The 230,686-nt window shown below is 40.3% G+C and carries 189 protein-coding genes, 1 tRNA gene, 1 pseudogene and 1 riboswitch (1 of these 192 running past the window's edge); of the genes and pseudogenes, 109 read left to right on the top strand and 82 right to left on the bottom strand.

Features of this window, described 5'->3' with window-relative positions:
- Positions 1–51 precede the first annotated feature (51 nt).
- Complete coding sequence (locus ADHAQ_RS0107785; RefSeq protein ID WP_026462455.1) at positions 52–387, top strand: hypothetical protein; 336 nt, start codon at positions 52–54, stop codon at positions 385–387.
- A gap of 72 nt (positions 388–459) precedes the next feature.
- On the opposite strand, the gene ADHAQ_RS0107780 is transcribed toward ADHAQ_RS0107785, so the two are convergent.
- The 5 genes from ADHAQ_RS0107780 to radA all read right to left on the bottom strand — a co-directional run bounded on the left by ADHAQ_RS0107780 (position 460) and on the right by radA (position 5,926).
- Positions 460–1,380: a mechanosensitive ion channel family protein gene (locus ADHAQ_RS0107780; RefSeq protein ID WP_026462454.1), complete on the bottom strand. Its 921-nt coding sequence runs from the start codon at positions 1,378–1,380 to the stop codon at positions 460–462.
- A gap of 12 nt (positions 1,381–1,392) precedes the next feature.
- On the bottom strand, positions 1,393–1,800 hold the full coding sequence (locus tag ADHAQ_RS27145; protein ID WP_169727986.1) for a putative signal transducing protein: 408 nt from the start codon (positions 1,798–1,800) through the stop codon (positions 1,393–1,395).
- A 14-nt stretch (positions 1,801–1,814) separates the two neighbouring features.
- The gene (locus ADHAQ_RS0107770) at positions 1,815–2,837 is read right to left on the bottom strand and encodes an SPASM domain-containing protein (RefSeq protein ID WP_026462453.1); all 1,023 of its coding nucleotides are present in this window, start codon (positions 2,835–2,837) and stop codon (positions 1,815–1,817) included.
- Positions 2,838–3,000: 163 nt separating this feature from the next.
- The gene (locus ADHAQ_RS0107765; RefSeq protein ID WP_026462452.1) at positions 3,001–4,392 is read right to left on the bottom strand and encodes a TlpA family protein disulfide reductase; all 1,392 of its coding nucleotides are present in this window, start codon (positions 4,390–4,392) and stop codon (positions 3,001–3,003) included.
- Between the two features lie 163 nt (positions 4,393–4,555).
- On the bottom strand, positions 4,556–5,926 hold the full coding sequence (gene radA, locus ADHAQ_RS0107760) for a DNA repair protein RadA (RefSeq protein WP_026462451.1): 1,371 nt from the start codon (positions 5,924–5,926) through the stop codon (positions 4,556–4,558).
- Between the two features lie 575 nt (positions 5,927–6,501).
- Here radA and ADHAQ_RS0107755 point away from each other — a divergent pair.
- Entirely contained in the window at positions 6,502–6,792 is a 291-nt protein-coding gene (locus ADHAQ_RS0107755; RefSeq protein ID WP_026462450.1) for a GNAT family N-acetyltransferase, read from the top strand.
- A gap of 60 nt (positions 6,793–6,852) precedes the next feature.
- Here ADHAQ_RS0107755 and ADHAQ_RS0107750 read toward each other — a convergent pair whose 3' ends face one another.
- Entirely contained in the window at positions 6,853–7,122 is a 270-nt protein-coding gene (locus ADHAQ_RS0107750; RefSeq protein WP_026462449.1) for a hypothetical protein, read from the bottom strand.
- A 524-nt stretch (positions 7,123–7,646) separates the two neighbouring features.
- Positions 7,647–8,144 (bottom strand): CHRD domain-containing protein, encoded by a 498-nt coding sequence (locus ADHAQ_RS24915; protein ID WP_084523785.1) that lies wholly within the window; start codon positions 8,142–8,144, stop codon positions 7,647–7,649.
- 497 nt (positions 8,145–8,641) lie between these two features.
- Between ADHAQ_RS24915 and ADHAQ_RS0107740 the strand changes: the two genes are divergently transcribed.
- The 4 genes from ADHAQ_RS0107740 (at position 8,642) to ADHAQ_RS0107725 (ending at position 18,024) form a co-directional block, all read left to right on the top strand.
- Positions 8,642–9,364: a hypothetical protein gene (locus ADHAQ_RS0107740; RefSeq protein WP_026462448.1), complete on the top strand. Its 723-nt coding sequence runs from the start codon at positions 8,642–8,644 to the stop codon at positions 9,362–9,364.
- A gap of 164 nt (positions 9,365–9,528) precedes the next feature.
- Positions 9,529–14,850: a translocation/assembly module TamB domain-containing protein gene (locus ADHAQ_RS0107735; RefSeq protein ID WP_157433370.1), complete on the top strand. Its 5,322-nt coding sequence runs from the start codon at positions 9,529–9,531 to the stop codon at positions 14,848–14,850.
- A 68-nt stretch (positions 14,851–14,918) separates the two neighbouring features.
- Positions 14,919–17,288, top strand: a complete 2,370-nt coding sequence (gene tamL / locus ADHAQ_RS0107730) for a translocation and assembly module lipoprotein TamL (protein WP_051359783.1) — start codon at positions 14,919–14,921, stop codon at positions 17,286–17,288.
- A gap of 10 nt (positions 17,289–17,298) precedes the next feature.
- A complete protein-coding gene (locus tag ADHAQ_RS0107725) occupies positions 17,299–18,024 on the top strand; it encodes a DUF72 domain-containing protein (RefSeq protein ID WP_034256675.1) in 726 nt (241 codons plus the stop codon).
- A 15-nt stretch (positions 18,025–18,039) separates the two neighbouring features.
- On the opposite strand, the gene ADHAQ_RS0107720 is transcribed toward ADHAQ_RS0107725, so the two are convergent.
- Both ADHAQ_RS0107720 and ADHAQ_RS24910 read right to left on the bottom strand, forming a co-directional pair.
- Positions 18,040–18,486 (bottom strand): AAA family ATPase, encoded by a 447-nt coding sequence (locus ADHAQ_RS0107720; RefSeq protein ID WP_026462444.1) that lies wholly within the window; start codon positions 18,484–18,486, stop codon positions 18,040–18,042.
- 85 nt (positions 18,487–18,571) lie between these two features.
- Positions 18,572–19,858 carry a serine hydrolase domain-containing protein gene (locus tag ADHAQ_RS24910; RefSeq protein WP_051359782.1) on the bottom strand — a complete coding sequence of 429 codons (1,287 nt, stop codon included), beginning with the start codon at positions 19,856–19,858 and terminating at the stop codon, positions 18,572–18,574.
- Positions 19,859–20,610: 752 nt separating this feature from the next.
- On the opposite strand from ADHAQ_RS24910, the gene ADHAQ_RS0107710 reads away from it, so the two are divergent.
- On the top strand, positions 20,611–20,925 hold the full coding sequence (locus ADHAQ_RS0107710) for a hypothetical protein (protein WP_026462443.1): 315 nt from the start codon (positions 20,611–20,613) through the stop codon (positions 20,923–20,925).
- Here ADHAQ_RS0107710 and ADHAQ_RS0107705 read toward each other — a convergent pair.
- The gene (locus ADHAQ_RS0107705) at positions 20,922–21,938 is read right to left on the bottom strand and encodes an SDR family NAD(P)-dependent oxidoreductase (RefSeq protein ID WP_051359781.1); all 1,017 of its coding nucleotides are present in this window, start codon (positions 21,936–21,938) and stop codon (positions 20,922–20,924) included. The genes ADHAQ_RS0107710 and ADHAQ_RS0107705 overlap by 4 nt on opposite strands.
- A gap of 190 nt (positions 21,939–22,128) precedes the next feature.
- Between ADHAQ_RS0107705 and ADHAQ_RS0107700 the strand changes: the two genes are divergently transcribed.
- Positions 22,129–22,677: an inorganic diphosphatase gene (locus tag ADHAQ_RS0107700; RefSeq protein WP_026462441.1), complete on the top strand. Its 549-nt coding sequence runs from the start codon at positions 22,129–22,131 to the stop codon at positions 22,675–22,677.
- Positions 22,678–22,719: 42 nt separating this feature from the next.
- Here ADHAQ_RS0107700 and ADHAQ_RS0107695 read toward each other — a convergent pair whose 3' ends face one another.
- Positions 22,720–23,661, bottom strand: coding sequence for an EamA family transporter (locus tag ADHAQ_RS0107695; RefSeq protein WP_026462440.1), 942 nt, complete (start codon positions 23,659–23,661; stop codon positions 22,720–22,722).
- Positions 23,662–23,877: 216 nt separating this feature from the next.
- Here ADHAQ_RS0107695 and ADHAQ_RS0107685 point away from each other — a divergent pair, with 216 nt between their 5' ends.
- From ADHAQ_RS0107685 to ADHAQ_RS0107670, 4 genes are all read left to right on the top strand, one after another.
- Entirely contained in the window at positions 23,878–24,450 is a 573-nt protein-coding gene (locus ADHAQ_RS0107685) for a hypothetical protein (protein WP_157433369.1), read from the top strand.
- Positions 24,451–24,618: 168 nt separating this feature from the next.
- Positions 24,619–26,019, top strand: a complete 1,401-nt coding sequence (gene fumC / locus ADHAQ_RS0107680; protein WP_026462438.1) for a class II fumarate hydratase — start codon at positions 24,619–24,621, stop codon at positions 26,017–26,019.
- 197 nt (positions 26,020–26,216) lie between these two features.
- Complete coding sequence (locus ADHAQ_RS0107675) at positions 26,217–27,341, top strand: BamA/TamA family outer membrane protein (RefSeq protein ID WP_034256674.1); 1,125 nt, start codon at positions 26,217–26,219, stop codon at positions 27,339–27,341.
- Between the two features lie 172 nt (positions 27,342–27,513).
- Entirely contained in the window at positions 27,514–29,337 is a 1,824-nt protein-coding gene (locus ADHAQ_RS0107670) for a glycoside hydrolase family 15 protein (RefSeq protein ID WP_026462436.1), read from the top strand.
- Positions 29,338–29,650: 313 nt separating this feature from the next.
- On the opposite strand, the gene ADHAQ_RS0107660 is transcribed toward ADHAQ_RS0107670, so the two are convergent.
- Positions 29,651–30,997 carry a vanadium-dependent haloperoxidase gene (locus ADHAQ_RS0107660; protein ID WP_211240577.1) on the bottom strand — a complete coding sequence of 449 codons (1,347 nt, stop codon included), beginning with the start codon at positions 30,995–30,997 and terminating at the stop codon, positions 29,651–29,653.
- 244 nt (positions 30,998–31,241) lie between these two features.
- On the opposite strand from ADHAQ_RS0107660, the gene ADHAQ_RS0107655 reads away from it, so the two are divergent.
- Both ADHAQ_RS0107655 and ADHAQ_RS24905 read left to right on the top strand, forming a co-directional pair.
- The gene (locus tag ADHAQ_RS0107655; RefSeq protein ID WP_026462434.1) at positions 31,242–33,029 is read left to right on the top strand and encodes an ABC transporter ATP-binding protein; all 1,788 of its coding nucleotides are present in this window, start codon (positions 31,242–31,244) and stop codon (positions 33,027–33,029) included.
- Positions 33,030–33,221: 192 nt separating this feature from the next.
- Complete coding sequence (locus ADHAQ_RS24905; protein WP_245590585.1) at positions 33,222–35,027, top strand: M61 family metallopeptidase; 1,806 nt, start codon at positions 33,222–33,224, stop codon at positions 35,025–35,027.
- 67 nt (positions 35,028–35,094) lie between these two features.
- On the opposite strand, the gene ADHAQ_RS0107645 is transcribed toward ADHAQ_RS24905, so the two are convergent.
- On the bottom strand, positions 35,095–36,645 hold the full coding sequence (locus ADHAQ_RS0107645; protein WP_026462433.1) for a M20/M25/M40 family metallo-hydrolase: 1,551 nt from the start codon (positions 36,643–36,645) through the stop codon (positions 35,095–35,097).
- 446 nt (positions 36,646–37,091) lie between these two features.
- On the opposite strand from ADHAQ_RS0107645, the gene ADHAQ_RS0107640 reads away from it, so the two are divergent.
- The 4 genes from ADHAQ_RS0107640 to bamJ all read left to right on the top strand — a co-directional run bounded on the left by ADHAQ_RS0107640 (position 37,092) and on the right by bamJ (position 42,358).
- On the top strand, positions 37,092–38,192 hold the full coding sequence (locus ADHAQ_RS0107640; protein WP_026462432.1) for a Gfo/Idh/MocA family protein: 1,101 nt from the start codon (positions 37,092–37,094) through the stop codon (positions 38,190–38,192).
- Between the two features lie 130 nt (positions 38,193–38,322).
- Positions 38,323–40,257, top strand: coding sequence for a right-handed parallel beta-helix repeat-containing protein (locus ADHAQ_RS0107635; protein WP_026462431.1), 1,935 nt, complete (start codon positions 38,323–38,325; stop codon positions 40,255–40,257).
- A gap of 130 nt (positions 40,258–40,387) precedes the next feature.
- Positions 40,388–41,422: a glycoside hydrolase family 5 protein gene (locus tag ADHAQ_RS24900; RefSeq protein WP_034256671.1), complete on the top strand. Its 1,035-nt coding sequence runs from the start codon at positions 40,388–40,390 to the stop codon at positions 41,420–41,422.
- Between the two features lie 189 nt (positions 41,423–41,611).
- Positions 41,612–42,358 (top strand): BamJ family beta-barrel-assembly machinery protein, encoded by a 747-nt coding sequence (bamJ, locus tag ADHAQ_RS0107625; RefSeq protein ID WP_034257195.1) that lies wholly within the window; start codon positions 41,612–41,614, stop codon positions 42,356–42,358.
- 122 nt (positions 42,359–42,480) lie between these two features.
- On the opposite strand, the gene ADHAQ_RS0107620 is transcribed toward bamJ, so the two are convergent.
- Positions 42,481–43,650, bottom strand: a complete 1,170-nt coding sequence (locus tag ADHAQ_RS0107620; protein ID WP_026462429.1) for a glycoside hydrolase family 5 protein — start codon at positions 43,648–43,650, stop codon at positions 42,481–42,483.
- A gap of 253 nt (positions 43,651–43,903) precedes the next feature.
- Here ADHAQ_RS0107620 and ADHAQ_RS0107615 point away from each other — a divergent pair, with 253 nt between their 5' ends.
- From ADHAQ_RS0107615 to ADHAQ_RS0107595, 5 genes are all read left to right on the top strand, one after another.
- Positions 43,904–47,257, top strand: coding sequence for a VCBS repeat-containing protein (locus tag ADHAQ_RS0107615; RefSeq protein WP_245590584.1), 3,354 nt, complete (start codon positions 43,904–43,906; stop codon positions 47,255–47,257).
- Positions 47,254–48,582 carry a vanadium-dependent haloperoxidase gene (locus ADHAQ_RS0107610; protein ID WP_034256669.1) on the top strand — a complete coding sequence of 443 codons (1,329 nt, stop codon included), beginning with the start codon at positions 47,254–47,256 and terminating at the stop codon, positions 48,580–48,582. The genes ADHAQ_RS0107615 and ADHAQ_RS0107610 overlap by 4 nt, the downstream gene beginning before the upstream one ends.
- Positions 48,583–48,829: 247 nt before the next feature.
- Positions 48,830–52,051, top strand: coding sequence for a SusC/RagA family TonB-linked outer membrane protein (locus tag ADHAQ_RS0107605; protein WP_026462426.1), 3,222 nt, complete (start codon positions 48,830–48,832; stop codon positions 52,049–52,051).
- A gap of 30 nt (positions 52,052–52,081) precedes the next feature.
- Positions 52,082–53,689 (top strand): SusD/RagB family nutrient-binding outer membrane lipoprotein, encoded by a 1,608-nt coding sequence (locus tag ADHAQ_RS0107600; RefSeq protein WP_026462425.1) that lies wholly within the window; start codon positions 52,082–52,084, stop codon positions 53,687–53,689.
- A gap of 582 nt (positions 53,690–54,271) precedes the next feature.
- Positions 54,272–55,414, top strand: coding sequence for a putative sensor domain DACNV-containing protein (locus tag ADHAQ_RS0107595; RefSeq protein WP_026462424.1), 1,143 nt, complete (start codon positions 54,272–54,274; stop codon positions 55,412–55,414).
- A 159-nt stretch (positions 55,415–55,573) separates the two neighbouring features.
- Here the strand turns inward: ADHAQ_RS0107595 and ADHAQ_RS0107590 are convergent, their stop codons facing one another.
- Positions 55,574–57,235: a carboxylesterase family protein gene (locus ADHAQ_RS0107590; RefSeq protein ID WP_026462423.1), complete on the bottom strand. Its 1,662-nt coding sequence runs from the start codon at positions 57,233–57,235 to the stop codon at positions 55,574–55,576.
- A 198-nt stretch (positions 57,236–57,433) separates the two neighbouring features.
- Between ADHAQ_RS0107590 and ADHAQ_RS0107585 the strand changes: the two genes are divergently transcribed.
- The 4 genes from ADHAQ_RS0107585 to ADHAQ_RS0107570 all read left to right on the top strand — a co-directional run bounded on the left by ADHAQ_RS0107585 (position 57,434) and on the right by ADHAQ_RS0107570 (position 63,233).
- On the top strand, positions 57,434–58,927 hold the full coding sequence (locus ADHAQ_RS0107585) for a peptide MFS transporter (protein ID WP_026462422.1): 1,494 nt from the start codon (positions 57,434–57,436) through the stop codon (positions 58,925–58,927).
- 59 nt (positions 58,928–58,986) lie between these two features.
- The gene (locus ADHAQ_RS0107580) at positions 58,987–61,068 is read left to right on the top strand and encodes a beta-galactosidase (RefSeq protein WP_026462421.1); all 2,082 of its coding nucleotides are present in this window, start codon (positions 58,987–58,989) and stop codon (positions 61,066–61,068) included.
- Between the two features lie 190 nt (positions 61,069–61,258).
- Entirely contained in the window at positions 61,259–62,695 is a 1,437-nt protein-coding gene (aspA, locus tag ADHAQ_RS0107575; protein ID WP_026462420.1) for an aspartate ammonia-lyase, read from the top strand.
- A gap of 241 nt (positions 62,696–62,936) precedes the next feature.
- Positions 62,937–63,233 carry a hypothetical protein gene (locus ADHAQ_RS0107570; RefSeq protein WP_026462419.1) on the top strand — a complete coding sequence of 99 codons (297 nt, stop codon included), beginning with the start codon at positions 62,937–62,939 and terminating at the stop codon, positions 63,231–63,233.
- 231 nt (positions 63,234–63,464) lie between these two features.
- On the opposite strand, the gene ADHAQ_RS0107565 is transcribed toward ADHAQ_RS0107570, so the two are convergent.
- Positions 63,465–64,721, bottom strand: coding sequence for a metallophosphoesterase (locus ADHAQ_RS0107565; RefSeq protein WP_026462418.1), 1,257 nt, complete (start codon positions 64,719–64,721; stop codon positions 63,465–63,467).
- Between the two features lie 308 nt (positions 64,722–65,029).
- Here ADHAQ_RS0107565 and ADHAQ_RS24895 point away from each other — a divergent pair, with 308 nt between their 5' ends.
- Together ADHAQ_RS24895 and ADHAQ_RS24890 are read left to right on the top strand one after the other, a co-directional pair.
- Complete coding sequence (locus ADHAQ_RS24895; RefSeq protein ID WP_034256668.1) at positions 65,030–66,142, top strand: Ldh family oxidoreductase; 1,113 nt, start codon at positions 65,030–65,032, stop codon at positions 66,140–66,142.
- A 187-nt stretch (positions 66,143–66,329) separates the two neighbouring features.
- Entirely contained in the window at positions 66,330–67,205 is an 876-nt protein-coding gene (locus tag ADHAQ_RS24890; protein ID WP_051359780.1) for an alpha/beta hydrolase, read from the top strand.
- A 79-nt stretch (positions 67,206–67,284) separates the two neighbouring features.
- On the opposite strand, the gene ADHAQ_RS0107545 is transcribed toward ADHAQ_RS24890, so the two are convergent.
- Positions 67,285–67,896: a cupin domain-containing protein gene (locus tag ADHAQ_RS0107545; protein WP_026462417.1), complete on the bottom strand. Its 612-nt coding sequence runs from the start codon at positions 67,894–67,896 to the stop codon at positions 67,285–67,287.
- Positions 67,893–68,447: an RNA polymerase sigma factor gene (locus tag ADHAQ_RS0107540; protein WP_026462416.1), complete on the bottom strand. Its 555-nt coding sequence runs from the start codon at positions 68,445–68,447 to the stop codon at positions 67,893–67,895. Before ADHAQ_RS0107540 ends, ADHAQ_RS0107545 begins: the two co-directional genes overlap by 4 nt.
- A 285-nt stretch (positions 68,448–68,732) precedes the next feature.
- Here ADHAQ_RS0107540 and ADHAQ_RS0107535 point away from each other — a divergent pair, with 285 nt between their 5' ends.
- The 7 genes from ADHAQ_RS0107535 (at position 68,733) to ADHAQ_RS0107505 (ending at position 73,693) form a co-directional block, all read left to right on the top strand.
- Positions 68,733–69,317 (top strand): Crp/Fnr family transcriptional regulator, encoded by a 585-nt coding sequence (locus tag ADHAQ_RS0107535; protein ID WP_026462415.1) that lies wholly within the window; start codon positions 68,733–68,735, stop codon positions 69,315–69,317.
- A 73-nt stretch (positions 69,318–69,390) separates the two neighbouring features.
- A complete protein-coding gene (locus ADHAQ_RS0107530) occupies positions 69,391–69,810 on the top strand; it encodes a DUF4345 family protein (RefSeq protein WP_026462414.1) in 420 nt (139 codons plus the stop codon).
- Position 69,811: 1 nt separating this feature from the next.
- On the top strand, positions 69,812–70,363 hold the full coding sequence (locus ADHAQ_RS0107525) for a DinB family protein (protein ID WP_026462413.1): 552 nt from the start codon (positions 69,812–69,814) through the stop codon (positions 70,361–70,363).
- A gap of 98 nt (positions 70,364–70,461) precedes the next feature.
- Positions 70,462–70,845, top strand: coding sequence for an SRPBCC domain-containing protein (locus ADHAQ_RS0107520; RefSeq protein WP_026462412.1), 384 nt, complete (start codon positions 70,462–70,464; stop codon positions 70,843–70,845).
- Between the two features lie 189 nt (positions 70,846–71,034).
- Positions 71,035–71,718 (top strand): guanitoxin biosynthesis heme-dependent pre-guanitoxin N-hydroxylase GntA, encoded by a 684-nt coding sequence (gntA, locus tag ADHAQ_RS0107515; RefSeq protein WP_051359779.1) that lies wholly within the window; start codon positions 71,035–71,037, stop codon positions 71,716–71,718.
- The gene (locus tag ADHAQ_RS0107510; protein WP_026462410.1) at positions 71,687–72,280 is read left to right on the top strand and encodes a DUF1989 domain-containing protein; all 594 of its coding nucleotides are present in this window, start codon (positions 71,687–71,689) and stop codon (positions 72,278–72,280) included. The genes gntA and ADHAQ_RS0107510 overlap by 32 nt, the downstream gene beginning before the upstream one ends.
- A 276-nt stretch (positions 72,281–72,556) precedes the next feature.
- Positions 72,557–73,693: an FAD-dependent monooxygenase gene (locus ADHAQ_RS0107505; RefSeq protein WP_026462409.1), complete on the top strand. Its 1,137-nt coding sequence runs from the start codon at positions 72,557–72,559 to the stop codon at positions 73,691–73,693.
- A gap of 111 nt (positions 73,694–73,804) precedes the next feature.
- On the opposite strand, the gene ADHAQ_RS0107500 is transcribed toward ADHAQ_RS0107505, so the two are convergent.
- Positions 73,805–74,167, bottom strand: coding sequence for a SpoIIAA family protein (locus ADHAQ_RS0107500; protein ID WP_026462408.1), 363 nt, complete (start codon positions 74,165–74,167; stop codon positions 73,805–73,807).
- A 394-nt stretch (positions 74,168–74,561) separates the two neighbouring features.
- On the opposite strand from ADHAQ_RS0107500, the gene ADHAQ_RS24885 reads away from it, so the two are divergent.
- From ADHAQ_RS24885 to hrpB, 6 genes are all read left to right on the top strand, one after another.
- Positions 74,562–75,809 carry an aminotransferase class V-fold PLP-dependent enzyme gene (locus ADHAQ_RS24885; protein WP_051359778.1) on the top strand — a complete coding sequence of 416 codons (1,248 nt, stop codon included), beginning with the start codon at positions 74,562–74,564 and terminating at the stop codon, positions 75,807–75,809.
- A 266-nt stretch (positions 75,810–76,075) separates the two neighbouring features.
- The gene (locus tag ADHAQ_RS0107490; protein WP_026462407.1) at positions 76,076–76,777 is read left to right on the top strand and encodes a hypothetical protein; all 702 of its coding nucleotides are present in this window, start codon (positions 76,076–76,078) and stop codon (positions 76,775–76,777) included.
- A gap of 321 nt (positions 76,778–77,098) precedes the next feature.
- Positions 77,099–78,511: an NADP-dependent phosphogluconate dehydrogenase gene (gndA, locus tag ADHAQ_RS0107485; RefSeq protein WP_026462406.1), complete on the top strand. Its 1,413-nt coding sequence runs from the start codon at positions 77,099–77,101 to the stop codon at positions 78,509–78,511.
- Between the two features lie 149 nt (positions 78,512–78,660).
- The gene (gene zwf / locus ADHAQ_RS0107480) at positions 78,661–80,193 is read left to right on the top strand and encodes a glucose-6-phosphate dehydrogenase (protein WP_026462405.1); all 1,533 of its coding nucleotides are present in this window, start codon (positions 78,661–78,663) and stop codon (positions 80,191–80,193) included.
- 3 nt (positions 80,194–80,196) lie between these two features.
- Complete coding sequence (pgl, locus tag ADHAQ_RS0107475) at positions 80,197–80,925, top strand: 6-phosphogluconolactonase (protein WP_026462404.1); 729 nt, start codon at positions 80,197–80,199, stop codon at positions 80,923–80,925.
- A 354-nt stretch (positions 80,926–81,279) separates the two neighbouring features.
- Complete coding sequence (gene hrpB, locus ADHAQ_RS0107470) at positions 81,280–83,829, top strand: ATP-dependent helicase HrpB (protein WP_051359777.1); 2,550 nt, start codon at positions 81,280–81,282, stop codon at positions 83,827–83,829.
- 179 nt (positions 83,830–84,008) lie between these two features.
- On the opposite strand, the gene ADHAQ_RS24880 is transcribed toward hrpB, so the two are convergent.
- Positions 84,009–84,203, bottom strand: coding sequence for a hypothetical protein (locus tag ADHAQ_RS24880; RefSeq protein ID WP_034256666.1), 195 nt, complete (start codon positions 84,201–84,203; stop codon positions 84,009–84,011).
- A 388-nt stretch (positions 84,204–84,591) separates the two neighbouring features.
- On the opposite strand from ADHAQ_RS24880, the gene ADHAQ_RS0107460 reads away from it, so the two are divergent.
- From ADHAQ_RS0107460 to ADHAQ_RS0107450, 3 genes are all read left to right on the top strand, one after another.
- Positions 84,592–86,097 (top strand): trypsin-like peptidase domain-containing protein, encoded by a 1,506-nt coding sequence (locus ADHAQ_RS0107460; protein WP_026462402.1) that lies wholly within the window; start codon positions 84,592–84,594, stop codon positions 86,095–86,097.
- Positions 86,098–86,489: 392 nt separating this feature from the next.
- Positions 86,490–87,383, top strand: coding sequence for an aldo/keto reductase (locus tag ADHAQ_RS0107455; protein WP_026462401.1), 894 nt, complete (start codon positions 86,490–86,492; stop codon positions 87,381–87,383).
- Positions 87,384–87,767, top strand: a complete 384-nt coding sequence (locus ADHAQ_RS0107450) for a DoxX family protein (protein WP_026462400.1) — start codon at positions 87,384–87,386, stop codon at positions 87,765–87,767. It abuts the gene before it with no gap.
- Positions 87,768–87,825: 58 nt separating this feature from the next.
- Here ADHAQ_RS0107450 and ADHAQ_RS24875 read toward each other — a convergent pair whose 3' ends face one another.
- Together ADHAQ_RS24875 and ADHAQ_RS24870 are read right to left on the bottom strand one after the other, a co-directional pair.
- Entirely contained in the window at positions 87,826–88,695 is an 870-nt protein-coding gene (locus ADHAQ_RS24875) for an MBL fold metallo-hydrolase (protein ID WP_071781099.1), read from the bottom strand.
- Between the two features lie 179 nt (positions 88,696–88,874).
- Complete coding sequence (locus ADHAQ_RS24870; protein WP_051359776.1) at positions 88,875–89,870, bottom strand: pseudouridine synthase; 996 nt, start codon at positions 89,868–89,870, stop codon at positions 88,875–88,877.
- Between the two features lie 256 nt (positions 89,871–90,126).
- Between ADHAQ_RS24870 and ADHAQ_RS0107435 the strand changes: the two genes are divergently transcribed.
- The gene (locus ADHAQ_RS0107435; protein ID WP_026462399.1) at positions 90,127–90,675 is read left to right on the top strand and encodes a GreA/GreB family elongation factor; all 549 of its coding nucleotides are present in this window, start codon (positions 90,127–90,129) and stop codon (positions 90,673–90,675) included.
- 10 nt (positions 90,676–90,685) lie between these two features.
- On the opposite strand, the gene ADHAQ_RS0107430 is transcribed toward ADHAQ_RS0107435, so the two are convergent.
- The 3 genes from ADHAQ_RS0107430 to ADHAQ_RS0107420 all read right to left on the bottom strand — a co-directional run bounded on the left by ADHAQ_RS0107430 (position 90,686) and on the right by ADHAQ_RS0107420 (position 95,501).
- Entirely contained in the window at positions 90,686–91,075 is a 390-nt protein-coding gene (locus ADHAQ_RS0107430) for a hypothetical protein (RefSeq protein WP_157433368.1), read from the bottom strand.
- Positions 91,076–91,426: 351 nt separating this feature from the next.
- Entirely contained in the window at positions 91,427–92,221 is a 795-nt protein-coding gene (locus ADHAQ_RS24865) for a DUF4382 domain-containing protein (RefSeq protein WP_034256665.1), read from the bottom strand.
- 235 nt (positions 92,222–92,456) lie between these two features.
- Positions 92,457–95,501 carry an AsmA-like C-terminal region-containing protein gene (locus ADHAQ_RS0107420; protein ID WP_026462397.1) on the bottom strand — a complete coding sequence of 1,015 codons (3,045 nt, stop codon included), beginning with the start codon at positions 95,499–95,501 and terminating at the stop codon, positions 92,457–92,459.
- A gap of 148 nt (positions 95,502–95,649) precedes the next feature.
- On the opposite strand from ADHAQ_RS0107420, the gene ADHAQ_RS0107415 reads away from it, so the two are divergent.
- Positions 95,650–96,693 (top strand): PorP/SprF family type IX secretion system membrane protein, encoded by a 1,044-nt coding sequence (locus tag ADHAQ_RS0107415; protein ID WP_051359775.1) that lies wholly within the window; start codon positions 95,650–95,652, stop codon positions 96,691–96,693.
- 71 nt (positions 96,694–96,764) lie between these two features.
- Complete coding sequence (gene gldJ, locus ADHAQ_RS0107410) at positions 96,765–98,012, top strand: gliding motility lipoprotein GldJ (protein ID WP_026462395.1); 1,248 nt, start codon at positions 96,765–96,767, stop codon at positions 98,010–98,012.
- 76 nt (positions 98,013–98,088) lie between these two features.
- Here the strand turns inward: gldJ and ADHAQ_RS0107405 are convergent, their stop codons facing one another.
- Positions 98,089–98,796, bottom strand: coding sequence for a ComF family protein (locus ADHAQ_RS0107405; RefSeq protein WP_034256664.1), 708 nt, complete (start codon positions 98,794–98,796; stop codon positions 98,089–98,091).
- Positions 98,797–98,859: 63 nt separating this feature from the next.
- Here ADHAQ_RS0107405 and ADHAQ_RS0107400 point away from each other — a divergent pair, with 63 nt between their 5' ends.
- The 11 genes from ADHAQ_RS0107400 to ADHAQ_RS0107350 all read left to right on the top strand — a co-directional run bounded on the left by ADHAQ_RS0107400 (position 98,860) and on the right by ADHAQ_RS0107350 (position 110,608).
- Positions 98,860–99,201, top strand: a complete 342-nt coding sequence (locus ADHAQ_RS0107400; protein ID WP_026462393.1) for a carboxymuconolactone decarboxylase family protein — start codon at positions 98,860–98,862, stop codon at positions 99,199–99,201.
- 2 nt (positions 99,202–99,203) lie between these two features.
- Positions 99,204–99,551: a hypothetical protein gene (locus ADHAQ_RS0107395; protein ID WP_026462392.1), complete on the top strand. Its 348-nt coding sequence runs from the start codon at positions 99,204–99,206 to the stop codon at positions 99,549–99,551.
- Entirely contained in the window at positions 99,552–100,313 is a 762-nt protein-coding gene (locus ADHAQ_RS0107390) for an exodeoxyribonuclease III (protein WP_026462391.1), read from the top strand. It begins immediately after the preceding gene.
- Positions 100,314–100,457: 144 nt separating this feature from the next.
- Entirely contained in the window at positions 100,458–103,778 is a 3,321-nt protein-coding gene (locus tag ADHAQ_RS0107385) for a DUF4175 family protein (protein WP_026462390.1), read from the top strand.
- A 37-nt stretch (positions 103,779–103,815) separates the two neighbouring features.
- Complete coding sequence (locus ADHAQ_RS0107380; RefSeq protein WP_026462389.1) at positions 103,816–104,223, top strand: ATP-binding protein; 408 nt, start codon at positions 103,816–103,818, stop codon at positions 104,221–104,223.
- Positions 104,216–104,650: an rRNA maturation RNase YbeY gene (gene ybeY, locus ADHAQ_RS0107375; RefSeq protein ID WP_026462388.1), complete on the top strand. Its 435-nt coding sequence runs from the start codon at positions 104,216–104,218 to the stop codon at positions 104,648–104,650. Before ADHAQ_RS0107380 ends, ybeY begins: the two co-directional genes overlap by 8 nt.
- Before the next feature lie 82 nt (positions 104,651–104,732).
- On the top strand, positions 104,733–106,595 hold the full coding sequence (gene mnmG, locus ADHAQ_RS0107370; RefSeq protein WP_026462387.1) for a tRNA uridine-5-carboxymethylaminomethyl(34) synthesis enzyme MnmG: 1,863 nt from the start codon (positions 104,733–104,735) through the stop codon (positions 106,593–106,595).
- Complete coding sequence (locus ADHAQ_RS0107365) at positions 106,596–107,486, top strand: class I SAM-dependent methyltransferase (protein WP_026462386.1); 891 nt, start codon at positions 106,596–106,598, stop codon at positions 107,484–107,486.
- A 65-nt stretch (positions 107,487–107,551) separates the two neighbouring features.
- Positions 107,552–109,165, top strand: a complete 1,614-nt coding sequence (locus ADHAQ_RS0107360) for an Ig-like domain-containing domain (RefSeq protein ID WP_034256663.1) — start codon at positions 107,552–107,554, stop codon at positions 109,163–109,165.
- A gap of 479 nt (positions 109,166–109,644) precedes the next feature.
- Positions 109,645–110,139: a DUF4385 domain-containing protein gene (locus tag ADHAQ_RS0107355; RefSeq protein ID WP_026462384.1), complete on the top strand. Its 495-nt coding sequence runs from the start codon at positions 109,645–109,647 to the stop codon at positions 110,137–110,139.
- A 7-nt stretch (positions 110,140–110,146) separates the two neighbouring features.
- Positions 110,147–110,608, top strand: coding sequence for a hypothetical protein (locus ADHAQ_RS0107350; RefSeq protein WP_026462383.1), 462 nt, complete (start codon positions 110,147–110,149; stop codon positions 110,606–110,608).
- Positions 110,609–110,789: 181 nt separating this feature from the next.
- Here the strand turns inward: ADHAQ_RS0107350 and ADHAQ_RS0107345 are convergent, their stop codons facing one another.
- The gene (locus tag ADHAQ_RS0107345; protein ID WP_026462382.1) at positions 110,790–112,196 is read right to left on the bottom strand and encodes an inorganic phosphate transporter; all 1,407 of its coding nucleotides are present in this window, start codon (positions 112,194–112,196) and stop codon (positions 110,790–110,792) included.
- 251 nt (positions 112,197–112,447) lie between these two features.
- Here ADHAQ_RS0107345 and ADHAQ_RS0107340 point away from each other — a divergent pair, with 251 nt between their 5' ends.
- Positions 112,448–113,950, top strand: a complete 1,503-nt coding sequence (locus tag ADHAQ_RS0107340; RefSeq protein ID WP_026462381.1) for a glycine--tRNA ligase — start codon at positions 112,448–112,450, stop codon at positions 113,948–113,950.
- A 184-nt stretch (positions 113,951–114,134) separates the two neighbouring features.
- On the opposite strand, the gene ADHAQ_RS0107335 is transcribed toward ADHAQ_RS0107340, so the two are convergent.
- Entirely contained in the window at positions 114,135–114,764 is a 630-nt protein-coding gene (locus ADHAQ_RS0107335; RefSeq protein WP_026462380.1) for a hypothetical protein, read from the bottom strand.
- Between the two features lie 382 nt (positions 114,765–115,146).
- Here ADHAQ_RS0107335 and ileS point away from each other — a divergent pair, with 382 nt between their 5' ends.
- The 6 genes from ileS to ADHAQ_RS0107305 all read left to right on the top strand — a co-directional run bounded on the left by ileS (position 115,147) and on the right by ADHAQ_RS0107305 (position 125,488).
- Positions 115,147–118,488, top strand: a complete 3,342-nt coding sequence (gene ileS / locus ADHAQ_RS0107330; protein WP_026462379.1) for an isoleucine--tRNA ligase — start codon at positions 115,147–115,149, stop codon at positions 118,486–118,488.
- 66 nt (positions 118,489–118,554) lie between these two features.
- On the top strand, positions 118,555–119,211 hold the full coding sequence (locus tag ADHAQ_RS24860) for a lipoprotein signal peptidase (protein ID WP_051359774.1): 657 nt from the start codon (positions 118,555–118,557) through the stop codon (positions 119,209–119,211).
- A 327-nt stretch (positions 119,212–119,538) separates the two neighbouring features.
- Positions 119,539–121,335, top strand: coding sequence for an ABC transporter ATP-binding protein (locus ADHAQ_RS0107320; RefSeq protein ID WP_026462378.1), 1,797 nt, complete (start codon positions 119,539–119,541; stop codon positions 121,333–121,335).
- Positions 121,336–121,367: 32 nt separating this feature from the next.
- Entirely contained in the window at positions 121,368–123,800 is a 2,433-nt protein-coding gene (rnr, locus tag ADHAQ_RS24855; protein WP_071781098.1) for a ribonuclease R, read from the top strand.
- 41 nt (positions 123,801–123,841) lie between these two features.
- Positions 123,842–124,813 (top strand): polyprenyl synthetase family protein, encoded by a 972-nt coding sequence (locus ADHAQ_RS0107310; RefSeq protein ID WP_026462377.1) that lies wholly within the window; start codon positions 123,842–123,844, stop codon positions 124,811–124,813.
- A 48-nt stretch (positions 124,814–124,861) separates the two neighbouring features.
- Complete coding sequence (locus tag ADHAQ_RS0107305) at positions 124,862–125,488, top strand: rhomboid family intramembrane serine protease (protein WP_026462376.1); 627 nt, start codon at positions 124,862–124,864, stop codon at positions 125,486–125,488.
- Positions 125,489–125,602: 114 nt separating this feature from the next.
- Here the strand turns inward: ADHAQ_RS0107305 and ADHAQ_RS27140 are convergent, their stop codons facing one another.
- From ADHAQ_RS27140 to ADHAQ_RS0107285, 3 genes are all read right to left on the bottom strand, one after another.
- Positions 125,603–126,097 (bottom strand): RlpA-like double-psi beta-barrel domain-containing protein, encoded by a 495-nt coding sequence (locus tag ADHAQ_RS27140; RefSeq protein WP_051359773.1) that lies wholly within the window; start codon positions 126,095–126,097, stop codon positions 125,603–125,605.
- A 268-nt stretch (positions 126,098–126,365) separates the two neighbouring features.
- Positions 126,366–126,599, bottom strand: coding sequence for a hypothetical protein (locus ADHAQ_RS0107295; RefSeq protein ID WP_026462375.1), 234 nt, complete (start codon positions 126,597–126,599; stop codon positions 126,366–126,368).
- Positions 126,600–126,728: 129 nt separating this feature from the next.
- Positions 126,729–127,220: a YciE/YciF ferroxidase family protein gene (locus ADHAQ_RS0107285; protein WP_034256661.1), complete on the bottom strand. Its 492-nt coding sequence runs from the start codon at positions 127,218–127,220 to the stop codon at positions 126,729–126,731.
- A 157-nt stretch (positions 127,221–127,377) separates the two neighbouring features.
- Between ADHAQ_RS0107285 and ADHAQ_RS24845 the strand changes: the two genes are divergently transcribed.
- The 7 genes from ADHAQ_RS24845 to ADHAQ_RS0107250 all read left to right on the top strand — a co-directional run bounded on the left by ADHAQ_RS24845 (position 127,378) and on the right by ADHAQ_RS0107250 (position 134,316).
- Positions 127,378–128,295: an SMP-30/gluconolactonase/LRE family protein gene (locus ADHAQ_RS24845; protein WP_051359772.1), complete on the top strand. Its 918-nt coding sequence runs from the start codon at positions 127,378–127,380 to the stop codon at positions 128,293–128,295.
- An 89-nt stretch (positions 128,296–128,384) separates the two neighbouring features.
- Positions 128,385–129,251, top strand: coding sequence for an SMP-30/gluconolactonase/LRE family protein (locus ADHAQ_RS0107275; protein ID WP_026462373.1), 867 nt, complete (start codon positions 128,385–128,387; stop codon positions 129,249–129,251).
- A gap of 438 nt (positions 129,252–129,689) precedes the next feature.
- Complete coding sequence (locus ADHAQ_RS0107270) at positions 129,690–131,084, top strand: high affinity choline transporter 1 (protein WP_026462372.1); 1,395 nt, start codon at positions 129,690–129,692, stop codon at positions 131,082–131,084.
- Positions 131,085–131,161: 77 nt separating this feature from the next.
- Entirely contained in the window at positions 131,162–131,869 is a 708-nt protein-coding gene (locus ADHAQ_RS0107265) for a YebC/PmpR family DNA-binding transcriptional regulator (RefSeq protein WP_026462371.1), read from the top strand.
- 57 nt (positions 131,870–131,926) lie between these two features.
- Complete coding sequence (locus tag ADHAQ_RS0107260; RefSeq protein ID WP_026462370.1) at positions 131,927–132,367, top strand: DUF4468 domain-containing protein; 441 nt, start codon at positions 131,927–131,929, stop codon at positions 132,365–132,367.
- Positions 132,368–132,478: 111 nt separating this feature from the next.
- Complete coding sequence (locus tag ADHAQ_RS0107255) at positions 132,479–133,138, top strand: HAD family hydrolase (RefSeq protein ID WP_026462369.1); 660 nt, start codon at positions 132,479–132,481, stop codon at positions 133,136–133,138.
- Between the two features lie 557 nt (positions 133,139–133,695).
- Complete coding sequence (locus tag ADHAQ_RS0107250; protein ID WP_034256659.1) at positions 133,696–134,316, top strand: NUDIX hydrolase; 621 nt, start codon at positions 133,696–133,698, stop codon at positions 134,314–134,316.
- Between the two features lie 2 nt (positions 134,317–134,318).
- Here the strand turns inward: ADHAQ_RS0107250 and ADHAQ_RS24840 are convergent, their stop codons facing one another.
- Complete coding sequence (locus ADHAQ_RS24840) at positions 134,319–135,674, bottom strand: HTTM domain-containing protein (protein WP_084523780.1); 1,356 nt, start codon at positions 135,672–135,674, stop codon at positions 134,319–134,321.
- 207 nt (positions 135,675–135,881) lie between these two features.
- Here ADHAQ_RS24840 and ADHAQ_RS0107240 point away from each other — a divergent pair, with 207 nt between their 5' ends.
- The 3 genes from ADHAQ_RS0107240 (at position 135,882) to ADHAQ_RS0107230 (ending at position 140,076) form a co-directional block, all read left to right on the top strand.
- Entirely contained in the window at positions 135,882–136,574 is a 693-nt protein-coding gene (locus ADHAQ_RS0107240) for a hypothetical protein (protein WP_034256657.1), read from the top strand.
- A gap of 147 nt (positions 136,575–136,721) precedes the next feature.
- Positions 136,722–139,526 (top strand): BamA/TamA family outer membrane protein, encoded by a 2,805-nt coding sequence (locus ADHAQ_RS0107235; protein ID WP_026462366.1) that lies wholly within the window; start codon positions 136,722–136,724, stop codon positions 139,524–139,526.
- An 82-nt stretch (positions 139,527–139,608) separates the two neighbouring features.
- On the top strand, positions 139,609–140,076 hold the full coding sequence (locus ADHAQ_RS0107230) for a DUF2059 domain-containing protein (RefSeq protein WP_026462365.1): 468 nt from the start codon (positions 139,609–139,611) through the stop codon (positions 140,074–140,076).
- A gap of 64 nt (positions 140,077–140,140) precedes the next feature.
- Here ADHAQ_RS0107230 and ADHAQ_RS0107225 read toward each other — a convergent pair whose 3' ends face one another.
- On the bottom strand, positions 140,141–141,352 hold the full coding sequence (locus ADHAQ_RS0107225) for a pyridoxal phosphate-dependent aminotransferase (protein WP_034256656.1): 1,212 nt from the start codon (positions 141,350–141,352) through the stop codon (positions 140,141–140,143).
- A gap of 335 nt (positions 141,353–141,687) precedes the next feature.
- Between ADHAQ_RS0107225 and ADHAQ_RS24835 the strand changes: the two genes are divergently transcribed.
- On the top strand, positions 141,688–143,472 hold the full coding sequence (locus tag ADHAQ_RS24835; RefSeq protein ID WP_051359771.1) for a glycoside hydrolase family 3 protein: 1,785 nt from the start codon (positions 141,688–141,690) through the stop codon (positions 143,470–143,472).
- 90 nt (positions 143,473–143,562) lie between these two features.
- Here the strand turns inward: ADHAQ_RS24835 and ADHAQ_RS24830 are convergent, their stop codons facing one another.
- The 12 genes from ADHAQ_RS24830 to ADHAQ_RS0107145 form a co-directional block, all read right to left on the bottom strand.
- The gene (locus ADHAQ_RS24830; RefSeq protein ID WP_034256653.1) at positions 143,563–143,811 is read right to left on the bottom strand and encodes a hypothetical protein; all 249 of its coding nucleotides are present in this window, start codon (positions 143,809–143,811) and stop codon (positions 143,563–143,565) included.
- Between the two features lie 136 nt (positions 143,812–143,947).
- Positions 143,948–144,469 (bottom strand): NUDIX domain-containing protein, encoded by a 522-nt coding sequence (locus ADHAQ_RS0107210; RefSeq protein ID WP_026462363.1) that lies wholly within the window; start codon positions 144,467–144,469, stop codon positions 143,948–143,950.
- Positions 144,470–144,595: 126 nt separating this feature from the next.
- Positions 144,596–146,971: a TonB-dependent receptor gene (locus ADHAQ_RS0107205; RefSeq protein ID WP_026462362.1), complete on the bottom strand. Its 2,376-nt coding sequence runs from the start codon at positions 146,969–146,971 to the stop codon at positions 144,596–144,598.
- Between the two features lie 128 nt (positions 146,972–147,099).
- Entirely contained in the window at positions 147,100–147,267 is a 168-nt protein-coding gene (locus tag ADHAQ_RS28035; protein WP_157433366.1) for a hypothetical protein, read from the bottom strand.
- Positions 147,268–147,367: 100 nt separating this feature from the next.
- Positions 147,368–148,939, bottom strand: a complete 1,572-nt coding sequence (locus ADHAQ_RS27135) for a FecR domain-containing protein (protein WP_051359770.1) — start codon at positions 148,937–148,939, stop codon at positions 147,368–147,370.
- Positions 148,940–148,970: 31 nt separating this feature from the next.
- Positions 148,971–149,975, bottom strand: a complete 1,005-nt coding sequence (locus ADHAQ_RS0107190; protein WP_026462361.1) for a FecR domain-containing protein — start codon at positions 149,973–149,975, stop codon at positions 148,971–148,973.
- Positions 149,976–150,049: 74 nt separating this feature from the next.
- Positions 150,050–150,775: a head GIN domain-containing protein gene (locus tag ADHAQ_RS24820; RefSeq protein WP_051359769.1), complete on the bottom strand. Its 726-nt coding sequence runs from the start codon at positions 150,773–150,775 to the stop codon at positions 150,050–150,052.
- A 128-nt stretch (positions 150,776–150,903) separates the two neighbouring features.
- Positions 150,904–151,491: an RNA polymerase sigma-70 factor gene (locus tag ADHAQ_RS0107180; protein WP_026462360.1), complete on the bottom strand. Its 588-nt coding sequence runs from the start codon at positions 151,489–151,491 to the stop codon at positions 150,904–150,906.
- 736 nt (positions 151,492–152,227) lie between these two features.
- The gene (locus ADHAQ_RS0107165; RefSeq protein ID WP_026462357.1) at positions 152,228–152,659 is read right to left on the bottom strand and encodes an STAS/SEC14 domain-containing protein; all 432 of its coding nucleotides are present in this window, start codon (positions 152,657–152,659) and stop codon (positions 152,228–152,230) included.
- Between the two features lie 140 nt (positions 152,660–152,799).
- On the bottom strand, positions 152,800–153,231 hold the full coding sequence (locus tag ADHAQ_RS0107160) for a hypothetical protein (protein ID WP_026462356.1): 432 nt from the start codon (positions 153,229–153,231) through the stop codon (positions 152,800–152,802).
- A gap of 567 nt (positions 153,232–153,798) precedes the next feature.
- Positions 153,799–154,257: an STAS/SEC14 domain-containing protein gene (locus ADHAQ_RS0107155; RefSeq protein ID WP_026462355.1), complete on the bottom strand. Its 459-nt coding sequence runs from the start codon at positions 154,255–154,257 to the stop codon at positions 153,799–153,801.
- A 422-nt stretch (positions 154,258–154,679) separates the two neighbouring features.
- On the bottom strand, positions 154,680–156,968 hold the full coding sequence (locus tag ADHAQ_RS0107145; protein ID WP_026462354.1) for a Tex family protein: 2,289 nt from the start codon (positions 156,966–156,968) through the stop codon (positions 154,680–154,682).
- Positions 156,969–157,288: 320 nt separating this feature from the next.
- Here ADHAQ_RS0107145 and ADHAQ_RS0107140 point away from each other — a divergent pair, with 320 nt between their 5' ends.
- The 3 genes from ADHAQ_RS0107140 (at position 157,289) to ADHAQ_RS0107130 (ending at position 160,807) form a co-directional block, all read left to right on the top strand.
- Positions 157,289–158,350, top strand: coding sequence for a DUF748 domain-containing protein (locus tag ADHAQ_RS0107140; protein WP_026462353.1), 1,062 nt, complete (start codon positions 157,289–157,291; stop codon positions 158,348–158,350).
- A gap of 211 nt (positions 158,351–158,561) precedes the next feature.
- Complete coding sequence (locus ADHAQ_RS24815; protein WP_051359768.1) at positions 158,562–159,110, top strand: GAF domain-containing protein; 549 nt, start codon at positions 158,562–158,564, stop codon at positions 159,108–159,110.
- 389 nt (positions 159,111–159,499) lie between these two features.
- On the top strand, positions 159,500–160,807 hold the full coding sequence (locus ADHAQ_RS0107130) for an MFS transporter (RefSeq protein WP_026462352.1): 1,308 nt from the start codon (positions 159,500–159,502) through the stop codon (positions 160,805–160,807).
- 133 nt (positions 160,808–160,940) lie between these two features.
- Here the strand turns inward: ADHAQ_RS0107130 and fbp are convergent, their stop codons facing one another.
- The 8 genes from fbp to nusB all read right to left on the bottom strand — a co-directional run bounded on the left by fbp (position 160,941) and on the right by nusB (position 167,969).
- Positions 160,941–161,993: a class 1 fructose-bisphosphatase gene (gene fbp, locus ADHAQ_RS24810; protein WP_034256650.1), complete on the bottom strand. Its 1,053-nt coding sequence runs from the start codon at positions 161,991–161,993 to the stop codon at positions 160,941–160,943.
- A gap of 696 nt (positions 161,994–162,689) precedes the next feature.
- A complete protein-coding gene (gene coaE, locus ADHAQ_RS0107120) occupies positions 162,690–163,289 on the bottom strand; it encodes a dephospho-CoA kinase (RefSeq protein ID WP_026462351.1) in 600 nt (199 codons plus the stop codon).
- A gap of 5 nt (positions 163,290–163,294) precedes the next feature.
- The gene (locus tag ADHAQ_RS0107115) at positions 163,295–164,272 is read right to left on the bottom strand and encodes a YbbR-like domain-containing protein (RefSeq protein ID WP_034256649.1); all 978 of its coding nucleotides are present in this window, start codon (positions 164,270–164,272) and stop codon (positions 163,295–163,297) included.
- A gap of 11 nt (positions 164,273–164,283) precedes the next feature.
- On the bottom strand, positions 164,284–164,595 hold the full coding sequence (gene yajC, locus ADHAQ_RS0107110) for a preprotein translocase subunit YajC (RefSeq protein ID WP_026462349.1): 312 nt from the start codon (positions 164,593–164,595) through the stop codon (positions 164,284–164,286).
- Positions 164,596–164,598: 3 nt separating this feature from the next.
- On the bottom strand, positions 164,599–165,126 hold the full coding sequence (locus tag ADHAQ_RS24805; RefSeq protein ID WP_034256648.1) for a DUF1573 domain-containing protein: 528 nt from the start codon (positions 165,124–165,126) through the stop codon (positions 164,599–164,601).
- A 109-nt stretch (positions 165,127–165,235) separates the two neighbouring features.
- Entirely contained in the window at positions 165,236–166,282 is a 1,047-nt protein-coding gene (locus ADHAQ_RS24800) for an isocitrate/isopropylmalate dehydrogenase family protein (RefSeq protein WP_051359766.1), read from the bottom strand.
- 85 nt (positions 166,283–166,367) lie between these two features.
- Positions 166,368–166,679 carry a YtxH domain-containing protein gene (locus ADHAQ_RS0107095; protein ID WP_026462348.1) on the bottom strand — a complete coding sequence of 104 codons (312 nt, stop codon included), beginning with the start codon at positions 166,677–166,679 and terminating at the stop codon, positions 166,368–166,370.
- Between the two features lie 114 nt (positions 166,680–166,793).
- Positions 166,794–167,969: a transcription antitermination factor NusB gene (nusB, locus tag ADHAQ_RS0107090; RefSeq protein ID WP_026462347.1), complete on the bottom strand. Its 1,176-nt coding sequence runs from the start codon at positions 167,967–167,969 to the stop codon at positions 166,794–166,796.
- Positions 167,970–168,487: 518 nt separating this feature from the next.
- Here nusB and ADHAQ_RS0107085 point away from each other — a divergent pair.
- From ADHAQ_RS0107085 to ADHAQ_RS0107065, 5 genes are all read left to right on the top strand, one after another.
- Positions 168,488–170,272, top strand: coding sequence for an ABC transporter ATP-binding protein (locus tag ADHAQ_RS0107085; protein ID WP_026462346.1), 1,785 nt, complete (start codon positions 168,488–168,490; stop codon positions 170,270–170,272).
- Positions 170,273–170,344: 72 nt separating this feature from the next.
- A tRNA-Pro gene (locus ADHAQ_RS0107080) sits at positions 170,345–170,418 on the top strand.
- Positions 170,419–170,665: 247 nt separating this feature from the next.
- Positions 170,666–171,295, top strand: a complete 630-nt coding sequence (locus tag ADHAQ_RS0107075) for a GDSL-type esterase/lipase family protein (protein WP_026462345.1) — start codon at positions 170,666–170,668, stop codon at positions 171,293–171,295.
- A gap of 481 nt (positions 171,296–171,776) precedes the next feature.
- Positions 171,777–171,947: a hypothetical protein gene (locus ADHAQ_RS28030; protein WP_157433365.1), complete on the top strand. Its 171-nt coding sequence runs from the start codon at positions 171,777–171,779 to the stop codon at positions 171,945–171,947.
- Positions 171,948–172,288: 341 nt separating this feature from the next.
- On the top strand, positions 172,289–174,286 hold the full coding sequence (locus tag ADHAQ_RS0107065) for a tetratricopeptide repeat-containing sensor histidine kinase (protein ID WP_026462344.1): 1,998 nt from the start codon (positions 172,289–172,291) through the stop codon (positions 174,284–174,286).
- A gap of 10 nt (positions 174,287–174,296) precedes the next feature.
- Here the strand turns inward: ADHAQ_RS0107065 and ADHAQ_RS0107060 are convergent, their stop codons facing one another.
- Entirely contained in the window at positions 174,297–174,731 is a 435-nt protein-coding gene (locus tag ADHAQ_RS0107060) for a GNAT family N-acetyltransferase (protein ID WP_026462343.1), read from the bottom strand.
- A 218-nt stretch (positions 174,732–174,949) separates the two neighbouring features.
- Here ADHAQ_RS0107060 and ADHAQ_RS0107055 point away from each other — a divergent pair, with 218 nt between their 5' ends.
- Entirely contained in the window at positions 174,950–175,201 is a 252-nt protein-coding gene (locus ADHAQ_RS0107055) for a hypothetical protein (RefSeq protein ID WP_026462342.1), read from the top strand.
- Between the two features lie 73 nt (positions 175,202–175,274).
- On the opposite strand, the gene ADHAQ_RS0107050 is transcribed toward ADHAQ_RS0107055, so the two are convergent.
- Together ADHAQ_RS0107050 and ADHAQ_RS0107040 are read right to left on the bottom strand one after the other, a co-directional pair.
- Positions 175,275–175,481 (bottom strand): hypothetical protein, encoded by a 207-nt coding sequence (locus ADHAQ_RS0107050; RefSeq protein ID WP_026462341.1) that lies wholly within the window; start codon positions 175,479–175,481, stop codon positions 175,275–175,277.
- Positions 175,482–175,740: 259 nt separating this feature from the next.
- Positions 175,741–176,898 (bottom strand): hypothetical protein, encoded by a 1,158-nt coding sequence (locus ADHAQ_RS0107040; protein WP_051359765.1) that lies wholly within the window; start codon positions 176,896–176,898, stop codon positions 175,741–175,743.
- 282 nt (positions 176,899–177,180) lie between these two features.
- Between ADHAQ_RS0107040 and ADHAQ_RS28025 the strand changes: the two genes are divergently transcribed.
- Positions 177,181–177,330 carry a hypothetical protein gene (locus tag ADHAQ_RS28025; protein WP_157433364.1) on the top strand — a complete coding sequence of 50 codons (150 nt, stop codon included), beginning with the start codon at positions 177,181–177,183 and terminating at the stop codon, positions 177,328–177,330.
- 111 nt (positions 177,331–177,441) lie between these two features.
- Here the strand turns inward: ADHAQ_RS28025 and ADHAQ_RS0107030 are convergent, their stop codons facing one another.
- From ADHAQ_RS0107030 to recF, 4 genes are all read right to left on the bottom strand, one after another.
- Positions 177,442–177,999 (bottom strand): acyl-CoA thioesterase, encoded by a 558-nt coding sequence (locus tag ADHAQ_RS0107030; protein ID WP_026462339.1) that lies wholly within the window; start codon positions 177,997–177,999, stop codon positions 177,442–177,444.
- Between the two features lie 67 nt (positions 178,000–178,066).
- The gene (locus tag ADHAQ_RS27130; protein ID WP_051359764.1) at positions 178,067–181,033 is read right to left on the bottom strand and encodes a T9SS type A sorting domain-containing protein; all 2,967 of its coding nucleotides are present in this window, start codon (positions 181,031–181,033) and stop codon (positions 178,067–178,069) included.
- A gap of 79 nt (positions 181,034–181,112) precedes the next feature.
- Positions 181,113–181,436: a DciA family protein gene (locus tag ADHAQ_RS0107020; RefSeq protein ID WP_026462338.1), complete on the bottom strand. Its 324-nt coding sequence runs from the start codon at positions 181,434–181,436 to the stop codon at positions 181,113–181,115.
- Positions 181,437–181,686: 250 nt separating this feature from the next.
- On the bottom strand, positions 181,687–182,790 hold the full coding sequence (recF, locus tag ADHAQ_RS0107015) for a DNA replication/repair protein RecF (protein ID WP_026462337.1): 1,104 nt from the start codon (positions 182,788–182,790) through the stop codon (positions 181,687–181,689).
- Positions 182,791–182,854: 64 nt separating this feature from the next.
- Here recF and pdhA point away from each other — a divergent pair, with 64 nt between their 5' ends.
- The 3 genes from pdhA to ribH all read left to right on the top strand — a co-directional run bounded on the left by pdhA (position 182,855) and on the right by ribH (position 185,440).
- Positions 182,855–183,898, top strand: a complete 1,044-nt coding sequence (pdhA, locus tag ADHAQ_RS0107010) for a pyruvate dehydrogenase (acetyl-transferring) E1 component subunit alpha (RefSeq protein ID WP_026462336.1) — start codon at positions 182,855–182,857, stop codon at positions 183,896–183,898.
- A 100-nt stretch (positions 183,899–183,998) separates the two neighbouring features.
- Positions 183,999–184,709, top strand: a complete 711-nt coding sequence (locus tag ADHAQ_RS0107005) for a tetratricopeptide repeat protein (protein ID WP_026462335.1) — start codon at positions 183,999–184,001, stop codon at positions 184,707–184,709.
- Between the two features lie 251 nt (positions 184,710–184,960).
- Positions 184,961–185,440 (top strand): 6,7-dimethyl-8-ribityllumazine synthase, encoded by a 480-nt coding sequence (gene ribH, locus ADHAQ_RS0107000; protein WP_026462334.1) that lies wholly within the window; start codon positions 184,961–184,963, stop codon positions 185,438–185,440.
- 63 nt (positions 185,441–185,503) lie between these two features.
- Here the strand turns inward: ribH and ADHAQ_RS0106995 are convergent, their stop codons facing one another.
- Positions 185,504–186,439, bottom strand: a complete 936-nt coding sequence (locus ADHAQ_RS0106995) for a hypothetical protein (protein ID WP_026462333.1) — start codon at positions 186,437–186,439, stop codon at positions 185,504–185,506.
- A gap of 298 nt (positions 186,440–186,737) precedes the next feature.
- Between ADHAQ_RS0106995 and ADHAQ_RS0106985 the strand changes: the two genes are divergently transcribed.
- From ADHAQ_RS0106985 to ADHAQ_RS0106940, 10 genes are all read left to right on the top strand, one after another.
- Positions 186,738–187,121 (top strand): TraR/DksA family transcriptional regulator, encoded by a 384-nt coding sequence (locus ADHAQ_RS0106985; RefSeq protein WP_026462332.1) that lies wholly within the window; start codon positions 186,738–186,740, stop codon positions 187,119–187,121.
- Between the two features lie 8 nt (positions 187,122–187,129).
- Complete coding sequence (gene scpB / locus ADHAQ_RS0106980) at positions 187,130–187,693, top strand: SMC-Scp complex subunit ScpB (protein WP_026462331.1); 564 nt, start codon at positions 187,130–187,132, stop codon at positions 187,691–187,693.
- 47 nt (positions 187,694–187,740) lie between these two features.
- Positions 187,741–189,252: a pseudouridine synthase gene (locus ADHAQ_RS24790; protein ID WP_084523778.1), complete on the top strand. Its 1,512-nt coding sequence runs from the start codon at positions 187,741–187,743 to the stop codon at positions 189,250–189,252.
- Positions 189,253–189,267: 15 nt separating this feature from the next.
- The gene (locus ADHAQ_RS0106970) at positions 189,268–189,987 is read left to right on the top strand and encodes a type III pantothenate kinase (protein WP_026462330.1); all 720 of its coding nucleotides are present in this window, start codon (positions 189,268–189,270) and stop codon (positions 189,985–189,987) included.
- On the top strand, positions 189,980–191,275 hold the full coding sequence (gene bamG / locus ADHAQ_RS0106965) for a BamG family beta-barrel-assembly machinery protein (RefSeq protein ID WP_026462329.1): 1,296 nt from the start codon (positions 189,980–189,982) through the stop codon (positions 191,273–191,275). Before ADHAQ_RS0106970 ends, bamG begins: the two co-directional genes overlap by 8 nt.
- Before the next feature lie 47 nt (positions 191,276–191,322).
- Positions 191,323–191,856 (top strand): LPS export ABC transporter periplasmic protein LptC, encoded by a 534-nt coding sequence (gene lptC / locus ADHAQ_RS0106960; RefSeq protein WP_084523776.1) that lies wholly within the window; start codon positions 191,323–191,325, stop codon positions 191,854–191,856.
- A gap of 1 nt (position 191,857) precedes the next feature.
- Positions 191,858–192,019, top strand: a complete 162-nt coding sequence (locus tag ADHAQ_RS28020) for a hypothetical protein (RefSeq protein WP_157433363.1) — start codon at positions 191,858–191,860, stop codon at positions 192,017–192,019.
- A gap of 95 nt (positions 192,020–192,114) precedes the next feature.
- Positions 192,115–193,410 carry a hemolysin family protein gene (locus tag ADHAQ_RS0106950; protein ID WP_026462327.1) on the top strand — a complete coding sequence of 432 codons (1,296 nt, stop codon included), beginning with the start codon at positions 192,115–192,117 and terminating at the stop codon, positions 193,408–193,410.
- A 220-nt stretch (positions 193,411–193,630) separates the two neighbouring features.
- The gene (locus tag ADHAQ_RS0106945) at positions 193,631–195,739 is read left to right on the top strand and encodes a peptidylprolyl isomerase (protein WP_026462326.1); all 2,109 of its coding nucleotides are present in this window, start codon (positions 193,631–193,633) and stop codon (positions 195,737–195,739) included.
- Positions 195,740–195,893: 154 nt separating this feature from the next.
- The gene (locus ADHAQ_RS0106940; RefSeq protein ID WP_034256647.1) at positions 195,894–197,702 is read left to right on the top strand and encodes a tetratricopeptide repeat protein; all 1,809 of its coding nucleotides are present in this window, start codon (positions 195,894–195,896) and stop codon (positions 197,700–197,702) included.
- Positions 197,703–197,836: 134 nt separating this feature from the next.
- Here the strand turns inward: ADHAQ_RS0106940 and ADHAQ_RS0106935 are convergent, their stop codons facing one another.
- The 3 genes from ADHAQ_RS0106935 to ADHAQ_RS28015 all read right to left on the bottom strand — a co-directional run bounded on the left by ADHAQ_RS0106935 (position 197,837) and on the right by ADHAQ_RS28015 (position 200,458).
- Entirely contained in the window at positions 197,837–198,994 is a 1,158-nt protein-coding gene (locus ADHAQ_RS0106935) for an MFS transporter (protein WP_026462324.1), read from the bottom strand.
- Positions 198,995–199,375: 381 nt separating this feature from the next.
- Positions 199,376–200,269, bottom strand: coding sequence for a class A beta-lactamase, subclass A2 (gene bla / locus ADHAQ_RS0106930; RefSeq protein WP_051359763.1), 894 nt, complete (start codon positions 200,267–200,269; stop codon positions 199,376–199,378).
- A 45-nt stretch (positions 200,270–200,314) separates the two neighbouring features.
- On the bottom strand, positions 200,315–200,458 hold the full coding sequence (locus ADHAQ_RS28015; protein ID WP_157433362.1) for a hypothetical protein: 144 nt from the start codon (positions 200,456–200,458) through the stop codon (positions 200,315–200,317).
- 93 nt (positions 200,459–200,551) lie between these two features.
- Here ADHAQ_RS28015 and ADHAQ_RS0106920 point away from each other — a divergent pair, with 93 nt between their 5' ends.
- Positions 200,552–201,481: a DMT family transporter gene (locus tag ADHAQ_RS0106920; RefSeq protein ID WP_026462322.1), complete on the top strand. Its 930-nt coding sequence runs from the start codon at positions 200,552–200,554 to the stop codon at positions 201,479–201,481.
- 6 nt (positions 201,482–201,487) lie between these two features.
- Here the strand turns inward: ADHAQ_RS0106920 and ADHAQ_RS0106915 are convergent, their stop codons facing one another.
- The 9 genes from ADHAQ_RS0106915 to ADHAQ_RS0106875 form a co-directional block, all read right to left on the bottom strand.
- On the bottom strand, positions 201,488–202,021 hold the full coding sequence (locus tag ADHAQ_RS0106915; RefSeq protein ID WP_026462321.1) for a 5' nucleotidase, NT5C type: 534 nt from the start codon (positions 202,019–202,021) through the stop codon (positions 201,488–201,490).
- A gap of 58 nt (positions 202,022–202,079) precedes the next feature.
- Complete coding sequence (locus ADHAQ_RS0106910; protein ID WP_026462320.1) at positions 202,080–204,299, bottom strand: xanthine dehydrogenase family protein molybdopterin-binding subunit; 2,220 nt, start codon at positions 204,297–204,299, stop codon at positions 202,080–202,082.
- A 131-nt stretch (positions 204,300–204,430) separates the two neighbouring features.
- A complete protein-coding gene (locus tag ADHAQ_RS0106905; RefSeq protein ID WP_026462319.1) occupies positions 204,431–205,462 on the bottom strand; it encodes an FAD binding domain-containing protein in 1,032 nt (343 codons plus the stop codon).
- Entirely contained in the window at positions 205,455–205,985 is a 531-nt protein-coding gene (locus ADHAQ_RS0106900; protein ID WP_026462318.1) for a (2Fe-2S)-binding protein, read from the bottom strand. The genes ADHAQ_RS0106905 and ADHAQ_RS0106900 overlap by 8 nt, the downstream gene beginning before the upstream one ends.
- Before the next feature lie 273 nt (positions 205,986–206,258).
- Complete coding sequence (locus ADHAQ_RS0106895) at positions 206,259–206,684, bottom strand: OsmC family protein (protein ID WP_034256644.1); 426 nt, start codon at positions 206,682–206,684, stop codon at positions 206,259–206,261.
- A gap of 230 nt (positions 206,685–206,914) precedes the next feature.
- Entirely contained in the window at positions 206,915–207,232 is a 318-nt protein-coding gene (locus ADHAQ_RS0106890; RefSeq protein WP_026462316.1) for a hypothetical protein, read from the bottom strand.
- A 140-nt stretch (positions 207,233–207,372) separates the two neighbouring features.
- Complete coding sequence (locus ADHAQ_RS28010; protein ID WP_157433361.1) at positions 207,373–207,543, bottom strand: hypothetical protein; 171 nt, start codon at positions 207,541–207,543, stop codon at positions 207,373–207,375.
- Between the two features lie 684 nt (positions 207,544–208,227).
- Complete coding sequence (locus tag ADHAQ_RS0106880) at positions 208,228–209,220, bottom strand: alpha/beta hydrolase (protein WP_026462315.1); 993 nt, start codon at positions 209,218–209,220, stop codon at positions 208,228–208,230.
- 317 nt (positions 209,221–209,537) lie between these two features.
- A complete protein-coding gene (locus ADHAQ_RS0106875; RefSeq protein WP_026462314.1) occupies positions 209,538–210,638 on the bottom strand; it encodes an AI-2E family transporter in 1,101 nt (366 codons plus the stop codon).
- Between the two features lie 223 nt (positions 210,639–210,861).
- Here ADHAQ_RS0106875 and ADHAQ_RS0106870 point away from each other — a divergent pair, with 223 nt between their 5' ends.
- Positions 210,862–211,551 carry a YetF domain-containing protein gene (locus ADHAQ_RS0106870; protein ID WP_026462313.1) on the top strand — a complete coding sequence of 230 codons (690 nt, stop codon included), beginning with the start codon at positions 210,862–210,864 and terminating at the stop codon, positions 211,549–211,551.
- A 5-nt stretch (positions 211,552–211,556) separates the two neighbouring features.
- Complete coding sequence (locus ADHAQ_RS0106865) at positions 211,557–212,252, top strand: DUF421 domain-containing protein (protein WP_026462312.1); 696 nt, start codon at positions 211,557–211,559, stop codon at positions 212,250–212,252.
- Positions 212,253–212,256: 4 nt separating this feature from the next.
- Here ADHAQ_RS0106865 and ADHAQ_RS24785 read toward each other — a convergent pair whose 3' ends face one another.
- A complete protein-coding gene (locus ADHAQ_RS24785) occupies positions 212,257–212,865 on the bottom strand; it encodes a DsbA family oxidoreductase (protein WP_034256642.1) in 609 nt (202 codons plus the stop codon).
- Between the two features lie 264 nt (positions 212,866–213,129).
- Between ADHAQ_RS24785 and ADHAQ_RS0106855 the strand changes: the two are divergent.
- Positions 213,130–213,879, top strand: a pseudogene (locus tag ADHAQ_RS0106855) (nucleotidyltransferase); the annotation flags it as partial.
- 3 nt (positions 213,880–213,882) lie between these two features.
- Positions 213,883–214,632: a metallophosphoesterase family protein gene (locus ADHAQ_RS0106850; RefSeq protein WP_026462310.1), complete on the top strand. Its 750-nt coding sequence runs from the start codon at positions 213,883–213,885 to the stop codon at positions 214,630–214,632.
- 77 nt (positions 214,633–214,709) lie between these two features.
- Here the strand turns inward: ADHAQ_RS0106850 and ADHAQ_RS0106845 are convergent, their stop codons facing one another.
- From ADHAQ_RS0106845 to ADHAQ_RS0106835, 3 genes are all read right to left on the bottom strand, one after another.
- Entirely contained in the window at positions 214,710–215,345 is a 636-nt protein-coding gene (locus tag ADHAQ_RS0106845) for an MOSC domain-containing protein (protein WP_026462309.1), read from the bottom strand.
- Between the two features lie 26 nt (positions 215,346–215,371).
- A complete protein-coding gene (locus ADHAQ_RS0106840) occupies positions 215,372–216,679 on the bottom strand; it encodes a voltage-gated chloride channel family protein (protein ID WP_026462308.1) in 1,308 nt (435 codons plus the stop codon).
- A 43-nt stretch (positions 216,680–216,722) separates the two neighbouring features.
- A riboswitch (Fluoride riboswitch) is annotated at positions 216,723–216,790 on the bottom strand.
- Between the two features lie 89 nt (positions 216,791–216,879).
- Positions 216,880–218,388: a catalase gene (locus ADHAQ_RS0106835; RefSeq protein ID WP_026462307.1), complete on the bottom strand. Its 1,509-nt coding sequence runs from the start codon at positions 218,386–218,388 to the stop codon at positions 216,880–216,882.
- A 245-nt stretch (positions 218,389–218,633) separates the two neighbouring features.
- On the opposite strand from ADHAQ_RS0106835, the gene ADHAQ_RS0106830 reads away from it, so the two are divergent.
- A complete protein-coding gene (locus ADHAQ_RS0106830) occupies positions 218,634–219,569 on the top strand; it encodes a hydrogen peroxide-inducible genes activator (protein ID WP_026462306.1) in 936 nt (311 codons plus the stop codon).
- A gap of 92 nt (positions 219,570–219,661) precedes the next feature.
- Positions 219,662–219,952: a hypothetical protein gene (locus tag ADHAQ_RS0106825; protein ID WP_026462305.1), complete on the top strand. Its 291-nt coding sequence runs from the start codon at positions 219,662–219,664 to the stop codon at positions 219,950–219,952.
- Positions 219,953–220,032: 80 nt separating this feature from the next.
- Here ADHAQ_RS0106825 and ADHAQ_RS0106820 read toward each other — a convergent pair whose 3' ends face one another.
- A complete protein-coding gene (locus ADHAQ_RS0106820; RefSeq protein ID WP_026462304.1) occupies positions 220,033–220,878 on the bottom strand; it encodes a transglutaminase-like domain-containing protein in 846 nt (281 codons plus the stop codon).
- Between the two features lie 20 nt (positions 220,879–220,898).
- Positions 220,899–221,633, bottom strand: a complete 735-nt coding sequence (locus ADHAQ_RS0106815) for a proteasome-type protease (RefSeq protein WP_026462303.1) — start codon at positions 221,631–221,633, stop codon at positions 220,899–220,901.
- Between the two features lie 358 nt (positions 221,634–221,991).
- Here ADHAQ_RS0106815 and recJ point away from each other — a divergent pair, with 358 nt between their 5' ends.
- Both recJ and ADHAQ_RS0106805 read left to right on the top strand, forming a co-directional pair.
- A complete protein-coding gene (recJ, locus tag ADHAQ_RS0106810) occupies positions 221,992–223,701 on the top strand; it encodes a single-stranded-DNA-specific exonuclease RecJ (protein ID WP_026462302.1) in 1,710 nt (569 codons plus the stop codon).
- 390 nt (positions 223,702–224,091) lie between these two features.
- A complete protein-coding gene (locus ADHAQ_RS0106805; protein WP_026462301.1) occupies positions 224,092–227,934 on the top strand; it encodes a PAS domain S-box protein in 3,843 nt (1,280 codons plus the stop codon).
- Here the strand turns inward: ADHAQ_RS0106805 and ADHAQ_RS0106800 are convergent.
- From ADHAQ_RS0106800 to ADHAQ_RS0106790, 3 genes are all read right to left on the bottom strand, one after another.
- Complete coding sequence (locus tag ADHAQ_RS0106800; RefSeq protein WP_026462300.1) at positions 227,926–228,894, bottom strand: YihY/virulence factor BrkB family protein; 969 nt, start codon at positions 228,892–228,894, stop codon at positions 227,926–227,928. The two genes, ADHAQ_RS0106805 and ADHAQ_RS0106800, sit on opposite strands and share 9 nt — an antisense overlap.
- A 128-nt stretch (positions 228,895–229,022) precedes the next feature.
- Complete coding sequence (locus tag ADHAQ_RS0106795) at positions 229,023–229,580, bottom strand: GNAT family N-acetyltransferase (RefSeq protein ID WP_026462299.1); 558 nt, start codon at positions 229,578–229,580, stop codon at positions 229,023–229,025.
- Between the two features lie 24 nt (positions 229,581–229,604).
- Positions 229,605–230,686: the 3' portion of a DUF885 domain-containing protein gene (locus ADHAQ_RS0106790; protein WP_026462298.1), read on the bottom strand. The gene runs 694 nt beyond the window's last position; only the last 1,082 of its 1,776 coding nucleotides appear in the window; its start codon lies beyond the right edge, outside the window; it ends in the stop codon at positions 229,605–229,607.

Below are 230,686 nucleotides of genomic sequence, written 5' to 3'. Positions count from 1 at the left end.
GTATAGCAGCTATACTATATTCGATGAATAACCCTTAATAATTATACTGCTATGCAAGACAAAGAAGAATTAACGTCGCAAATAGATGTACAAAAGAAGCTTAAGGAAGAAGGCTTTACAAAAGATTTCCGGGTTGAGAATGAACGGTTAACTAGTTATGGCGAAAACGATGGTAAAACATACGGAGCCGAGGAAGTAAAAATTGTAGACTTTTACCGTTTTGAAGGAGAAACTAATCCGGATGATATGGCCATTTTATATGCTATTGAATGCAACGATGGAACAAAAGGAACTATCTCTAACTCGTATGGTCCTTTAGCCGATACGGATATTGATGCTTTCTTAGTAAGAGTACAGGACTTAGGAAAAAATGTAGATAAGAACTAAGCGAAATTATAGCACAAAAAATAAAAGCTGAAGGAGTACATCCTTCAGCTTTTATTTTTTCTAAAACCTAATTCAGGATTCCTTTTTTTCCTCAGGCGCTTCTGGTTTTAAAACAGAAAGCTGATCGCTTAAATTTACTCCTCCCTGAATACCAAAATCTAATGTCCGGATTGGGAATGGTATAGCCATATTATTGGCATCAAGCGCTTTCTTTATTTTTATAATGGCTTCACTACGGGCAAATACATAATCAAACTGCCGGTTATAATGAACCCAAAACCGTACTTTACAATTTATAGAACTATCGCCAAACTCTTCATAAACTACCTCTACATCTTTGGTTTCTACCTGGCCTTTTATACCAATTACAGCTTCCTTTATTACTTGCTGCGCCCGTTCTAAATCCTCTCCATAAGAAATACCCAAGGTTACATCTACCCGCCTGATACCGTAATGGGTAAAAACCACCATTACATTCTCAAAAACTTTCCGGTTAGGTACTTTTACTAACTCCCCTGTTACCTGTCTGATATCAATGGTCCGTAAATTAATCCGCTCAATTGTCCCAAAATAATCGTTGGATTCTATCACATCGCCTACCCCAAAAGGTTTACGTACAGCAATAATAACCCCCGAAATAAAGTTAGCGGCAATATCCTGAAAGGCGAAACCCAAAGCCAAACCTATAATACCAACCCCAGCCAGCAATGAGGTAACGGTTTTATCTAGTTCCAGAATATCCAGCGCAAAGAAAAAGCCAATCAGGAGAGAAGCTGTGTAAGCCAGTGAAGCAATAAGGTTATTTAAGGCTAAACTGTGCGAAAACCGGGGCAATACTTTTTCAGTAGTGCGCTGAATGAGCCGTGCCACAAAAAAAGTAGCTACTAAAACTATAAGTGCGATTATCAGGTTGGGCAACATGAGCACCAGTTGCTTTAACCAAGAATCGATCTTAGCCACCATTAAATTTAAGTACCGGTTTATCTCTAGCATAGAATATAATTTTTAAGGGCGCCACGTATGGCCACAATTGCCACATACGAGAATATGGTTGCGTAAGGGGTCTGCCAAGATAAAAGAAAGTAGTTTTTTAAATATACCTGGCTGCTCCTCTACTTGTACCTGGGGCGATGCACATACCGGACAGGCTCCTACAACGCCCATTGTTGGTTGCAACTCATCTCGAATCTCCGCTATAATTGCTCTGGCATTTTCTTTATCCTGTTGCCGGACCCGTAATTTTACGCCCCCATACGCAATGCTGTGCCAGGGCTGGTTCGAAATAATATTTTCGTCGCCTAATACACACGGAATACCTTCTACTTCTAAACGGTTGCGGTAAATATGTGCTTCAATAGCTTCCGGAAAAGTAGCCACCGTTACCATTACCACCTCTGTATTTTCTTCTTCCATGTTTATTACGTGACCTATCCCCATACTTTAGTTCCCTGTGTACAGTTGCGGCACATCTCGATTTCGTTTCGTGATTTTAATAGAGCCTGGCGAAATTTACGGTAGGGAGTGCCCCGCCATAGTTGTTCAAATTTCTGTTGTTTTAAATCGCCCATGCGGTACTCAGCATCTTTATCAAAACAACAAGGCACCACCAAACCATCCCAGGTTATTACGCAAGAGTGCCACATTTTCCAACAATGATTCAGAAGTTTATTTTTTATAGAGAAGCTTCCATTGCCATTGTTCTGATACCGGGAGTAATAATCAATGGTAGGAATAAGAGGGGAGCCTTGCTCATAATCATAAATTTGAGCGGTTTTAAACCATACATCATCTACTTCCAGTTCTTTCGCCAAATTCCGCACCTCATCCAGCTGGTGTTCGTTGGGGCGCACCACTAAGAACTGGAATACCACATAGGGTGTCCTGGATTTTAACTTTTTTTTCCATTTAATTAAGTTACGTGTGCCCTCCAATACTTTGTCTAACTGCCCTCCAATGCGGTAAGCCTGGTAGGTTTCCTGTGTGGTTCCATCTATAGATATAATCATACGGTCCAGCCCTGATTCTACAGTTTTACGGGCATTCTCTTCATTTAAAAAATGAGCGTTGGTAGAAGTAGCGGTATAAATACCTTTTGCGGAAGCGTGTTTAACTAAATCCAAGAAACGGGGATGGAGGTACGGCTCTCCCTGGAAATAAAAAATTAGATACAGTAATTTCTGGTGAAGTTCGTCAATAGTCCGCCTGAACAAGGTATCATCCAACATACCAGTAGGCCGCGTAAAGGACCGCAAGCCACTGGGACACTCCGGACACCGTAAATTACAACTGGTAGTAGGCTCAAACGAAATACTTATTGGGCTTCCCCAATGCCGGGAGGTTTTAGTGACTTTGGAAAGAATATAACTGCTAATCACCTTGGTTGCATTAATAGCGCGCGGCAGTGTTAACTTAGATAAAAAATTAAATCCGTCAGAGATTTTGCCCTTCATACAGCAGCTTTAAATATTCGGGAGGTTTCCGAAATAGGAATCTAAAAGTACGAGTAACTACGGAAAGAAGCTTGAGCCAGCCGAAAATAATAAACTGCTAGAGCCTTAAATTAAAGCGATACAGGAAGTGCCTGTATCGCTTTAATTTAATCTTTTACTATTTCTACATTTTAAGCGCTTTTAATAACTCATTATTAATGCTGGCATTGCTGGGGCGTTTTGCATTGGTACTAATAAATGTACCGTCTGTATCTATCAGAAAATAAGCAGGTGCCTCTACCACTTTATATTTTTGTAATAATTCTTCTTTATTCCTGGCAAACAGTTGTACTCCTTTTAATTTACGAGAGGCAACCGACTTTCGCCATAATTCCTCATCGCCATCTACTCCAATGTTTATAAAAATAATGTTTTTATTAAGCATTTCTTTTTCCAGTTCTTTGGCATAAGGCAAATCTACTTTACATAAAATACAGGTGGTACTCCAGAAATTGAGGTACACTACCTTCCCCTTAAAATCTTTTAAGGAAACATCTTTTCCTTCAATAGATTTTAATTTAAAATCTGGTGCCTGGCCGCCTAAGGCAAAAGCTTTATTAACATTATATGCCGTCACTAAAGGATCATTAAGTTTCAGGTTGGGGGCTAGCTTCATTAAATCCTGCCATATCTGATCGGTATATTTTATAAAGCCATTTTGAATAGAGTTGTGCAGAATTTGCGCCAGTACTAAATTACGGCACTCGCCGGTTAATTTTTCTTTGGCTGTACTATACAGAGCCCAGTAATAATCCGGATTACTTGGCTGGTGGTTTGTTGCCGTTAATACAAACTGAAGGTAATTAGTTAAAAAGCTGGTGTAGGCATGGCTTTTTAAGGCCTGGGAGTTATTGATGGTAACAGTTTTTAGAAAATCATAATAACCCGGAGATAATTTTATTAGTGAGCCTCCAATAACGCGTTGGCGCAGACTGGCAAAGGTTAACAAATCGTTGGCCCAACTATATTCTATTTCGGCCTTTATATAATTTTTAAAATCTTCTGATAAAGGGGTTTTAGCAGCATGCCGCTCTAAAAATTGTAACTGGTCTTTTTTGCGGTAATCCAGAAAGGCAACAAAGCTTTTTTCATTTAACCGGATATTATTCGGCAATATCTGGTAATCTTCATCTTCATAAAATTTAAGATTAAAACTTACCAGAAAATTATTCTCATTTGCGCCTTTACCCTTAAATTTTAAGGTTTTAAAAAAATTCTCAGGATTAAAGCGCACCTCCAGTTCATCACCGGGGTGCAGAAACAAACTAATGGATTCCTCATCATAAACGAAATCAGCAGAAGTAGCCTCGGAAACAGGAACACTAATAGCAAACTGGCCCTGCGCATCTATAGCGCTCAAACTCTGCACTTCCTTAGCACTTAAAGTATTAGGATTAACTGCTACCATAATACTATCCTGCTCGGGGTTAATCACTTTACCCTTTACAATTGCTTTTTGCGCAAATAGAGAAAAACTGGAAAGAAGAAAAATTAAGAGTAAGTTAAGCTGCTTCATAGGCTAACTAATTTATAAAGTAAACACAAAAGTTAATACACCAAATAGTTATTACTTTTGATATAATTCAGCTATAACACAACTAATTAAATAAAATTCAAAAAGGCAGTCACATTTTTTAACCTTAGTTACGTTATATTTTAAATTTAATTTACTCTTTACATTATCCAAAGAGACCACTCAATACTTCTTCAAGTTTACTTACAGCATGCACTTTAATGCCGTAGCGTTTTAGGTCGGTTCCCTTTACATTGAATTTAGAAATATATATTTCTGTAAAGCCTAGTTTTTCAGCTTCACCTATACGCTGATCTATCCGATTAACAGCCCTAATTTCGCCACTTAAGCCTACTTCGGCAGCGAAACAAGTAGTGTTGGGTATGGCGATATCTTCAAAAGATGATAGGATGGAGGCACATACTGCTAAATCAATAGCCGGATCTTCTACTTTTAATCCCCCGGCAATATTTAAAAATACATCTTGGGATCCTAATTTAAATCCGCCCCGCTTTTCCAGTACCGCCAGTAACATATTAAGCCGTTTAGCATCATACCCGGTAGAGGAACGCTGCGGAGTACCATAGGTAGCCGGACTCACCAGGCTTTGCACTTCAATTAACAATGGCCGGTTCCCTTCTAAAGTAGCGCCAATACTAATCCCGCTTAAGTTTTCTTCGCGCTGCGATAATAAAATTTCGGAAGGATTGCTTACTTCGCGTAAACCAGTCCCATGCATCTCATAAATTCCCAGTTCGGCCGTAGAACCGAAGCGGTTTTTGGTAGTACGCAAAATGCGGTAGGTCATGTGCCGATCTCCCTCAAACTGCAACACAGTATCTACCATATGCTCTAAAATTTTAGGGCCAGCTAAGTTTCCTTCTTTGGTAATATGACCAATTAAAAACACAGGCGTTCCACTTTCTTTTGCATATTTTAATAACTCTGCGGTACACTCACGCACTTGCGAAATACTACCAGCGCCTGATTCTATGAACGAGGAATGCAAGGTTTGAATAGAATCGACGATCAGCACATTGGGCTGTAATTGTTCTATTTGTTTAAAAATATTTTGGGTACCGGTTTCGGTTAAAATAAAACAGTTAGGATGTTGCACGCCTAAGCGCTCAGCCCGCATTTTTATTTGTTGGTCGCTTTCTTCTCCAGAGATATACAGCACCCGGTTTTTCTTTAAACTTAGGGCTATCTGCAGCATTAGAGTAGATTTACCAATGCCTGGTTCGCCGCCAATTAATACCATAGAACCGGGCACGATACCGCCTCCCAATACCCGGTTAAGCTCTTGGTCCGCAGTTACAACCCGAGACTCTTCCTGGTAATTTATTTCGGCAATAGCACGAGGTTTAGCTGCTACCTGAGTAGAAGTGCTCCGCCAGGTAGGACCGCTAGCTTCTTCTCGTTGCAATACTTCTTCTACATAGGTATTCCATTCACCACAAGCCGGGCACCGCCCAATCCATTTCGCAGATTGGGCACCGCAGTTTTGGCAGAAATAAGAGGTTTTAACTTTAGCCATGTATTAATGAGATCCAAGTATTAAAGAGGTAATATTAATAACTTGGCGAGAATAATCTTTGATTGAAAATGTTATGCTTAACCGAGCAGCCATTAAATAGGTTTGCCCTTTAAACACCTATACAAGATACTAGCTTTTTGCTGTTTTTCCTACATATTGCTCATTCTGGCACCCGTTAAAGCGAAACTGTATAATATAGAAATACTTTAATATATGCTTTTATATTTCACATAAAGAATCATAAATTAGGCAATAACTTATTAAATAAATTCTATTTAATTTCTTACAATAGAAATCTCTTTCTGCATTATTGATTTAAAAATTTACCGTTTTTATAAAGTATAGAAGGAAATGGATAGATACATTAAAGCTTTATTAGCAACTAATTTTTAGAATCCTACCGGAGGATGTAGGACAATATATTACTTTGCCAAAGTAATATATTGCCAGAACCAAGTTATAAAGCTAGGTTTATAATAAGCAACTACCTTCAGTACTGCTTCTGGATTATAAGTAGGCGAACTTTCTGTTTTTACCGGCGTAAGGCTTGAGAATTAGCTACTAATACACTTATTATGGAAACTACTGTAAATCACGATAAAGACAATCAGGAATTTAGCATTACTCTGGAAAACGACCAGGCTGAATTGGCCTATAGTTTACCAAAAGATAATGTGATGAACTTTCAACATACATTTGTACCCGAAAACTTTAGAGGGAAGGGCGTTGCTTTTCAATTAATTAAAACCGGATTAGAATATGCGCAGAACAATAATTATAAAGTAATTGCTTCCTGTCCGATAGTAGCCGCTTATATCCGAAAGCACAAAGAATACGAGCCTTTACTAGATACTTATATGATTTAGCCTTTCCTGCTCAAATCAAATAAAAAAGCTTCGTTATACGCGAAGCTTTTTTATTTCTACTTAATATCCCCGATAATACCGCCCTTGGTGTCTGCCGCCACCTCTTCCGTAGTAGCCACCCCGACCATGGCCAGGAGGTGGGTAGTACCGATAAGGTTGCGGGTATACCATGTATGGTCGGAAATAGGGTCTGGGGTAAGTGCGATAATAAGGAGCTGGTACCACCGGATAAGCAGGGTAGGAAGAATAACCTACATAAGCTCCGGTACAACTAGTTAAACCTGACCCAACCAGGATAACTAGACCGATAAAAATTAGAAACTTTTTCATGGCACTTCTTTTTGTATATTACAACAAAATATGTACCAATTATATACTCTCTCTAATATAGTAAAGACCTATATAATTTAGCCTTTAAAGCCGCTCCAGAAAGCAGCTAATACGTTGGATTCCGACTAAACAGTTTAGTACAGAAGGCCATTTTACCTCAGTTTTAGCAACGAAAAAAGCTTTATATTACCTCTTTACAAGGAAATAGGGGATTATTCCTTAATTAAAAATAGTATAAGGATAACCAGAGCAATTACACTAGAGGGAGTGGGCTAAATACTATCAGTTTACAAAGAGCCTGCTGGTTTGCAGTTACCAATTTCTTTTTGCTCTCTACTAACTTCATTAATTGAAGTGGGGATTAGAGCCGTAACAGCAATATATTTTAATGAAGGCTAATAAAGGTACAGCATGCCAGAGAGGAGAAAAGACTAAGTCTTTTCTCCTCCTTAGTTTAAATGAAATTTGTCAATATTAATTAAATAACTGCTTTAGCTACTTAAAAAATTATAGGTTATAGCTTACTAGCGGGGAAGTACCTGTGCCCGAAGTTCGCCACCCGGAAATTGGCTGCTATGAATATTTACATACCAGTTACCAGCCAATAAAGCAGTTTCCTCATCAGCAGTAAGCGTACGGGTAGTACCAGAAACAGGGGAGGTATAAGTAGCTGGATTTCCGGTACCTGGTATTGGAATAACTATGTTACCAGAAACAGCCGTTGCAGGCAGATTTGCTGTTGGGATAGCATTATGAAAGTGCATACCGGTTACATTGGTAGTTATTCCGCTCCAGGCTATGGTATACGTTATTGTTTTTGTATCCTTATTATAAGAACCATTAACTGTTCCGGTTCCTGGTGAGTTAACTACGGTCGGTCTTTCATTTGCACCAGATAAAGTGGTAGTTTGAAAAGTTACTACCGGCGATTCTTCATCTTTTTTACAAGCTCCCAAAACTAAAGCCATTACCAATAAAAGTCCCGTTAGGGAAAATGTTGCTTTTCTTACTTGCTTTCTCATGTCTTTACTTAGTTAAATGAATTGAATTAGTTTGTGGTGTATTTTCTACAATCGAACGTTAAACTTAGGTAATTTTATTTAAACCCCCACTGATAAATTTTCAGAAAAAAAATTCTGGTTTTATTTATGTTGCTTTTACCTGCTGCTAGGTCAGTTTGTAAAGTAGCACTTCTAAAATGGCTACCGACCCTTAATGACACCCTCCATTACTACATATAAAACACTGAATATTAAAATATTAACTAATAAATTATTTTATTGTAATTAAAGCAGAATCTATACTTGATACCCAAATTTTTTACCATAAATTTTATCCTATCATATTTGGTACCCGTAAAAAATCAGGCTTTGCTGCTAACTGAGTAGCAAAGTTGGTCTGGTAAGAAATGAGAAAGGACAGCGGGGAAATCAGCAAAATTTAATTTAGGAAAACCCATGTGTCCATTTTGGTAGTTTCTGCCGGCCGGAGGTAAATGTTTAACCTAAATTAATAAGCTATGAAACGTTACATTAAATTAATTCCGGCAGTTGCTTTTGCTTTTTGCTCGTTGGCTGCCAATGCACAGAGTAATGGCTCTTCCACTAACCGAACGCAATCTCAAAGAGATAAAAGTACAACCTCACAATCGGGTACTAATACCAAAGCAGGTGCCAATACTAATGCTCCTTCCGATGTTTATAACCAGGTGCAACATAACTATTTAAGCAACCCTGGCTATAACGGCGATCCATTAAGCTCCAGTGGCAGCCAATCTGCTGTGGATAAAAGCTCTAAAGTTGGTCATAATAAAAAAAATCCGGCTAGCAGCGTTTCTCAAAACAGAAGCAGCAACTCCTCTAATGGGAACAAGTCTCTGAGCAACAATAACACTGCCACTACCAACCCTGATTTAAATGGCTCCATGAGCTATCAGCGCCAGGGCAATGTGCAGTCAGGCGGCTTGTCTGCAACAGGTTTTTATGATAAAGCCACGTTAGATGCCATGCAGAGCGAAATATTCTTACAACTGGATCGGTCGCGTCTTTTAAATGAGAAGATGATGTTACTCAATCAGAAAATAGAGTTAATGAGTAGCGTTATAAATAAAGATAAAAAAGCCCGTGATATAAATTCTCAACTCCAAACCCTGGATAGCCGATTGGAAGACCTGGATCGGCAATTAAATTTTGGCAGCTCCGCTGAAAACAACTCTTCTAACGGTATACATGAAGATAAATAAGGATTAAATAATATTTTGCAGTTGACAAAAAGCCGGTAAATTCCCGGCTTTTTGCTTTATAACCTATTCTACATATAAAAATTTTATAATATATCCAAATCAAAGACTATCCAAAGTGATAAAAAAACGTATGACGAGTTCGGAAGAAAATTCAATTCGCATCGTTGACAACTACACATAACTCTCATATTGGCCGTACCATCCTTAAAATCCTTTTGTGGATTATCGGGATCCCCTTGGTTTTAATTCTGGTGCTGGTGATAGCCCTGCAGTTTTCGGCCACCCAAAATTACTTAGCAGACAAGGGCACAAATTATTTAGCTGATAAGCTGAAAACGGAAGTGCGCATTGGCCGTGTTAAAACAGACTTTAGAAACAGCTTTGTTTTAGAAGATTTTTACATGGAAGACCAGAAAGGCGATACGTTGCTCTATGCTGGTCGGCTGGGCCTGGATATTAACTTTTTTTCCCTACTTAATAGCGAAATCAATATCAGTTCTGCCACCTTACGGAATGCTACGGCGCATATAAAAACTTTTATGCCCGACAGTACTACCAACTATGACTTTGTATTAAATGCTTTTGCCGCAGATACAGCTACTGCGCAACCGGTAGATACTACTGCCGCACCTTTTACCTATAAAATGGGCGATATGCAACTGGAGAATATTTTCCTGACAATGGACGACCAGATTTATGGTAATAATGTTCGCACCCGCATTGGCAACCTAAAAGCCCGCATGGATGAAATTAATCCCGATAAAGAAATATACCGGATTAATAACGTAACCCTGCAAAACAGTTATGCCAATATTATTCAAACCAAAGTACCTGATGCCACAACTGATACAGCGGAGACCAAACCTTTGACAATGCAGTTTAATATAGGCAGCGTATTATTGGAAAAAGTAAAATTAAATTACCAGAATACAGTTGCCTCGCAGCGCATAGCTTTAAATATAGGCCGCACTGAACTTCAGGCCGATAACATTGACCTACCCAATGCCAAAGTAAACCTGAATAAGTTTGATCTACAGAATACCTCAGTCGCTTACTTCCAGGACAAGTATACGCATCCGGATTCTATGGCCATTGAACCCGTAGAAACAGCGAAAGAACTGGACAAAGCGGTAGAAGAAAGAGAAGGAGCACCCGTAAACTGGGTAGTAACCCTGAAAGACATGAACATTGGGGGGCTTAACGTACAGTTTGGAAATTATAACACTCCCGCCCAGACTACCGGCATGGATTTTAATCATTTAAATTTTACAGATATCAACCTGGATCTGGATGACTTTTACTTTAGCCAGAACCGCATAGCCGCTGATTTAAATGATTTTAGATTGAAAGAAAAGAGTGGTTTTGAAGTTCGGAAATTTACCGCTGCTATCTCTGTCGACTCCACCCGTGCCGCTTTAGAAGATCTGCACCTGGAAACCGGTGAAAGTATTTTACGCAGGCGATTTGCTATAGGGTATCCGTCTTTAGAAACCATAGCTGATAATATCAACCGTTTAACCATCGAAGCTGATTTAGATAATTCAAAAATTGGCTTCCGTGACTTATTGTATTTCCAGCCGGCATTAGCTAAAAATCCTTCTTTCCGGAGTATATTAAACCGCCCGCTGTACATAGATGGCCGCATGTATGGGCGCATGGATAATCTAAGAATCGAGAACCTGCAAGCTGCCGGTTTAAATGGGACTGCCCTGAATGTAAGCGGCACCATTACGGGCTTACCAGATCCGGAAAAAGCTAACCTGAACCTGAATATTACTCGCTTTACCGCTTCTCGCGCTGATATTTTAGCTTTCTTACCACCTGGTTCCTTACCTCCAGGGTACCAGGTACCAAGCCGGGTAAGTTTGAGCGGTGGCATTAATGGCGGCATGCAGAACTTAAACCTTCAAAACGTTAGGCTAACAGCAGGGCCTAATACAGCGCTGCAAGCTACGGGTACCATCCGGAATCTGACTGAACCTAATCGTTTATTTGCAAACGTAACTATTCAGCGTTTTGCCACCACCCGTACCGATATTCAAACTTTATTACCACGAGATTTAATTCCTCCTACCATACAACTACCGGAAAGCATGAGCCTGACGGGTAATTTTACTGGTAGCTTGGAAAACTTTACTACCAACTCTACTATAACTACCACTTTTGGAAATGCAACTGCTAACATACGGATGCAGCCTGGCGAACGCTACAACGGCACGGTTAGTTTAGCCAAGTTTAATTTAGGCCACTTAATGAAGATGGATAGTACCTTAGGTACCATAACCACCACCGCTACTGTTAACGGCACGGGCTTAACACCAGAAACTATGCGCGCCGATATTGATGCTACCATTCAGCAGGTGCAATACAACAACTACAACTACAATAATATTGCTATCAAAGGTCTTGCTGACCGAAATGTATTTAATGGCACGGTTAGCATGAAAGACCAGAACCTGGCTTTCAATTTTGATGGGAATGTAAATATGCGTGGGGCAGAACCAAGTTATGCCTTTACCCTTAACCTGGATGAAGCCAATTTACAGGCTTTAAATTTATATACCAGCCCGCTGCGCCTGCAGGGAAAAGTGGTTGCTGACATGCGGGGAGCCTCACTTAATACCTTAACCGGCACTGTAGATGCCGGCAAATTCACTATCCGACAGGGGCCAAAAACATACCGCATCGATTCTTTGTTCGTCCGGATGGCCAACCAGATAGGCAGCACTAATATTGCGATTCGGTCTGATATTATGAATGGCTTTTTTAGAGGAACCAACAGCGCCGAAGAATTAGGCACCGCCTTTATGAAATACGCCGATTCTTACTTTAACATTCAGGAGCCCCCATTCCCGGCCAACGTAAACTTAAATGACTTTAACTTCGATTTCCGCTTCCGTCGTACTGATTTATTAACCAATGGCCTGGTACCCGGATTGAAGAAATTTGGGCCCGGCATTATGACCGGCTCCTATACCCGCGCCAACCAGACCTTAGATGTAGATGGGTATTTACCTAACATAATTTACACCAGTTACAATCTTGATAGCTTAACCATACAATTAAATGGCGACGCCAACAGAATTAATTATGCAGTAGGTCTGCAGGAGTTATCAGATTCTACCATGCTTATTAAGAATTTAAGTTTTGGAGGCTACGCCCAGGACGATCAGTTAAAAACCCGCTTAGCCATTGCGGAAGACAATGGACAGGAACGGTTTGCGTTAGGAGGCTTACTGAATACGCTGCCCGACGCTTACCGCTTTCAGTTTACGCAAGGAGATGTTATTTTTAACCACCAGCCCTGGAACGTAAATTCCGACAATTACCTCCAGTATTATAATACAGGCGATATATTTGCCAATAATGTACGATTATCGAATGCAGCCGGCAGTGCCTTAACTTTTAATAGCCAGGGTAGCAGCCGGAATTCGCCTTTCCAAATTGGCTTTACTAACTTTCAGTTAACCGATATTTCCGAAGCCATTCAGCGTACCGATAGTTTAGTAAGTGGGGCCGTAAATGGCACCATTACTTTACGCGACATCCCTACAAAACTAAGTTTTACTTCAGATGTGCGGGTTGATAATTTTGCCTTCCAGAAAAACCTGATTGGTAATATTGCTTTGCAGGCCGATAATGCCGGCGGCGACCGCTATAATTTGAATGCCAGCTTAACAGGAAATGGTAATAACGCCACTATTAACGGCTATTATGTAGCTCAGGCCACATCTAATTCACTTAACCTGACTGCCGATATTGGTGGATTAAATTTAGCTGCGTTCGAGGGCTTTGCTATGGGCCAATTGCAGGATATGTCAGGTTCTCTGGTTGGGCGGCTAAGCATTACCGGCAGTGTAGCTCAGCCGGCCATACGCGGGCAGGCAACTTTTGCCAATGCCTCTTTTGTACCTACCATGCTGGGTGCACCATTCCGGTTACAAAACGAATCCATGACCTTTGATGAACGGGGTATCAGCTTTAATAATTTCACCCTGCTCGATTCCCTAAACAACAAAGCTACAGTAAACGGAACGGTCTTTACCAAAGATTACCTGACCTACCGCTTTGCCCTGAATGTGAACACCAACAACTTCGTGGTCATGAATTCTACCCGCGAAGATAACCCACTTTATTATGGAAAGCTTATTCTGAATGCAAATGCCCGTATTGGCGGTGAGGAAAACCATCCTGATATTAGCGGCAATGTAACCGTAGTAGATGGCTCAGCCATGACCTTGGTTATCCCGGCTACGGCGGCCGGTATGGTAGAACACGAAGGCATTGTACAGTTTGTAGATGTTACCGATACTTTGACGGCACGACTAGCCGAACTGCAAAAACGGGATACCCTGTCTCAAACCAATTTGTTTGGTTACAATGTAAGTGCCGTAGTAGATGTATCGGATAATGTTCCGTTTACTGTAATTATTGACGAAGCTTCCGGCGACTTTTTGGAAATTAGAGGACGAGGCCAGTTAAATACCGGCATGGACGATGATGGGCATATTACCTTAAGCGGACGCTATGTGGTAAGCAGTGGCCGGTACCGGTTAAACTTTTATAATCTAGCCAAACGGGAATTTGAAATTGGACGGGGCAGCAGCATTACCTGGGCTGGCGATCCGTTTACCGCCAATATGGACATTCGGGCTATTTACAATATAAAAACCGGTACCACCGAGCTAATTTCAAACCAGCTTTCCGGATCCGGAGATGACGAAGTAACCCGTAACCAATCGCGGCAACAACTGCCTTTTGATGTAATTATCAATTTAGATGGCGATCTGTTGAAACCTGATATCAGTTTCGATATTGAGTTAGAAGAATCGGCAAGAGGAACAGGAACGGCTAATGCGGCAGCGGCGCGCCTGGAAAACATCCGGCAGGACGCTTCCGAACTGAACCGGCAGGCGTTCTCCCTAATTGTATTAGGTCGTTTTATGGCTTCCGATCCGCTGCAATCTTCGGGTGGGGGCTCCCTGGCTACCACTGCCCGCAACAGTGTAAGCAATGTACTTAGCGACCAATTAAACAAACTAACCGGGCAATATTTAGGTGGACTGGGTCTGGAATTAGGTTTAAATTCTTACCAGGATTATAGTTCAGGCGCGGCTACCGGCCAAAACCGAACCGATTTAAATGTAGCCTTAAACCAGCAATTCCTGAACGATCGCTTAGTTGTTAATTTGGGCACGGATGTAGGGTTGGAAGGCCAGAGCCAACGACAATCGGGTACTGGCGGATTTGCCGGCAATATTTCAGTAGAGTACTTAATTACACCTAATGGCCGCTTACGCGTGCGCGGGTTTCAGCAACCTTCCTTCGAGGACCTGACCGAAACGCAAGTGCAGCAAACAGGGGTTTCTTTAATTTTCCAACGCAATTTTAATGACTTGGCCGATCTGTTTTCGAACCTGTCGGGTGGCAAAAACAAGGAAGCCCGTCGCAACCGAAATACCGAACAGGTAACCGATAATTATTAAGAATGTGGAGATTTAATATTAAACTATAATACAGATAAAAGAACACTAAATAATTTGAATACACGCCTATGAACGGCTTAAGCCATATTTACAAATCTTTGTTACAAATAAATTACCGGAAGGCGGTTTTACTACTTTCAGGTATTTTTAGCTTATTTTATTTAGCCGGCTGCAGCGGCTTATCAAAACTACCACCGGGTAAACGCTTGTACACAGGCGCCACTGTTAAGCTGGAATCACAGGAGCCTATTAAAAACGAAGCTGCACTATCTACTGAACTGGCATCAGTGATTACGCCAAAGCCCAATACTTCCTTTTTTGGTATGCGGCCAAAGCTGGCTATTTACAATTTTGTGGGCACGCCTAAAAAAGAAAAAGGCTTACGTAGTTTTATCCGCCGAACTTTTGGCGAACCACCGGTATATTACGATTCGGTAAGTAACAAGCATATTACTGATCTAATGGTAAACCGCTTAAACAATTCAGGTTATTTTCATTCTACGGCTTCGTATAAAGAAAATATCAAACCCAAAACAGTTAGTGTTACCTATACCGCCCAAGTAGCCAAACCATATACCATCAGCAGCATCACCTATCCTGCCGGCGATTCAGCCGCCCAGGTTTACCGCGACATAGCCGCTTCGCAAGAAAACAGCTTGTTAAAAGTAGGTGATATTTACAACCTGGCTAATTTTTCAGCAGATCGTGTACGAATTGATGCGGCTCTTAAAAACAGGGGTTACTTTTATTTTGATCCGGATTATCTGCTGTATAAAGTAGATACCACGCATAATAATTATACCGTTCAGGTATATCCTACTATTAAACCCGATACCCCCGAAGATGCCTTGGTTTCTTATAAATTAGGCGATATTTATATTTATACCAATTATTCGCTGGGTCGGGATAGCACCGACAATATACCGCCGGTACGAATTAACGGCTATCAATATTTTCCGGACGAAGAATCTTTGAAAGCCAGACATTTATTACCTTCAGTTTTTCTGGAGAAAAATAATACCTACAATCGTCGCGACCATGCGTTAACTGTTAGCCGCCTGATGAGTTTAGGCTTGTTTCGGTACGTAGATGTTAAATTTAGCAAAAGCGACAGCATCCGGAATGCCTTAAATGCTTACCTGCGTTTAACGCCCCAGCGTACCCAATCGCTACGAGCCGAGGTAGAAACCGTAACTAAAACCAATGGATTTGCCGGGCCGGGTATTAATATCCGGTACCGCCACCGCAACCTTATGCGGGGAGCCGAACAATTGCAGCTAACGCTAAACGCCAGCCAGGAATCTTTTTCGGGGAACAAAAACCGGAACAGCTCTAACGTAAATGAAACTAACACCGGCAACAACAACGCCAGCGGATTAAATTCCTTGATTTTCGGTGCCCAGGCTCAATTAGATGTTCCCCGGTTTATTACGCCCTTCAACTTAACCAACCTCCGGAGCGAGTTTGTACCTAAAACCCGCTTTACCCTGGGTTTTACCTTTATGGACCGACGTAATTTCTTCCAAATGTTGGGGTACAATGCTACTTATGGTTACGTTTGGCGGCCTAAACCTCGGATTACGCACGAATTAACGCCTATTAATATTCAGTATTCTCAACTTTCTAACGTAGATACGATTTTCCAGAGAAGGCTAGACAATAGTTTATACCTGCGCCAGACCTTCCAGAACCAATTTATTGCGGGATCTATTTATAATTTTACTTACAACACCCAAAATCAACAACAACATAAGACCGACTTTTATTTTAATGGCAATATTGACGTTTCGGGTAATTTGCTAAACTTGTTCACGTCTAAAATTCAGAAACAGGAAGTAAACCCTAATACCGTACTGAAACAAGCTTACTCGCAATACTCCCGCTTAACACTGGAAACCCGTTTTTATCAGAACTTAACCAAAGGCACCCGCTTAGCTACCCGGATGATTATAGGCGCTGGTATTCCGTATGGCAATTCAGCGGCTTTACCTTATATAAAACAATACTTTATTGGCGGTGCCAACAGCATCCGGGCCTATCGCCCGAGAGAATTAGGGCCGGGTACTTATGTTGATACTACCACAACTGGCAGTGGTTATTTCGACCAGACAGGCGATATAAAATTTGAGGCCAACGCTGAATTACGGTTTAATTTAATTCCGTATTTAAAGGGAGCTGTATTTGTTGATGCGGGTAATATCTGGCTGGCAAAGGGTAACCCGGAGCGACCAAATGGCGAATTTAAATTTAATCGGGCTGTTAGCCAGTTAGCCATTGGTACTGGTGCCGGCTTGCGCGTAGATGCCGAGTTTTTTGTCTTACGCCTGGATTTAGGTATTCCACTGCGCGATCCGTACCAAAGCCCATCTTATGTATTGCGCGTGCCACCAAACCGCAAGAGCATGGTGTTACACATTGCTATCGGGTATCCTTTCTAAAAATGGTTACATGATATACGTAGGCACGTCGGGGTGGCATTATAAGCACTGGAAGGAGGTTTTCTACCCAAAGGGCATGCAGCAGAAAGATTACCTGAACTACTACCTTCAATTTTTTAAGACGGTGGAGATCAATAATTCTTTTTACCGCCTGCCCACTTATGAGACCTTTGCCTTGTGGAAAGAATCGGTACCTGCTGATTTTACTTTTGCCGTAAAAGCCAGTAGGTATATTACCCACATGAAAAAGCTGAAAGATCCACAAACCAGCTTAGCTAACTTCATGAAAAATGTTGTAGCACTGGAAGAAAAACTAGGGCCTATCTTGTTTCAGTTACCACCTATGTGGAACTGCGATTTACTAAGATTTGAAGAATTCTTACAGGCTTTACCTACTGGTCTTTTATATACGTTTGAGTTCCGCAACCAAACCTGGTACAATGATAACGTATATGAGCTGCTACAAAAATATAAGGCAGCTTTCTGTATTTATAATTTAGATTACCACCATTCGCCTATTCTGGAAACTGCAGATTTTGTTTACATCCGACTGCACGGGCCGGAAGGGAAGTACTACGGTAGTTATTCAGATGAGGCGCTTACTACTTGGGCTGATATGGCTTTTGCCTGGGAAAAAGAAGGTAAGAGTGTATATTTTTATTTTGATAATGATATTAATGGTTTTGCAGTAGGAGATGCCCAGCGTTTACACAAGTTGGTGCAAGCTATAGCTTAAGCGAATGGACTCCTCTTATTGCTGCTGCCACTCCCGCACGCTAAACCTGCCAAGCTCTTTTATATGTACATAAAACAAAGAGTCGAAACCTTCGGAGTAGGAGGGAATCTCTAGCCGCTTGCGGGTACCATAAATACCCACGTCGGGTATTTTTTCTTTACCGGTGCGGTTACTATTACGCACAACGGCTTCCTGAGTATTTGATTCAAAAAAATAGCCGATTACCTCATACTTAGCTTCTTTGGCTACATCGATATATCTTTTGCGCTCTACCGCTGTCGGATTGGTGTTATCTACCACAAAGCGTTGTCCGGTTTGCAGGCAACTCTGCAAGAAAATGCGCTCCCTGTTGCGGGTACGCAATAAGTCCAGGCTAATACGCACGTGTGTATTAAAGAAATAGTCCTTATAAAAGGTAGATTTTCCCGTAGCCTGAATGCCACAAAAAATTATTGCCTGCATATTATTTCGGGGACTGAGGTATTTATGAGTAAACAATACCTTACGGTTTACTTCTAAAAGTAGCTTAAAAAAGCCAGTAACATTCTTACTGTATACTTTTTATCTCTTCTGCGGGCAAGGCCATATTAAACGGTTCTGCCTCTTCTGTTGAACTGCTACCCGCTACCATGGTGGGGGCTTTAAATAAATCATGCGTTGGCCAATCGTAAATTTTGGCTGTAGCACGCCACATTACTTTATCTAAATCATTAAAGTATTGCCTGGGATTAGGCTTCCCATTAACCAACACTACCCACGCTAAACCATTTGGCAATTTTGCAACCAAAGAGGAAGTGCCAGGCAAAGAACCTGTATGCCACATAGCGCCAGAACCATTCACCATCCAACCATTAGCATAGCTTTTGTTAGCCTTTGAAGGCAAACCTAGTTCCCGAAGCGAATCTGCCGATAGGATAGTTGGGCCGAATGTATTTTCATCAAGAGCCGCCAGCAATTTAGCTAAATCAGCGGCCGAGGCCAACCAACCACCATGCGCATCCATGGCTTCAATATTAAACCCACCATACGGTCCAGGAACAAATTTATCTAAATTGTCAAAAGCTGGAACGTGGGTATTGTCATTTGTATCAAAATACCGTACTTCATTAGGTTTCTTCAGGTCATAATAATTACTGGCCAGGTGCATATCTTTAATACCTATAGGCTGCAGAACATGGGTTTGTACATACTCTTCGTAACTTACTCCCGATAGCTTTTCTATTACTCTTCCTAAAATACAGTAGCCAAAGTTAGAATAAGCGTGGCGGCGACCCGGTTTAAAATCTAAACGTTTTGTAAGCATATACCGGATAATGGTTTCGGCATTGGCAGGAGCCGGAACGCCCATGGTCTGGGCAATATGCACCGAATTAAACATAGGATCGCCTTCAGGGCTATGGGCACGGTCCCAGCCGGCGGTATGTTGTAATAACTGACGTATGGTTATATTATTTATTCGCTGGTCGGTAAACGGATATTCGGCTATAGGGAGTATACCTTTAAGGCCAAACACTTTGCTATCTAAGCTTAATTTACCTTGTTCTTTTAATTTAAAAATAGCTATTGCGGTAATGGGCTTCGATACACTAGCTATTCTGTATAAATTTTGCGGCTGAGTTGGGGTATCTTCATCCGCCTGACCATACCCTTTCGAGTATATTAACTGCCCATTTTTTACTAAAGCAACAGAAGCTCCGGGCAATTGCCACCCTTCTATAAAAGCAGTTATTTCTTCATCAAAACCATCCAGATTAGGTATTACCTGGCCCCAGGAAGGAACAACAAATACAAAAGAAATTAAAAGAAATAATAAGAATAAAAAACGATTGTTCATTTAACTTAAATCACTGCCTCAACAGTTTACCGCCTAACACAAAACTTAAATCCTCTATTAGAAGCTTCAATTAAAACCGGATATTTAGCGAGGTTGCTACCTTTAAAAATAATAGCCTATTCTTTGAAATACATATTTATAGCAGGCCAGGGCTACTTTTATCCCTGAGACCACTCTTTAAATAATGCTATTTATATATATTTCTGCGTATAGGTTCTTTACCAAAACTATACCGATGTTCAAATGAATTAAGTAGAGGGTGAATATATTCACATTAACTCCCTACAAGCTTTCCTCCAGATAAATACCACTACTAAAATAGAAAATACTTTTGAAATAGCCGCAAAAAGAGCGAAACTTTTTAAAAAAAATTTCGTACCACCAGCCTCCGCAATTGATTGGTTATGCTGAAACTAATCCTGAAAGTTTATACAAACAACCGTTTAAGGCTATTCGCAGTAGCCACCACTAAATATTAGGCTTTTACAATAAAGTACAATTTACTCCTAGCGGAAGTATAAATATTGAATAGACGAGTAAGAAGGCTCGTTCAACCGGGGAAAAGGGTGGTTGACCGAATAAAAATAGCCGACTTCATGTTCCTGCTTATCTTTGAAGAAGTAAAAAGTTAACCTTAAAACTTTACTTCCTGTTTTTATTTGTTTGTTATAAACAGCACGCTCTTTAAAAAGCGTGCTGTTTTATTTTATTACCGGTAATTTGCTTTCCGCTATCACAACCGGATTAAATTTATGGCTAAACAGATTACCTCTTCATTTAATAAAATACTGGCCTTTATTTACTTTATTGGTTTTGAAGTTGGTATTTATTTTCTGTTATCTTATCTGCTACTTAACCAAAGAGCAGAAAGCCCTAGTAAAGCCCCTGTTATTGTTACTAACTGGAACGCTTTTATATATTTTACACTACTTTACCTGGCTATTACCATTAGCACTATGCTGGTGCTTACCTCCACTTTGCCACGGCTATACAAACCCCTAATTATGCAGTTATTCTGGTGGTCCTGGCTGGGATTAGTTATTATGTTATTAGTAGCGTTTAATTAAATCTCATTATTTTCTTCCCCCACTTTTTCATTGCGGGCTTCTATCCAACCAGGGGTTTTATCGGATTGGCTTTCGCTGCCTAATTTGCTCTCATTTGTTTCACCAGCCTTAGGTAATAAATGATCTATTAAGGCAAAATAATCTCCGACAAAACCCGGAGCCAACCCATGAATAGCCGTTGCCAACTTACCTAAAACCCCTAACGTTACTTCAGCATCTCCGTGCCGGCAGGCATTAATAATGCTTTCGGCTGCTTTTTCCGCACTCATGGTTACCAATGGCAGTAAATCCAGGGTGGTAAACCAGGCATATTCTTTTTCATGCTGACCTTTTATGGTGGCATTTCGGGCACTACCTGTCCGTGTAAGAAAAGGATTAATGGTAGTAACCAAAACATTATATTTCTTTAGTTCTGCCCTAAACCCCTCGGATAAACCAACTAAAGCAAATTTACTTCCACTGTAAGGAATCATATGCGGTAAACTAACTTTCCCGCCTACCGACGATATGTTAACAATTCTTCCCTCTTTCCGATCTTTCATACCTGGCAGCGTTGCCAACATGGTGTATAAAGGCGCCCAGTAATGGGTATCCATAGCTTCACGAAAATCGTTAACTGTTTGGTTTTCTAAAGGGCCTACCTGAATAATCCCGGCATTATTGATTAATACATCAATCCGCCCGTATTCATTTTCCACTTCTTTTACCATGTGCTTTACTTCTTCTTCTATGCGCAAATTGCAAGGTACGGCCAGCACCTGGGCGCCACGGCTTTGTAAATCTTCTTTTGCTCTGTCCAGGTCGTAAATACTACGGGCACAAATAGCTAATTTAGCACCTTCCTCCGCCAACTTCCGAGCCATTACCAACCCCAGTCCGCGCGAAGCACCGGTTATTAAAACAACTTTTCCTGAAAAACTATAGGCATTTCTTTTTCGCTGTATAGCCCGTAATGCTACCAATGCCCCAACACCGGCCGTAATCCAAAGCTTTTTGTTTTTAATTCTTTTCATAGTTTTTTCAGGTTAGGAATTTTGTGCATCTGATATAAGAGTTTGTTTTACGCCTTTATGCTAAAATCGGATACAATGGCAACCCAATGTTCCTGCTCTAAAAACAGTCTCGCCAACACCTTGCCTATCTCTCCCGTTAAACACCAGCAGATACCTATTCCACTATTTACAATAAGGAAACTATACACTTATGGCACCACTTGTTCATAATCTTCCTTTGCAGGATGCTGAAAGCGGACTATATCATGTAATAATAGAAACACCAAAGGGCAGCCGTAACAAATATGTCTATAACGAACAATTTGATCTTTATCAACTAAGAGCTGTGCTGCCGGCCGGGGCCAGTTTCCCTTATGATTTTGGTTTTATACCATCCACGCTGGGTGAAGATGGCGACCCTGTAGATGTATTGCTATTAATGGATGAACCGGTTTACCCGGGATGCCTGGTTCAAGCCAGATTACTTGGGGTTATAGCCGTAGAGCAAACCAAAGACGGTAACACGTTACGCAATGATCGCATTCTAGCGGTTTCAGCGGTTTCCAAGCTCCACCAATTGCTCCAGGATATTAAAGATTTAGATAAAAATTTACTTGATCAGATAGAACACTTCTTCCGCTCTTACAATGCCAGTAGGGGCCAGCAGTTTGAGGTAATTGGCCGGTACGGTGTAAAAAAAGCAGAAAAACTAGTTTCGGAGGGCAGTAAATTATTTGAGCAGAATAAGCAGGCATCCTGAAAAGAGATTTTTCAGGAAAAGATGCAACTGCAATAGGCTTCCTTAAGCTATTTCTTCTTCCGGTACAGGTTTCACCCGTTGCGGCCTTGCTTTTGATTTTAAAATTAACACAACTCCTGGTAAAATGAAAGCGCCTGCTACTATCATCTGCAGGCTTATGGTTTCACCACCAAATAGCCAACCCAACAATACAGCCACTAACGGATTTACATAGGCGTATGTAGAAGCCTGGCTGGGCGGCACTACCCTAATAAGCCAGCTGTAGGCAGTATACCCTACCAGGGAGCCTACAAATATCAAATAAGCTAAGGCTAATAACGACTTGACAGACAACTTTTCCACGTGAAATAACTGAAACTCACCTTTTACCAAACTTAAAAAGGTTAATAAAAGCCCACCGGTAAGCATCTGCAACGACGTAGAAACAAGCGGGGCCGCCAGGTTTTTAGAGTGCGCCGCATATAACGAACCAAAGGCCCAGGAAAAGGCTCCGCCTAAAATAATGATAGATCCACCTAAATCTATAGCATGGCTGGTAAGTTGCCCGGGACCAATCAGGAATACAATACCAATTAATCCCAATAATAACCCGGCAATTATAAAAAAATTAGGTCGGGTATCGCCATAAAAAATCCAGCCTAAAATGGCAAACCATAAAGGTGTAGTAGCTATAAGCAACGCGGCCACACTAGAGGGCACCGTTTGCACCCCTAAAGCCATGGTACCATTACCAACCATTATAAGCAGAGTTCCAATTATACCTGCTGCCTTGATATTGGCCCAGGTAGGAGCAGTCATCTTTTTTACAAACCGGCAATAAAGAAATAGAATAGATCCCGTAACAATAAACCGGAAACCTGACATTAACAGGGGAGGCATAGACTCTAAGGTAAATTTAACGCCTAAATAAGTAGAGCCCCAAATAATGTAAACAGCGGCAAAAGCCAGATAAATCTGCCATTTAGGTGGTTTTATATTATTCATGAAAGTTGATCTCGTGCTATAAAGGATGTAAAATTACCATTCCTCTGCTTTTTACTACCGTGTTAGAAATATAAATTTGCCCATCTGGTTAGCTATACCGGCAACAGATAAAGGCCAAAAACTGCAAAATATTCAGAATAATATAGCTGTAGGTATATCTTTTTTAGGGTATATGCAGTATCAATAGGTAATTACAAAAATTAAACTTGAACTCCCATGATGAAAAAAATTACTCAGGCACGTATCTATTCTTTATCCGTATGCTTGTTTCTAGTAGCGTTGCTAGTAATGAGCTCATGCTCCAGTCCGCAACATTTTACCTTTTCGGCTGCACCTCCAGCTTACATGAAAAAAGTTAAACCAACTGTTGAAAATTCGCCCGAGCCCGCTACGGAAGCTAATTTAGTTACAGCCAGTACCACGGAGGCGCCTGTTATTTTACCGGAAATTGCCAAAGTTTCAGCCGAACATAAGGCTGCTTTATCCAAGGTTGCAGCTATGTCTAAAAAGGAGGCAACTGCCCAGCCTAAACAAAAGCTTTCCTTAGCACAAAAGGTAGTGATGCATAAACTGCAAAAGCAGGTAACTAAGATGGAACGGGAAGTAACTAAAACGAAAGACACCCAAGACACCACAGCCGGACCAGTATCTAACCGCAGTGCTATTGCTTTGATAATAATAGGTTTAATAATAGCCTTATTTGGAGCCCTGTTAGGTTCTTTATTCTATACCTTGGGTACTTTACTAATTCTTATTGGTTTAGTATTGCTAATATTAAACTACATTTAAGATTCTCAATTATTGAAATTTATAAAGCCCCTGGTGCAACAACGTATGCTTGTAACTGCACCAGGGGCTTTTTCTATTATTATCTGTGTAAAAAACAGGAAGTAACTGCACATTTAGGCAAATATTCTTTATTTTCGCCCCGGTTTTTAACTTATTTAACCTAAGATTATGAGTAATTTCCGCATCGAAAAAGATACTATGGGGCCGGTAAATGTACCTGCCGATAAATACTGGGGCGCACAAACTGAACGTTCCCGAAATAATTTTAAAATTGGTCCGGAAGGCAGTATGCCAAAGGAGATTGTTTATGCATTTGCTCACCTAAAAAAAGCAGCAGCCCATGCCAACTTAGAATTGGGCGTATTAGCTCAGGACAAGTGTGACATTATTAGCCAGGTGTGTGACGAGATTTTAAACGGCCAGTTAGATGATCAGTTTCCGTTGGTAATCTGGCAAACAGGTTCCGGCACGCAAAGCAACATGAACGTAAACGAAGTTGTTGCTAACCGTGCTCACGTAATTTTGGGTGGCTCTTTAGAAGATGAGAAAAAAAGCATTAACCCAAATGATGATGTAAATAAATCTCAATCATCCAATGACACCTTCCCAACTGCTATGCACATTGCCGCCTATACCCAAATAGTAGAGGTTACGCTACCGGGCATGCAGCAACTGCGGGATTCCCTTCACCGGAAAGCTGAAGAATTCAAAGAAATTGTTAAAACAGGACGTACCCACTTTATGGATGCTACACCACTAACCTTGGGTCAGGAATTCTCAGGTTATGTGCAGCAAATAGATAATAGCATCCGGGCAATAAAAAACGCCCTTGAAATGGTACGGGAATTAGCATTAGGCGGAACAGCTGTTGGTACCGGACTCAATACTCCTAAAGGTTATGATGTTTTAGTAGCTCAGAAAATTGCTGATTTTACTGGCTATCCGTTCGTTACTGCTCCAAACAAATTTGAAGCGCTGGCTGCCCATGATGCTATGGTAGAATTATCGGGAGCTTTAAAGCGAAGTGCCGTAGCATTAATGAAAGTAGCTAATGATATTCGGATGTTGTCTTCCGGGCCACGCAGTGGTATTGGTGAAATTATTATCCCTGACAACGAACCAGGATCATCTATTATGCCGGGTAAAGTAAACCCAACCCAACCGGAAGCACTTACAATGGTGTGTGCTCAGGTAATAGGAAATGATGTGGCCGTTTCAGTTGGTGGTTCTATGGGTCATTTTGAACTAAATGTATTTAAGCCGGTAATTGCCGCCAACGTATTACAATCAGCCCGGTTATTAGGCGATGCCTGCGTGTCGTTTACGATTAAATGCTCCGATGGCATCGAGCCAAACCGGGAGACAATTGCTCGCCATTTAGAGAATTCCCTAATGCTGGTAACCGCTCTAAACCCGCACATTGGTTATTATAAAGCAGCTGAAATTGCTAAAAAAGCACACAAAGAAGGTACAACTCTTCGCCAGGCAGCTATTGCTACTGGTTATGTAACAGATGAACAGTTTACCGCCTGGGTACGTCCGGAAGACATGACGGGCAGTTTAAAATAACACCTAAATATTACCACCTGATTATACCGAAAAGCGACTTAATAAAAGGTCGCTTTTCTATTTTTTATCTCCGCTAAGACTAACAAAACTAAATAGTTGTATTATTTAGGAAAGTTCTTGTGATATTAAATAACATAATACTACGCTTCTCGTTCCTTAAAACTTAAATGCATTACTTGCATATAGTTATTCCGACTATGAAAACTGGTTTACTAACCACGCTATTTTATTTATTATTAATTACAACGCAGGCCCAAAATTCTAATTTTATTAACCGGTACTGGAACAAATTAATAAACGATACCACTCATGTTTCTAAACCCAAATTTTTAGCTTATCCTACTTTAGGTTATTCGCCGGAAACCAACCTGGAGTTTGGGTTAAGCAGCTTATATGTTTATTATGCCAAAGAAGATACCACCAACCGGCTAAGCGAAGTAAACGGATTTTCGTTTGTTACGCTGGAAAATCAATATGGCTTGTTCTTCGACCACAACATTTACACGGATAAAAGTAAGTGGATTTTCCCCGGTCGCTTCCGCTTTCAAAGCTTTCCGTTACTTTATTATGGCATTGGGCCTAATTCTCCCGCTAAGCATATTGCCTTAGTCGAAACCCAACAACTTCAAATAAAAGAACGGGCTTTGCGCCAGGTTCTTCCCAATCTTTTCTTTGGTTTAGAAGTAGATTTCCAAAAATTACGCAATGTTAATTTTATACAAACGTCTGAAACCTTTTTTCAAAAGCCAAGAGGAAGTGAAGGTTCCACGAACTTAGCTTTTGGATTAGGACTCGTGTACGATAAACGCCACAATGTTCTGAACGTACGCGAAGGCATATTCTCAGAATTGGCTGTTTTACGATACGCCAACACCTGGGGCAGTGACTATAACTTCAATTCCATAATTACAGATAGCCGATTTTATAAACGCGTAAACAAGCGGGATGTATTTGCCGCCCAAGTATTAGGGCAATTTAACTCCGGTGACATACCTTTTAACCAACTGGCTCTTTTTGGGGGAGAAAACATCAACCGGGGCTATTATTACGGGAGGTTCCGGGATAATAACCAATTAACCGCTCAGGTAGAATATCGCTTTTTACCTCTTCCTTTTGCCAAAAGGTGGGGTGCTGCAGTATTTGGCAGCACGGGAACCGTATTCGACAAATTTAAAAATTTATCTCCTGATGATGTGGTTTGGTCAGGCGGAGGTGGTATCCGGTTCCTGTTATTTCCGAAAAAAGATATCTTTACCCGTATAGATGTAGCTTTTACCAAAGAAAAACCCGGCTTCTATCTTTTTATAGGTGAGGCCTTTTAATAGAAAAGTAATTTTAAACTACCCGCGTTTATAACTTAACCCTTTTAGCATTCAATCAGGTTGCCGAAACAGCTTTTTAAAAACACACCCTCTCATCTCAGCCTATCTTTCCTAAGGAAATCTGAACACCTACTGTAAAAATGCGTTAGTTAGGGCAAACTAAATGCAAGGCATGAGTTATCAACCAATAGAAAACTACGGAATTATAGGTGATTTAAATACAGTTGCGCTGGTAGGTTTAAACGGCTCTATCGATTTTATGTGCTTCCCCAATTTTGATTCGCCCAGCATATTTGCCGCTTTACTAGACGCTGAAAAAGGAGGAAACTTTGCAATAAAGCCAGAGCTTGACAAGATGAAAACCAAGCAACTTTACCTCCCGGATACCAACGTGTTACTTACCCGTTTTCTATCTCCGGACGGGGTGGGAGAAATAACTGACTTTATGCCGGTAGAAGAGCTTTTTACCGGAAAAGAACTAATACGAAGGGTAACTACGGTACGTGGCGAAGTCCATTATAAAATGCAATGTTGCCCCCGCTTTAATTATGGACGAAGCACCCACACTGTAGAAGTAAAATCAGAGTATGAAGTTATATTTATCAGCAATGGCCCGGACAAAACTACCCTCCGGTTACTAAGCTCTGTTCCATTACAAATTCATAATTCTGATGCGGTGGCTGAGTTCTCTTTAACGCCAAACCAAACCGCCGATTTCCTGTTAGAACACATCGATATATGCCACATGACCGATAGAGACTTTAAAACCTCTATCACGGAAAGTTTATTTAAAACCGTAAACTACTGGAAAGACTGGATAGCCCAATCTACCTACAAAGGGCGGTGGATGGATATGGTAAACCGTTCTGCTTTGGTATTAAAATTACTTACTTCTTACCGATTTGGCTCTATCATAGCTGCGCCTACTTTTAGCTTACCCGAAACAATTAGCGGCACAAGAAACTGGGATTACCGCTATACCTGGATCAGAGACGCTTCTTTTACTGTTTATGCCTTTATCCGGCTTGGGTATACCAAAGAAGCAGGCGCGTTTATGAACTGGATTGAAAAACAGTGTCAGGATATAAAAGGGCATAATCGCTTAGGTATTATGTATGCCATAGATGGCAATCGCCAGCTGGAAGAGAGCATATTAGATCATTTTGAAGGTTATAGGAAATCAGCACCCGTTAGGATTGGGAACAATGCCTATAGCCAGCTACAACTGGACATATATGGAGAGTTAATGGACTCTGTGTATCTATATAATAAATACGGAGATCCTATTTCTTATGATTTTTGGAAAAACCTGGAAGAACAAATAAACTGGTTATGCCAAAACTGGAATCAGCCAGATGAAGGCATTTGGGAAGTGCGCGGCGGACAAAAAAACTTTTTACACTCGCGCTTGTTGTGCTGGGTAGCGCTGGATAGAGCCATTAAAATTGCTGAAATGCGATCCTTTCCGTTAAATGATACTTGGCGCAAGGTACGGGACCAAATCTTTAACACCATTTTCACCGACTTCTGGGATGCTGAAAAAGCAGCTTTTATGCAATATCCCGGCTCAGCCACTGTAGATGCTTCGGCTCTCCTAATGCCCTTGTTACGCTTTATTAGTCCGAAGGATCCTCGTTGGCTATCTACGTTAAGAAGAATTGAAGAAGAATTAGTTTCTGACTCCCTTGTTTACCGGTACAATCCCAAACTTGCTGCCGACGACGGCTTTATCAGCCACGAAGGCACTTTCTCTATGTGTACATTCTGGTACGTGGAGTGCTTATCACGGGCTGGTGAATTAGAAAAAGCACGATTCTATTTTGAAAAAATGCTTGGTTATGCTAATCATCTGGGCTTATACGCAGAACAACTAGGCTTCCAGGGCGAGCATTTAGGTAATTTCCCACAAGCCTTTACCCATCTAGGTTTGATTAGTGCGGCTCACAACCTGGATAAACAATTAAACGACATAAGAAATAAAGATGTACACCACTAAATAAAAAGCTCCAGACAATCAGGATGCTTGTTAGTCTACAACTCGCTCTATTGGCAGTATGCAGTTAGAGATTGAAATTTCTATATCAGTAACCAAAGCTATTTTAGCTTATAAAGTACAAGAGCCTATAGACCAGTTAAGACAAAAAGCAAAAAACAAATCACTTTTACTGAAAGCTGGTACTATAAGAAGGCATGGGTTAACAAAGAAGGCGAAGAGAATACGTAGCTAATTCCTAAATAAGGAGCAAAATCAAATAAATTTAAACTTTATCTGATTTTGCTCCTTTCAGTAAGAGTGACATGATTAAACTTTAGTTATTCCAGGTCAGCTTATTTATATTGGTTCCTATTTTCTTTCCTTCTGATAACCCTACTTCATTATCCTGGCGCGTATGTATGCCTCCTAAAAAACGGCTATAAGCCGATTCTTCGGCTGTTTCCCAAAAACTTTTATAGCTTCTTGTTTTTACTATCAAGGTAGTATATTTGCCGGTTTCACCAGGCCATGCAGCAAAGAAACCCCTGTCTTGGTTATTATGCGTGTTATCTTCAAAAGCAAAACTTTCACCGAACAAATCAGTTAAGACGGTTGCCGTAGCTGCCGATTGCGTAGAATGCCCAGAAGGGAAAGCTGGGAAAGGAGGTTCCGGCCAGAAAGGATGCCATTTAGGATCAATATTGGCATTTATATACGTTTGCGGGCGTTCATTAAAATAAGTCATTTTTGCTTTCCAGCAACAAATAAAAGCATCAGCAACGGCCATGCCTACCCGGGCGTATGTTTCAGCGGCTTTTACTAAACTTGCTTTATTTTGTTTAATGGTAAGAGTAGCCAGGTTATAAGAATGTCCGGCCGGAGAATATGTTTCGGAAGGGTCATCAGACCACCAGGCAGCAATTTCTTTTTCCGCTTGGGTTAAGGTTACATTTTTATCGTAAACTTCTTTATAAACTTTATAATATTCTGAGTTAGGATTTGTAGAGTAAGGTAAAATAGCCGGAATAGGTATTAGCCCATTAGCTTTTGCGAATGTGCGGTTATTGCCCCACTGTGGATGCATGGGTGACCTGGCTGGCGTTTGGCCTACTTGTGGGGGAATCCAATAACTAGGGCCTTTAGGAAATGGTCTAATATCCTCAAACCTCTGGTGCCGTCCATCTTTTCCGCCATCTTTTTCTGACCAGGCAAAAATTGCTTCAGCAATATCTTTACCTAATTGCAAAGAGCGCTCAACAGTAGCTTGTGGTAATCTGTGGCTTTTTTCTTTAAGTATGTTAATTGATAACTCATTGAATTGTGGAGCTATCCCTGCCTCTTTTACTCTGCTTCCAAAAATTAATTTTATAATTGTTTCCTGGCCTGCGTGAACAACTAAAGGCCAATAATGTTCTGTAGCAGCTATTGGAACAGGCAAATAATCCAGGCCTTCAAGCTGCCCAACTAAAGACTTTTTTGAAGGATCTGCATGAACAGCGCATTCATACATGGTTAAACCAATATACCCTAATATCCTTGCATTATAGGTAGGAGGATTATTACTTCGATTTAATAACTTTAAAGTCATGTCGGCCCAAGCAGTAGCTACATCGGCACTTTCTGAACGTTGGTCTTTTATATTCTTAAAATCCTCTTCCTCGCAAGAAGTACTTGCAAACAAAACGATAATTAAAAATATGAATAACCTTGAAGAAGATAACCTGTAAAGTAAAGTCATGCAATTACTTAAGATTGAAAGATCAAGATAATAAGAAACTTATCAATATTTAATTCTTAACATTTTTAATTTTTATGATAATCTTATTCCCAATCTTTCTAAATATGATTGAATTTTTTCTTAGCAGGTACACTTTCCCTCAGAACTGCTTACCTTTATTGCTTCCAATGCAATCCTATAGAATACTATGCAACTGTTATTCAGTTATTTAAAGCAATACCGCATGTTGGTTTTTCTAGCTTTGTTGTTAGCGGCTATAAACCAAACCTTCTCTCTTCTTGATCCTTTAATTCTTCGCAAGATTATAGATGATTACGCCACGGCCGCTGTTACCCAAGAGTTGCATCTAACTTCAACGCAGTTTTTTAGAGGTGCCGGAAGTTTAATATTATTAGCTATGGGTGTGGCAATGGTTTCGCGTATTGCCAAGGCTTTTCAAGACTATTATGTAAATGTAATTACCCAAAAGCTGGGAGCTCAGATTTATGCTGATGGGTTACGTCACTCCTTGGATTTACCTTATTCTGTATTTGAAGACCAGCGTAGCGGCGAGACCTTAGGCACGCTACAAAAAGTACGGACCGATGTTGAAAAATTAATTGCTAACGCCATTAATGTGCTTTTTACCTCCTTGGTAGGAATTATATTTGTGGTGGTGTATGCGGTAAATGTTTACTGGGTAATTGCGCCGGTTTATTTCTCGGCTGTACCTATTTTGGGTATTTTAAGCTCGGTATTAAGTAAAAAAATAAAGGTTATTCAAAAAACTATTGTAGCTGAAACCACCGCGCTGGCTGGCGCTACTACCGAATCATTGCGCAACATAGAATTGGTAAAAAGCTTAGGATTAGCGCAACAGGAAACTGACCGCCTGAATAATACAACTGACAAAATATTAAAGTTAGAGCTGAAAAAAGTAAAATACCTGCGTAGCTTAAGTTTTATACAAGGTACCTGCGTTAACTTTTTGCGCAACGTAATTCTGCTGCTGATGCTGTACCTCGTTTTTACTAACCGCATCACAGTGGGCGATTTTATCTCCATGTTCCTTTACTCCTTCTTTATATTTGGTCCTTTGCAGGAATTAGGTAATATTATTAACATTTACCGTGAAACCCAGGTATCCCTGGATAACTTCCAGGCTATTTTAAACACGCCCAAAGAAGCTCGTCCGGCTCATCCGGCTCAACTCGATACCCTCCAAAGCCTAACCTTTAAAAAAGTAAGCTTCCAGCATCAGACAGCTTCTCACAAAGCTTTAGATGGTATTTCATTTCATACTAAAAAAGGAGAAACCATTGCTTTTGTAGGTCCTTCTGGTTCCGGTAAAACTACCCTAGTAAAATTATTAGTTGGTTTATACAAACCCCAACAAGGCCGCATACTATACAACGGTATACCCACCGATGAGCTCATACTGGATAACCTGCGGGAACAAATTGGCTTTGTAACGCAAGACACGCAATTATTTGCTGGTACTATCCGGGAAAACTTATTGTTTGTGGCGCCTCAGGCTTCCGACGCTGATTGTATGGATGCGCTCCGCAAAGCGGCTTGTGGCTCTTTATTATCCCGTGCTGAAAATGGGTTAGATTCAGTTATTGGTGAAGGGGGCGTAAAAGTATCGGGTGGGGAGAAACAACGGCTTTCTATTGCCCGTGCCCTCTTGCGTAACCCGGCCTTACTGGTGTTCGACGAAGCTACTTCTGCCCTGGATTCTTTAACCGAAGAAGAAATCAGCAAAACTGTACGCGACGTTTCTACCAGTGCCAGGCACATGACCATTCTGATCGCTCATCGGCTTTCTACTGTACTACATGCTGATTGTATTTATGTGCTGGAGCGGGGAAAAGTTGCCGAAGCCGGGAAACATATTGATCTATTAGCTCAAAAAGGATTATATTATGCTATGTGGCGACAGCAAATAGGGGAACGGCACCTGGAGGATGAAACAGCGACCCTGCCCCGAAGTTAATGCTATATACCTCCTTGATAGTAGGAATTGATTTCATCAATAAGCATTCGTTTTTATGTAAGTAATCTTACTTTTTTCTGTAACCTTCTCTAATGAATAGTTGCATATAAATTATACTTATATTTGATAAAAATTTATGATTAGCCTTAAATTTTAAAGCTTACCATAAGATAATGATCTTAAACTTTTAAAATGGTTAAAAATTCTTTCTCTAAATTCTTTTTTTCCTGCTTTCTATTTTTCCTGTTTCTTGTCTTCGGAGCCTCGGCAGCACCAAAACTAACTTATACGGTTTCCATGACGGAGCCACAAACGCATTTTTTTGAAGTGGAGATGACGCTAACCGATCTGAAACAACGGTACGTAGACCTAAAAATGGCTACCTGGACACCCGGTTCGTACCTGATTCGGGAATACGCTCGCCACGTAGAGGCCTTCTCGGCCTCCACTGGAAATCAAAACTTAAGAGCCGAAAAAATAAATAAAAACACTTGGCGGGTTTATGCCAATAATGCGAAAGAAGTAAAGGTAAAATACAAGGTATATGCCTTTGAATTAACCGTACGCACCAACTTCCTGGACCAATCGCATGGTTATATAAATGGCGCTGCCTTATTTTTGTATCCCGACAAAAAGCTTGATCTGGCTTCTACTATTACCATTAAACCTTATTCGCAATGGAAAGAAATCTCCACTGGTTTGCAATCAGTAGGCGGAAATAAGTGGGTATTACAAGCCCCTAACTTTGATATATTAGCCGATTCGCCAATTGAAATCGGGAATCAGGAAATATTTACCTTTCAGGCTGCCGGTGTACCCCATACCGTAGCTATTTACGGCCAGCCGCTTTATAACCAGGAGCGCCTGAAAACCGATATGGCCAAAATAGTGGAAGCTTCCACGGCCGTAACCGGCGAAAATCCCAACCGCAATTATACCTTTATTGTACATTGCGGACCGGGTTTAGGAGGTGGGCTGGAACATTTAAACTCTACTACGGTACAGACCTCCCTTTTCTTTGGCACGAACGAAAGAGCCTATAAAAACTTTCTGGGTTTAGTAGCCCACGAATATTTCCACCTCTGGAACGTGAAGCGCATTCGCCCCATTGCTTTAGGTCCTTTCGATTACGAAAATGAAAATTACACCCACATGCTTTGGGTGTCGGAGGGTATTACAAGCTATTATGAGGATGTATTGTTGCGCCGGAAAGCTATTTATACGCCAGAAGAGTATTTGGCCACAGCAGCCAGCAATATCAATACTATCGAAAATATACCGGGTAATAAAGTTCAATCGGCTACCGAATCAAGCTTTGATGCCTGGATAAAAAATTACCGGCCAAACGAAAATTCCGTGAACTCAACTGTTTCTTATTACAGCCGCGGTTCGGTCATTGGCAATTTGCTGGATCTGGAAATTATGGGCGCTACCAAGGGGCAGAAAACACTGGATGATGTATTCCGGTATTTGTGGGAGGAATATTATAAAAAGAAAAAACGCGGCTATACCGATGATGAATTTAAGGCAGCGGTTGAACGCGTTGCCGGCCACAACCTGGATGCTTTTTTCCGGGATTATATTGCCGGCACCCAAACTTTTGACTACAACAAGTTTTTTGGTTATGCCGGCTTAAAACTGGTGAATCAAAACGAAGGTAAAACCGAAGCTTTCCTGGGAGCCAATACTTCGGCCACTTCCGGTAAGTTACTAGTTACCTCTGTACTGCGCGATTCACCGGCCTGGAAAAACGGCATTAACGTAAATGACGAAATCATTGCGGTGAATGGTTTTAAGATTGGAAACGACTTGGCCGCTTACTTACAGATGTACCGCCCCAACGATAAAGTAAAAGTTACGGTGGCCCGTGCGGGCCGCCTGCTGGATTTAGATGTTACACTGGCTAATAACCCTACTGTGAATTATAAATTAGAAAAATTACCGAATCAAACACCAGAGCAACTGGCTGTTTATACGAAATGGCTCCGGACTTTATAATTTAAAAGCCTATCTGCTGAAAACAGATAGGCTTTTTTTCTTTACCTGTTGGAATAGAAACAAATAGCTAATCCAAACCTCCTCTGCGGTTAGGTTTAGCTGGTGCAGGCCAGGTACCGGGTTGGCCGGTTCTGGAATTAATAGGTAAAATACGTTTCTCCCGCGAAGTTTTAGTTGGATCTTCACTGGCCATATAAGCCAATATGGTGGTTAAAATAACATTGCTGCGAACATCATCAAAAACTATTTTATCGTAGGTGTCGCGGTTAGTGTGCCAGGTATAGGTGCCATATGCCCAACTTAACGAACTTAACATAAAGGCAGGAGCACCGGCGGCTACAAAAGGTGCAAAATCCGAACCGCCTGTGCCAGGCATACCCGGGAAATTGGTTTGAACTTGGGATCGTATATCATCGGGTACAAGGCTTAACCAGCGGCCTAAGTAGTCATAAGCGTGCACAAAGCCTTGCCCGTTAAGATTTACCACCCGGCCTGTGCCGTTATCCTGGTTAAACAACGCTTGTGTATTTTGAACAATTTCGGGGTGATCTTCCACAAAAGCCCGGGAACCGTTCAGCCCTTGTTCTTCGCTGCCCCAATGACCCACCAGAATCGTTCTTTTGGGATTCGGATATATTTTTTTCAGAATACGCATAGCCTCCATCATGATTAAAGTGCCGGTTCCGTTATCGGTAGCGCCGGTGCCGCCATCCCAGGAATCAAAATGGGCAGAGAGGATCACGTATTCGTTTGGCTTTTCGGTACCTTTTATTTCGGCAATGGTATTAAAAGCAGGTTGGATTCCTGTTTCTTTCGATTCGGTTAGTACCCTGATTTTTGGTTTATTCCCGGACTCAGTAAGCCGGTAAAGCAAGCCGTAATCTTCCAGGGCGATATCAACGGTCGGAATTTTTCTGGTAGAGGCACTAAATATTTTATTTACGCCAAAGCCATTAGACCAATAAGAAGTAATTACGCCGGCAGCTCCGGATTTTTCCAAAACGATAGGCAAAGTTTGGGAATTATAACCCGTTTTTCGAAGGCGTTTACGCCAGGCTTCTGTTTGAGTTTGGCGTTGGGATTTCATTTTATCAATAGATTCTTTCTTGCCAAATTCCTGCCAGTTGTCATCAGGTCGGCCGGTAGGTTGAGGCATCGAAATCAAAACGAATTTGCCTTTTACCGTAGGTAACCACTTCCTGAAAGTTATGGAATCAGCTACATCCGGAATAGCAACTACTTCAGCAGTAACTGCTTTTTTCATGCCCGGACTCCAAGCCAATTGCATACCCTCCAGCGTTCTGGTACGCGGGTAAACCAGGTCAATATGTGATATACCTCTTTCCCAGCCCCGCCATTCTCCCCATTTTTCGTTCCGGGCCGGTATGCCCCAACCTTGATATTTGGTTACTGCCCAATCGTTAGCTTGTTTCATCTGCGGGGTACCTACTAATCTCGGGCCGATTACATCCAGTAATTCATGGGCTAATATTTCCAGTTGGGAATTGTCGTTAGCTTCCTTTATAATATTGTCTACAACCGGATCTTTACTTTGAGCAAAAGCCACCGAACCAGAAATACAGAACAGGAGAATGAATGCTTTTAAATTTTTTCTCATAGCGGCAGGCAGTTATTGTAATTAATATTAAAAAAATTAAAGTAAACAATATTCTCACTGATGCTACTATATTGACTGACGTATTAAACAGCTTATTTTTTATTTTTACAAAGTATATTGGTAGTTATGATCTTAATTTTCAGAACTTAAAGTGGCTAGTAGGAGAAGCTTATTTTTAGTTAAGCTTGTAAATCTGCAGCTGGCAAAAAAACTGATTAAAGTGTTTCATCGGCTATTTCTTTGGTATTTACTGGTTTGTCTTTATTTTTAAAAATAATATTCTGTTCTTAGAGCTACTAAAGCTCCTGATACAAAACACCAATAAGAGCATAAGTCAACCCTACTTGTGCAGGATTCTTAAAAAAATTATTCTGTTTTATTATTTGCGTAACACAGGCATACAACTCTTAAAGATTTAATTTAAAACATATAAAACCACCACGATTATGACTTTAAATTCACGCAGGGATATTTTAAAAGCACTGGCTTTAGGCGGTGCCGCTACTATTTTCTCCCCCAATACTTTACTGGCATCTACCAGCCAGCAAAAAACGCGTTTAGGAGTAGCTTTAGTTGGCTTAGGCTATTACAGCACCGATTTACTTGCACCGGCGCTGCAGCAAACAAAAAATTGCTACTTAGCCGGTATTGTTACTGGTTCGCCTGAAAAAGCAGAAGCCTGGAAAAAGAAGTATAACATTCCGGACAAGAATATTTATAACTACCAGACCTTCGACCAGATAGCAAATAACCCGGACATAGATGTGGTGTATGTGGTATTACCGCCATCTATGCACAAAGAATATGTAGTACGGGCAGCTAATGCTGGTAAAGACGTTTGGTGCGAAAAACCAATGGCAGTTACAGTAGAAGAATGTCAGGCCATGATTGATGCTTGCAGAAAAAATAAGAAAACCTTAGCTATTGGCTATCGGTTACAGCACGAACCTAACACGCAGGAATACCGGCGCATTGTTCAAAAGAAATTATTAGGTAATGTGCAGCATGTAAGCTGCGCCGCTGGTTATCGCGAAAACCGCACGAATCATTGGAAACAAGATCGCGCCATGGGTGGGGGTGTTTTGTACGACATGGGCGTGTATTCTATTCAGGGCGTACGTATGGGCTCAGGCATGGAACCCATTGCGGTAGTGTCGGCTAAAACATCTACTACCCGTCCGGAAATTTACAAGAATGGGCTCGATGAAACCGTAGTTGCTACATTAGAATTTCCGGGTGGGGTAATGGGTGATTTAAAAACCACCTTTGGCGAAAACGTTAACTTCCTAAATATAAAATGCCAGAAAGGTGAAATCAAGATTGCCCCTTATCAGGCCTATAATGGAGTTAAAGGAACCAGCCCATTAGGTGAAATCAATCATCCGTACGAGCTGCATTGGCAACAAGCCAAACAAATGGACAATGACGCCATGGCAATCATGCAAAAGAAACCATTAATTGCACCAGGAGAAGAAGGAATGCGGGATATCCGGATTGTGCAGGCCATTTATAAATCAGCGGCCAGCGGACAACGTGTTAAAATATAAAATTACCTTTCCCGTTTCAGAATAATTTTTGAACTGCAGGTTAGTTTCAGGCTAAACCTGCGGTTCTTTTATGGCATTTTGCTGTATTCTACACTAATCATCCACCCAAAATTAAACTCTCTTGTTCTAAATGATAAAGTCTATCTCGAAAGCTTTATTCTTAACCCTATTTCCGTATTTTCTGCAAGCCCAAAATGCTGTTAAGCCAGGTACTTTTATAGTAGAGCCGCCCACATTGTTAAACCTTGGTTTTGAATGGCAGATAACCGGTGACGATAACCGGAATGCGACGGTACAAACGGCTTACCGGCCGATAGGTACCGAAAATTGGAAAGATGCCATGCCACTTCTGCGTGTAGGAGGGGAGCGCATTTTCCGGAAAGCCGAACAATTAGACTATACAGTGCCACATTTATTTGCCGGCAGTATTCTGGATTTACAACCTGGTACTGAATACGAATGCCGGTTTACCATAACTGATCCGGATGGTGTAGAAGGCGAAATAGTGCAGACAGTAAAAGTGCGTACCCGCACCGAACCTAAAGCAGCAGAAGGTGGCCGGGTTCTTCATGTTTATCCCGTGGATTGGAAAGGCAAGACTCAGGAACCTGCTTTCTTTGGTTTGAAAGCGGCTTATTATGGTTCTGGCACAGGTGACTGGTCAGTAGTAACTGAAAAGAAAGCGCAGCCCGGAGATATTATTCTGGTGCATGCTGGCATGTATAAGGCTGATCGCCTAAACTACGTGGAGCCCAACGGAATTTCTTTTGACGGGACTTATACCCTTACCACTAAAGCCACTGCTGAAAAACCTATTGTTATTCGGGGAGCTGGAGACGGTGAAGCCATATTTGATGGAGCTGGTGCCCATAGGTTTTTTGATGTAACCGGCTCCCGACATCATATATTTGAAAACCTAACTTTCCGGAATACCGATATTGCTTTTGCTGCGGGCGTAAAAGAAGTAGTCGGCGCCTCAGACCTTACCATTCGCAACTGTCGGTTTGAAGATGTGGGAATCGGAATTATTTCGGAGTATGCCGGCTCCAAGAATTTCTACATTGCTGATAATGTGATTACCGGCCGTGATGACCGGTACCGGCTGCGCGGATGGGCTAATCCAGGAGTTTATCCGGCTAATCAGTTAAACAGCTACATGGCCATTAAAGTCTATGGATCCGGGCACGTGATCTGCCACAATGCTATTGCTTATTTCCATGATGGCATTAATGTGTCTACTTACGGCACACCGGAAAAAGAACAGGATTTAAAAGCCGTTTCCATCGATATTTATAACAATGATATTCACTTGGTAGCGGATGATTTCATTGAAGCTGATGGGGGCGTGCATAACATCCGGGTAATGCGTAACCGGGGCGTAAATGCGGGCCAGTGTGGACTAAGTGCGCAACCTGTTTTTGGCGGACCAGCTTACTTTATCCGGAACGTATTGTACCACATACCTAATGGTGTAGCTTTTAAATTTATGGCCAAACCAGCCGGACTATACGTGTTGCACAACACCATCATTTCGGAAAATCGGAACACCGATCCTTATTCTAATGTGCATTTCCGGAATAACCTGTTTTTAGGTACCAATGCACCCCAACGCCCTATTACTGCTTACCCTTTTGCCACGGCTTATTCCACTTCTGATTATAATGGCTATCGGCCTAATCCAACCGGCGGTGATCAATATATATTAATGACACCCGCGAAGGGCCAGTTGCGCAACTATGAACTTACTACCAAAGATGCCCAAAACTTTACTACCCTGGCTTCCCTGGCAAAAGTTAGCGGATTAGAGACTCATAGCGTGGAGGTAGATTATAATATATTTAATAATCTGCAGGCACCGGATTATACCAAACCCCATGGTATTTATCATGCCGAGGATATTGATTTCCGCCTAAACCCTAAAGGTAAAGCGGTAGACAAAGGCGTGAAGCTGCCCAATATTAACGACGGGTACAAAGGCAAAGCTCCAGATTTAGGAGCCATAGAAGCAGGTGAACCGGTACCTGTATACGGACCAAGAACCATAAAAGGACCATTTTACCGGTAAGCCGAGGAATTAACTGCTGCTTATAACAATTATTCAAAAGAAGTAATTCAAAGGTTTAACCGTTTGGCTATCCTTTTCTTTTCTCTTATACTTGAGGGTTAATCACCAACTAGTGTATACATCTACCACCATGAAATCATTTTTAAGTAAAAGTCTGCTGGCTTGCGCCCTACTATTTGGAAGCATAAGCGCATACGCTCAGAATGCTGCCGGTCCAGTTAGTAATAAACTTAGCCAGGTACGGGTGCAAGGCAATAAGTTTGTTACGGCCGATGGGAAAACTATTATTTTCCGGGGATTGGATACCAGCGATCCGGAAAAACTCCAGCGTGACGGGCACTGGAACAAAGAGTACTTTGAGCAGATGAAAATCTGGGGCGCTAACATTGTGCGCTTTCCGGTGCATCCAACTGCCTGGCGCAAATTAGGAGAAGCCGAATACGTTAAGCTCATGGATCAGGGCGTGCAATGGGCAACTGATTTAGGCATGTATGTAATTATTGATTGGCACAGCATAGGGAACCTGCGTACGCAAATGTACCAGAGTCCGAATTATGAAACTACCCAGAAAGAAACCTTTGAATTCTGGCGGTCCATGGCTAAGCATTATAAAGACAATACTACCGTAGCGTTATTCGAAATTTTTAATGAACCAACTGTTCAGGGGGGCCAATTAGGTACCTGCAGCTGGAGTCAATGGAAAGAGTTGAATGAAGAAATAATTGGTATTATTCGGGCCAACGGAGCAAAAGCCGTTCCGCTAGTAGCAGGCTTTAACTGGGCTTATGATTTAACCCCAGTGGCAAACGACCCAATAAAAGCAGAGGGAATAGCCTATGTGAGCCATCCGTACCCGCAGAAACGGGAGAAGCCCTGGGAGCCAAAATGGATGGAAGATTGGGGATTTGTAGCTAAAAAATACCCGGTAATTCTGACTGAAATTGGCTTTAGTGGGGAAAATGAAAGAGGCAAACACGTACCAGTAATCAGTGATGAATCGTACGGAGAAGCCATTACCAAATTTGCCGATGCCAATGGTATTTCCTATACCGTGTGGGTTTTCGATCCACAATGGGCGCCTATGTTATTTACCGACTGGAATTATACCCCGACTCGTCAGGGTAAATATTTTAAAGCTGCATTACAGAAAGCTGCTAAGAAATAATCTAAACCAACCGAAAGCTTTTTGGTAACGGTGCTGAATAGAGATTATCAGCACCGTTTTTTATTACAGCATAATAATTTTGCTTTATATAACGTATTTAGGAAATATAAATACCGGAACACGCATATTTTTACAACCATAACTGACAACTTTACGCATTCGTTAAAAAAGCAACCCCTCACAAGTATTATGTTTAAAAAGATTTTATTTCCTTTTCTGCTACTGGCAACCATTTCTGTTCAGGCACAAACTAAAAAACCTGTTCCAGTTAAAAAAAAGCCCGTTACTACTACTAAAACTACTACTGGCCCAACTAAAATTCTGAAAACAGTCGAGGATAGCGTTAGTTATGCCATGGGCATTTCAGTTGCCCAATTTTTAAAAGCACAGGGGTTCACTAATATTAATAATGCGGTATTAAGTAAAGCTATTGATGATGTTCTGAAAAACGGCAAACCTGTTTTAACTGACATGCAAGCCAATTCAGTAATGGAACGTTCGGCCAGAGCACGGGCCATGAAAAAAATAAATGATGAAAAAGAAAAGGGCCAACAGTTTCTAGCACAGAATAAAAAGAAAGCTGGTATAATGGAAACCGCTACTGGCTTACAGTACGAGATTTTAGTAGCTGGAAACGGACCAAAGCCTACCGAAGATGATACCATTAGTGCCCACTATGCCGGAAAGTTACTAAACGGAAAAGAATTTGATAATTCCTATACCCGCGGCCAACCTATTACGCTTCCGGTTACTGGAGTTATAAGAGGCTGGACAGAAGCTTTGCAAATGATGCCGGTAGGTAGCAAGTGGCGCTTATACATCCCGTCTGTTTTAGGATACGGCGACAGGGGAGCAGGCCAGGATATTCCGGGAGGCGCTACCTTGGTTTTTGATGTAGAATTATTAGGTATCACCAATAAAGATTCCAAAAAATAATTTCTTCTATTAGTTATGCTGTTCTCATCTTTTTCAAGTTCGATATCATAGCCCAGACTTCATATCTTGAACAAAACAAAAAAGTCAGAAACTACTTCTGGCTTTTTTGTTTTACTATAGGGCTATTTTCGTGAACCTATATCTTTACCAGTTAAAGCTTTAATTAACTCCGGCTGGTAATTTTCTCCTTTGTTGTTGGTAAACCCAAAGCCCGAACCTTTATAATCCCAGTTAGCCCAGGCTATTCCATTCTTCTCCAATACAATCCGCATATCCTGGTACCAGCGCAAGCGATCGGCTTTTGGGGCGGTAGATAACGCTCCCCATTCGCCGCAATATAATTTTAAACCATATTTCCGGGCGAAGGCTAAAGGTTTCTGAAAATCCTGGTTTAGTTTTTCGGGATTATAGGTGCCCCTGATGTCACTTTTTTCATAATTAATAATTGTGCTGGCTATATCCGCCGGAATAGCCGCTATTTCAGCGTCCGTCAATGTTCGGCCGGGGTAATGTACAGGGCCCTTGTATTTGGCAGTTTTAGTCCAGCTAGCCTGGTGGTGGGTAAGCAGGAACGGCAGGTAATAATGAAAACTCAAGAGAATATTCTTATCATTGGCTGGTAGCCGGAGCTTATCAAATTCTTCGTGCGATTGCCACCGGTTAGAGCCTACCACAATTATCCGGTTAGGTTCTTTTTGGCGGATTACTGCAATAGCTTTTTCTACTATTTTATTCCAGTCTTCAGCATCATCTGCTACCGGTTCATTCATTAACTCATAAGCAACTTCCGTAACCGGATACCCTTTCAATTCTTCTGACAGGTCACGCCAGCATTGGTAAAAACGCTCCTGTGCAGCAGCTTGGGTAAAAAGCGGTTTCTCTGATGCATCAAAATAATGAGAGCGCAAAATATGCAGGTCTACAACTGTTTTCAGTTTATACTTCTGACTCCATTGTATAGCATCGTGCAACAAAGCGAACGCCTCCGGCTCTTTCTTTCCTGTTTCATCCCACATTTGCATTTCATCTATGGGTAACCGAATATGATCAAAACCCAAAGAAGCAATATTAGCTACATCTTTCTCGGTAAAGAAAGCCTTCCGCTCGGCCCCAACCCTGGTGCTTTGTGATAACCAATGGCTAATGTTTGTTCCTCTTTTTATTTCAAATTTGGTAGGTGTTTTCGGTTTTGTTTGGGCAGTTACTATACCGGGTAACAGAATAAATAAGATAAAGCATACTGGAATTAACTTGTTCATTATCAATCGAATGATTAACTCTGCTTTTTTCATAAGTTTAACTTTGAAAATTTTCTAAAAAAAACCAGACGCGAAAGTGTTATTTGAAAAGAAATGCAGAATACTATGAATATAATGAAAATATATAAAATAAAGGCCATAATATGCCAATATATTGAATTTTTTTTAAGTAAATTAAGCATGAGATTCTGAAGGAAATCTGTACATAAGTAACTTTTTAACCTACTTCATCCTCATAAGCAAGAATCTTGATTAAAGAATAAAAAAAAGTTAGCGAGTTAAGACCGTGGTAACAAGATTAAGCCCCCTTTGCCAAACGGACTGGTTTAGTAGTACGTTAAAAAAGAAAACATGTAAGCCTACTTCTGCCTGGGGTAAAAATAGCTTTTGGGTTATTTTTATCCTTTTAAGCCATTCGGCATTCGCGCAATTTACCCTCCTTAACTCTAAACACACTGGTATTCATTTTACCAATAAACTAACTGAATCGGAGTCGGCTAATGTCTTGGCTTATGAATATTTCTACAACGGTGGTGGCGTAGCAGTAGGTGATTTAAATAACGATGGCTTACCGGACCTGTTCTTTACAGGTAATATGGTGCCAGACCAGTTATACCTAAATCAAGGTAATTTAACCTTTAAAAATATTACCGCAAAATCCAGATTAAATGCCGGGCAAGGCTGGAAAACCGGCGTAACTCTGGTAGACATTAATCTGGATGGCTGGTTGGATATTTATGTGTGCTACTCAGGTAATGGAGAACCGGAAACCAGAAGAAACAAGCTTTACATTAATAACAAAAATCTTACTTTTTCAGAAAAAGCCGCTGAATACGGCTTGGATCTGGTTACCCATAGTACTCAGGCTGTCTTTTTTGACTATGATAAAGACGGAGACCAGGATTGTTTTGTCTTAAATCATAATATCAAAGAATTTAAACGCTTTGATGCCGAGCTGGTGAAGGCGATGCGTGATCCAAATGCCGGCGATCAGCTGTTGCAAAACAATAACGGCAAGTTTGTAAATGTAAGTGCCGCCGCTGGCATAAAAGCAAATCCCATTGGTTTTGGGCTAGGGGTAGCCATTGCAGATGTTAATCAAGATGGCTGGCCAGATATTTATGTATCTAATGATTACATAGAACAGGATTATTTATACATTAATAATGGCAACGGTACTTTTACCGACAAACTGGAAGAATCACTTGGGCACGTAAGCTTTTTCTCCATGGGCAATGAAATCACCGACATCAACAACGACGGGTTGCCTGATATTCTTACCGTAGACATGTTACCCGAAGATAACCAGCGGCAGAAATTGCTTTATGGGCCGGAGAATTATGAGGTGTACCAAAACATGCTCGAAAACAAGTTCTACCACCAGTTAATGCGCAACATGCTCCAGATCAATAACGGTGACGGCACTTTTAGTGAAGTAGGTCAGCTTGCCGGCATTTCAAATACAGATTGGAGCTGGGCGCCTTTGGTAGCCGACTGGGACAACGACGGCTGGAAAGATATTTTTATTACAAACGGCTACCTGCGCGATTACACAAACATGGACTTTATGAAGTTCTATGCTGATAAAAAAATGAAAGAAGCCCAAGGTAGCCCTACTGCATTAATGGATATCCTGAAAGAGATGCCGGCAAGTGCTACGCAAAACTACATATTCCGCAACAACGGCGGATTAAAATTTGAAAACAAGGGAAAAGCTTGGGGTTTCGATCAGACCTTTCTTTCTAACGGAGCCGTTTATGCTGATCTGGACCTGGATGGTGACTTAGAAATAATTACCAACAATGTAAATACAGAGGCCTCCATTTACCGGAATGATGCACGTTCAGGAGCATCTAATTACCTCCAGGTGCAGCTAACGAAAGAAAACCCGGCTAAAGCACTGGGCGCTAAAGTCTGGATTTATGTTAATGGCAAATTACAATACCAGGAATTTTATCCTTCGCGCGGCTTCCAATCGAGCATGTATACGCCGCTGCATTTTGGTTTAGGAAAAGCCTCCCTGGTTGATAGCGTACGGGTGCTTTGGGCTGATAACCAACAACAGGTTATGTATAAAGTGGCGGCTAACCAAAAACTGGTGGTAGATGCTCAAACAACAAATAACCCATATAAACCAGCCTTACGTGTAAAACCATTATTTGCAGCGATTCAGGATACCCTTCCATACCTGCACCAGGAAGACGAGTATAATGATTTTAAGCGGCAACTGTTAATGCCCAATATGCTTTCCTATCAGGGACCACGCATCGCGCAGGCCGATGTTAACGGCGACAAATTACCGGACTTATACCTGGCCGGAGCTAAAGGGCAAGCCGGCACCTTACTGTTACAACAGAAAAACGGCACCTGGAAACCTTCTGCTCAGCCTGATATTGAAAGTGATTTTATGTCAGAAGATACAGGCGTTTTATTTTTTGATGCCGATCAGGACAAAGATTTAGATTTATATGTGGTTAGCGGTGGCTTTGCCTATTTAGAAAAAGATTTGCTCTTACAAGACCGACTCTACCTGAACGATGGTGCCGGAAACTTTACCAAAGTTAAAACTAACTTACCTTTTGAAACTAGCAGCGATGCTTGTGTAACGGCCATTGATATAGACAAAGATGGCGATTTAGATCTGTTTGTGGGTGGCAGAGTTATTCCGGGAAGGTATCCGGAACCAGCCAGCAGCCGAATTCTAATTAATGATGGGAAAGGCAAATTTAGCGACGGCACCGCTTTACATGCTGCTTTCCTGGAGAAGTTTGGCCTTGTTACAGATGCGGTTTCGTTGGATGTAAATAAAGATGGTTGGAACGATTTAATAATTGCAGGCGAATGGATGCCGATTCAAATCTTGATCAACCAAAAAGGGGTATTGCAGCCCGCCAACACTACTGCCATAAACAATAACAAATACGGTTGGTGGAATCGTTTGGCTCTGGAGGATTTAGACAAAGATGGCGATTTAGATATTGTTGTCGGTAACTTTGGGCAAAATACGCAGCTAAAACCAACCGAACAAGAGCCGGTAACTTTGGTGTATAGTGATTTTGATCAGAATGGTGCTATAGATCCTTTCGTAAGCTACTACATTCAAGGCCGTTCTTACCCGCTGGTTAGTCGCGACGAAGCCTTAAACCAAATTATTCCTTTACGCAAAAAGTTTACATCTTATAAATCATATGCCAACGCTACCCTGCAGGATATTTTCACACCGGAACAATTAAACCAGGCCCAAACGTTAAAGGCGACAGATTTTAGCTCGGTAATATTGGAAAACAAAGGAGATGGCACCTTTAACTGGTACGAATTACCAACTGAAGCCCAGATGTCACCAGTATTTGCCATTGCCCTGTTAGATGTAGATCATGACGGTTTAAAAGATTTAATTCTGGGGGGCAATCAATCTTATACCCGTTTAAAAATCGGTAAAATGGATGCCTGCTACGGTACCGTCTTGCGCAACCTGGGTCAATGCAAATTCAGTTATATGCCCCAATGGCAAAGTGGCTTACAGGTAAAAGGGGATGTACGGGATATAGCTGTTTTAAAAAAAGGCAACGGCACCATGCTCTTATTTGGGCGTAATAATCAGTCAGTTAAAAGCTACCTCTTAAACACTCCTGGCTTATGAAACAGATTAAGCTGTGTTTATTCTTTTTACTTTTAGTTTGCATCGCTCAGGCTAAACCGAAGCCCATTGCTTATCCGGCAGATGCGCAAACCTATGTGCAAACCCTTAAAAAGTTAACCGATGTAATGGTAATTGATGTAACAGGTCCTTGTGCGGCTTCCAGATATTATGCCTATGCCAACCTTGCGGCTTATGAAATTCTACATCAGCAGGTACGGCCAGATAATTTTCTTTCATTTCATCCTACCTTACGTGATTTTCCGGATATATCTGTTGTGAAAGCTGAGCAGCCCATAGATGCAAACTTTGCCTGTTTATACGCGCTGCTCCGGATAGGAGAAGAACTGTTACCATCTGGTCATTTGTTAGTACCGCACCGGAACCAGTTAATGCTGGAAGCAAGTAAAAAATATCACCTGAACAAAGAAAAGGTACAGGCTTCTGCCAATTATGCCGATGAAGTAATAAAGAACTTTCTTCTGTATGTGGCCAAAGACGGCTATCTTAAAACAACCGGCTACCTTCGCTACACCCCCTTAAAGGAGGCCCGCAACTGGCGACCTACCCCACCGGCTTACCAGGAAAGCTATGAACCCTATTGGGGAACTTTAAGGCCATTTATGCTGGACAGCGCGGCCCAATTCAAACCAGCGCCTCCGGTTCCTTTCAATGAAAAATCCGAAACTCCTTTTTACAATTTAGCTCAGGAAGTATTTAATGTTACATCTAGCCTAACCGTGGAACAAAAGCAGATAGCCAACTTTTGGGACTGTAATCCTTTCTTTCTGGTTCAGCAGGGCCATATTAGCTACGGAACAAAAAAAATTTCTCCGGGTGGTCATTGGATGGGCATAACGGGCATTGCCTGTATGCAGAAGAAGCTTTCTTTAGCAGAAACCGTTCGGTGGCACACATTGGCGGGCATTACCATGGCTGATGCTTTTATCTCCTGCTGGAACGAAAAGTTCCGCAGTAATCGGGTAAGACCAGAAACTTTTATTAATAAATACATAGAACGCAACTGGCGACCTCTCCTGCAAACACCACCTTTTCCTGAGTACACTTCAGGGCATAGTGTTGTATCGGCTGCAGTAGCTAATTTATTAACAGCGCTGGCTGGTGAAAATTTTACTTATACCGATACTGTAGAGATGGAATTTGGCTTACCGGCACGATCTTTTTCTTCTTTTCGGCAAGCGGCTCAGGAAGCAGCTATTTCCCGCCTGTATGGAGGTATTCATTTCCGGGATGCTATTGATAATGGCTATAAACAAGGTGAACAAATAAGTTTTTACATCTTGCAAAAATTAAAACTTACCCAATAAAACTAATATTTATTTAGCATTATTAGAACCTATTTACTATGAACTTAAAAATTTGATATTTTTTCAAACCTGTATTGCTAATTATTTACAAAATATATATTTTGATAGCTAGATTTATATAAAAATATAAATCTATTTTTTAAATGCTGCCCATTAGATCAGCAAGCCGCTCCTGAGAAATAGACAAAAACTACCAAATTTTATTTCTATATATAACCTAAATCCACACACACTAAATTAATTAATCATGAAACAAAAATTACTACTAATTTTATTTCTGACTTGCTGTGCTTCGATGTCCTTATGGGCACAAGTCCAGGTCAAGGGTAAAGTAAGCGCTGCCGGTAATGAGGGTTTACCGGGAGTAAGTGTTCTTATAGAAGGAACTACCACCGGTACTACCACTGATGCTAATGGAAATTACTCTTTATCCGCACCAGGCAGTGGCGCCCTAGTATTTTCCTATATAGGCTTTAATACGCAAAGAATTTCAATCAATAATAGAAGCCTTATTAATGTTACTCTTTCCCAGGATAACAAACAGCTAGAAGAAGTTGTTGTTACAGCTTTGGGTATAACCCGGGAGAAAAAAGCACTAGGTTATTCTGTAACGGAAGTAGGCGGCGAAAACCTGACCCAAGCTCGGGAAAATAACGTTTCCAATGCCTTAGTAGGTAGAGTAGCCGGGGTGAACGTAAGTAAACCAGCTTCTGGCCCGGCCGGTTCCTCCCGGGTTATTATCCGGGGAGCAAAATCATTGCAGGGAAATAATCAGCCACTTTACGTGGTAGATGGTATTCCTATCAATAACAACAACAACGGACAAGCCGGTGTTTGGGGAGGTGTAGACCGTGGGGACGGTATGGCCAGTATCAACCCGGATGATATTGAATCGGTTACCGTATTAAAAGGAGCCAGTGCTGCTGCGCTTTATGGTGCCCGGGCTGCCAACGGTGTAATTAACATTACTACCAAAAAAGGCTCCAAGAGAAGAGGTATTGGCTTGGAGTATAATTCTAACTATGTATTTGAAAGAATTAACAACCAAACAGACTTACAAACAGAATTTGGGGGTGGCAACTTTGCTCCATCCGATCCATCCAACCCTGCTTCACCACAAGTTCCTACAAAACCAACTACCATACAGCAAGCTTATAACTGGGGTGGCGATTCCTGGGGACCAAGGTACGATGGTAGCTCGGCCATGCACTCAGATGGCCTAACCCGCCCTTACTCTTATATAGGCAAGGAAAACTGGAATCGTTTTTACGGAACTGGGTCTTCCTGGACTAATACCTTGGCGTTAACCGGTGGTGGCGAAAATCAATCTTTCCGCTTCTCGGTATCCGATTTACGCAGCACCTCTGTAATGCCTAACTCTGGCTTCGACCGGTTTAATACATCTTTATCAACAGCAGGCAAATTTGGCAAGCGGGTAATGTTTGATGCAAAAGTTTTATACTCGCACGAAAATGCTAAAAACCGCCCTTACTTATCTGACTCCCCTAATAATGCTTTCCAGGCGATATATAGAATGCCCGGCCATCACAATGTATTAGACTATAAAGGTGACCCAAATAAGTTAGGAGCTATACCAGCCGGAACAGATCCTGCCTTGTTAAGCTTCTGGGGTAAAGCCGTAGGCGACGAATTCCAAATGGCCAACAACAACTGGTTGCAAAATCCCTACTGGGCAGCTCACCAGGTTTCTATTGATGACACCCGGGATCGGGTAATTCCATCCGCCCAACTGCGCTATAATATTACCGACTTCCTTTATGTTTCCGGAAGAGCTGGTATGGACTGGTCTACTCGTAGAGGACAGGATATTATACCACAAGGAACCGGCCACACCCGTAATGGCCAGATGAATGAGACAGAAGGCCGTTTCAGAGAAATAAACCTGGAAACCATGATTGGGGTTGATAAAACCTTTGGCAACTTTGGTATTAATGCCTTTGTTGGTGGTAACAGAATGCGCCAAAACAGCGAAAACCTTTCCCTGAACGGCAATGGCTTTAACGTACCTTACCAACACTTCATTAATAACGCGGTAACCCGAACTTTTGGTTATGGACAATCTAACTTTGGAATAAACTCTGTATTTGGATCAGCAGAGGTAGATTACAAAGGTTATTTATATTTAACCGGTACTTTCCGGAACGACTGGTTCTCTGTATTAAATCCGGAGCGGAACAGCATTTTGTACCCATCTATCAGCACCAGCTTTGTGTTTACCGATGCTTTCCGGGAATTAGTTCCTAGTTGGTTATCTTCTGGTAAAGTAAGAGCTTCGTGGGCGCAGGTGGGTAATGCTACTGTAGGTCCATACCAAACTCAAGTGTTCTATTCTTTGTTAGGCGCTACCCACGTAGGCCAGCCAATGGCTTCTTTCTCTTCTGCTCAGGGAAATAATGGTACTATTCCAAATTCTTTATTGCTTCCAGCAACTTCTACTGAGTTAGAAACCGGCTTCGATTTACGCTTATTCGATAACAAGTTAGGAGTAGAGTTTACTTATTATAACCAAAGAACAACTGATGATATTCTGAGTGCAACTATTTCCAGAGGTTCTGGATTTGGTTCTACTTTACTTAACGTAGGGGAATTAACTAATAAAGGAATTGAGTTAGGATTGAATGCGACTCCGGTGAGAGGAGCATTTACCTGGGATGTTTACTTAAACTTCGCCAGAAACCGGAACCGGGTAGAAAAACTGGTGGAAGGTAACAGCGAAATGATTGTAGAGGAGCCAAGAACTCGTACAACATTTGTAAAACACATAGTAGGTCAGCCTTTTGGAGTAATCACCGGTTGGGTACAAAAAAGATCTCCTGATGGACAACCTGTTTATGAAGCCAATGGCTCACCTGTACAATCAGATAAAATGCAAATTATTGGTAATGGTGTTCCTGATTTTACAGGAGGTCTTACCAATACTTTATCCTATAAAAACTTTGAACTTGGCTTTCTGGTGGATTTGAAAATGGGAGGTGATATTTATTCCGGAACCAATTTACGTTTAACTCAGTGGGGCCTAACCAAACAATCACTGCAAGGTCGTGAAGGAGAAGCTCCATTAACGGTAAAAGGGGTAATTCAAAAATCAGTTGATACCAATGGTAGTCCAGTTTACGAGCCATTCGAGAAAACTTTGACACCTCTGGAAGCCCGTAACTACTGGAACAATTTAGGCGAGAGAGTGCAGGATCATTGGGTTTATGATGCTTCTTATGCCAAACTTCGTCAGGTAACTTTTGGTTATAATTTACCATCCAGCCTGGTATCTAAAACTCCATTCCAGAGCTTAGGTATTTCTTTTGTAGGTCGTAACCTGGCCATCTTATGGAAAAATGTACCTAACATCGATCCAGAGTCTACTTATTCCAGTGGTAATGGTCAGGGGTTAGATTTCTTTGGTATGCCAATCACCAGAACTTTCGGATTTAATTTAAGAGCATCCTTCTAACATTTAGCAATCAGAATAAACGATAAAAAAATGAAGTCTATACATAAATTTATACTAGGTACGCTGGTACTGGCTATTCCGCTAGCTGGGTGCGATACCGAAGAATTACACGATTTAAACAAGAACCCTCAGGCCGTTACCCAAATTAATCCTAACTACTTTTTTACAGCAGCCCAATTAGGTAGTGCCTCTGGCGGATCGGGCGGTGATAACCGCTTCATAGATTGGCGTACAAACATAGGTCTGGCCGCACATGCTATCCAACAGCTAGCAAATGCTGGAGGAGGCATAGCGCCGGGTGATAAGTATCAGGAGAACTTTGAAAGTTCTGCTGCTCCTTTTGAATTCATTTATGGTGATCAGTTAAAAAACATAAATGAAGTCTTGAAACAAACCGATAAAGGTGGCTTTGCGGAAGGGAAAAACAAAAAAACCCGGGATGCTGCCCGCATTTTACGTGTCTTTAATTTTCAAAGATTAACGGATTACTACGGTGCTATTCCTTATTCTGAGGCCAATAAAGGCATGGAGCAAATCTTCTTTCCTAAATATGAAAAACAATCTGCTGTTTATCCAAGCCTGTTAAAGGAACTGGAAGAGGCAGTTGCTTCTCTAAATGCTTCTGATCCGGATGAAGGTTTTGCTGCGGCTGATATAGTTTATAAAGGCGATGTGGCTAAGTGGAAGAAATGGGGTAACTCTTTGATGCTAAGAATGGCTATGCGGGTTTCTAATGTTGCGCCTGAATTAGCTAAGCAGTACGTAACCAAAGCCGTTGCCGGAGGTGTTATGACCAGCAATGCGGATAATGCCTGGATTCCAATGGCTACCGGACCAAACCAGTGGATGAACCAGAACGGCATTTCCCGCGCTTTTTTACCGGGCGATGGCGGACAACCATCTTTCCTTAGCAAAACGTTGGTTGATATGTTAAAAGGAACTGATCTAACCACTGCTACCGATGATGACCCACGTTTAATGATTTTCAGTGGTGGCATTGGAAACTGGTCAGTAACAGCCTTCACCCCAACTACCACCGACCCGGTAGCGCAAAAAGGGATGCCTAACGGCTACGATCAGGGAATGCTGGATGCCTTGGAAGGCAAACAAGTTAATCCTAACACTACTTACTCCCGGATAAATGTTAAAATGTTGAACCTAGATGACCCTTACATGCTGATGAATTACGGAGAAGTAGAACTGCTTTTAGCAGAAGCCCTGGAAAGAGGAATTGGAACAGGAATTACTGGTACAGCTGAGCAACATTACAATGCTGGCGTTAAAGCTTCCATGCAAATGTATACACCTTACGATCCAACTTTAACAGTATCGGATGCACAGGTAGCACAATACCTGGCCACCTACCCATACGGCTCCAAACCTAAATTACAAATGGTATATGAGCAGTTATGGTTAAACAAATTCATGAACTGGTGGGAAGCATGGTCTGACTGGAGAAGAACTGGATTCCCTAACCTGACCCCGGTAAATTATCCAGGCAATATCACCAACGGAACTATTCCTCAACGGCTTAAATACCCTGCTACCGAAGCCGCCGGGAACAAGAACTATCAAACAACGGCTTCTATGCCAGATAGCTATACTACCAAAGTATGGTGGGCCGGAGGTAAGGAATAAGGTAATTCCTATCTGATACAAAAATCAATAAACAGCTCCTAAAATAGGAGCTGTTTATTTTTATAACAGTTTCACAAAGACTTGAGAAATGTACAAAATAGCTTAGTTCCAGACATACAACCGAAATTATCGACGGTTGGTTTATCAAGAAATTAATTAAATCTGCAATTCTAACAGAAGTGTTCTCTTTATCTGCATCACAAATTTATTAACGCCTTCACATGTTACTAATACGCATTTTCTTGGTGAGCAATGAGTAGCCACTCTCATTAAGGGTTATAGGTATTCTGCATTTCAATTATACAAATACCTTTGTTACACTCCTGTATACATTGCCTTCTGTTATATTTGGAACCATCCCTAACTTTTATAGTATAGCTTTAGCTAACACTTTAATCTTCCAATGTACCTTCAACTAGGATATCATCTGTATATATCGAATAAGCTGGGCCTATTGGTATGAATACTTGTTCTTAATCAGAATTAGGTGTAAGTTAGATCTTTATTTAATGGACATTTATTTAAATAATATATACCTATAATTCTGGTATCTGCTCGTGGAATACGAGTGATAATAAGAGCATGAGCCATAAAATTACTTACCAGGCTGCCCGTGCAGTAGCCAACACCATTGAAGAACATTTTGCCCAACATATGGCGGCCGCCAGTAAGCACGGCAAAAAAAATTTAGCTCCTATACCGCATGCCCCAACTATAGAGGCTATCATTGATGCTACTTTCTGGGCTAGCCTGCGTCGCGAAGAAGGGCATTTTCCTAAAATTTCATTAGCTTTTTTGCCTCCGGAGCAAGCCAGCCAACCCTTAATTTTTGAGCAACGGTTATCACTTACACCGACAACCCTTACTAAATTAGCCCCTGCCGTTGAACGTCCGGGCATTCATTTAGGCGTTTGGTTTGAAGGGGAAAACCTGCACGTTTGGGGAGCAACCCGAACTATACCAAATTTATGTTTTGTGCTGGAGGTGGTAGAGCCAGGTTTACTTGTTATAAAACACAGCCACATCGATGGCTTTGGCAAATTTACCAATGTAGCAGTTTTAAAAGGCGATCAGGTAAAAATTATAAATGAGGATACAGCGAATTTACCAGACTGCCCCGCACTTGTCTCCTCCTTACTTGGCTTTACAACTTCTAATTCCTGGCACGACTCGGTAAATGTACTGGTACAATTAGCCGTTTCGATGCGAGCGCATAGCCGGGGAGGAACTTTATTGGTTGTACCGGCTAATAGTACTAACTGGCGTAATTCTATTATTCATCCCATTCCATACGCCATAGCCCCTGCTTTTTCTACTTTAAAAGATATTGTAGAGCAAATGATAAAAGAAAACAATGGAGGTATCTGGCAGCGGGATTTAAACCGGGCTGTTGAAAGCATTGCTGGCCTTACTGCCGTTGATGGTGCTACTATTATCAGCGACCAATATGAGTTACTGGCTTTTGGGGCAAAAATAAGACGCCCAACCGGTGGTTCGCCCGTAGAGCAGATAGTGGTTACCGAACCAATTATGGGCGGAGGAGCTGTAATTGTACCACCAACTCAGGAGGGAGGCACCCGGCATTTATCAGCCGCACAGTTTGTACACGACCAACGGGATGCTCTTGCCTTAGTAGCTTCTCAGGATGGTAAATTTACTATTTTTGGCTGGTCTCCGTGCGAGTTTATGGTACATGCCCACCGGGTAGATGCTCTTCTGTTGTAATGACTTTCTAATACTTAGCGTAAGCTAAGTGTGGCTAGTGACCTTTACTTCTACCTTCATAATACAAAATAATAATTCAAAAGAGCGTCTTGATAAGTATAGCAAAAAAGGCTGCAGTTAACTACTGCAGCCTTTTTGCTATACTTGGTTACCTTATTTTTAAGCAAGCGTTTTCCGGGCAGATCTGTCCGGATCATTCTTCACCACCGGCATATCGTCCAGAATCATGGTTTCGCCATTGTCGGAGGAGTATTTTGGCCAGTTTGGTAAACCACCTCCATTAGGATTACCGGTACGAGCAAATTTTACCAGCGAATCAGCCATTTTAGCCGATAACTTACGTGGCCGGGAGCCACCACCGGTATGGGTTAACATTAAATCGGTGTTATAGAACCAGAAACTAATATCAGAGCAATGAAAAGCCCGCAGACGATTATCGAATAAAGGTGGCTGCCAGCCAAACCAGGCTACATACACCGGAGCTTTTTGCTTCGATTTTACATCGGCTAAGGCTATAACATTTTGGCGGTTACTTACGGCCATCGACCAGATTTCTATTGGCTTTTTATCTGGGAAAGCTTTGGCATAACCATCTATTACCTGATCAGTTTTGACGCCAAAACGTTCTTTTACTTTATCTTTTACTTCTGCTAGCGTAACGTTCTCCAAAGCCGGATTAGAACGACTGGGCGACGTTTCATTAAAGGTAGAACATAAAATCAATGGCACATCCGCGGAAAGCGGCGACCCAGCCGGATCGAAAGGATGTTGCGCCAGGAAAGTACCATCGGCTACCGGGCTCCAGCCGGTACGTCGATTCTGTCCGCGCATTTCTTCGGCTAGCCGGCGGCTGGCACGGGTGGCAATTTCATTAAATTCCTTCCATGGCAAATACTGCAGTTTATCCATTTCTTCGGGTCTTAAACCCGCTTCCCGTAGTATATAAACTCCCAATTTTTCGGAATCTGCCTTTTCACTTACTCTTAGCGTGGCACCACTTAGCGCTACCGCTTTATGAAATAATCCTTTAGCGGAAGGCATGGCCATTAAAGTACATACTTTGCCGCCTCCACCAGATTGGCCCATAATTGTAACACTGTTTGGGTCGCCACCAAAATTGGCAATATTATCCCGCACCCATTCCAAAGAAGCCACAATATCCAGCATACCTACGTTACCGGAAGCGGCAAAATCAGGCGAAACACCGGCAAAATTTGCATAACCAAAAGGACCTAACCGGTGGTTGATGGAGACATAGACCACCTCGCCACGACGGCTGATATTTTCACCATGATAACCATCTTGCTCAATGCCATTGCCATTGGTATAACCGCCCCCGTGTAACCAAACAATTACTGGCCTTTTTTTACCATCGGCAATAGCGGGTGTCCAAACATTCAGGCGCAGGCAATCTTCACTTACATCGTCATAGTTCCAATGGTCCACAAAAGAACTTACCGGATCGGCGTAGCGTTTTTCCATGTTCTGCGGAGCCGTATTGCCCCACCAGATAGTGGGTTTTACCTCTGCCCAGGCAGTTGGTTTTTTAGGTGGCATAAATCGGTTAGCGCCCGAAGTATCGGCCCCATAAGGAACGCCTAAATAGGTGTAAATGCCCCTTAGCTTAAAGCCTCTTACTTTACCATAGGTAGTATTGGCAACGGCTATTTTTTCGCCAATAAAAAGTACCTGTTCATCATCTCCTTCCTTATCTACCTGGTTTGTATTAGCCAGAGAAGTTAGCGGCATGGCAGCGCCTAAGCCCAGAGCAGTAGTTCCTACACCCAGCTTTTGCAGAAAGCCTCTACGGTTATTTGCCATAATATTTTGGTTTATAAGTTTTTAATTATTGATTTGGTGGATCTGTTCTCTGCTAAAGGTACTAGAAAGAAGTTGGTTTTAACATAAAATTACTTACTAATTCTGCTCCTTAATCCGGTGAAAAGTCAAAGAATTAAATAATAAAAACATAATTACCTAAATTGTCTTCGAAAACAGCTTACGCCTACAAATTTTAATATGGATTTAACCGAACCCAACCTGCCTGAAGCCTCTCCGGTTACTGGTCATCCAAGGCAGCTTTACCTGCTTTTCTTTACCGAAATGTGGGAGCGCTTTTCTTTCTATGGCATGCGCGCTTTGTTGCTTACCTACATGGTAACGGAACTAAAGTTTGACGAGCCAAAAGGATATGCTATTTTGGGTGCTTACTCAGGTCTGGTATATACCATGCCCATGTTTGGTGGTTTTATTGCCGATCGATTTCTGGGTTATCGGAAAGCCATAATTTTTGGCGGAGTTCTTATGACCATCGGACATCTGGTGTTGGCCATTCCGGAGGCCTGGAGCTTTTTTTACGGAATGGCTTTTATCATCTGTGGCAACGGTTTTTTTAAACCCAACATTTCCAGTTTGGTAGGCACCTTGTACAGCGATAACGACCCGCGAAAAGACAGTGCTTTCTCTATTTTTTACATGGGCATCAATATTGGTGCTGCTTTGGGTGGTTTATTGTGCGGGTACGTAGGGCAGCGCATAAGTTGGCATTATGGCTTTGGTTTAGCCGGTATTTTTATGATCCTGGGCTTAACGGTTTTCTATTTAGGCCGCAAATCTTTTGGCGAGAAAGGGTTGCCTCCCAGTGCCGAAGCCCTCCGGAGACCAATTTTTGCGGGTATTCCAACCGAGATTTTTATTTACCTGGCTACTCTGCTGGTAGTGCCGGTAGTGGTGAGTTTGTTCCGGGAATACGAAGTAATGGATTACCTGATGTTTGGCTTAGGAACCCTTTCTGTTTCCTACATCTTATTTATTTCCTTTCAGCTGGATCGGGTGGCCCGGTTTAAATTATACGCCGCTCTTATCCTCATCATTTTCTCTACCTTATTCTGGGCTTTTTACGAGCAAAATTCCGGCTCCCTTAATTTGTTTGCAATTCGCAATGTAGATATGCAAGTAGGGAGTATAAATTTGCCGGCTTTAGCGGTTAACAATTTTTTGCCACCAGGCTGGGTAGTAATATTAAGTTTGTTTTTTGCCTGGCTGTGGCCTGCTCTTAACCGCAAAGGCTTAGAACCCTCTACTCCCCTTAAATTCGGCCTTTCGTATGTGCTCTTAGGAATTGGCTTCTGTGTATTTTACCTGGCCTGCCGCCTGAATACCGATACGGGTGTCATTTCTTTAACGCCGTTTGTATTGGGCTATTTCTTTATTATCTGCGGAGAACTTTGTATCTCACCTATCGGATTAAGTATGGTTACTAAGCTAGCGCCGGGCAAATTTGTAGCTTTAATGATGGGGATCTGGTTTTTCTCCAGTGCTTGCGGCGAGTTTCTGGCGGCTAAAATCGGTTCGCTGATGAGTGTACCCGAAGAAGTAGTTGATAATCCGGTACTATCGTTGCCGTACTATGCCGATATCTTGAGCAAAATCGGAATAGGAGCTATTGCAATTGGCATATTTTTTATCCTGTTTGTACCTGTTATCCGGAAGTGGATGGGTGATGTTCGGTAGTCGAAATTAATTAATTTACATTAAATTAAACCTGCCCATTATGAGGCAGCTCAAGTAAAATGCTTAAAAAACTTCTTTTTGCTCTTGCCCTTTTAGCAACAATTAAAAGCTATTCTCAAACTGCACAGCGTTTCTTCTCAAAAGAAAAGTTAACCCAAACGGGCGTGTATTATTACCCGGAACATTGGCCGGAAACTCAATGGGAACGGGACATTAAAAACATTGCCAAGTTAGGTTTTGAGTACATTCACATGAGCGAATTTGCCTGGGCTTTTATGGAGCCGGAAGAAGGCAAATACGATTTCCGGTGGCTGGATAAAGTAATTGACTTGGCAGGTAAAAATAACCTGAAAGTGGTACTATGCACGCCTACACCCACTCCGCCGGCCTGGCTTGTAACTAAACATCCCGAGGTATTTCTTCAGAATAATATCTACCAGCCCATGGAACACTTATCGCGGGGCAATTATTCTACTTCCAGCGATATCTATAAAGAATATACCGAAAAAATTGTTACTCAATTAGCCAAACGGTACGGTAAAGACAATCGGGTAATGGGCTGGCAGCTGGATAATGAACCCGCCCGCGACATTGACTTTAGTCCGGCGGCGCAGGAAAAATTCCGGGAATGGTTAAAGAAAAAGTACGGCACCATTGATGCCTTAAACAAAGCCTGGGGGGCTGCTTTCTGGAGCAATATGTACAACAATTTCGACCAGGTGCGCATTCCTAACCAACGGCTGTTATACGGGGTTAGCCCACATGCTTTGTTAGATTCCAAACGTTTTTCCGTTGAACAATTAGCTGCCTCGCTTGATTTCCAGGCGCAAACGTTACGCAGGTATATTTCGGAGAAGCAATGGATCATGACCAATTACATGACTATTGGCAATAACGTCGGCTATGATCCATCCCGCACTAAGCACCTGGATTTTACCTCCTACACCAATTACCCGGCTGCCGGCTATAATGACAACGGCAGCAAAAGCTTCCGGATGGGCAGTATGACCCCACTTACCTTCTCAAACGATTATCACCGCTCTGTAAAAGGTGTGTATGGGGTAATGGAATTGCAACCCGGACAAGTAAATTGGGGACCAATAAACCCACAGCCTGAACCAGGTGCTGTACATATGTGGTTGTGGCATACATTTGCTGGCGGTACTTCTTTAAACTGCACTTACCGTTACCGCCAGCCGCTTTATGGGTCTGAGTTATATCACTATGGTATTGTAGGCACTGATGGCGTTACCCCAAGCCGGGGTGGTTTGGAGTTTGCGCAATACATTACGGAAGTAAATAAACTGCGCAAACAGTACAACGCTAAAAAAGCAGCTCCACAAAAGTACGTGGCCCGCAAAACGGCTATTCTTTCTACTATGGATAACCTTTGGGACCAGGATTTGCAGAAACAAACTACCCAGTGGAACCCTTTTGAGCACCTGATGAAATATTTACGAATTGCTAAAGCATTGGGAGCACCCGTAGATTTTGTGCGCGAAGATGCTGATTTTTCTAACTATAAGGTGTTAATGGTACCAGCTTATCAATTAGTAGACCAAGCGATTATAACTAAAATACAGAAGTTTGCCGAGAATGGGGGGCAGGTAATTTTAACGTGCCGCACGGGCCATAAAGATAAAAACGGCCACTTGTGGGAAGCAAAATGGGCTGAACCAATTTATAAATTAATAGGTGCAGAAGTACAGTTCTTCGATTTAATGATGCCGAATACCGAAGGGAAAATTTCGATGGCCGGTACCGAATACAACTGGAACAACTGGGGCGATATATTAAAACCTTTTGCCGGCACCGAAAGTTTAGCCAAATACACCAATCAGTTTTATGCCGGCCAAACTGCTGTTACTAAAGTAAAGCAAGGTAAAGGCACCGTAACGTATATTGGCGTAGATACTGACACGGGTGATTTAGAAAAAGCTGCAGTCCGGAAAGTTTACGCAGATGCCGGTATTGCAACGGAAGATTACCCGGCTGGCATAAACGTAGAATATCGGGATGGTTTTTGGGTAGCCGTAAATTACACTTCGCAACCCTTTAACTTAAATTTACCGGCCAATGCTAAAATACTGGTAGGCGAAAAAGTATTGCCAAGCCCGGGTGTTACCGTCTGGACAGAATAAACAATAGAATTAAATCTAAATAAAAGCCTCCTGACACTATAGTTCTGGAGGCTTTTTGCATTAAAATAAACCTGTACAATAATCCAATTATTTACCTCTTTATCCCATAGGTTAAACAAAGTTTATCTAAAACAGGTAAGTTAATTTTATTAAGAGCTTCTAAATATCTAATTAACCTAATATAACATAGATGGATTTATCCTATAGAATAGAACACGATTTCCTGGGCGAAAAGCAAATTCCTAACAATGTTTATTATGGGGTGCAAACCATGCGGGCGCTCGAAAATTTTAATATTACGGGTATTACCAATGCAAGCGAACCGGCCTTTATCCAAGCTTTTGGCTATGTAAAAAAAGCTGCAGCATTAGCTAACCGTGATCTAGGCGTACTGGATCCTAAATTAGCGGAAGCAATTGTGTTTGCCTGCGACAAATTAATCTCCGGCGAATACCATGATCAGTTTGTAACAGACTTGATTCAGGGCGGAGCAGGTACATCCGTCAACATGAATGCTAATGAAGTTATTGCCAATATTGGTTTAGAATATTTAGGTTACCAGAAAGGGCAGTATGAGTATTTACACCCGAACAACCACGTTAACTTTTCCCAATCCACTAACGATACCTATCCAACTGCTCTTATGATGGCGCTCTACCGAAAGGTAGATTTTTACCTGGAGGCGATGACAGCTCTGGCCGGATCTTTCGAAAGAAAAGCCGAAGAATTTAAAAACGTGCTAAAAATGGGCCGTACCCAGTTACAAGATGCTGTTCCTATGTCATTGGGTCAGGAGTTTCACGCCTATTGTACCACCATAAACGATGACATCCGGCATTTGCAGGAAGCCCAGCAAAAATTAGTAGAAGTAAATATGGGTGCCACCGCTATTGGTACCAGTATTAATGCACCGCAAGGCTATCCGCAGTTAGTAACGAAATATTTAGCTGAAATAACCGGGTTGCCCATTTATCTGGCCCCGGATTTAATTGAAGCTACTTCTGACATGGGTACGTATGTGCAGATATCTGCTTCCTTAAAACGCAGTGCCATTAAAATCTCCAAGATCTGCAACGATTTACGTTTGCTTTCTTCCGGCCCAAGAACCGGTTTCAATGAAATTAAATTACCGCCTATGCAGCCGGGTTCTTCTATCATGCCGGGTAAAGTAAATCCGGTAATTCCGGAAGTAGTAAATCAGACTGCTTTTTATGTAGTGGGAGCAGACGTAACCATAACCATGGCTGCTGAAGCCGGCCAATTGCAGTTAAATGTAATGGAACCAGTAATTGTTTTTAGCTTATTTACCTCCATCAACTACATGATAAACGCCATTAATACGCTGCGAACCAAATGCATAGATGGTATACAGGCAAACGTAGAAGTTACCAGAAATATGGTAATGAATAGCATAGGTATAGTCACGGCTTTGAACCCAATTCTGGGTTACGAAACTTCTGCCTCTATTGCCAAAGAAGCCTTAGCTACCGGTAAATCCATCCATGATATTGTAGTATTAGAACGCAAACTCATTGAGCAGGAGAAGTGGGATGAAATTTATTCTTTTGAAAATATGATTAACCCGGTTTTCATCAATGATAAACAACCAGGCTCTGACCGGAAATAAATTATGTTCTGCTTTTCCTGATTGCGCAATAATAGTGTTAAGAACCCTGTACATTTTAAGGTTAAAACTTTATAATTCTAAATGACAGCGGGAATAATATCAGGATATTTATATATTAAATATTAGCTTTAATTAAAATTAAAGTTATAAAAGTATGATTTTACGTAACTAATCCTGTTACAAAGGGGTAAATTGAAAGTACTAAAAATAAGAAATATTAAATTTTTAAAATATTTATACTATGGAAAATCAAGAAGCACCCTCATCATTAACTGCATCGCAGGAGTATCTACAAGAGCACGTACCAGCTAATAATGGTGGCTGGATGAATAAGGCGACATCCGCCGTTAGAAACTTACCAACTTCTTTAGGCAATTATGGAACTACTGCCGCTACTCATGTAAAAAATATGAGCACTACTCAGAAAATAGCAGGTGGCGCTTTAATAGCTGCCAGCGCTTATTACTTAGCAAACAGATCAACAGTAAACAATAAAATTCAGTCTGCTATTGCCCGTAACAAAACAGCACACGCTTAATTACTTATAAAAAAGGCCTGGTGAAATACCAGGCCTTTTTGTTTTATGCCGTTAAAGCCTACTTTGGAATAATTTACTTTCCATTAATCAAAAGTAGCTAAACATCTTAAAAAGATACATTTGCCAAAAATGCTCCCGGAAATACATGAGCATCTCCTACATCTTATCCAGTAGCAAAATATAGCATAGTTCAAATTTAAACAGAGTAGCTGAATCAAAAGCAACTGACAATTAAGCTTTTCCCCGCTTTAGCTCTAATACGGTAATTTCGGGCCAGATACCCACTCGCCCGGAAAAGCCAATAAAGCCGAAACCCCGATTAATGTATAACCTTCGGCCATTTTCCTCGGCTAACCCTGCCCAGTTTTTATAACGATATTTTACCGGGCTCCATTTGCCCAGAGGAGTTTCTATGCCAAACTGCATCCCATGTGTATGCCCTGAAAGGGTTAGGTGCACCTGGGTTGGATGTACTTTTACGCGTTCCTCCCAATGCGAAGGGTCATGCGACAGCAACACTTTAAAGGCATTAGTAGCTACGCCGGTTAAGGCTTTGTCTAAATCTCCCAATTCAATAAAACCTGTCCCCCAATTCTCTACTCCGAGTAAAGTTATTTTTTCTCCGTTTTTCTCTATTTCTACATGCTCATCCAAGAGTAATCGGTAACCTAATTCTGAATGATGTTTTTTTAACTTTTCCAGGTTCTGATTACGCTCCTCTACACTTTTCCAGTCGGTATACATGCCATAGTCGTGGTTACCTAAAATAGAATATTGCCCAAATGGCGCTTTAATCTGACTAAACAACGGCATGTATGGTTCGATCTCGGTTGCCACATCATTTACCAGATCGCCGGTAAAAACAAATAAGTCCGATTTTTGAGCATTTATCAGATCTATTCCCCGTTGCACAGCTTCCTTATTATCAAAACTACCAGAATGCACATCTGAGATTTGAGTAATGGTAAAACCATCAAAGGCCGCCGGCAAATCTTCAAAATACAAGGTGTGCCGGTGTACTTTATAAGCATATTTGCCTTTAAAAATACCGTAGATAAATGCCGAAAATGGAATGGCAGCCACCAATAAAGCTAACTGACTCACAAACTTCCGGCGCTCCGGCAGAAACTGGTTACCAGTACCATCCTGCTGCTTTGTTCCGCTAAACAATCGGAAAGCGGCTACTATTAATCGGAAGATATCTTCGCTGAACAAGACCAGAATAAACACCAGCTTGGTAACAAAAAAAGTGAGGAAAGCACTAATCACCCATTTCATAAAAGGGTAAGTATCGTCGGTAGAAAACCTCAGATAAAATGTGTAGGCAAAGCTTATAATAAGCAGAATAAAAAAAGCCCAATAGCCTTGGCGTACCCAGCGGCGTGCCCGCTCTGATTTCCAGTTAGCTGTAATTTTTTTAATTCCCTGATAAACATACCAATCCATTAATAGGGACAAAATCCCCATAATAAGAAGAAACTGACGCATTTGCTGTTATTGTTTTTGCTAATTTTTTTGTGATTCTGCACTCTCTAACTCAATACTTGTAAGGAAAGAATTAAAATAGGTAACGACAAAAGAAGGAAATTGATATCTAAAAACAAAAGCTCCGGTATTTTCCGTTTGCATGCATCTCTATCAGGTACAGGGTTAGTAATTGAAAGCAAATCTATAATTACAGGATAGAAAATCATGAACAAATTTGTATTTATAGCCTTTCCTTACAAACTTCACCTTTCCGGCAGCACAGTTATTTAACCTGCCAGATAAAGTTTAATCCTCCACCAACTACTATTATGGCCGAAAAACCAGCTAATACCGTTTTATTTTCGCCGCAGCACTTGCGGGAATTTACTACTCAGGTTTTTGAATATTTTAATGTACCTACCGAAGACGCCATTCTAGCCGCCGATGTACTGGCTTACAGCGACGAACACGGCATTGAGTCGCATGGCATTGCCCGGCTTAAAACTTATTTCGATTTATTAAACATAAAACGCATTAACCCCCGACCAGAAATAAAAATAGTACGGGGCAAAGGCAGCGTGGCTACCGTAGACGGCGATAATGGTTTGGGCTTAGTAGTTGGCCCCAAAGTAATGGAACTAACCATGCAGCGGGCCCACGACCACGGCTCCGGCTGGATTAGCGTGTTTAATACCAACCATTATGGCGCTGCCGGTTACTATCCGGTAATGGCCCTAAAGCAAGATTTAATAGGTTTATCCATGACCAATACTACTGCGGGAGTAGCGCCTTTCCTGGGAGCAGAAAAAATGTTAGGTACTAACCCGATTGCTATTGCTTTTCCTGGATATAAAGAGCCTCCGGTACTAATAGACTTTGCCTCCAGTGCCGTTGCCTACGGAAAAATAGAAATTGCTAAACGTAAAGGTCAACTAGTACCCGAAGGCTGGTGTTTGGACAAGGATGGGAAATCTACTACAAACCCGGCCGATATGATTGAGGGTGGTGCTTTATTGCCATTAGGAGGCGGCGGCGACCAAACCGGTAGCGGACACAAGGGATATTGTTTAGCCGCCATGGTAGACATTTTATGTGCGGTTCTGAGCGGTGCCAATTGGGGACCTTTTGCTTCGCCATTTGCCATACACGTAGCTCCGCCGCAACGCGAAGTAGGGAAGGGGATTGGTCATTTTTTTGGTGCTTACGATATTGAAGGCTTTCGGGATAAAGATGAGTTTAAACGCCAGATAGATGATTGGGTGCAAACCATGCGCGGTAGCAAACCGCAACCCGGACAAAAAGAAGTTTTAATTCCTGGTGATCCGGAAAGAAGGGCCTATGAGCAATTGATGAAAGAAGGCATTAACTTAAATAAAGAAGTGGTTTCTTCTCTGGAAGAAGTTGCCCGCCATACCGGTATTGAGTTAAGTCCGGGCTTCTAATCAGTGTAGGTAAACAAAAGATTGTTAGCTAATATTAAATCTTCCAAGCTTGCCTCAGAACTTAAAATACTAAATAAGCACAACGGGTATTAAAAATTTCTTCGGCAAGCTTAACAAGAACTTCAGGTAAATTCTTTAAACATTTTTTTACTATCTGGGTTAATGGCAAAGTATTCCAGAACCTTATATGCTAATAAGAACACCTACTATTTTTCTAGCTAATTTACTTGCTGGTTGCTTTTTAGTATTCAATATCTCAGGGTGTGCCTTTACAAGGATCAACCGCAGTAAGGACATTACCTATCTGGATGCGAAAGAAGCACATCCGGTTGAAAGGCAGCAATTAGATGTGTATGCCCCCTATAATACTAAAGAGCTGAAGGATGTTTTTGTTTTTATTCATGGGGGCAACTGGAACTCCGGCAATAAAACACAGTATAGTTTTTTAGGTGCTCGTATGGCCCGTAAAGGAGTAGTAACCGTTATCATTAATTATCCGCTAAGCCCTAAAGCTACTTACCGCGAAATGGCAGCAGCCTCTGCTAAAGCAGCAGTTTGGGTAAAGCAGCATATTCAGGCGTATGGCGGCAACCCGGAGCGTATATTTATATCAGGTCACTCAGCGGGCGGTCACCTGGCAGCCCTTATCTCTATTCGAGATGAATATTTCAACCAAATTGGGATACAGAACCCTATAAAAGGCACTATTCTTATTGATGCTGCCGGCTTGGATATGTATGGGTATTTACAAGAACAAAATTATGCGTCCGGCAACACCTATTTAGATACTTTTACTACTGATCCGGCCACCTGGAAAGAGGCTTCTCCTTTGTATCATTTGCATCCGCAAGTACCGCCTTTCCTTATTTATTTAGGCGAAAAAACCTATCCTTCTATTAGTAAAAGCAACGAGAAGTTTGTGAAGGCCCTTAAAACTACGGCACCTTATTTTGATTACCGGATATTGGAAGGGAAAAAGCATATCCCCATGATTACCCAATTTATTTTCTCCTGGAATCCGCGGTACAACGAAATACGCCAATTTATGCAGGATCGGAAATAAATCAGCTATAAACTACAGTCTGAAAAGGCTACCGGTTTAGGAAAATTTCAACTGATTTTTTCTGGCAGACGAATTTACCCTAGGCTGCTACCCGTTGCAATATTACTTTACAAGGTATTTCCGAAGTAACCTGGAAACTATGAGGCACATGCAAAGGTACAGCATAGAAGTCACCTGGGCCCAGGTGATATATCTGATCTCCGGATGTAATGGCGCAGGTACCTTCCAATATCAGGAAACGCTCGTGCTCATCGTGGTGCAATTCTGTAGGAGCTCCTTCTTTTAGCCAAACAATAGCAGTAGTAGCTTCTGGAGTAGCACCAATAAGCTTTACATAAATTTCTTTTACTTCAGCCGGCGCCTGCAAATCAGACCGGTTTAACCACTCGGCATAATCAGCTACCTTAGATGCTGGCGTGAGTTCTGGTGGAGTAGCGGACAGTTCACCATTTTTAAGGCGCTCCATATAATCAATGGTGGCCATTACCAGGTATTTAATGGTAGGATTAGGTTCTACGGCATGGGCCATGGCATACGCTTCCATGGTAGTACTTATGGCATTTATTTCAGCTTGGATTTCCGGATGTTGCGCAGCCAGCAATTCTACTTCCTGCGTTTCCTCAGGAGTAGTACTACCCATTACATACAATTCCAAAATTCCGGATTCTATAAATTCAGCAATGTTCCTCATGCAGCTTTATCGGCTCCCAATTGTTTAATAGCCTTTTTCAAGCTTATTTTTAACTCATCTACCGAAATATTTAAAATAGCCGCTGCTTCTTCACACGTACAGCCTTTCAGGTAAACCAGGTCTAAAGCTGTTTTATCGTGTGGTTCCAGGTGGCAAATAAAATTACTTTCTTTTGGTGGTACAGGTGGCACTTCCAAAGAAGTACGATCGGCAGATAATACAAAGGTACTATTTTCTGCTGTTTTAGAAAAGGATTGGGGCTTTTCAGTTTTCAGGAAAGTTTTAGCTGCGTCGCGGGCCAGTAAAATAACCCACGAATATAAACTTAAATTGGAAGCCGGGAATTGAGACCGCTGCAGCCAAATGCTTACAAACGTTTTCTGTAACACACATTCCGCTTGTTCTTCGTCGCCTACCATACGGGTTATCAAACCCAGTAATACCGACGCATATTTATCGTAGAGCATACTAAGTGCTTCAGGATTACTGCTTTCCAACATCATTGCCAGCTCCTGTTCTGCAGTCCTGTTAAAGGATAAATTTTGCGTCATAGCATAAATTATGAAATTTTATTTACGCTTCCTGCTTATTTTAGTTAAGAATACGTAATCTGTTTTTAGGTATATCTACTTATTCATTAATTAACCTATCTAAGAAATACTTCCTAAGCCGGATCAGCTCATCCTCCCTTTAATAAAGTTTTTCTTTTCTGTTTCATACCCAAAACCCACAGGATAATTTTAGAGAACAGATGAGAAAATAATAAATTTAGTCTTCGCCTGATAATTCGTATTTTAAAGCCGGGAATACTATATAAATGTTATTTTTACACTACCATGCCCGATGCTTTAGCCGCACTTAAACAGCTGGTATTTGCTATTTATGCTTTACCCGATGAAGACTGGGTAGCATTAGAAGGTATCTGGAAACCTTTTTCGGCCAAGCGAAAAGAGGTTATTACCACCACCGACAGCGTAGAAAAGTTCCTGTATTTCGTAGTGGAGGGGGTGCAGCGTGTTTATTACTTCGATGAACAAAGCCGGGAAGCTACGTTGGTTTTTACCTATGCGCCCTCATTTGGCGGAGTACTCGATTCCATGTTGCTGCAACAGCCATCGCGGTACTTTTACGAAACGTTAACACCTTCCGTATTTCTTCGGGCCGCCTACTCCGATTTAGAAAAGTTGATGGCTACCCGGCCAGCCATCGAAAATATGATTAGGCAAGGACTTTCGTATTCGCTGGCTGGTGTACTGGAGCGCCTGGTGGAATTACAATGTTATTCGTCGGAAGAGAAATTCCGGAAGCTCTTAAAACGTAGCCCGCATATTCTGCAGTTGGTGCCGCATAAATACCTCGCCAATTACCTGGGCATTGAAGCTACCAATTTCAGTAAATTAATTAATAAAGTTAAAATCTGAAAATCTTGGTATTTACCAAGAATAATGCTGCCGCACAGTTCCACCTTTGTCCTGTACTTAAAAGCAGAGAATTATGAAAACACAGAAAGTAGTAAAAGTAGCTTCTCAGGGATTTATTCTTTTATCGGCCCTTAGTTTATTATCAATTAGCGTTATGGCTTTTGCCAGCCCGCAGGCAATTATGGATTTAGTTGGGGTTAAGCTTACCAGTCCCGATGCATTTAGCTCTATCCGGGGTGTTTACGGAGGAGTAGGTCTCACTCTTTTTCTATTATTGCTTTACCTGCTACGCCAAGACCTGCAATTGGGCCTTGGTTTCTTATGCCTGCTTTGGGGTTTATATGCTTTATCCAGAATAGTAACCATTTATACCGAAGGAGCACTAGGCGCTTTTGGCACCCAATGGCTTATAACCGAAAGTATATTTTTTGTGATAGCGGCCTTGCTTTTATACTTAAGCCGGAAAATAGTTTTATCCCAACTAGCAAATTAAAATGGATACTGTAAATAAATATCACCTGCTCGATAGGCTGGAGAACCAGGTGGAGAGCCACCTGCAAGAGGCCATCCGGGTTTACCAGAATGCCCCTGAAGCAACGCTGCTTAAGCCCGCAACAGACGGCGGGTGGAGCATTGCTCAATGCCTGCAACACCTGAATGCTTATGGCCAATATTATTTGCCTCAAATAAAAAAAGGCTTTATACATCAGGCCAACCAGCCAAACCAGGATACCTTTACCAGCACTTGGCTGGGCAGCTATTTTACCCGGATGATGGACCCGGCAACAAACCAAAAAAGATATAAAGCTTTTAAAGATTACTCGCCGGCACCAGCGTTAGATGCCCATGCTGTAATAGCCGAATTTATTCAGCAACAGGAAGAACTGATTGGCTATTTGAAAAAAGCCCGTACGGCAGATTTAAATAAAATTAAAGTGCCCGTTTCCATTGCTAAATGGCTCAAATTACGCTTAGGTGATGTTTTCCAATTTTTAATTGCCCATAACCAACGGCATATGCTGCAGGCTAAACGTCACCTGGCTTAAGTTAAAAGGTGTAGTAACTAACTGCACCTTTTTTATCAGAATTTAAGGATACCCAGCAGATATTTTACGTAATTAGCAGCACTTAAAACTTTAAATGTATGCCTGATTATAAAAAATACTATATCGTACCGGCCGAACCGGAAATTGTTTACCAGGCCTTAACAAATCCAAACACCATTCAGGCCTGGTCGGGCGAAGAAGCGGTTATGAGTACGGAACCAGGCACTGAGTTTGAGCTGTTTGGCGGTAGCATTGCCGGTAAAAACCTGGAGTTTGAAGAAGGTAAAAAGATTGTGCAGGAATGGTATTTTGGCGATGAGCCGGAACCTTCTATTGTTACCATTAAGCTGCATCCGCATAAACAAGGAACCTCTGCCGAATTAAAACACACTAATATTCCGACAGAAGCCTTTGCTGATATAACAGCAGGCTGGGACGAAGCTTACTTTGGCAGTTTAATTTATTTCTACGAGGAGGATTAAATGGAATCCCTTCTCAGAAGGCACTAAAAAGACAGGTAGTAATGTACAACTTAATTAACCTACATTTCTTACCTGTTTTTTATTTTTATACTAAAGACCCTCCGCATTAACCACTGCGTATTTATAACAACGATACATATATTACCTCCGTACTTCATCTTAAAGCGTCCAAAATTGGATTACCTTAAGATGAATTCAGAAGATATTATAAAGTTGTATCAGGATTTTTTAAATAATAAAGATTTTCCGTGTGTAGCAGCTCGTGCTGCCATAACACGCCAGCAGGTAAAGTATTTAGTAGTAGACCACATGGCTTGCCCCAAAGACGATACACAAATATTAGATTTCCTATACCAGTTTGTAGACTATTTCCGGCATACAGAAGAGCTGTTTCATAGTGCAGTTATTATCTTTAAACAACCCGAAAAAATTACAGAAAGCCAGTTTGAAGAATTAATATGGCAACGTTTACAGGCGTTGGCAAACCTAGATGCCCGCCAATACAATTATGACTCACGCGTTGACGCAGACCCAAGTTCCGCTAACTTTAGTTTTAGTTTAAAAGAAGAAGCATTTTTTATTATTGGTTTACATCCTGACAGCAGCCGGCTTGCCCGCAGATTTAACTATCCTGCTTTGGTATTTAACCCCCATGCCCAATTTGAACAAATGCGGGATATGGGAAATTATAATAAAATCCAAAATATTGTAAGAAAACGAGACATTGCGCTTTCCGGTTCTATAAATCCAATGCTTAAAAATTATGGCGAAGCTTCTGAAGTGTACCAATACAGCGGCAAGCAATACGGTACCAGTTGGCAATGCCCGTTAAACCTTAACCATGCAAAAATTAACTCTAATTCCGCCGCGTAGTGGCGATTCATTTATTCTGCGTAAGGGGCAAAAGCTTCAGGTTTTTGATATAGAAGGCGAACAGGTATCTGATTTCATTTGCTATAACCTTCATAATAAAAAGGAATATTTATCTTCTGGGCGTACCATTGACTATGCCGATACTATATTTTTGACTAAAGGCCACGCTTTTTATTCTAATAGGAGCAATATTATGTTCCGCTTAGTAGAAGACACCGTAGGTCGCCACGATTTCTTACTGACGCCTTGCAGCGCCGATACCTTCCGGATTATTTACGGACATACCCAACCGCACCGGGGTTGTTTTGGTAATTTGTGTGAGGCCTTGAAAGAGCATGGAATTAAACCCGACGATATTCCGATCTGCTTTAATATTTTTATGAACGTAGCAGTAGATGGCACAACCGGTAAGATTAAAGTTTTACCTCCTAAGAGCAAAGCGGGCGATTTTATTATACTGGAAGCCGAGATGGATTTATTGATAGGCATGACGGCCTGTTCTGCTGAAATGTCTAATAATTATGCCTTCAAACCTATAGGCTATCAAATTCTGGATGAATAAAATATACCATTTAAGGTTCCTGATACCTAATAAATTATTCAAGAGAGGTATATTAAAACAGGACCAGAAAAGACCAAAGCAGATAAATATTTAATAGGTACAGCTATAACTATTTCTTCCTAATTCAAAGCCGGGTACCAAAACCAGATAATTAATTAAGGTTTCGTACCTGCAGACAATTCATCTGATTTGCACGATACATAATATCATAAAATGGTTAATCTTATTAATCTTTTTTAGTTTGACTTTTGTGCCTACAAAACAGCATGTAAAGCCATGAAAACAGGAATAATTGGAGCAGGCATTGCCGGACTTTCTACTGCCATTGCGCTGCGCCAAATAGGCATAGAACCCGTTATTTACGAAGCGGCGTCGGAGTTAAAACCAGTAGGAGCCGGTATTGTATTGGCCGCAAACGCCATGAAAGTATTTCGCAAATTGGGTATTGCGGAGGATCTAATTGCTGCGGGCCGTAGCTTAAATGCTTTAACCATCCTAAACCAGCACGGGAAAATTCTTGATACTACTAATAGCCTGGAAATTAGCAAGCAGTATGGCCTGGACAATTTTATTATCCATCGCGCCGATTTGCACCACCAGTTACTGCAACATGTGGACTTAAGTTCTTTATACAAGAATAAAAAAGCTATAAATGTTATTCAAGATACCACTGGGGTAAAAGTTTATTTCGAGGATGGCACAACAGAAGTAGTGGATAATTTAATTGTAGCGGATGGCATTCATTCCCCAATCCGGCAGAAATTATTACCCCGGGTGCGCCCCCGCTATGCCGGCTATACCTGTTGGCGGGCAGTAATCGAAAACCCTGGAATATCCCTGAATCAAGCTACAGAAACGTGGGGTGCCAAGGGCCGTTTTGGTATAGCGCCCTTGCCGCAAAATAAGATTTATTGGTTTGCCTGCGTAAATGCCGAAGAAAATAATTCGGCTTTAAAACATTATACCGCACCAGACTTATTAAAATTATTTCATGATTTTCATGCGCCAATTCCGCAAATCCTGGAAAGTTCCTACCACACGTCCCTCATCTGGAACGACATCTGCGATTTACCTAACCTGGCACAGTATGCTTTTGGGAACATAGTACTTATTGGCGATGCCAGTCATGCTACCACGCCTAACCTGGGGCAGGGGGCTTGTCAGGCTATTGAAGATGCGTGGGTATTGGCCAAACAAATACAAGCACAACCTACCTTTAGCGAAGCTGCTAAACATTTTGAACGGCTCCGCAAAGACCGTACGCAATGGATTATTAATAATTCTTACCGGGTAGGACAATTAGCTCAACTCCAAAATAAACTTTTAATAACCTTACGCAACCAGCTTATGCCCCTGATACCAAAGTTTGTTAAGTATAACCAACTTAAAAAACTTTACGAGGTTGATTATTAGTAGTATCAATTTAATAATTTTCCGGATAGATAGCAGGTAATTATTCTGGCACAAAAAAAACTATATCGGTAGCAACAGACCCCTCCGTACCGAACGATAGCTGTGGAAAAACTAAACTTTTAAACCTACCCAAATAAAGGCTTCTTCTTTTTGAGATGTATCAAAATAACTTATTTCGGCCGTAGTAAAAGGCTTTATCAGGTTAGCAATAAGTTCTTCCCATTTTTTATCGCCTACAATTGCTACTTTCCGGAAACTGTTAATATGCTTTATATCAAACTTGATATCTTCCCATAGTGCTGCAGGCTCCCACCCATCAGCGTGATCCATTTCCCAGTATAAATCAATTTTCCCAAATTGATTTATTTTGCTTTCAAGCACCGGTATCAGCTGGTTATAATCTTCTTTAACTAAAGTTCCGGTTAACCGAATGGCTACTAAATCTTCTCGGTCTGTTTCTAGGTTAGCAATCATGTCTTATAGTATTTAGCCTATTAGTACGCGCAGCTACGGGAGGTGTTGTATATAGGCTGCTTTTCCAAACCTGTTTGTGCTAAAAGTACACGTAAGCTAAAGCTTAAGAAAATTTTTTGCCCAACCTAATTTATATTAATTCAAGTTGTTTTAACCCCTGAAACTAAAATCTTATTTTATACTTTTATTTACAGCCTTTATTTCAAAATTTTTAGTTGCTGCTGTCCGTATTTAATTTTCAGTTTCAGTATTTATCAGATAAACCGCCTTTCAGCTCTATCGTAAATTTCAAAAGTTTTTAATCTCCCTGATTAATAATCATAGTATCAAGAAGTGAATTATTAGAGTATAAAATTTAAAGCAGTCTAAAACTTTTAAAAATAGTATAACTTGTATGGCAGTAAGAGAGGAGAGAGTAAACAATAATAATGCCCCTACTAAAGAATATTATTGGGAAAGCGTAAGACACCAGTTTAATTTAAGCCCAACCCATCTTCATTTGGGCGCTTCTCAGTTTATAGCATCCATTCCCAAACCAGTGCGACAGGCTATTGAGAAGCATCGACGCGCTTTGGATGAAAATCCGGTGATTTATACCCTCGACCATGAAAATGAAAACATGCAGGAAGTCCGGAGAGCGGCAGCACGGTATCTGCAAGCAGATAATCCGGATAATATTGCCATAACTGATAGTACTACAATGGGCCTAGGTTTATTATATACGGCCTTAAACGTACAACCCGGGCAGGAAATATTAACTTCTTTTAACGATCATTATTCGCACCATGAATCTATTTATTGGGCAGCCAAACGTACGGGTGCCAGCTACCGAAAAATAAATTTATATAAGGACCTAACTTACGTAAGCGAAGAGGAAATAGTAGAATCGGTAGTAAGAGAAATAAAAGAGCAAACACGGGTAGTAGGTTTAACCTGGGTGCACTCCAGCACTGGTCTTAAAATCCCAATTGCCAAAATTGGTAAAGCCATAGCTCAGATAAATCAGAACCGCGACGAAAGAAACAAAATTATTTTCCTGGTAGATGGCGTACATGGCTTTGGCATTGAAACAGATACTTTCCCGGAATTAAACTGCGATTTCTTTATTTCGGGTTGTCATAAATGGTTATACGGACCACGAGGCACCGGTATTGTGGTTGCTACCAGCGAAGCCTGGCAAGCAGTAACGCCGGTAATACCCAGCTTTACCGAAACAATGGACATGGTAATTGAAGAACAAAAACGTCCGGAAAAAAATAGCGGCAAAGAAATGACACCCGGTGGTTTTCATTCCTTGGAGTGCCGTTGGGCTTTAAAAGAAGCTTTTGAATTTATGGAGACTATTGGCAAGAAGCGGGTATATGCCCGGGTACACGAACTTAACCGCTACTGCAAAGAAGGCTTAGCCGCTATGCCTCATGTAAAATTACATACGCCGCTGCAAGATCATTTATCGGCAGGTATTATTTCGTTTGAAATAAAAGGAAAAACAACACCAGAAGTAGTGCAGGCATTACTGGATAAAAAAATAATAGCTACTGCGTCGCCGTACAAAACCAGCTATGCCCGGTTTACACCCGGTATAATTAATACTCCTGAAGAGATAGAAAAAGCCTTGGCTGTTGTACACGATCTACATTAACTAAAAATAACCTTTGATAATTATTTTTTCGAAAACTTACTAATGTGGTCCCTGGAAAAAAGAAGTACTGATTACAACCGGAAAGGTAGGTCAGGAAATACCTCTATTATTATTCGATTCTTTTCGCTTTTTTCGGATTAAATTTTATTTATTAAAAGGTAAAATACTCCTAATTACACAACCTTCAGATTAATTGTAATTTCATTCGTTGCCTAATACAGTCTAGTTTCGTACAGGGGTTAGAATAAACCAGCTTAGCTTAAATCATGAATCGCTTTTTATCCCGGGAAGCTTCCTTACACCTTGTACAAAAAATTAAATATTCTGCCTTTCCCTGGACGTACGACTACGAGAAACATCGCTTAAGCATTATGGATGGTAATCAAAAGGAGCTGGTACATTTTCGGTTACCCATCACCTTACCCGACCCTATTAAACATCCCGATCTTGACGCACAATCGGTAAATTATATCATCCTGCTCATTCAATCGGGAAGTTGTGCCATAGGTTATTTTGAAAATGGTCTCAACCTGGATCATAAAGTATTCCGGGCGTATATGGTCCGGATGAAGCAAGGAAAGAGCCAGGTAAAATATTTAAAAACAAAAGGTAAATCGCGGGCTGGTTCGCGGGTGCGGTTAGCCGAAACCGCTGAATTTTTTGAAAACATCAACCAGCGCTTACAAACTTATTTCGCTACCCATAAAATTGACCGGATTGCTTTAAGCTGTTCTAAAATTTTAATACCTTTTTTATTTAACTCAAAAGTTCCTACACCCTTTGATAAAAAAGACGAACGGATCTTCAAAATTCCAAAACATATTCATACACCTATTTATGATATTTTGCAGGATACAAATAAGTTTCTCCTAAAAGGAGAGCTTATTTACGAAATACCTGAGCAAAACTTAATAGAGGAACTGTTAACCAATGTAGCCGGCTTTACCGGAGAAGTAAATTTTAATTAAACAGCTATAGTTAGGCGAAGTTAAAACCGGAGAAACTGCACTTAGTATTCCGGTTATATATTATTTACTTACAAATTATATATACTCCCCATTTTCTTCTATATTAAGAGATACCGGATCTCAAAATTACCCCATGCCGTAAATTTTTATGTGGTTTGGAAAAATTTTGATTTATAAAATACGCCTCATCCATTATTCCTTCCAAACTCCAGCCCAATTTATCTTGCTTATATAATATATATCTTCTAGGTTTGCCGCGCTTAAAAGTCTAAGACGTATAAGAATTTAGAGAAGAAATTAATAAATACCATTGGTTAGTTTATGAACGAGACTCAATTTGATTTTGGAATGGTTGGTTTGGGCGTAATGGGCAGAAATCTGCTCCTGAACATGGCCGACAACGACTTTGCTGTTATTGGCCTTGACCTGGACCCACAAAAAGCGGCTGCTTTGGAAACAGAAGCTGCTGCTGGTAAACCGGTAAAGGGCACCACCTCCGCCGAAGAATTTGTAGCCTCGTTGCGTAAGCCGCGGGCGTTAATGCTGCTGGTGCCAGCGGGTAACCCCGTAGATGCTGTAATTGCCAGTTTATTGCCTTTACTGGAGCCCGGTGATATTGTAGTTGATGGGGGTAACTCTTATTTCCCGGACACCGATCGTCGTGTAAAAACCTTAGCTGATGCCGGTATTCATTTCTTTGGCATGGGTATCTCGGGTGGTGAGAAAGGCGCACGTTTTGGCCCTAGTATGATGCCGGGCGGTAACCGCGAAGCATACGAACGTTTACGCCCTATTTTTGAAGCGTGTGCCGCAAAAGTAAACGGCGAACCATGCGTGAGTTACTTAGGAAACGGTTCGGCTGGTAATTATGTAAAAATGGTACATAATGGCATTGAGTATGGCATTATGCAACTTTTAGCCGAAGCTTATGACTTACTAAAAAGAGGAGCTGGGTTTTCCGATGATGAATTAGAAGCTACCTTCCAAGGCTGGAACCAAACCGAATTACAATCTTTCTTAGTAGAAATTACCGGCGAAATATTAGCTAAAAAAGACGATGTAACAGGTCAGCGCCTGGTAAGTGTAATTTCGGACCGGGCCCGCTCTAAAGGCACTGGCAAATGGACCTCCCAGAATGCCATGGATTTACAGGTTCCGATCCCAACCATAGACATGGCGGTGCTGATGCGCGATATGTCTAAATACAAAGAAGAACGTGTAGAAGCAGCTAAATTATTACCTAATAATTCTTTACAGGCTGCCAGCGTTGATAAACAACAATTAGCTGAGCAGTTACGCAATGCCTTCTATTTTGCCATGATTACGGCTTATGCCCAAGGTATGGCCCAATTACGGATGGCCTCACAAGCTTATAACTATGGCCTGGAACTACAGGAAGTAGCTAAAATCTGGCGCGGTGGCTGTATTATCCGGGCAGTTTGTTTAGAAGATTTCCGGCAAGCCTACGAAAAGAACGCAGACTTACCTAACCTGCTCTTAGACCCTAAGATTGGCGGTGATTTATTAAACCGTTTAGGAGATATGCGAACTGTATTAAAAACAGCTATTGATAAAGGTATTCCAATGCCGGGCTTCATGGCTTCTTTAAGTTATTTTGATGGCTACCGGAGCGAAACCCTGCCAACCAACTTAATTCAGGCCCAACGCGACTATTTCGGTGCCCATACCTATGAGCGCATCGATCAGGAAGGAATATTCCATACGCAGTGGTAGATTAGATTTATTTTTTATACGGCAATTAAATACGTAAATAATGTCTGGCAGGAGAATAACCTATTTCTTAAAGTAAATAGATTATTCTCCTGCCAAAACTTACTTAAACTGGTTAACAGTTAAATTGCCCTTTCCCATTTCCAATTATTATGAAAGCATCTAAAAAAGCAGCACCTACCATTGTGGTTATTTTCGGAGGAACCGGAGATTTAACCAAAAGGAAACTGGTTCCTGCCTTCTATAACCTTTTCCTGGACAACTGGTTACCAGAGCAATTTGCCATTATTGGCTTAGGCCGTACTAAACTTAATGACCAGGAATACCGGGAACGTTTATACCAGGGCTTAACGGAGTTTTCCAGAAGTGGCAAGCCTACCGAAAATAAATGGGATGTATTTCAAAACTCCTTATATTACCTAACTTCCGAAATAAATAACCCAGCCTCTTACACCCAGTTAGCTGAGCAGATTAAAGCCCTAGAAGAGAGCTGGGGAAGACGGGCAAACCATTTGTTTTATTTATCTATAGCCCCCCAGTTTATTGAGTCGGTTACGGTCAACCTGAAAAAAGCCGGCATTGCCGACAATCCAGATTGCGACCGTATTGTGGTAGAGAAGCCATTTGGCCATGACCTGGAAACAGCCAAAGACCTGAATAAATTACTTACCAATACTTTTCAGGAAACACAGATTTACCGCATCGACCATTACCTTGGAAAAGAAACGGTACAAAATATTTTAGCTTTTCGGTTTGCTAATGCCTTATTTGAGCCACTCTGGAACCGTAATTATATTGACTATGTGCAAATAACCGTAGCCGAACAGGTTGGGGTAGAAGACAGGGGCGGTTATTACGAAGGTTCTGGTGCTTTGCGCGATATGATTCAGAACCACTTGCTGCAACTATTATGCATGGTGGCCATGGAACCACCGGTTACCTTCGAAGCCGAAGAAATCCGGAACCGCAAGGTAGATGTGCTTCATGCTATCCGTCGGTTAAAGAGAGAGGAAGTAAACCAATACGCGGTGCGGGGCCAATACGGAGCAGGTTGGATGAAAGGCCAAGAAGTGCCAGGTTACCGCGAAGAAACCGGCGTAGATCCAAAATCCAGCACCGAAACTTATGCTGCCGTTAAATTTTACCTGGACAACTGGCGCTGGCAAGGGGTACCTTTTTATTTGCGCACTGGCAAACGGATGCAGGAGAAAAACTCTTCCATCACCGTCCAGTTCCGGCCGGTACCACATTTAACCTTTCCAACAGCTTTATCCGAGAACATTTTGCCTAACCGCCTAACCATCAATATTCAGCCAGAAATGGATATCCGGTTACGTTTTACGGCCAAAAAAACAGGGCTGGAAATGGCTTTAACACCAGCCGAAATGGTGTTTGATTTTAATGCTGATGCCACGCATGCGCAATCGCCGGAAGCTTATGAAACTTTACTGCTGGATGCCTTGCAAGGGGATGCTACTTTATTCATGCGTTCTGACCAGGTGGAAGTAGCCTGGGAAGTAATTACACCTATTCTGGAAACCTGGGAATCGCGTCCTTCGTTGGAATTTCCTAACTATGCAGCCGGCATGTGGGGACCGGAAAACGCCGAAGCCCTTATTGCTCGCGAAGGCCATACCTGGGCTGTTACGTTACCACAAAAAAATAAAGAGCACAACCGGCATTAAATTATGATACAAGTTTTCAAAGATACATCGGAACTAAGTACAGCCGCGGCAGATATATTTCTGCAAACGGCCCGGGATGCCGTAGAGAAAAATGGCCGTTTTACAGTGGCTTTAACGGGTGGCTCCTCACCAGTACAACTGTATAAATTACTAATGCAGTCGCCATACCTGGAGCTCATGCCCTGGGAGTTTACATTTGTTTTTTGGGGCGACGAGCGGTGGGTACCACTAACAGATGATCGTAGCAATGCTAAAATGGCTATGGATACGTTCCTAAACGAGGTACCAGTACCCAAAGATCAGATTTACCCGATGTGGCAAGAAGATGAGCCAGAGGAATTCGCTTTGCGATACGAGAGACTATTACAAAAGCATTTTAATCAGCAAGCGCCTCAGTTTGATTTGATTTTGTTAGGCATGGGTGATGATGGGCATACAGCTTCATTATTTCCGGGCACGCAAGTATTACACGAAGATTCCAGATGGGTACAGGCTTATTACTTAAAGCCGCAATCTATGTACCGCATCACCCTTACAGCTCCGCTTATCAATCAGGCGAAAAAAATCATGTTTCTCACTTTTGGCCAAAATAAAGCCAATGCCTTGTATGAGGTATTAGAAGGGAATAAAAATGTGGAGCAATATCCATCGCAATTAATTGCACCCAAAAATGGGGAAGTACTGTGGTTGGTAGATGAAGCCGCCGCGAGCAAATTGCAGCAGAAAAGCTAATAAAAGTCCCAGCTCTTAACATAAATCATATAACGAAAGGATCACTTATTAAATTTAAGTGATTCTTTCGTTTTCAGCTCTTTCTGTTAATTAACTAATTGAATTTAAATTGATTCCTTATCCCGATCCTCTACCCGAACGCCCTTATTTCCCTTCTATGAAGTTGTCAGGGTAGGCGTTTGTGCCTTTATAACTAAATAAATAAGTATTTCCCTTACAACAAGTATTATATTCTACACTTCTGCACTTTCGGAGATAGCTAAAGTTTACTATTTTATGTAAGTAAGCTTTACCTAAATACTTGTAAATTTTACCCCTACCTAATTTCAGAAACAATTCCGAACTTTGTGGTACATGTCAGCCACTACTAATATTTTGCAAAAATTACCCCCATTACCCGTAAAGGAGGCGCTGCCGCGGTTATTACAAGCCTTGGAAGCAAGTACGCGTGTTGTATTGGAAGCTCCTCCCGGAGCCGGAAAAACAACCTTAATACCCCTGGCCTTACTTGATGCATCCTGGCGTAATAATGGGAAAATATTAGTACTGGAACCAAGGCGGTTGGCCGCACGTGCCTCCGCCCAACGAATGGCTGACTTAATGGAGGAAGCCGTTGGACAGACAATTGGTTACCGGGTACGGCTGGAGAATGTAGTTTCTAATAATACCAAGGTAGAAGTAGTAACCGAAGGTATTCTGACCCGCCTGCTACAAGACGACCCAGCCCTGGAAGGCATTGCGGCTATTATTTTTGATGAATTTCACGAACGAAGCCTGAACGCTGATTTAGGCTTGGCTTTAGCGCTGGATGCCCAGGCGGTACTAAGGCCTGATTTACGGTTGCTGGTGATGAGTGCTACTCTGGATGCTACTGCTATTGGCAACTGGTTAGAAGCACCGGTAATCCGGAGTGAAGGCCGGATGTACCCGATAGAAACAATCTACTTATCACCTGCAGACATGGCCGCAGCCGGTAAATTTCCGGCAGAACGATTAATCAACCTGGTACCCAAAACTATTCGAAAAGCTTTGGAGCAGGAATCAGAAGGGGATGTGCTGGTTTTTTTGCCCGGACTAGGTGAAATGCGTAAAGTTGCGCAAAGCCTGGAAGGCAAACTTTTTCCGCATACTAATTTACATTTACTTCACGGCGAATTAACACTTACCCAACAGCATGCCGCTATTCAGCCGGCACCAAAAGGAATACGAAAAGTAGTATTAGCTACCAGTATTGCGGAAACCAGTTTAACTATTGAAGGCGTTAAAATAGTAATTGATGGTGGTTTAGCGCGCGTTCCTAAATATATTCCCCGCACCGGCCTTACTACCTTAGCCACCGTTCCGGTTTCCCAGGCCGCCGCCGACCAAAGACGGGGTAGGGCTGGCCGTTTGGGTCCCGGAATATGCTACCGTCTCTGGTCTCAGGCAGATCAGTTACAATTACCGGCCCGGCAAGATCCGGAAATTTGTGAAGCTGACTTAACCAGTCTTGCTTTGGAGTTGGCTATTTGGGGAGTAAAAGAGGCTAATTCGCTTAAATGGCTCGATAATCCACCCGCTGCAGCTTTAGCTTTGGCCAAAGATTTACTCCAGCGGCTCGAAGCAATAGATGCATCTGGTAATGCCACAGCCCATGGCAAAGCTTTGGCTGCGTTAGGGCTCCATCCCCGTTTAGGACACTTGGTAATACGGGGCCACGACTTAAATTTAGGTTCAACTGCCTGCGCACTGGCCGCCTTACTTGCCGAACGTGACATTTTAAAATCAATAGAAATTAACCGCTCCAAAACCTTACCAGACCTGCACCTACGGCTGGAAATGGTAGCCGGTAAACGGCCACTTACCCCCGGTTATAGTACAGATGAAGCTACGTTGCGCCGGGTACGGGAGCAAGCGCGTGCTTTAAGGCAACGCTTAAGAGAATCTGATAAACCAATTAATGTTGATGCCACAGGTTTACTTACTGCTCTGGCCTTTCCCGAAAGAATTGCTCAGCGGGAGACAAATGGCCGGATTCGTTTGATCTCAGGCCAACGGGCTACTTTGCCTACAGAATTATTTTCCGAAGCTGAATTTTATGGGGTAGCTCATCTGGAGTTAGGCAATCAGCCACGGGTATTATTAGCAGCCCCCATAACAAAAAACGAGATACTGAATCATTTTGTCGGTCAGACAGAAAAAGTTCAGGAAGTAAGGTGGGATACTGCTACCGAACGCGTTATAACTCGACAAATTACCCGCTTGGGGGCTTTACTTTTAGAAGAAGGCAATATTGCTAAACCTGATCCGGAACTGGTAGCGCAAGCTTTGTTGCAGGCACTGCAGGAAAAAGGCGTTGACCGCTTACCGTGGTCAGAGGAAGCAAATCGAACCCGCCAACGCTTGGCTTTTTTGCATAACCTGGAGCCAGAACGCTGGCCAGATGTTTCACATGAAACCTTAACTTCTTCTTTATCAGAATGGCTGGTTCCACATTTAGCAGGCTTACGTTCTCTGGACCAGGTTGCCAAACTAGATCTGAACGAAATATTACTAGCAGATTTATCATGGGAACAACGGCAGGAAATGGACCGGTTAGCGCCAACCTACCTGGAGGTACCCAGCGGATCGCGCATTGCATTAGATTATTCGGATAGTAAGGCTCCTGTTTTGGCGGTGCGTTTACAGGAAGTATTTGGCCTGCTGGATACCCCTCGTATAGGAGGCGGAAAAGTACCTTTACTAATACATCTGCTTTCGCCGGCATCCAGACCTGTACAAGTTACCCGCGATTTGCGAAGCTTCTGGACTTCCGGTTATTTTGAGGTTCGTAAAGACCTTCGTGGTCGCTACCCAAAACACTTCTGGCCCGAAGATCCCCTAGCAGCTGTACCAACCAGGGGCACCAAGAAGCGGCCAGGTTAAAAGTAAAATCAGTAATAACTTATAGTAAAGACAAATAATTAGATAGAATTAGCGGAAAATGATTGTTAAGGTAAACCATACTCACGAAAACACCTGCAATATTATTCTTGGGCCTTAGCTAAGCTACCTATATAAACAGCCATAGTCGTTATATCTATGACTGTTTATTCTTTACTATCTTACTTTTTCTTTCCAAGAACAAGTCCATAAATAAAGAGCCCAATGCCAGCGGCACATAATAAATATTGCTTCTGGGAGGTTGTTAATTTATTATAGGCTTGTAAACCAAAGTTGGCAGGATCCTCAAAAGCTCTATGAACATTATCAGGTTCAGTTACAAAAGCTAAAAACTCATTTTTAATATTATTTTCCATTGCTCCTAAAGGTTATTTTTTCCCAAGGTACGTGCTAAGTTTGTTACTGTTTTAAAATTATATTAAATCCTGTAACTAATTTACAAATTAACCTCTTTACCGTTTGTGCATTTGGTAAAATTCATCAACAAGGCTTTAATCCATACGTACCTCCTAAATACCAAAGCATATTTCAATGTATTTGCCTAAAAATCTAAAGCAATTAACTTGTAAAAGTTGGCACCTGTTGTTGATAAAACCAATTTATATTACTTTAGCAGGCAAAAAATAAGGTTAATAAAAGAAATAAAACTGTAAATAAAACGTCTGATTTTATTTTGCCTGAGTACAAGAAATAAGGCTTTTAAGCATTTATTCTGAAGGTGAAAATTACTTAACTATAAGTTCTATGAAAAAAGTAGGTTTTGCAGTATTCATTGCTTTGGTATCAGCAATATTAGCAATTGCCGGTTACAAGTACTTTGAAAACAGGAACAGTCCTTATTATTATACCGCCCAAGATCGACAAGTATCGTTTGTAAATGATCCGCCACCTGCTAATTCTTCGGCAGGAAACATAGACTTTGTGCAGGCGGCGAGCCGGGTAAGCCCGGCAGTGGTACACATTAAAACTACTTATCAGAATGTTTCTGCTAGCTCCGGTGATCCCTTCGAGGATTTGTTTGGTTCGCCCCGGTCCCGCGGAACGGCCATGGGTTCAGGCTCAGGCGTACTGATTACCCCAAACGGCTACATTGTTACTAATAACCACGTAATTGAAAATGCCTCTGAAATGGAGGTTATTCTACCAGATAAAAGAAATTTTAAAGCTAAACTGGTAGGCCGTGACCCTAATACCGATTTGGCATTAATTAAAGTGGAAGGGCAGAATTTACCTATAGTAGAATTAGGAACTTCTGATAATGTACAAGTAGGGGAGTGGGTTTTAGCAGTTGGTTATCCCTTATCGCTTAACTCTACTGTTACGGCCGGCATTGTAAGTGCAAAAGGACGCAGCATTGGTATTTTAAATCAGCAACGGGATAGAGGCTACGGCGACGAACAACCAGCCGGATCAGCTATCGAATCTTTTATTCAGACAGATGCCGCCATTAACCCCGGTAATAGTGGAGGAGCTTTGGTGAATGCCGCTGGCCAGTTAATCGGAATTAATGCCGCTATTGCCTCGCAAACCGGAAGTTATGCAGGTTATGGTTTTGCTATTCCGGTAGATTTGGTAAAAAAAATAGTTAGCGATTTTAGAAAATATGGCGAAGTAAAACGAGGCTATTTAGGAGTTACTTTCCCGGCTCCTTCTGTAGAAGATCAGTTACTACGTGAGCAAGGCATAGATCCGGCTTCCATTAATGGGGTTTACATAACCGGCGTACTGGCTAGTAGCGGAGCGGCAGCAGCCGGTTTAAAAACAGGCGATATTATAAAAAGTATCAATGGTGCAAAGGTTACCTCATCGGCAGAGTTTTCAGAAAGAATAGCCCGCCACCGCCCCGGCGATAAAGTAGAATTAACCTATTTGAGAGGTAATAAAACAGCTTCTACTACAGTTACCCTGAAAGGAGAGGAATCTGCAAATAGTGCCTTGGCTGATACTAATAAATCTGGTAAGGGCTTAAATGCCAAGCTGGGTGCTTCGTTTGCACCAGTACCCAATAATATCAAGCAACGTTACCGGATAAATTCAGGTGTTGTAATAACCGAATTACAGCGAGGAAGCTTTTTCCAATCGGCTGGCATTCCTACAGGAACTATAATAACCCGCGTAAATGGTCGGCCAGTAAATAGCCTGGCGGAGCTAGATACAGCCCTTGCAGCTTCTCAGAGTGGTATGATTCGCTTAGATGGCATTACACCAGATGGTACTACATTTATGCTTAACTTCCCGCTTGGTGCTTAATAATTTAAAAAGGCCCTTATAAAGGTTGGTATAACCTGCTGAATTTAACTAAACAGGTAAAAGCATTTTCTGATTGAAATTAACCTCAATTGGAAGATGCTTTTATCTTTATTTAATAACTATAAAGAGAAGCTATTCTTATAATTGGTATTTAGCGCAACTTTATAATTTTAATGAAAGAATGGCTAATTATGTTTTTCTATAAAATATTTATAAGCGATTAGTTCAGCTATTTAGTAAGTGATGTAGACAGAGCTAAAATTTTACCAGTGGTGGCTTCCGTTTTAACGGAAAGATTAAGTACTCCTACTCAAAAATTTTTTTTGCGTATGGATTACCTGATTCGCACATTTTCGCCATTATAGCATTGAAAAGTAAAGACTAAATTTATTATGCAAAAAATCTATTTAAGTGATTCCGGACCAAAGGTGTCGCCTGCTATTTACAGTTTCCATAGGTGGGATAACGAATTAAATAATACAGAAGCCACCATGGAAAAAATTGTAAGCCTTTGCTTAGAATTAGGAATAAATACCTTTGACCATGCAGATATATATGGAGATTACCAGACAGAAGAATTGTTTGGCAAAATCATTAGTCAAAAAGCTTTTAAGCGAGAAGATTTAGTTCTTTTTACAAAATGTGGCCTGCGTATTCCGCATCCAAGTCAGCCAAACGTACGGGTAAAACATTACGACACTACCAAAGAGCACATTTTGCGGAGTGTCGAAAATTCATTACGTAAATTAAAAACCGACTACATCGATATCTTTTTATTGAACTACCTGGACCCCATCTCTAACTTAGAAGAAACAGCTATTACGCTGCGGCAACTAAAAGACTCGGGCAAGGTTAAAAACATAGGCGTAGCTAATTTTTCTGTTTTCCAGCACCAATTACTAGCTTCTTACTTAAACATCCCCATTGTAACCAATCATATTGAGCTGAACTTATTAAATACCTCTGCTTTAGATAATGGCCAGGTAGATTACATTAAGCAACGGTACATGCGGCCATTAGCGTCCAGCCCATTAGCAGACGGAAGAATTGCTGATGGCATGGATGAGTTAGCAGCGAAGGTGCGGAATAAATTACAGGAAATCAGCCAGAAGTATAATAGTGATATTGAATCGTTAGCGGTGGCCTGGCTTATTAAATTAGGAGCTTTGCCTTTGATTGGTACCAAAAATGAGCAACGGCTCCGAAATGCGGCTAATGCCTTTAACCTTGATCTGGATAATCAGGACTGGTACGAGCTTTATAACCTTTGCTGTTTAAATAGATAATTGCCTTTATCTAAACAAAATATATCTCCTTACCTGATGGGGATTTTGTACGTAGGAGCAGGAGTCAATCATTTTATTAATCCGGATTTTTACAAACCTATAATGCCGGCCTATTTGCCGGCACCATTATTCCTTATTTATCTAAGTGGTGCTGCTGAAATTTTGGCGGGTATAGGTGTGCTATTTGAACCTACCCGCCGCATGGGTGCCTGGTTAACCATAGCCATTTTATTAGCTGTATTTCCGGCAAACATTCAAATGGCAATTGATTATGGCCGTACCCAGCACCCAGGTTTCATCCTAAGTTTACTGCGATTACCTATTCAATTTTTATTGATTTATTGGGCCTGGACACTTACTAAAACCAGTAAATCAAAGAAGTAAACCATTCCTGCTAAAAAATAACAGGAAGTAAGATCACCAATTTTTACAGTTATTTCAATTAGAATAAAGAATACTGCATCGGATCTACCTTTGGTCTTTTTGGCTTTTTACTTGCTTTAACTATTACTGGCTCTACAATAGGCCTAGTTACAGCATACCCAGAAGTAGTAATGGTATAAACCGGCGTTTCTGCATACCGGGAAGCTACTACAACTTCGGTATTAGCAGCATGCAAAGTAAATAATTCCTTTACCAGTTTAGGGCAATTGTTTTCTTTGGATAAATGCGCTAACAATAGGTGGCTCATAAAATCCGGCTTATACGTCAGAAATAAATCCAGCGCCTGTTTGTTAGATAAATGGCCTTTATTGCCCCGAATCCGGCGCTTTAAGTGAAGCGGATAGTAACCCTGTTCCAATAAATCATCATCATAGTTTGTTTCTAAAAAGGCGGCGTGGCATTGGCTAAAATGCCGGATCAGGTGCTTGCAGGAAGAGCCTATATCGGTAAAAACGCCAACGTTTATTCCTTCATAACTAATTACAAAACTATGTGGGTCGGCGGCATCATGAAATTTTGGAAACCCATTTATAGAAAGCTCACCGATTTTTACTGGCTCATACGCCTGAAAAGGAAAAATAGAAATACCTTCCCAAGTTAACCTAATATTGTGGCGGGTATCTGGCGTAATATAAACCGGTAAATTATATTTTTTAGCTAATACAGGTATGCCACTTATATGATCGGAATGCTCGTGGGAAACAAAAATAGCTTTAACCTTCTCCATGGTTAAACCTAGCCGACCCATTCGCTTTTCAGTTTCCCGGCACGATAATCCAACATCTACTAATACTGCTTCCTGCTTATTGCCTACATAATAGCAGTTGCCATTACTACCAGAATTTAACGAGGTAATATATAATTCCATTCCAGTACAAAGAAACCAGAATTAAAGCAATAAATCAACTAGAACAAAAATGAGTTTTCTATTTCAATTCTTACATCTACTTGTTTAAATAACCAGTTAGTATATAATAAGCTATCTATATATTAACCTTTATTTAACAAAAGTTAAGTATTGTATTTTACTAATATTACAAATAAAAACTACCGCTTACCTTTAGAAGGACCTTTGCCCCGGTCTCTGCCTTTACTAGGTGCATTGCCGCGAGAACCAGGGCTACCACCGGTGCTGGATTTCTTCCTGCCACCTCTTAACTCTTTACTTTTAGGGTTAAAATTAGGTACTGCCTTTGCATTTATTCCACGGCTACTAGTAATACGAGCTGCCCGGCCGGGTGCAGCTTTAGGCCGCGAAGATGCCTCTTTAGAAGATAGAAGATCGTCATCCTGATAATTAATAAAATCATCTTTTCCGGTACTTGCTGTCTTGATTTTACCCGACAAAATGCTTTTTAGCGATTGTACTTCCGCTTCGGTCATAACCCGCCACATACCTATTGCCAGGTTACCCGGAGTAAAATCTGCAACCCGCACCCGGTTTAAGTGTACAACCCGATAACCTGAATCTTCTACTAATTTTTTTAAATGATGATTGGTGCCAGGCTCCAGCACAATCCGGAAACGATTTGTGCCTTCTTTTTTAACGAAATTTTTCGCTCTGCTAGCTCCGGCTGTTGGAAAGCTTCCTTCGCTTATTTTTGTCAGGAAATCCGGAGTAATAAATTTATCTACCGTTACCAGGTATTCTTTTTCAAATTTATTGTCACCTTTGGTCATTCTGTTCACCAGCTCGGTATCGTTGCTCAGAAACATTAGTCCTTCCGCTTCCCGATCTAAAAAGCCAATAGGCAGCAAAGCAGCCGGATAGTTTAGCGCCTGGATAATGTTGTTTCGTACCGTAAGGTTGGTGGTGGTGGCAATGCCAATTGGTTTATTAAACAGCAGGAAAACCGTTGGCTCATGCCGGACGGTTAATGTCTGGTCGTCTATCCTAACTTTATCTTTATCTGTTATTTGGGTGCCGGGTTCCGGCAATTTTCCATTCACGGTTACCCGACCTTGCTCAATTAGTTTATCAGCTTCGCGACGGGAACAAAAACCTGAATCGCTTATATATTTATTTAATCTTTTTGGTTCCATAACTTTAAAGGCTTACCACCAATCCGTTTAAGTTTAGATTGGTTGCCTAATATTAACGCAAGTACGAGGTAAAAAGTAGAATATGAAAATGGCTTGGGAATAATATTTAAAGGTAAACCCAGAAGAAATGAAGGAATTGATGGCTGATTAAGTTCAATCCCTTTAAAATCAGTTCTCTTAAAAAGTCAAAGTCACGCTAATGTATTTGTTGCTGAACCGAATAACAAGGCATCTACCTTTTGCGTTAAAAATAACTATGAGCCGAGCTTTTGTAAAAGAAGATGATGCCGGGGAACCACCCATTATACCACCCCGGCCTGCCTTACCTCCAGCAACACCTAATTACGTAACACCGCGAGGATTAGAACTTTTAAGGGCGGAGCTTACAGCTTTGGAAGCCGAACGCACCCGAATAGAGGTAAATCGGGAAGATGAGGCAAACCGAACCCGGCAGCTTTCTATTATAAATAACCAGCTAAGTGCACTTACCAGCCGTATTGCCAGTGCCAAGGTAGTAGATTTACAAAAGCAACCTGCCGATGAAGTACGGTTTGGAGCAATCGTCAGGCTTAAAACAATCAGCGGAGGTAAGCCGGGTTCCGAAAAACAATTTACGATTGTTGGTGTAGATGAAGCCTCCGTTGCAGCAGGTCGTATTGCCTTTATAGCACCCATTGCACGTGCCATACAAGGAGCACGCTTACATGATCTAGTTACGTTACAGTTAGGGCGAAACCAGGAAGTGGTAAAAGTTATTGATATAATCTATAAAAGCAGCCTAACCAATTCAGATAAAGATCAATAAGTTGAATTCTCTATTCTGTAACTACTTTAACTACAACTTCACGGCTCGAAACAACCTGCAGCTGAAAGCAATAGCGTTTATGATTGTTTTCATCCACTAAATTAACTTCAATGATCTTGTTGTATAAATAAACAGGAACAAACTGAATCAGTTCTTTTTCATACTCCTCAGTTTTGTGATGTAATTTAGTAATTCGTTGTTCTGTTTTGGTTATTTCAGCTTCGTGGCTTAAGGCTTGGTTTAGCTCATCCCACGTAATGGTTGAAGCCGTGGTTTTAGGCTGATTACTTTTTAATACCTGAAGTTTTTCTTGTTCTCCTTTAAGTACCGATGTTAGTTTAACAAAGGTTAGCAATTGATGTGCGAGCGTTTTCTCAGATGAGGGTTTAAAAGGGACCATGTAATAAATTTTGCTTATTAGGCTCTTACGAAAATAGGTAATACATATGTTTTAAAATGTATGTCCTGCCTTTCCATTTCAATCCTAAAACCTGAATAAACAAAATAATATATCACATAAATAATTGGGGAGATGTATACCAGAATACTGCCTATAATATTCAAATTTAACCAGTTAACTATATCATCTAGTGCCCGACATAAATAACCCAAAATCTGCAATAAAATTATTTAGAGCTTGCCCTAACCTCTCAGTCTTAATTAAAAAATTAAACTTAATACAGCAGCATAGTTCTCTAAAAAGAAAGGAGCCTTAAGCAAGCTCCTTTCTTTTTATCTCTTTACTTTTTATTTAGTTAAGGTTTACGATACCTACATCCGTTATATCTTCATTGGTAACTACCACCGTTCTGGTATCTTTTAATTTGTAGGGCGCAACCGAGCTAAATTCTACTGTGTAAGTACCCGCACTTATTCCTTTTAACAGAAAATCACCGGTAGTTGCATCTGAAAATCCTCCAGCTATGGTGTCGTTGGCAGCCGTTAAAACTAAAATGCCTGGTCGGGCTGCCGCAGGATTTATTTTACCCCTAATGCCACCTTTAACAGCCGTAGTTATGGTGCGAATAACTGGTTTTAGGTTATACTGACCACTGTTGCCGCGTTTTACAATAGATTTAGCCGCATCAAAATCTAACAATATTTCATATGTTACATCTGGCTTTAGCTCCTGATTTACCTGCAATTTCAAACCCGAAGATTGTCCGCTAGGTGTATTTAAATTTACGGTTTGGCCATTTCTTAAAACAAGCGTGTTATTATTACCTAATTTCAGCCTTATCTGACCTATTTTACCAGCTGGTAGTTCGGCACTAGCTAAAAGCATATTTCTACCATTAGATAAATTCAATAGATTTATAATGCCTCTGTTTACCATATTTAAGGTTTGCCAACCTGTTCCATTATCCTGATTTTCATTATGTATCTCCACCCCAACTACATCTACATTCACAGCAGCATAATCGCCGGGAGCATCGGTTAAATGTATATTTAGCTTAGCGGAACCATTATTGTCTTTCGAGTTATCACAAGAAGTAAACCCCAGTAAGGCCGCAAACGCAAAGGGCACCAAAAATTTTAATTTCATATGATTTAATATAGGATGAGTAATTTATTTAAACCAAAGCTAACACGACAACATGAAGAACAGATGAAGCCCGGTATAGCTAAAAATTTTTATATCTTCGATTATAGATATCTACTCATTATAATTACCGACTGTTTTACTAGTAGCGTACAAACCATAAAAAAACCACACCTTTTTAGTAGGTGTGGTTCCTGGCATATTTTGTTTGCTCCCAAAGAATAAGTATTGGGTTATTTTATTTACTCGCAGCGGTATCAGGTTTTGTTGAAGGCTCCGGAGCAGGAGCAGGTTCGGTTGCGGCAGGCTTTTTAGTTTTATTATTTAATATGGTATTTAATTTATTACGGGCCTGATTTTTAAGATTTTCTTCCGCTTGCTTTTGCTTGGCATCCAGTTCAGCTTTTAACCTCGCTTCTGTCTCCAAACGCTTTTTATCTAATTCAACTCTTAAACTATCTTGAATAGATTGCTTTTTAATTTCCAGTTTTGTTTTGGCATCTTCCAGTTTACTGGCCACCATATTTTTTACCATATCAGTGGCCTGAGCTTTAGCACTGCCACCAGCTAAGGAAACTTTAGGATCGGTTAAGGTGCCACCCACATTTAAATTTAAAGTTATGCGATCGGTTCCCTTTATATCTTTCAGGCCGGTAAAAGAGGTAAGTTTGGCAGTAAGGGCATCTCCAACTTTACCTGTTGGTACATCCAGGGCAGTTACATAAGCAATTTTGCCATCAATGTTATTGGTGCCGCCAATGGTCATCTTTATGTCTTTCACATTAATATCAAATGGCTTTATTACTAAATTACCACCCACTATCTCAGCTCCAAAATCTCTATTTTCAACTACAAAGTTTTTTACCTCAGAAAAATTAGTTAGTTGGCTGATTCTATTCAGCACTTGCATATTGGTAACAATGGCTTTTACTACTTCAACTACACCTTTCCCGGTTAAGGTACTGTAAATTGGCATCATGTTTTGGCCCAGCTCTCCGGTAAAATTAAAATTAGTAGAAAACTGTCCATCCAGTAAATGAGCAATAGGCGCTAAAGCTTTAACGGTATTAAAAGCATTATAAGCGGCTTTAAAATCCAGGTTGTCGATATCTAAACCAAAGGAAAAGAGCGGGTGCGCCAGATTCTGCGTATTGTAAGAACCGGTGGTTACAAATTTTCCGCCTAACGTATTAAAGGCCACACTTTCGAGGCGGGCTATTTTATCTTTTAAAAGGACTTTCCCTTTTAAATTTTCTAATTTCAGGTTGCTATACAGGACTTGTTTTACCGAAGTATTTAAAGTAAAATCTATATTCTCCGGGACTGCTACAACTCCCTCGGAGGCTGATTGGGTTGGCTCACCCGAATATTCATCTACCATCCACTCATTTACATCAAACCGGTTAGAATTTAAATTCATGTTACCCTGCAAGGCTTGATTTTGAGAGAATAAATAACCCATGTAATTAGAAATGGTACCATCTACCTGCACATCACTTTTGCCAATGTTTCCGTTCAGGTGCTGCACCAAAATTTTATCATTATTAAAAGTAGTTTGAGCACTCGCTATTTTCATGCCTTGTGGCAAATCTTTGCTAACAAAATTCAGGTTAGTTACCTGCATGGTACCACTAGAGGTAATATTGGTATATTTACCGGCATCAATATCCGTCATTTTACCCTTGGTAGCTACATCGGCTACTATACGCCCGGAAAGGGTCATGCCTTCCAGCGGAAATATTTTCGTGATTTTAGTTAAATCCAGCACCCCTTTAATTTTAGCATCAAAAGCGGGTTTATCTATATCCTGTATAGTTACCCGCCCTTCCAGTGGCTCGCCATCCAACAACATGTTAAACCGGTCGATTACAATTCGGGTATCATCGGTATTGCCGGTTGTATTGCTAATAGTAGAGGCCATAGTTAAATTTTGGATAGGAGCCGGAAAATCTTTCGATTTAATAAAAGCATTTGCCAGGTTAAGGCGTGCACTTACCACCGGCATCTGGGTTTTACTGTAGGTTCCTTTGGCATTGCCATCTACATATAAAAGTCCGCGTAGCGTCATGCCCTCTACCGGGAAAACTTTGGTTATTTCAGCCAGATCAATATTAGCTTTCACATTACCATCCACCTGCATAGGCTCTAACCCGTTTATTATGGCTTTGGCATCTACCGGGTTTTTACCTAAGTCAAGGTGAAATTTATTAATTTGGATTTGCGTGTTATTTACATTGCCATCCGCATTAGCTATTTTAATAGCTACATTTATGTTAGTAGCTGCCTGGGGCAAATCCGGATATTTGAAACGGCCATTAGTAACCTGTAAATTAATTCCAAAACCGGGCAGCAAAACTTCATCGAAGCGCCCTTTCACGTAGCCGTTAAAAGCCATGTTCCCATCGGTATCAATATCCTTAAACTTTTCGGTAAACATACCCGGCACTAAAGAGAGTATATTTTTAAAATTGGTTTCGGCGGCTTTAAAAGTTAAATCCAAATCAATTGCTTCTGCGGGCATGGTAATAGAGCCGGCAAAACCAAAAGGAAAATCATTTATTCTAATCTGGTTTTCTTTAAAGGTGTACTGTGTTTTATTCAAATCCATGGCCAGGGTTACATTAGCATCCAGCCGGTCTTTTTCCAGGTAATTTATTCCGGCATAATTCATGGTAAAGCCATCCGCTGTTGTCTGCGACTGCATATCAAATACATTCTTGGTAAAATCGCCGCTACCACTGTGGTTTACGTGCTGGGCTTTCACGCTAAATGAAATGCTTAAATCTTCATAAGCTAATGTACCGTTTTCTATTTTCCAGCCTTTTATAGCCATATTAAAGTGGCTGGTATCGGTATCAGCAGTAGGTTGGGCTGTTGTATCGGGTATAAAAATATCCCAGTTAGCTTTTCCGCCTTTTAAAACTTTAAGCTTTATTTTAGGATTTTGGAGCTGAACCGATTTAATCTTCAGTTCATTTCCCTTTACGACACTCATAAGATCCAGCCCCATAGAAAATTTAGGTAAAGCTGCTAACGTATCGCGGTGAAAAGAATCTAAGCCAATAACCGTTAAATTATTTACTGTAAGCGACAGATTAGGAAAGTTTCGGAATACACTCAGGTTTACATCCTCCGATTTGTAAATTACTTTGGCTGCAATATTCTTTTCTATTTGTTTATCCAGCACCTGTTTTACTTTATCTTTAAAAAGGAAAGGTAAAACAGCCAAAACAACCAGTAAAACAACAATAAAAGCTATGATTCCAGTTAATACTTTTTTCATAATTACTATATAAACTATATTTGAAAGCGAAAATATTCAAGATTTATTGTCTGATTTGTTAAGTCTTAAATATTTGCCGGAATAACTATACCGGAAAGTCCGGCTGGCACGTTTTATACGGAAAAGGATACATAAATTAATTAGCTGTTTGTCTGCTATTTCCCGCAATATTATTTTAGTGGTTAAAAGAATTGGTATCCTTTTCCTGTTAGTATTCGGGCTATGGCTAAAAGGGGTGGCGCAAGACTTGCATTTTTCCCAACAGTACGCTAACAGGTTACATCTGAACCCGGCCTATGCCGGCATTCATGCCGATTACAGCGCTGTTCTTACGCATCGGAATCAATGGCCTAGTTTGAACGGAGCTTTTATTACTAACCAATTTGCGGGCTATTACCGGTTAAAAAATGAGAGAACAACCGCCGGCTTGGTTATATCTACTGATAAAGCTGGGTCTACGGGTTTTACAAAACACCAACTAGGCGGCATATATGCCTATCAATCCAATATTAATGAAAAGCTGGCTTTTAGTGCCGGTATGCAGTTATCGTATGGTTCGCAACGCGTAGATTATGGAGCCCTTACTTTTGGTGATCAATTAAACGAAGATGGTACTGTAAATGAAACATCTTTAGAGCGTAACGTATATGATCCGGCCCGTTATGTAAGCGTAGAAGCTGGTGGCCTGATTTATAGTAATAATTTTTGGGTAAGTTTTGCTGGCTATCATTTAAATCAACCAAACATTGGGTTTGATTACACCAGCAAATTACCAGCTAAAGTTATTCTGAATGGGGGGTATAAGTTTGTTCTGGATAAATATTATTACCTGAACAAACCTTATGAATGGAGCATTTCACCCAGCCTAACCTACACGCACCAGGGGCCGTTTAAAAAAACTGATATAGGCGTATATACTACATACACGCCTGTTACGTTTGGAGTTTTATATAGAGGATTACCCTTTTTAAGTAATTACTCGTATGATCAATCACTTGTTGTTATAGCCGGGATAGTTTTTGACCCCATAAAGATTGGCTATAGCTATGACGTACCTTTATCTGGTTTTGGAGCCAGAACTAGGGGAGCACATGAAATATCATTATCTTTTGAAAGGATAGATTACAATAAAATATTTAAAAAACGAGTTTCTGGAAAAAATTATAAACGGATAGCTTGTCCATCATTCTGACTTTTAGTAATATTGCAGTTAATGCCGTATTGTTTTTATTTTTCTACAAAACAGGTAATGAATAAACTTTTATGAATTTTTTAAAGTATGTAACGTACGCTGCCGCAGGGATCTTATTTTTAAGTTCCTGTAATAAGAACAGCAATCCAACCAGTGCCCGTCCAGGAGACACAAGTACAAAAACTGGTTTAGCTTATAATGAGGAAGAAGGATTCCAGGTAGCTGATTACGAAGCACTTCAAGAAGGCCCGGGCCTTATTTTTATAGAAGGAGGTCGTACTACATTAGGATCTAGTGAAGAAGACGTAGCCATGACGCGTGATAATATTGAACGCACGGTTACGGTAGCCTCTTTTTTCATGGATGAAACTGAAGTAGCTAATATTCACTGGCTGGAGTACCTGATGTACATCAAACGTGACTCTTCTGAAGAATTTTACCGTTCTGCTTTACCAGACACTACCGTTTGGGAAAAAGAGCTTTCTTTTAACGACCCTTACAAACAATATTATTTACGCTACCCAGGTTTCCGCTATTATCCGGTAGTAGGAGTTAGCTGGGAACAAGCTAATGACTATTGTTTATGGCGTACAGCTAAAGTTAATGAAAACTTAGCTCAAAATGGTGGCTCAAATGGTGGCGGTTTAAGAGGTTTATTTGGCAGAAGAAAAAGAGGCGCAGCCGAAACACCTGCAGAAGGTGGCGGAGCTTCTATTGAATCTGGTTTACGGTTACCAAACTACCGGCTACCAACTGAAGCTGAATGGGAATATGCTGCTCAGGCCATGATTGGTACTCAATTAGACGAAGATGAAAACCAGGCTAACAGACGTATTTATCCGTGGGATGGTCACCAACTGCGTAATCCATACGGCAAAAAACAAGGTCAGTTCTTAGCTAACTTTAAGCGGGGCCGTGGCGATTATGCTGGTATTGCCGGTAGCTTGAATGATGGTGCCATGATTACAGAATATATTTACGCATACCCGCCAAATGATTTTGGTTTGTATAACATGGCTGGTAACGTAAACGAATGGGTAGTAGACGTATACCGTCCGCTTTCTTTCCAGGACGTGGAAGATTTAAACCCAGTGCGCCATAAAGGTGGTTTCAGCGATCCAGCCACTGATTATGCTTCTGGCCCCGAAGGTGGATTTCAATCTTTGATTACTGACGAAGTTCGTGTATATAAAGGTGGTTCATGGAAAGATGTAGCTTACTGGTTAGTACCTGGTACCCGCCGGTTCATGACCCAGGACTCTGCTACAGCAACTATTGGTTTCCGTTGTGCCATGATCAACACTGGCTCTAACCGGTAGTCAATTATTACTATTTAAAATAACAACTTTATTTATAAAAAGCCTGAATGGTTACATTCAGGCTTTTGCTTTTTAATTAAGCTGCTGCAATAGCCCCCACACTTACCTCTGCACTTCCGGCTTCCAATAACGTTACCGCGCAGGCTTCTAAGGTGGCTCCAGTGGTCAGTACATCATCAACCAATAAAACCTTTTTTCCTTTAACTTGCTCCGCGTCCATTACTTTAAAGGCTTTACTTACATTTTCCCATCGTTCTGGCCGGGTCTTGTTTGTTTGAGAGGAGGTATTTAGGGTTCTAATTAATATAGCTTCTGAACACGGAACTCCTAAAGCATTGGCTAAGCCTTTTGCAAAACTTGCCGACTGGTTATAACCTCTCTTTTGTTGCTTTTTAGGATGTAAGGGCACCGGCAGTATCATATCGAAGGCCGTAGTATAGGCAGCCTCCTTTAATTCTTGCCCATACCAATCACCCAGTAGTTCGCCAATAGCCGGTACATTTTTATATTTAAGGGCATGTAACAGATTTTGAACCCGACCAGATTGCTTGAAATATAAATAAGAAAGCACAAATTTTACCGGCACTTTACCCAGGAAACGGTGATGTAGTATATTTTGAGAACTTTCTTTTACCCGGTGTAAGTTAGTATAGGGGAGATGTAGGCGGCATTTGGTACATATTAAATCTTCGCCTTTCACTAAGGAACCTTGACAGGCATAACAATATTCCGGAAAGAGCAATGTAGTAAAATCCTGAAATATATTATTTAAAGTACTTAGCATATTACCTGCGAAAACTTCTCCTTACTTTTATATTTAATTTAAATTTACAAGATTCAAAATAACATGAATAAAGTTCAAGAGTTTAACGATTACCGCAGCCGAATGAATGAAAAAATAATGGCGGCTGATAATAAAGTAATTAAACGCTTTTTTAACCTGGATACCAATGCTTATCAGGAAGGTGCTTTGGATGTTAAAACCAAAGAAATGTTAGGTTTGGCGTGTTCTATGGTGTTACGCTGCGATGATTGTATAAAATACCATTTAGGAAAGTGTCACGAATGCGGGTTAACCGATGAGGAGATTTACGAAGTATTTGCCATTGCTAATTTAATAGGCGGTTCTATTGTTATTCCGCATTTTAGAAGAGCCGTGGAATATTGGGAAGAACTGAAAACGGCTTAAAAGTGGAATTAGAAAATAACGAAAATTTTGAGAACCGCTGGCTCGAGTTGCTGCGGAAGCTACGCGCACAGTTTGGAAAAGAGTTGCATTTAAACGGTATTCTTTTTTTAATTGGCGTGCAGGAATTAGGCAAAGGATTAAGTGAATTTACCAAAGAGCAAAAACAGGATTTAATGCACATAGCTACCTGTAAGTTATTTAGTCTATCCGGATTTTATGAATTTACAGGTTTAGATGATGAAGGCTGGCCGCATTATAAATTAGTTAAACCTATACCACCAGCTAACCTGAAGGAGCAGGACCGCATGCTGAAGTGGCATATTCTGGAATATTTTGATCAAAACGCATAAATGAAAATTATTAGTTATAACGTAAACGGTGTTCGCTCAGCCATTAGTAAAGGATTTATAGATTGGGTAAAAGCAGCTGACCCGGATGTACTATGCTTACAGGAAATAAAATGCGACGAAGCAGCTTTTGATAAGCAGGTATTCGAAAACTTAGGTTACCATAGCTTTATTCATCCGGCCGTAAAAAAAGGCTATAGCGGAGTAGCTACTTTTACCAAACAAAAGCCTGTAAGTGCCTGTATTGGCTGCGGCGAGGAATTGTATGATACAGAAGGGCGGGTATTGCGTGTCGACTTTCCGGAGTATTCTGTCATGAATGTCTACATGCCATCTGGTTCCAGTGGCGATGTACGGCAGGATTTTAAAATGAAATGGCTTGACTTTTTTCTGCAGCACGTAGAAAAAGAAAAACAAACTTTGCCCGGTCTGGTAATTTGCGGCGACTATAATATCTGCCATCAACCTGTAGATATTCATAACCCTAAATCAAATGCCAAGAGTTCAGGTTTTTTGCCTGAAGAGCGGGAGTGGTTCAGCCATTTTTTATCGCATGGCTATGTAGATTCTTTCCGGCACTTTAATGCAGAGCCGCACAACTACACTTGGTGGAGCTACCGGGCTGGTGCCCGCAACAAAAATTTAGGCTGGCGAATTGATTATGCTATTGTAACCGAAAGCCTAAAAGATAAGTTAAAAAGAGCAGCCATTTTACCCGAAGCTAAACACTCTGACCACTGCCCGGTACTGGTGGAATTAGGTTAGAAAAAATTATATCAAAATCCTGATATTTATCGTTTTAGGTAAAATGATTATATTACTGGTCATTCCTGTATTTAGAGTGCTTTTTTATCTAGGCTGCTTTAAATAAACCTTATAACCTTTTGATAATCTTTTACTTATTATAAGATGCGGCAAAACTCAGCGATGGAAGCAGTCTTGCACCAATTGCAGGAATTTAAAAAAAGATTCTACCTGAACTTGTTAGTTAAGGGGCTCATCTTTTCATTAGGATTATTATTATCCTTCTTCCTTATATATACGTTACTGGAGTATTTCTTTTATTTTCCGTATTACGTCAGGGCCTTTTTATTCTTTTCTTTTATTGGCATTTGTTTGTATGCTTTTTTGCGCTGGATTTTTACACCTCTTACAGCATTTGCCAATTTAAAGAAACTGCTAACCGATGAACAAGCAGCACAGCGGGTAGGAAATTATTATCCCGAAATAAAAGACAAGTTATTAAATACCATTCAGCTTCAAGGCATTGGCCTTAATAATGAACTGATTACTGCCAGCATTGAACAAAAATCAGCGCAATTTTCCGGCTTTCATTTTGCGGATAGTATTCGTTTAGGAGAAAATAAACCTTTACTAAAATATGTTTTGGTGCCCATGGCAGTAATGCTAGGTATTGCGCTTATTTACCCGAGTTTATTTGTACAAGGCACCGAACGTATAATTCATTATAAAAAATATTACGCCCCGGAAGCACCATTTACATTTCATGTACAAAATAAAAATTTACAGGCTTTCCAGCACGAGGATTTTACTTTGAAAGTAGAACTGGAAGGTAAAACCATTCCTAAAGAAGTAACCATACTATATAATGGCAGAGAACAAAAGCTGGTACAGGACAAAAATGGCAGCTATTCTTTCACCTTTCAGAAACTACAAAAACCTGTTCAGTTTCAGTTAGCCGGAGGCGGTTTTTACTCAGAGGAGTATAACCTGAATATAATTGCCCGTCCAAACCTGATCGATTTTTTTGTAGATATTACTTACCCAACTTACTTACACAAAGCCACTGAAACCATCCGCAATACCGGAAATTTAAGTGTACCGGAAGGAAGTACCGTTAAATGGAATTTCGAAACAGACGCCACAGAACAACTCTCACTGGATTTTAAAAGTCCTGACCAAACGCTTTCAGCTTCTTCAGATAATAACCTATTTAAAGTTAGTAAGCGGATAGATAAAAGCCAGGAATATGCCGTGAAACTCCGTAACAAGTACAGCTTTAATAAAGATGAAATGAACTTTATGATTAGCAGTATTCCGGATCGTTCACCAGACATAAGCATGGAAAATTTTCAGGATACTGCTACCTTTTCTTATTTGGTTTTAGGTGGCAATATAAACGACGATTATGGTTTAACCCGATTAAACTTACATTACCGCATAGCCAACGATAAAGCTGGCCGCAGCGGAGATTACAAAACCATTCCGCTTCGTTTTGATCCGCAACAGCTAAGCCAGACTTATTATTACCAATGGGATTTGGATAATTTAAAATTAGCTCCCGGGGACCGCTTGGAATATTTTGTACAGGTGTGGGATAATGATGGTGTACACGGATCTAAAAGTGCCCGTACCCATTTATTTGACTTTCAGATACCAACCCGCCGGGATATTGAAAATGAAATAACGGCCAACGCTAAATCGATGCAGGGGCAGCTGAGTAAAACAGCTCAAAAGTCTCAACAAATCCGGCAGGAAATTGAAAAAGCAGAAGAAAAGCTCAAAACAAAAAAAGAACTATCGTGGCAGGATAAAAAGCAGATTGAAGATTTAATGGAGAAGAAAAAGCAGTTAGAAAGCGACATTCAATCCATGAAACAAATGTTTGAGCAGCTAAATAAACAACAGGAGCGATTCAATGAAAAAAGCCCTGAATTAGCCGAGAAAGCGAAGCAGTTACAGGAACTGATGAATCAGTTATTGGATGAGGAAACCAAAAAACTTTACCAGGAGCTGGAAAAATTATTGCAGCAAAACCAGCCTAATGAACGGGAGTTACAGAAGCTAATGGATAAGCTTGATAACAAAGAGAAAAACCTGGAAAAAGAACTAGAAAGAGCTCTGGAATTATTCAAGCAATTACAGCTGGAAAATAAACTGGAGAATACTACTAATAAACTGGATGAACTGGCCAAGGAACAGGAAAAGCTGGCTGAGAAAACGGAGAATAAACAAGCCAACGATCAGCAACTGCAGCAAGAGCAAAAAGATCTGAAAGAGAAATTTGAAGATCTGAAAAAAGATATGCAGGAAATGAAAGAACTGGATAAGCAACTCAACGATCAGTACCAGATGGATGACACCAAAGAACAGGAAAAACAGATCGATAAAGAGATGCAGGACAGCCAGGAGTCGTTAGATAAAGGGCAGAATAAAAAAGCCAGCAAATCACAGAAAAATGCGTCAGAGCAAATGAAACAAATGGCGCAAAAAATGAAACAGAAAATGGAGAGCAGCGAGCAGGAAGAAGCCCAACAGAATCTGGATAATTTACGCGATATTTTAGAAAACTTAATTACGCTTTCGTTTGACCAGGAAGAATTAATGAAATCCTTCCGGGGAGTAAGCCAAAGCGATCCCCGGTTTATACAATTAGGGCAGCAGCAGCTAAAATTAAAAGATGATGCTAAAATTATAGAGGATAGTTTAAATGCTTTAGCTAAAAAAGTGTTTCAGATACAGTCGTTCGTAACGCGGGAGGTGAGCTCCATGAATGATAATATAGCTAATAGTTTACAGCAAATTAAAGAGCGTAACGTAGGCAAAGCTACCGGATACCAGCAGCTAACCATGACTTCTATTAATAATTTAGCGCTGATGCTGAATGATGCTTTAAAACAAATGCAGCAGCAAATGCAACAAATGGCTAAATCTAAGCCTGGATCGGGTAAGAAAAAGAAAGGGAACAAGCCACAACCCGGCGAAATGGGCCAGATGCAGCAAAGTTTAAATGAAAAAATGGAGCAATTGCGAAAAGGTAACCAACAAGGCAAGGGACTATCAGAAGAATTAGCTAAATTGGCGGCCGAACAACAAATGTTGCGGAATGCCCTGAAAGAATTAGAAAAACAAGGTGGTAAAGAAAACCAAGGGCAAGGTTTGGGAAATAAGTTAAACGATTTGGGTAAAATGATGGAACAAACAGAAACCGATCTCGTTAATAAACGACTTACTGAGCAAACCATTATGCGGCAGCGTGAAATACTTACTCGTTTGCTGGAAGCTGAGAAATCAGCGCGGGAACGTGAGTTAGATAACAAACGGGAATCCCGAACAGCATCCGAAAAAACACGTATAATGCCACCGTCGTTAGAGAAGTATCTAAAAACAAAAGAGAAACAAACGGAATTACTAAAAACGGTTACACCTGCTTTTTCTCCGTATTACAAACAGGAAGTGAACGAGTATTTCCAAAGAATTACGAGATAAATTTTAGTGTGACGTATAGCGAAATCTTTAAAAAACTATGAATCAATTAAAAATTCAGATTCCTTCATTAATCGAAAACATTCGGGTAGTAGAAAGCTTTATAGACAACTCGAAAGAAAAATTTAATATTGAAGATGATATTTACGGTAATATAATGGTAGCCGTAACTGAATCTGTAAACAATGCTATTCGTCATGGAAACAAATTTGATAAAGATAAAAATGTTATTTTATCTTTATTTGTTGACGAGGATCGGTTACGTTTTGAAGTAGAAGATGAGGGAACAGGATTTGATTTTAATTCTCTTTCTGACCCAACTGCCCCGGAGAATATCGAAAACCCTGGTGGGCGTGGTATTTTTCTGATGCGTAATCTGAGCGATGAGGTGGAGTTTTCCAACGATGGCCGTAAGGTACAACTAACATTTTTTATAAATAATGCTTGATGCTCCAATAGAATTTGTTTCTGAAGACATTGAATTCCAATTAACAAATCAAGAAAATATTACTGACTGGTTAACGCAGCTTATAGAAGAACATGATTATACGTTAGAAGCTTTAACTTATATATTTTGTTCAGACGATTACCTGCACCAGATTAATATAGAATATTTAGACCACGATACCTACACTGATATTATCACTTTTAATAATGCCGACGAAACCGGTGTTATTGAAAGTGATATTTTTATTAGTATAGATCGGATTAAAGATAATGCAGCTTCTTTAGGTATAAGTTTTGAAGATGAATTACACCGGGTAATGGCGCATGGCCTGCTTCATTTATTAGGTTATGATGATAAAACACCTGATAAAAAGAAACTCATGAGCGAAAAAGAAGATTACTGCTTATCTTTGCGAAAATTTCTATAAAAACTTTTATCTGAATTAAAATGTTAATTCAGGAATTTTAATGTGGATAAAGGGTGTTTCACGTGAAACATACTGTTGATAAATGTTTGATAAGTACGATATAATAGTAGTAGGGGCAGGCCACGCTGGATGCGAGGCAGCAGCTGCAGCAGCAAAAATGGGTTCCAAAACACTTTTGGTAACCATGAATATGAATACTATTGCCCAAATGTCATGCAACCCAGCTATGGGAGGTGTAGCAAAAGGACAAATAGTAAGAGAGGTGGATGCTTTAGGCGGAATGAGTGGCATTATTACCGATAAGACCATGATTCAATTCCGTATGCTTAACCTTTCTAAAGGCCCTGCCATGTGGAGCCCGCGTGCCCAAAGCGACCGAATGCGTTTTGCGGAAGAATGGCGTTTAAGCTTAGAGCAGACAGAAAACTTAGATTTCTGGCAGGATATGGTGAACAGTATTCTGATAGAAGATGGAAAAGTAGCCGGCGTAAAAACCGGATTAGGTATTGAAATAAAGTCGAAAGCTGTAGTACTTACAAATGGTACATTCTTAAATGGTATCATCCATATCGGAGAAAAACAATTAGGAGGAGGACGTGCGGCCGAAAAAGCGGCTACAGGTATAACCGAGCAATTGGTATCGTTAGGCTTTGAGAGTGGCCGAATGAAAACAGGAACACCGCCAAGAATAGATGGCCGTTCGTTGGATTACAGCCGGATGGAGGAACAAAAAGGAGATGAGAATCCTTCTAAATTTTCCTATACCGCTACGGCACCATTACAAAAACAACGGAGTTGCTATATTACCTATACTAACTCTGACGTTCATGAAATACTGAAAACAGGTTTCGAAAAATCACCTATGTTTCAGGGACGTATTAAGGGCTTAGGTCCGCGTTACTGCCCATCTATAGAAGATAAAATAAACCGGTTTGCCGATAAAGACCGGCACCAGATTTTTGTGGAGCCAGAAGGTTGGAATACAATTGAAATCTATGTAAATGGTTTCTCCAGTTCACTTCCGGAAGATGTACAATATAAGGCATTAACCAAAATAGCTGGTTTTGAGAAAGCAAAAATGTTCCGTCCGGGCTATGCCATAGAATATGATTTCTTCCCACCAACCCAGCTAAACTTAACTTTAGAAACTAAGTTGGTTGAGAATTTATATTTCGCAGGTCAAATAAACGGAACAACTGGTTATGAAGAAGCTGCCTGCCAGGGACTAATGGCTGGTATAAATGCACACAATAAAATAAACGAAAAAGAGCCGTTTATACTAAAACGCTCCGAGGCATACATTGGTGTACTGATTGATGATTTGGTAAATAAAGGTACCGAAGAACCATACCGGATGTTTACTTCCCGGGCAGAGCACCGCATCTTGTTGCGCCAGGATAATGCGGATATACGATTAACTAAACTAGGCTACGATCTAGGCTTAGCTGATGAAAACCGTTTAAGAGCAGTAGAAAGAAAAATAAGCGAAACCAAAGAGGTACTGGAGTACTTAAATCGGAAAGCCGTTGAACCTATCGAAATTAACGATAGCCTACTGGCACAAGGTTCGGCTCCAATTAGCGAGAAAGCAAAAGCCGCTAATTTACTTAAACGGCCAAATATTGATATAGAAAATATTACACAGGCGGTGCCAACTATAGAACATTACCTGAGCAAATATTTACCAGAAAGTGTTGAACAAGCTTCAATAGCTTTGAAGTATGAAAGTTATATTTTGAAAGAAAATCAACTGGCCGCTAAAATGGAGGAGCTAGAAAATTATGTAATTAAGGAAAGACTTGATTATAATAACATGCCAGCTCTTTCTAAAGAAGCCCGTGAAAAATTAATAAAAATCAACCCCGAAACAATTGGACAGGCCTCCAGGATAAGTGGTGTATCGCCAGCCGATATATCTATTCTGATGGTTTACTTAGGAAAATAAATGCAATACGAACGATTGGATAATTGTCCGGTATGCAACAAGGAAGAATTTAAAAACTTTCTGGTTGTACCGGACAATTCCGTTTCTAAAGAAAGCTTTGTTATTGTGCAGTGCGAAAACTGCAGTTTTAAATTTACTAACCCCCGGCCGGCCGAAGAGTTTATTGGCAAGTACTATGCTTCGGAAGAATATATTTCGCATAGTAACACTAATAAAGGCTTAATTAATAAGGCTTACCAGGTGGTACGATCTATTACGGTTAAGCAAAAAGTAGAGCTCATCAATAGCTTCGTACCGGCTAAAGGTAAAATACTGGATTACGGCTGCGGAACTGGTTATTTTTTATCGGCTTGTCAGAAAAATGGCTGGCAGGTAGCAGGCTTCGAACCCAACGCGGCTGCCCGGCAGCATGCCTCTGAATTATTACAAAAAGAGATTGCTTCTGAAAATTTAGAAAATTTTGAAGCCGGTTCTTTTGATATCATTTCGCTTTGGCATGTTATGGAGCATATTCACCAGCTAAACGAGACTATCCAACAACTATTAGCTTTATTGAAACCGGATGGATTTTTATTGGTGGCGGTTCCAAATGCCGATTCTCCGGATGCCATGAAATACAGGGAAAACTGGGCTGCCTATGATGTGCCAAGACACCTGTACCATTTTACCCAAACCACCATGCAACGATTTCTGAAAAAACATAAAATGGAAATCGCAAAAATTTTACCCATGAAGTTTGATGCCTATTATGTAAGCTTACTTAGCGAAAAATACATTCATGGCAACAATAAATACATAACCTCCTTAATTAACGGGTACAAATCCAATTCCAAAGCGAAAAGCAGCACCCAGGATTATTCTAGCTTAATCTATATCGCCCGAAAAAAATAAAGATTTCGGGCATATGATTAAACTTAAAAAGCCGTTCATTTAACGCCTTAAGTTTTATATCAATAATGTTCAAATCCAACTCTCTTTACCTTTTACTTCTTTCTGTTTTTTTTTATGCTTGCGCCAGTGTAGGTAGCCCGGAAGGGGGCCCAAAAGATACTGTTGGCCCTGAACTAATCTCAAGCAATCCGCTAAACAGAGCCATAAATGTTTCTACCAAAACACTTGAATTAAATTTTAATGAAGAAATAAGATTAAAAGATTTTACCCGCGAAATTCTTATTACTCCTAATACCACCAACACTTATAAAACTACCGTTAAAAAAGACCGGCTTATAATTGATTTTGAAAAGCCGTTTTTACCCAATACTACCTATTACCTAAACTTAAGAGGAGGGGTAGAAGATGTAACAGAAGGAAATAAAGTAAAAAACCCAACTTTAACTTTTAGTACGGGTGCATATATAGATTCTGGTTCAGTAAAAGGAACCGTAAAGGATTTGTTTACCAATGCCCCCGAAAAAAGCATTAATGTAGTATTGTACGCAGCTAAAGATACTACCACCATTCGGAAACACCGGCCTTATTACTTTACCCAAACAGATGAACAAGGAAACTTTGCCTTGCCTAATCTTAAATTTGGAGAGTACCGGATCCTGGCACATCAGGATAAAAACAATAACATGATCTTTGATAATGAAGCAGAAAAAATAGCTTACTTACCAGGTTTTGTAAATATAACCGCCAAAACTGATCCAGTTAATTTACTTACGCTTCGGGTAGACTCCCGGAAACCAATTATTGAGTCTACGCAAAAATTTATTGACGAATTTCGGATTGTCTATAATGAAGGAATAACAGCAGTAAAAGTAGCACCGGTATCCGCTCCTGCATCCAATGCGCCCTTTTTTCCATTTATCGATACAAAAGGTAGAAGCAATAATATTGTTTTATATCCTACCGATCTTAATATCACCAAATCAAATTTTCTGGTATCTGTAACCGATAGTGCCGGCAATACTAAAACAGATACGGTAAATGTATCCTTAGAAGGCAAAAAAGCTACCCGCCCTAAACCTTCTTATTCAGTTAAAACCCGGAACGGCCAGCTTACCAAAGAAGATCCACTGCAAATAGAATTTGTTGTTCCGGTTAAAATAGCTCAACCACAAGCAGCCTTAACCATTGTAGAAGATTCTGTAAGCCGTAAAACATTAAATTACCCGCAGGATTTTACTTTAAATACAACTGCTACGGTAGCTACTGTTAAACAACCTCTGATTGCTAATAAAACGCTACAGGTTATATTAGATACAACTAAGGTAGTACCCATATCCGGAGACCGCTTTACCAGGCAAACAAATAAAGTTCAGATGACTAATAAGGTACAAGTAGGAACCTTAATCGCCAAAATAAATACTACGCACAAAAAGTATTGGGTAGAGCTAATGGATAATTCTTTTAAAGTAGTACAAGTGTTTGATACCCCAAAAGCACTTAATCTAAATAAACTGGAGCCGAGTACTTACCGAATCCGGATAAAAATAGATGAAAATAATAACGGTAAGTGGGAGGCAGGCGATCCTGAATTAGTAGCTCCCGCCGAGCGAATTTTCCATTTCCCGGACCAAATCGAAATAAGAGCGAACTGGGAAATTGAAATTGCTTTAACCTTCTAGTAAGGTTGGATAACTGGTGTGTATACCTGTTGATAATTGTTTATAATGTGCACCATTTTTTACTTTTCAATTTTTAAGCATCAAAATCAGGTCTTCGGAAAAGCAAAAGTTTATAAGTTGGCTCTAACTCTAGCAGAAATTTAAAATTGTTCACGCGTTAACAAATCCAGGAGGTTTTCCCCGATGGATATTCACAAAAGTGGATAAACCCCAAGATTACGCTAAAAATAAAAATTTAGAAGGCTTAGGGATGTAGATAAATCAGAGAATAGCTCCATTTTATAAACAAGAAACAAACAACAATTCACATAATGCCCTTTTTCCACTTATTAACGGAGCTAATAACGAACGATATTCTTTTAGATTAAAATTTTTTAAAACACTAATATTAATATCGTGTGGAAAAGAAACGGTTTAAAAAAAATTAGCTGAACAAAAAGAAAAAAAAAATACGTATAGGTAGTTTTCAGCTAATAAAAATGCCGTTTGATTATACCTTAGACTTCAAAAAAATAAATTTTCGGGCTTCGCCCGAATTATACCGTGTAGGAAAAGGAGAACAGGGCGTTTTATTGGTCGAGCCTTATAAATCTGAGATATTACCTTTCTGGCGATTTAAAACGCCGGAAATTGCGCGAAATTCAGCCGAATCCATTTATAAGCTGTTTATAGATTATCTGCAGCAGAATGATTTTATTGGAGCCGACATGGCGCGCAAATTTTTACAAATGGGATATACCAGGTCGCGGAGGTATGCTAACCATAAGTCGGGTAGGAAATATGCCCGGAATCCGCAGTTAGAAGCCTCTAGTGAAGCGGAAAAGGCAGCGCGTAAGGAGTTGCTGCTGCCAAACGAAGAAGATCCTGTAAAGGCAGAATCTGCCGCTATTTTTAAAGAGGTTTGGACGAATGCTAAATTGCACTCATATTACCAGGAATTAAAAAAAGAACACGAACATAAATACGGTAAATAATAAAACTATGAAAGAACACGAAATTGAACTAGGTACTGGTATTGGTAATATCCGGTTTGGCTACAGCATGCAGCAAGTAAAAGATATTATGGGAGAGCCAGAGGAAATTGAAGAATCAGACGAGGAAGATGAATTTGAACATAAAGCCTGGAACTACTGGGAACAAGGCTATTCCTTCTTTTTTGACCGCGAAGACGATTACAGATTAAGCTGCATCCAGACAGAAGACCCGGAAGTAATATTGTTCGGCAAAAAAGTATTTGATATGCCGGCAAAAGAAGTAATGGCGCTGCTGAAGCAACAAGGCTTAACCGATTTTGAAACTGAAAAACTGGAAACAGGAGAAACCCGGTATAGCTTTGAGCGGCAAATGATTGATATATACGTAGAAGATGACCAGCTTTTAGCTATCAACTTTGGGGTATTTATTGATGATGACCTGGAAGTACAATGGCCCGATAACTCTTAAAATTAAAATAAAGAATACACGCTGGATTTTATAAATGAGTAAAGCCGGAGTGTATTTAGTTCTTTAACCTTTGCTACTGTTAAAATTATTTTAAAATAAAGGAGTAGGAGAAACTGATTTAAAATAAAAAAGCCGCTTTACAAGCGGCTTTTTTATTTTAACTATTTTTTATAAGCTATAATTAAAGCATCCAGCGGAACAAAAGGAAAAAGGTTCCTGCTAAAAACATGGATACTGGTAAGGTTAAAACCCAGGCCAAAGCAATGTTTCTTACTGTACTTGGATTAAGGTTTTTAACTCCACGGTTTGCTACCATACTACCGGCAATACCAGAAGATAAGATATGCGTAGTACTCACAGGCAGTTTAAATACAAACGTAGAGAAACCAATAACACCTGCCGCCATTAATTCAGCGGATGCTCCCTGCGCATAAGTTAAGTGCTCTTTACCAATTTTCTCGCCAATTGTTTTTACAATCCGTTTCCAGCCGATCATAGTACCAATACCCAAAGACAAGGCAATCATAAAAATTACCCAGGTAGGGGCATAATCGGTATAAGAACGTAAACCTTTAACATTAGAAGTTATAAGCTCCCGATCGGCCATACTTAATGAAACATCGGGGCTCTTTAATAATGCTTCTGAATCCTTATTTAGGAGAAGTATATTTTTACGTACTAAAAACTTACTCTTGTCTGGCAAGGCATGCAAATTGCCTGATGATTGGAATAGTTGCTGCATCTGAGCAATATTGCCCTGAGCAGAGTTAATATATCTTAAATCAGTAGAAGATAAATTAGTTGTATCAATTTTGCCTATAACCTGGTCTACCTGATTAATAGATTGCACAATAGCTATCGGATCTTTTTTACGGTCTAAAGCATAATGGAAAGGAACAATACCAATAAGAATAAGCATTACTAATCCTACACCTTTTTGTCCGTCGTTAGAACCGTGGAAGAAACTTACCAATGTACAGGTTAAAACTAATATTAACCGGATCCATAGGGGAGGTGGCTTGCGTTTGTGCGGCTCCTTAAAAATAGTTTTGTTTTTAACGAACCGCTTAAGCAGGAACATTAAAATTACGGTTAAGGTAAAACCCAGAAGCGGTGAAACAATTAACGACATTCCGGTTTTTATTGCCTCGTCCCAGTTTACGGCAGCACCAGAAGTGTTATCTGGCAGAAGCGAAAAAGCAATTCCAACTCCCAGAATAGAACCAATAAGGGTGTGAGAACTGGAGGAAGGTAAACCATAGTACCAGGTGCCCAGGTTCCAGATAATGGCACTCAATAATAAAGCACCAATCATGGCTATACCATGATAAATGTTTTGATCAATGAGGGCTTCTATTGGTAATAAATAAACAATACCCATGGCAACACCAATACCACCGGCAAATACACCAATAAAATTCCAGAACGCTGACCAAACTACCGCTACCCAGGGACGAAGGGCATTGGTATAAATTACAGTAGCAACTGCGTTTGCTGTGTCATGAAAACCATTTACGAATTCAAAAGCACAGGCTGCTACTAAGCATAAGATTAATAGAAATAGTAGCTCTGGGGGTAATCCAAACATAAAGGTTATAATTAGTCCAATTTAGGTTCAAATGTAAAGGAAAAGATTCTGCTTTAGGTAAAGAATTTATTAAATCGTTAACAAAAAGTGTAATTTATTGTACCATTATACGGTAGAAATCCATTCTTTTTTAATTTAAAATAAATAGTCATTAGACGTAAATAATTTTAATAAGTTAAAAATGAAAAAGATAAATGTAAATTCGCATCTTTTACTTTCCAGACCGGAAAGGGCATAATATATTTGCAGTTATGGCAACACAATCAGAAAAAAACTCATTAGAATCTACGCAATTAAAAGATATTATTTCACATGCCAAAGAATACGGCTTTGTATTCCCTTCCAGTGAAATATACGATGGCTTGCAAGCCGTTTATGATTATGGGCAAAATGGAGTAGAGCTTAAAAATAACATCAAAAATCTATGGTGGAAATGTATGACCCAACTGAACCAAAACGTGGTTGGGATAGATGCCTCCATTTTTATGCATCCGCTTACCTGGAAAGCCTCTGGTCATATTGATTCTTTTAATGACCCGATGATTGATAACAAAGATTCGAAAAAGAGATACCGTGCTGACGTGTTGGTGGAAGAAAGAGCTGCTCAATACGAAAAAGAGGGAAATGCTGAGAAAGGACAGGAGTTAGTCAAAGCCCTGGCGCGTTTGCTGGAAGCCGAAGATTTACAAGGAGTACAGGAATTAATAATAGCTGAAAATATTACGTGCCCTGTTTCGGGCACAGCCAACTGGACAGAAGTGCGCCAGTTTAACTTAATGTTTTCTACGCAAGTTGGTTCAGTAGCAGAAGATGCCAGCACTATATATTTACGTCCTGAAACAGCTCAGGGTATTTTTGTAAATTTCCTTAATGTGCAAAAAACCGGCCGGATGAAAATACCTTTTGGTATTGCCCAAATTGGTAAAGCTTTCCGGAATGAAATTGTTGCTCGCCAGTTTATTTTCCGGATGCGCGAATTTGAACAAATGGAAATGCAATTCTTTGTGCGACCTGGCACCGAAATGGAATGGTATAATAAATGGAAAGAAATCCGTATTAAATGGCACCAGGCCTTAGGTATTCCAGCCGAAAAGCTGCGTTTCCATGATCATGAAAAATTAGCGCATTATGCTAATGCAGCCGTTGATATTGAATATGAATTCCCATTTGGTAATAAAGAAGTAGAAGGTATTCACTCGCGTACCGCTTTTGATTTAACCCAACATCAGGAATTAAGCCGGAAAAAACAACAATACTTTGATAATGATCTGAACGAAGAAGGCAAACCATACGGTAATTATGTACCTTATGTAGTAGAAACTTCTATTGGTGCCGATAGGGCTTTTTTAATGGTGCTGTGTAATGCGTATACGGAGGAAGAGGTTACAGAAGGCGATGCTGTTAAAACCCGTACTTTCTTGAAATTACATCCGGCTATAGCCCCGGTAAAGGCAGCAATATTCCCGCTGGTACGCAAAGATGGTTTGCCGGAAAAAGCGCAGCAAATTTTTGATGACCTGAAATACGACTTTAATATAATTTATGAAGAGCGGGATGCGATAGGAAAGCGTTATACCCGTCAGGATTTAATAGGTACCCCTTACTGTATAGCTGTGGATTATGAATCCTTGGAAAATAATACTGTAACCATTCGTGACCGCGATACGCGGGAACAGCAACGGGTGCCAATCAGCCAGCTTCGCCAAATTATTGGGGATGCCGTTAGCTTTAAAAGAATATTCGAAAAACTTTAAGTACTAGTAAATATAAAGCAAAAAGAGCCGCTGGAAATTATTCCAGCGGCTCTTTTTGCTTTACTAAATTATGTTAATAAGCTAAACTATATACTCCGCAAATATTGTGGGTAATACTTGCTTGTTCTATTTTATTAAGTTTTTAACTGATTAATAATCAGTTGTTTTTATAAAAAATAAACATTTAGTTAAAACCATTTATTTCTATAACTCCCAGCAATAAAGCTACTGCAAGGGCTATAATACCTAAGGCTAAAACCACACCTAGAATGGTGCCTAATACAGGTAAAGAAAGCAAAATAATTAACACCAGGAGAGCTGCTATACCAAGTAAAATCATTTCATTTTGCGAAAGATTGGTAGTGGGTTGTTTCATGTCAAGTGTTACTTTTTTTGCATCCTTCTGTACCCGAACCGAATTTTTAACATTTGCTACGTCGGCTTGTAATTGCCCTAACCGGTCACGGTTGGCCGAAACAGAAACACGTTTATCAGCCGCTGGGCTGGTTCTTACAGAATCTTTTAAATCCCGTAAAGTCTGTTTTACAAATTTACGAAGTTCTTTTTTGCTCATTGTTTTAACGGCCGTGGCTTCTTCATTACTGTTTAAAAGATTGGTAACTGGTAAATCTGGTAAAGTCAGGGAAGTACTGGCTGTATACACCGGTTCTGGCGGTGTAGGTTTGCTTGCTGTTTTAGCGACAGCCGGTGCATTTTGAAAATAAAATACTTGTTTCGGGCTGGAACAAGAAGAAACAAAAATCAGGAGGAGCAGAGGTAAAAAAGCGAACTTATTTAAGCGTAAGTTTTCCATAGTTAACGTTAAAAATAAAGTAATTCGTAAGGCAAAGGTAATAGCTTCCTGTAATTATAATACCCTTCTGCTCTAAAAGCTATTAAGATTTACAACTAACGCCCTTCTTTTTAAAATAATGTATGGTGTATCTGAAAAAATATCAAAAAATTGTTAATTCCTTAAATAACTTTCAGGTGGCCAGCATTACCTTCTTACTTCTTCGGTTTTCTACTTCTGTTTTGTTACTTTTGCAGGAATTTACATTAAGGTGCTAAAATCTTATTATAAAAACACCTGAGATTAGAAGTAAAATGTTATTCAGCATTTAGAGCTAAGACGAGGAGTATTAAAATTAAGGATTACTCGAGCAGATATAAGTTAAAATTAAGATTCGAAAATCGTGAAGTACAACGAGTATAAAAATCTGGATTACGCTAAGGTGGGAGCCGATATATTAGCGTACTGGAAGAAGAATAATATTTTCGAAAAGTCTATCACCACACGGGAAGGACATAAACCATTTGTTTTCTATGAGGGACCTCCTTCAGCAAATGGAGCGCCAGGTATTCACCACGTAATGGCACGGGCGGTAAAAGATATTTTCTGCCGCTATAAAACTTTAAAAGGTTACCAGGTAAACCGCAAAGGTGGTTGGGATACGCATGGTTTACCAATTGAACTACAGGTTGAAAAAGAACTAGGAATTACAAAAGAAGATATCGGTAAAAAAATCTCTATTGAAGATTATAATGCTCGTTGCCGTGAAACGGTAATGCGCTTTAAAAGTCAATGGGATGATTTAACCGAAAAAATGGGATATTGGGTTGATCTGAATAATCCTTATATCACGTTTGAGAACGATTATATTGAATCGGTTTGGGCTTTGTTGAAAAAGCTTTACAACAAAGGCTATCTGTATAAAGGTTATACTATTCAACCGTTCTCTCCGGCTGCTGGTACAGGTTTAAGTTCCCATGAGCTGAACCAGCCAGGTACTTATAAAATGGTGAAAGATACCACCATAGTAGCTCAGTTTAAAGTTAAACAAAACGACAAATCTACCTTCTTATTCAATGAAGAGAATGATGCACCTGTTTATTTCTTAGCATGGACAACCACTCCCTGGACTTTGCCAGCCAACACGGCTTTAGCAGTTGGTAAAAATATTCGCTATGTAAAAGTCCGGTCGTTTAATCAATATACCTTTGAGCCTGTTACAGTAATATTAGCTAAAGATCTGGTGAAGCGGTACTTCACTGATAAAGCTGCTGAATTAGCTATTGAAGATTACAAGCCGGGTGATAAACTGATTCCTTTTAAAGTAATAGCTGAATACACTGGTAAAGATTTAGAAGGAGTAGAATACGAGCAATTGTTGCCTTATGTACAACCCGAAGAACCTGCTTTTAGAGTAATCATCGGTGATTTTGTTACAACCGAAGATGGTACCGGTATTGTACACATTGCGCCCACATTTGGTGCCGATGACTTTAGGGTAGCAGCGCAGAATAATATTCCTGCTTTATTGGTTACGGACGAATGGGGTAAGGTAAGCCCAATCGTAGATCGTACAGGTAAATTTGTAAAAGAAATTACTGATTTTGCCGGCCGCTATGTGAAAAACTACGATGGACAAGACGAAAATGATAAGGCTTATAAGTCTACTGATGTCTTGATTTCCATTAAGTTAAAGGAGGATAATAAAGCCTTTAAAGTAGAAAAGTATGAGCATACTTATCCACACTGCTGGCGTACTGATAAACCAGTTCTTTATTACCCATTGGATAGCTGGTTTATTAAAACTACTGCCGTTAAAGACCGGTTGATAGAACTGAATAAAACCATTAACTGGAAACCTGAATCTACCGGTTCTGGCCGTTTTGGTAACTGGTTAGAGAACTTAGTAGACTGGAATTTGTCCCGTTCACGGTACTGGGGTACGCCTCTACCAATTTGGCGGACTGAAGATGGAGACGAAGAAATCTGTATCGGTTCTGTAGAGGAATTACAGGAAGAGGTATATAAATCGGTAGCGGCTGGTTTAATAGCGCCTATTAAAGTATCTTCTATGGACCTGCACCGTCCGTATGTGGATAATATAGTTTTAGTAAGTCCGAATGGTAAGCCAATGCACAGAGAGTCAGACCTTATTGATGTTTGGTTTGATTCGGGAGCCATGCCTTATGCACAGTGGCATTATCCATTCGAGAACCAAAAAACATTCCGTGAAAACTTCCCGGCCGATTTTATTGCTGAAGGAGTAGATCAGACGCGTGGTTGGTTCTTTACCTTACATGCAATTGCTGTTATGCTGGAAGACAGTGTGGCTTTTAAAAATGTAATGGCGAACGGTTTGGTGCTGGATAAAAACGGCAACAAGATGAGCAAGCGCTTAGGTAATGCCGTGGATCCGTTCGACACCATTCAAAAGTTTGGACCGGATGCTACCCGTTGGTACATGATTTCGAATGCGCCTCCTTGGGATAACCTGAAGTTTAACACCGATGGTGTAGTAGAGGTGCAACGTCGTTTCTTTGGTACCTTGCATAACACGTATTCTTTCTTTGCGCTGTATGCTAATTTAGATAATTTCACTTTTAGTGAATTGGATGTGCCGTTAGCAAACCGCACGGAAAGTGATCGTTGGGTTATTTCTAAACTAAATAGTTTGGTTGCTAGCGTGGATGCTTCTTATAACGATTATGATCCAACTAAAGCTACCCGGGCTATTCAGGATTTTGTGACTGATGATTTAAGTAACTGGTATGTACGCCTGAACCGGAAGCGTTTCTGGAAAGGAGAATACAACCAGGATAAAATTGCTGCTTACCAAACGCTGTATACTTGTTTGGAAACCATAGCAATATTAGCTGCGCCGGTTGCACCGTTTTACATGGATCAGTTGTTCCAGGATCTGAACGCCGTTTCAGGTAAGCACTCAGAAGTATCTGTGCATTTAGCTAATTTTCCGAAAGTAGATGAAAGTGCAATTGATGGCGATTTAGAAGAGCGGATGCAATTAGCGCAAACTATATCTTCTTTGGTGCACTCTTTACGGAAAAAGCAAACTATTAAAGTACGTCAGCCATTGTCACGTATTTTAATTCCTATTCTGAATGAAAAATCCAGATCGCAAATAGAAGCCGTAGCAGATTTGATAAAATCAGAAGTAAACGTTAAGACGATTGAGTACATAGATGATACTTCCGGGGTATTGGTTAAGAAAATAAAACCTAATTTTAAACGTTTAGGTCAAGTTTTCGGGCCAAGGTTAAAAGAAGTAGCGGCAGCCATTCAAACCATGAACCAGGATCAGATAGCGCAATTAGAACGGGAGAACAGTTATGCTTTAGCATTAGCTACAGAAACCGTTACCATTACGCCGGAAGATGTAGAGATTATGTCGGAAGATATACCAGGCTGGTTAGTGGCCTCCGAAGGTAAATTAACGGTTGCCTTAGATATAACCTTAACCGAAGCGTTAAAACAAGAAGGTATTGCCCGCGATATAGTAAACCGTATCCAAAATTTACGGAAGGATACTGGCCTGGATGTGCAGGATAAGATTACCATATTCCTGCAGAATAACCATCCGGAAGTGACAGCCGCCGTAAATTCATTTGAACAATATATCCGGGAAGAAACTCAGGCTATCCGTATTCAGTTTGCTGAAGTAATTGCTAACGGAACTACTTTAGAAATAGATGAGTTTACGTTAGACGCCAGACTGGAAGTGGTATAATATTGGCTTATAACAGTTTGGTTTAAAATTAAATTTAAGGAAGAGCTGAGCTTTTCAACATATTGGATGAAATATTTAAAGTATTATTTATTAAGCTTACTAGTTATTGCCATTGATCAGGCTGTTAAAGTGCTGGTACATTTTAAAATGGAAATGGGTTTACCTGGTGAGGTACACTTGATTGGTGATTGGGCAAAGCTTCATTATACCACCAATCCAGGCATGGCTTTTGGAGTAGAATTAGGTTCTAGTTACGGAAAATTAATTCTTACTTCTTTTCGTTTAGTGGCCATGGTAGGTATAGGTTATTACCTGTATTACCTGTGGAAAAATAAAGCACATTCCGGCTTAATTTGGTGCGTAGCTTTAATTTTAGGCGGTGCCATTGGTAATTTAATAGATAGTATTTTTTACGGGGTTATCTTCGATAATGCTCCCTACGGAGCCCCTTCAGCCTGGTTTCATGGCCAGGTTATCGACATGTTTTACCTTGACATCTGGGAGGGAATCGTACCCCATTGGATTCCATTGTTAGGAGGACAAGCTATGTCGTTGTGGCCAATTTTTAATGTAGCGGATTCAGCTATATTTATAGGTGTAGTCATAATTTTATTTAACCAGCAAAAGTTTTTTGGTAGTCTTCATCCAGAAGAAAACAAGCATTCCGTGGTGGAAAGACCAGCTACTAACGCAGAAACTACTAATGCTGAAGTAGAAGCTTAATAACAATATTAATTATTAGAAAGCGGGAGTTAGAAATAGCTCCCGCTTTTTTTATGCCCTTTGATAAAATCAGGTTAATAAGTAAAAAGGCAAAATAGATGTAAAAAGGTTAATTCATAATAAAAGGAGGAGTTCCTGTCTTAACTATCAGGCTGCTATTATAAGGAACCAAAAGCAGCTAAGTCAAAAATTCAAGGCAAAGGCATAATAAAATTGCGCATAAACTTATATAAAAGTTGAATGATAAATCTGTCGGCACGTACTGTACTATTAATTATTAGCGATAATACCTACATTTGATAAAATAGTAAAAACTGCATATTTAAGTTGAATAAATCAAAGCCCTTACTGGAAGTTAAGAATTTAGAGGTCCGATTCTTATCAGGCAGAGGTGCCGTGACCGCGGTAGATAATATTTCTTTTACTTTAAACCACCAGGAAACAATTGCCATAGTAGGCGAATCGGGATCCGGTAAATCAGTTACCTCGCTATCCATAATGCAATTAATTCAGCAACCTCCTGGTAAAATTGCTGGCGGCGAAATTTTCTTTCAATCTAATACTTTTGGGCAGGTCGATTTGCTTCAACTTAATGATAAGCAACTACAGAAGGTTAGGGGAAATGAGATTTCCATGATTTTTCAGGAACCCATGACGTCCTTGAATCCTGTTTTTACTTGTGGAAGTCAGGTTGCTGAGGTGTTGATATGGCACCAGAAACTAACAGACCAAGAAGCCAAAGAACGTACATTAAGCTTATTTGAACGAGTAAGATTACCTCGGCCAGAAAAAATATTCAAAGCTTATCCACACGAAATATCAGGAGGGCAAAAGCAACGGGTTATGATTGCCATGGCCATGGCCTGTAAACCAGCTGTTGTTATTGCAGATGAACCAACTACGGCTTTAGATGTAACTGTTCAGGCGCATATTCTGGAATTACTGAATGAATTACGGATTCAGAATAATACTTCTATTATTTTTATTACCCATGACCTAGGTGTTGTAGCCGAAATAGCCGACCGGGTAATTGTCATGTATAAGGGTAAGGTGGTAGAGCAAGGAGGTGTAATGGAAATATTTACTAATCCACAACATCCTTATACCCAGGCCTTACTTGCCTGCCGACCAAAATTATCATTAGGCAAAAAGTATCTACCCATTGTAAGTGATTTTATGGGTGTAGATGCTAGTGGAAATATTTATAAAAAAGAAACTATATCCACACCCGAATTTGTTATTAAGGAGACAGATTCTTCTCCAAAACCGCAGCAGGAGAAGCCCATATTAACCGTTGATAACCTACAGGTTTATTTTCCAATACGGAAAGGATTATTCACACGCTCCTCAGAATTTATAAAAGCCGTTGATGGTGTAAGCTTTAGTGTTTTCCCGCAGGAAACCATTGCTTTAGTGGGCGAGTCGGGTTGTGGGAAAACTACTCTTGGGCGGGCCTTACTACGTTTGGTAAAACCAACGGGAGGCAATATCTATTTTAATAATCTAAATATTGCCGGACTTTCTGATGAGGCAATGCGGAAAACCCGTAAAAATTTTCAGATGATTTTTCAGGATCCGTATGCTTCGCTTAACCCAATGCAAACTATTGGCGATGCTTTAATAGAACCGATGCGTGTGCATAAGGTATTGCTAACAGAAAAGGAGCGAAGGGAAAAAGTGTATGAATTATTAGAGAAAGTAAATTTAGGGCCAGAACATTTTCACCGGTATCCACACGAATTTTCTGGTGGACAAAGGCAACGAATAAGTATAGCCAGGGCGCTGGCTTTAGAACCTAAATGCATTATTTGTGATGAATCCGTTTCGGCACTGGACGTATCAGTGCAGGCGCAAGTTTTAAATTTATTAAATAAACTGAAACGTGAATATGGGATTACGTATATATTTATTACCCATGATTTAGCGGTGGCCCGTTTCATGGCTGATAAAATTTTAGTCATGCAGGCAGGTAAAATTGTAGAATCGGGTACAGCAGAAGCAATTTATACTAATCCTCAGCATCCTTATACGCGTACATTACTCGCTGCTATACCAAAAGGCGAAATCGAAGATATAAAAAATGCGCTGGAGAAGCGCGAAACTATGCTGAGACAGCAGGTTTAATAAAAAAATTAACAGAGTTTCCTCTGAATACAATGGAAAGAAAAAGAAAAAATAGTGAATCTACCCGTGGTCAGAAAGCTGACACAACCAGAAGCAGTAAGAGCAAACGTGGTGGAGTAGAAATTACCAAAAATAAAATACTACAGGTATTTACCACTAACCCGGGTAAAACTTTTGGTTATAAGCAACTGTCGCGTCGGTTTGATGTAACAGATAAAGCCGGCCGGGAGTTGATATTTGAACATTTAAAACAATTAAAGAAAGAAGGCCGCCTGCAGGCTTTACAGGATAGCAATTATACGTTGAACATTGGAGAAGAAAAAGAAATTACGGGAGTAGTTGATTTGGCTAACTCTCGTTTTGCCTTTGTTATTTCTGATGAGGTAGATGAAGATATAAAAATTGCAACCGAGAATCTGAAGTTTGCCATGGGTGGCGACAAAGTGCGGGTGCGTTTGCTACCTAGCCGGGGTGATCGGCAGGAAGGCGAAGTTATTGAAATTTTGGAACGGGTAAGTGAGGAAGTTGCTGGACGTATTGAGCTGTCCAAAAATTTTGCCTTCCTGGTGCCTAATTTCAAGAAGCTTTATTTTGATGTTTTTATTCCGGAAGAAGAAATAAACGGTGCGCAGAATGGCGATAAAGTTTTGGTAAAAATTACCGATTGGCCAAAATCTGCTACAAAAAGCCCAATAGGAAAAGTAATAAGAGTATTTGGGCCAGCTGGTGAAAATGAAGCTGAGATAAACTCTATTATGGCCGAATTTGGTTTGCCTTTTGAGTTTCCGGAAGAAGTAGAAAAAGAAGCAGAAGCTATACCGGTAGAAATTACCCAAGAAGAAATAGCCGATCGTCGGGACTTCAGAGACATTACCACCTTCACCATCGACCCTGTTGATGCGAAAGACTTTGATGATGCTTTATCTATTCGGCAGTTAGAAAACGGGCATTGGGAAATAGGCGTGCACATTGCAGACGTAACGCATTATATAAACGAGAAGTCGAAACTGGAGAAAGAAGCCCTACATCGGGCAACTTCCGTTTATTTAGTTGACCGGACCATTCCGATGTTACCAGAAAAGCTATCTAATGGTTTATGTTCTTTACGTCCGCATGAAGAAAAGTTAACTTTTTCGGCAGTATTTGAAATGGATGAAACCGGTCGCTTGTACGATACCTGGATAGGTAAAACCATTATCTATTCCGATCGTCGGTTTAGTTACGAAGAAGCACAAGAGGTTATTGAAACCGGAGAAGGCGATTTTGTGCAGGAAATCCATATGCTGAATAAAATAGCTAAGGAATTAAAAGGAAAGCGGTTTAAAAACGGCGCTATCAGTTTTGAAACTACAGAAGTTCGATTTAAGCTGGATGAAAACGGAAAGCCACTTTCGGTTTATGTAAAAGAACGAAAAGATGCGCATAAATTAATTGAAGAGTTTATGCTGTTGGCAAACCGTAAAGTGGCCGAATGGGTGTTTAACATTAAAAAACGAGGTAAGCGCTATACAATGGTATATCGTACACACGATGCCCCAGATCCGGATAAATTGAGCAACTTCTCTATTTTTGCAAAGAAGTTTGGCTATAACGTAGATTTAGAAAGCAAAGAAGTTTCTACGGAATTAAATAAATTAACCGAGCAGATAGAAGGAAAGCCAGAGCAAGGTGTTCTGCAGAATCTGGCCATCCGGACAATGGCGAAAGCCAAATATACTACCGAACCATTAGGCCATTTTGGTTTAGCTTTTGACCATTATTCGCATTTTACTTCACCTATTCGTCGGTACCCCGATATGATGGCGCATCGCTTAATATTTCAGTACCTGAATGGTGAACCTTCTGCGGATAAAGAACAATTTGAAGAAATGTGTAAGCATTCTTCAGAACAGGAAAAACGGGCTGCAGATGCCGAGCGTGCTTCTATTAAGTACAAACAAGTAGAGTTTATGCAGAATACCGTTGGCCAAAAGTTCAAAGGTTTGGTTTCGGGCTTATCGGAGTGGGGTTTATACGTGGAAATTCAGGAAAATAAATGCGAAGGCATGGTACGTTTAGCTGACCTGGATGATGATTACTATGAGCTAGATGCCCAGAACTACCGGGTTATTGGTAAACGTAATAAACGGATTATATCGTTTGGTGATGAAGTTTATGTGGTAGTGAAAGCTGCTAATTTGAATGATCGCACTATTGATTTAACATTAGTAGACGCATCGGATGAAGAAGATAAACCAGAAGCTGGTAAATCGACTAATAAGCAACGAAATTCAGGTAAAAAGCAAAAAGAAAAGGTTTTTGAATTCACCTCTGAAAATACCAAATTGGCTGGTAACGAAGAAGGTTTGCCAAGGCCTATTGAAAAAGCACCTGTTCCAGCTCCTGTAGTAGAAGAAAAACGAATTCGTAAAAAAGTTGAAACTTCTGGCCGTAATTTAAAAGATTATTACGGATTTGATGAGTAATTTTAAGGCGCCGGAATTTCCGGCGCTACTAAATTTTTCCTGTGGATATTTCTTATTTCTCGCAAAAAGTTAATCAAACTTTATCCACCATTAATTATGGGGATAATCCTGCCGAATTATACGACCCGCTGCGTTATATGATGCAAATGGGCGGAAAACGTATTCGTCCTTTACTGACGGTATTAGCTGGGTATTTATTTAATGATGATGTAGAAGCTTGTTTAAAACCAGCTGCCGGGGTAGAGGTTTTTCACAATTTCACGCTTCTGCATGATGATGTAATGGATAAGGCACCGCTGCGACGGGGGCAACCTACTGTACACGAAAAGTGGGATCAGAATATTGCTATCCTAAGCGGCGATGTTATGCTGGTACGGGCCTATGAATTATTTCTGGAGGTTGAGCCAAGTAAATTAGCTAAGGTGCTACGCTTGTTTAGTACCTGTGCCGCTCAGGTTTGTGAAGGTCAGCAACTGGACATGAATTTTGAAAAGTCTGATCTGGTAAGCATCGACGATTATATCAGAATGATAACCTTAAAAACAGCTGTTTTATTGGGCTTAGCATTAGAGTTAGGGGCTACCTTAAATAATGCTTCCGACAACAATGCTTTATTACTGAAAAATTTTGGTATCAATATAGGTATTGCATATCAGCTGCGGGACGATTTACTGGATGTATATGGAGAGCAGGAGAAATTTGGTAAACAGGTAGGTGGAGATATATTGGCAGATAAAAAAACCTATTTACAATTAACAGCTTTGGCTCAGGCTAATGTAGAACAACGTAACATATTAACAGGGTTTAGAAATCAAACTATTTACTCGCCAGAGCAAAAGGTTGCTGAAGTTACGGCTGTTTACAATCAGCTAAATATTAAAGCTCAAACCGAAGCTAAAATCAATTTGTTTTTTGAAGAAGCTATTCAAAGTCTTGATGCCGTTGAAGCGCTGGTAGAACGTAAAAATATATTACGGCAATTAGCGCTGGATTTAATGGAACGGGAAAGCTAGTCTCGCTTATTTTATACTAAATAAACCTTTCACCTATTACCAGTCAGCATGAGCATTACCTTTATCATTATTATATTAACTGTGGGAGTTTCCCTCTATGCCTGGAAAAACGAAAGCTTTCTGAGAAGTTTAATTTTCCACCCTTTTAGTGTTTCAAAAAAGCATCAGTATTACCGCTTTGTTACTTCCGGTTTTCTACATGCTGATTGGACGCACCTGCTGTTTAACATGTTTTCTTTTTACATGTTTGCCCAGGTAGTAGAGAATTTGCTTTTGAATTTTCATGGGCAGGGTCAAGGGCTTTTATTGTTCCTGCTCATATATATAGGAGGTATTATTGTATCGGATATATATACTTTCTTTAAACAGAGAAAAAACTTCGACTATTATGCCTTAGGTGCTTCGGGCGGAGTATCCGCTATTATTTTTTCCAGTATCCTAATAAACCCCCTTAATAGTATCATTATTTTTCCTGTTCCCATTCCTATCAAGGGTTTTATTTTCGGATTTCTGTACCTGATTTATTCTTATTTCCAAGGCCGACGCATGGGTGACAATATTAACCACGATGCCCACTTTTATGGTGCCATTTATGGATTTGTCTTAACTAATTTTTTAGTGCCTGGTGCTTTTGAGAATTTTGTTTCTCAAATAGCTAATTGGCGCATGTTTTAAATATAAGCTTAGGGTAAAGCAAAAAATTACCATAAAACAAAAAAGGCTATAGATGGATTAAGTTTCCATTTATAGCCTTTTTTGTTTTTGAAGATTATGATAGTGACTTATTGTTTAGTTTAAATTATAAATTTGAACGTTATCCCAAAAGCCCATTATCTCATCATCCTCACCAACTAGTATATCAATTCGGTTTTTGATGCGGCGTGTCATAGTATCTCGTACAACATATACCCCATCTAATTTGTCTGATATGCCTTTCACATGTAAAGTATCGCCATAATCAATCGAGCCTCCCCATTTTCGGAGTAAGTTTCTAGAAACTGCTACCCATCTATGTTGGCCAGGTCTTTCCTCGTTAATTTTCGAACCATCTGCTGTAATGTAAGGGGTGCTATCCGTTTGTTCTTCTTCCGGAAAATAAACTGAAGCGGATACATGGAAGGATTCTTTTTCTTCTGATTTTAAAGAAACCGGTACTTCTTTATGTAGTATGGTTTCTTGGCTTGTAGAGGTTGGATTTTCTCGCGGGTTTAAAGTATTACTAAATAATTTCGGAAATGAAAAAATGAAAAGCGAGAGAATACCATACAACTTGTATCTTACCATTTAATACTGTTTAGATTTGACACTTATTTTTAGGTATGGATTATCAAACGGAGATTGTGTATATATGGTTGTGTTAAATATACTTTGTGTTTTATTGTCAGTGCTTTATAGTTGTTGATAAGTTAGATTTCCACAAATGTTCCACGTGGAAAAAGTGTAAATTCGTGTGGATATGCTGTGTTTATATTTATAAGTTGTCCATAAGGGCTACTAATAAAAAAGTCCTCCTAAAGTTGTTTTAGAAAGACTTTTCAACAAAAAAGGCATATTAATAATTGTTCTCTGTGTTGGCGTCGCCATCATTATTATCCCGGTCATCCTGATCCAGTTCATTCATTTTACGGTGCATGCCATCAAAATTCTCATCTATCTTTTCTGTGCCTATGCCCAACATGGTTCTTTTATAGAAATTACTATCCGATCCGGTTTTCTCCTGAGGTTGCTCTACCGCCTGTTCGTTTCGGGTTTTAGTTTGGTCTTGTTTATTTTTATTTTCCTCCATGGTACTGTTCTCCAATTTTGCGTTTACTAATTATCGTATTTTACTTCTGTGGCAGGAATAAGGTTAGATACTTTATAAAATAAAAAGCCTGCTACAAGGGCAGGCTTTTTATCAAAAAGATTCATTTTGTTATTCAGCTTTCTGATTAATCCATCCTTTAGCAAGTTTATTTAATTTGCTATCAGTGTTTTTTTCTTCTTCCAGGGTTTCCTTTAAAAGCTGGAAAGCTTCTTGATGACCTAATCTTTCGGCATAATGGGCCGCAGTACCGTAGCCGGAAATTTCATAATGCTCAATTCGTTGGGCAGAAGCAATAAGTCCAGCATCTTTTACTTCTGGCTCAGCTTTCTCATCAATCATAGATTGGCCTTCTTCAACCAAACCTTCCATGGCTTTGCACTTGGTGCGTCCAGGGCTTATACCCACAATCTCACAAACTTTTTCCAAGCGTTCTTTCTGGGCTTTCGTTTGCTCCAGGTGTAATTCAAAAGCGGATCTTAGTTTAGGATCTGAGGCTGTCTCGGCCATCTTAGGCAATGCTTCAATTAGTTGTTTCTCGGCGCTATATAAATCCTTCAGTTCATGATGGAATAAATCTTCCAGGTTTTTTAACTTACTCATAGTTTTATTTTTTATGTTTTAAGTTGTCATAGTAAACATGAAGCTATACGGGCATAAATTGAGTTGAGTTAAATAAAATTCGAAAGCTGCACTTGAATAGAATATATTTTTAACTTTACCTAACTGAAAATAACACCACATAAATTTCACAGAACCTATGAAAGGAAAACAATTACTTGTCAGCTGTGTTTACGCAGCATTTGTATTAAGCTTATCGCAAAGTTGCTCGTCTAAAAATAGCCAGGAAGCTACTTCTGAAGCCAATGCTGGCCAGGAGGAGGCCCAAGCTAAAACAACTGTTACTTTAGAAAAAAAATGGGAAACGCCTGCTGATTTAAAAGCTCCGGAATCGGTATTATTTGATAAGGATAACAATATCTTATATACCTCTAATATTAACGATCCGGAAGCTGGGGTAGATGGTAATGGTTCTGTAGGTCGTATTTCTTTAGATGGTAAAATTGAAAAAGTAGAGTGGGTAATAGGTGGAATGGATTCTCCTAAAGGTTTAGGCTTAAGCAATGGTAAATTATATGTAGCCGACCTGAAAAAAATTGTTGTAATAGATGTTAAAGGTGGAAAAGTAGAACGTACCATTGAAGTAAAAGATGCAGGTATGCTAAACGATATTACCGTTGATGAACAAGGGGGCGTATATATATCTGATTCGGATAAGAAGCGTGTTTATAAATTAAATAATAACCAGGCGGAAGTTTGGTTAGAGAAAGACCATTTTCAGAAACCAAATGGGTTACTAGCGCATAGCAATAAGTTTTACATGGTAGATATGAATGCCGGAATTTTTTATGAGGTTGATAAAAACACAAAAGAACTGCGAACTATAGCGGAAGGTTTGGTAGGAGGTGATGGTATAGTGCCATATGAGAATGACTTTATTATTTCTAATTGGAATGGAGAAATAAATTATGTTACGGCAGATGGTAAAGTAGAAAAGTTATTAGATACTAAAGCTGATAAAGTAAATGCTGCAGATATTGAGTATCTGGCAGACCAGAAACTGTTGATAGTGCCAACTTTCTTTGCTAATAAAGTAGTTGCCTACACGGTAAAATAAATGTTAATAATTTCTTGAGAAGTCCTGCGGGTAGTGATCAAATATTATCCGCAGGACTTTTGTTTTTAATCTCCTCCTGGAAAACTAATATGAAAATAAATAAAAATAAAATTTTAGTTGCTGCCTTAGTTATCAACTTTTTTAACCTTAAAGAAGAGGTTACAGCACAAAGCCTGAGTCTGACAAAAAAGTGGGAGGCCAGCGCTGGATTAAATATTACCGAGTCGGTGGTTTACGATAAACGCCAAAATATTTTATATGTCTCCAGTGTTAACGGACAGCCGGGTGATAAGGACGGGAATGGTTTTATTAGCCGGGTTAGTTTAGATGGCCGTGTGGAGCAAGCTGAGTGGGTTACTGGATTAGATGCACCTAAAGGTATGAGCTTGTACAAAGGATTACTTTATGTGGTAGATATCACCAAGGTAGTTGCTATTGATGCCAAATCAGGAAAAAAAGTGCGGGAAATTCCGGTAGAAGGAGCAAGCTTTTTAAATGATTTGACCATTGATGAGAAGGGGAATGTATATGCTTCCGATTCTAACTTAGGTTTAGTTTTCAAAATAACCAATGACCAGCCGGAGCTTTGGTTAAAAAGTGAACAACTAAAACGGGTAAATGGCATTTTGGCACATAATAACAAATTTTACTTATTAGAATTAACCGGCGGTGGAATCTTTTATGAAGTGGATAAAACTTCAAAAGCCTTGAGAAAAATTGCTCAAAACTTAGGGGGCAGCGACGGTATTACACCTTTAAGTAAGAATGAATTTCTGGTTACTAATTTCGGTGGAGAAATAAATCATGTATCGGCAACTGGACAAGTTACTAAGTTGATAGATACGAAAGCCGATAAAGTAAATGCCGCGGATTTAACTTACATCCCTAAGAAAAAGCTAGTATTGGTTCCTACTTTTTATACTAGCAAAGTAGTAGCTTATGAACTAAAAAAATAAGCGAAACAATAATTTATACCAATACTCTAGGTCGACTATTAATAGGTTATCCACGGTACTACTAATCTGTGGAAGTTAAATTTCCAAGAAAGCTTAATCAATTTTAAATTAGTTTATATTTAATAAAGCTGTTTAGTTTTTATAAACTGGATGAAACCGCTGCTTTTATTTAATATCGCCAGCAAGTAATCAGAAGATTTAGAGTAGGAGATAATACTATTTCAGTAGCGCCTACATCTCTTCACAGCACAAGTACAATGCAGCTTCATAGATATATTTAGTAGGTAAATTATACTGGGTAAGATAGTAGGTAAATTATACTGGGTAAGAAGGATTGTTAATAAGTACTAGTAATGCTGCTTTTGGTTAAGGTAATATTTGCTGTTTAGAAACTCTTGAATAAAGGTTGTTACCTTTTAAAACTGATTTTATCAACATATGCTTTTATTCTTTATTCTGGTGTATTTGGTTCTGAATGCTTTAGTAGGAGTATGGGCATCCAGCCGGGTTAAAAACAATACTGATTATTTACTTGCTGGCCGTAGGTTACCATTTCCAGTTGCTACTGCGGTAGTTTTTGCTACCTGGTTTGGTTCCGAAACCTTGTTGGGCGCTTCATCCGAATTTGCAGAAAAAGGATTATTAGGCATTATTGAAGATCCGTTAGGCGCATCGCTTTGCTTAATCTTGATTGGGTTTTTCTTCGCTAAAAAGTTGTACCGGATGAACCTGCTAACCTTTGGTACTTTTTACCGGGTTTGTTACAACCGCCATACTGAACTTATTGCCTCTTTTTTTTTAATAATCTCTTACTTTGGCTGGATAGCTGCCCAATTAGTGGCATTAGGAATTATTTTAAATCTGGTAGCCGGGGTAGCCCTAACTACCGGTATAGCTATCGGTTTTTTTATAGTTGTTGGCTATACTTTTTTAGGTGGTATGTGGTCGGTATCAATTACCGATTTCCTGCAAACTATTCTAATCATTATCGGACTCCTTATAGTTACTGTATCAGTATGTTTAACAATTCCCTTTGCTCAGGTAAAAGATACTTTACCAGCTAATTTTTTTCAGTTTTATCCAACTTCAACCACAAAGGCGGAATGGTTAAATTACTTAGCTATGTGGATAACCATTGGTTTGGGTTCTATTCCTCAGCAGGATGTTTTCCAACGGGTAATGGCCTCTAAATCTGAAAAGGTAGCAGTAGCTTCTTCTTTCGCTGCCGGTTTCATGTATTTAACAGTAGCCATTATGCCATTAGTATTAGCTTTATATGCCAAAGTGCTGCACCCGGAACTAATGGTCAGCGATACTCAAATGCTGGTACCCGGATTAATAATGAAGCAATCTTCTATAGGTTTAAAAATATTATTTTTCGGGGCATTACTATCTGCTATTATGAGTACCGCCAGTGGTGCCATCCTGGCACCGGCCGCTATTCTAAGTGAGAACATTCTGAAACCCTTTTTTAGGCAGATAACGGATAAGCACTTGCTGTTGCTGTCGCGGATTAGTGTATTGTTGGTTTCAGTAGTGTCTTTAGGATTTGCATTAATGCGCAGCAATATTTATGAATTAGTGAGTGAGTCATCGGCCCTTAGTTTAGTTTCTTTATTTGTACCTATGGTGGCTGGCATTTACCTGCCGCGTACAACACCAGCCGCCGCTATACTTTCTATGATTATGGGTATGGGAACCTGGTTGATCGCTATTTATCTTACTAGCTTAGTAAATCCGCTGATGTATGGATTAGGGGCCAGCCTGCTTGGTCTGTTTTTGGGTTGGCTGTTTAGTAAGCTAAATCAAAATGCATTACCTATTCCGGACTAAAATTGGATATTTCTTTTTGACTTTCTTATCTTTGTTAGCTAAAAAATAAATCAGTAATAGCTATATAACATCATAATATGGGAAGAGCATTTGAGTTTAGAAAAGCTCGCAAGTTCAAGCGATGGGATAAAATGTCTAAAGCCTTTTCGCGGCTAGGAAAAGAGATTGTAATTGCCGTAAAAGAAGGCGGGCCTAGTCCGGAATCAAATGCGCGTTTACGCACGGCCATCCAAAATGCCAAAGGTGTAAACATGCCTAAAGACAGGGTAGAGGCGGCCATTAAAAGAGCTTCTTCTAAAGAAGAAAAAAATTACGAGGAGGTTGTATACGAAGGCTATGGCCCATACGGCATTGCTATTTTAGTAGAAACTGCTACCGACAACATTAACCGGACAATAGCAAATATGCGGGTATACTTCTCCCGTGCGGGTGGTAGTGTAGGTAAAACAGGTTCTTTAGATTTTATTTTTACCCGCAAAGGCATATTTCGCCTACCAGCTGAGGGTTTGAATTTAGAAGAAGTGGAACTGGATTTAATTGATTACGGTGCTGAAGATATTTATGAGCACGAAGGCGAGATTATAGTAGAAACTGCCTTTGCTGATTTTGGTGCCATGCAAAAAGCCCTGGAAGAAAAAAACTTGCCAGTAACCAGTGCCGAACTACAGCGCATTCCTAACACCCGGGTAGAGGTAACTGATGAACAAGCCGAAGAAATCGAAAATTTGGTTGAAAAAATTGAAGAGGACGATGATGTGCAGGCCGTCTATCATAATATGGCTTAAGTAAACTCTTTTTACATATATCGGTAATAGGAATATTTAATCTTATTACCGATATATATGAAGAGGTTGTTATTATTACTAATAGTATTGGGAGCCTTTATTTTTCAGACCCAGGCCCAGACCGACAAACGGTATGGTTTTACGGCAACTATAAGAGTGCCTAATACTAAAAAAGAGGTTTTATTAGATTCTACTTTGTCGTGGGTAAAGGCTACTTTGCCCCCTCAGCGCTTTACTTCACATAATATAGACGAGACAGAAAACTTAATAGCAGGCAGAGGTTCTTTTACCGATGATGCTGGGACTACTAATTTTGATCTGACCTTTTATTTTAAAGATAATTTAGTAGATATGGTGGCAGATAATGTAGCGTATTCTCAGTTGGGCCGTTTGCCTAAAAAAGAACGAACTAAAGGAACACCCAAACAAAGAACCAAAACTTACCTGACAAAGCTTTCCTCTAGCCTGGAAAAACATTTAACAAGCCCGCAACTCTAATACCAGGAGCAAACTTGTAGCCTGATAAAATTTACTAAATTTCTTTATAAAACAGACATACAACCAAATATTGCGTATGTCTGTTTTGTTTTTATGTTGACTAAACTAACTATGAAAGAAAAATTTGCCGTTTTATTTGATATGGATGGTGTGATTATTGACAGCAATCCTTACCATAAAAGTGCCTGGGTTGAGTTTTGTAAAATTCACCAGATTGATATTAAAGAAGAAGAACTGGGTAAAAATATTTATGGCAAAACCAATAAAGATGCTCTTAAGAATATATTAGGAAAAGAGCTCTCCGCAGAAGAAAGTGATAAATTAGGAGAAGAAAAGGAAGCCTTATACCGCGATTTGCACGGGCCGGAAATGGTGCCGGTTAAAGGATTGATCAACTTTCTGGAAGAGCTGAAAAAGAATAATGTTGCCACCGCTGTAGCTACCAATGCTCCTACGTCCAATGTCGATTTCATATTACATAAAATCGGGGTACGCCATTATTTTGATGCTATTATAGATGCTAAACAAGTTAAAAAAGGTAAGCCAGATCCTGAAATATATTTAAAAGCGGCTGAAATGGTGAATATTTCTAGTGATCGCTGTATTGTAATGGAAGATTCTACAACCGGGGTAGAAGCAGGCTTAAAAGCTAATATGAAAGTAGTAGGAATCACTACTACACATACAGCAGAAGAGTTATCTCATACGCACCTGGTAATAAATGATTTTGATGAGTTATCAGTGGATAAATTAGCTGATTTGTTACAATAAACAGGGATAAAAGTTAAATATTTACAATTTCTTATTAAGGAATAAAGCTTCCCTCGGTAATCAGGGAAGCTTTATCTAATAGTCTGATTGACTACCTATAAAGTTTATAAAAATTTATACCTGAGTTTCTAAAGGATAAACAAATCTTTGCCGGCAGATGAGGAAAGCCAAAATAAATATATTAAGAACTGTGGTACTGGATTGCCTGCGGGATAACAAGAAAATTCCATTCATCACTTTCCTTTTTTTATCTCCTAGCCAAAATTGCTATAATAAACGAGCCTCGGTTTTCTGAAGTGGTTACGGTGGGTGTCGCTCTTGCCTTTTTAAGGGAACGATTCTACAGGATTATAGGTCTCCCTCTAAAAAGTCCATTAGATAATGATTGCTAGTACAACCTTTACTTTTTGCTAATAGGTAAATATAAGCTTATAACTTAAGGCTATTAATATGGAATAAAAAGCTCTTCAGAATATAAGGCAACGCAAAAAAGTAAGTTGAGTAAAGGCGTCTAAATATATTATCTGCTTATCTTGCCCTAAAATAGAAATTCAATTATGCAACAACACCCATGGCTGGAATATGCAAAGCGCGTGCAGGCGTTAGCTAAAGCCGGACTAACCTATGCCGAAAACAGTTTCGACCAGGAGCGTTATCAGGAATTAAGTGAGATTAGTGTAAAATTAATGTCTGAAATTTCAGATACAGAAATAACTAAAGTTCGGGAGTTATTTACAAATGAAGTAGGATATCAAACCCCTAAAACCGATGTTCGGGCCGTTGTATTTAAAGAAGGCAAAATACTTATGGTTCGGGAAAAGGTAGATAATTGTTGGGCGTTACCGGGTGGTTGGGCCGATGTTGGGTATTCTCCCGGTGAGGTAGCCGTAAAAGAAACGCAGGAAGAGGCTGGTTTAGAGGTGAAAGCGGTAAAATTACTAGGCGTGTTTGATAAAAAATTTCATGCCTATCCGCCAACGCCTTATCATACTTATAAACTGTTTATTCTTTGTGAAATTATAGGTGGCACTTTGCAACAGGGTTCAGAAACGCTGGATGCACAGTTTTTTAAACGAGATGCTTTGCCAGAATTGTCAGTAGAACGGGGCACCGAAGGCCATATTAAGCTAATGTTTGAATACATGGATAATCCGGGTAAGGAAATACTTTTTGATTGAGCTTACTCTGATATAGGTAAGATCCAGGCAGCATGGTGAAAGGGACGCCAGCGAACGGCAGCAAGATTAACCGTACTATCAATCAATGGCTGGTAGGGTCGGCCGTTTAAGCTGGCCATGCTATAAGCATATACCTGTACGTGCCGGTATTCTTGTTTCTGAAAGTGCACTTTTAAATATTGGGCCATTTGCCAGATCATATCCGGTCGGGTAGCTAAAATACGTGCCTGCTTTGGCGTCAGAAATTCTTCTGGATTTACAGTTGCTGTTTTACCGGTACTGCTATCTTTTACTAAATAATATAGGGTTCCGCTTTTTGCGCGTAGCATCATTTGCCAGGCCATACGATGGCCTTCCTCGGTCCAATGTACATCTCCCGGTATAAACCAGTGACGCAGCGGTAACCATACCTGTAGAACAAAATATAAAGCTAATACATAAAAAATCAGGGGTGTTTTATTGTTCTTTTTCTGATTAATATTTAAATCAGTTAACGGTGGCTTTTTACGGAAAAATAGTTTATGGCTAGTTTCCGGTGAAAAAAAGAAAACGGAAAAAGCCAGAGCCATATAAGGGAATACACCAACGGCAAAAACTACTGAATTAAATAAGTGGAAAATTAATCCTAAAAAAAAGGCTGCTTTACGAGTACGGCGCCACAGCAACAGCGGGGTAATGGTTAAGTCAAAGGCAATACCACCAAAAGCAATAAGTTGTTGTATTCCTTTTTGCTGTAGTAGATTACCAATTACAGGATAATGAGCCTTGCTTGCAAACCAGATACTGATTGGTTTAGCGGCTAACCAGTCAGGATATATTTTTGCAATGGCTGCAAAAGTATAAACTATACCTAATTGTGCGGCAAATATAACCAGGCACCAGCGGGGGCAACTTAAGCTTCTTATTTGGGGGTGCTGGCGGGCATCCCATGATGCATAGGCATTAGCCGGAACCAGCAGCATCAGAAAGCACAGCAGTATTATTAAATAATAATGGTTGTTGTAACTGGTTTTTTGCATCAGGTAAGTGGCCCACCACAGCAATGTAAATAACCCTAAACTCACCCGGTACCAGAAGCCTATTAAAACAAAGAAGCCCAATACAGCCATTAAGTCGTAATAACAATACATACCGCTACCGGGTAGGGGCTTCAGCCATTCAAAACCTATAAAAGGAAAAAGTATTTTAGGTAAAATCAGGTTTTCTTTAACCCAACCCGTAACGATAGCTCCGCTAGTTTCTAGAAATAACAGTAAGCCAAAAAATATCCGGAATATAATTAACGGACTGTTATCAACAGGTTGTTGTAGCCACGTTAGCCACTTATCATACCGATCTGCTGTAGGAGAGAAAACCAAAATGCTATTCTTTTAATTAAAATTAACTCAATAAAACGGTACTTATATAAACTGTTGGAGCTATCTAGTTGCAGGAGATAGAAGTAACCAGATAGTTAGTGCTCTTCTGGACTAAGTTATTAAGTGCTTTTATCCTGTAAAGAAACCATTCTACCTGTATATCGAATAAGATGTATATATCTGCCTATAAAACTAAATGAAAGAACTATGAAAGCATTAAATAAATTAGCATTAATTTTTATTGTAACAGCGGGCTTGTTTGCCTGTGAATCCAGGAGTACAAATTCTTCCCAAGGCCTTAGTAATTCTGATAACAATGATACAATCCGGGTAACCAGAAGAGAGACCAAAGTTTCCAGAGAGCTTGATGATTTTAGGGCCTGGGTAAATAGCAAAGCCAATAAAACAGAAAACAATGCCAAAGAAAACTGGCCACAAGTAAAAGAAGAATTCAAAGAAAAATCAGCCCGGTTAGATGCTAAAGCAGATAGTCTATCGGCTGAAACTAAAGCCGAGTACGCCAAACTAAAAGCAAAATACAAAAGGTGGGAGAGCCAGCAGGATCAACGGCAAGGTACCCCGCTGGATCCAGCTAAAATTCAGCAATGGCAACAAGAATTACTGGGCGGAAACCGTGATTTAGCTTCTATCTCCGGAGCAGATATGCGGGAAACATATTTATTATTTATGGGCATTGTACGGGCTAAAAATAACAAATGGACGCAAGACGACTGGGACTATGTAGATTATGTTTATGGCCAGCTTAACGACCGGAAACAGCAAGTAGAATCAGGTATTCCTGCAACTCATCGAATAAAAATTAAAGCCTTGCAGGCCGAATACCTGGCATTGGAGAGTAGCAGTGATGCCCGCGATTTGTACCAGCATGTTAAAAAGTAAGTAAATTTGAAGAATTAAAAAGCCGGCTATTTGTATTGCCGGCTTTTTTATTGTTAACCTAAAACAATAATATTGTTAGGTAAAGCATTACTTGGTTAGCCAGAAAGGCTCACTCTGTTTTAATATTAATTTTGTTAAATAACTTCTATGCGAATAAAGATTTCGCTTCTGTTTTTATTTGCAATTGCTCAGACCGCCTCAGCTCAATTAGAAACAAATCCGGCTTCCATTCAATTTAACCAAATTAATACCCCGCATTTTAAGATGGTTTTTCCAAAAGGCCTGGAACATGAAGGGCAGCGTATGGCCAATACCTTACAATATATTCATGCTCCCTTAGCCACTTCCCTTGGACCAGCTCCGCATAAAATTCCGGTGTTATTGCAAAATCAGGGTACTGTTTCTAATGGGTTTGTTGCCTTATCGCCGCGGCGAAGTGAGTTTTATACTACTTCTCCCCAGAACTATAATTTGTTAGGTACCAACAACTGGCTTAATTTATTAGCCCTTCACGAATACCGACACATTGTACAATACGAAAAAGCGTATCATAGCCGCGCTAAATGGGCTTATTATCCGTTTGGACAAAATGGTTTAGCTGCCGTTAGTAACATGGCGGTCCCTAATTGGTTTTGGGAAGGCGATGCGGTAGCTACTGAAACAGCTTATTCTTCGGGTGGCCGTGGCCGCATTCCAGACTTTAATTTACTTTTCCGAACCAATTTGCTGGAGCGGGGAGCATTTAGTTATAATAAGCAGCATTTGGGGTCTTTCCGGGATAATGTCCCAAATCATTATGTCACAGGCTATCATATGGTTACGCATGTGCGCCGGAAACACGAAGGCGATGTTTGGGGCAATATAATGCAGGGAGCTTTAGATAATTTTTACATACCATTTACATTCTCCCGGGCAATGCGCCAACAAACAGGCAAGCGCTTAATTGCTACTTATAGAAGTATGGTCAGGGAGGTAGATTCTTTGTGGCGCCAACAAGCCGATGCCTTAACTATAACGCCGGCTAAAGTGTTAACAAAACGAAAGAATAATACTTATACCGACTACCTTTATCCACAGCCTTTAGCAGATGGCAGTACGGTAGCTTTAAAAACAGGCCTCTCACATATTCCGGTTTTTGTGTGGATAAGTGCTAATGGCGAGCAGGAAAAAAAGCTGTTTACCCCAGGCTTTATGAACAATGGCCCCAGGTTATCGGTAGCTCAGAATAAGATTGTTTGGACTGAAACGGAATACGACCCTCGCTGGGGAACACGCAATTATACCGTAGTCAAAACCTTTGATATAGCAACTAAAAGGCATAAAGTCCTGACGCACCAGACCCGTTTTAGTAGCGCAGCTTTTTCTGCGGATGCCAAACGTATAGCCGTTATAGAGGTAAGTACTGCTAATACAAATGCGCTGGTAATATTAGATGGCAGTACAGGACAAGAAATAAAGCGTATACCCAGCCCGGAGAACGATTTTTTGGCTATGCCTTATTGGGCACCGGATGGTAAAAGCATAGTGGTACTCCGGAATCATGAAAATAAAAGAACAATTTCGGAGATAAACATTGAAACAGGAGCTTTTAATGATTTATTGCCATACACAATTGAGAATATAGGTCATCCGGTAATTGCTGGTAAATTTCTCTTATTTAATGCGCCTTATAATGGCATAGAAAGTACTTTCGCTCTTAACACTCAAACCAAAAAACAATATCAGGTAATTTCAAGGCGCTATGCCGGTATTAATGCGGTAGTTAATCCAGATGCTAAAACCATTGTGTTTAATGATTTTTCTGCTCAGGGCTATAATATTGCCCGAATGCTTTATGACCCGGATAGCTGGGTACCTATAGAGCAGGTGCCAACCCACAAGATTGAATATTTTCAGCCATTATTAGAGCAAGAAAATAATAGCAATATATTAGCTAATGTTCCACAGGAAACTTATCCGGTAGAAAAATACAGGCGTTTATCGCATGCTTTTAATCCGCATAGTTGGTTACCAACAGTTACCCAAGATTTAAACGAAGTTTCCTTAGCCGTACAATCACAGGATATTCTGAGTACTACTGTTTCCAATATAGGCTATGCCCAAAACATAAGCGAACGAACAGGTTATGCTTTTGCTGGTGTCCGTTATTTAGGCTGGTACCCGGTTATAAGACTTACTGGTTCTGCGGGCTCCCGCGCCGCCCAAGATGCCCGAAGTGCGTATCAATGGCAGGAGAAGTCTATTTCCACCGGATTAGCTTTGCCATTAAATCTTACCAATTCTAAATACAGAGAATCGCTTAATTTAGCTACCAATTTAGAAGTAACTAAAGTAACTGATTATTCCCGAAATATCCGGCGGGTAACGGAACAGGCCAACGGAGTATTGCGAAGTGTAAATTATCAGGTAACGTATCAACATTCCTTACGCCAGAACCGTCGCGACCTGGTGGGACGTTATGCTCAGCAGGCTCAGGTTTATTATACACATACGCCCTTGGGCGGTAATTACCATTCTAACTTGTTTGCTGCTTCGGGGCGGGCTTATTTTCCAGGCTTTATCAGGCATCATTCTTTTCAACTTTGGGGAAATTATCAAAAGCAGGATGCCAGCTTTTATGCCTTTAGTAGTCCCATCCGGTTTCCGCGGGGGTATCGTTATCAAATTCATGATAACTTTTATAGCTTTACCACCCAATACCGGTTTCCCATTCTCTACCCTGATTTAGCTTTAGGACCAATCTTGTACTTTCAGCGATTGAAAGGCAACGTTTTTTATGATTATGGAAAAGGCGGGAGCACACGCTATCAATCTGTAGGAGTAGAACTCTCCACTGATTTTAATTTTATGCGGTTGGGAGGAGTATTATTAGATGCTGGTGTACGGGTATCGTATTTGCCTCAAACCAATAAACCAGTTGTAGAGCTTATCATAGCTAACTTAGGATTCTAATTTTTGGCAGTATAAATCGCTGACTATTATGGCCAAAGTAAATTTATTATACTATCTTGTTTAAGTTTAACGTTTTTACCTTATGAAAAAATTAATACTGTTAGCTTCTCTGCTAATATCCCTAATTACCGTTCAGGCACAAACTACGCCGGCTAAATCAAGCCATTATAAAGCTGCCGAAGAGTTAATGCTCACCATGAATATGAAAAATAATATAGAGCAAAGTATGCAGCAAATGCTTGCCTTGCAATTAAAGAGCAATCCCGCTTTACAACCCATGGAATCTTCTTTAAAAGCCTTCTTATCTAAATATATGAGTTGGACAGCGCTAAAAGATGATTATATAAGTATATACATGAAAGAGTTCTCAGAAAAAGAAATAAAAGACATGAGTGCTTTCTATAAAACTGAAACCGGTAAAAAATTAGCTGCCAAGCAAACTACCATTATGCTTAAAACAGCTCAGTTAGGTCAGTCTAAAATGCAGAAGCACATGGGCGAGCTGCAGGAAATGATGCAAAAAGGGCCAGATTCGCACCAATTAAGATAAGGAAATCTTTAAAAAAGGCTTGGTGTTATAACCAAGCCTTTTTTATTTAAAATTCAAAGTTGTTTTAGTTTCCTTTGTAGTCTTTCAGGAATACTCCTATTTTATCAATAGTCTGCGTGAGTTCTTCTGCAGTTGGTAAAAATACTACCCGGAAATGATCTTGTTTGTGCCAGTTAAAACCAGTTCCCTGCACCACCAAAATCTTCTGGTCAACCAATAAATCGTATACAAACTGCTGATCACTGGTAATATTATATTTGTCTACATCAATCTTCGGGAACATGTAAAGTGCCCCTTTGGGTTTAACGCAGGTTATGCCAGGAATCTGTGTTAGTTTTTCATAACATATATCGCGCTGCCTACCCAACCGGCCCGTAGGTAAAACTAAATCATTAATACTCTGATAGCCTCCTAAAGCTGTTTGAATAGCAAACTGCGAAGGTACATTGCTGCATAAGCGCATACTAGCCAGGGCATTTAATCCTTCTATATAAGATTTAGCCTGGCTTTTAGCACCACTCACAATCATCCAGCCAGCTCTAAAGCCCGCAGCACGGTAGTTTTTAGATAAGCCGCCAAACGTTAAAAATAAGATATCATCTGAATAAGAAGCCGGAGAAAAATGCTCGGCTCCATCGTACAGAATACGATCATAAATTTCATCCGAGAAAATGATCAGGTTATGCCGCTCGGCAATTTCTACCATCTTCTGGATTACCTCTTTTGGATATACGGCACCCGTTGGATTATTGGGACTAATAATAACTAACCCTTTGGTTTTGGACGTAATCTTTTTCTCCAGATCCTCTAAATCCGGGTACCAGTCCGATTGTTCATCGCAAAGGTAATGCACCGCTTTCCCGCCGGATAAATTTACAGACGCTGTCCAGAGTGGGTAGTCAGGGCTTGGAATCAGGATTTCGTCGCCATTATTTAACAAGGCCTGCATAGAAAGCAGAATAAGCTCACTGACGCCATTGCCAATGTAAATATCATCAATCTGTACGTTAGGAATCTGTTTACGCTGGCAATCGTGCATTACGGCCTTGCGGGCTGCAAACAAGCCTTTCGATTCTGTATAACCCTGCGCTCGCCGTAAGTTTATAATAACGTCGTGGATAATTTCATCGGGCGCATCAAAACCGAAGGGCGCGGGATTCCCGATATTTAAACGGGTGATCTTGTAGCCTTGAAGCTCCAGTTCGTGTGCTTTCTCAAAAATTGGCCCGCGTATTTCATAAAATACATCAAGCAGCCGGTTACTTTTCTCAATCATATTAGTAAAAATCGGCCGCAAATTACGGGAAATTAGTTAGTACTTGCCAGAAAAATAGTATTTACTGTATAATTTAAAACAGGTGATTTTAAAATAGTTAGTTTATATGGCTACTATTTTGGGTTAATGGGGGCGAGGCTGGATTATTACTTTAATTGAAACTAACCTCTTTTCTAAATTTTAATCTAAATTAAATCTTCTGTATATAGCTCTTTATGCTTTAAACCTTGCAGAATATTCCGTAATTTCTGATCTGGAAAAAGTTAAATTGTAACCACAAGCAGGTTATACCAGTAATCAGGCTCTGATACAATGGAAATTAGGTTTTGAAGTTTATGTTTAATATACAATTCCGGTGGTTTATATTCTTTTTAGCAACTATTGCTGTAGTAGCCGGTTGCCAGGAGCAGCGTAAGCCACACAAAACGGTTGTCTTTAAAGCTCCCCGCATTTTACCAGAAGACACTATAAAATATCCAAACGCTTTAATAACCACCTTAAATCGGCATAACAATTGGGTAGATTCAGTATTTGAGAAATTGACCCTGGACGAACGGATTGCCCAGCTCATGATAGTAGAAGCATTCTCAAATAAAGGAGAAGATCATGCGCAAGATGTTTTAACCTTAGTTGAGCGGTATAAAGTAGGAGGAATCATATTCTTTCAGGGTGGACCTATCCGGCAGGCCAAGCTAACCAACCGGTTCCAGGCTGCAGCCAAAGTGCCTTTGCTGATTAGTATGGATGCTGAATCGGGGATAGGTATGCGGATGGATAGCGCTATGCAATATCCGTTGCCTATGCTGTTAGGAGCCATTAATAACGATAGTTTAATTTACCGGATGGGCGCCGAAATAGCAGATGAGTTTAAGCGTTTGGGCATGCACCTAAATTTTGCGCCGGTGGCAGATATTAATAATAACCCCCGGAATCCGGTTATTGGCTATCGGGCTTTTGGCGAAAATAAAAAAGATGTTACCTCTAAAAGTTTGGCTTATATGCAGGGCATGCAGGACCATGGCATTATTGCAACTGCTAAACACTTTCCGGGCCATGGCGATACTGATATTGATTCGCATCATGATTTACCCATTATTCCTTACGGACGAGGTCGGTTAGATACGCTGGAGTTATACCCTTTCAGGGAATTGATAAAAAGTGGTATTGGTGGCATCATGGTGGCACATATGCATATGCCAAAACTTGATACTACCAATAATTTACCTTCCACTTTATCTAAACCCATAGTTACAGATTTACTGCGCAAGGAATTACGCTATGGCGGGTTGATAATTACGGATGCCATGGTAATGAAAGGGGTAACCAAATATTTTAAACCCGGAGAAGCAGAAGTTAGGGCCTTAATGGCGGGTAATGATGTACTAGAACGTTTAACCAGTGTGCCCAGAGCCATAGCTGCCATTAAACAAGCTATCCGGGAAGGACGAATAAGCCAGCAGGAAATAAATAGGAAGTGTAAGAAAGTACTGGCAGCTAAATATTGGGTGGGCTTACATAAGTATAAGCCTATTGAGCTGAATAGCCTGGCTCAGGATTTAAGGACTTCCCATGCTCATGAAACTAATCGCCGGCTGGCAGAAGGCGCCATTACCATGCTAACCAATAAGCGTAAACTTTTGCCACTAGCTAAAAGTAAAAACAAAAAAATAGCTGTACTGGCAGTAGGCGCTACCCGACCTACTTTTTTTCAGCGGAAGATGCAGCAATATGCTCCAATAGATGCTTTGTTTTTACCCCGGAGTAGCACTAAAAAAGATCGGATAGCTCTTATCAAAAAGCTTAAAAAATATAATTTTGTGGTAATAGGCATTTACGGGCCCAGCATAAGACCTAGTAACTCCCTGCACCTGGCAAAAGAGGAACGCGCCCTGGTAAACGAAATAATTGCGGATAAGAAGTGTGTAGTTGCCTTATTTGATAATGCTTATACCTTAAACCAATTTGATGCTATTTCTAAAGCTAACAGTTTACTGGTAGGTTACCAGCAATTGCCGGCTGTGCAAGAGGCCACCGCTAAATTAATTTATGGGCAAATTCGAGCCAATGGGAAGTTGCCCGTAACGGTAAGCGAGGAGTTTAAATTTGGTGATGGCTTATAAAGCTGTAATAAAGAGATGTAAAACAAAAAACCCTTAAGCAAGTTGCCCAAGGGTTTTTGTATCAGAAAGCCCTAATTAAAGGGAAGGAAATTAATGTTTAAGATCTCTTGCTTCTTCTCTTACCTCACCGGCTGCTTTTTTAGAACCTTGTTTAACGTCGGATGCCGCATCTTCTACTGCATCTTCTGTTTCTTCTGCAGCTTCTTCCACATCATTCTCTGCTTCATCTTCAGAGATTTCAACGGTTTCGGTATTGTTTTCTGTAGTTTTTGTTTCACAAGAAGCGAAAGCAAAAATAGCTACAAAAGCAAAGAACGATATACTTGCTAGTTTTTTCATGGTCTTGTTTTACTTAATACAAGAAAGTTAAAAAAGTAACCTTCTTTTTTGTTAAATTTCTAAATAAGTTATACGCAAATCTCTATATTTAGATATCTTCTAAAAAATCATGTTACGGGGAAGAAATAAAACATCTTTACAAGATGCCTTTAAGCTGGGCCCATTGCACGGCAATTAAGGTTTTAGCATCGTTAAAGGTTTTATTTTTTACTTCTTCTTTGGTAAATTCTACTAATTTGATATTCTCATTTTCGCCCTCAGCACCACCACCAGATCCTATTTTATGGCTTACTTGGGCGTAGAAAATATGAAGCTTTTCGGCAAATGCGCCAGGGGATGGATGAAAATCTAAAATAGGTTCTATTTGGTCTACGGCATAACCTGTTTCTTCTTCTACTTCCCGCTTTATAGCATCTTCTAAACTTTCTCCTTCTTTATCTAATAAGCCAGCTACTAATTCCAGCATGTCTTGTTCAACGGCCGGCCGATATTGCTTTACAAAAATAAATTTGTCTTTATTTGTGTCATATAGTAAGGCAGCTACAGCATTTCCGGTTACAAATACCTCCCGATCAAAAGTTTCACCTTCATCTTCTAACGTAACTTTATATAGCTTAAAGAAGCCATCGTATACCGTTTCTTTGTTAAGTATTTTCATAGATTTAGCTATTTCAAGGTAATTATTTCTTTCCGGGTGCTATACGCAGAATATTATTTTACAGTCCATAGTCAATGGTCCTCGGGAAATTATTTTACTATTGACTAATTTGTTGTAGGCCATAAATTAAAACTCAACCCGATAATTAAGAATGGGAATCAGTCCTGTCATGGTAGCCGTTTTTATACTTTGGGTATTGTTGTCGTAGTAGCGGTTGTACATGTTCAGGCGGTTGGTTACATTCTGAATATCTAAAGACAGAATGTAAGAAGCCTTTGGTTTATTTTTCCGGTAACTTATCCGAATATCCGTTCTGAAGTACGGATTAGCCTGTAAGCTATAACGCTCCGCTTCGTTATAAATAGCTTTACCTTCTATTTTAGAACGTTCCAGATGGATAGGCGTGTAACGATTACCTCCGGCGGTACTTACCTTGATGTTGGCACTGAATAAATTTACATCTTGTCGCCCCACTTTATATTCCTTACCAGCTAAAAAATTGACAATATAATTTCCGTTAAATCGGGTATTCCGTTCGATGCCATCTAAAGCGGTATATTTAGAGTTGTACAAAGAGTTGGTAAGTAAGAAGTAATAATTGTTGGTAAAGAATTTCTCCAGTGTAAATTCTAAACCATAGTTGCGGCCTTTTCCTTTATTTACCAGCGAATCGGTGGTAAAGCCAGCTTCAGCATTCAAAGTTGCTTCCGGAATTTCCGGATCAGCATATACTGGTACATGGTCCAATCGTTGGTAATAGGTTTCTACTTTCAGGCGCAGGTCTTGGCGTACTAAATGGTCATAAGAAAGTACGTAGTGCCGGGCTTTGGTAAAATTTAAGTTTTTGTTTGGGTAAACCAATTGGCCATTAGCCAACGCTTTCTGCGCGTAATAAACACTCAAGGTTTCATGACGACTATGGATACCAACAGCAGCGCCTAAAGATTGCGTAGGAGAGAAATTCCATTTCAATCCTAAACGTGGCTCTACAGATGTACTGCCGTTTAATCCTAAACGAATAGCGTGTAAGCCAGTATTTAACGTTAAGGTTGGAGCTATCCGGTATTTCCATTGCGCATAAGCTTGGTATAGGCCAGTTCGGCCATCATTATCCACATAGCGTTTTAATTGATGATCTTCGTTATCAACACCTTCAGAGAACAAATTAAACCCAATAGTACTGTGGATAAATCCAGTGCGTAATGTGTGGCGGGCATTAAATTTCTGGTTGTATAACAGGGAGGTCCTAAGAGCTGTATGCTCAAATTGCTGCTGGTATTTTAAATTTGGTGTAAAAGTAGAGCTAAGGGAATCGCGGCGGTAGGTATTCTGGCTGCCGGAAAGCGATATTACGGATTCTAAGTAAGCATTATTCTTAAACGAATAAGTATGAGAAATACCGGTAGCCAGCATACTTGAGTTAAATTTCTCATCATTATGTTGCCAGCTTTCTTTCCATTTGGTAGCGTCTCTTACGGCTTCCAGGTTTTGCTCGCTATAGCCACTTAATCCCCAAACCGAAAAAACACCGGCTTTAGTAGTGGGTAAGTTTATTTTCCAGGATAGATCCTGAAATTTGGGAGTAGCATCGCCAGCAATATTTACTCCGATTTTATTAAGAATAGCTAAAGTTGAGTAACGATAATTTACCAGGTAAGAGCCCCGGTAGCCTTTTTTAAACGGACCTTCGGCCGCAAAATCTAAACCCAGCAGGCCAGCCTGTAAAGCATATTCACGTTTTTCGTTATTACCCCGTCGCAGTCTTATATCAAAAATACCCGATAAGGCATTGCCGTATTGGGCTGGGAAAGCACCGGTATAGAAGTCTGAATTATCAAGCATGTTTACACTCAGGATGCTGATAGCACCACCCGAAGCCCCTTCTTCGGCAAAGTGCGTTGGATTAGGAACTTCTATGCCTTCTACCCGCCACAAAATACCTTTAGGAGAATTGCCTCTTACTACAATTTCGTTGCGGGCATCATCTGTACTACCCACTCCTGCATAATTTTGAGCAGCACGGGCCGGGTCGTTTACACTGGCAGCGTAGCGTTTGGTTTCTTCTACTGAAATAGAGCGGGCACTAAGCGTAGCCATCTCGTTTTGGGCTACGCCTTTTTCCTGCGAACCGCTGGAAGTAATAACTACTTCTTTTATTTGGTTAATGGCCTCTAACAAACCAATGTGTAAAACCAGTTCTTTACCGGAACCTAAGAGTAATTCGGATATAAGCTGATCTTCATAACCAATGTAATTAATTTTTAAAGTATGCCGACCAACCGGCACGTGTTCAATTTTAAAATTACCATCGGCATCGGTAGTAGCTCCTTTCACCGGGTTTAAGTTGGTAATAGCAACAGATGCTCCGATTAACGGCTCCTGAGATTCTTTATCAATTACCCGTCCCCGAATGGTTTGGGTAAGGGTTTGTGCCAGTCCTTGTTTTGTGGCTACAAAAGCTGCTAAAAACAGGATGAGGCCTAAGCTTTTTAATGTCGACATGGTTTAAATTTTTGAAATAAGGATTTCTTAAAGTTTAAGAGAATGAGATACACAATTGAATTTCCACTGTATAGGAAATTAAGCGGAGGTGCTGAATGACGTAAACCTATAGCTGGACTTACCAACTATTACAGGCTATATGTCTTTCCCGTATTGTCTGATAATAAATTGTTTTTAGTCTTCGTGGCTAATTGGGTTTGCTGTAACTGCCGCTGGTATTCTCTCTGGGCTATTTCCCATCCACGGGCATAATCCTGAGCAATGGAGTTTGCTGTTACATTTCTACTTTGTTTCATAGTTATAGTATATTAAAATGAAGACAATAGAATTCCAGTACAGCTGAAAAGCTGTTTAAAAATGGTAAATCAGGAAGTTTAGGATTAGTAAATAGTAATACTAAAAGCGGATACCAGCATTAAAACCTACCCACATTTGCACATTAGTCCCATTGAAGTTGGTGCGGTCATGAAGGGTGTGGTTTACTAGGTTAGTAGCGTTATCTGTCACGAAAACATTGTAAGTTGGACCGCCAAATAAAGCCAAACGATTACTTAGTTGCAGGGAACCCAGTAAGCGGAATTTGTTTAAAAGATTTAGGTGGTAATTTTCGAATAGCCCATCCGGGAAAGTCTTATAATTCTGGTCAATTACATAATAAGACATCAGATCGGTATTCACGTGGAACCATTTGGTAAGTCTCCATTCAGCTCCAAATCCGGCACCATAACCCCAATAATTAGAGCCTCCAGTTTGAGCACCTACGGCAATCATGTTATAGAATTTCCGGACCCCAATTTTGTATGTCAGGTTCACGTCAAAATCATCAGCATGGTAGGCTTCCAGGCGGCGGTAACCATTCTTTTTCACAATATTAATTAAGCCAATGGGTACGCCGCTGATACTATCAGTAATATTAATAAATCCGATCTGGGTGCCTCTTACCGAGCGGGCATGGTTTAGAAAGCCGGCAATCTGGACACCATACACCTGTTTAGCTTTATTCATAAAGCCATTTAACTGGGCACCATTCAAGTTTTTAGTTACGTTTAATAATCCGGCAGACTGCACCCCTGAACTGTTGCCTTTTGAGATGTTTACCAGGCCAGCGAACTGGCCTCCACGTAAACTTACTTCAGAATTGTTATTCAGGTTTTTAGAGATATTAAATATTCCGGCAAATTGCAAACCATGTACATACTGTTGCTCCACGTTGCCAATGCCAGAAAATTCGAAACCTTGTAAACCGGCGGCTGTACCAATTAATAAATGCGCTGATACTTTATTTACATACAGATTGGCATGTATGCCATTGGTACTTAAAGGATAAATAATACCAAAATGCTGCGCTTTCATTTCATTATTATCGTCATCATAACTGGGCGTATTTGGTTTGGGAACAGGAGCAAGCAACTCTTCTGTTTTTCCTAGCTCGGGCGTTGTTTCAGCTGTAGCAGGCGTATTTACAGTTTCTGGTGCAGCAAGAACGGGTTCAGCGGGTTTGGTTTTTGTTTCTACTTTATTATCAATAGTGCCGTCAGGTTTTACCGTAGTAGTAACTTTGGTTTCAAATACAGTATTGTTTTTACTTGCCGGCTTAGGAGCCGGCACAGCTGCTGGTACATTCTTTAAAGTAATGGCTTTAGGTTCTTTTTTGGGTAGGCCTTGTTTAATTATTACCTGTCCGTTTCTCTCCAGGTAGCCCATATCGGTTTGTGATAAAAGCACATCCAGTACTTCGGATAAGGGTTTATCCGTAATGTCGGCCGAAAAACGTTGTTTAGCTGGTAAGGCATTATTCAGGTACGAGAAACGAATGGCATATTTCTGCTGTATTTTTTGCAATACCTGCGGTAAAGTTGCTTCCTTTACTTGTATAGAAATTTTTTTATCCAGTTGCTGGGCCTGAGCCGTAACTGTAAAAACTAATAGGCAAAGCAAAGCCAGTATGAAAAAACTACGTGTTTTCATTATTCAAAAATAATTAAATATTGTACAGATATTATTTACATCCGGAGCCGGAAATTACATATTGGTTTCCGTTCTGGGTTATAGTTAAGTTGCCGGTAAGTGCCAGAATATCCAGTACTTCTTTCAGATCCGGATCTTTAAAAGAAGTGGTAAAGCGACAGTTACGTAAATTATCCTGAATCCTAAATTTTACATTAAAATGGCTCTCTAACTCTAAAACCAGGTGTGCCAGTTCCACATTGTTAAACTCTAAACTCTTAGTTTTCCAGGCTTGAAAGTTGGAATTTTTAATGGGTTGTTTAACTGCTGGGACTATCTCATTATTTGTTAATACACCTTCCTGACCAGGAATTAAGAAGATGGCATCGTCGGTAGCGGTACGGGCAAAAGCAACTTTGCCCGATACCACCTGTACTTTTACGGGCTCGTTTTCGTAAGCCCGCAGGTTAAAAGAAGTCCCGATTACTTCTGTTTTGGTGCCTTCGGCAAAAATGGTAAAACGCTTTCCTTCAGCTTTAGCTACTTCAAAAAATGCTTCTCCTTTTAGGCGTACCGTCCGGTTTTCCTGCTGAAAATTGACGGGGTACGAGAAGGTACTGTTCTGGTTAAGCGAAACCGTACTGCCATCGGCCAAATGAATGGTTTGGGTTTCGTGCATCGCGGTTTTTATCTCAGTCCAAGCAGGTTCATTTTTCTTGGTTAAGAAATACGCACCTACTACTAAGAGAAGCGAAATAGAGGCCGCAACTGCCCATATCCAGTTACTCGATTTTTTCTCTTGTTCTGCTACCGGCCGAGCAGTTTCCCGAGCCTGTACTTTAAACTGGAACCGTTGCCAACCGCTTTCCACATTAGGTTCGTACTTTTCGTCTGGTAAGGGTGTACCTTGCCAGAGCCGTTCCGCCTGCAGGTGTGCTTCTTCTAATTCTTTGTCCTGTTCCTGTTGCTGCCGGATCCAGGCTTTATCTGCTTCCGAGGCATTTCCGCTGACTTCCCGGGCTAATTTTTCCCAATATGTTGGCCGGTTGTCGTTCATTTGCTATTTATATAACATTTAAAATAAGGCTTACCCTACTGTAAAGGTAAATTTTAATTTAAATGTTAACTAACTCAATTAGCCTGGAACACACTGCCGCTGCCTGAAATTTTACTGTTTACTACCGGGCTGCCTTTGTAGCGTATTTTGCCAGAACCACTAATATCGGCTTTTAGGTGTTCTGCCACATTTACTTCGCAGCGGCCAGAACCGCTAACTTTTATATCTGCGGTTTTAATAGCTAAATCAAAGGTTTTAATTTGGCCGGAACCAGATATATTCATTTCGTGGTGTTTAGCATCTCCGGTTAAGGTAATGTTAGCAGATCCAGAAATATGGCTCTCTATCTTATTGGCACTTTTAATATTAAGATTGATTGAGCCACTACCAGAAGTACGTAATTTAAAATTTTCTACCTGCCAATCCGTTAACCCTTTCACAGAGTTGGCTCCGGAAACAGAAACTTCATTTAAATTTGGTGTAGTTAAGTAAATACGAGGTGCCTGGTTTACTTTTACCCGGTTTTTATCGTATTTTATATAAAGCTTAGAGCCTCTAACTTCGGTGGTTACTTCAGTTAATACATTCTCCTGACCTTCCAGAATAATATCTTTGGTTGGACCCTGCGATAAATAAACTTCAAAATTGCCGCCCAGACTTACGGCTTCATAATTAGCTACCGGACGGGTACGAGAAACGGTGTCGCCATGGCCGCGTAATACTTCATCGTCGCAGGAAGTAAAAGCAAATGCAAACGTTAATAAGAAAAGGGCAAGGGTACTGTTTTTTAAAGTGTTCATTTTATAAAATAGTTAATAATTTTTTCAATAGTTTTAGTTTTTAGGAAGGGGCGCCTTATTGTCTTCATCTATAAAACAACAGAATGGCCGGGTACCCTACCTTGCCTTTGAAAAAAAATTAAATAATTTTAGAAAAGATCAGAAAGGAGCAATAAAAGCAGGCTTATGAGGTATTCCTGCAGGTTTTCACGCAGGCGTTGCAGAGCTATACCCATATGCTTTTCTACAGATTTTAACGAAATATCCAGTCGCTCCGCTATTTCTTTGTAGGTTAGTTCCTCAAACCGGCTCATCGAAAATACCAGTCTGGTTTTGGGCGGGAGGGAGTCGATGGCTTTTAAAATTGCTCCCTCGGTTTCCAGCAGATTCAATGTTTTCTCGGCTGTTTCTCCGCCTGGTATAGCTTCTTCTAATTCATCAATATCTGAAGCTTGCTTTTTCTTTTGGGCTTTTAAGAAGTTTAAGGCCGCGTTGTAGCAGGAGCGATATAGGTAAGACTGAATGGCATCATCCATCTGTAAACTTTCACGCATTTCCCAAACTTTTAAGAATACTTCCTGCACAACATCTTCGGCAAAACTGGCATCGCGGAGGGTGCGGTAAAGACTTTTGCAAAGCGGGGCGTAATATTTCCGGAAAAGCAGTTCTACCTTCTCATCGGGCGTGAGGTTCTGGTAGAAAGAAAGCGTCTGCGGGCCGGTTTTAGTTACTGTCATGAAAGAATGCAAAGCTGACACAAAAGTATGATATTTTTTGAAGGTCCTCAGCAACGTAGGGGCTAAAACTGGCAAAATTAGGTTAAATAATAATTAAGTATTTAAATCAGGTAAGTCAGGCTATTTTAATTTTCTGGTTTGATTATTAATGACTTGGTATACAACCCCAGGCTAAATAATAGTTAGAATTGCGCTGCCATTTAATGTTTATTAGTCTTGAAGAAGAACCAAGTACGTTACAGGAGTAAGCTACCTAAAGGTAATTCATCAGTACTAATTTTGTTTGTTGGTGCAGAGGTGTGGTAGCCGATTTTTACGGTTGCGAAATTTTGGTTCCTTGTCTGGATGGTGTTTAGCTGTGATTGCGGAGCTTTATTAGTTTGGTGACTGTAGGAAAAGGAAATTACAGCCAGCAGGAAAAGCAGGAAGGAGATAATTAATAATATGCTTTGGCTTTTTTGGCTGGATAACATAATCAGGTTAACAAGTAGTGTTTGTGTATTTGTAAGAGAAATAAAGTTGGGTTTTGGTTGCATCCTAAACCAAAAATTTTTTCCTGGAGGAAAGGGATTACTACCTATAGCAACGCCTGTTGTAGGAATAAGCTATAGTATTAGCGGCAAAAAGCAGGGGGCAAGAAAGGTAGATTAGAAAAGTTAGGGAGTAAAAGTATATAACTTTCTAAAAAAATTTAACTGAATAAGGCGCAGGAATAAAGTATCATAGAAGAAACAATTTAGTTTCTTAATTGGAAGTTATTTTCAGTAATATCTTCCTCAAGCCACTGATAGGCTTCTGCTTCAGATGTAAAATAATGATGGTCGAAATTTATAAGGTGAGTTGCCTTGCTGTAAAGGCTATCAATAGCCATTTGCCCAAAAATATCTTCTGTGATTAAGGACGCCATTTTACGGAGAGAAGAAACAGCCAGTGCCGGCATCATATTCTCTTGTAACCATTCCTGATCCTGTTGCCGGATAGCCTTTAACTTTCGGTTATCTGCGAGCCATTTAACAGGTTTTTCTTCGGCAATTAATTTTAAGCCCTGTCGAACCGGTTCCCGTAAATCTTCATTGCTTAAAAAGCCTACCCATACTCCACGGCCTGTTCTGGTGGCAGCATCATAGTAAATGGTTACGTGTTCATTAGCAAAGTAAACAGTCTCCATTTTTTAGTGGGTAAGGGCCATTTAATTATTCTTGTTTATTTACTTTAAAAGCCTTGAATCAAACTACACACAGCAAAGAAGTATTTATCTGTAAACTGATAGGCAAATTAAAGGTTTAATTTTAGAGTAACAGTATCGTATTATAAGCCTAACTGGAAGTAATTTTTATGCTGTTCATTCAAAAGCCATTTATAGGCTTCTGTCTCAAATTTGAAATATTGATGATCAAAATGGATAAGCTCTGAAGCTTTCGTGTATAATGATTCTACTGCCATCTGGCTAAATAAATCTTCCGATATAAGGGTAGCCAATTTTCTCAAAGAAGAAGCAGCCAATCGGGGCATTAGATTTTCAGAAATCCATTCCTGATCTTTTTGCCGGATAGCTTTCAATTTGCGATTATCTGCCAGCCAACCAACCGGATTTTTTTCTTCAATCAATATAATGCATTGTTTAACTGCATTATGCATAGTTTCGCCGCTCAAAAATCCATTCCAAACCGCACGTGCAAGTTTGGTTTCTTCATCAAAGTAAAGTTTCAAGTAGTCACTTTCGAAACAGATTAACTCCATTATATTTTTTTCACTTAGCCTAATAAAGGCAGATTATGTATCAGTATACTACCGATAGATTTAAATTATATTGTGTCAGGTCTGTATAGGATTCTCTCAATCATCCATATAATCTACCTTCTGATACGATAGAAGCCATTCTTCGGATGAAGTTTTACCTTAACTTATAAAGGAACTCTAAAGCCCCCATCCTAATACAGCTGGTTAAATATTTTAATCAATTTGCTGATCTTATTTAACTGATAGCTTTTTCCTTCTCCAGGATATCTAGAAACTGTATTACAACCTGTATTATTAAGCGCTAATTCTTAATTAAATTTTTATTACTATGCTTGCACCTGTATGGGCAGAATAGTAGGTAAAATAAACTTATTATTTTAATCCTTCTCCTAATAAGAAGGCTGCTCTGGTTAATCTAAAATTCGAAAGAACAACTTGTTTTACTAGCTCTACCGGATTAGTACTTAAGCTTTATTATTTTAAACTAAACCAATAATAAGGCTAAATATTTAAAATAAAAAATAAAAAAGACAGGTAAAATGACTGACGAAACTAAAAAATGTTGAATTAAAAAGTCTTAATTACTTCTGTAGTTGCTTGTTGTAGCCATTTGATGGCGGCTCTTTCGTCATTAAAATATTGATGTTCGAAGGTTAAAAACGGGGTTGCTTTGATTAAAATATTTGTCATTGCCATTTGGTTAAATATATCTTCCGAACTGATAGTTGCCATTTTTTCTAAAGATGTTTTGGCAAGCAGCGGCAAGAATTCATTTACGATCCACTCCTGATCTTGCTTTTTAATAACTTTCATTTTTTTATTATCAGCTATCCAAAACTTCAGTTGTTTCTGTTTAATGAATTTTAAGCAGGTCAGGAAAGCTTCCCGTAAATCTTCACCCGTTAAAAAGCCAGTCCATTCTGCCTTTGCTATTTTATTTTCCTCATTCAGATAAATTATAAAATACTGATTTTGGAAGCAGGCAACGCCTATTGTTTTTCTGGTAGGTGGGTGTACAGGAAGCATAGGCAATACATAAAAGGTGTTATCCTTATACTTCTATTGCTAAGCTTACAGTTATATATAGGTGCCACTATTTCTGCACATTGCCTGTTGAAAAGCTATCTTTTTTGTGGACAAACCCGAATTTAATGTGTATTAAATAAAAAGGTAGGTTTCAGGCACGAGTAGCGCTTTTTTTAAGTCATCTAAGCTGCCTAAATAGTATGTGCTTTGAGCTGTTTTGGCTTTCTCTTTCCATTTCATTTTCAGTTCTGCTGGTTGCCAGCTGTAGCACAGGTCTTGGATAAGCAATGTTTTATTTTAATTAAAAGTATACTTGTGCTATAAAGAGAATAATCGCCGATAAGGCTATAAGCCTGAGGCAATGGGCATAACTAAAAAGCCGTACCTGTTATCAAGGTACGGCTTTTTAATTTTATGTTGGATTATTTAAACATGCCTTTTAGCTTGGCCAGTTTCGCCTGGAAATCATCCTGCGGCTCTTCATCACGTTTGCTGTTGTTGTTTCTTCGGGTGTCGCCGTTATTCCGGTTACCGCCGTTGCCACGCTCTCCGGCTGGTTTGCCGGCTGCATACGGATCCGATTTCATAGATAACGAAATGCGCTTGCGGGCTACATCTACTTCCAGCACGGTTACTTCAACTTTCTGGTGTACTTTCACCGCTTCAGCCGGGTTACTGATAAACTTGTCGGACAAATGGCTTACGTGTACTAATCCATCCTGATGCACCCCAATATCAACAAAAGCGCCAAAGGCGGTAATGTTGGTAACAATACCAGGTAATTTCATACCCGGATGCAAATCTTTGATTTCGTTTACGCCTTCGGTAAAGCTAAACGCCTCAAAACCCTCGCGCGGGTCGCGGCCAGGTTTGGCTAACTCGCTCATGATATCCTGCAGCGTAGGTAAACCAACTTCCGCAGTCACGTATTTTTTCAGATCCAGTTTCTGGCGCAGTTCGGCGCTTTTCATCAGGTCGGTAACGGTAGCGTTTAGATCGGCAGCCATTTTCTGTACCAACTCGTAACGCTCCGGGTGCACGGCCGAGGCATCCAGCGGATTCTTGGCATCGCGGATGCGTAAGAAACCAGCGGCTTGTTCAAATGCTTTATCGCCCAAGCGCGGTACTTTTTTCAGGTCCGAACGGCTTTTGAAAGGGCCGTTCTGGTTGCGGTATTCAACAATATTCTGGGCTAAGCTAGGGCCTAAACCAGAAACGTAAGTTAATAATTGTTTGCTGGCAGTATTTACTTCCACGCCAACGGCATTTACCGAACTCATGACCACATCATCTAGGGTATGCTTTAATGCATTTTGGTCTACATCGTGCTGGTACTGGCCTACACCAATGCTTTTCGGATCAATTTTTACTAACTCAGCTAAAGGGTCCATTAATCGGCGGCCAATGGAAACCGCACCGCGTACGGTAACGTCATAATCCGGAAATTCTTCGCGGGCTACATCCGAAGCGGAGTAAATAGACGCACCACTTTCGTTTACCATTACCACCGCAATATTGGTTGGTAAGTTTAAACTGCGCACAAAAGTTTCGGTTTCGCGGCTGGCAGTTCCGTTACCTATGGCAATAGCTTCTACTTCGTATTTATTAGCTAAATATTTAACGGTTGAGGCGGCTTCCTGAGCCTGGCGGTTACCAGTGTGTGGGTATACATTTTCGTTGTGCAGTAGCTTACCTTGTTTATCCAGCACTACCAGTTTGCAGCCGGTTCTAAAACCCGGATCTAAGGCCAATACTGTTTTCTGGCCCAACGGCGCAGATAACAATAGTTGGCGTAAATTATCGGCAAATACCTGAATAGCTTCTTCGTCAGCGCGTTTTTTAGAACTCATGCGCACCTCGGTTTCCATACTAAGTTTTAACATGCGTTTATAAGCATCTTTGGAGGCCAGACGCACCTGATCCGCGGCCTCATTATTGCCTTTTACAAACATGTTCTCTAATATTTCAATGGCGGCTTCTTCTTCGGGCTGCGCATTCAGCATCAGAATCATTTCTTTTTCGCCGCGGCGCAAAGCCAGAATCCGGTGCGAAGGGGCCTTTTCAATCGGCTCTTCCCACTCAAAATAATCTTTGTACTTCTGGCCTTCTTCTTCTTTGCCCAGCATCACGCGGCTTTTAAACACGCCTTTTTTCTCGAATAAATTCCGCATGCGCGCACGGGCATCCGGGTTTTCGTTTATCCATTCGGCTATAATATCACGGGCACCGGCTAAGGCTTCTTCGGTATCTTTTACTTCTTTTTCTTCGCTGATGTATTGGCTGGCCTCTGCAGTTACATCAAAACGTTCCTGCTCAAAAATACGCGTAGCCAGTGGTTCTAGGCCTTTTTCACGGGCAATGGTGGCTTTGGTCCGGCGTTTTGGTTTGTACGGCAGGTAAATATCTTCCAGCACGGCCATGGTTTCAGCAGCGTTGATCTGCGCTTCCAGCTCCGGTGTTAGTTTGCCCTGGTCGTTAATAGATTTCAAGATAGATTCGCGGCGTTTATCCAGCTCGCGGAGTTGCTCCATCCGGTCGCGGATGGCAGCCACGGCCACTTCGTCTAAAGATCCGGTTACTTCTTTCCGATAGCGGGAAATAAACGGAACAGTAGCGCCCTCGTCTAACAATTGTACAGTGGCTTGTACTTGTTTTATACTGATTGTTAATTCAGTAGCAATTTTTAAGAAATGTTTTAGTAAGTCTTCCATTCAGCACGAATTGCTTTTGATTCTTTTTCAAAAATACAGCTAAAATATGGGAAGTGAAAGCTACAGGAGGGATTGTGTTTTAGGTTTGTTTTTGGTATACGGTTTAGATGCAAAGTATACGTAATTGGAGACTATGCCAGCAAGGGCAAAAATAAAAGTTTCCAGTTTACTCTCATCAGGCACGTCTAAAGTACACAGCCGGTTTAAAGCTGATTAGCGGGTAAAAATTAGTTCCTGAATATTTATTCAGAATAAATCGTATAAATAGTTTCGAAATGGGAAACTACACGTTGAGTTATTTTATAAATATTAATTAACCTATGTTGAAGAAGCTTAAAAGGCCGTATCTGATTGCAGCGGGTATAATTTTGTTGCTCCTCATTTTCCGGTTGGCGCTGCCCAGCATTGTAAAGCATTATGTAAATAAATCACTAAATGAGTTGCCTGGCTATAACGGCCAGGTAGCCGATATAGATATTCATTTATATCGTGGCGCTTATACTATCAAGCAACTGGTGTTGGTGGAAGAAAAAGGCAATCCAAAATATCCATTCTTAAATATTGATCGCACCGATTTATCCATCGAGTGGAATTCTGTTTTTAAAGGAAGGTTGGTAGGAGAGGTTATTATGGAAAAGCCTCAGCTTAATATAGTGGAAGCCGCTGCCAATAAAACTCCTGCAAACGAGCCTACCCGTGAGCATTGGACGGAGATTGTAAAGGATTTGATGCCCATTACGATAAACCGGCTCCGGGCAAATAATGGCAAACTTGCTTACCTGGATTTTACTGTCAGCCCCGATGTGAATTTATTCATTAACAATATGCAACTGGTGGCATTAAATTTAGCTAACGTAGAAAATGCTGGCCAAAAATTGCCTTCTACTGTTACGGTTACCGGTAGCTCTATTGGGGGAGGTGCATTAAAAGGCAACATGAAAGTAAATGCCTTGAAAGAGATACCTGATTTTGTTTTAGACATGCAGTTAACCAATGTTAACCTGACCAGCTTAAACAGCTTTATTAAAGCTTACGGTAAGTTTGATGTAGAAAGAGGCAAAATGGATATGTACAGTGAAGTAAAGCTGATGAATGGGCAGTATGATGGGTACATGAAGCCTTTCTTTGAAAACATACAGGTGCTTAACTGGGAAAAAGATAAAAAAGAAGAAGGCTTTTTGAAAGCCGCAAAAGAAGCTGTTATTGGTTTATTTACTGAAGCCCTGGAAAACCAACCGCGGGACCAAATAGCCACTGTTGTGCCGGTTTCGGGTAATGTAAACCAGCCTAATACTGATAATTGGAAGACCTTTGTTAACGTGCTAAGACACGCTTTTATAGATGCCTTCAATAAAGGCATAGAAGGTAAGCTAGGGAAGTAAAAAAATAAAGTTGTTTAAAAAACCTTATAGCGGAACAAAATCTCTACTAGGAGGCGACTTGGCTTAAAGCAGAATGGTCATCCTGGAATTTTTTGAAAAAATCATGAATCTTAAAACCAAACTTTTCTCCTCTCGTAAAAGAAAAACTTTATACAGTTTATAATGTAAAACCTTTACTAGTACAATTTGTAAAAGGGAGGGCATCGAGAGCATGAATAATACCTTTGGCATTCCAATCATTCCTGATAATGATGCAACAAGAGTTCAAAAACTTCACGAGTACCAGATCTTAGATACCCCGGTTGGGGAAGGACCTTTCCAACATGTTGCTTCCCTGGCTACACATCTTTTTAAAGTGCCTATTGCACTTGTTTCCCTAGTAGATAAGCAACGCGTTTGGTTTAAAGCTAATGTGGGGCTGGAAGGAGTAAATGAGGTAGATAGGGGCACCAGTCTTTGTTCGTTGGCAGTTTTAAGTCATGAGCCTACTGTTTTTGAAAATGCAGTAGAGGAACCTTGTTTACTGGCCAATCCGTTGGTTGCCGGAGAATTTGGTTTACGGTTTTATGCAGCGGCCCCCTTAACAAATCCGGAAGGCCTAAATCTGGGTGCAGTATGTATTGTAGATAAAATACCTCGTAAATTTTCTATTGCAGATCAAAAGATTCTGGAGCATTTAGCCGCAGTGGTAATGAAGGAACTAGAACTCTGGAAGCTAACTATACCTGCACAACAAAAAGCAGTAAACGCTAACGTATAAAAACATATAAAAAATAAGCTCTTTTAATAAAATTAGAAGAGCTTATTTTTTTTGCTCAAGATTAAGCAGGGGTAATATACCTGCTTATGGAGCGAGATCTACTATTTCTTAACCAGTTAAAGAAGGTGCCGCCTTATTTGAAAAGGGAAGTCTAAACAATATAATTCTAGAAAAATACCTGCTAATTATATTGTCCATTATCATAAGCAAGTCAAAATAATTAAATTTCAATACTGTTTCTGCGTTTACGCAACCTCCTTTTGTATATTTAAGGCTAATACTTCTGGTACGTAACTTTAAGCTCATTAACTTTAAAACCTGTACCGCCTATTGGCAGCAGCTACAATAATTTAGTTCTCTCGAGAAATAATTTTAAGCACCTACCGCCTATGCTAAAAGCCGCAACCGTAAAAACAAAACAGCCTAACCAGTTAAGGGCTATTATCAGCGGCTCGATAGGAAACCTGGTAGAGTGGTATGATTGGTATGCTTACTCAGCTTTTTCTTTATACTTCGCGCCAGTGTTTTTTCCGAAAAGTAATGCTACGGCGCAACTGCTAAATACCGCCGGTATATTTGCAGTAGGCTTTTTAATGCGTCCTATTGGTGGCTGGTTGTTTGGTAGTATAGCAGATAGAATGGGCCGGAAGCTGGCCATGACGCTCTCGGTATTGCTAATGTCGTTGGGGTCATTGGTTATTGCGGTTACCCCTTCATATGATACTATTGGAGTGGCTGCTCCAGTTTTGTTGTTGCTTGCCCGCCTGCTGCAAGGGCTTAGTGTAGGTGGCGAATACGGCACTTCGGCTACTTATTTAAGTGAAGTGGCCTCTTCTAATCGCCGGGGCTTTTACTCCAGTTTTCAATATGTTACATTAATTGGTGGACAATTAATAGCATTGGGAATTCAGTTAATAATGCAGCAGTTTTTTTTGTCTGAGGCTCAGTTGCAGGAGTGGGGCTGGCGAATCCCTTTTTTTATTGGTGCGGGATTATCATTAGTGGCTCTATACCTACGCAGCCATATGAAAGAAACTGTTGCTTTTACAGATCAAACAGAAGTTACTGGTAAGAAAAAGAGTGGTACGCTAAAAGAACTAATGCGCCACCCAAAGGCTGTTGCGATAGTGATGGGGCTAACGCTAGGTGGTACCATCGCCTTTTATACCTACAGCACTTACATGCAGAAATTTTTAGTAAATACGGTGCAACTTACCAAAAGCCAAGCAACCTTGATTACTTTCTTATCTCTGTTTATATATGCCGCATTACAGCCACTTTTTGGCCTGCTATCAGATAAGATTGGCCGACGGCCCTTACTTATTGGGTTTGGAGTATTGGGTACATTGGCTACCGTACCTTTACTAACTGCTTTAAGCCAGGCCAAAGGGCAGTGGGAGGCTTTTAGTTATATAATGGTAGCTTTAGTTATAGTAAGCGGTTATACTTCAATAAATGCAGTAGTAAAGGCAGAGTTGTTCCCGACAGCTATACGGGCCTTAGGCGTAGGTTTTCCATATTCTATTACAGTAGCTATTTTTGGTGGTACGGCTGAGTACGTAGCTTTAAGTTTTAAAAACACGGGCCATGAGCCTTATTTCTATTGGTACGTTACCGGATGTATTTTTATTTCGCTTTTGGTTTACCTATTTATGAAGGATACCAAATACACCTCCCTAATAGACCAGCAGCAATAATTAACGGGTAGGGCGAATTTTTGCAAACAGCAACTATGGCTATAAGCTAAAAGAAAAGAGCCGGTTATACATAACCGGCTCTTTTCTTTGAATATTATATTGTTTTAGTTTTCAAAGCATTGGGTGCTTTATACTAAGCTAAAGAGGAAACATCTTTAGCGGTATCCAGCACTTCTGCTGTTGAAGTGTCAAATTTCTCTAACAGTTCATCAACCATGCTGGAAGACCCTATATACAAAGGCGACCGTTGGTGAATGAACGAAGCTGGAATATCCATAATACGGCGTTTGCCATCAGAGGCTTTGCCGCCGGCTTGTTCTATAATGAAAGCCAAAGGATAGCACTCATACAACATCCTTAACTTCCCATCAGGGGCTTTAGGCAGTGGTGGGTATAAATAAATGCCACCTTTAATCATGTTTCGGTGCAAATCAGCAACCATTGAACCAATGTAACGAGCCGTATAGTTTTTACGACGAGCCTCCTCTACATATTCCTTAACCGGCGTCGGATAATGAAGTAAATTCCCTTCGTTGCAGGAATACATATTGCCTACGGTTGGGCTTTCAATGCCCGGGTGTGATAAAAAGAACTCTCCTAAGGATGGTTCATAAGTAAAACCGCTAACGCCATGGCCAGTGGTATAAACCAGCATGGTAGAAGAACCATAAATGATGTAACCAGCAGCTACCTGCTTATCACCTCCTTGTAAAAAGTCTTCAATTTTGGCTTTGGTACCAATAGGTGTTACCCGGCGGTAAATAGAGAAAATAGTACCAATCGAAACGTTTACATCAATGTTAGAAGAACCATCCAACGGGTCCATTGCCACTACATATTTGGCGTTGTCGTTACCGGTATAAATAATGTCTTCTTCTTCTTCAGAAATAATAGCACAAGCCTGCCCACCATTCTTAAGAGCCCGGATAAAGCGAATATTGGCAATAACATCCAGTTTCTGTTGTGCTTCGCCCTGTACGTTATTAGCACCATAAACGCCACTAATATCAATCAGACCTGCCCGGTTAATTTCACGGTTAATAATTTTTCCCGCTAACGCTATATCGCGCAAAAGCTGTGACAATTCTCCTGTTGCAAAAGGAAAAGCGCTTTGTTTCTGCATGATGTACCGATCTAGGGTTACACCTACAGGTAGAGCTAATTGATTATTCGTTTCCAAGTGTATTGTAATTTATGGTTAGAAATATTTTTCCCGTTCAGGTTCCTTTTTCTTATTCGCTTTACAATAGAAGGCTCATAAGTAGCAGATTATATCTAATATAATAAAAAAATATAAAAAACTGCTTCTTCAGGCATTGTCAGAACTGTCAATTTCTGCTTTCAGTTCCAAGTAAAATAAATTACTGGTTGGCAATGATATTTAAAATCAGCAGCTTATAAAAAGAAGAGCCAATTTTTTGCTTTTAAAAGCAAGTAATTATTACCAGAAATGTATTTACCAATAGCATAAAGCAGCGATCAGGAAAAGCTTTGTAAAATTTTACTTATGGTAAAAAGTACAATTATCCTCTTCTTAATCAGTTAGATATGGTAAAAAGCAAATATATTTAAGATTCGTGAATAAACGTACTTTTTTTAATAATGTTTATTCTTTTTCTTTATCTATTATAAACAAACTACTTAGATAAATTATATTTATTTAGTAGGTTATTATATAAAAGAAAAGGTAGTTAAAGAAATTTTGATAAAGGAGAATACTTTTTTTTCGGCATGAAGGGAGAGGCTTTATACCTGAATAAAATACGAGGCCTGAAATATTAAAAATTATATTTAATGCAAAGCTGAATGGGTAAAGGTTTGTATAACCTTCTTTCTTTGGTGAGGAATTAACAAAAATTTTAAAAGGAAGGTACGAAGTATGTTATTGCGTGCTTAAGGTCAATAATTTTTTATGAATAGCTACTACCTGTGGAATTACTAATTGTTGGCCATCATTATATAAGACAAAATCAGCGCGTTGCAAACGTTCTTCTTCCGGTAATTGTTTGGCAATGATAGCTTCTATATCTGTTTGTTGACGGTGCGTGTCGCGTTGCTGTACCCGCTCTATCCGCATGTTTAAGGGAGCACTGACGGTAATTATTTTTTGTACTTGTTTATGAGCATTGCTCTCGTACATAAGTGCCGCTTCTTTTAAAATATATGGGGCTTGGGTTTGGTTTGCAGACCAGTTTAAGAAATCTTCTCTTACCCGGGGGTGCACTAGGCTATTAAGTAATCTTAACTTTTCCGGTTCATTGAAAACTACAGCAGCCAGGTAAGAGCGATTTAATAAACCAGCAGTATCATAAACTTTTTCTCCAAAGGTCTGAATTAAATTTTCCCGTAGTACCGGATCGTGCTGCATAACCCATTTAGCCCGAAAATCAGAATCGTATACAGGAATTCCCAGTAAAGCAAAAACCCGACATACAATTGATTTACCCGATCCAATTCCACCTGTTATTCCTACTTTTAGCATATTTTTTACTGCAATAGCTTTACTCTGGTAGGTCCTATAGAAATTCTTTTTACCTGAACCGGTCGGCGGGTAACCAAAACGCCTGCCGTAGAATCAGCCGGGTTATACGTGGTATAATCTATGGCAACCTCGAACTGATCGGGTGTTATGGGAGCCGCATTGGTTTGTTCAAAACCATATCTTATAGTAATTAGCTCGGGTACTATTCTAACAGCTTTGCCTTCGGGCAGATTTTTGATTAACGGCGGAATAAGTAATTGTTGCCACGTTAAAGGACTTACCGCAAAAGAAACTTCAGCCTCTGTAATATTAGCTTTCACTAATTCATTATTTGTAGGAAACTCTAAGGGTACGATACGCTTGATGCTTCTGTCTATGGTATTAACGGGCAATTTAATTTTGTAAGGCGATGGTAACTTATTCACCATAGAAGCCGGCCCATCAAAAATAACCGAGTCAGGAGTTATAACAATAGGAGACGCAATTATTCTATCTGCGTCTAACTGAATATTAGCTGAATCTACGGCTAGCGGAATTTTGCGACGGATCCGACGGTCGAAAGAAAAGCGAACGGTATCGGTTGAAATAAAATTTAACTGCAGTCCATCCAATACACTGGATACATTGCGGCGTAATGCGTTGCTGGTTAAATATTTATATGGGGGAATAGAATAAAAAACTATTTCAGCAGGGCGCAAATCAATCATTAAGTATTTGCGCAGCAATTTCCAGCCTTTCCCGCTTACATTAATCTCAATTTCTTCGGGCAGGGGCTTTAGCGGAATAAACTTTTCCTGATCGTACACAAACCGCAGCGGGTAGGAAGTACGGATATTGCTATAGTTTTTATTTAGAGCATTTAATAACCAGAAAGTAGCGGCTGCTATAAAGCACAGCAGCACTACTTTCCAGTATTGCCGATCATTTGAAGAAAATGGTTTTAACAACCATAATAAGATGTATTTCGCTCTTTCGGCCGGCAAGTCAACGGGTTTTATTTAGTTATTTCTTCTGTTTTAGCTCCTGCTTCAGAAGCAATAGATGTTTTGTCAAAAGTTAAACGAACGCCTCTGTCTACTTCCAGCACTACTGTAGTATCTTCTACCGATACTATCTTTCCGTGCAGACCACCAATAGTAACAACACTGCTTCCTTTGGTTAAAGACTCGCGGAATTTTTTTTGATCCTTAAGTTTTTTTTGTTGGGGCCGGATCATGAAAAAATAGAATACCAGAATAATAGCACCAATAAATAAAATATTAGAGATGCTACCGGGAGCAGGAGCTTGTAATAATATCTGAAGCATGTATTAAGAATTAGTTCTGAAAGGTCCGTTTTGGCCGGCAGCTGCTGCTACGTTGGCTTTGATATTTACCTGCGTAATTTCAGGTTGGGTATTGGCTTTAATGGTAATTACTTTTAACTGCTGCGTACCACCTTTGCCAGAACTGTTAAATTGTACTGAAATTTTACCTGCTGCTCCTGGAGCTACTGGCTCTTTCGGGAATTCCGGAATGGTGCAACCACAGGTAGAAGAGGCACTTTCTATTACTAAAGGCGATTTACCGGTATTGGTAAAAGTAAAGGTATGATTAACTACTTCACCTTCTTTAATAGTGCCAAAGTCAAATTCGGTTTCCTTGAAAGACATTACCGGGGCATCAGCGCTTGGTTGTATTTCCTGCGGATTGGTAGTATTAGGGTTGTTTACCGTGTTAGTGGGCGTGCTGGCTACTTCAGTAGTGGTTATTTCATCGGCTGAAGCTTCTTTCTTCTGTTCGCAGCCTATAGTAAATAATACTGCAAACGTTGCTGCTACGAAAATATTTTTTTTCATTTTAAGCATTAGTTATAAATGGGTGAATGGCTTTTGCAACAACAAACGCTGTTACAAAAGCCATTTAAAAATTTTTAGTTATATCAGGAACGTAAAGTACCTTAGTTTTTTACGCGTTATTATCTGATTCTACCGCAATACCACCCGGAGCATAAGCTGCCAGGTTATTTATAACGTATTGCGTGAATTCTTTTGTTGTGGCTTTCCCGCCTAAATCACCGGTACACTGCTCTTTATTCATTAGTGTTTTTTCCAGGGCAGCTTCAATTCTAAAAGCCTGGCCGTGTTCATCAATGTGGTGCAGCATCATTAACGCTGACCGTAACAAGGCGGTAGGGTTAGCAATACCTTTACCGGCAATATCCGGCGCAGAACCGTGTACAGCTTCAAATACAGCCATATCTTTGCCAATATTGGCACCGGCAACCACGCCCAAACCACCTACTAAGCCCGAGCATAAATCAGATAAGATGTCGCCAAATAAGTTGGTAGTTACCAGCACATCAAATTGCTCTGGCCGGTCTACTAACTGCATACACATGTTATCAATAATTTTGTCATCCATTTTAATATGCGGATAACGCTCAGCCGCCTTTTGGCCTGCTTCAATAATCATTTTACCAGCAGTTTTTAAAATATTAGCTTTATGCACAATCGTAACTTTCTTACGGTTATGTTTATGGGCATATTCAAAAGCAGCATCGCAAATTTTCTGACAACCTACGTGCGTAACCCGGGCAATAGAATCGGAAACTCCTAAACGCGCATCGTACATTTCTAAACCAGAATATAATCCTTCTGTATTTTCCCGGAACAATACCAGATCAACGTTGCCATAACGCGTTTTGATACCTTCCGTAGATTTGGCTGGCCGGATATTCTGATATAAATCAAACATCTGGCGCAGTTGCACATTTATACTTTTAAACCCTTTGCCTACCGGTGTGGTAATCGGGGCTTTTAAAGCTACCCGGTTTTTGTTTAAAGAGGCAATCAGGGACTGCGGAATTAATTCGCCACCAGCTTCCAGGCTTGCTTGACCAGCATTATGTACATCCCAAACTACGGGTACTTGTGCTGCTTCAAAGATGGCTTTTACTGCCTCTGTAATTTCCGGCCCAATGCCATCACCTGGTATCAGTGTAACTTGTTTCATAGTTTAAATTTTGCGTTGAAGTATTTGTTCTGTTAAGATAGTTATGCTTAGCAAGTAAGCATCGAAACAGTTTAATAGCAATCTATTATACTTCTTTTTGTCTATTTATTTGGTTTATAAGGGAGTCAACATCGCCTAATAGCTTTTCAGCTTTGTCTTTGGCATCGTTAATAACCCGCTGGCCTTCTGATTTGGCCGCCGATGGTGTTCCACTTTCCTTGTTATCGCGCAGGCTATCGGTTAAATCTACCAGCATATCGCGGTACCGGAAAAGTTGGTACGTTAAGCGATCGCGGGTTTCGCGGCCTTTATCCGGCGCAAATAATATTCCAATGGCTGCCCCGGTAGCTGCTCCAGATACAAAGCCTAATAACGCATAAGTTAGTTTTTTACTCATAATTTTATTTTGTGTTCGGTAGTGCTAAACGTTTTCGGGTACTTAATAAGGCCTTTTTACCTCCGCACTAAGTTACAACAACTGCCGTTTCTCTACCCTAAACTAAAAATTAAATTATTTATTGTCGATAAGACCTCTTCCAGATTTACGGATATCCCCTTTATCGGTTAACTCCTGGGCCAGTTTATCTAACACACCATTTATAAACTGCTTACTTTTTGGGGTGCTGTATAACTTAGAAATTTCAATATACTCGTTAATGGTTACTTTTACGGGAATGCTTCTAAAAATATGCATTTCGCTTAAAGCCATTTTTAAAATTATTTTGTCTATAACGGCTACCCGCTCTACATCCCAATTCTGGATATTTTCCGAAATAATCTGTTCGTATTTGGTGTCAGCTTCCAGGGTTTTGTGGTAAAGCTCCTCAAAGAAAGCCCGATCGTCTTCCCAATTAGCCGATAAGTCCAGCAACATCAGGTTTTCATCGCTGGCTTCATCCAGCAACTTAACGGTTTTATTTACCAGGTTTTTAACAATTACCTTGTTTTCTTGCCAGTTTAAGTCGTGCTCTTCAAACAACGATTGTACCGTTTCGTCTTTAAAAATAATAGTTTTAAAGATATGTTTGATAAGCTGGTGATCTTCTTCGTACGTGTGTTCGCCCCAGCTAATATATTGAATAAACGCTTCGTCTTTGCGCAGGACGTTTTTGTAAAGCTGCCGGATAATATCTAAATCGCCATCGGCCCACTTAATGTTGCGGCGCACTACGTAGTTCTGATACGATTTATTGGATAACAGCTTTTGTAATACTTTATTTTTTAAAAAAGGCTGGGCGCTCTTTTCTTTTAATTCAGTATACCGATTCGTATTACGTTGATCCTCTTCTTCAATAAGCTTGACAAATACTTCCATTATTTGCAATGTGCTCAGGTAGTGGTCGTAAATAAGCTCCACGGCTTGTAGCATTTGCTGCCCGAAATACTTATAGTCTTTTTTAACCTGGTTGTTGTAAAAGGCAATTGCCCGGTTAACCGCGTCTTTTATTTCCGGATGGTTTTCTTCATTCTCCAGCTGCCGGGTGGTGTACCACTCTTTAAATATAATAGCAGCTATTTCTTTCTGACCCTGCAGCCTTTTCCGATCCTGGGGTACTAAAGCCATTAAATCCGGCGCAAACTCCTCTTCAATTCTATCCAGTGCCATTAAATAATCTGAGCTTTCTGCCTGTTGATAGGCATATATGGCTTGCATGGCTTTAATTCGTAATGTCCTGCGGTTAAGCATAAGCGTATGTTAAAGAACGTTTTTTTGTTAAATTACTGAATATAGCGACCAGAGGTTTATATTTCTCGTGCTCTATATTTACTTATATGTTTACTTATATGTTTTATTCCAATCGGCACTTGCCTCACTATCCACTTTTCTGCCAAATTAAAGATATTTGGTTATGCTGGCTTTTAGAACTCTTACCTATTCTGAGCAGGAAAGCGCAATTGGCAGCATAACTACAGATATTTAAGACCCAAAGGCTTTATTATGCAAACTGGTAAATGCTAGTTGAGTCGGGGCAAATAATTATTACTTGCCCTTTATAACTTAAAACTTACCACTTACTTAATATCTTTGCACCACGTTTCTACGGCGGCTCTAAATTAGCGGTGCAAATTTAACGCTTTATTTCGAGATGCCCAATGCTGAAAAAAACCGTTTTCACGTTTACTTATTTTTTTTATTCCAGTATCAGGACAAAAGACTAGATTAATTCTGATCTGATTAAGTTCGGATACCTTTAAATAATTTTTGTGAAGTCATTAAGCTACCTGAATAAATACATATTAAAATACAAATACCGGTTTTTGCTGGGTATATTGTTTGTGGTGCTATCCAATATTTTTGCCATTATTCCGGCTCAGATTGTACGCCATGCTTTTGATTTAGTGAAAGAAGGGATTACGCTGCATAATTTATACGATGGCCTGGATAAGCAAACGGAAATTTATGATGTGTTTGCCCGTAACGTTACGGTGTATGCCATTATTATTTTGGTAATGGCTTTGCTGAAGGGTGTATTTACCTTTTACATGCGCCAGACTATAATTGTAATGAGCCGGCTGATTGAAAATGACCTGAAAAACGAGATTTACCATCATTACCAGACGCTGCCCCTTAGCTTCTACCGCAGAAACAATACGGGCGATTTAATGGCTCGCATTTCCGAAGATGTAAGCCGGGTGCGCATGTACCTGGGGCCAGCTATTATGTACGGCATCAACCTAGTAGCGCTGTTTTTAATGGTGGTGCCCTATATGTTTTCGGTAAATGTAGAATTAACGCTTTACACGCTGTTGCCGCTCCCGGTACTTTCGGTAAGCATTTACTACGTTAATAATATTATTGAGCGAAAATCTGATCAAATACAAAAAAGCCTTTCTGGTATAACTACTTTTGTGCAGGAAGCTTTCTCGGGCATTCGAGTAATTAAGTCGTTTGTGCGGGAAGAAGATTCGCAACATAACTTTACTATTGCAAGCAACCAATACAAAGACAAATCACTGGAGCTAAACTTTGTAAACTCCCTGTTTTTCCCGCTTATTTTGTTTTTAATTGGGTTAAGCACCATTATTACTGTATACATTGGCGGAAAAGAAGTGCTGGAGGGTAGCATTACTACAGGTACTATTGCCGAGTTCCTTATTTACGTAAATATGCTCACCTGGCCGGTAACCTCGCTGGGCTGGACTACCAGTTTGGTACAACGGGCAGCAGCTTCGCAGGCCCGAATAAATGAATTTTTAAATACCAAAACTGATATTGTTTCGCAAAAGCATATTAAAAGCACCATTGCTGGTGATGTGGTATTTAAGGACGTAAATTTTATTTACCCCGATACGGGCATACATGCCCTGAAGAATTTAACTTTTAAAATAAAGCACGGTGAGTCGTTGGCCGTAATTGGCAATACAGGCTCCGGGAAAAGCACCATTGCTAATTTGTTGTGTCGCTTATACGATGCTACCAGTGGTACTATTACGGTTGATGGCATTGATGTGCGCGATTACGATATTCCTACGCTACGCAGCCAGATTGGCTATGTGCCGCAGGATGTGTTTTTGTTTTCCGATACCATTCGGAATAACATTGGCTTTGGTATGGACAGCATGAGCGAAGAGAAAATGATGCAAGCCGCCAAAGATGCCGACGTGTACGAAAACATCATGCACTTCCCAGAAAAGTTTGACACTAAGCTCGGCGAGCGTGGCATAACGCTGTCAGGCGGGCAAAAGCAACGGGTATCCATTGCGCGGGCGCTGGTAAAAGAGCCGAGTATTCTGATTCTCGATGATTCGCTTTCGGCGGTAGATACCAAAACGGAGAATGCTATTCTGAATAACCTGAAGCGCATTATGGAAAACCGTACCACGATTATTATTTCACATCGGGTTTCTTCGGCTAAACTGGCTGACCATATTCTGGTTTTAGATGATGGCGATGTGGTGCAGCACGGGACCCACGAAAATTTATTACAGCAGGAGGGACTTTATAAGGCTTTGTACGAAAAGCAGTTACAGGCCGAAGACCAGGAATAGGATATATTTTAAATGACCTATATTTCAGAATTTACCTAAATTATATATTTTTGTAGCCCCTAATAAATTGTACGGGATGTAGCGTAGCCCGGTATCGCGCCAGCATGGGGTGCTGGAGGTCGTCGGTTCAAATCCGGCCATCCCGACTAAACAAAAGCCTTTAATGAAAAGTTAAAGGCTTTTTCTTTTGCTTAAGTCTTTGCCCCAGCAGTTAGCTAAGGCCGGATTTAATAAAATGGAGTTGAGATAGTTGTGATGCATTTTATCTTTAATGAACTAAGAATAACCAGCAAGCAATACTCCTGATAAAGGATGTAGTCTTTCCGGGAAATTTTACCTGAATGTTCCGGTTCTTCTTTATATTCGAAAAATAAATTAGAGAAAATAACTAATATGAAGCGTCACGTATTTTTATTCTTTTTCCTCCTTGTAAACTTATCTGTATTTGCCCAGGATAAAATTAAAGTAGCTTGTGTGGGCAACAGTATTACCGAAGGTCACGGCATAGAGGCTGGTCAAAAATATCCGGATCATTTGCAGCGGTTGTTAGGGGATGCGTATGAAGTAAAAAACTACGGAGTTGGCGGTCGCACCCTTTTAAAGAAAGGCGATTACCCATATTGGAAAGAAGCTAAGTACCAGCAGGTGCTGCAATGGAATCCAGATATTGTGGTGATAAAACTAGGTACTAACGATTCTAAACCGCAAAACTGGCAGTATAAAGCTGATTTTAAAAAAGATTATGTTGCCTTTATAAAATCTTTTAAAAAGCTGAAAAGTAAACCAAAAATTTACATCTGCAAACCTATGCCGGCTTATCGTGTAAATTTCAGGATTAACCCAGCGGTTATAAAAGACGAGCAATTAGCTTTAATAGAACAGATTGCCCGTAAAGCTAAAGTGCAGATTATTGACTTGTACACGCCCTTTTTAGGAAAAGATAACCTAGCGCCGGATGGTATCCACCCAACAGGAGAGGGGGCTGCTCTTATTGCGCAGGAAGTATATGGTGCCATAAAATAATTAATTCATTCTATATATAGCCAGGTAAACCTGCTTCTAAATAGGGGCAGGTTTTTTGTAAGCCAATTATAAGCAGAATTCCTAAAACAAATAGAAGTCTTTATATTATTCAAAAATTTGAAGCTTGTTAGCTGCTTGTTTTATATAGTAGTTAGGTAGTAGAACAACCTGAAACCTGAGACAAAAGACAATAAATCCATTTTTCATATATCTATAAATGCAACGTTTAGCTTAAGATAGGCGGGTTTTTATTCGATTTAATTGGTAGGGCTAAGTAGCTGTTGGTTACAATATTTTAGCTTTATAACCCTTCTAAAATATTTTATGAGTGCTATTACCTTCTTATAAAAGTACTGTTTTGCGTTATTGCCTGCACGTATAAACTCCACAGGCAACCTATGGTAAGGTACCATCCTTTGGAATATACTTGGAGAATAAGGAAAGGCTGCCTGACTAAAACAGATGTCATAAGGATATAGATATGAAGAAGGAGATTAAAGTGCCGGCTGAATTAAGTTTTAATAACCGCCTCCGGAATGAGTTAATGGCTAAAGTGCTTTACAATAAAGAAATTAAAGCACCCGATGTAAATCGGTTTTATTCTTACATTATTATACCGGATTTTGGTTTGTACTTATTTTCAGATAATTGAACCTCAGAAAAACAACTACTTTAAATTAGTAATAATAAAAAGCCCGGCTAGTCTGGGCTTTTTATTTGCTTCCGCTTTGTGATTCTCCTATAAGACAATAATCAATATCAATTTATAATTATTTAATATTGAATTATTTGCCGGATAATTTGTTTACGTTAAAATATATTATTTTTATAAGATAATGATATATTGGTTATCAGGAATAGTGTTTTTGAATATAATAATTTTTATATATTTAAATCAGGTTTTCACGCAATAGCCACACCGTTATTTTTACAGAAAGAAAAAGAATAATAGAAGTTGCCATTAAATAATATGGCTTTGCGCCTGACTTTGTAATGAGATTGTTTCTGCTCCTGCTTTTTGTAGCCTGTACTAACCTAAGAGCACAAAATAAGCAGCTTATTGATAGCCTTCACCTTGCTTTAGATAAAGCTACTTCCCTAAACCAACGGGTTGATTTGAATTGTCTGCTTAGTAAGCAATATTATTTATCGGATACCAAAAAAGGAAAGGCCTATGCGCTTTTAGCCGATAGTTTGGCTACCAAGAATAATTACTTACAGGGTAAAGCCAAAGCATTAAGTTTATTAGGTTATGCCCATATAGTGGCCGGAGAATTTGATCAGGGCCTTAAAGTGTACTACCAGTCGCTGCAGGTTAGTGAGCAAATAAACGATACGCTACAAATTATAGCAGCTTATAATGGCTTGGGCAACATCTATACTAAAATAGAGGATAGGGCCCGGGCGACAGAGAATTACCTGGTGGGCCTGGAACTAGCCAAAAAAGTGGCCGATAAACAAGGTCAGGGTAAAATATATAATAACCTGGGTAATATATATGAGGCGCAGGGCAACTATAAGAAGGGCTTAGCTTACTTTAAACGAGCTGCAGCCATACAAGAAACTCTTAATGATAAGAAAAGTTTAGCCATTAGTTTACTTAATATTGGTAATATTTACTTAAACTTTCCCCATCCCGAAAAAGGGTTACCTTACCTTTTTAAGTCGCTGGAACTGGATGCCCAAATTCAAAATAAGTTAAACCCGGTAACAACTCTAAAAAGTATAGCCCAGATTTATAAGGCTACAGGTAATACTAAGGAGGCGCTAAAATATGGCACTGCCGCTTACGAACAAGCTCTGGAATCAGGATCGGAAAAGAAGATTGTGGCCTCTGCCCAATTGATGAAAGATATTTATGTAGCTAAAAAAGACTATGAAAAGGCCTTTTTATTTCAGACTGTTTTAGATAAGCATGAAGCCAATCTGAACTTGCTAAAACAAAAAGAAGTAGCCGCGGAAATTACAGCCAAATACGAAACAGCTAGGAAAGAACTTGAAAATCATAAGCTGAAAGCCGAAAAAGAAAAGCAGCAACAGGAAATTACCCATAAAAATATTGTTCTGGCTGGAGCGATACTTCTTTTAGTTATGCTGCTGATTTTAGTGATAGAGTTAATCAGAAGCAGAAGAAACATAAAAGCCATTAATCAGCATTTGCTGGATGCAAATGAGCAATTACAGGTACAGCACGCTGAAATTACGAACCAGCAAAAGGAGTTGTCGGCGCAGGCAATAGTTTTAAAAGAACAGAACCAGCAACTGGAGCAGCATAACCTGTTTAAAAATAAAATTTTCTCTATTATTTCGCACGATCTGCGAGCGCCATTCGGAACAGTTAAAGGAATACTGGATATGGTGCAGGCAAAAAACCTGTCCACTGAAGAAATTCAACATATTTTCCTTTTGTTAAGCAAAGATGTAAATGCTTCTATTAATATGCTAAATAATTTGCTGGTGTGGTCTAAAGCGCAGTTAGCCGAATCCAAAGTGAATCTGGAGCCAACCAGCTTACGACGTTTAGTAGCAGATAATTTGCAATTAATAAGCCAGTTATCGGATCAGAAGCAGTTAGAACTTATTAACCAGGTTCCGGATAACCTGATAGTTCTTACGGATAAGGAACGATTAAATTTTGTGCTGCGCAATTTAATACAGAATGCCATGAAGTTTTCTTCTGCCGGGGGCTACATTAAAATTGAAGCCAAAGAGGATGAAGAATACCTGGCTATTGCGGTAGAAGATAAAGGAAAAGGAATAGCGGTTAAAAACTTACCTAAATTATTCGCCGAAGAAAGGTTTACTACTTTAGGTACTCAAAAAGAAAAAGGCTCTGGGTTGGGGCTAAAACTTTGTAAAGAAATGCTGGAAAGCCTGCACGGGCAAATTATTGTGGCAAGTGAAGAAGGAAGCGGCAGTTCTTTTACCATATTATTACCTAATCCGGCTTTGCTTATGCTCCAGGATAAAGAAAAAGCGCTGGTAACCTAAACAATAGGCGCTAATACAGTTCTAAATTATTTTCTAATTCAAACCTGATTTCGCCATTGGGCTCCATGCCGGTTTGCCGCCAGCCAGCTTTTACATAAAATTTTTCGGCCCGGGTACCCGGCGAAGTAGTTAGCCAAAGCTTTGGTATATCCCGGGCAAAACACCAGGTGGTCATCATGTCGTGGAGCATACGCCCAATAAAGTTGCCCTCTTCGGCAGGTCGAACAAATAAAGCCCAAACATGGGCTTTCTGTAAATCTACAATAGCAAAACCTAGTATATCATCCTCTACTTCACAAACCCAACCTTTACCTCGTTTAGTTAACATTTCTTTGTAATCGTCGGGCGTAATTTGACCAGGATGTACTAATTTATTTTCCTGCACCGATGTTCGGACCTGGTGCATTTTTTCAATATCCTCTATTTTTGCTTCGCGGAAGAACATAGGTCGTTATACTGAAATTAAATTATTTAGATTGCCTTTGCACACATACTGTTTGTAGCTGTAACGCTATTTGCTTTCTTGTAGTTGAGGACAATTTTTTAATAAATAAATTCTTTTTCTATCTGGATAAGGAAGCTGTTAAAATTTTGAGCAGAGATGACGTAAGTTCTTTTTTTGTAAAGTCGTACCTTTCTGCAATCAACCTTTATATAAATGACATGTCCGATAAAAATAAATTTATCATTACCACGCAAGATAACCAGCAAATAGATTTAACGAAAGGCAAGGAACTGCGGAGTAATAACCTGTTCCCTTTTGGACGGCATAATTATGCTATTTATCGGTCGCCGGAAGGAGTATTTGTGAAAGGAACTAATTCAGGTATTGCCACCCATATGCTAAATACGTATGAAATTATACCAGAATCAGAAGCCTTGGCGTATAAACATCCGTTTGTGCGGGAGGATTGATAGACAGTAGTGCAATAAATAAAAAGGGTAAACAGTTTTATTGTTTACCCTTTTTATTTATTGCAGAAAGCAGTTATCGAATCCATTTTGATTTATGATTATTGGAAGGTTGAGTAACGGAATAAAAAGATTGTTTTTCGGCTTCATAAAAATTTTCAAATTCATCCTGTGAGAGCTCTTCACTTAAGGCAATGTAAAACTTAGAAAGCTCCGGATATTGTTGAAGCTGCTCCTTACTTTCATCGGGATTGTTAATATCGTAATCAAAAAAGTTTTTCATAGAAGTGTATTTAATTAGTTGACAAATAGATTGTTGGAGAGGGTTTTACTGGAGTTGATTTCTAAAGGTTTAGAAAAAAGAAGGTAATTTATCAGGGGTAGTAAAATTCAGTATTTAATCCTATAAAACCTTTATAATTGGCTAATGTGTGGAAAACAAAAACAGCGGCCTAACTGCTTAAAGCAGTTAGGCCGCTGTTTTTTATTATCTGAATTTCAGGTGCAGGTAAAACGAAGAGTTGCTGTTATAGGAAAATATTTTACTTAATGCCGTACTTTTTCAAATCTGCATCGATGCGGTTGTTCCAGACTTCCTGAGCCATGTGGTTGGTTCCATGTTGGGTTTCCCCATCGTATTTATCCTGCAGTTTATTCATTTCCCGGAACGATTCAATATACTTATACTGGATAATGCTGTTGTAATCTTCCAGGTTTAGGCTATCTGGCTGAACTTTGCGCTTAAATCTTTCGGCAATTATCTTCACTATATCAAAGTGGCGTTGTTCATGGTTTAGCGTGTAATCGTCTTTGGCGGGAGCTCTTACCCAGGAAGAGCTTTTCAGTACATAAACTTTCATTTTTAAATTAACCTGGATAATACCGTTTTCTACATCGCTGCCTCCTTCATAAGCAAAGCTTGGAAACACGGCTGCTGCAAACTGATTGGCTCTGGGTGAAGCCTGAAAATCGCTCCAGTTCAAAGGTCGTTTCACGGTATAAAAAACAGTGTCATTATCTGTATTATAGGTGAAATCAGTAATATTAACTTTTATACCTTTCGCTAATTTATCGTTTCGGTTTGCTTCCCGGTCCATCCAGGTATGCAGGTAGCGTAAAGCTTCTACTAAAGATTGGCGCAAGGCGGGTTCCACTACCGTATGCTGTGTTGGAATACGGCTATAGCGGGCACCACCGCGATATTCTTCTAATTTTATAGTTTTTCCATCTATCCGGGTATAATAAAAAGCCATGGCAACCACTACCTGGCCATCTACCCGGCCGGTGGTACCCGGTGTTTCTGTTATTTTACATTCTTTTAGCCGGATGGTAATAGGCCGCAATTTTGAATTACGCGGTAAACTTTGGTTCACAAACTGTTTAATGGCATTTAGGCCACCTCCCTGTAAATCTACCGGACTGGCCGAAGCTGCCTGAGCTAAATTAGTTGTTAGAGGAACTAAATACCCTACTGCTTTCCGGTTCTGGCGTTCATCAATGATACTGGCTATGTAAAATTCTTTCGGCGTAAAATTTACGGTGGTGGGTTGTAGCGTAATCGGCTCCAGTTTAGTGTCTGGCAAACGACCAGCTCCCAGCAACAGCAGGGTAAGCAATAAGGCGCTCCAACGTCGGGTTTTATTAAAAATCAGAATGGCATTTAGGTTAACCTGGCCGTTCTTAAAAATAGTATGTAGCATGGGTTTGATTCATTCAAAATAGTCAGCGTTGATAATTAAATATTTTCTGACTGATGGTAAATGAACACCTAAATACTTCACTAGGTTCGATGCGGCAGTTGTAATATTTTATTTGATATGAATAATACTTTCATAGAAAAAAAATTGTTAATTGATTACATGTCAATTATCTATATAATTAGAAAATAATAGGTTAAGATAAAATGGAAGATCGCTTTTGGTACATGGTTTATATATGTGTTAGGTCACTCACCCGTATTGCCTGTTAAGCTTATTTTTCCTTTGATTTTACAAGTTGTTACCCTACCTCCCCAAATACCCTTAACTCTTGTTGTGGCCAAGTGGCTTTACCTTATAGTAACTACTGTACTGGAGCCAGCCTACGAAGAAGTAGCAGGTGGTTTAGCAGTTTTAGGATTGGGTATGCCATAGTTCTACAGCTTAAAGCTGGTAATATAAACATTTACATATTGTTTGTAGGCAACTAACTGGAGACAGAAATCTGGAAAAGGCTAGAAAATTAAAGTAGCTTCGGGGTTTTGCCTATTTATAAGCAATCTGGCATCGCTCACCTTCCAATCTGGTTACTTCTTGTTCTATAGTAAGGTTAGTTTTGGCATGGTCAAAGTTTTGCTGAAAGGCGGCTTTTATTTCTTTCCGTCTGATAGCTTCCAAAAAGCGACGTACCTGATTTCTTGATTCTAATATCAATCCCGGTACTGGAGTTGGTTTGCCATTTTCGTCTTTAGCTACCATGGTAAAATAAGACGTATTGGTATGTTTTACGGTACCGGTTTTAATATTTTCAGCAATAACTTTAATGCCAACTACCAAAGAGGTGCGTCCTACATAATTTACGGATGCCATTAAAGAAACCAATTCGCCCACCTCCACAGGCTGTAAAAAGTTAACCCCATCAACAGTTACCGTAACACAATAATTGCCGGCATGTTTGGCGGCACAAGTATAGGCCACTTTATCCATGAGCGACAATAAAATACCGCCGTGTATTTTGCCTCCAAAGTTGGCGTAGCTCGGAATCATTAATTCCGTAAGGGTAGTGCGGGAATAAGAAACCGGCCGGTAATCAGGCAATAGCATAATTTAAAGTACTTTGTTGTTGGCGAATATAACAGGAAGTCAGGAACTGCCCAATTTCAGATCGGTTTTAATGTGTAATAATAATTTTTTGTGCTCCAGATATTACCTGCCCATTTCCAGACAGGGCAGTTATATAGTAAACACCTGGTGTTAGCGAGCCTGTGTTTAATACGGTTTGAACTGTAAATAATTGTTGTTTTACAAGCTTGCCGTCTGCCGTGCGTATTTGCACCATAACTTCAGTTGCCGCATCAGCAAAATATAAGTTTAAATAATTGCTAGCCGGATTGGGGCTTATCATTAATTTAGGTTCTGCTTTTTGTGCACTAACTGCTGAAAGCGGTGAAAACACAAAGTTACCATCTATATCTACCTGTTTTAATTTATAATAACAGGCCTGAGCTGGTGCGGTATAGTCAGTAAACTGATAAGTATTTTTTACATTGGCGTTACCCTGTCCTTTTACAAATCCTACCTCCTCAAAAGTGCCGCCGGGGCTGGTTTGTCTTAAAACAATAAAGCCTTTATTGTTGTATTCGCTGGCGGTAATCCAGGTTAGGTTTACCTGTTTAGACTGACGTTTGCCTTTAAATGCTAGCAGCGTAACTGGCAAAGTGTTGTATGCTGGTGGTTGGTTAAATACAGTAAATGCTGATGGACCTGAAAAAGCAATTGTTAAAGAATGGCTTTCAGTATTATAAGCATAACTGGTTACGCCAGTGCCGGTTACCGAAGCTGGTGCATTGGGTAAGTGTAAGATTAAATTTGTTTGTCGGCTTACATATCCTTCGTAATTGCTCCCCTCTACTTTTTCAAAGCTAAGGGTGGCCCGCTCCGAAGATTGTACAATGGTAGTGTTGCCGTACTTGGCTATTTTTCCTTCTTCCAGAAATACCTGCGCTAAATCAGCGGTATTGTTATCATAAGATACAAAAGTAAAATAAGCATCTGACCCAACGGCCTGAGGCAACTTACCACTGTTGTCTGTAACAAAATTGGTAGTAGCTTCTGTTTTAGCCCAGGCAACATCAGTATAGTTTGTTTCGGAGGCCGCTAATGCAGCCGTGCCAGTGTTAGAAGTAGTAGAAAAGGCTATTTTATTGGAGGTATACGGGTATAAAGCTGACAAAAATTGAGTAGACGTAACAGCGTTTGTCTGGGCTAGGAGCGTAGTATGGTTTTCTGTTACATTATAAGTTATTTCGTGTGGTTTAATAGCGGTATTATAAGAGATAGCGCCATTAGTAGCCGTTACGTGAGCTTTTAAGTTTACGCTATTTTTATGCCAGGTGCCCTCGTGGCTGGTTAGGCTGTTAGTAAATGTGCCGGTATTGTTACTCCCGTTTTCCAAACCATAGCCATGTAATTGCCAGGTAAAATCTTTGGCTATTCCATCTGTAGCCGAAACAAAATCAGCAATTAGGAAATAAGTTTTCCGGACAAATAACGTTTTGCGGGTAATGTTGCTGTTCAGGTAATTTGTTCGTACCTCGCCATAATCTAAATGGTCTGAACTAAAACTTTTCTCAATATAAGCCTGCGCATCATTAGCACTACCAGTAGTGCCAATAGCCGGACCGTTGCCATTCACCAGAATCAAGTTATGATTGGTCGGCTGACCTAGGTCAGCCCGCTTACTGTAACTCAGGTAGCCAGCATCTAAGGCTAATAACTGACCTTTGGCATGGATAATAAAACTACTGGCATCCCCGTGATTGTGACCTCCGCTGTTAGTAAGTGCCAGTCCGTTTTTACCATTCATATGCAAGTAGCTGGCTAAGTTATCATTGCCTGACCGAAAAATTAAATTTCCACTGTTGGGAAGCGCCGTAAGGAGGTTATTATTTGGCCAGGAGGGCATTATGTTAGCGGCTAAATAGGCAGCCCGCATGTCGACGGTGGCGTCCCGCAGTTGCGCATGCAGCGAGTTAAGTTGGTTGTCAGCCAGATTTTGCAAGGAAAGTGGTATTACGTATTGGCTTTTCCCGGTCATGGCCAGTTCGGGCATACCCATATCTATATAAGAATCTTCCAGAGCAGGAAACCGGCCATCGGGCATACTAATATTGGTTATCCATTGGTACAGACGGTCGTATTTAGGGTCGTAAAAAGGGTTCCGGATGCTCCGGCGGGTAGTGCCATTGTAGAAGTAAGCGCGGTATTTAGTATCGTTAGGTAAAAAGTTGCCCATTGCCCGGAAAAAGGGGAGGCAGTTTAAAAAACCATATTTAAAATAATAAGGGCCCTCGGCATAACCGGCTACAGTGGTAGAGTCGGATTGGCGGCGGCCATCTCGCCAAAGTAAGTTATCTACCTGAGTTAAGCCTACATTTATCCAGTTTAGAGGCTGGCGCGAAATAGTAGAACTAGTTGCATCATTTAGTACAACCGCCGAGAGGCCTAAGGCGGCAGCCGTCATTAAAGCATGATTATTTTTAACAGAACCGAAAAAGTAGTAGCTGTAACTTATTGCCTGGCTATAGAGGTTACCAGCAAATTCTTGGAGTTTAGTTTTGCCAATACTTAGCGTGGCATCAGACTCGCCAGTACCTCGTAATAAATCATAAGCAATCATGTAATCTATTAGTTCTTTAGATGTCCATTGCCAGTTATTATAAGAGAAAGCAGATTCTACTGAAGTGTTAATCTGCTCCAGCATCACCCGGACATTTGTCCTTAAAGTAGCTTTTTCATCTTCTGTTAAAAGGCTTCCATTTGGCTTGCGGTTCATGAGTAGCACAAAGGCAGTATTTTTGGCCAAGGTAGCATGAATTCTGCGGGAGTTATGATCGGAGCCTGGGGCATTGGGCAGCGAAAAGCTGACGCTGTTATAAAGGCCGGTGTAAATATCTTGCCGGTCTGGGTTTGTTAAGTTGGTTTGTACTGCAGCGACCTCATGAGCCTTCAATAAAACACGTGGATAACTTAAATCGGCTCCGGTAGGATTCCAACTGCCGGTTTGAGCTAAGCCTCTAAAAAAGAACAGATTTAGTAAAAGAAGGGTAAAGGTGCGTAAAAAAAATCTCAAATACATTTAAATTAATTGCCAGTGCAACCAATTTAGATTACAGAAAATATATTACCAAATAATGGCTATATATCAATATAATATATTATAAAAATACAATTTCTTTAATGTAATCTTGTCCTACTTTTTGATTGATCAGATCAATTACCTTACTCTTGGACATATTAAGTTCGTGTTTAAGTGGGGCGGAGGTAAGGGTAACAAATAATTTCTGGTCTTTAAAGTAGAGTTCTTTTGTTTTTAAAGCGATGCCTCTTCCCATTATTCCTTCCCAGCCTTGAATAACCTGAGTCTGAGTAATTTTACCTTGCAGGCGGTATACTCTCAGCAGATCTTGAATGCTTTCTTTTACCGGCTGAATATCGGCTTTTCGGGTAGTATATTTAGATTGATAAGGAGTAAAAGCCACCGGATGTTAGATTTTGATTTTAGTTAGATACGAATTATAAGCACAAATGTAAGCGCAAATAAAGGATAGTAATTAACTACTTATCAACGGTGGATATGTGGATAGAAGGAAATACGTAAACTTATAGAAATACAAAAATTTAAAATGGTTATTTCTTATAATGCCACGAATTACTTAATAGGTAGATATAGAAGCGTTTACCACGGTATCGGATTTTGTCTTGTTTAATTACCTGATGCCAAGGCCTATATTAGAATGATTTAACCTGGCCGTTATTCACTTGAAACCTGCTGATATGTTCAGATAAACCGGCTACAATTTTATCGGTACGCTCTAAGTGAGAATCAGTAATAAATAACTGGCCGAAAGTGTGGTTAGCTACTAACTGCATCAATTTTGTAATGCGCTTTTCATCCAGCCGGTCAAAAATATCATCCAACAGTAGCAATGGTTTTTGACCTTTATATTGTGCTACAATTTCAAAATGTGCAAGCTTAAGAGCAATCACAAAAGATTTCTGCTGTCCCTGAGAACCATATTGTTTTATAAGCCATTCATCCATCAAGAAAACAAAATCATCTTTATGCGGACCAACCGTAGTGCGCTGTAGTACTAAATCTTTACGTTGCGCTTGTTCTAATAGTAAAGCAAAATTAGCATTAGGCAGCTGGCTTTTGTACTGCAGGTTTACAAACTCGCGGCTATCGGTCAGGTGTTGGTAGTGCTTCTGAAACATAGGTACAAACTTGGCCAGAAACTGCTGCCGTACCTGGGCAATGCTTTCACCTAACGGAACTAACTGCTCGTCTAATATCTGCAGGTAATCCCGGTCAAAATAATTCCGGTCAGCAAATTGTTTTAGCTGCGAATTGCGTTGTTTAAGAATATAGTTATACTGGATGAGGTTTTCCAGGTAATCATGATCTAACTGGGAAAGTAAACTATCAAAATACTTTCGGCGGTCTTCGCTGCCCTCCCGAATAAGATCTGTATCATATGGTGAAATTAAAACTACCGGATAGCGGCCAATATGCTCACTTACTTTTTCGTAAGGAGTTTTATTATGGGTGATTATTTTTTTTTGGCCAGTCCGGAAAGTGCATTGGATGACATCTTTATGATTGGGGGCTGTAAAGCGGCCGCGAACCATAAAATATTCTTCTCCTTGTTTAATATTTTGCAAGTCAGAAGAAGTAAATGCACTTTTGCTCATAGAAAGGTAATAAATGGCATCTAACAAATTGGTTTTGCCGCTGCCGTTATCGCCAATAAAGCAATTAATATGAGGAGAGAAATTAATATCCGCTTCTTCGTAGTTTTTAAAATACAGTAAACTTATATTTTCGAGGATCATTAATTTCTTTCTATAAGAATTTTAATTAATTTCGCACACAAAATAGAATTGGGAACATAAACTTATGGCAATTACGAAAGATAAGCCCAAAGCAGCTAATGCCGCAAAGGTAAGCGCAGAGGGACAATTCTCAAAAGAGACTTACTTGCGCTGGTACGAAATGATGCAGATGATGCGTAAGTTCGAAGAGAAAGCTGGTCAGTTGTACGGGCAACAGAAAATTAAAGGCTTTTGCCATTTATATATTGGTCAGGAAGCGTGTGTGGCAGGTGCTGTTACTGCTCTTACCAAAGACGATAAATGGATAACTGCTTACCGTGACCACGCGCAACCACTGGCTTTAGGAACTTCGCCTAATGCTGTCATGGCAGAATTATTTGCCAAAGCTACCGGTTGTTCTAAAGGCAAGGGTGGTTCGATGCACATCTTTGATAAAGCAGTAAATTTTGTGGGTGGCCACGGTATTGTAGGTGGTCAGGTTCCATTAGGAGCGGGCTTAGCCTTTGCTGAAAAATATAATAAAACCGGCAACTTGTGTATTTGCTTTATGGGTGATGGTGCAGTACGTCAAGGAGCGTTGCACGAAACCTTCAACATGGCTATGTTGTGGAAATTACCGGTAATATTTGTAATTGAAAATAATGGTTATGCTATGGGTACTTCCGTAAAACGAAGCTCAAATGTAACCGAACTATATAAATTAGGCCTTTCTTACGAGATGCCTTCGGAGCCGGTAAATGGCATGAAGGTAGAAGATATTCATAATGCCGTAGCCCGTGCTGCTGAGCGTGCCCGTGCCGGTGAAGGTCCAACCTTATTAGAATTTAAAACTTACCGCTATAAAGGTCACTCCATGTCTGATCCGGCCAAATACCGGACCAAAGAAGAATTAGAAGAGTACCGCAACCAGGATCCGATTGAAGATGTGCGTCAGTCTATCATGGAAAATAATTTTGCTACGGAAGAGGAGTTGGCCGCTATTGATGCTAAAATCAAAGAGCAGGTAAATGAGTCAGTAGAATTTGCAGAAAACTCACCATATCCTACGGCAGATGAGTTGTTCAAAGATATCTATGTGCAGGAAGATTATCCTTACGTTCAGGATTAATTTAATATCTTTATAAAATTTTTTTAAAGAATCAGGAATTAAGCAACTTGTTTTGAGGTTCTTATCCTGATTCTTTATTTTTGTTGCTTAATTAATTTTCATGGCAAAGAATATCACTAAAAGAGAAAGCGATTTAGAGCTGCTGGAGAACCCAGAAGTATTAGCAGATCGCTTAACGCACGGGTCAGAAGATTTCGTGAAGAAAAACAAAAACGTGCTGTTAGGGCTTTTCGCAGCAGTTGCGGCGGCCATTGTAGGGGCATTCTTATTTTATAACTACCGCAGCGGACAGGAAAAAGATGCACAGGCCGCTATGTACCAGGCGGTTTATTATTTCGAGGCTGATTCTCTGAGTAAAGCTTTGAAAGGTGATGGCCAGCACGACGGATTAGTGGCTATTGCTGATGAATACGGCAGTACCAAAGCAGGGAATTTAGCTAAGTTTTATGCCGGTGTTTCTTACTTGAAACAAGGAAAATACCAGGAAGCTTTAAATTACCTGGAAGACTATAAATCTGACGACTTAATTCTACAGGGGCGTGCTTACGCTTTGCAAGGCGATGCTAACCTGGAATTAGGTAAAAAAGCAGAGGCTGCAGAATTATACATGAAAGCAGCTGATTACAAAGCAAATGAGTTCTTCTCACCACAGTACCTGTTAAAAGCGGGTTTAGCTTACGAAGAAAATAATGATTATAAATCAGCAGTTGAGGCCTACAATACTATTGTGGAAAAGTATGTAAATGCTCCGGAAGTGGCTGATGCTAAAAAATATAAAGCTCGCGCTGAATTATTAGCTAGTGGCAAATAATAACATTAAAATACTATAACAAGAAGGAGCTCCTGTTGCTACAGGAGCTCCTTCTTGTTTTTAGGATAATCAATACTTTTAAACAGGAATCGTAAGTTTTCTGCTGGAGCAATAGGATAATTTAGGAGAATATGGCCTGCCGGATGACGTTACTTCGTACAAAAGAAACCTATATTTGTAGTTGATTCTGATTATGCTGGACCAGCCTAAAAGAATACGGTTATTTTTTCTACTAAAAACAAATAATAAGAATGGCTACTGCCCTTAAAAACTTAAGCGATTATAATTCTGAAAATTTACCTGATATTTCCGGCAAACGTTTTGGCTTAGTTGTGGCCGAGTGGAATAAAGCCATTACAGATACGCTTTGTAAAGGAGCCTACGAAACGTTAGTAAAGCACGGTGCTAAACCAGAAAATATTCATCGTAATACAGTACCGGGTTCATTCGAGTTAACTTTAGGTGCGCAGTTTTTAGCTCAAAGTGCAGATATTGATGCCGTAATTTGTTTGGGTGTGGTTATAAAAGGCGAAACTAAACATGATGATTATATCTGCCATGCAGTAGCAAATGGTATAACCAATGTGGCTTTAAAATATAATAAACCGGTAATATTTGGGTTAGTAACCACTAATGACGAACAACAGGCCTGGGATCGGGCCGGTGGAAAGCATGGTAACAAAGGAGTGGAAGCTGCGGCAGCTGCCATTCAAATGTTAGGGTTTAATTAAAAAAAGAGCAGGCGATAGATTCCCTAACGCCTGCTCTTTTTAAAGTATTCCTATGTGAACAGGTTAGCGTCTGCCGGCTTTCCCATAGCCAAGATTTACTTGTAGCCCTAAAGATGGAATTATTGTAAACCCTTTGTAGGATTCTTGCTGCAAGTTAAAAAAGTTGTAGGTGCCATAGTTTTGATAATAAAAGTTAAGAGAAGGTAAAAAATAAGCATATTTAAAACCTATCTTAGCATTAACAAATCCACCATAAGAAGAGTAATTCTCCTTATCCATAAAATCATTTATTTTGCGGCTGTTGCCACCAATGCGCTCATATAAGTTGCCTGGTCTAAAGCCGTATTTAATAAACGAGTGACCATAAACCAACCCCCACGAAATATTTCCATATTGTTCTTCCGGGCCAAAAGATTTACTGAATACTAGCGGGATTAAAATATCTTTTCTGCTGGCTTCATAAGTTAGTAGTGGGCTTAATTTATTAAAGCCTAATTTTTTTGGCAAATTAGACTTCTGACCAGAATACTGCAAGCCAATGCTGCCATAAATGCCCGCTGGCCCGGGATTATTTGGAGTACCCGTCGACCCCATAAACTGATACATGGCATCAAATACAGAAGCACCCGACGCATACCGATAGCCAATATCAACCCGCTCTGCCACGCCATAACGAACATAAAAATCAAAGTTAGGCGCAACAGGGTCTAAAGAATAGGCCATTAAAGCCCGAGTTAAAACTTTTACCGAATCACTGTAATAAACCGGGTTATTATTTTTAGCCCGATCAGAAATAACATCAATAGCAGCCTCGGCTACATCATCCAGTTGAGAGATAGATTCAGATGCTATGTTAAAGGAAGAGTTGAATCCTACCTTCCAGGCCCCCTTAGGTGTTACCTTGCCGGAAGCTATAATATTCCGGGAAGAGGTACAGCTAAAAAAGGAGAATATTAAAATTAAGTAAGAAAAAGTTAATAATCTGTTTATGTATCGCATGCGTTCTTTTTTTACAGATCCTGACAATAATTTCTTTGAAGATTTTAAAGCTACATTAAGGTTTAACTTAAAGTCTTACAAAGAAATATTATTTTGGTTTAACTTTTATAATAAAAGATTGCTATATGTAGCTAATTAACCAAAATCGTTTTAGTTTTGCGGATAATTTAGCCTAGTTCTTGCTTAAAAAGAAGCAGGAAAGTAAGCAGTTAGAGTATTTTGGCTGATATTAAACTAAATCAGGCAGATACTTGTTACGAAAGTTGAAATAAGAAACTAGACAACAAATATTACGACCATGAGTCAGGAGTCAATGCGTTATTCCCGCGAAGAATTAGCGGAGTTTGAAGAAATTATTCTGGAAAAGCTTAATAACGCTAAGAAAGAAGTTGCTTTTATTAAAGAAACGCTTAGCCGCCGGAACGATAGCGGTACAGATAATACAGCTTCTTCTGCTAAAGTATTGGAAGATGGCGCTGATACAGCTGAAAAAGAAAGTTTAAATCAGTTAGCTTCTCGCCAGTTAAAGTTTATTCAGCAGTTAGAGAATGCCTTAGTTCGTATTAAAAATGGAACTTATGGTGTTTGTATTGCGACCGGTAAACTTATTCCAAAAGAACGTTTACGGGCTGTGCCGCACACGCAGCATTCTATTGAAGCAAAATTACAACGCAGAGATTAAAAATAATCTTGAATAGCTTGCAAAGTCATATTCAGGCACTTATTTTCTGTGCCCAGGCTCCGGTTCCTATTGAAGATATTCAGAAATGTTTGTCTGAGGTACTGGAGGTAGAAGTAAGCATTAGTGATGTGCTGGAAAGCATAGAGGAAATCAATCAGCGTTTTGCTGATGATGGATTTGCTTTCCAGATTTATGCCATTGGTGGAGGGTATCAGTTTTTAACTAAACCTGATTACCAGGATACTATTGGTCTGTTTCTGAAGCAGAAATCAAAGCGTAAGTTATCTACCTCTTCTTTGGAAACATTGGCCATTATAGCGTATAAACAACCTATTTCGAAGTCTGGGGTGGAACAAATACGGGGCGTAAGCTGCGACTACCCTATTCATAAGCTACTGGAAAAAGAGCTGATTGAAATAAAGGGCAAAGCCAATACTATTGGTCGGCCATTAATCTATGGTACCACTCAAAAGTTCATGGATTATTTTGGCATTAATCATTTGAAAGATCTTCCCCAACTCAAAGATTTCGTATCAGAAGAAAACGCCATTGGCGAAATCTCCGAAAATTAATTTTTAAATCTGATACAGTAGCGATACTGCATCACAATACATATCATATGGAATCTAATAATCGTAAGCCGGGAGCAGGCAAGTTTGCCTCCGGTAATAAATTTAAAGGCCGTAACTCTGGCCCATATACTAATAACAAAACTTCCCGCAACTATAATAACGACCAGGAGCAAGGGCAGCCAAACCGTGCTGATCGACCTGATCGTCCGGCTCGAGAAGAGCGTACAGCTAACTTCTCTGGTGAAGGTAAAAAAGTTTTTAACCGGAGCGAACGCTTTAACCGCAACCCAGATCAGACTGTTAACAGACCCACCGGAGACCGCGCCCGTCCGTTTGAAGAGAAAAGAGCTTCCTTCAAAGGAGCACCAAAATTTAGTAAACCTTCTCCTTTTAAAGGCAACCGACGCGATGCTGCTGGTGGGGAAGGCAATACCAACCGGACTGGTTTTAAATCGGATCGGCCAGAAAGAACCGAAGATGGCCGGCCGGAACGCCCCCGTTACGGGGCTCCAAGAAATAAAGAAGTATACAGTTCACGTGGCGAAAGAGCTGGCTCCACCACGGACCGTAAACCTTACGGAGAAAAACCTTTTAGATCTGATAAACCTGATCGTGCAGAAGGAAATGATCGTCCGAAACGGTTTAGCCGGGAAGACGAAAAACCTTTTAATAAACGCTCGGTAGGCGAGAGAGCTCCCCGTAACCGTAATGAAGATACTGGTTCCGAGCCCCGCCGCAAACGAGGGTTTGAACGGAATCCGACTGATAAACCATTAGCTGAGGCGCCTAACTATGATTTAAAAAGATATCAGGCACGGGAACGTAAAGCAGGATCTGAAAAGAAAGAAGGTGGTTTAATACGCTTAAACCGGTACATCGCTAATGCGGGTATTTGTTCACGCCGCGAAGCTGATACTTTAATTGCTTCAGGGGAAATAAAAGTAAATGGCGAGGTAGTTACAGAAATGGGCTATATGGTACGACCGGAAGATACGGTTACCTATGGCAAAAAGCGCCTGAACCGTGAAAAGATGGTATATGTGTTGCTGAATAAACCCAAAGACTTTATTACCACTACCGAAGATCCGGAAGGCCGCAAAACAGTAATGGATTTAGTTGGAAATGCTTCTAAAGAAAGAATATTTCCGGTTGGTCGTCTGGACAGAAATACTACTGGTTTATTATTGTTTACGAACGATGGTGAATTGGCGCAGAAACTAACGCATCCATCCAATAATATTTCAAAGATTTACCAGGTAGAGCTGGATAAGCCAATTACCCGGGATCACTTTGAAATGATAACCAACGGATTGGAATTAGAGGACGGAAAAGCTGAAGTGGATGATCTGGCCATAATTGGAGATACCAATACCTTTTTAGGTATACAGATACACATTGGTAAAAACCGGATTGTACGTCGTATTTTTGAACACCTTGGTTATGATGTAGTTTCGCTTGACCGAGTGCAGTATGCAGGCTTAACCAAGAAAGATTTACCTCGTGGTAACTGGCGTTTCCTGAACGAAAAAGAAGTTATTCGGCTAAAGTACTTTTTATAAGAACAGAGTAGCTCCATGTATAACCTGGCTTTGGATTTTGGGAATACAGCCATTAAATACGGCTTTTTTGAAGCCGAAAGTTTAAGGAAGTCCGGAACCATAGGCCAGGAACAGGAGCTAGCCCTGTTACCAGAAATAACCCAGATAGACAACGTAATTATTTCTTCTGTCCGGGAAAACATTGGGAAATTAAGTGCACTGTCAGAAGTAAAGGGCATTACCATTACCTTAAATTACCAAACGCCCATACCTGTTAAAAACGGATACGAAACACCGCAAACGTTAGGTATGGACAGGCTGGCAGCCGTAATTGGTGCAAAAGCACTGTACCCGGATAAGGATTGTTTGGTAATAGATGCTGGCACATGTATTACTTATGATTTTGTAGACAACCAGCATTATTACCATGGTGGCAGCATTGCGCCCGGGCTGGAGATGAAATTCAAAGCAGTCCATACTTTTACGCAGAAGCTACCGTTAGTTGAACAAACTTCTGGGCCCGTTAAACTAACTGGACGTAATACCAGGGAGGCCATTCAGAGTGGAATACTTAATGGTACCCTGGCTGAAGTACAAGGAATAATAAATGTTTATAAAGAGCAGGCGCCTAAATTAGTAGTAGTACTATGTGGGGGCGATGCTGCTTTTTTTGAAACTAACTTAAAACAACACATCTTTGTAGTGCCAGAGTTAGTGCTGATAGGCCTTAATAGAATATTAAATTATAATGTATAAAATTTCTTCTTTGCTTTGCGGGTTATTGGTTTTGGCGGTAACGCAAATAAGCCAGGCCCAGGGAAATAAAGGTATATTGCCTTACTCCCGGGTAGGTTTAGGTGAAACAAACGAGTTTACCGGAAATATCCGCAATTTTGGAATGGGGGGTATAGGCGTTAGTACACCAGGTTTTTCACATGTAAATGTGCTTAATCCGGCATTGGTTTTTTATAACAGCCGGGTAACGTACGAAATGGCCGTTAGTGGAATAGTAAAAAATATTGCCAATCAGAGTGCCTCTCAAAATACCAGTAATGTAAGCTTAGGTTACTTAGCTTTAGCCGTGCCAATTACCAAGGGTTGGCGATCTTCAGTAGGATTCCGGCCTTTTAGCACTGTAGATTATAATACCTCATCGCGCAGCACCATCCAAAATGATCCTAATAACACGCCTGTTTTAGTAGGAAATAGTGGGGAAGGAAATATTTCAGAAGTTTTTTTCTCGAATGGTTTTAAAGTTTATAAAGGTTTAACAGCAGGAGTAGGAGCCTCTTACTTATTTGGGGTAATTGACCGAAATGCCTATTCTATAATAGATGATGGTACAAATGCAGGAGAATATGCTGTATTAAATGAAAAGTTTAATATTTCCGGCCTTACGTTTAACAGTGGTTTAGCTTACCGGCAGGCATTAGGCAAGAAAGTTAATATGAATATTGGAGGCACATACGGCTTTCAATCAGATTTAAACTACGATAGCAGAACACAATTACAGCGCCGGGCTTTATCTGATAATTCTCAAATAGCTAATACGCCCATTGATAGTAGCCGGCAGCAGCTAACGATGCCGGGTTTCTGGCAAGCAGGCCTAAGCTTTGATAATAACCGAACCTGGGTTTTAGCGGCCGAATTAGGTACAAAAAAATGGACAAATTACCGGGGATTTAATTCACAAAATTTAGCCGATAACTACCGGTTTGGATTGGGTGGTGAGTACACTCCCGATCCCACCAGTATGAATAGCTATTTTAAACGGGTGACTTATAGAGCTGGAGTAAAATATGCAAAAGCACCTGTGCAAATCAACAATCAACAAATAAATGATGTTTCCTTAACCGCTGGCTTAACATTACCCCTGGGAACCGCTCCCCGTCCACCTGAATATAACCAATCAGTGCTTAATTTAGGTGTTGCTATTGGACAACGGGGAACAACTGAAGGTAATTTAATCCGGGAGAATTATATCAGGTTTATGGTAGGTTTATCTATTAATAACACCTGGTTTATAAAACCTAAATTAGATTAAAACATACTAAAAAATAAGCAAAGCTGCTTTACCTGCACGGTTACCTTATGAGACGCACCATCCAGTTTGGGTTGCTTATTTGTTTGTTTGTTAACTTAGTTTGTTGTAATCCTTCTATTAAAGATCCTAAGAAGAAAGTTGTTTATAACGGCCCTATTGCGCAGGCAAAAGATGTTTTTACGTTATACAGCGATTCTGCCAAACTACAAATAAAACTATCGGCACCATTGCAATTGCAATTTGAGAACGGCAACGGCACTTATCCCAAAGGTATTGACATGGTATTCTATGATCGACAGGGCAAAATTACCAATACCTTAAAAGCCAATTATGGGGAATACGAAAAGCAAACAGACACCTACCTGGTTCGGGGCAATGTAATATTAGCTAATGCCGTCAAACAAGAAACCATGAAAACAGAAGAGTTACATTGGGATAGACAAAAAAGGCAGCTTTATACTGATAAGTTTGTTAGCATTCAGACGGAGACCGAAATATTAACCGGAACCGGACTAACGGCCAGTCAGGATTTTTCCAGATATAAAATTCTTCAACCAAAAGGTATCTTCTCCATTCAATAACATGTCTTTAATAAAAGTTATATTGCTGTCTGTAGCTACTGTTTCCTCAGTAATAGGTATTCACCGGGCTATTGTTGAAAAAGATATTATTGGCAATTACTGGATATTTATGGTGTCTTTTATTTGCCTGATGCTTTTTCGGTATCAGGGGCGTAAAAAATAATTTTGCTCAGGAAGTACTGTTTTTTTAAGAACATTAGCATTTAACCTTTTGCAATCCCTATCTTAGTAAAGAATTAGGCAGCGTTTCAGCGATACATGATTTATCAGCAACTACCTCTTGTTGTAATTTCGCTCTTGTTTTCAGCTTTTTTCTCAGGCATGGAAATGGCATTTCTGGCGGCCAGCAAATTGCAGCTGGAGTTGCAGGAAAAGGAAAATTCAATAGCGGGGCGCATCATTACCCATTTCATACAAAGGCGTTCTAGACTAATTGCTACCCTGTTGGTGGGCAATATTTTCGCACTCGTTCTTTTTACTATTGGTATTGCCAGGTTATTAAATCCCTTGCTCAATTTTTACCTCCCTGCCTTTTTGGCTAATGATGTGGTGCTGTTTATTCTACAAACCAGTATTGCGTCGGTGCTTACCCTGATTTTAGCAGAATTTTTGCCCCGGAGTTTATTTATGTTACGGGCAAATGCATTCCTGCGCATTTTTGCAGTACCTCTTTTAGTCATTTATTATGCATTATACCCGGTTGTTTATCTGGTTATTGCTGCCATACGGTTAGCAGCTGTTAAAATAATGAAAATCGAATTTTCAGAAGAAAATCCGGTTTTCGGACTAACTGATGTAGATGAGTATATGAAAAAAAGTCTTTATCAGACAGATAAAGAACAGGCACCGGAAGTTGACGCCCGTATTTTTCATAATGCTTTGGAATTTAAAAACGTGAAAATAAAGGAGTGCATGGTGCCCCGTACCGAAATAGAAGCGGTAGAAATTTCGCAGCCCATTGAGGTCCTCCGGGAAGCTTTTTCTAATACCGGGCATTCTAAGATTATTATTTATAAAGAAACCATCGATGATATTATTGGTTATTGTCACCAATTGGTGCTATTCCAAAAGCCAACCGATATAGCGTCCATCGTAACACCTATTCTGGCGGTGCCGGAAAGTATGGCGGCAAGCGAATTATTTATAAAATTTGTTTCGGAGCACCGCAGCATTGCCTTGGTAGTGGATGAGTTTGGGGGAACATCTGGTGTGGTTACTACCGAAGATTTACTGGAAGAAATTATCGGGGAAATTCGGGATGAGTTTGATGAGGAGGCTTTACTAGAGCAGGTAGTGGATGAAAATACCTACTTATTTAGTGCCCGCCAAGAAATAGATTACCTAAACGAGAAATACAATCTGGACTTGCCTTACGGAGATTATGAAACGCTGGGCGGGTTTATTTTATCGGTAAACGAAGACATTCCGCAGCCAGATCAAGTAATTGAAGTAGCACCTTATGTTATTACCATCCTGTCCATGGATGAAAACCGGATAAATACTATTCAACTGGTTAAGCAAGCGGCTACAGAAGATAAATTGGTTTCTGAATAGGCTTTTAGAGAATTTCTATAAAGGTCTATATACCAGTATAAAAAATAAAAATCAGGTGAATTTTATTTTTTAAAAATTGTTAAGCTTGTAGATCAGGTAATTGAAAGTACTTTATTCTTTTATTTAATTGTAACAGAATACATTTACCTTTCTTTTTATTGTTTGAATTTAAGGGATATTTACCTTATTTTGCATACCCTTTTAAGAATACACACAAATAATGGCTTTAATTAATAAGATCAGAGAAAAATCGGGAGTTGCCGTTACCATTATCGCGCTAGCAATATTGAGTTTTATCTTGATAGACATGTTTGGCACGCAGTCCCGGTTGTTTGGCGGAAACGAAAATGTAGTAGGTGAAATTGCTGGTGAGAAAATAACCATTCAGGAATTTGAGGAAGCCTTAAATGGTATGAAGCAGAATTATGCTTCCCAAACCGGCCGGCAACCATCAGAAGAAGAAATGGGAGCTTTGCGCGAACAAACCTGGAGTACATTAATTTTAAAAATCGCTTATAAGAAAGAGCTTGACCGTTTAGGTATTACTGTATCTGACGATGAATTAGTGGACATGGTACAAGGAAACAACGTTCATCCTGTTATCCAGCAAACTTTTGTAAATCCACAGACGCAGCAATTTGACCGTTCTTTGGTGGTTAAGTATTTAAAAGAAGACCTTCCAAGATCAGCACCTGAGCAGCAAGCTGCCTGGTTCAACTTCGAAAACAACCTAGGTCCGGAGCGGGAAGTACAGAAGTACAATAACCTTATTCGTCTTTCTTCTTATGTTACTACTGCCGAAGCTAAGCGGTTCCAGGCAGAAACAAACGATAAAGCTGTAGTAAAATATGTATACGTGCCTTATTTTGCTATCAGCGATTCTGCTGTTAAAGTAACGGATGATCAATTACAAGCCTATCTTGATAAAAATAAAGAGCGGTATAAAGTAGAAGAAAGCCGTTCTATTGAATATGTAACAGTAGCGGTTAAACCTTCTAAAGATGATAGTACCGCGGTTCAGAAAGAAATCAATGACCTAACCAGACAATTTGCCTCAGCTGAAAACGATTCGCTTTTTGTGAATGCTAATTCAGATGTGCCTTTCCTGGGTTCTGTGGTTAATGCTGGTGCCTTGCCAGATAGATTAAAAGGTCAGAACTTAGCAAAAGATAAAATATATGGGCCTTATACAGAGAATGGTAATGCCATTATTTATAAAGTTACCGAAGTAAGAGAAAATGGTAAAGCTGCTGCCCGGGCAAGTCACATTTTGATTAAACCAGAAAATCAAACTCCGGAAGCTAAAGCGGCTGCTAAAAAGAAAGCAGAAGATTTATTAGCCAAAATTAAAGGTGGGGCTGATTTTGCCATTACTGCTGCGCAGAACGGACAGGATGGTACAGCTGCAAACGGCGGTGATTTAGGTTATTTTTCTGAAGGTGCCATGGTTGCTCCTTTTGAAAAAGCCGTATTCGGTGCTAAATCTGCAGGATTATTACCCAACTTAGTAGAAACAGAGTTTGGTTACCATATTGTAAAAGTTACCGATCCAAGAAGCACCCGTAATTACAAAATTGCCACTATTATCCGCAACATTAGCTCCAGCGATGAAACCCGGGATGTTGCTTTCCGTCGGGCAGATGAGATTGCTGGAACTGCCAAAAATCTTGAGGATTTACGTGCGGCCGTAGCTAAAGATAAAAGTTTAGTGAAAGGTGAAGCTAAATCTGTAAGAGCTACCGACCGTTCTGTTAACAACCTGATGAATGCACGTGAATTAGTACGTTGGGCATTTTCTAAACAAACAGAAAAAGGAGATGTATCGCCTGTGTTTGAAGTTGGTGATCAGTATGTAGTAGCGGCCTTAGTTGATAAGCGTGAAAAAGGCTATGCTAAAGTAAATGATATCCGGGAGGAATTAACAGCAGCTGTGCGTAACGAGGAAAAAGCAAAACGCATCATGAGCAAGCTAAATGGTGCAAGCGGAACATTAGAACAAATTGCTGCTAAATTTGGACCGGAAGCAGTAGTAAGAACAGCTACTGATGTTACTATGGCTGGTAGCAACATTGAAGGGATCGGTTATGATCCGTTAGCAACCGGTGCCGTATTTGGTTTAAAACAAGGTGCCCGTAGCAAACCAGTTGAAGGAGAAACAGGAGTAGTTATTTTGGAATTACAACAACTAAACAAAATTAACTTCACTGGTAATTTTGACGGTGTTAAAAAACAAATTGAAACAACCCGTTCTGGCCGTACAGAAGGTAGCGCTTTCCAGTTAATCAAAGAAAAATCAGATATCAAAGATGACCGTATTAAATTCTTCTAAGCCAGAAGGATCTATTTTATAAATAAAAAGAGCTGCTCCTGAAAAGGGCAGCTCTTTTTATTTATAAACCTGTTACTAAAAACACAGGAATTACGTTATATTCCATTAGTAGTCACGCATCAGCAATTCCGGAACTCTAAACTGTCTGCAATCAATGAAGATTTTACTGTTATACCTGAGCCTGCTATTCATTTGCACTTCTGCCTGGGCTCAAACTGATGATATTGCACTTGCCCGGGAGTACTTTCAAAAGCAGGACTACCAGAAAGCGGAAACGATATTTGAAAAGCTGAGTGATAATAACCAGGTTTTTGCAACAGTATATCCTGAGTATTTAAAAACGCTCCTGGCATTAAAAAAATATAAAGATGCTGAAAAGCTGGTAAAGAAAGCCATCAAGAAAAGTCCGGAGCAAATGGCTTATGCTATTGACTTAGGTATTGTTTACCAAGCGGCCGGTAACCAGGATAATGCCGATAAGTATTTTAAAAAAATGATTGATCAGCTAAAGCCGGAGAGTACCCGCGCTACGGCTATGCTTTTTGAGAGAAATGCCCTACCCGAATATGCTGAAAGAACTTATTTACAAGGTAGAAAACAAAGCAAAAATGAGTTTGAGTATACTGGGCAGCTGATGCAATTATATGCTTCTCAGCAACGGTCAGATAAACTGATTGAGGAAATACTGGGATTAGTGCGGGCTAACCCAAACCAATTGCTGCTGGCGCAAAATATGCTGCAAAATAGCTTAAAGGATGAGAAGGAATTTGAGGTAATGGAAAAAGCCTTAATTTCAAATTTACAAAAATTTCCGGATCAGGTGGTGTATAGCGAATTACTTATCTGGTTGTATACCCAGCGAAAAGACTTTTTTAGTGCCATGGTACAAGCCAAGTCTTTAGATAGACGCACCAAAGGTGGTGGCAACCGGCTAATGGACTTGGGTGCCATCAGCTTAAAAAATAAAGATTATGAAAGTGCTATTGAAGCGTATGGCTATGTAGTAAAGGAGTACCGGAATACGCCCTATTATGAAGTAGCCCGGGAACGTGCTATTAAAGCACGGGAGGAGCAGGTCCGGAATACCTTTCCGGTAGATTTAGCTAAAATTCAGACGTTGGTTGGCGAATATCAAGGACTTTTAAATGAATTAGGTAAAAGTGCCCGTACCGCTGAAGTTATGAAAAACATGGCCGAGCTTTATGCTTTTTACCTGGATGATAAAGAAAAATCAGTGGCGATGCTACAGGAAGTAGTGAATACACCCCGTGCTAACGATGATTTAGTGGCCCAAGCTAAGATTACTTTAGGGGATATTTACTTATTGCGCAGTGAACCTTGGGAGGCCACTTTGTTATACTCGCAGGTTGAAAAAACACATAAAGAAAATCCGCTGGGGCATGAGGCTAAATTGCGTAACGCCAAACTTAGCTTTTACAAAGGTGATTTTGAACTGGCGCAGGAGCACCTGGATATCCTAAAATTAGCGACTAGCCGGGAAATTGCAAATGATGCCATGGACCTTAGCTTATTGATAACTGATAATTCTGGTCTGGACTCTGATTCTAACACTACTGCTTTAAAAGAATATGCTGGCATTGAGTTGTTAATATTCCAGAATAAGCAGGTACAGGCGCTGGCTCAACTGGATGAAATGCTAAAGAAATTTCCCGGGCATAGCCTAACCGATGAAATTTATTTCCTTAAAGCAAATTTATATCTAAAGGCAGGGCAATACCAGGAGGCGGTTAAAAACCTGAACTTTATAACTTCTAATCCGCAGTATGATATCCTGAGCGATGATGCCTTATTCTTAATGGCTCGCATTTATGATGAGAATATAAACGATAAGGAGAAGGCTAAAGAATTATATAATAATGTAATGGTGAAATATCCTGGCAGCATTTTTACAGTAGATGCCCGAAAGCGCTTCCGGAAGTTGAGAGGCGATGTAGTGAATTAGCCCTCGTAGGTAAATCTGTTCAGACCTAAATTGATAGATTCTACTTCCTTATATTTAAAGATAGCTTTTTATGCCAGGGATAAGGGCTAAATCCCCATTGTGATTATATTATAAGATCTTGGGGTGTTATAATTTTACTTTTTATTAACTAAAGCTACTAATCCCAGTAAAGGCCCCAGAGCCAGCAGCATGTAAAAGTACTGGTTGTTGCTGTAGCTTAATAAAACTTTAGTTAGTTGAATACTAATAATGGTGATAGCAAACCCAATGCAGTTCACAATGGTTAATGAAGTGCCCTTAAATTCGTTTGGCGCATTTTGAGCTACGAGAGTTGAGAATAAAGGAGAATCTGCCACAACTACCATTCCCCAGAAAAGCAAAAACGCAATAAAAATACCGGCGGATGCTTGTACAAAAAAAACAGGCGAAATAAGGCAGCATAAACCAGAGAGGAATAAGGCGATAGTAGCTACTTTTTTTGCACCAAAGGTTTCGGAAAGCAGGCCGCTACAAACACAGGCAATTCCACCCGATGCAATAATACAAAAAGCCACCAGCGATACATTTATATTAGCTTCCGGATATTGATTATTATACGTATTTATTATTACCGGCACAAATACCCAGAAAGTATATAGCTCCCACATATGCCCAAAATAACCAAAAGCAGCGGCTCGAAAAGGTTTGTTGTAAAAGCCTTTAAATATAGTATTGTACTTTAAGTTGGCGGTGGTTTTACGGTAAGGTCCATCTGGCACAAATAAAAACATGGCTGCACCGCCTAAGCAGGCAAAGGCAGAAGTGGCATAAATAACATATTGCCAGGGTAAATTAGTGGTTATGGAGCGTAATAAATGCGGGAATGCTGTTCCCAATACTAATGCTCCAACCAAAAAGCCCAATGATTTGCCTAGTCCTTTCTGATAATGATCGGCGGCTATTTTCATGCCTATTGGATAAATGCCAGCCAGGAAAAAGCCAGTTGTAAACCGTAAAAGAAGTAAACCAGTGGCCTCAATACCGTCTAGATTAATGGCAGTATTTAACAAAGCAGCAACCAAAGCACAAATAAAAAACACCTTGGAAGGCGAGTACCGGTCTGAAATAGCAAAGGTCGCAAAAATAAGAGTGCCGGCAATAAATCCAACCTGGACAGCGCTGGTCAGATGAGCCACAAACGCAGGGGCAACCTTAAAGTATTGAGCTAAATCCGGCATGATAGCATTACCGGCAAACCAGAGGGAAGTGCAAAAGAATTGGGAAATAACTATTACTATCAGCGTCCATTTCATAAAATCTTTTCTAAAAAGAGTAGATGCTTTATTTACAAAATAGTTGTTTGCTGAATCTTTGGCAGCTCAATTATATCTAAGTCTTACAAGTTGGTTTTGCTCAGCTGACACCGATTATAACTTATAACTACCGTTTTTACGATGCTCTGAGAGCCTCATTGTTCTGCAGGTGTAAAGTTAGTTAATTATAAACTTGCTTTTTAGGTTTGATAGGTTGGTAGGGCCTGCTAAGCTAAAAGTCAGTTCCTGGGCTTTATCATTCTTCACAACCCAAGTTGTTGAGTAGTAGCTCTTTTAGAGTAGTGCGTTAGGTAAAGTAACTTTGTAAGAGATCTATTGGGTTCATGAATTTTATGGCATCCGGAAGAACTAACCAGAAAATCAAATTCCACTGGTAAAATAATTCCAGGAGAGCTTTGTAATGTCAGCAATAATTTTCTCGTTTGTTTCAGTACTTTCTTTTGAGTTCGAAACCAAAACACTAATAGCAAAGTGAGTGCCATTGGGCAAAGTAACCAAGCCAATGTCATTTATGGCGGCCGTTATGCCTTGGTCATTGGTGCCGGAGGTTCCGGTTTTGTGCGCCACTACCGTGCCTGCGGGTAGTTGTCCTTTTATCCTATTCTTGCCCGAAACAGTTTCGGCCATAGTTTGCCATAAAAAGTCATAACTTTTTGCTGATAAAATCTTTCTTTCCTGAAAAAGTTTAAGAAGGTCTACCGTTGATTTGGGGGTAGTCCAATTTTGAAATTGCACGTCCCATGCCTGGTGCATCTCTGCTTCATTAGCCTGAATAGATACTTCTTTTATACCCAACTTATGCAGGTAATTATTTACGAATTGCGTGCCTCCAATAAGTCTCAATAGAATATCGCAGCCATTGTTATCACTTTCGGCAACTGTGTATTTAAGAACCTCCGTTAATGGCAATTCTACATTGCCCTGGGGGTATTTCTCCCTGATGGGGCTCCAGGTATTGGGCAATAGATCGCTTTTCTTAATCCGGATTTTTTGGTTTAACGTTAGCCTGCCTCTGTCTACTTCAGATAAAACAGCCAGCGCAATATGGAATTTAAAAACGCTTTGTAAGGGGAAGTGCTTATTATTGTTTATGTATATAGCATCTTTACTTTCTAACCCGTAGATCGCGACACCCACGGTAGCATCTTTGGATGCGATAAGATCCTCAATATTTCTTTTAAGAGCACCTGTTTGAGCAAATACAGCTACCTGAACGGAGCAATAGATTAAACCTGTAAGTAGTAGGTGTAACATGTTGATAGTAAATTTTAAGCAATATTTAAGGAATGAAGTACAGCTTTAAGGTACCTGTACCTGGTAGGTTGAACGGGCAAATAAGTCATAGGCATTAATATTATCTCGTTTCAAAGAAGGTATGGCATTATTTAAGTTATAGCCGTACCGCCGCCTTACTACATCAGGATTAGCAAAGACAGAACCCATTTCTTTAGTTACTATTAAATTTTATACCTGTACCTTTGTTGCTGCATGCCTTGTTTATTGGCATACCCTAATATAGATAATTTACCTATTGCCATGGAACAAATTGCTGATACCGCTGCCAAAATAAACATGCGGCAAGTTTTAGGAGCTTTCATGGTATTTCTATCTGCAGTATGCTTTTCTTCTAAAGCAGTAATAGTTAAGCTGGCGTATCAGTATCATGTAGATACTATTTCGTTACTAACCTTGCGCATGGCTTTCTCGGTACCAGTTTTTGTAGTAACCGGGTTCTTTTCCAAATCAAATAAAGGTGCCCAATCCGGATCTATATCTTCAAAAGATTACGGCTGGTTAATACTAATGGGGTTTATTGGCTATTATCTTTCCAGCTTATTTGATTTTTTAGGTTTGCAATATATTTCTGCCGGCTTAGAACGACTAATTTTATTTGTTTATCCTACGCTTGTAGTTTTGTTCTCATATTTATTTTTAGGAAAACCTATTTACCCAAAACAATACATAGCGCTGGGCTTAACCTATGCAGGTGTTTTGTTAGTGTTGCTAGGCGATGTGCACGTAGAAAGCCGGGCAAATATCATAAAAGGAGGGTTATTGGTTTTTGCCAGTGCCATTACTTATGCCAGCTACCTGATGGGCAGTGGTCAGCTTATTCCAAAATTTGGTACTGTCCGGTTTACCTCCTATGCCATGACATTGGCGGCATTGGGAGTTTTTATGCATTATCTTATTGCTGGTGAACACAATATAATGGCTTTGCCAACACCTGTATATTGGTATAGTTTTTTAATGGCTATGGTAGCCACGGTAGCCCCGGCTTATTTACTTTCCGAAGGCATAAGACTGGTAGGAGCAGGTAATGCCTCTATTATTGCCAGTATTGGGCCTATCTCTACTATTTTATTAGCTTATGTTTTTCTGGATGAGCGTATTTCCTTTATCCAGATGATGGGTACCTTAATTGTATTAGCGGGTATACTGCTGATAACATTACGCAAAAATTAGACGCTGTTAATTAAGGAAATAATCTGTTACTTCCTGCCAATTATTGAGGCGCGTATAGCCTTCCACATGGGCATTATGCGGAGCCGTAAACAGCAGGGGAGTGCCGGTAAAGGTTTTCAGGTTACGCTCTAAATCATCAATTAAGTAGTCTGCCAGGATAATGCTTTTATCGCCGCAGAACACAATATTTTTCCAGGAAATAAAGGGCAGGTGCTTTTTCAGCCAATTAAATTTGTCGGTAAAGCAAAGTTCAAATTCCATGGCTGCCGTGGTAATATAAACATCGTGCTTCTCGTGCAACTGGTGTATGCCCTCCAGTGCTCCCGGTATAGGATCCAGGTCTTTAAAGAATTCTGCCCGGTGCGGAAATTGCCTTACTGCTTCCAGTCTTTCGGGTGGAACAGTATTTTGTAGGTTCCGGCCGGGTAACCGTAGATCAGATAAGTCTTCGTTAAATTCTTTTTTATAGAGCTCAATAAACCGGCCAATGGCATCAGCCATTACCTCGTCCATGTCAATAGCTATTTTTTTCCTCTTCATTTTTTAAGAAAGTAAATTTTACTCCAGGAGTATTTTACCTAATACTATTTTAAGCGACTTAAAGCAATTTGTCCAGGGTAATTGGTAAGTTCCGAATGCGCTTACCGGTAGCATGGTAAACTGCGTTGACAATAGCAGCTGCTGCTCCTACAATACCTATTTCGCCTAGTCCTTTTGCTCCTATAGGGTTTACAATATCGTCGTGCTCTTCTACAAAAATTACTTCCAGGTCGTGTACATCGGCGCTGACCGGTACGTGGTATTCGGCCAAATCATGATTAATAAATCGGCCGTACTGCTGATCTATTACTGATTCTTCTTCCAGAGCCATACCTATGCCCCAAACAATGCCACCAAGAACCTGGCTGCGGGCGGTTTTAGGATTTATAACCCGACCACCGGCAATAGCACTAACTACCCGGCTTACCCGTACAGTACCAAAATCTTCATCAACCCGTACCTCAGCAAATACCGCCGAATGAGAAAACATGGCGTATTCCTGTTGATTTTTTTTAGGCTTGGCCGTAATAGTAACTTCCAAAACGTTTTCGCCGGCTAAACGCATAGCCTCCGTAATAGAAACCGATTGTTCCGAGTTATTTTTTAGAAATACTCTGCCATCGGTAAAAACTACATCTTCCAGAGTTTGTACAGGCTCGAAAGGCGAATCTTTTGCACTCCGGAGGCCAGCTAATATTTTCTCTTTTAAAGCTTCACAGGCTTGTTTTACGGCACTGCCTACTGTAGCGGCTGTCCAGGAGCCACCTTGTAAGGGCGCTTCTGGTAGGGTAGAGTCACCTAATTTAAAGGTTACCTGTTCCATGGGTAAACCCAACGTTTCGGCGGCAATCTGCGTCATGATGGTATAGGTGCCGGTACCAATATCGGCCGTGGCGCTGCTTACCTGTAGGGTTCCGTCCACCGATAAAGTAGCTTTGGCGCTCGCTTCTTTTTGTTTTACTTCCCAGGCACCCGTAGCTAAGCCCATGCCTATCAATTCTTTGCCTTCCCGCATAGATCGTGGTTTAGGATTGCGCTTGTTCCACCCAAACTTTTCAGCTCCCTGTTGGTAGCATTGCCGTAGCTCTTTACTGGAAAAGGGTTTGTCCTCGCTGTAGTCCTTATCGGCGTAATTTACCAGGCGCAATTCCAGCGGGTCTAGTTTGGTGGCATAAGCCAGTTCATCCATGGCGCACTCTAGCGCAAACATCCCGCTTACTCCGCCCGGTGCGCGCATATCCAAGGGCGTATACACATCCATTTTGGCGATTTTATGAGTTAGTTGTACGTTTTCACATTTATACAACATTGCCGACCAGTTGACCAGGTTTTCGCTATAGTCCTCAAATTGTGAAGTTTCGGCAATGGCTTCGTGTACCACTGCCTCTAAAGCGCCATTTGCCTGCGCGCCCAGCACCAGTTTTTGAATGGTGGCCGGCCGATGCCCAAAAGAAAACATTTGCTGCCGCGTTAGGACTACTTTAACGGAACGTTTGAGTTGCAAGGCGGCCATCATGGCTAAAAATAGTTGGTATTGCGGCCGTAACCCGGAACCAAAGGCGCCTCCTACAAATGGTGAAATAACCCGGGCTTCTTTCGTAGATAAACCAAATATTTTAGAAATGTACTTCTGACTATTCAGAACACTCTGGGTTTTATCATAAATAGTAAGGGTGCCATCTTCTGCAACGGCCACAGTGGTAGCATGCATTTCCATCGGGTTATGGTGCTCGCTCGGGTGGTTGTATTCGGCTTCAATTTTTATGGCGGCTTGAGCTAAACCAGTTTCGGCATCGCCCCGGGGTGTTGGTTCCGCAGATTTATATTTACTAGGTGTATAAGCATCTTGCCGTAATTGATTCAGATCGGTAACATGGGGTTCTGTTTCGTATGTTACTTTAACCAGTGAGGCTGCGTAACGTGCTAGCTCAAAGGTGGAGGCTACTACCAAAGCAATAGGCTGCTGGCTAAATAATATTTTTTCGTCGTAGAGCGGCCGGAATGGAGCCCCCGGCGGCGAATCTTCATCCTGATAACTTTTGTCAAACCAGGCTAAGCCCGGGCGGTTGTCGTGGGTAAATATTTGGAGTACCCCCGGAAGTTGTAATGCCGCACTTATATCCATGGCTTTTATTCTTCCTTTGGCAATAGTACTGGATACAACTACCCCATAAGTAAGATTAAGAGCTTCAAATTCGGCAGCATATTGGGCCTTGCCCGTTACTTTATCCCGGCCATCTACCCGGCTGGTTGGTTTTCCAATATATTCAGTAGACATAATTCCTAATACGTTAACTTTCCTCTTTTATAGGTTTACTTAAGCTGCTCTCATGCAGCATTAAAAGCCATGGATTAGAAAACAGGGAAGGTAAATCCTGGCAGAACAGATGCAGGTTTTCCTGTTTACTTTTAAACTGGTTCGGTGCTGGTCCGGTGGAAGTGACTGTCTGGCTTATTGCTCATTTTTACAGCCTGTTCCAGCGCCCGCATAATGGCCCGTTTACCCAGCTCTATTTTAAAACTATTGTGCTCGTAGCCTTTAGCCTCGCGCATAATTTCAGCAGCAGCGAGCTTAAAGTTTTCTTCCGTGGCAGATTTTCCCGTTAACAGGTCTTCGGCTTCACGGTTGCGCCAGGGTTTGTGGGCCACGCCGCCCAAAGCAATACGGGCTTCGGTTATAGTATCGCCATCCATTTCTAATCCTGCTGCTACCGATACTAAGGCAAAAGCATAGCTTTCCCGGTCACGTAATTTCAGGTAAGCATGGTGTTGGGCAAAACCTTTAGCCGGTAAATCAATAGAAGTAATAATTTCGTCGGGTTGTAAAGTATTATCCAGGTGGGGTGCGTCGCCGGGTAACCGATGAAAATCTGAAAAAGGAATAGTACGGTTGCCTTGCTGTCCTGTAACATTTACGTTGGCTTCCAGGGCGGCCAGGGCTATAGCCATATCAGACGGGTGCACAGCAATACAATGTTCGCTGGCTCCTAATATGGCATGAATGCGATTGAAACCGGAAAGAGCAGCGCACCCGCTGCCCGGTTCGCGTTTGTTACAAGCAGTAGCCGTGTCGTAAAAATAGTAGCACCGGGTGCGTTGTAAAATATTGCCACCGTTGGTAGCCATGTTGCGTAGCTGAGCCGATGCTCCGGCTAATATGGCCTTTGCTAATAAAGGATACCGTTTTGCTACCTGCTCATGGTAAGCCGTATCGGCATTTGTGGCCAGCGCGCCTAAGCGTAAGCCACCATCAGCATTATCTGTGATGTCTTTTAAGGCTAACTGACGAATATCAATCAAGTGGTTCGGGCCCTCAACATTAACCTTCATCAGGTCGGTAAGGTTGGTGCCACCAGCAATAAATTTGGCTAGTTCTGCTGAAGCTTTATCCTGCACAGCAGTTTCTAATGTTGTAGCCCGGGTGTAGGTAAAGCTATTCATGTGCCTGACCTCCTTTCTGTATTACTTCTTCTATTGCCGAAACTATATTGGTATAGGCACCACAACGGCAAATATTACCGCTCATTAATTCTTTTATATCAGCAGTAGTTTTAGCTTTTCCTTCTGCCAGCAGCCCAACTGCCGAGCAAATCTGGCCCGGGGTGCAATAGCCGCATTGGTAAGCATCATGTTCAATAAAAGCTGTTTGCAAGGGATGTAATTCATCTCCCTTCGCTAAGCCTTCTATGGTAATAATCTCATTTCCTTCCTCCATAATGGCCAGGGTTAAGCAAGAATTTATACGCTTTCCATTTACCAGCACCGTGCACGCTCCGCATTGGCCGTGGTCGCAGCCTTTTTTGGTTCCCGTTAACTGCAAGTATTCCCGTAGGGCATCAAGTAAAGAAACCCAGGGGGCTAATTTTATTGTTTTTTCCTGGCCATTCACCTTTAAGGTAACGGCTTGCTGCGGGGGTAATGCGGGTTGTAATGCTGATATTTCGAATGCTGCCTGATTTTGCATGTAGAGCAGTTTTAGATTATGAATTTATTTTTTAGGCTCATTTTCAGGAATTTCTTTTCCTTGCCACCAATCGTTCCACAATTCCTAAGTGATTTTTCTGGAAATTCTACCTACTTATAAATACGTACCTCTACGGAAGCTTCTTGTTTAAGGATAAGTTTTGGTCAGGTTCTGCCGCCAGGGTGAGGTTAAATTTTTATTAATTTAATTGGGCGGATTACTATTTAGAAGCTTTTGTTTCCGTTAGAGTAGTTGGTTAAAAAGACTAAATTTTTATTCCAAAATGGTTTGTATCACCACCCCCGCTTCCAGCGTACGTTGTACCGGACAACGAGAAGAAATATCTTCCAGGCGTTTAACTTGCTCGGAGGTAAGGTTGCCCGTTAACTTCAATCTTTTGGTAATCAGTAATCGTTTGTTATTGTTCTGACCAACCTGTATGTCGGTTCCGGTTTGTAAAGGTACTTGTTGTAATTGCACCTCGGCCCGTTCTAAAGGCCAGCCTTTCCGTTTCGCGTACATATGTAGAGTAATTACGGTACAGGCTCCTAAAGCACTTAATATATAATCGTTTGGTGCAGGCTGGGTTTGTTTATTCTCTTCGGAAGTAGACTCATCTATTTCAAAGTAGTGGGTGCCCATTTTAATTTGAGCTACCATGCCATTTGTACTGTCTGCACTAACTATTACTGCCTCCATTGTACCTGGATTATAAAATTTGCTGCCCTGAATACCTCCTAAAGATAAAGCAGGAATATGCCTGCGCTGGTCTTTTCCTATATTCCTGTTTTTACTGGAGAGAAAAGATTTAGTTATACTTTAACTGGTTATAAAAAGGGTACAAAGAAGAGTAAAGTTGATAGGAGCGGCTTGGAGGGTATGGCAGCGGTATATTCTTTTAACAGAAGTGTCAGTATGAAGCAATTATTTCATACATCACTGCCCGGGAATTCGAGATAGTAGGGGTATTTTTCCTGAACAAATTCGTTTCTTCTAAAATCCTGCACTTCCCGTTCTAAACGGTAGTGCAAAAAGCGGATAACATAACTGGTATGCGCCAACTTATCTGAATAGGTACAGATAGCATTTAAATAAGAAAAAGTAGTGTGTTCTGCTTTATTAAGGTTGTTTATAAAATCAGCCAATAAATTTAAGTCCGGATACTTGCTTTTATATGTATTAATGGTGTTCCACAATTTATTCATAACGTAGTCATAGTCGTGCATCTTAACCAGAAACTCTTCCATTTTAATTTTTATCAGGGCTGATTTAAAGGAAATTTGTGTATCTTTTTATTTGGGTTTGGTTAAATTAAAAAGATCAGCAGAAAATAAATAATCTTCCTGCTGATCTTTTTAAATATATATTATTAAGCAACCGGACCGGTTTAGCTGAGGGCTTGGTTATTTTTAAAAGAAGCTAATGCCTTTAATATTTTAATTCTTACTTCTTCAAGATTAGTACCCCGTGCCATAATTTCTGGTAATTCTTGAATTTTGCCAATAATGGTTCCTCTGCGACCTTTGCTAAAGTTTATAGTTAAATTTGAGTGATTCATAGTTTTATTTTGTAATAGGTTTCTTGTTAGAAACAGATCTGTTTAATTATTTACTTGTTTTGATTCTCTTATACTACAGAAGACTTTCTAAGTTACCTGTTTTAGATATGTTTTTATATTTTTTTAATATTAGTCCTCCTGGGAGTATAGGTTCAATATTAATTTTACTTACAAAAACCTGTTGTTAAATAAACCTTTTCAGCTGATAAATTAGTGAAAATTTATCTAAACCAAGTTTCCAGGAAGGTAATAACAGGCTTTTTACATTTATTTGCTATGAATCCTTATTTTTAGATTGCTTCCCATTCATGGATTGATTAGTAATATAGTAGGAAGTAAATCAAGTTGTTATTTCTTATGATATAGTTGTTTATTCTTTATTCAAGACTTTAGCAACTGCTTACCGTATGGCGGCTTCTAAGGGCCCAAGTGCCGCTTCGCCTCCTGGGGGAATAACTTTAGCCAACTTTTAAGCAAGTTTAGTTGTTACTTGTAAGCAAATATTAATATTTCCGGATCAGTTAAGGCGTCTATCACTATTAATCTGCTGCCAGGGCTTTTTCCCAAGCCGCTACTGGTAGAAGCATGAAATTGACTGGTTAGCTTAAAAAGTTATTATAGAATTGTGAAAAAATAATGAGCCCTCTTTTCAGGGACTCATTAAATAAATATACATCGTTTTAGTTATCTAACAGGAATAGCTTCAAATGCAGCCTTTAATCCACTGGCGGCTTCGTCCAGCGCTTCTTTAGCGGTTGGCACCACTCCCGATAAACTAAAAAATTCGTGTACCATACCCGGGTAACAAACGGTTTTTGTCTGCACTCCGGCAGCCTGCAGCTTCTGGGCGTATTGTTCACCCTCATCGCGTAGTACATCCAACTCAGCCGTTATAACCAAGGCAGGAGGCAAACCACTTATATCCGGAGCTTGTAATGGTGAAACATAAGGCTGATTTCCGTCTGCTTCATTTCCCAAATAATGCCTAAAGAACCATTTCATCATAGCTGCATTTAATGGTTTGCTGTTGGCGTTTTCCATATAGGATGGGGTATCAAAAGCATAATTAGTGATTGGATAGACCAGTAATTGGAATAATGGCATCTGGTCACCTTTGTCTTTGCTCATTAAACAGGCAACGGTAGCTAAGTTTCCCCCGGCACTTTCGCCACCTACAGCCACGCAGCCTGTAATACCATTTATGGTGGCAGTATTGGCCATTACCCATTGCAAAGCAGCATAAGCATCATCTGCTGCTGCCGGAAACTTATTTTCCGGTGCCTGCCGGTAAGCTACAGAAACCACTACACATTCGGCAGCATTACACAGGGCCCGGCAAGTTGGTTCATAAACATCCAGGTTGGCAATAACCCAGCCGCCGCCATGGAAATACACCAGTACCGTAAAAGGGCCATCGCCTTTTGGAGTGTATACCCGGGCCAAAATATCTCCGCCCTGACCTGGAATAACCACATGGGTTACTTTGCCCACCGGTTCCGGCATAGGTTTAGCCAAATTAATAACCCGGTTACCTACATGTTCGGCATTCATTTCTTCTACTGCATTTTTTAGGGTAGGTGCGTTCCGGGCATTTCCAGGGGAGAGACTTTCTATTGGCGGTACTTCAAAGGTGGCATATTGATCCAGAATTTTTTGCAAAGTTTCTTCCACTTTCATAATAGTTCGATTTATTAAAGTTCATAAACATTTGCTGGCTTTACGGGGCTACTATAGTAAATGGGTTTAGTATCTCTTGCTTATTTTTGATTGATAATGAATTGTTTACATAGTATGGGAAGAGCAAATTATTCTAGTTGGCTTGGGCAGACTGGTTTTAATGCTCAAAGAATAAAAGATAAGGGAAAGCGGCTTGTCTTATTTAAAGGCAAAATAGCTAACAGAAATACATTATAATCCCAGAATCTACTTCAAGGAAAGAAGAATGTGAATAAAGACTAGTACAAACTGGGTAGAAAAATAAGGAGGAGAAAAACCTATGTTATTTTGTCTTTTAATTTTTCAGCCCGATTTTTTAATTTTTCCATCCATTTAGGTTCCGCGACTTCATTATCCAGTAAAAACCCAAATGGGTGTAATGCCGGGATATGTTCGAAAACAATTTTTATAATAGCAAACAAGGGTATAAATAACACCATGCCGGCCACTCCCCATACCAGCTCGCCCAGTACAATGGCTACAATGGTAAAAATAGGGCTAATATCCAGACTTTCTCCTTCTACCAATGGTTCTATAATGTTGTTATCAATGGCTTGAGCGACTCCTAAAATAATAATAACCGGTACAACGGTACCTAAAGTGCCACTAATTAATGCTATGGCTAAAGGGAAGAAACCGCCGATAAAAGCCCCAATGTATGGGATAATTGTAGGAATAACTGCCACTAAGGCTACTAAAATGCCATTCTCGAGTCCTAAAATGGAGAATCCAATAGAATAAACTACTGCCAGAAAAGCCATAGAAACTAACCGACCAATCAGGTATTGGCCAGCTACCTGCGTTATCTGATTTAATTCCTTGTTTACTTCCGTTTTGTTTTCGTCTTTTACAAGTTTTAAAATAAATTCTTTGTATTTCTCCCGCCGCCACATCAGGAAAAAGAAGTATAAAATTACCAGTACCAAACCGGTAATTAAACTCATTGCCCCGGAAAGGAGCGACGTAAGAAAGGAATTGGCAACTTGAGATATTTTACTCACCCCTTTTTGCAGGTAATTTATTTGTTGTTTGGGCGCTACTCCAAACTGGCTTTCTATCCAGGACTGAGTAGTTTGAATAAACTGCTGTGCCTTAGCCTGCATCTTAGGTAAATCCTGGGACATACTGGCCGCTTGTGCACCAATAATGCCCAAAAAAACTAGTATAATAAAAAGTATAATTAAAATGCCAATTAAAGTAGACCACACCCGGCTAATACCCCATTTTTCTAGTTTCCGGCATATCGGCAGTAATAGCATGGCAAGCATAATACTAAAGAACAAGGGTATCAGAAATACTTTGCCATAATAAAGGATTATGGTAGTTAAAATAACCAATAATAGAATAGCATTAAGTCGGTAAATGGATATACTCTTCATGGTGTAGCATTTAAGACTTGTGTGTTTATATATATAACGGTGAATATTTTATATCGTTAATCATCTCTTCAGCCCCCTTTATCTAAAATAGCATTACCTGTATTGGTATTTACCTGATTTTACCCCTTAGAACCCATTCTCAGGCCTTCTTTTTGATTACTACGTAGTTATAACCTGCAAAATCAGCATAACCACACCTTTTACTCCTCGTATTGGAGGAACTATGAAAAAAGAAGAAATTTTTTTAAGCGATTGGTATAGAATTCTTTTTGGTAACACGCCAATGGAGTTTATGCTTGAAGTGTTTTTTCGGACCCTGATCGTGTATATAGCACTGGTGGTAGTGATGCGCCTGCTGGGAAAGCGCATGAATGGCCAGTTGACAATTATTGAGTTCGCTGTTATGTTAACCCTGGGAGCTATTGTGGCCGTACCCTTTCAGATTCCGGAACGAGGTATTGCGCCCAGTTTAGTGGTGTTGGTTTGTGCTTTGGTATTTCACCGGGGGCTGAATTGGTTGAGTTTTAAATACCGGAAAGTAGAGAAAGTAGCCCAGGGCGATTTATGCATATTAGTACATAATGGCGTAATAAACCGTTCGGCTCTGGAGGCTAACAGAATATCTAAAGATCAGTTGTTTGCTCAGTTGCGGGATAAAAGTATTCGGCATCTTGGGCAGGTTAAGCGAGTTTACATGGAAGCTTGTGGGCTGTTTAGTGTTTTTACTGAAGCTGAAACAAAACCTGGATTATCGGTATTACCGGAAAAGGACCAAGCTTTATTAAAACAGGAACCAGTAGACGATCAGGTAAAGGCTTGTTCGCAATGTGGAAATATTATACCTACAGAAAAAGCCCGGGAGGCGAATTGTCCTAATTGTGGTTGTGAAGAATGGACTAATGCTATTAAATAAAGAATATGAAACCAGAGGAAATAAGAATTACTGATTGGATGCGGATTTTTATGGGCGATATGCCTCCAACCTTTTTGCTGGAAGCAGTTATTCGCGCGGCTTTTATGTACCTTTTATTAATGGTTTCGATGCGGTTAATGGGTAACCGGATGGGGGCACAATTAACCCGTAACGAGATGATTGCTTTGGTTTCATTAGCCGCAGCAATCGGGGTTTCGTTACTGGATCCTTCCAGAGGCTTACTACCACCCCTCATTATTGCTGCAATTGTTATTATGTTTCAAAGATGGATTGCAGCTAAATCTGCTTCAAACCAAAAATTTGAAAGCCTGGTGCTCGACGATATCAATACGCTGGTAGTAGATGGTTGTTTAAAGCTTGATAGTATGGAGCAGGCCCGTATAACGCGGGAGCGGCTACTAGCTGAGCTTCGGTCGGAAGGTATTGATAATTTAGGTAAACTACAGCGGGTATATATGGAAACGAATGGCGGCTTTACCTTTAGAAGGTATAAAGACGATGAGCGGGTTGGCCTTTCTACTTTACCTGATGTTGACCAGGAATATAAAAAAGAACAGCGAAAAGCTAATGGGCAGTTTGCCTGCTCCAGTTGTGGAAATATTGTAAAAGTACAGCGTAAACCGGATAGTAAATGTGAGCGGTGTAACCATTTAGAATGGGAGGAAGCAGTAATTTCCTGATGGTTTAAAAACCACCTGAATTTAATGCTTCTGTAACAATCCGAACAATGTCTTGCTCCCGGAGCAATCCTCGGTACACAACATCATTGATTACAAAAGTTGGTACGGCCGAAATGCGTATTTCTTCATAAGCATGACGCAAGGCCTCCTGATGTTGATCTTTGTAAGTACGGTTTTCCAGGTTTTTCCGGAAATCTGAAGCATTCAGTCCAACCTCGGTTGCCAGGTTTACCAGTACATCCACTTGCCCAATATCTTGCTCTTCCTGAAAAAAAGCGGTAAACATGCGGTGGTTATAAGCGGTGCCCAGATTTTGCTTTTTTGCAAATTGATAACCCTCAAAAGCCAGGTGGGTATAAGGCTGCGGCGATACTTTGGGAAGTATGATTGGAATATTTAATTGGGCTGCCATTGGGTAAACCGAATTTTGCCAGGTCTGTTGCAAATATTCTCCTTCTGGTAACAACGTGGGCGTAGGGAAAGGGCGTAATTCAAATGGCATCCATTCTATTGCTATTTGGTTTTCCATTCCTTTAATAGCGCGCAGCAATACTTGTTCGCCTAAAAAGCAATAGGGGCACACATAATCAGAATATACACGAATGTTCAGCATAACTTAAGGTGGTTGGTAAACCTATACTTAGCTTGTTTTCACTGATTTTGTTTCCAAAAAAATAAAATATAGGGCTAATTAAAATCATTAGAAACAGGATAAAGAAGAGCAATATATGGTTAAGACAACAAATCTTTCTGAATTAAGTAAATGTACTACTTTGTCAATAGTGCTGCCTCTTTCTCTATGGCTAAGTTACTGCCTGACAAGTTTAATAAACCCTTCCTGAGCTTATGAAGCCAGGTTTCAACAAAAAGATATTTTAAAAATTATATGGCTCAAACCGAAGAAGACAGAGAGGCTGCCGAAGCATTCTATCGTGAGGCACTAGGACTGCTGAATAGCAGTGGTCTACAATATTTATTGGGGGGAGGCTTAGCTTTCCGTCAATATACCGGCATCATGCGCGATTTAAAAGATTTGGATTTATTCTGTAAAGCCAATGAATATCCAAAAATATTAAAATTATTTTCAGACAATGGCTACAAAACCGAATTAACAGATGTCCGATGGTTGGCTAAGCTGTACAAAGACGACATGTACATTGATCTGATCTTTAACACCGTTAACAACATTTGCTTTGTAGATGATACTTGGTTTGATAATGCTGTGGACGGTGAAGCTTATGGAGTTCCCGTAAAAATGATTCCGGCAGAAGAATTATTATGGTGCAAGATATACGTGCAAAACCGGGAGCGTTATGATGGTGCCGATGTAAACCATCTTATTCTGCGTTATGGCGATAAACTGGATTGGAAGCGAATCTGGAGCCGGTTGGGGCAGCACTGGCATTTATTGTTAAGCCAGGTACTTAATTTCCAGTTTGTATACCCTACTGAGCGTGATATTGTGCCTAAATGGTTGTTTGATGAATTAATTGAATTGGCTAAAAATCAATACGATATGCCTTTGCCCATTGAAAAAGTTTGCTTAGGGCCCATTATAGATCAGACACAATACCGTATGGATATTACGGAATGGGATTATAAAGTGATTACAATCAAGACTATTTAAGTTATGGAGATAATCGAAATAGAAACGAAAAAAGTCCGGATTGCAGCCGTAGGTGATATTCACGTAAAGGAAACTGATCAGGGCAAATGGATTGAATATTTTAGAACAATATCCCGTCAGGCGGATATTTTAGTAATAGCTGGCGATTTAACGGACACGGGGCACTTGCACGAAGCAGAAGTATTAAAAGAAGAATTAAAATCCTGTACCATTCCGGTAGTTGCCGTTTTGGGTAACCATGATTTTGAACGGGATCAGCAGAAGGCTATTAAAAAAATTCTGGAAAGTGATCAGGTATCTATTCTGGACGGAGAAGCGGTAGTTGTAAATGATATTGGTTTTGCTGGCGTGAAAGGTTTTGGTGGTGGTTTTGACAGGTATATGCTCTCTATGTTTGGGGAGCAGGGCATTAAAAATTTTGTGCAGGAAGCAGTAGATGAAGCATTAAAGTTGGATAGGGCTTTAGCTCACCTGGAAAATAGTTATGATAACTTGAAGAAGGTAGTAGTAACTCATTTTGCACCCATTAAAGAAACCGTAGTTGGTGAACCACCGGAGATATTCCCTTACCTGGGATCTTCCCGTTTAGTAGAACCTATAAACCGCCGACAAGTAGAGGTGGTTTTTCACGGACATGCCCACGTAGGCACTTTGGAGGGTGAAACATCGGCCGGGGTAAAAGTTTTTAATGTAGCCAAACCTATTTTACACAAAGCTGGCTTTCCGGGCGATTTTTATATTTATGAAGTATAGGAATTAAAGTATTGGTAAGCGTTGCTATACAAGATAAAGCCTATCTGATCTTTTATAGCAACGCTTATCTTAGCGTTTCAGCTGGATAAAGGCGTAAAATGTTCTCTTAAAAAGTTAGGAAGAAAAGGAATAGAGAGTATCTGTTCTATTTTTACCTGATCTTTATCTGGTAACACATAATTATCTACCACATCTTGTATAGTAACCGGGTGTTCAGATTTCTGAATTAATTTTATAGCATCTCCATTTTGTAAAATACCTTCTTCTATCACCCGAAAATAGATGCCATTTCGCCTGGCTTGCAGAAAGGTTTTGGTCATGCGTTCGTCTTTAAACCGGATGCCTAGCTTGTAACACGGAAAGCGGGGCTGTACGGCCATTAAAACAGCCGATCCAAATTGCCAGTAATCGCCTAAAAAAACTTTAGGGTCTGTAATGCCTGTAGTGGTCAGGTTTTCGCCAAAACTACCCAGCTCCAGGTTATCTACTCCCAGCAATTGGTACCAATAATTATAATGCTCGTACGGGTAAGCGTAAACGGCTTTGTCTATGCCGCCATGGTTTATTAAATCTGCCTGACCATCTCCGGCAATATTAGTCTGTTTAACTTGTAGCGGTTGCTCGGTAGGTTGTTTAAAAATGCCCGTAACTACCTTTTTACCTTTCCATTCTATTTCTTGAGGTAGCCCAATATTTACAGATTTAATATGCATAGGGGTATAATAAAGAGCTTAAATTATTAAGTTTTTTGTAATTTTTTACTATTTAATTCATCTAGTTTTTTTTGTTTATGACGGCTATAGAGCAAATGTTTGGGACTGCCAATAAGCTGAGAGCTGTATATGCTGGTATGGCCGGAAAACAAATAGGCAACTACACAGGCTAACCCAATAAACAGTCCGCTTGCGTTGCCAAATAACTCAATGCCCATTAGGGTACAGGCAATGGGGGTGTTGGTAGCGCCGGCAAAAACAGAAACGAAACCCATACCGGCAAGTAAGGCTAGCGGCAACGGAACAAAGAAACTTAAGGTATTGCCCAGGGTCGCACCAACAAAAAATAAGGGTGTTACTTCACCGCCTTTAAAGCCCATGCCTAAGGTAAAAGTGGTGAGTAGTAATTTTAACATAAAATCATAAGGAGGCAGGGAGTGATTAAAGGCAGCTACTATGGTTGGTACCCCCAAACCTATATATTTGGTGGTGCCCAGGCACCAAACTACAAGGGCTATAACAACACCCCCAATTACAGGACGCAGGGGCGGGTAGCTTATTTTGTTTTTGGCAAAGCTGGCAAAAAAATGGGCCATTCTTGAAAAAAGTAGGGCAGCCAAACCAAAGAATATTCCCGTTAATAATATCCACAGTAATTTGTCAAGGGTTAGTTCAGGTACAACCGGAATTACATAATGAGTATGCGTTACTGGCCAGAAGCGAGTAATATAATCGGCAAAAAAGGCAGCTAAAAAACTTGGTAAAATGGCATCGTACCTGACCCTGCCAATGGTAAAAACTTCCAACGCAAATACAGCTCCGGCTAGTGGAGTGCCAAATACCGAAGCAAAGCCCGCACTTATGCCTGCTATCAATAATATTTTCCGGTCACGGGCAGGCAGGTTAAAATACTTGGTAAACTGATCAGAAATGGCAGCACCCATTTGTACAGCAGTACCCTCGCGCCCCGCCGAACCACCAAAAAAATGGGTAGCTAGGGTGCCAAACAAAACTAAAGGAGCCATGCGTAACGGAATGACAGCTTTTGGGGAGTGAAATTCTTCCAGTAATAAATTATTACCTTTTACTACACTTTCTCCCCAATAATGGTAAGCTAAGCCAATAAGCAAACCTCCGACCGGCAGTAAAGCAATTATCCACAGGTGTGATTCGCGCCAGGTGGTTACCCAATTCAACAAAATAAGAAATATAGCTGAAGCCGAACCAGCTAAGGCACCTATCAGGGCACATAGCCACAGCCACTTGACTAAGTAAAGAAATACCGGGATTTGCTCGATGGAGAGGAGCCGCCTTTTAAAATTTTTAGAAGCCATAAATCACTTAGTTAAGCATAATACACGCTACCCTGGCTTTTGCCGTTTAGTAGGCGCCATCATTCCCAAGTGACGGGACGGTTTAAGGCAGACACCATTGCCTATGTGCCTGTAAAGATAAATAGGAAATTGCTATAAAAGAAAAGGCGGAATAAGTATCCCGCCTCTTGCTATATATATGTAGTAGGTAAAGTACTTTACTAGTTGCCACTCATGGCATGCTGCATCATTTGGCTCTCCACATTGATGCCTAAGCCCATAGCTACTCCAATGCCTAAGCTAATATCAGCTCTAAAGAAATGGCATAATTGGCGGTTGATAATTAAGGCACGTTTCTCACCAGAGATGCCACTCATGGCACCAACTATATTCTTAATCGTAGCTTTTTTCTCCTCCTCTGTCATCAGACGGAACAGGTCGCCAGGCTGGGTATAATGATCGTTTTCTCCTTCCCCATTCCTATCAAACCAACCAGAAATAGAAGTACCTAAGTCCTGAGTCGGTTCTTTGTATTTTTCGTCGGCATAAATACCATCAAAGCTGTTCGGGAAGTAATTTGGTGCACTGCCGCCGTTACCATCGTAGCGCATGGCGCCGTCGCGCTGGTAGTTGTTGGTAGCATAAGGGCAACGGTTTACCGGTAATTGCTCGTAGTTAGCGCCAATCCGGTACCGGTGCGCATCCGGGTAAGCTAGTAAGCGGCCCTGTAACATGCGGTCTGGCGAGTAACCAATACCATCAACCACGTGGGCCGGCGCAAAAGCAGATTGCTCTACATCGGCAAAGTAGTTGTTGGGTACCCGGTTCAGTTCCAGAATACCAACATCAAGCAGCGGATAATCTTTCTGCGACCAAACTTTAGTTAAATCAAAAGGATTCCACTTATAGGTTTTAGACTCTTCTTCGGTCATTACCTGAATTTTAAGCGCCCATTGCGGATAATCGCCCCGGTCTATGGCTTCTACTAAATCACGTTGGGCAAAATCCGGGTCAATGCCTTTCATGGCAGTAGCTTCTTCAGCGGTAAAGTTCTTAATGCCTTGTAAGGTCTTGAAATGGAATTTTACGAAGAAGCGTTCGTTTTCAGCGTTAATGAACGAGAAAGTATGGCTACCGAAACCATGCAAGTGGCGGTAACCATAAGGTGTGCCTCGGTCGCTCATTAATATCATTACCTGGTGTAAGCTTTCGGGGTTCAGGCTCCAGAAGTCCCACACCATAGTGGCACTTTTGGTATGCGTGCGCGGGTCGCGCTTTTGGGTATGAATAAAATCCGGGAATTTTTTCGGGTCTTTAATAAAGAAAACCGGGGTATTATTGCCTACTAAATCCCAATTGCCATCTTCGGTGTAAAATTTAATGGCAAAGCCTCGCGGATCACGTTCGGTATCAGCCGATCCATTTTCGCCGCCTACAGTTGAAAAACGCAGGAATAAGGGAGTTTCTTTCCCAATCTGGCTGAATACCTTTGCCCGGGTGTATTTAGTTATATCGTGGGTAACAGTAAATTTACCATAAGCACCAGAACCCTTGGCATGAACTACACGTTCCGGCACACGCTCCCGGTTAAAGTGCGCTAGTTTTTCGTGCAGAATAAAATCTTCTAATAAAATTGGTCCGCGGGCGCCTACAGTTTTAGAGTTTTCGTGTTCGGCGTAAGGAATACCAGAAGCGGTAGTTAGTTTGTGGGTTCTTTCTTTTTCTTCCATTGTAGTGTTTTCTATGTTTTTTGGTGCTGTTTTATTTTGACTTAAGGCTAATTATTTATCTGCTGTTGCTATAATTTCCTCTCCAGGTGGTAAAGCACATTTAGTAATTTTATAAAGCTTTTGAGCATCTTATTGCTTTTGCGTTGCACAAAGGTTGGCTTATTTAATATATTGATCAAATCGATAATTTTTAATAACTCATAGATTGTGTCTATATTTGTGTTTTAATTTGTTAGGATTAGCAGATGACGCTTGTACAGTTAGAATATATTGTGGCCGTTGATACTTACCGGCATTTTGCCACTGCCGCGGATAAAAGCTTTGTAACCCAGCCTACTTTAAGCATGCAGATTCAGAAGCTGGAAGAGGAGCTGGGAGTGAAAATATTTGATCGAAGTAAGCAGCCAGTTGTTCCCACCGAAGTAGGAGAGGAAATTATACAGCAGGCCCGGTTGCTATTATTACAGGCGCAAGGCATTAAAGAAATAATCAGTAATAAACAGGGGGAAATAGGAGGAGAATTACGGTTAGGCGTCATTCCCACTTTAGCACCTTATTTATTACCGCTTTTCTTAAAAGGGTTTTTGGAAAAATACCCGAAGGTGAAGTTGCGTATTATAGAAATGACCACTGAGAACATTGCGAAAGACTTAAAACGAAATAAACTGGATGCCGGGTTACTGGTAACACCCTTGCAGGAAACCAGCCTAAAGGAACATGTTCTGTTTTACGAAGAGCTGGTAGCTTATGTATCTAAATCGAACGGGCTGTACGACAAGAAATATGTATTACCTAAAGATATAGACTTGCAAATGCTGTGGTTGCTGGAAGAAGGTCATTGTTTCCGGTCGCAGATATTAAATTTATGTGAGTTGCGCAGTGCTTTGCCCGATGGTAAAGCCTTTGAGTACGAAGCTGGCAGCATTGAGACATTGCGCCGGATGGTGGAGCAGGATAATGGGGTAACCATAATTCCGGAGCTGGCTACCCTGGATTTGTCGCCGAAACAACAAAAACTGGTGCGGTACTTTGATGCACCGGCACCGGTACGGGAAGTGAGCCTGGTAACCCACCGCGATTTTGTAAAGAAACGCTTGGTAGATGTGCTGAAAGCAGAAATTGTAGCTTGTTTACCCCAAAAAGTTAAAAACAACAAAAAGGATCGGGTAGTAAATATTTAATCTGGCCAAGAATATTAAATAAATTAGGCCACAGAAAGTAATTCCTTACGTAAATCTGTAACAAGAATAAAGTAGAATTAAACTTTACAGTTATGGATGAGCATTTAGAAGATAAGAACGAAAGCATGAAAGCAATGCAGCGGCGTATGGATGAAGTATGGGAAGATGATAGTGTGCGCGGGGCCAGGTTTGGCGGTAATGCAGCTACGCAGGACGCCGATAAAGATAGACTAAACCCGGCAGCTATGGCCGGTGCAGCTGGCGGTACCGCTGGTTTAGGAACCGATAAAAATTCTGGTGGTGAAATAGGTTTACCAACTGGAGAAGGGTATAACGGTCATGTGGGTGGTACCGGAACTGAAGCTACAGATGGGAATACGTAAAATAAAGGATTATGAACCAAAAGCGCCTGTTCTTAATCTTTATAAGAACAGGCGCTTTTGGTTTATAACAATTGAAAAAGTTACTGTAGAGATAATCCTTTTAAAGGATTACTACTCGGGAAAAATGGAACAAAATTATCGTCCAGGGTTTGGCAGTTTACCTGTACATAGTTGCAGATAACATTGCCAAAAATGCTGGCTACGGCAGCATCAGCAGCATCACGGCCATTGGCTATTTTTACTAGGCCATTCAAGGGGGCTAATTGAGTCGCATCAAAAATTATCCAGTGGCCGCCTATGTAAGCTTCAAAACAAGCATGGAAATCGGCAGGATAAAGCTTATAGGCATAGCCGGTAAAATAGCGGGCCGGTATAGAAAGCGCCCGGCACAAAGCAATTCCTAAATGAGCAAAGTCGCGGCAAACGCCAGATCGTTCCGTAATGGTATCAAAAGCCGAAGTTTGGGAGGTGGTACTGCCACTTACGTATTCTATGTTGTTGTAAATCCATTCTGTAATGGCTAATACTTTGGCATAAGTACCTTCTATATCACCAAATTTTTTATAAGCCAATCGTTGCAGTTTATCAGATTGACAATAACGGCTAGGAAATAAAAACGGAATAATATCCCCGTCCAATTGGCCTACTGGCACATTTATTAAATCCTGATGGGCTATTTCCTGATAAACAGTTTCTGCGATGGCCTTATAAGAGATGGTAAAGAAGAGATGTTCGTTTACCTCCATACGAACAAAGCGGTTAGGGCTGTGTCTGGCAGTAAATTCATCTATGCGTACATGCGGATCTATGTCTAGGGTTTCTTCCAGTACAATCTGATTGTGGGTACGCAGCGCGTGTATATTAAAAATTAAAGTACTGGGTTGTAATACCTCGTATCCTATTTGGCACTCTACCTGAAATTTCATAAAATAATTTGGAGGGATATTTAAACCTCTTTTTGGGGCAATTTATTTAGGGCTATTTCCATCCACTCTTCTGGTATATCGTCCAGGGCTGCTTTTAATTTTTCGGCCCAAAGATCGGCAATATGCTCTAAATCCTTTTTCTCGTACCGGTGTTCTACTATAGAAAAACTGTTTTTCTGGTATAAAATTACATCTATAGGAAACTCCACATCATTATTACTTACCCGGGTAGAATCAAAAGAAAGGAAACCAGCTTTTAGGGCCTGCTGCATGCTGGAGTCATTGTGTAGCACCCGGTTTAGGATAGCTTTGCCCTGGCCGGAATTGCCAATAATAATATAGGGTGCACCTTCATCTAATTCTACCCAATTACCTTCAGAGTATAGCAAAAACATTTTATGCTCATCATCATCTCGTAGTTGCCCGCCCACTATGGTCGTTAAGTTAAACCTCAGACCTGCCGATTCCAGAGCAGTTTTGTCTTCTTCCGCAACTCGCTTTACCTGTTCGCCAAAGGCATTAGCGGCTTTAAACAGTTTATTGAAATCAGCTCCTTCTTCTATCAACTCCTCAAAATAATGAATAGCTTTATCGCGTACAGAGCGTAATCCGCTTGTCATAATAAAGATTGAAGATTTATCCTTTTGCGAGATAAAGACTTTTTTCTTAGTAGTAGTATTGGTGCCGGCCGTAATGCGGGTATCAGCAATTGCTACCAGGCCTTCCTTTAATTTAATACCTAAACAATATGTCATAACGGGGAATTAGGGGTTTAGCTGTTTGCTAAAAGATCGCGGTTATTTAAGTCTGAAATTTTAAACAATAGCTTATAAAAGCTTTTAGTACGGAAGCAGGTTTTTAGGCGTTAGTCCCGGAAGAAAATAAATAAAATAGCCAGAAAAAGAATAAATACAAGATACATTAACAGGTCTGTCTGAATGTAATCTTTCCATTTATTGTAAAAATTTTGTAGGTTTTTCAAGGCATTGAGTGTTATTACTTTAAACAAAGATACTAAATTTTTATGGGGCGACCCAGATTTAAAAGGAACTTGTAGCGGAGAATTCCTCTTTAATTATTTACTTTTGTATTCCGCACAAACGAAGCAGCAACATGGAGAAACGATGGGTTTTAAAACCGGTGCCTGACCAGGACACTGTGAGCAGCTTAGCTAATAGCTTGCAGATAAGTCAATCATTGGCCTCTGTTTTATGTCAGCGCAACGTTTGTACCTATCCTGAAGCTAAATCTTTTTTTCGCCCTTCGCTTGATGAATTACATGATCCATTCCTGATCCGGGACATGGATAAAGCTATAGACCGAATTAATGGCGCTATTCATAAAGCTGAGAAAGTACTGATCTACGGCGATTATGATGTAGATGGCACCACCTCGGTTGCGCTTGTTTACAGTTACTTTAGAAAATATATCCGGGAAATTGATTTTTATATTCCAAACCGGGATATTGAAGGGTACGGTATTTCTACGCAGGGGGTAGATTGGGCGGCAGAAAATGGTTTTACTTTAATTATAAGCTTAGACTGTGGTATTAAATCCATGGAAAAGGTAGCTTATGCCAAAACGAAAGGCGTAGATTTTATAATCTGTGACCACCATTTGCCAGATACTACTATTCCGGATGCCGTAGCTGTACTAGATCCCAAACGGGTAGATTGTCCTTACCCTTACAAAGAACTTTCGGGTTGTGGTGTTGGGTTTAAGTTGTTGCAGGCGTTTTGTATCCACAACGACCTGGATGCGGAAGAACTGTTTTCTTACTTGGATTTAGTAGTAGTAAGTATCGCAGCGGATATTGTACCTATAACAGGAGAAAACCGGATATTTGCTTACTTTGGATTAAAACAACTGAATTCGGGAGAAGCGCTACGGCCGGGTTTGGCAGCTTTAAAAGATTTGGCTGGACTGAAAGATGAAATGGATATTAACAGCATTGTGTTTGGGTTTGCCCCACGCATTAATGCAGCAGGCCGTATGGGAGATGCCAAGCGTTCTGTAAGCATGTTAATAGCTGCTACTAAAGAAGAAGCCTTCACCAAAGCTGATGCCATAGACAAAACCAACAGCGAACGCCGGGGGCACGACATGAGCATTACCAAAGAGGCGCTGCTGATGATTGAGCAGGATGATTTTTTGCGTAACTCCCGGTCGACAGTGTTGTTTAAGGAAACCTGGCACAAAGGCGTAGTAGGTATTGTGGCTTCCCGCTGCATCGAGAAATATTACCGTCCTACCATTATTCTTACAGAATCAAATGGTAAAGCTTCGGGTTCTGCCCGCTCAGTACATGGTTTTGATGTCCATAGTGCCATTTTGGAATGCAGTGATTTACTTGATCAGTTTGGTGGCCATATGTATGCGGCAGGTCTAACCTTACCGGTAGAAAATGTGCCTGCTTTTCGGGAGCGTTTTGAACAGGTTGTAACCCGGAATATCAAAGAAGAACAACTGGTACCGCAAATTGAGATAGACGCCCCTATACGTCTGCGGCAAATCACCAATAACTTCCTGAAGATCATCCGGCAAATGGAGCCATTTGGCCCCGGTAACATGGCCCCGGTTTTTACGTCAGAATGTGTTTATGATACAGGTTCGTGCCGGGTTGTAGGCGATACTCACCTGAAATTAAAGCTGATGCAGGAAGATAGCTTTCCAATAGATGCTATTGCTTTTGGAATGGCCGATTATTATCCCCGTATCTTGAAAGGTATTCCGTTTGATGTATGTTATTGTGTGGAAGAAAATGTTTTTCGCGGAGTGTCTACCTTACAGTTGCGCATAAAAGATATTCGCTTTGCAGATTAAGTTAAATAACACTACCCCTGCATTTATTATAATCTATTTTTAACAACTATACACCTCCATTTAACTTTACCTGCACCATACATTGCTCCGGAAAACTCTTTCCAGCGTTCAAGTAAATTTTTTGGTTTAAGCTTTCCGAAGAAATCTGGTATTGTGGCTTTATCAGTAAAATAAATTTATAATAGGGCAGGTAATAAGGAAGGCATCCATAGGCCTTTACTAAGATATTAACCTAAGTAGTTTAACGCGTACGTACAAATACCTGTTTTGCTCTAAAGCCTTTCTAAAATAGTTCTCATATTTGTTCAGCTTAAAATATTTGGCTAATATTATTGGTTGTCTGTCGCTTTGAATTTAAATTAAAACAGGTTAATCCTTTTGTACAAATACATGCAAGCCGTATCCACTATCACACAGGATGTTTTGGCCGCATTTGAGTCAGTGCCGGATTTATACCTGATTCTTTCGCCTGATTTATATATACAAACAGCTAGTAATGCTTATCTTGAAGCTACCTGTACTAAACGGGAAGCAATAAAAGGGTGTTATTTGTTTGATATATTTCCTGCTAACGCCTCCCCAGCTGCAATAGATTTTACGGATAAACTCAGTGCTTCCCTACTCACAGTGCTTACCACCAAACAGGTTCATCACCTGCCTGCTCAGCATTACCATGTGGTTAGGTCAGCTGTATCAGGGAAAAAGGAAAAGGAAGCAGCTTTTTGGCGTATTAGTAATACGCCGGTTTTAAATGAGGCGGGTTGTATAAGTTATATAATTCATAAGCTTATAGATGCTACAGCCTTAGTTGGGCATCGGGATCGAATAATAAATTTAGAAAACCAGCTGGCAGAAACACAGCAAAAGGCAGAAACGCTACGCAAAGAAAAGCAATGGCTGGAGGCGATTTTTAACTCGTCTACTGTAGGGGTGGTAGTACTCAAGTCTGTAAGAGATGCCGCCGAAAATATAGTAGACTTAGAATATATTCTGGGGAATAAAGTTTTTAATGATTTCTATAAGACCACTGATCAGATTGAAAAGTCCTTATTAAAACTTTTCCCGGGCACGAAAGAGTCAGGTCTGTTTCAACGGTATGTGTCGGTTATAGAAACCGGGGTTTCTTTTTCCACGGAGACTTATTACAACTTTGACAACCTGGAATTGTGGCTCAATCTAACGGTAGTAAAATTAGAAGATGGCTGTGTGCTGACTTATGAGGATATTACGGCAAGAAAAAAGGCTGAGGAAGAAACGCGGAAAGGAATGGAAACCTGGCGGGCTTTGGTTGATAACACGCCAGACATTATTCTGCGGTTTAATCCTGCGTTTAAGCTGATTTCGGCAAATGCTGCTCTGGAAAAGGAATTAGGGACCCCAACTACAAACTTATTAGATAAAGCCTTTGGGGAGCAGGAATTCCCTGCCGAAATAACAGCACTTTGGACTCAAAAACTACAGGAAGTTTTCAACAATGCCAGACCTGTCGATTTTTATACTGAATTGCCTACTCCACATAATCGGCAGTATTACCATGTAAAGTTAGCGCCTGAATTTGCCCAGGACAAAAAGGTAGTTACCGTATTAGCAATTGCCCGAAATATAACAGAACAGAAGTTAGCTGAAGAAAAAATAAAAAATGAACACCGCCGCCTAAAAGAGGCACAGCAGATTGGGCAGGTAGGCAGCTTTGAGTGGAATATACAAACGCGCGGAATAATCTGGTCAGACGAAATGTACCGGTTGTACGGATTAGAAGAGCAATGCGAGGAAATTACCTTAACCAAGCTGGAGCGTTTCTGCCATCCGGATGACCTGGATCTTTTTAAAACTGAAGTTCAGAAAGTTATTCAGGAAGGGCAGGGTATTAACTTCACCCACCGCATTATTCGTCAGGATGGTAGCATTCGCTACGTGCATCGTAAGGCAGAATGTGTAAAAGATGAAGATGAGCAAGTATGCCTGGTGCGGGGTACGTTGCAAGACGTAACGGAAATAGTACTAACCACGCAAGGACTTCAGGAAAGCAATAAATTCATTCAGCAGATAATGGATAGTACTCCAGATATCTTATATATTCTGGATGCTATAGAAGGTCGGATTGTATATGTAAACCGGGAGGTTTATGAAATTTTAGGCTACGATGAAAATTATATTTATGAATTAGGGGCTACTATTTTTAAAGAACTATTGCACCCTGACGATTACCAGAAAGTAGTAGATCACTTTTTAGAGTTGGCTACTTTAGAAGAAGGAGAGGTAAGGGAAATAGAATACCGGATAAAAGATAGCTCCGGGAACTGGTGTTGGTTTAGGGTTCGGAATGGGCTTTTCGGTCGTGATAAATCAGGTACTGTTTGGCAGGTTATTGCCATTGCCCAGCATATTACTGCCCATAAAGAAACAGAAGAAAAGCTAAAAGAAGAGCATTATCGCCTAAACGAGGCCCAACGCATTGCGCGCCTAGGCAATTGGCAACGCAACCTGCAAACCGATGAAATGCTTTGGTCAAATGAGTTGTACCGGATTTATGATGTGCCAGTTGGGACACAATTGACTTTTGAGCAGGTAACGCAATGTTATCACCCTGATGACAAAGCGCCTATTTTAGAAGCCATTAATACGGCGCTTACTACTGATAAACCCTTTAACTTTATTTGCAGGATTATCCGGGGAAATGGTGACATCCGGTATCTGCATTCGCTGGGAGAGGTGCACCGGGATAGTGCCGGAATACCCGTTTTTATGGAAGGTACTACGCAGGATATAACTGAAACCATAGCCCTGCAGCAACAACTTACCGAGAAAAATATTTTTATTGAAACGTTGCTGGATACCAATATTGACCGGATATCGGCTTTAGATAAAAACCTGGTTGTAACTGCCTGGAACAGGCGTTGCGAAGAAATCTATGGCTTAAAAAAAGAGGCTGTTATTGGTAAACCTTTTTTCCAGTTGTTTCCAAAAGCAGCTTCTATTGAGAAAATTCAGGATGGATTATTACGGTGTCTGGCGGGCGAGTTTGTACACCTGCCAAAGCAGGAAGATTTAGCTATTCAGGGTTATTCAGATGGTTTTTTTATTCCATTAAAGGATGAAAATAATAATGTAACAGGTGTTCTTTCGCTGTTTCATGATATTACAGAGCTGGTTAAAAAAGAACAAAAGCTGCAGGAAAGCCAATATTTTATTAAGAAGATAACTGATTCAACACCAGATTTAATACATGTTTATGATCTGACGGAGAATAAACTGGTTTACATGAACCGGGAACTGTCTCCTTCATTTGGATTAACCATGCAGGAGTTACTGCAAATGGATGATACAGCCAGAAGGGCAGTAATTTACCAGGAAGATTATGATAGGCTAAAAAATTTCCAGGCAGCATTTGCCACTGCTGCCGACGAGGAAGTTAAGGAATTAGAATACCGGATAAAAAATATAAAAGGTGAAATAGGCTGGTTTCTGATTAGAGGGAAGGTTTTTAAGCGCGATGCAACCGGCAAGGTAATACAATATATAGCTCTTATTCATGATATAACCGTGCGTAAACGGTTAGAAAAAGAAGCATTGCGTTTAAAATTAAAGCAACAGCAAGAAATATTACACGCTATTCTGCAGGCCCAGGAGTCGGAAAGAGAACGCATTGGGGAGTCGTTGCACAATGGGCTGGGGCAGGTGTTGTATGCCTCCAAGCTAAACCTAGATACTTATATAAATCAGTTGGCAGGCAAGCCTAGTCGGAATGACGCTACCCTTACCCGGGTACGGGAGTTGCTGGAAGATTCTATTAAGCTTACCCGAAATATTTCTTTTGAGTTAACACCAGTTACGTTACGGGACCTGGGGCTGGATAGGGCATTACATGATTTGGTACAACGGATTGCCCCGCCCGCCATTAAGTTTAATTTACACATCATAGGCTTTAATGACCGGTTGCCAAGCCTGTTGGAGCTGGCCATATTTCGGATTATTCAGGAATTAATCAATAATATTCTAAAATATGCTCAGGCATCTGAAGTAATTATTTTACTTCTTAACAGAGGCGGAAACATTAACATACATGTAGATGATAATGGTATGGGGTATGATGCGGCTTTAGTAGCCTCAGCAGCCAAGGGTATCGGGTTATCCAGTATCCGGAACCGGATAAAGCTTTTAAAAGGCACCATTACCATTGATACAGCACCCGGACAGGGCACAAGTGTAGCCATTAAAATACCACTAACTTAAAGCTGCATTAGCCGCACTGGCTCCGGGCGGCAAGTCTTGTTTGGGCTTTTCCTTTTCTTTAAGTCCTGGCTCGTACCGCATGGCATACGATTTTGGCTTTACTTTAAATAGCGCATAATTCGCATAAGTTTTGGTAAAAGATGCGCCGTAAAACAAAATCATGGCCGAGTAAAAAACAAAAAGCATGATTAATAATACTGATGCGGAAGGTCCATAAATTGGTCCCAGGTTACTATTAATAAGCATGCGGTTTAAAATAAATTTGCCAATTGTAAATAATACGGCTGTTACACCTGCTCCCACCCAGATGGGTTTCCAATGGATATGCGCATCAGGCAAATATTTAAAAGTTATGGCAAACCAAACCGTAACAAATAGTATGGAAAACACCTGATTTACAACATGAATTACTAAAGTAGTTGAATCCGGGAAAAACTGGTTCAGGTTATTACCCATGTAGGATAATGCCGAATCGGCCAGCAGAGAAATTAAAAACAGCAGACCTGTAGCCAGAATAATAGCTAATGAAATAGCCCGGTTTTTAATCAGTTTCCGAATCTTCTTTCCACCTGATTTGGGTTTAATGCTCCACAACTCATTTATGGATTTTTGTACCACAATAAATAAAGTGGTAGAAACAAACATTAAGAAAAGCATACCCGTGGTGGCAATGCTCCAGTGGGTAGGAATATCTTGTATGTTTTGCAGTACATAATATAGTTGGGTGGCACCCCGCTGCCCAACCATTGTTTGTAATTTTATAATAAGGTTCAGGCTAATAAAGTCGACGTTAATTAATAACCCAAATAAATTTGTTAGAATAACCAGAATAGGGGGCAAGGCAAAGGTGGTAAAAAAAGCAGTAGAAGACCCAAACCTTAATGGATCGTTCTTCTTAAATTCCCGAAAAGCATCTTTTAATAAAAACCACAGAACCCGTACACGCTGCCTCGTTATCATGAGCAAGGCTTACGGGTTAAAGTAAAAAAAGATAAGCTAACATCTTTTAAAACTTTATCATCTTTAACCTGCTTCCTGAATCGATACTGAATGCTGTTTTTCTGTTAAGCTTCTTAAAAGAAAAGGATTTAAAACTCGTGCAGGTCTTGGTACTCTTGCCGTAATAAGCCTAAATGAACCAGGTCTTCGTATTTGCCAAAGTGTTTTATGTGCTGCCGTAGTATGCCTTCTACCTGAAAGCCGTTTTTCATCAGCACTTTGCCGGAGGCCGCATTACGTTTTAAGTGAGTGGCAAAAATTTTATTAAGCTTGTATTCTTCGAAACCAAAAATTATTAAAGCAGCAATGGCTTCAGAGGCAAAACCTTTGTTCCAGTAAGATTTGCCTAACCAATAACCCATTTCAGCGGTGTTGTTTATTTCACTGATGGTGGTTAAACCAACGGCGCCAATAAATTCTTGGTTACTAGTAGTTTCAATAGCAAAAATAGCGGATTTATGTTGCGCAAATTCCTTCTTATGCGTGCTAATCCAGACGGCGGCAGACTCAGCCGGAAACGGGTACGGAATGTTAAGGGCATTAAAAGCTACATCTTTGTCGCCGGCTAGTTTTTGTACCAGTGGGGCATCTTCCGGAACAAAACCTCGGAGCAGTAATCGTGATGTATCTATTTTAGGAAGTTCCATAGTATGTTTCCGAAAAACTGATTGTTATTTCTGCTGGGCTGCCCAGGTTTCCATTTTGCTTTCTAACACGTCCAGCGGCATTACGCCATCTTTCAATATTTCGTCGTGGAAAGCATTTAGTTTAAACTTATTGCCTCCCCGTTGCTGGTAGCGGTTACGCAGCTCCCGTATTTTCAACTCACCGGTTTTGTACGAAAGTGCTTGTCCTGGTATGGCCATATAACGTTCTATCTCAGAAATAATGCCAGCTTCTTCCATTGCTTCATTTTCTTTAGAAAACTGAATAGCTTGTTCCCGGGTCCAGCCTTTAGCATGCATGCCGGCATCAACAACCAGTCTTACAGCCCGGTGCATTTCTCCGTCTAATCTGCCAAAATATTGATACGGATCGGTATATAAGCCTAATTCTTTTCCTAAACCTTCGGTATATAAAGCCCAGCCTTCGCCCATGGCACCGTACCAGCCAAACCGCCGGAACTTAGGTAAGCTTTCGTTTTCGTACTGCAATGAGATTTGGTAATGATGGCCCGGTATGGCTTCGTGTAAAAACAGCGATTCCATTTTGGGAGTGGTGTAATCAGTAGGCTCCAAAACGGGCACGTAAAAAATACCGGGGCGGGAGCCATCTGGTGCCGGCGGGTTATACTCGGCACTAGCCGAGGCTTCGCGAAAAGCTTCTGTCTGCCGTACTTCAAATTTAGATTTTGGTACCTGGCCAAACAATTGCTTTAGCTGTGGTTGCATCCGTGCTTCAATAGCGCGATAAGCCTGAAGCACTTCTTCATCGGTTTTATAAGGTCTGAATTTTTTATCTGTTTTTAAATGAGCAAAGAAAGCTTTCAAATCGCCTTTAAAACCAACCTGATTTTTTATTGCTTCCATTTCGCTCCTGATTCTTTTTACTTCCTGTTGGCCGGTTTCAAATATTTCTTCAGGTGTTTTATCTGTAGTAGTCCAGTAGCGAACCAGGTAATTGTAGTATTGTTTGCCATTTGGGATACTGGAGATGCCACTGGTGTTGCGCGATTTTGGCAAGTATTCGTTTTTCATAAAGTCGTGCAGCTTTTTATAAGCCGGAACTACTTTTTCGGCAATGGCTTTTGTAT

This window comes from Adhaeribacter aquaticus DSM 16391 (assembly GCF_000473365.1).
GTDB classification, from domain to species: Bacteria; Bacteroidota; Bacteroidia; order Cytophagales; family Hymenobacteraceae; genus Adhaeribacter; species Adhaeribacter aquaticus.
This window is presented reverse-complemented; position numbering and strand designations above follow the sequence as displayed.

Bases quoted from the DNA above. Each gene is read 5' to 3' on its own strand.
- ADHAQ_RS0107785 (WP_026462455.1), top strand. From the start codon at position 52: ATGCAAGACAAAGAAGAATTAACGTCGCAAATAGATGTACAAAAGAAG.
- ADHAQ_RS0107780 (WP_026462454.1), bottom strand. From the start codon at position 1,380: ATGCTAGAGATAAACCGGTACTTAAATTTAATGGTGGCTAAGATCGAT.
- ADHAQ_RS27145 (WP_169727986.1), bottom strand. From the start codon at position 1,800: ATGGAAGAAGAAAATACAGAGGTGGTAATGGTAACGGTGGCTACTTTT.
- ADHAQ_RS0107770 (WP_026462453.1), bottom strand. From the start codon at position 2,837: ATGAAGGGCAAAATCTCTGACGGATTTAATTTTTTATCTAAGTTAACA.
- ADHAQ_RS0107765 (WP_026462452.1), bottom strand. From the start codon at position 4,392: ATGAAGCAGCTTAACTTACTCTTAATTTTTCTTCTTTCCAGTTTTTCT.
- radA (WP_026462451.1), bottom strand. From the start codon at position 5,926: ATGGCTAAAGTTAAAACCTCTTATTTCTGCCAAAACTGCGGTGCCCAA.
- ADHAQ_RS0107755 (WP_026462450.1), top strand. From the start codon at position 6,502: ATGGAAACTACTGTAAATCACGATAAAGACAATCAGGAATTTAGCATT.
- ADHAQ_RS0107750 (WP_026462449.1), bottom strand. From the start codon at position 7,122: ATGAAAAAGTTTCTAATTTTTATCGGTCTAGTTATCCTGGTTGGGTCA.
- ADHAQ_RS24915 (WP_084523785.1), bottom strand. From the start codon at position 8,144: ATGAGAAAGCAAGTAAGAAAAGCAACATTTTCCCTAACGGGACTTTTA.
- ADHAQ_RS0107740 (WP_026462448.1), top strand. From the start codon at position 8,642: ATGAAACGTTACATTAAATTAATTCCGGCAGTTGCTTTTGCTTTTTGC.
- tamL (WP_051359783.1), top strand. From the start codon at position 14,919: ATGAACGGCTTAAGCCATATTTACAAATCTTTGTTACAAATAAATTAC.
- ADHAQ_RS0107725 (WP_034256675.1), top strand. From the start codon at position 17,299: ATGATATACGTAGGCACGTCGGGGTGGCATTATAAGCACTGGAAGGAG.
- ADHAQ_RS0107720 (WP_026462444.1), bottom strand. From the start codon at position 18,486: ATGCAGGCAATAATTTTTTGTGGCATTCAGGCTACGGGAAAATCTACC.
- ADHAQ_RS24910 (WP_051359782.1), bottom strand. From the start codon at position 19,858: ATGAACAATCGTTTTTTATTCTTATTATTTCTTTTAATTTCTTTTGTA.
- ADHAQ_RS0107710 (WP_026462443.1), top strand. From the start codon at position 20,611: ATGGCTAAACAGATTACCTCTTCATTTAATAAAATACTGGCCTTTATT.
- ADHAQ_RS0107705 (WP_051359781.1), bottom strand. From the start codon at position 21,938: ATGAAAAGAATTAAAAACAAAAAGCTTTGGATTACGGCCGGTGTTGGG.
- ADHAQ_RS0107700 (WP_026462441.1), top strand. From the start codon at position 22,129: ATGGCACCACTTGTTCATAATCTTCCTTTGCAGGATGCTGAAAGCGGA.
- ADHAQ_RS0107695 (WP_026462440.1), bottom strand. From the start codon at position 23,661: ATGAATAATATAAAACCACCTAAATGGCAGATTTATCTGGCTTTTGCC.
- ADHAQ_RS0107685 (WP_157433369.1), top strand. From the start codon at position 23,878: ATGATGAAAAAAATTACTCAGGCACGTATCTATTCTTTATCCGTATGC.
- fumC (WP_026462438.1), top strand. From the start codon at position 24,619: ATGAGTAATTTCCGCATCGAAAAAGATACTATGGGGCCGGTAAATGTA.
- ADHAQ_RS0107675 (WP_034256674.1), top strand. From the start codon at position 26,217: ATGAAAACTGGTTTACTAACCACGCTATTTTATTTATTATTAATTACA.
- ADHAQ_RS0107670 (WP_026462436.1), top strand. From the start codon at position 27,514: ATGAGTTATCAACCAATAGAAAACTACGGAATTATAGGTGATTTAAAT.
- ADHAQ_RS0107655 (WP_026462434.1), top strand. From the start codon at position 31,242: ATGCAACTGTTATTCAGTTATTTAAAGCAATACCGCATGTTGGTTTTT.
- ADHAQ_RS24905 (WP_245590585.1), top strand. From the start codon at position 33,222: ATGGTTAAAAATTCTTTCTCTAAATTCTTTTTTTCCTGCTTTCTATTT.
- ADHAQ_RS0107645 (WP_026462433.1), bottom strand. From the start codon at position 36,645: ATGAGAAAAAATTTAAAAGCATTCATTCTCCTGTTCTGTATTTCTGGT.
- ADHAQ_RS0107640 (WP_026462432.1), top strand. From the start codon at position 37,092: ATGACTTTAAATTCACGCAGGGATATTTTAAAAGCACTGGCTTTAGGC.
- ADHAQ_RS0107635 (WP_026462431.1), top strand. From the start codon at position 38,323: ATGATAAAGTCTATCTCGAAAGCTTTATTCTTAACCCTATTTCCGTAT.
- ADHAQ_RS24900 (WP_034256671.1), top strand. From the start codon at position 40,388: ATGAAATCATTTTTAAGTAAAAGTCTGCTGGCTTGCGCCCTACTATTT.
- bamJ (WP_034257195.1), top strand. From the start codon at position 41,612: ATGTTTAAAAAGATTTTATTTCCTTTTCTGCTACTGGCAACCATTTCT.
- ADHAQ_RS0107620 (WP_026462429.1), bottom strand. From the start codon at position 43,650: ATGAAAAAAGCAGAGTTAATCATTCGATTGATAATGAACAAGTTAATT.
- ADHAQ_RS0107610 (WP_034256669.1), top strand. From the start codon at position 47,254: ATGAAACAGATTAAGCTGTGTTTATTCTTTTTACTTTTAGTTTGCATC.
- ADHAQ_RS0107605 (WP_026462426.1), top strand. From the start codon at position 48,830: ATGAAACAAAAATTACTACTAATTTTATTTCTGACTTGCTGTGCTTCG.
- ADHAQ_RS0107600 (WP_026462425.1), top strand. From the start codon at position 52,082: ATGAAGTCTATACATAAATTTATACTAGGTACGCTGGTACTGGCTATT.
- ADHAQ_RS0107595 (WP_026462424.1), top strand. From the start codon at position 54,272: ATGAGCCATAAAATTACTTACCAGGCTGCCCGTGCAGTAGCCAACACC.
- ADHAQ_RS0107590 (WP_026462423.1), bottom strand. From the start codon at position 57,235: ATGGCAAATAACCGTAGAGGCTTTCTGCAAAAGCTGGGTGTAGGAACT.
- ADHAQ_RS0107585 (WP_026462422.1), top strand. From the start codon at position 57,434: ATGGATTTAACCGAACCCAACCTGCCTGAAGCCTCTCCGGTTACTGGT.
- ADHAQ_RS0107580 (WP_026462421.1), top strand. From the start codon at position 58,987: ATGCTTAAAAAACTTCTTTTTGCTCTTGCCCTTTTAGCAACAATTAAA.
- aspA (WP_026462420.1), top strand. From the start codon at position 61,259: ATGGATTTATCCTATAGAATAGAACACGATTTCCTGGGCGAAAAGCAA.
- ADHAQ_RS0107570 (WP_026462419.1), top strand. From the start codon at position 62,937: ATGGAAAATCAAGAAGCACCCTCATCATTAACTGCATCGCAGGAGTAT.
- ADHAQ_RS0107565 (WP_026462418.1), bottom strand. From the start codon at position 64,721: ATGCGTCAGTTTCTTCTTATTATGGGGATTTTGTCCCTATTAATGGAT.
- ADHAQ_RS24895 (WP_034256668.1), top strand. From the start codon at position 65,030: ATGGCCGAAAAACCAGCTAATACCGTTTTATTTTCGCCGCAGCACTTG.
- ADHAQ_RS24890 (WP_051359780.1), top strand. From the start codon at position 66,330: ATGCTAATAAGAACACCTACTATTTTTCTAGCTAATTTACTTGCTGGT.
- ADHAQ_RS0107545 (WP_026462417.1), bottom strand. From the start codon at position 67,896: ATGAGGAACATTGCTGAATTTATAGAATCCGGAATTTTGGAATTGTAT.
- ADHAQ_RS0107540 (WP_026462416.1), bottom strand. From the start codon at position 68,447: ATGACGCAAAATTTATCCTTTAACAGGACTGCAGAACAGGAGCTGGCA.
- ADHAQ_RS0107535 (WP_026462415.1), top strand. From the start codon at position 68,733: ATGCCCGATGCTTTAGCCGCACTTAAACAGCTGGTATTTGCTATTTAT.
- ADHAQ_RS0107530 (WP_026462414.1), top strand. From the start codon at position 69,391: ATGAAAACACAGAAAGTAGTAAAAGTAGCTTCTCAGGGATTTATTCTT.
- ADHAQ_RS0107525 (WP_026462413.1), top strand. From the start codon at position 69,812: ATGGATACTGTAAATAAATATCACCTGCTCGATAGGCTGGAGAACCAG.
- ADHAQ_RS0107520 (WP_026462412.1), top strand. From the start codon at position 70,462: ATGCCTGATTATAAAAAATACTATATCGTACCGGCCGAACCGGAAATT.
- gntA (WP_051359779.1), top strand. From the start codon at position 71,035: ATGAATTCAGAAGATATTATAAAGTTGTATCAGGATTTTTTAAATAAT.
- ADHAQ_RS0107510 (WP_026462410.1), top strand. From the start codon at position 71,687: ATGCAAAAATTAACTCTAATTCCGCCGCGTAGTGGCGATTCATTTATT.
- ADHAQ_RS0107505 (WP_026462409.1), top strand. From the start codon at position 72,557: ATGAAAACAGGAATAATTGGAGCAGGCATTGCCGGACTTTCTACTGCC.
- ADHAQ_RS0107500 (WP_026462408.1), bottom strand. From the start codon at position 74,167: ATGATTGCTAACCTAGAAACAGACCGAGAAGATTTAGTAGCCATTCGG.
- ADHAQ_RS24885 (WP_051359778.1), top strand. From the start codon at position 74,562: ATGGCAGTAAGAGAGGAGAGAGTAAACAATAATAATGCCCCTACTAAA.
- ADHAQ_RS0107490 (WP_026462407.1), top strand. From the start codon at position 76,076: ATGAATCGCTTTTTATCCCGGGAAGCTTCCTTACACCTTGTACAAAAA.
- gndA (WP_026462406.1), top strand. From the start codon at position 77,099: ATGAACGAGACTCAATTTGATTTTGGAATGGTTGGTTTGGGCGTAATG.
- zwf (WP_026462405.1), top strand. From the start codon at position 78,661: ATGAAAGCATCTAAAAAAGCAGCACCTACCATTGTGGTTATTTTCGGA.
- pgl (WP_026462404.1), top strand. From the start codon at position 80,197: ATGATACAAGTTTTCAAAGATACATCGGAACTAAGTACAGCCGCGGCA.
- hrpB (WP_051359777.1), top strand. From the start codon at position 81,280: ATGTCAGCCACTACTAATATTTTGCAAAAATTACCCCCATTACCCGTA.
- ADHAQ_RS24880 (WP_034256666.1), bottom strand. From the start codon at position 84,203: ATGGAAAATAATATTAAAAATGAGTTTTTAGCTTTTGTAACTGAACCT.
- ADHAQ_RS0107460 (WP_026462402.1), top strand. From the start codon at position 84,592: ATGAAAAAAGTAGGTTTTGCAGTATTCATTGCTTTGGTATCAGCAATA.
- ADHAQ_RS0107455 (WP_026462401.1), top strand. From the start codon at position 86,490: ATGCAAAAAATCTATTTAAGTGATTCCGGACCAAAGGTGTCGCCTGCT.
- ADHAQ_RS24875 (WP_071781099.1), bottom strand. From the start codon at position 88,695: ATGGAATTATATATTACCTCGTTAAATTCTGGTAGTAATGGCAACTGC.
- ADHAQ_RS24870 (WP_051359776.1), bottom strand. From the start codon at position 89,870: ATGGAACCAAAAAGATTAAATAAATATATAAGCGATTCAGGTTTTTGT.
- ADHAQ_RS0107435 (WP_026462399.1), top strand. From the start codon at position 90,127: ATGAGCCGAGCTTTTGTAAAAGAAGATGATGCCGGGGAACCACCCATT.
- ADHAQ_RS0107430 (WP_157433368.1), bottom strand. From the start codon at position 91,075: ATGGTCCCTTTTAAACCCTCATCTGAGAAAACGCTCGCACATCAATTG.
- ADHAQ_RS24865 (WP_034256665.1), bottom strand. From the start codon at position 92,221: ATGAAATTAAAATTTTTGGTGCCCTTTGCGTTTGCGGCCTTACTGGGG.
- ADHAQ_RS0107420 (WP_026462397.1), bottom strand. From the start codon at position 95,501: ATGAAAAAAGTATTAACTGGAATCATAGCTTTTATTGTTGTTTTACTG.
- gldJ (WP_026462395.1), top strand. From the start codon at position 96,765: ATGAATTTTTTAAAGTATGTAACGTACGCTGCCGCAGGGATCTTATTT.
- ADHAQ_RS0107405 (WP_034256664.1), bottom strand. From the start codon at position 98,796: ATGCTAAGTACTTTAAATAATATATTTCAGGATTTTACTACATTGCTC.
- ADHAQ_RS0107400 (WP_026462393.1), top strand. From the start codon at position 98,860: ATGAATAAAGTTCAAGAGTTTAACGATTACCGCAGCCGAATGAATGAA.
- ADHAQ_RS0107390 (WP_026462391.1), top strand. From the start codon at position 99,552: ATGAAAATTATTAGTTATAACGTAAACGGTGTTCGCTCAGCCATTAGT.
- ADHAQ_RS0107385 (WP_026462390.1), top strand. From the start codon at position 100,458: ATGCGGCAAAACTCAGCGATGGAAGCAGTCTTGCACCAATTGCAGGAA.
- ADHAQ_RS0107380 (WP_026462389.1), top strand. From the start codon at position 103,816: ATGAATCAATTAAAAATTCAGATTCCTTCATTAATCGAAAACATTCGG.
- ybeY (WP_026462388.1), top strand. From the start codon at position 104,216: ATGCTTGATGCTCCAATAGAATTTGTTTCTGAAGACATTGAATTCCAA.
- mnmG (WP_026462387.1), top strand. From the start codon at position 104,733: ATGTTTGATAAGTACGATATAATAGTAGTAGGGGCAGGCCACGCTGGA.
- ADHAQ_RS0107365 (WP_026462386.1), top strand. From the start codon at position 106,596: ATGCAATACGAACGATTGGATAATTGTCCGGTATGCAACAAGGAAGAA.
- ADHAQ_RS0107360 (WP_034256663.1), top strand. From the start codon at position 107,552: ATGTTCAAATCCAACTCTCTTTACCTTTTACTTCTTTCTGTTTTTTTT.
- ADHAQ_RS0107355 (WP_026462384.1), top strand. From the start codon at position 109,645: ATGCCGTTTGATTATACCTTAGACTTCAAAAAAATAAATTTTCGGGCT.
- ADHAQ_RS0107350 (WP_026462383.1), top strand. From the start codon at position 110,147: ATGAAAGAACACGAAATTGAACTAGGTACTGGTATTGGTAATATCCGG.
- ADHAQ_RS0107345 (WP_026462382.1), bottom strand. From the start codon at position 112,196: ATGTTTGGATTACCCCCAGAGCTACTATTTCTATTAATCTTATGCTTA.
- ADHAQ_RS0107340 (WP_026462381.1), top strand. From the start codon at position 112,448: ATGGCAACACAATCAGAAAAAAACTCATTAGAATCTACGCAATTAAAA.
- ADHAQ_RS0107335 (WP_026462380.1), bottom strand. From the start codon at position 114,764: ATGGAAAACTTACGCTTAAATAAGTTCGCTTTTTTACCTCTGCTCCTC.
- ADHAQ_RS24860 (WP_051359774.1), top strand. From the start codon at position 118,555: ATGAAATATTTAAAGTATTATTTATTAAGCTTACTAGTTATTGCCATT.
- rnr (WP_071781098.1), top strand. From the start codon at position 121,368: ATGGAAAGAAAAAGAAAAAATAGTGAATCTACCCGTGGTCAGAAAGCT.
- ADHAQ_RS0107305 (WP_026462376.1), top strand. From the start codon at position 124,862: ATGAGCATTACCTTTATCATTATTATATTAACTGTGGGAGTTTCCCTC.
- ADHAQ_RS27140 (WP_051359773.1), bottom strand. From the start codon at position 126,097: ATGGTAAGATACAAGTTGTATGGTATTCTCTCGCTTTTCATTTTTTCA.
- ADHAQ_RS0107295 (WP_026462375.1), bottom strand. From the start codon at position 126,599: ATGGAGGAAAATAAAAATAAACAAGACCAAACTAAAACCCGAAACGAA.
- ADHAQ_RS0107285 (WP_034256661.1), bottom strand. From the start codon at position 127,220: ATGAGTAAGTTAAAAAACCTGGAAGATTTATTCCATCATGAACTGAAG.
- ADHAQ_RS24845 (WP_051359772.1), top strand. From the start codon at position 127,378: ATGAAAGGAAAACAATTACTTGTCAGCTGTGTTTACGCAGCATTTGTA.
- ADHAQ_RS0107275 (WP_026462373.1), top strand. From the start codon at position 128,385: ATGAAAATAAATAAAAATAAAATTTTAGTTGCTGCCTTAGTTATCAAC.
- ADHAQ_RS0107270 (WP_026462372.1), top strand. From the start codon at position 129,690: ATGCTTTTATTCTTTATTCTGGTGTATTTGGTTCTGAATGCTTTAGTA.
- ADHAQ_RS0107265 (WP_026462371.1), top strand. From the start codon at position 131,162: ATGGGAAGAGCATTTGAGTTTAGAAAAGCTCGCAAGTTCAAGCGATGG.
- ADHAQ_RS0107260 (WP_026462370.1), top strand. From the start codon at position 131,927: ATGAAGAGGTTGTTATTATTACTAATAGTATTGGGAGCCTTTATTTTT.
- ADHAQ_RS0107255 (WP_026462369.1), top strand. From the start codon at position 132,479: ATGAAAGAAAAATTTGCCGTTTTATTTGATATGGATGGTGTGATTATT.
- ADHAQ_RS0107250 (WP_034256659.1), top strand. From the start codon at position 133,696: ATGCAACAACACCCATGGCTGGAATATGCAAAGCGCGTGCAGGCGTTA.
- ADHAQ_RS0107240 (WP_034256657.1), top strand. From the start codon at position 135,882: ATGAAAGCATTAAATAAATTAGCATTAATTTTTATTGTAACAGCGGGC.
- ADHAQ_RS0107235 (WP_026462366.1), top strand. From the start codon at position 136,722: ATGCGAATAAAGATTTCGCTTCTGTTTTTATTTGCAATTGCTCAGACC.
- ADHAQ_RS0107230 (WP_026462365.1), top strand. From the start codon at position 139,609: ATGAAAAAATTAATACTGTTAGCTTCTCTGCTAATATCCCTAATTACC.
- ADHAQ_RS0107225 (WP_034256656.1), bottom strand. From the start codon at position 141,352: ATGATTGAGAAAAGTAACCGGCTGCTTGATGTATTTTATGAAATACGC.
- ADHAQ_RS24835 (WP_051359771.1), top strand. From the start codon at position 141,688: ATGTTTAATATACAATTCCGGTGGTTTATATTCTTTTTAGCAACTATT.
- ADHAQ_RS24830 (WP_034256653.1), bottom strand. From the start codon at position 143,811: ATGAAAAAACTAGCAAGTATATCGTTCTTTGCTTTTGTAGCTATTTTT.
- ADHAQ_RS0107210 (WP_026462363.1), bottom strand. From the start codon at position 144,469: ATGAAAATACTTAACAAAGAAACGGTATACGATGGCTTCTTTAAGCTA.
- ADHAQ_RS0107205 (WP_026462362.1), bottom strand. From the start codon at position 146,971: ATGTCGACATTAAAAAGCTTAGGCCTCATCCTGTTTTTAGCAGCTTTT.
- ADHAQ_RS28035 (WP_157433366.1), bottom strand. From the start codon at position 147,267: ATGAAACAAAGTAGAAATGTAACAGCAAACTCCATTGCTCAGGATTAT.
- ADHAQ_RS27135 (WP_051359770.1), bottom strand. From the start codon at position 148,939: ATGAAAACACGTAGTTTTTTCATACTGGCTTTGCTTTGCCTATTAGTT.
- ADHAQ_RS0107190 (WP_026462361.1), bottom strand. From the start codon at position 149,975: ATGAACGACAACCGGCCAACATATTGGGAAAAATTAGCCCGGGAAGTC.
- ADHAQ_RS24820 (WP_051359769.1), bottom strand. From the start codon at position 150,775: ATGAACACTTTAAAAAACAGTACCCTTGCCCTTTTCTTATTAACGTTT.
- ADHAQ_RS0107180 (WP_026462360.1), bottom strand. From the start codon at position 151,491: ATGACAGTAACTAAAACCGGCCCGCAGACGCTTTCTTTCTACCAGAAC.
- ADHAQ_RS0107165 (WP_026462357.1), bottom strand. From the start codon at position 152,659: ATGGAGACTGTTTACTTTGCTAATGAACACGTAACCATTTACTATGAT.
- ADHAQ_RS0107160 (WP_026462356.1), bottom strand. From the start codon at position 153,231: ATGGAGTTAATCTGTTTCGAAAGTGACTACTTGAAACTTTACTTTGAT.
- ADHAQ_RS0107155 (WP_026462355.1), bottom strand. From the start codon at position 154,257: ATGCTTCCTGTACACCCACCTACCAGAAAAACAATAGGCGTTGCCTGC.
- ADHAQ_RS0107145 (WP_026462354.1), bottom strand. From the start codon at position 156,968: ATGGAAGACTTACTAAAACATTTCTTAAAAATTGCTACTGAATTAACA.
- ADHAQ_RS0107140 (WP_026462353.1), top strand. From the start codon at position 157,289: ATGTTGAAGAAGCTTAAAAGGCCGTATCTGATTGCAGCGGGTATAATT.
- ADHAQ_RS24815 (WP_051359768.1), top strand. From the start codon at position 158,562: ATGAATAATACCTTTGGCATTCCAATCATTCCTGATAATGATGCAACA.
- ADHAQ_RS0107130 (WP_026462352.1), top strand. From the start codon at position 159,500: ATGCTAAAAGCCGCAACCGTAAAAACAAAACAGCCTAACCAGTTAAGG.
- coaE (WP_026462351.1), bottom strand. From the start codon at position 163,289: ATGCTAAAAGTAGGAATAACAGGTGGAATTGGATCGGGTAAATCAATT.
- yajC (WP_026462349.1), bottom strand. From the start codon at position 164,595: ATGCTTCAGATATTATTACAAGCTCCTGCTCCCGGTAGCATCTCTAAT.
- ADHAQ_RS24805 (WP_034256648.1), bottom strand. From the start codon at position 165,126: ATGAAAAAAAATATTTTCGTAGCAGCAACGTTTGCAGTATTATTTACT.
- ADHAQ_RS24800 (WP_051359766.1), bottom strand. From the start codon at position 166,282: ATGAAACAAGTTACACTGATACCAGGTGATGGCATTGGGCCGGAAATT.
- ADHAQ_RS0107095 (WP_026462348.1), bottom strand. From the start codon at position 166,679: ATGAGTAAAAAACTAACTTATGCGTTATTAGGCTTTGTATCTGGAGCA.
- nusB (WP_026462347.1), bottom strand. From the start codon at position 167,969: ATGCTTAACCGCAGGACATTACGAATTAAAGCCATGCAAGCCATATAT.
- ADHAQ_RS0107075 (WP_026462345.1), top strand. From the start codon at position 170,666: ATGAAGCGTCACGTATTTTTATTCTTTTTCCTCCTTGTAAACTTATCT.
- ADHAQ_RS28030 (WP_157433365.1), top strand. From the start codon at position 171,777: ATGAAGAAGGAGATTAAAGTGCCGGCTGAATTAAGTTTTAATAACCGC.
- ADHAQ_RS0107065 (WP_026462344.1), top strand. From the start codon at position 172,289: ATGAGATTGTTTCTGCTCCTGCTTTTTGTAGCCTGTACTAACCTAAGA.
- ADHAQ_RS0107060 (WP_026462343.1), bottom strand. From the start codon at position 174,731: ATGTTCTTCCGCGAAGCAAAAATAGAGGATATTGAAAAAATGCACCAG.
- ADHAQ_RS0107055 (WP_026462342.1), top strand. From the start codon at position 174,950: ATGTCCGATAAAAATAAATTTATCATTACCACGCAAGATAACCAGCAA.
- ADHAQ_RS0107050 (WP_026462341.1), bottom strand. From the start codon at position 175,481: ATGAAAAACTTTTTTGATTACGATATTAACAATCCCGATGAAAGTAAG.
- ADHAQ_RS0107040 (WP_051359765.1), bottom strand. From the start codon at position 176,898: ATGCTACATACTATTTTTAAGAACGGCCAGGTTAACCTAAATGCCATT.
- ADHAQ_RS0107030 (WP_026462339.1), bottom strand. From the start codon at position 177,999: ATGCTATTGCCTGATTACCGGCCGGTTTCTTATTCCCGCACTACCCTT.
- ADHAQ_RS27130 (WP_051359764.1), bottom strand. From the start codon at position 181,033: ATGTATTTGAGATTTTTTTTACGCACCTTTACCCTTCTTTTACTAAAT.
- recF (WP_026462337.1), bottom strand. From the start codon at position 182,790: ATGATCCTCGAAAATATAAGTTTACTGTATTTTAAAAACTACGAAGAA.
- pdhA (WP_026462336.1), top strand. From the start codon at position 182,855: ATGGCAATTACGAAAGATAAGCCCAAAGCAGCTAATGCCGCAAAGGTA.
- ADHAQ_RS0107005 (WP_026462335.1), top strand. From the start codon at position 183,999: ATGGCAAAGAATATCACTAAAAGAGAAAGCGATTTAGAGCTGCTGGAG.
- ribH (WP_026462334.1), top strand. From the start codon at position 184,961: ATGGCTACTGCCCTTAAAAACTTAAGCGATTATAATTCTGAAAATTTA.
- ADHAQ_RS0106995 (WP_026462333.1), bottom strand. From the start codon at position 186,439: ATGCGATACATAAACAGATTATTAACTTTTTCTTACTTAATTTTAATA.
- ADHAQ_RS0106985 (WP_026462332.1), top strand. From the start codon at position 186,738: ATGAGTCAGGAGTCAATGCGTTATTCCCGCGAAGAATTAGCGGAGTTT.
- ADHAQ_RS24790 (WP_084523778.1), top strand. From the start codon at position 187,741: ATGGAATCTAATAATCGTAAGCCGGGAGCAGGCAAGTTTGCCTCCGGT.
- ADHAQ_RS0106970 (WP_026462330.1), top strand. From the start codon at position 189,268: ATGTATAACCTGGCTTTGGATTTTGGGAATACAGCCATTAAATACGGC.
- bamG (WP_026462329.1), top strand. From the start codon at position 189,980: ATGTATAAAATTTCTTCTTTGCTTTGCGGGTTATTGGTTTTGGCGGTA.
- lptC (WP_084523776.1), top strand. From the start codon at position 191,323: ATGAGACGCACCATCCAGTTTGGGTTGCTTATTTGTTTGTTTGTTAAC.
- ADHAQ_RS28020 (WP_157433363.1), top strand. From the start codon at position 191,858: ATGTCTTTAATAAAAGTTATATTGCTGTCTGTAGCTACTGTTTCCTCA.
- ADHAQ_RS0106950 (WP_026462327.1), top strand. From the start codon at position 192,115: ATGATTTATCAGCAACTACCTCTTGTTGTAATTTCGCTCTTGTTTTCA.
- ADHAQ_RS0106945 (WP_026462326.1), top strand. From the start codon at position 193,631: ATGGCTTTAATTAATAAGATCAGAGAAAAATCGGGAGTTGCCGTTACC.
- ADHAQ_RS0106940 (WP_034256647.1), top strand. From the start codon at position 195,894: ATGAAGATTTTACTGTTATACCTGAGCCTGCTATTCATTTGCACTTCT.
- ADHAQ_RS0106935 (WP_026462324.1), bottom strand. From the start codon at position 198,994: ATGAAATGGACGCTGATAGTAATAGTTATTTCCCAATTCTTTTGCACT.
- bla (WP_051359763.1), bottom strand. From the start codon at position 200,269: ATGTTACACCTACTACTTACAGGTTTAATCTATTGCTCCGTTCAGGTA.
- ADHAQ_RS28015 (WP_157433362.1), bottom strand. From the start codon at position 200,458: ATGGGTTCTGTCTTTGCTAATCCTGATGTAGTAAGGCGGCGGTACGGC.
- ADHAQ_RS0106920 (WP_026462322.1), top strand. From the start codon at position 200,552: ATGGAACAAATTGCTGATACCGCTGCCAAAATAAACATGCGGCAAGTT.
- ADHAQ_RS0106915 (WP_026462321.1), bottom strand. From the start codon at position 202,021: ATGAAGAGGAAAAAAATAGCTATTGACATGGACGAGGTAATGGCTGAT.
- ADHAQ_RS0106910 (WP_026462320.1), bottom strand. From the start codon at position 204,299: ATGTCTACTGAATATATTGGAAAACCAACCAGCCGGGTAGATGGCCGG.
- ADHAQ_RS0106905 (WP_026462319.1), bottom strand. From the start codon at position 205,462: ATGAATAGCTTTACCTACACCCGGGCTACAACATTAGAAACTGCTGTG.
- ADHAQ_RS0106900 (WP_026462318.1), bottom strand. From the start codon at position 205,985: ATGCAAAATCAGGCAGCATTCGAAATATCAGCATTACAACCCGCATTA.
- ADHAQ_RS0106895 (WP_034256644.1), bottom strand. From the start codon at position 206,684: ATGGAGGCAGTAATAGTTAGTGCAGACAGTACAAATGGCATGGTAGCT.
- ADHAQ_RS0106890 (WP_026462316.1), bottom strand. From the start codon at position 207,232: ATGGAAGAGTTTCTGGTTAAGATGCACGACTATGACTACGTTATGAAT.
- ADHAQ_RS28010 (WP_157433361.1), bottom strand. From the start codon at position 207,543: ATGAATCACTCAAATTTAACTATAAACTTTAGCAAAGGTCGCAGAGGA.
- ADHAQ_RS0106880 (WP_026462315.1), bottom strand. From the start codon at position 209,220: ATGAAAGTGGAAGAAACTTTGCAAAAAATTCTGGATCAATATGCCACC.
- ADHAQ_RS0106875 (WP_026462314.1), bottom strand. From the start codon at position 210,638: ATGAAGAGTATATCCATTTACCGACTTAATGCTATTCTATTATTGGTT.
- ADHAQ_RS0106870 (WP_026462313.1), top strand. From the start codon at position 210,862: ATGAAAAAAGAAGAAATTTTTTTAAGCGATTGGTATAGAATTCTTTTT.
- ADHAQ_RS0106865 (WP_026462312.1), top strand. From the start codon at position 211,557: ATGAAACCAGAGGAAATAAGAATTACTGATTGGATGCGGATTTTTATG.
- ADHAQ_RS24785 (WP_034256642.1), bottom strand. From the start codon at position 212,865: ATGCTGAACATTCGTGTATATTCTGATTATGTGTGCCCCTATTGCTTT.
- ADHAQ_RS0106850 (WP_026462310.1), top strand. From the start codon at position 213,883: ATGGAGATAATCGAAATAGAAACGAAAAAAGTCCGGATTGCAGCCGTA.
- ADHAQ_RS0106845 (WP_026462309.1), bottom strand. From the start codon at position 215,345: ATGCATATTAAATCTGTAAATATTGGGCTACCTCAAGAAATAGAATGG.
- ADHAQ_RS0106840 (WP_026462308.1), bottom strand. From the start codon at position 216,679: ATGGCTTCTAAAAATTTTAAAAGGCGGCTCCTCTCCATCGAGCAAATC.
- ADHAQ_RS0106835 (WP_026462307.1), bottom strand. From the start codon at position 218,388: ATGGAAGAAAAAGAAAGAACCCACAAACTAACTACCGCTTCTGGTATT.
- ADHAQ_RS0106830 (WP_026462306.1), top strand. From the start codon at position 218,634: ATGACGCTTGTACAGTTAGAATATATTGTGGCCGTTGATACTTACCGG.
- ADHAQ_RS0106825 (WP_026462305.1), top strand. From the start codon at position 219,662: ATGGATGAGCATTTAGAAGATAAGAACGAAAGCATGAAAGCAATGCAG.
- ADHAQ_RS0106820 (WP_026462304.1), bottom strand. From the start codon at position 220,878: ATGAAATTTCAGGTAGAGTGCCAAATAGGATACGAGGTATTACAACCC.
- ADHAQ_RS0106815 (WP_026462303.1), bottom strand. From the start codon at position 221,633: ATGACATATTGTTTAGGTATTAAATTAAAGGAAGGCCTGGTAGCAATT.
- recJ (WP_026462302.1), top strand. From the start codon at position 221,992: ATGGAGAAACGATGGGTTTTAAAACCGGTGCCTGACCAGGACACTGTG.
- ADHAQ_RS0106805 (WP_026462301.1), top strand. From the start codon at position 224,092: ATGCAAGCCGTATCCACTATCACACAGGATGTTTTGGCCGCATTTGAG.
- ADHAQ_RS0106800 (WP_026462300.1), bottom strand. From the start codon at position 228,894: ATGATAACGAGGCAGCGTGTACGGGTTCTGTGGTTTTTATTAAAAGAT.
- ADHAQ_RS0106795 (WP_026462299.1), bottom strand. From the start codon at position 229,580: ATGGAACTTCCTAAAATAGATACATCACGATTACTGCTCCGAGGTTTT.